Origin of the sequence: Microbacterium yannicii (assembly GCF_024055635.1) — a bacterium.
GTDB lineage: Bacteria > Actinomycetota > Actinomycetes > Actinomycetales > Microbacteriaceae > Microbacterium > Microbacterium yannicii.
On record NZ_JAMXMB010000040.1, the window covers coordinates 56,696 to 281,157 of the forward strand.

Annotated in this window: 220 protein-coding genes and 1 tRNA gene (2 of these 221 running past the window's edge); 137 read left to right on the top strand and 84 right to left on the bottom strand. The window is 70.6% G+C overall.

From position 1 onward, the window contains the following. The 11 genes from NCG93_RS17965 to NCG93_RS18015 all read right to left on the bottom strand — a co-directional run. Positions 1 to 805: the 5' portion of a DUF1684 domain-containing protein gene (locus NCG93_RS17965; RefSeq protein ID WP_194413103.1), read on the bottom strand. 68 nt of this gene lie to the left of the window's left edge; 805 of the gene's 873 nt are visible here — the first part of the coding sequence; the start codon lies at positions 803 to 805; the stop codon falls past the left edge of the window. Positions 806 to 840: 35 nt separating this feature from the next. Next, on the bottom strand, positions 841 to 1,869 hold the full coding sequence (locus NCG93_RS17970; RefSeq protein ID WP_194413104.1) for an LLM class flavin-dependent oxidoreductase: 1,029 nt from the start codon (positions 1,867 to 1,869) through the stop codon (positions 841 to 843). Further along, positions 1,866 to 3,269 (bottom strand): M20/M25/M40 family metallo-hydrolase, encoded by a 1,404-nt coding sequence (locus tag NCG93_RS17975; RefSeq protein WP_194413105.1) that lies wholly within the window; start codon positions 3,267 to 3,269, stop codon positions 1,866 to 1,868. The genes NCG93_RS17970 and NCG93_RS17975 overlap by 4 nt, the downstream gene beginning before the upstream one ends. Beyond that, positions 3,266 to 4,936 carry a dipeptide ABC transporter ATP-binding protein gene (locus NCG93_RS17980; RefSeq protein WP_194413106.1) on the bottom strand — a complete coding sequence of 557 codons (1,671 nt, stop codon included), beginning with the start codon at positions 4,934 to 4,936 and terminating at the stop codon, positions 3,266 to 3,268. The genes NCG93_RS17975 and NCG93_RS17980 overlap by 4 nt, the downstream gene beginning before the upstream one ends. Beyond that, a complete protein-coding gene (locus tag NCG93_RS17985; protein ID WP_194413107.1) occupies positions 4,933 to 5,910 on the bottom strand; it encodes an ABC transporter permease in 978 nt (325 codons plus the stop codon). The genes NCG93_RS17980 and NCG93_RS17985 overlap by 4 nt, the downstream gene beginning before the upstream one ends. Positions 5,911 to 5,921: 11 nt before the next feature. After that, positions 5,922 to 6,878, bottom strand: a complete 957-nt coding sequence (locus NCG93_RS17990) for an ABC transporter permease (RefSeq protein WP_194413108.1) — start codon at positions 6,876 to 6,878, stop codon at positions 5,922 to 5,924. A 37-nt stretch (positions 6,879 to 6,915) separates the two neighbouring features. Next, complete coding sequence (locus tag NCG93_RS17995) at positions 6,916 to 8,532, bottom strand: ABC transporter substrate-binding protein (protein WP_194413109.1); 1,617 nt, start codon at positions 8,530 to 8,532, stop codon at positions 6,916 to 6,918. A 395-nt stretch (positions 8,533 to 8,927) separates the two neighbouring features. Then, positions 8,928 to 10,814 (bottom strand): FAD/NAD(P)-binding protein, encoded by a 1,887-nt coding sequence (locus NCG93_RS18000; RefSeq protein WP_194413110.1) that lies wholly within the window; start codon positions 10,812 to 10,814, stop codon positions 8,928 to 8,930. After that, positions 10,811 to 12,199: an NtaA/DmoA family FMN-dependent monooxygenase gene (locus NCG93_RS18005; RefSeq protein ID WP_194413111.1), complete on the bottom strand. Its 1,389-nt coding sequence runs from the start codon at positions 12,197 to 12,199 to the stop codon at positions 10,811 to 10,813. The genes NCG93_RS18000 and NCG93_RS18005 overlap by 4 nt, the downstream gene beginning before the upstream one ends. Further along, entirely contained in the window at positions 12,196 to 13,425 is a 1,230-nt protein-coding gene (locus NCG93_RS18010) for an LLM class flavin-dependent oxidoreductase (RefSeq protein ID WP_194413112.1), read from the bottom strand. Before NCG93_RS18010 ends, NCG93_RS18005 begins: the two co-directional genes overlap by 4 nt. After that, positions 13,422 to 14,051 (bottom strand): flavin reductase family protein, encoded by a 630-nt coding sequence (locus NCG93_RS18015; RefSeq protein WP_194413113.1) that lies wholly within the window; start codon positions 14,049 to 14,051, stop codon positions 13,422 to 13,424. Before NCG93_RS18015 ends, NCG93_RS18010 begins: the two co-directional genes overlap by 4 nt. A gap of 131 nt (positions 14,052 to 14,182) precedes the next feature. Here NCG93_RS18015 and NCG93_RS18020 point away from each other — a divergent pair, with 131 nt between their 5' ends. Continuing rightward, positions 14,183 to 14,725 carry an NADPH-dependent FMN reductase gene (locus NCG93_RS18020; RefSeq protein WP_194413114.1) on the top strand — a complete coding sequence of 181 codons (543 nt, stop codon included), beginning with the start codon at positions 14,183 to 14,185 and terminating at the stop codon, positions 14,723 to 14,725. 66 nt (positions 14,726 to 14,791) lie between these two features. On the opposite strand, the gene NCG93_RS18025 is transcribed toward NCG93_RS18020, so the two are convergent. Next, positions 14,792 to 15,268 (bottom strand): winged helix-turn-helix transcriptional regulator, encoded by a 477-nt coding sequence (locus NCG93_RS18025; RefSeq protein ID WP_194413115.1) that lies wholly within the window; start codon positions 15,266 to 15,268, stop codon positions 14,792 to 14,794. Positions 15,269 to 15,367: 99 nt separating this feature from the next. On the opposite strand from NCG93_RS18025, the gene NCG93_RS18030 reads away from it, so the two are divergent. From NCG93_RS18030 to NCG93_RS18045, 4 genes are all read left to right on the top strand, one after another. After that, entirely contained in the window at positions 15,368 to 15,889 is a 522-nt protein-coding gene (locus NCG93_RS18030) for an SRPBCC family protein (protein ID WP_194413116.1), read from the top strand. A gap of 109 nt (positions 15,890 to 15,998) precedes the next feature. Then, entirely contained in the window at positions 15,999 to 16,205 is a 207-nt protein-coding gene (locus NCG93_RS18035; RefSeq protein WP_194413117.1) for a hypothetical protein, read from the top strand. Between the two features lie 129 nt (positions 16,206 to 16,334). After that, positions 16,335 to 16,514, top strand: coding sequence for a hypothetical protein (locus NCG93_RS18040; RefSeq protein WP_252787596.1), 180 nt, complete (start codon positions 16,335 to 16,337; stop codon positions 16,512 to 16,514). Positions 16,515 to 16,710: 196 nt separating this feature from the next. Further along, positions 16,711 to 18,051 (top strand): MFS transporter, encoded by a 1,341-nt coding sequence (locus NCG93_RS18045; RefSeq protein WP_241741591.1) that lies wholly within the window; start codon positions 16,711 to 16,713, stop codon positions 18,049 to 18,051. 73 nt (positions 18,052 to 18,124) lie between these two features. On the opposite strand, the gene NCG93_RS18050 is transcribed toward NCG93_RS18045, so the two are convergent. Both NCG93_RS18050 and NCG93_RS18055 read right to left on the bottom strand, forming a co-directional pair. Continuing rightward, positions 18,125 to 18,553 (bottom strand): hypothetical protein, encoded by a 429-nt coding sequence (locus NCG93_RS18050; protein WP_194413120.1) that lies wholly within the window; start codon positions 18,551 to 18,553, stop codon positions 18,125 to 18,127. A gap of 4 nt (positions 18,554 to 18,557) precedes the next feature. Further along, positions 18,558 to 19,370 (bottom strand): CDP-alcohol phosphatidyltransferase family protein, encoded by an 813-nt coding sequence (locus NCG93_RS18055; protein ID WP_194413121.1) that lies wholly within the window; start codon positions 19,368 to 19,370, stop codon positions 18,558 to 18,560. A gap of 20 nt (positions 19,371 to 19,390) precedes the next feature. On the opposite strand from NCG93_RS18055, the gene NCG93_RS18060 reads away from it, so the two are divergent. The 7 genes from NCG93_RS18060 to NCG93_RS18090 are packed head-to-tail and all read left to right on the top strand — an operon-like array spanning position 19,391 to position 26,155. After that, positions 19,391 to 20,455, top strand: a complete 1,065-nt coding sequence (locus NCG93_RS18060) for a zinc-dependent alcohol dehydrogenase (protein WP_194413122.1) — start codon at positions 19,391 to 19,393, stop codon at positions 20,453 to 20,455. Then, entirely contained in the window at positions 20,452 to 20,847 is a 396-nt protein-coding gene (locus NCG93_RS18065; RefSeq protein WP_194413123.1) for a 6-pyruvoyl trahydropterin synthase family protein, read from the top strand. Before NCG93_RS18060 ends, NCG93_RS18065 begins: the two co-directional genes overlap by 4 nt. After that, positions 20,844 to 21,857 (top strand): glycosyltransferase family 4 protein, encoded by a 1,014-nt coding sequence (locus NCG93_RS18070; RefSeq protein ID WP_206687311.1) that lies wholly within the window; start codon positions 20,844 to 20,846, stop codon positions 21,855 to 21,857. Before NCG93_RS18065 ends, NCG93_RS18070 begins: the two co-directional genes overlap by 4 nt. Beyond that, a complete protein-coding gene (locus tag NCG93_RS18075) occupies positions 21,854 to 22,744 on the top strand; it encodes a class I SAM-dependent methyltransferase (RefSeq protein ID WP_194413125.1) in 891 nt (296 codons plus the stop codon). Before NCG93_RS18070 ends, NCG93_RS18075 begins: the two co-directional genes overlap by 4 nt. Further along, complete coding sequence (locus NCG93_RS18080; protein ID WP_194413126.1) at positions 22,732 to 23,718, top strand: lysylphosphatidylglycerol synthase transmembrane domain-containing protein; 987 nt, start codon at positions 22,732 to 22,734, stop codon at positions 23,716 to 23,718. Before NCG93_RS18075 ends, NCG93_RS18080 begins: the two co-directional genes overlap by 13 nt. After that, on the top strand, positions 23,715 to 24,464 hold the full coding sequence (locus tag NCG93_RS18085) for a RibD family protein (protein WP_194413127.1): 750 nt from the start codon (positions 23,715 to 23,717) through the stop codon (positions 24,462 to 24,464). The genes NCG93_RS18080 and NCG93_RS18085 overlap by 4 nt, the downstream gene beginning before the upstream one ends. Beyond that, positions 24,461 to 26,155, top strand: coding sequence for an alkaline phosphatase family protein (locus NCG93_RS18090; protein WP_194413128.1), 1,695 nt, complete (start codon positions 24,461 to 24,463; stop codon positions 26,153 to 26,155). The genes NCG93_RS18085 and NCG93_RS18090 overlap by 4 nt, the downstream gene beginning before the upstream one ends. 23 nt (positions 26,156 to 26,178) lie before the next feature. Here the strand turns inward: NCG93_RS18090 and NCG93_RS18095 are convergent, their stop codons facing one another. Further along, positions 26,179 to 26,787, bottom strand: coding sequence for a rhomboid family intramembrane serine protease (locus tag NCG93_RS18095; RefSeq protein ID WP_252787597.1), 609 nt, complete (start codon positions 26,785 to 26,787; stop codon positions 26,179 to 26,181). 84 nt (positions 26,788 to 26,871) lie between these two features. Here NCG93_RS18095 and NCG93_RS18100 point away from each other — a divergent pair, with 84 nt between their 5' ends. After that, complete coding sequence (locus NCG93_RS18100; protein ID WP_194413129.1) at positions 26,872 to 27,366, top strand: GNAT family N-acetyltransferase; 495 nt, start codon at positions 26,872 to 26,874, stop codon at positions 27,364 to 27,366. A gap of 205 nt (positions 27,367 to 27,571) precedes the next feature. On the opposite strand, the gene NCG93_RS18105 is transcribed toward NCG93_RS18100, so the two are convergent. Continuing rightward, the gene (locus tag NCG93_RS18105) at positions 27,572 to 28,954 is read right to left on the bottom strand and encodes an alpha/beta fold hydrolase (RefSeq protein WP_252787598.1); all 1,383 of its coding nucleotides are present in this window, start codon (positions 28,952 to 28,954) and stop codon (positions 27,572 to 27,574) included. A 276-nt stretch (positions 28,955 to 29,230) separates the two neighbouring features. On the opposite strand from NCG93_RS18105, the gene NCG93_RS18110 reads away from it, so the two are divergent. The 6 genes from NCG93_RS18110 to NCG93_RS18135 all read left to right on the top strand — a co-directional run bounded on the left by NCG93_RS18110 (position 29,231) and on the right by NCG93_RS18135 (position 35,290). Further along, positions 29,231 to 31,294, top strand: coding sequence for a heavy metal translocating P-type ATPase (locus tag NCG93_RS18110; protein WP_241741735.1), 2,064 nt, complete (start codon positions 29,231 to 29,233; stop codon positions 31,292 to 31,294). Between the two features lie 93 nt (positions 31,295 to 31,387). Next, on the top strand, positions 31,388 to 32,287 hold the full coding sequence (locus tag NCG93_RS18115; protein ID WP_194413130.1) for a DUF2510 domain-containing protein: 900 nt from the start codon (positions 31,388 to 31,390) through the stop codon (positions 32,285 to 32,287). After that, positions 32,284 to 33,090, top strand: coding sequence for a sulfite exporter TauE/SafE family protein (locus tag NCG93_RS18120; RefSeq protein WP_194413131.1), 807 nt, complete (start codon positions 32,284 to 32,286; stop codon positions 33,088 to 33,090). Before NCG93_RS18115 ends, NCG93_RS18120 begins: the two co-directional genes overlap by 4 nt. Before the next feature lie 200 nt (positions 33,091 to 33,290). Then, complete coding sequence (locus tag NCG93_RS18125; protein ID WP_194413132.1) at positions 33,291 to 33,740, top strand: FAS1-like dehydratase domain-containing protein; 450 nt, start codon at positions 33,291 to 33,293, stop codon at positions 33,738 to 33,740. Between the two features lie 5 nt (positions 33,741 to 33,745). Further along, on the top strand, positions 33,746 to 34,150 hold the full coding sequence (locus tag NCG93_RS18130) for a MaoC/PaaZ C-terminal domain-containing protein (protein WP_194413775.1): 405 nt from the start codon (positions 33,746 to 33,748) through the stop codon (positions 34,148 to 34,150). A gap of 3 nt (positions 34,151 to 34,153) precedes the next feature. Continuing rightward, positions 34,154 to 35,290: a UDP-N-acetylmuramate dehydrogenase gene (locus tag NCG93_RS18135; RefSeq protein ID WP_194413133.1), complete on the top strand. Its 1,137-nt coding sequence runs from the start codon at positions 34,154 to 34,156 to the stop codon at positions 35,288 to 35,290. Here NCG93_RS18135 and NCG93_RS20245 read toward each other — a convergent pair. From NCG93_RS20245 to NCG93_RS18145, 3 genes are all read right to left on the bottom strand, one after another. Next, entirely contained in the window at positions 35,287 to 35,418 is a 132-nt protein-coding gene (locus NCG93_RS20245; RefSeq protein ID WP_284444968.1) for a hypothetical protein, read from the bottom strand. The genes NCG93_RS18135 and NCG93_RS20245 overlap by 4 nt on opposite strands. A 699-nt stretch (positions 35,419 to 36,117) precedes the next feature. Continuing rightward, positions 36,118 to 37,002, bottom strand: coding sequence for a putative endonuclease domain-containing protein (locus tag NCG93_RS18140; RefSeq protein ID WP_194413134.1), 885 nt, complete (start codon positions 37,000 to 37,002; stop codon positions 36,118 to 36,120). A gap of 489 nt (positions 37,003 to 37,491) precedes the next feature. Next, complete coding sequence (locus tag NCG93_RS18145) at positions 37,492 to 38,748, bottom strand: pyridoxal phosphate-dependent aminotransferase (RefSeq protein ID WP_194413135.1); 1,257 nt, start codon at positions 38,746 to 38,748, stop codon at positions 37,492 to 37,494. Between the two features lie 157 nt (positions 38,749 to 38,905). Between NCG93_RS18145 and NCG93_RS18150 the strand changes: the two genes are divergently transcribed. The 5 genes from NCG93_RS18150 to NCG93_RS18170 all read left to right on the top strand — a co-directional run bounded on the left by NCG93_RS18150 (position 38,906) and on the right by NCG93_RS18170 (position 43,284). After that, positions 38,906 to 39,250, top strand: a complete 345-nt coding sequence (locus NCG93_RS18150; protein ID WP_194413136.1) for a hypothetical protein — start codon at positions 38,906 to 38,908, stop codon at positions 39,248 to 39,250. Between the two features lie 155 nt (positions 39,251 to 39,405). Then, a complete protein-coding gene (locus tag NCG93_RS18155; RefSeq protein ID WP_194413137.1) occupies positions 39,406 to 40,377 on the top strand; it encodes an ABC transporter ATP-binding protein in 972 nt (323 codons plus the stop codon). After that, complete coding sequence (locus NCG93_RS18160; RefSeq protein ID WP_194413138.1) at positions 40,377 to 41,240, top strand: ABC transporter permease; 864 nt, start codon at positions 40,377 to 40,379, stop codon at positions 41,238 to 41,240. Before NCG93_RS18155 ends, NCG93_RS18160 begins: the two co-directional genes overlap by 1 nt. Before the next feature lie 212 nt (positions 41,241 to 41,452). Continuing rightward, a complete protein-coding gene (locus NCG93_RS18165; RefSeq protein WP_194413139.1) occupies positions 41,453 to 42,655 on the top strand; it encodes a sensor histidine kinase in 1,203 nt (400 codons plus the stop codon). Continuing rightward, complete coding sequence (locus NCG93_RS18170) at positions 42,652 to 43,284, top strand: response regulator (protein ID WP_194413140.1); 633 nt, start codon at positions 42,652 to 42,654, stop codon at positions 43,282 to 43,284. The genes NCG93_RS18165 and NCG93_RS18170 overlap by 4 nt, the downstream gene beginning before the upstream one ends. Positions 43,285 to 43,342: 58 nt before the next feature. On the opposite strand, the gene NCG93_RS18175 is transcribed toward NCG93_RS18170, so the two are convergent. Then, positions 43,343 to 44,938, bottom strand: a complete 1,596-nt coding sequence (locus NCG93_RS18175) for an isocitrate lyase (RefSeq protein WP_194413141.1) — start codon at positions 44,936 to 44,938, stop codon at positions 43,343 to 43,345. Between the two features lie 99 nt (positions 44,939 to 45,037). Next, positions 45,038 to 46,696 (bottom strand): malate synthase A, encoded by a 1,659-nt coding sequence (aceB, locus tag NCG93_RS18180; protein WP_194413776.1) that lies wholly within the window; start codon positions 46,694 to 46,696, stop codon positions 45,038 to 45,040. 230 nt (positions 46,697 to 46,926) lie between these two features. Between aceB and NCG93_RS18185 the strand changes: the two genes are divergently transcribed. Next, positions 46,927 to 48,405 carry a helix-turn-helix transcriptional regulator gene (locus NCG93_RS18185; RefSeq protein WP_206687313.1) on the top strand — a complete coding sequence of 493 codons (1,479 nt, stop codon included), beginning with the start codon at positions 46,927 to 46,929 and terminating at the stop codon, positions 48,403 to 48,405. A 190-nt stretch (positions 48,406 to 48,595) separates the two neighbouring features. Here NCG93_RS18185 and NCG93_RS18190 read toward each other — a convergent pair whose 3' ends face one another. Next, a complete protein-coding gene (locus NCG93_RS18190; protein ID WP_241741592.1) occupies positions 48,596 to 50,128 on the bottom strand; it encodes a PucR family transcriptional regulator in 1,533 nt (510 codons plus the stop codon). A gap of 93 nt (positions 50,129 to 50,221) precedes the next feature. Between NCG93_RS18190 and gabT the strand changes: the two genes are divergently transcribed. The 13 genes from gabT (at position 50,222) to NCG93_RS18255 (ending at position 63,075) form a co-directional block, all read left to right on the top strand. Continuing rightward, the gene (gene gabT / locus NCG93_RS18195) at positions 50,222 to 51,583 is read left to right on the top strand and encodes a 4-aminobutyrate--2-oxoglutarate transaminase (protein ID WP_194413143.1); all 1,362 of its coding nucleotides are present in this window, start codon (positions 50,222 to 50,224) and stop codon (positions 51,581 to 51,583) included. 123 nt (positions 51,584 to 51,706) lie between these two features. Continuing rightward, positions 51,707 to 53,086 carry a flavin monoamine oxidase family protein gene (locus NCG93_RS18200; RefSeq protein WP_194413144.1) on the top strand — a complete coding sequence of 460 codons (1,380 nt, stop codon included), beginning with the start codon at positions 51,707 to 51,709 and terminating at the stop codon, positions 53,084 to 53,086. Next, positions 53,083 to 54,003 carry a universal stress protein gene (locus NCG93_RS18205; protein ID WP_194413145.1) on the top strand — a complete coding sequence of 307 codons (921 nt, stop codon included), beginning with the start codon at positions 53,083 to 53,085 and terminating at the stop codon, positions 54,001 to 54,003. Before NCG93_RS18200 ends, NCG93_RS18205 begins: the two co-directional genes overlap by 4 nt. Then, positions 54,000 to 55,562: an APC family permease gene (locus NCG93_RS18210; protein ID WP_194413146.1), complete on the top strand. Its 1,563-nt coding sequence runs from the start codon at positions 54,000 to 54,002 to the stop codon at positions 55,560 to 55,562. Before NCG93_RS18205 ends, NCG93_RS18210 begins: the two co-directional genes overlap by 4 nt. 40 nt (positions 55,563 to 55,602) lie before the next feature. Continuing rightward, positions 55,603 to 56,964: an NAD-dependent succinate-semialdehyde dehydrogenase gene (locus NCG93_RS18215; protein WP_194413147.1), complete on the top strand. Its 1,362-nt coding sequence runs from the start codon at positions 55,603 to 55,605 to the stop codon at positions 56,962 to 56,964. Between the two features lie 149 nt (positions 56,965 to 57,113). Beyond that, positions 57,114 to 57,551 carry a pyridoxamine 5'-phosphate oxidase family protein gene (locus tag NCG93_RS18220; protein WP_194413148.1) on the top strand — a complete coding sequence of 146 codons (438 nt, stop codon included), beginning with the start codon at positions 57,114 to 57,116 and terminating at the stop codon, positions 57,549 to 57,551. Between the two features lie 53 nt (positions 57,552 to 57,604). After that, positions 57,605 to 58,756 (top strand): FAD-dependent monooxygenase, encoded by a 1,152-nt coding sequence (locus NCG93_RS18225; RefSeq protein WP_194413149.1) that lies wholly within the window; start codon positions 57,605 to 57,607, stop codon positions 58,754 to 58,756. A 158-nt stretch (positions 58,757 to 58,914) separates the two neighbouring features. Further along, positions 58,915 to 58,987, top strand: a tRNA-Trp gene (locus NCG93_RS18230). An 81-nt stretch (positions 58,988 to 59,068) separates the two neighbouring features. After that, positions 59,069 to 59,341: a preprotein translocase subunit SecE gene (secE, locus tag NCG93_RS18235; RefSeq protein ID WP_194413778.1), complete on the top strand. Its 273-nt coding sequence runs from the start codon at positions 59,069 to 59,071 to the stop codon at positions 59,339 to 59,341. 82 nt (positions 59,342 to 59,423) lie between these two features. Continuing rightward, positions 59,424 to 60,641, top strand: a complete 1,218-nt coding sequence (gene nusG, locus NCG93_RS18240; RefSeq protein ID WP_194413150.1) for a transcription termination/antitermination protein NusG — start codon at positions 59,424 to 59,426, stop codon at positions 60,639 to 60,641. 127 nt (positions 60,642 to 60,768) lie between these two features. Then, complete coding sequence (rplK, locus tag NCG93_RS18245) at positions 60,769 to 61,200, top strand: 50S ribosomal protein L11 (protein ID WP_045247325.1); 432 nt, start codon at positions 60,769 to 60,771, stop codon at positions 61,198 to 61,200. Between the two features lie 14 nt (positions 61,201 to 61,214). Then, entirely contained in the window at positions 61,215 to 61,907 is a 693-nt protein-coding gene (gene rplA / locus NCG93_RS18250; protein WP_194413151.1) for a 50S ribosomal protein L1, read from the top strand. A gap of 121 nt (positions 61,908 to 62,028) precedes the next feature. After that, positions 62,029 to 63,075 carry an NAD(P)H-dependent flavin oxidoreductase gene (locus NCG93_RS18255; RefSeq protein WP_194413152.1) on the top strand — a complete coding sequence of 349 codons (1,047 nt, stop codon included), beginning with the start codon at positions 62,029 to 62,031 and terminating at the stop codon, positions 63,073 to 63,075. 18 nt (positions 63,076 to 63,093) lie between these two features. Here the strand turns inward: NCG93_RS18255 and NCG93_RS18260 are convergent, their stop codons facing one another. After that, on the bottom strand, positions 63,094 to 63,369 hold the full coding sequence (locus NCG93_RS18260) for an acylphosphatase (RefSeq protein ID WP_194413153.1): 276 nt from the start codon (positions 63,367 to 63,369) through the stop codon (positions 63,094 to 63,096). Positions 63,370 to 63,414: 45 nt separating this feature from the next. Here NCG93_RS18260 and NCG93_RS18265 point away from each other — a divergent pair, with 45 nt between their 5' ends. Then, positions 63,415 to 63,792 carry an iron chaperone gene (locus tag NCG93_RS18265; RefSeq protein WP_194413154.1) on the top strand — a complete coding sequence of 126 codons (378 nt, stop codon included), beginning with the start codon at positions 63,415 to 63,417 and terminating at the stop codon, positions 63,790 to 63,792. A gap of 12 nt (positions 63,793 to 63,804) precedes the next feature. Here NCG93_RS18265 and lysE read toward each other — a convergent pair whose 3' ends face one another. Next, complete coding sequence (lysE, locus tag NCG93_RS18270) at positions 63,805 to 64,578, bottom strand: L-lysine exporter (protein WP_194413155.1); 774 nt, start codon at positions 64,576 to 64,578, stop codon at positions 63,805 to 63,807. Between the two features lie 71 nt (positions 64,579 to 64,649). On the opposite strand from lysE, the gene NCG93_RS18275 reads away from it, so the two are divergent. Next, positions 64,650 to 65,540, top strand: a complete 891-nt coding sequence (locus NCG93_RS18275; protein ID WP_194413156.1) for a LysR family transcriptional regulator ArgP — start codon at positions 64,650 to 64,652, stop codon at positions 65,538 to 65,540. 38 nt (positions 65,541 to 65,578) lie between these two features. Here the strand turns inward: NCG93_RS18275 and NCG93_RS18280 are convergent, their stop codons facing one another. Together NCG93_RS18280 and NCG93_RS18285 are read right to left on the bottom strand one after the other, a co-directional pair. Beyond that, positions 65,579 to 66,535 carry an NADP-dependent oxidoreductase gene (locus NCG93_RS18280; protein ID WP_194413779.1) on the bottom strand — a complete coding sequence of 319 codons (957 nt, stop codon included), beginning with the start codon at positions 66,533 to 66,535 and terminating at the stop codon, positions 65,579 to 65,581. A gap of 179 nt (positions 66,536 to 66,714) precedes the next feature. Next, positions 66,715 to 67,380: a GntR family transcriptional regulator gene (locus tag NCG93_RS18285; protein WP_194413157.1), complete on the bottom strand. Its 666-nt coding sequence runs from the start codon at positions 67,378 to 67,380 to the stop codon at positions 66,715 to 66,717. Between the two features lie 176 nt (positions 67,381 to 67,556). On the opposite strand from NCG93_RS18285, the gene NCG93_RS18290 reads away from it, so the two are divergent. The 3 genes from NCG93_RS18290 to NCG93_RS18300 all read left to right on the top strand — a co-directional run bounded on the left by NCG93_RS18290 (position 67,557) and on the right by NCG93_RS18300 (position 70,042). Continuing rightward, the gene (locus NCG93_RS18290; protein WP_194413158.1) at positions 67,557 to 68,648 is read left to right on the top strand and encodes a mandelate racemase/muconate lactonizing enzyme family protein; all 1,092 of its coding nucleotides are present in this window, start codon (positions 67,557 to 67,559) and stop codon (positions 68,646 to 68,648) included. A 140-nt stretch (positions 68,649 to 68,788) separates the two neighbouring features. Next, a complete protein-coding gene (locus NCG93_RS18295; RefSeq protein ID WP_194413159.1) occupies positions 68,789 to 69,664 on the top strand; it encodes an amidohydrolase family protein in 876 nt (291 codons plus the stop codon). Positions 69,665 to 69,721: 57 nt separating this feature from the next. Continuing rightward, complete coding sequence (locus tag NCG93_RS18300) at positions 69,722 to 70,042, top strand: L-rhamnose mutarotase (protein WP_241741593.1); 321 nt, start codon at positions 69,722 to 69,724, stop codon at positions 70,040 to 70,042. 13 nt (positions 70,043 to 70,055) lie between these two features. Here the strand turns inward: NCG93_RS18300 and NCG93_RS18305 are convergent, their stop codons facing one another. Further along, the gene (locus NCG93_RS18305) at positions 70,056 to 71,249 is read right to left on the bottom strand and encodes an ROK family transcriptional regulator (RefSeq protein ID WP_252787599.1); all 1,194 of its coding nucleotides are present in this window, start codon (positions 71,247 to 71,249) and stop codon (positions 70,056 to 70,058) included. Positions 71,250 to 71,363: 114 nt separating this feature from the next. On the opposite strand from NCG93_RS18305, the gene NCG93_RS18310 reads away from it, so the two are divergent. The 7 genes from NCG93_RS18310 (at position 71,364) to NCG93_RS18340 (ending at position 78,743) form a co-directional block, all read left to right on the top strand. Beyond that, positions 71,364 to 72,470, top strand: coding sequence for a Gfo/Idh/MocA family protein (locus NCG93_RS18310; protein ID WP_194413161.1), 1,107 nt, complete (start codon positions 71,364 to 71,366; stop codon positions 72,468 to 72,470). After that, a complete protein-coding gene (locus tag NCG93_RS18315; RefSeq protein WP_241741594.1) occupies positions 72,467 to 74,050 on the top strand; it encodes a sugar ABC transporter ATP-binding protein in 1,584 nt (527 codons plus the stop codon). Before NCG93_RS18310 ends, NCG93_RS18315 begins: the two co-directional genes overlap by 4 nt. After that, positions 74,047 to 75,147, top strand: coding sequence for an ABC transporter permease (locus NCG93_RS18320; RefSeq protein WP_194413162.1), 1,101 nt, complete (start codon positions 74,047 to 74,049; stop codon positions 75,145 to 75,147). The genes NCG93_RS18315 and NCG93_RS18320 overlap by 4 nt, the downstream gene beginning before the upstream one ends. After that, a complete protein-coding gene (locus NCG93_RS18325) occupies positions 75,144 to 76,223 on the top strand; it encodes an ABC transporter permease (RefSeq protein WP_194413163.1) in 1,080 nt (359 codons plus the stop codon). Before NCG93_RS18320 ends, NCG93_RS18325 begins: the two co-directional genes overlap by 4 nt. A 14-nt stretch (positions 76,224 to 76,237) precedes the next feature. Continuing rightward, positions 76,238 to 77,437, top strand: coding sequence for a substrate-binding domain-containing protein (locus tag NCG93_RS18330; RefSeq protein ID WP_372496005.1), 1,200 nt, complete (start codon positions 76,238 to 76,240; stop codon positions 77,435 to 77,437). A gap of 119 nt (positions 77,438 to 77,556) precedes the next feature. Continuing rightward, positions 77,557 to 78,414 carry a sugar phosphate isomerase/epimerase family protein gene (locus NCG93_RS18335; protein ID WP_194413165.1) on the top strand — a complete coding sequence of 286 codons (858 nt, stop codon included), beginning with the start codon at positions 77,557 to 77,559 and terminating at the stop codon, positions 78,412 to 78,414. A gap of 17 nt (positions 78,415 to 78,431) precedes the next feature. After that, positions 78,432 to 78,743, top strand: coding sequence for a Dabb family protein (locus tag NCG93_RS18340; protein WP_194413166.1), 312 nt, complete (start codon positions 78,432 to 78,434; stop codon positions 78,741 to 78,743). Positions 78,744 to 78,749: 6 nt separating this feature from the next. Here NCG93_RS18340 and NCG93_RS18345 read toward each other — a convergent pair whose 3' ends face one another. The 3 genes from NCG93_RS18345 to NCG93_RS18355 all read right to left on the bottom strand — a co-directional run bounded on the left by NCG93_RS18345 (position 78,750) and on the right by NCG93_RS18355 (position 81,957). Next, entirely contained in the window at positions 78,750 to 79,214 is a 465-nt protein-coding gene (locus NCG93_RS18345; protein ID WP_194413167.1) for a MarR family winged helix-turn-helix transcriptional regulator, read from the bottom strand. 11 nt (positions 79,215 to 79,225) lie between these two features. Next, on the bottom strand, positions 79,226 to 80,998 hold the full coding sequence (locus tag NCG93_RS18350; RefSeq protein WP_194413168.1) for an MDR family MFS transporter: 1,773 nt from the start codon (positions 80,996 to 80,998) through the stop codon (positions 79,226 to 79,228). A gap of 272 nt (positions 80,999 to 81,270) precedes the next feature. Then, positions 81,271 to 81,957, bottom strand: a complete 687-nt coding sequence (locus NCG93_RS18355; protein WP_194413169.1) for a TetR/AcrR family transcriptional regulator — start codon at positions 81,955 to 81,957, stop codon at positions 81,271 to 81,273. A gap of 162 nt (positions 81,958 to 82,119) precedes the next feature. Between NCG93_RS18355 and NCG93_RS18360 the strand changes: the two genes are divergently transcribed. From NCG93_RS18360 to NCG93_RS18385, 6 genes are all read left to right on the top strand, one after another. Continuing rightward, positions 82,120 to 83,946: an amidohydrolase gene (locus NCG93_RS18360; RefSeq protein WP_252787600.1), complete on the top strand. Its 1,827-nt coding sequence runs from the start codon at positions 82,120 to 82,122 to the stop codon at positions 83,944 to 83,946. Positions 83,947 to 84,016: 70 nt separating this feature from the next. Next, positions 84,017 to 85,681, top strand: coding sequence for an ABC transporter substrate-binding protein (locus tag NCG93_RS18365; RefSeq protein WP_194413170.1), 1,665 nt, complete (start codon positions 84,017 to 84,019; stop codon positions 85,679 to 85,681). Positions 85,682 to 85,747: 66 nt separating this feature from the next. Then, entirely contained in the window at positions 85,748 to 86,704 is a 957-nt protein-coding gene (locus NCG93_RS18370) for an ABC transporter permease (RefSeq protein WP_194413171.1), read from the top strand. Between the two features lie 5 nt (positions 86,705 to 86,709). Beyond that, positions 86,710 to 87,639, top strand: coding sequence for an ABC transporter permease (locus tag NCG93_RS18375; RefSeq protein WP_206687315.1), 930 nt, complete (start codon positions 86,710 to 86,712; stop codon positions 87,637 to 87,639). Continuing rightward, a complete protein-coding gene (locus tag NCG93_RS18380; RefSeq protein ID WP_194413173.1) occupies positions 87,636 to 89,597 on the top strand; it encodes a dipeptide ABC transporter ATP-binding protein in 1,962 nt (653 codons plus the stop codon). The genes NCG93_RS18375 and NCG93_RS18380 overlap by 4 nt, the downstream gene beginning before the upstream one ends. 48 nt (positions 89,598 to 89,645) lie before the next feature. Further along, on the top strand, positions 89,646 to 90,149 hold the full coding sequence (locus NCG93_RS18385) for a 2'-5' RNA ligase family protein (RefSeq protein WP_194413174.1): 504 nt from the start codon (positions 89,646 to 89,648) through the stop codon (positions 90,147 to 90,149). A 34-nt stretch (positions 90,150 to 90,183) separates the two neighbouring features. On the opposite strand, the gene NCG93_RS18390 is transcribed toward NCG93_RS18385, so the two are convergent. Then, a complete protein-coding gene (locus NCG93_RS18390; RefSeq protein ID WP_252787601.1) occupies positions 90,184 to 90,894 on the bottom strand; it encodes a YqaJ viral recombinase family protein in 711 nt (236 codons plus the stop codon). Between the two features lie 142 nt (positions 90,895 to 91,036). On the opposite strand from NCG93_RS18390, the gene NCG93_RS18395 reads away from it, so the two are divergent. After that, positions 91,037 to 91,672 carry a 4a-hydroxytetrahydrobiopterin dehydratase gene (locus NCG93_RS18395; RefSeq protein WP_194413175.1) on the top strand — a complete coding sequence of 212 codons (636 nt, stop codon included), beginning with the start codon at positions 91,037 to 91,039 and terminating at the stop codon, positions 91,670 to 91,672. Positions 91,673 to 91,698: 26 nt separating this feature from the next. Here NCG93_RS18395 and NCG93_RS18400 read toward each other — a convergent pair whose 3' ends face one another. Then, positions 91,699 to 92,097, bottom strand: a complete 399-nt coding sequence (locus NCG93_RS18400) for a GlcG/HbpS family heme-binding protein (protein WP_194413176.1) — start codon at positions 92,095 to 92,097, stop codon at positions 91,699 to 91,701. A gap of 55 nt (positions 92,098 to 92,152) precedes the next feature. Then, the gene (gene fdhA / locus NCG93_RS18405) at positions 92,153 to 93,373 is read right to left on the bottom strand and encodes a formaldehyde dehydrogenase, glutathione-independent (RefSeq protein WP_194413177.1); all 1,221 of its coding nucleotides are present in this window, start codon (positions 93,371 to 93,373) and stop codon (positions 92,153 to 92,155) included. Between the two features lie 406 nt (positions 93,374 to 93,779). On the opposite strand from fdhA, the gene rplJ reads away from it, so the two are divergent. From rplJ to NCG93_RS18440, 7 genes are all read left to right on the top strand, one after another. Then, the gene (gene rplJ, locus NCG93_RS18410) at positions 93,780 to 94,268 is read left to right on the top strand and encodes a 50S ribosomal protein L10 (RefSeq protein WP_194413178.1); all 489 of its coding nucleotides are present in this window, start codon (positions 93,780 to 93,782) and stop codon (positions 94,266 to 94,268) included. Positions 94,269 to 94,317: 49 nt separating this feature from the next. After that, positions 94,318 to 94,698 carry a 50S ribosomal protein L7/L12 gene (rplL, locus tag NCG93_RS18415; RefSeq protein ID WP_194413179.1) on the top strand — a complete coding sequence of 127 codons (381 nt, stop codon included), beginning with the start codon at positions 94,318 to 94,320 and terminating at the stop codon, positions 94,696 to 94,698. 293 nt (positions 94,699 to 94,991) lie between these two features. After that, positions 94,992 to 95,918, top strand: coding sequence for a carbohydrate ABC transporter permease (locus NCG93_RS18420; RefSeq protein WP_194413180.1), 927 nt, complete (start codon positions 94,992 to 94,994; stop codon positions 95,916 to 95,918). Next, the gene (locus NCG93_RS18425; protein ID WP_241741595.1) at positions 95,905 to 96,828 is read left to right on the top strand and encodes a carbohydrate ABC transporter permease; all 924 of its coding nucleotides are present in this window, start codon (positions 95,905 to 95,907) and stop codon (positions 96,826 to 96,828) included. The genes NCG93_RS18420 and NCG93_RS18425 overlap by 14 nt, the downstream gene beginning before the upstream one ends. Before the next feature lie 95 nt (positions 96,829 to 96,923). Beyond that, the gene (locus tag NCG93_RS18430) at positions 96,924 to 98,264 is read left to right on the top strand and encodes an ABC transporter substrate-binding protein (RefSeq protein WP_194413181.1); all 1,341 of its coding nucleotides are present in this window, start codon (positions 96,924 to 96,926) and stop codon (positions 98,262 to 98,264) included. Positions 98,265 to 98,462: 198 nt separating this feature from the next. Then, a complete protein-coding gene (locus NCG93_RS18435; RefSeq protein WP_194413182.1) occupies positions 98,463 to 100,319 on the top strand; it encodes a DUF6807 family protein in 1,857 nt (618 codons plus the stop codon). Continuing rightward, positions 100,316 to 101,440 (top strand): Gfo/Idh/MocA family protein, encoded by a 1,125-nt coding sequence (locus NCG93_RS18440; protein ID WP_252787602.1) that lies wholly within the window; start codon positions 100,316 to 100,318, stop codon positions 101,438 to 101,440. Before NCG93_RS18435 ends, NCG93_RS18440 begins: the two co-directional genes overlap by 4 nt. Before the next feature lie 59 nt (positions 101,441 to 101,499). Here the strand turns inward: NCG93_RS18440 and NCG93_RS18445 are convergent, their stop codons facing one another. Beyond that, on the bottom strand, positions 101,500 to 102,549 hold the full coding sequence (locus NCG93_RS18445; protein ID WP_194413183.1) for a LacI family DNA-binding transcriptional regulator: 1,050 nt from the start codon (positions 102,547 to 102,549) through the stop codon (positions 101,500 to 101,502). Positions 102,550 to 102,793: 244 nt separating this feature from the next. Here NCG93_RS18445 and NCG93_RS18450 point away from each other — a divergent pair, with 244 nt between their 5' ends. The 3 genes from NCG93_RS18450 (at position 102,794) to NCG93_RS18460 (ending at position 106,552) form a co-directional block, all read left to right on the top strand. After that, positions 102,794 to 104,137, top strand: a complete 1,344-nt coding sequence (locus tag NCG93_RS18450; RefSeq protein ID WP_194413184.1) for an ABC transporter substrate-binding protein — start codon at positions 102,794 to 102,796, stop codon at positions 104,135 to 104,137. Positions 104,138 to 104,231: 94 nt separating this feature from the next. Then, complete coding sequence (locus NCG93_RS18455) at positions 104,232 to 105,572, top strand: carbohydrate ABC transporter permease (RefSeq protein ID WP_194413185.1); 1,341 nt, start codon at positions 104,232 to 104,234, stop codon at positions 105,570 to 105,572. Continuing rightward, the gene (locus NCG93_RS18460) at positions 105,572 to 106,552 is read left to right on the top strand and encodes a carbohydrate ABC transporter permease (protein ID WP_194413186.1); all 981 of its coding nucleotides are present in this window, start codon (positions 105,572 to 105,574) and stop codon (positions 106,550 to 106,552) included. Before NCG93_RS18455 ends, NCG93_RS18460 begins: the two co-directional genes overlap by 1 nt. 121 nt (positions 106,553 to 106,673) lie before the next feature. Here NCG93_RS18460 and NCG93_RS18465 read toward each other — a convergent pair whose 3' ends face one another. Both NCG93_RS18465 and NCG93_RS18470 read right to left on the bottom strand, forming a co-directional pair. Beyond that, positions 106,674 to 107,348: a DUF305 domain-containing protein gene (locus NCG93_RS18465; RefSeq protein WP_194413187.1), complete on the bottom strand. Its 675-nt coding sequence runs from the start codon at positions 107,346 to 107,348 to the stop codon at positions 106,674 to 106,676. A gap of 7 nt (positions 107,349 to 107,355) precedes the next feature. Continuing rightward, positions 107,356 to 108,063: a thioredoxin-like domain-containing protein gene (locus NCG93_RS18470; protein WP_194413188.1), complete on the bottom strand. Its 708-nt coding sequence runs from the start codon at positions 108,061 to 108,063 to the stop codon at positions 107,356 to 107,358. A 344-nt stretch (positions 108,064 to 108,407) separates the two neighbouring features. On the opposite strand from NCG93_RS18470, the gene NCG93_RS18475 reads away from it, so the two are divergent. Next, positions 108,408 to 109,778 (top strand): multidrug effflux MFS transporter, encoded by a 1,371-nt coding sequence (locus NCG93_RS18475; RefSeq protein ID WP_194413189.1) that lies wholly within the window; start codon positions 108,408 to 108,410, stop codon positions 109,776 to 109,778. A 6-nt stretch (positions 109,779 to 109,784) separates the two neighbouring features. Here the strand turns inward: NCG93_RS18475 and NCG93_RS18480 are convergent, their stop codons facing one another. Beyond that, positions 109,785 to 110,285 (bottom strand): nitroreductase family deazaflavin-dependent oxidoreductase, encoded by a 501-nt coding sequence (locus NCG93_RS18480; protein ID WP_194413190.1) that lies wholly within the window; start codon positions 110,283 to 110,285, stop codon positions 109,785 to 109,787. Between the two features lie 132 nt (positions 110,286 to 110,417). On the opposite strand from NCG93_RS18480, the gene NCG93_RS18485 reads away from it, so the two are divergent. The 3 genes from NCG93_RS18485 to NCG93_RS18495 all read left to right on the top strand — a co-directional run bounded on the left by NCG93_RS18485 (position 110,418) and on the right by NCG93_RS18495 (position 113,905). Continuing rightward, on the top strand, positions 110,418 to 111,077 hold the full coding sequence (locus NCG93_RS18485) for a phosphatase PAP2 family protein (RefSeq protein WP_194413191.1): 660 nt from the start codon (positions 110,418 to 110,420) through the stop codon (positions 111,075 to 111,077). 9 nt (positions 111,078 to 111,086) lie between these two features. Further along, a complete protein-coding gene (locus tag NCG93_RS18490) occupies positions 111,087 to 113,138 on the top strand; it encodes a helicase HerA-like domain-containing protein (protein WP_194413192.1) in 2,052 nt (683 codons plus the stop codon). Between the two features lie 77 nt (positions 113,139 to 113,215). Beyond that, on the top strand, positions 113,216 to 113,905 hold the full coding sequence (locus NCG93_RS18495) for a DUF305 domain-containing protein (RefSeq protein WP_194413193.1): 690 nt from the start codon (positions 113,216 to 113,218) through the stop codon (positions 113,903 to 113,905). Between the two features lie 42 nt (positions 113,906 to 113,947). Here the strand turns inward: NCG93_RS18495 and NCG93_RS18500 are convergent, their stop codons facing one another. Together NCG93_RS18500 and NCG93_RS18505 are read right to left on the bottom strand one after the other, a co-directional pair. Continuing rightward, the gene (locus NCG93_RS18500; protein ID WP_194413194.1) at positions 113,948 to 114,694 is read right to left on the bottom strand and encodes an IclR family transcriptional regulator; all 747 of its coding nucleotides are present in this window, start codon (positions 114,692 to 114,694) and stop codon (positions 113,948 to 113,950) included. Next, positions 114,691 to 116,130 carry an APC family permease gene (locus tag NCG93_RS18505; protein WP_194413195.1) on the bottom strand — a complete coding sequence of 480 codons (1,440 nt, stop codon included), beginning with the start codon at positions 116,128 to 116,130 and terminating at the stop codon, positions 114,691 to 114,693. Before NCG93_RS18505 ends, NCG93_RS18500 begins: the two co-directional genes overlap by 4 nt. 252 nt (positions 116,131 to 116,382) lie before the next feature. On the opposite strand from NCG93_RS18505, the gene NCG93_RS18510 reads away from it, so the two are divergent. The 8 genes from NCG93_RS18510 to NCG93_RS18545 all read left to right on the top strand — a co-directional run bounded on the left by NCG93_RS18510 (position 116,383) and on the right by NCG93_RS18545 (position 124,672). Further along, positions 116,383 to 117,228, top strand: coding sequence for a hypothetical protein (locus tag NCG93_RS18510; RefSeq protein ID WP_194413196.1), 846 nt, complete (start codon positions 116,383 to 116,385; stop codon positions 117,226 to 117,228). Positions 117,229 to 117,245: 17 nt separating this feature from the next. Then, the gene (locus tag NCG93_RS18515) at positions 117,246 to 119,201 is read left to right on the top strand and encodes a copper amine oxidase (RefSeq protein ID WP_194413197.1); all 1,956 of its coding nucleotides are present in this window, start codon (positions 117,246 to 117,248) and stop codon (positions 119,199 to 119,201) included. A gap of 97 nt (positions 119,202 to 119,298) precedes the next feature. After that, complete coding sequence (locus NCG93_RS18520; protein ID WP_194413198.1) at positions 119,299 to 119,985, top strand: DUF305 domain-containing protein; 687 nt, start codon at positions 119,299 to 119,301, stop codon at positions 119,983 to 119,985. After that, positions 119,982 to 120,539, top strand: coding sequence for a signal peptidase I (lepB, locus tag NCG93_RS18525; RefSeq protein ID WP_194413199.1), 558 nt, complete (start codon positions 119,982 to 119,984; stop codon positions 120,537 to 120,539). The genes NCG93_RS18520 and lepB overlap by 4 nt, the downstream gene beginning before the upstream one ends. Before the next feature lie 116 nt (positions 120,540 to 120,655). Continuing rightward, entirely contained in the window at positions 120,656 to 123,274 is a 2,619-nt protein-coding gene (locus NCG93_RS18530; RefSeq protein ID WP_241741597.1) for an FdhF/YdeP family oxidoreductase, read from the top strand. A 29-nt stretch (positions 123,275 to 123,303) separates the two neighbouring features. After that, entirely contained in the window at positions 123,304 to 123,783 is a 480-nt protein-coding gene (locus NCG93_RS18535; protein WP_194413200.1) for a MogA/MoaB family molybdenum cofactor biosynthesis protein, read from the top strand. After that, positions 123,783 to 124,223, top strand: coding sequence for a molybdenum cofactor biosynthesis protein MoaE (locus NCG93_RS18540; RefSeq protein ID WP_194413201.1), 441 nt, complete (start codon positions 123,783 to 123,785; stop codon positions 124,221 to 124,223). Before NCG93_RS18535 ends, NCG93_RS18540 begins: the two co-directional genes overlap by 1 nt. Next, positions 124,223 to 124,672 (top strand): GNAT family N-acetyltransferase, encoded by a 450-nt coding sequence (locus tag NCG93_RS18545; protein ID WP_194413202.1) that lies wholly within the window; start codon positions 124,223 to 124,225, stop codon positions 124,670 to 124,672. Before NCG93_RS18540 ends, NCG93_RS18545 begins: the two co-directional genes overlap by 1 nt. Positions 124,673 to 124,685: 13 nt before the next feature. On the opposite strand, the gene NCG93_RS18550 is transcribed toward NCG93_RS18545, so the two are convergent. From NCG93_RS18550 to NCG93_RS18585, 8 genes are all read right to left on the bottom strand, one after another. Then, on the bottom strand, positions 124,686 to 124,919 hold the full coding sequence (locus tag NCG93_RS18550) for a MoaD/ThiS family protein (protein WP_194413203.1): 234 nt from the start codon (positions 124,917 to 124,919) through the stop codon (positions 124,686 to 124,688). Then, on the bottom strand, positions 124,919 to 125,194 hold the full coding sequence (locus NCG93_RS18555) for a DUF6457 domain-containing protein (protein ID WP_194413204.1): 276 nt from the start codon (positions 125,192 to 125,194) through the stop codon (positions 124,919 to 124,921). Before NCG93_RS18555 ends, NCG93_RS18550 begins: the two co-directional genes overlap by 1 nt. Further along, entirely contained in the window at positions 125,191 to 125,838 is a 648-nt protein-coding gene (gene mobA / locus NCG93_RS18560) for a molybdenum cofactor guanylyltransferase (RefSeq protein WP_194413205.1), read from the bottom strand. The genes NCG93_RS18555 and mobA overlap by 4 nt, the downstream gene beginning before the upstream one ends. Then, positions 125,838 to 126,332 carry a cyclic pyranopterin monophosphate synthase MoaC gene (gene moaC, locus NCG93_RS18565; protein WP_194413206.1) on the bottom strand — a complete coding sequence of 165 codons (495 nt, stop codon included), beginning with the start codon at positions 126,330 to 126,332 and terminating at the stop codon, positions 125,838 to 125,840. The genes mobA and moaC overlap by 1 nt, the downstream gene beginning before the upstream one ends. Then, on the bottom strand, positions 126,329 to 127,561 hold the full coding sequence (locus tag NCG93_RS18570; RefSeq protein ID WP_194413207.1) for a molybdopterin molybdotransferase MoeA: 1,233 nt from the start codon (positions 127,559 to 127,561) through the stop codon (positions 126,329 to 126,331). Before NCG93_RS18570 ends, moaC begins: the two co-directional genes overlap by 4 nt. Further along, positions 127,558 to 128,757 carry a ThiF family adenylyltransferase gene (locus NCG93_RS18575; RefSeq protein ID WP_194413208.1) on the bottom strand — a complete coding sequence of 400 codons (1,200 nt, stop codon included), beginning with the start codon at positions 128,755 to 128,757 and terminating at the stop codon, positions 127,558 to 127,560. The genes NCG93_RS18570 and NCG93_RS18575 overlap by 4 nt, the downstream gene beginning before the upstream one ends. An 88-nt stretch (positions 128,758 to 128,845) precedes the next feature. Continuing rightward, positions 128,846 to 130,045: an NAD(P)/FAD-dependent oxidoreductase gene (locus NCG93_RS18580; RefSeq protein WP_194413209.1), complete on the bottom strand. Its 1,200-nt coding sequence runs from the start codon at positions 130,043 to 130,045 to the stop codon at positions 128,846 to 128,848. Between the two features lie 184 nt (positions 130,046 to 130,229). After that, positions 130,230 to 130,505, bottom strand: a complete 276-nt coding sequence (locus tag NCG93_RS18585; protein ID WP_194413210.1) for a hypothetical protein — start codon at positions 130,503 to 130,505, stop codon at positions 130,230 to 130,232. A gap of 69 nt (positions 130,506 to 130,574) precedes the next feature. Here NCG93_RS18585 and arfB point away from each other — a divergent pair, with 69 nt between their 5' ends. Next, on the top strand, positions 130,575 to 131,012 hold the full coding sequence (gene arfB, locus NCG93_RS18590) for an alternative ribosome rescue aminoacyl-tRNA hydrolase ArfB (RefSeq protein ID WP_194413211.1): 438 nt from the start codon (positions 130,575 to 130,577) through the stop codon (positions 131,010 to 131,012). Positions 131,013 to 131,054: 42 nt separating this feature from the next. Here the strand turns inward: arfB and NCG93_RS18595 are convergent, their stop codons facing one another. After that, positions 131,055 to 131,342, bottom strand: coding sequence for a DUF1905 domain-containing protein (locus tag NCG93_RS18595; protein WP_194413212.1), 288 nt, complete (start codon positions 131,340 to 131,342; stop codon positions 131,055 to 131,057). A gap of 108 nt (positions 131,343 to 131,450) precedes the next feature. Beyond that, positions 131,451 to 131,780, bottom strand: coding sequence for a nuclear transport factor 2 family protein (locus NCG93_RS18600; RefSeq protein ID WP_194413213.1), 330 nt, complete (start codon positions 131,778 to 131,780; stop codon positions 131,451 to 131,453). Positions 131,781 to 131,909: 129 nt separating this feature from the next. Between NCG93_RS18600 and NCG93_RS18605 the strand changes: the two genes are divergently transcribed. The 6 genes from NCG93_RS18605 to NCG93_RS18630 all read left to right on the top strand — a co-directional run bounded on the left by NCG93_RS18605 (position 131,910) and on the right by NCG93_RS18630 (position 137,449). Then, on the top strand, positions 131,910 to 132,302 hold the full coding sequence (locus tag NCG93_RS18605; RefSeq protein WP_194413214.1) for a TOBE domain-containing protein: 393 nt from the start codon (positions 131,910 to 131,912) through the stop codon (positions 132,300 to 132,302). A 1-nt stretch (position 132,303) separates the two neighbouring features. Further along, entirely contained in the window at positions 132,304 to 133,110 is an 807-nt protein-coding gene (gene modA / locus NCG93_RS18610) for a molybdate ABC transporter substrate-binding protein (RefSeq protein WP_194413215.1), read from the top strand. Continuing rightward, positions 133,107 to 133,940: an ABC transporter permease gene (locus tag NCG93_RS18615; protein ID WP_194413216.1), complete on the top strand. Its 834-nt coding sequence runs from the start codon at positions 133,107 to 133,109 to the stop codon at positions 133,938 to 133,940. The genes modA and NCG93_RS18615 overlap by 4 nt, the downstream gene beginning before the upstream one ends. After that, positions 133,937 to 135,049, top strand: coding sequence for a sulfate/molybdate ABC transporter ATP-binding protein (locus tag NCG93_RS18620; RefSeq protein ID WP_194413217.1), 1,113 nt, complete (start codon positions 133,937 to 133,939; stop codon positions 135,047 to 135,049). Before NCG93_RS18615 ends, NCG93_RS18620 begins: the two co-directional genes overlap by 4 nt. Positions 135,050 to 135,222: 173 nt before the next feature. Then, positions 135,223 to 135,831, top strand: coding sequence for a GNAT family N-acetyltransferase (locus NCG93_RS18625; protein WP_194413218.1), 609 nt, complete (start codon positions 135,223 to 135,225; stop codon positions 135,829 to 135,831). 67 nt (positions 135,832 to 135,898) lie between these two features. Beyond that, on the top strand, positions 135,899 to 137,449 hold the full coding sequence (locus tag NCG93_RS18630; RefSeq protein WP_194413219.1) for an SDR family oxidoreductase: 1,551 nt from the start codon (positions 135,899 to 135,901) through the stop codon (positions 137,447 to 137,449). Between the two features lie 37 nt (positions 137,450 to 137,486). On the opposite strand, the gene NCG93_RS18635 is transcribed toward NCG93_RS18630, so the two are convergent. From NCG93_RS18635 to NCG93_RS18655, 5 genes are all read right to left on the bottom strand, one after another. Beyond that, positions 137,487 to 138,431: a capsular polysaccharide synthesis protein gene (locus NCG93_RS18635; RefSeq protein ID WP_194413220.1), complete on the bottom strand. Its 945-nt coding sequence runs from the start codon at positions 138,429 to 138,431 to the stop codon at positions 137,487 to 137,489. A gap of 55 nt (positions 138,432 to 138,486) precedes the next feature. Continuing rightward, complete coding sequence (gene cydC, locus NCG93_RS18640; RefSeq protein WP_194413787.1) at positions 138,487 to 140,118, bottom strand: thiol reductant ABC exporter subunit CydC; 1,632 nt, start codon at positions 140,116 to 140,118, stop codon at positions 138,487 to 138,489. Between the two features lie 116 nt (positions 140,119 to 140,234). Then, entirely contained in the window at positions 140,235 to 142,055 is a 1,821-nt protein-coding gene (gene cydD / locus NCG93_RS18645) for a thiol reductant ABC exporter subunit CydD (protein ID WP_194413221.1), read from the bottom strand. A 198-nt stretch (positions 142,056 to 142,253) separates the two neighbouring features. Next, the gene (cydB, locus tag NCG93_RS18650; RefSeq protein WP_194413222.1) at positions 142,254 to 143,285 is read right to left on the bottom strand and encodes a cytochrome d ubiquinol oxidase subunit II; all 1,032 of its coding nucleotides are present in this window, start codon (positions 143,283 to 143,285) and stop codon (positions 142,254 to 142,256) included. An 18-nt stretch (positions 143,286 to 143,303) separates the two neighbouring features. Next, positions 143,304 to 144,749, bottom strand: a complete 1,446-nt coding sequence (locus tag NCG93_RS18655) for a cytochrome ubiquinol oxidase subunit I (protein WP_194413223.1) — start codon at positions 144,747 to 144,749, stop codon at positions 143,304 to 143,306. A gap of 232 nt (positions 144,750 to 144,981) precedes the next feature. Between NCG93_RS18655 and moaA the strand changes: the two genes are divergently transcribed. Together moaA and fdhD are read left to right on the top strand one after the other, a co-directional pair. Continuing rightward, complete coding sequence (gene moaA / locus NCG93_RS18660) at positions 144,982 to 146,121, top strand: GTP 3',8-cyclase MoaA (RefSeq protein WP_252787603.1); 1,140 nt, start codon at positions 144,982 to 144,984, stop codon at positions 146,119 to 146,121. A 1-nt stretch (position 146,122) separates the two neighbouring features. After that, positions 146,123 to 147,046: a formate dehydrogenase accessory sulfurtransferase FdhD gene (fdhD, locus tag NCG93_RS18665; protein ID WP_194413224.1), complete on the top strand. Its 924-nt coding sequence runs from the start codon at positions 146,123 to 146,125 to the stop codon at positions 147,044 to 147,046. A 92-nt stretch (positions 147,047 to 147,138) separates the two neighbouring features. Here fdhD and NCG93_RS18670 read toward each other — a convergent pair whose 3' ends face one another. Beyond that, positions 147,139 to 147,513: a hypothetical protein gene (locus NCG93_RS18670; RefSeq protein WP_241741598.1), complete on the bottom strand. Its 375-nt coding sequence runs from the start codon at positions 147,511 to 147,513 to the stop codon at positions 147,139 to 147,141. Positions 147,514 to 147,622: 109 nt separating this feature from the next. After that, entirely contained in the window at positions 147,623 to 148,207 is a 585-nt protein-coding gene (locus NCG93_RS18675; RefSeq protein ID WP_252787604.1) for a Dps family protein, read from the bottom strand. Positions 148,208 to 148,425: 218 nt separating this feature from the next. Between NCG93_RS18675 and NCG93_RS18680 the strand changes: the two genes are divergently transcribed. After that, the gene (locus NCG93_RS18680; RefSeq protein WP_194413227.1) at positions 148,426 to 149,838 is read left to right on the top strand and encodes an amidase; all 1,413 of its coding nucleotides are present in this window, start codon (positions 148,426 to 148,428) and stop codon (positions 149,836 to 149,838) included. Between the two features lie 110 nt (positions 149,839 to 149,948). Further along, positions 149,949 to 150,896: an SDR family oxidoreductase gene (locus NCG93_RS18685; RefSeq protein ID WP_194413228.1), complete on the top strand. Its 948-nt coding sequence runs from the start codon at positions 149,949 to 149,951 to the stop codon at positions 150,894 to 150,896. A 102-nt stretch (positions 150,897 to 150,998) separates the two neighbouring features. Here NCG93_RS18685 and NCG93_RS18690 read toward each other — a convergent pair whose 3' ends face one another. Next, a complete protein-coding gene (locus tag NCG93_RS18690; protein WP_194413229.1) occupies positions 150,999 to 151,205 on the bottom strand; it encodes a hypothetical protein in 207 nt (68 codons plus the stop codon). Positions 151,206 to 151,353: 148 nt separating this feature from the next. Between NCG93_RS18690 and NCG93_RS18695 the strand changes: the two genes are divergently transcribed. After that, positions 151,354 to 152,097 (top strand): sulfurtransferase, encoded by a 744-nt coding sequence (locus NCG93_RS18695; RefSeq protein ID WP_194413230.1) that lies wholly within the window; start codon positions 151,354 to 151,356, stop codon positions 152,095 to 152,097. After that, the gene (locus tag NCG93_RS18700) at positions 152,094 to 152,495 is read left to right on the top strand and encodes a DUF3054 domain-containing protein (protein WP_194413231.1); all 402 of its coding nucleotides are present in this window, start codon (positions 152,094 to 152,096) and stop codon (positions 152,493 to 152,495) included. Before NCG93_RS18695 ends, NCG93_RS18700 begins: the two co-directional genes overlap by 4 nt. 199 nt (positions 152,496 to 152,694) lie before the next feature. Here NCG93_RS18700 and NCG93_RS18705 read toward each other — a convergent pair whose 3' ends face one another. The 6 genes from NCG93_RS18705 to NCG93_RS18730 form a co-directional block, all read right to left on the bottom strand. Continuing rightward, a complete protein-coding gene (locus NCG93_RS18705) occupies positions 152,695 to 152,994 on the bottom strand; it encodes a hypothetical protein (protein ID WP_194413232.1) in 300 nt (99 codons plus the stop codon). 20 nt (positions 152,995 to 153,014) lie between these two features. After that, positions 153,015 to 154,343 (bottom strand): hypothetical protein, encoded by a 1,329-nt coding sequence (locus tag NCG93_RS18710; protein ID WP_194413233.1) that lies wholly within the window; start codon positions 154,341 to 154,343, stop codon positions 153,015 to 153,017. A 146-nt stretch (positions 154,344 to 154,489) separates the two neighbouring features. Continuing rightward, positions 154,490 to 155,404 (bottom strand): ABC transporter substrate-binding protein, encoded by a 915-nt coding sequence (locus NCG93_RS18715; RefSeq protein ID WP_194413234.1) that lies wholly within the window; start codon positions 155,402 to 155,404, stop codon positions 154,490 to 154,492. Positions 155,405 to 155,435: 31 nt separating this feature from the next. After that, positions 155,436 to 156,161, bottom strand: coding sequence for an ABC transporter permease (locus tag NCG93_RS18720; protein ID WP_194413235.1), 726 nt, complete (start codon positions 156,159 to 156,161; stop codon positions 155,436 to 155,438). After that, positions 156,158 to 156,829, bottom strand: coding sequence for an ABC transporter permease (locus NCG93_RS18725; RefSeq protein WP_194413236.1), 672 nt, complete (start codon positions 156,827 to 156,829; stop codon positions 156,158 to 156,160). Before NCG93_RS18725 ends, NCG93_RS18720 begins: the two co-directional genes overlap by 4 nt. Next, the gene (locus NCG93_RS18730; RefSeq protein WP_194413237.1) at positions 156,826 to 157,650 is read right to left on the bottom strand and encodes an ABC transporter ATP-binding protein; all 825 of its coding nucleotides are present in this window, start codon (positions 157,648 to 157,650) and stop codon (positions 156,826 to 156,828) included. Before NCG93_RS18730 ends, NCG93_RS18725 begins: the two co-directional genes overlap by 4 nt. 151 nt (positions 157,651 to 157,801) lie before the next feature. Between NCG93_RS18730 and NCG93_RS18735 the strand changes: the two genes are divergently transcribed. Further along, positions 157,802 to 159,238 (top strand): dihydrolipoyl dehydrogenase family protein, encoded by a 1,437-nt coding sequence (locus tag NCG93_RS18735; RefSeq protein WP_194413238.1) that lies wholly within the window; start codon positions 157,802 to 157,804, stop codon positions 159,236 to 159,238. A gap of 42 nt (positions 159,239 to 159,280) precedes the next feature. On the opposite strand, the gene NCG93_RS18740 is transcribed toward NCG93_RS18735, so the two are convergent. Next, positions 159,281 to 159,889 carry a flavodoxin family protein gene (locus NCG93_RS18740; protein WP_194413239.1) on the bottom strand — a complete coding sequence of 203 codons (609 nt, stop codon included), beginning with the start codon at positions 159,887 to 159,889 and terminating at the stop codon, positions 159,281 to 159,283. 139 nt (positions 159,890 to 160,028) lie between these two features. Here NCG93_RS18740 and NCG93_RS18745 point away from each other — a divergent pair, with 139 nt between their 5' ends. The 6 genes from NCG93_RS18745 to NCG93_RS18770 all read left to right on the top strand — a co-directional run bounded on the left by NCG93_RS18745 (position 160,029) and on the right by NCG93_RS18770 (position 165,962). Then, complete coding sequence (locus NCG93_RS18745; RefSeq protein ID WP_194413240.1) at positions 160,029 to 160,523, top strand: DUF427 domain-containing protein; 495 nt, start codon at positions 160,029 to 160,031, stop codon at positions 160,521 to 160,523. Between the two features lie 135 nt (positions 160,524 to 160,658). Then, entirely contained in the window at positions 160,659 to 161,225 is a 567-nt protein-coding gene (locus NCG93_RS18750; RefSeq protein ID WP_194413241.1) for a PadR family transcriptional regulator, read from the top strand. A gap of 125 nt (positions 161,226 to 161,350) precedes the next feature. Further along, positions 161,351 to 163,051, top strand: coding sequence for an ABC1 kinase family protein (locus NCG93_RS18755; RefSeq protein WP_194413242.1), 1,701 nt, complete (start codon positions 161,351 to 161,353; stop codon positions 163,049 to 163,051). 106 nt (positions 163,052 to 163,157) lie between these two features. Further along, positions 163,158 to 164,063: an SDR family oxidoreductase gene (locus tag NCG93_RS18760; RefSeq protein ID WP_372496006.1), complete on the top strand. Its 906-nt coding sequence runs from the start codon at positions 163,158 to 163,160 to the stop codon at positions 164,061 to 164,063. A gap of 172 nt (positions 164,064 to 164,235) precedes the next feature. Further along, positions 164,236 to 165,327, top strand: coding sequence for a phosphogluconate dehydrogenase (NAD(+)-dependent, decarboxylating) (gene gnd, locus NCG93_RS18765; protein WP_194413243.1), 1,092 nt, complete (start codon positions 164,236 to 164,238; stop codon positions 165,325 to 165,327). After that, complete coding sequence (locus NCG93_RS18770) at positions 165,324 to 165,962, top strand: GyrI-like domain-containing protein (RefSeq protein ID WP_194413244.1); 639 nt, start codon at positions 165,324 to 165,326, stop codon at positions 165,960 to 165,962. Before gnd ends, NCG93_RS18770 begins: the two co-directional genes overlap by 4 nt. A 61-nt stretch (positions 165,963 to 166,023) precedes the next feature. Here the strand turns inward: NCG93_RS18770 and NCG93_RS18775 are convergent, their stop codons facing one another. From NCG93_RS18775 to msrB, 4 genes are all read right to left on the bottom strand, one after another. Continuing rightward, positions 166,024 to 166,227 (bottom strand): cold-shock protein, encoded by a 204-nt coding sequence (locus NCG93_RS18775; RefSeq protein ID WP_026059428.1) that lies wholly within the window; start codon positions 166,225 to 166,227, stop codon positions 166,024 to 166,026. Positions 166,228 to 166,776: 549 nt separating this feature from the next. Continuing rightward, the gene (locus NCG93_RS18780) at positions 166,777 to 167,745 is read right to left on the bottom strand and encodes a hypothetical protein (protein WP_194413245.1); all 969 of its coding nucleotides are present in this window, start codon (positions 167,743 to 167,745) and stop codon (positions 166,777 to 166,779) included. A 206-nt stretch (positions 167,746 to 167,951) separates the two neighbouring features. Next, positions 167,952 to 168,506 (bottom strand): peptide-methionine (S)-S-oxide reductase MsrA, encoded by a 555-nt coding sequence (gene msrA, locus NCG93_RS18785; RefSeq protein WP_194413246.1) that lies wholly within the window; start codon positions 168,504 to 168,506, stop codon positions 167,952 to 167,954. Then, positions 168,503 to 168,970, bottom strand: coding sequence for a peptide-methionine (R)-S-oxide reductase MsrB (msrB, locus tag NCG93_RS18790; RefSeq protein ID WP_194413247.1), 468 nt, complete (start codon positions 168,968 to 168,970; stop codon positions 168,503 to 168,505). The genes msrA and msrB overlap by 4 nt, the downstream gene beginning before the upstream one ends. Before the next feature lie 127 nt (positions 168,971 to 169,097). Here msrB and NCG93_RS18795 point away from each other — a divergent pair, with 127 nt between their 5' ends. Next, positions 169,098 to 169,610 carry a metallophosphoesterase family protein gene (locus tag NCG93_RS18795; RefSeq protein WP_194413248.1) on the top strand — a complete coding sequence of 171 codons (513 nt, stop codon included), beginning with the start codon at positions 169,098 to 169,100 and terminating at the stop codon, positions 169,608 to 169,610. On the opposite strand, the gene NCG93_RS18800 is transcribed toward NCG93_RS18795, so the two are convergent. The 3 genes from NCG93_RS18800 to NCG93_RS18810 all read right to left on the bottom strand — a co-directional run bounded on the left by NCG93_RS18800 (position 169,588) and on the right by NCG93_RS18810 (position 172,603). Beyond that, entirely contained in the window at positions 169,588 to 170,163 is a 576-nt protein-coding gene (locus tag NCG93_RS18800; protein ID WP_194413249.1) for a DUF2238 domain-containing protein, read from the bottom strand. The genes NCG93_RS18795 and NCG93_RS18800 overlap by 23 nt on opposite strands. Beyond that, a complete protein-coding gene (locus NCG93_RS18805) occupies positions 170,160 to 171,026 on the bottom strand; it encodes an endonuclease/exonuclease/phosphatase family protein (protein ID WP_241741599.1) in 867 nt (288 codons plus the stop codon). Before NCG93_RS18805 ends, NCG93_RS18800 begins: the two co-directional genes overlap by 4 nt. A 74-nt stretch (positions 171,027 to 171,100) precedes the next feature. Then, entirely contained in the window at positions 171,101 to 172,603 is a 1,503-nt protein-coding gene (locus tag NCG93_RS18810; RefSeq protein WP_252787605.1) for a SulP family inorganic anion transporter, read from the bottom strand. Between the two features lie 216 nt (positions 172,604 to 172,819). Between NCG93_RS18810 and NCG93_RS18815 the strand changes: the two genes are divergently transcribed. Then, positions 172,820 to 174,481: an alpha-amylase family protein gene (locus tag NCG93_RS18815; RefSeq protein ID WP_194413251.1), complete on the top strand. Its 1,662-nt coding sequence runs from the start codon at positions 172,820 to 172,822 to the stop codon at positions 174,479 to 174,481. On the opposite strand, the gene NCG93_RS18820 is transcribed toward NCG93_RS18815, so the two are convergent. Further along, the gene (locus NCG93_RS18820) at positions 174,433 to 175,278 is read right to left on the bottom strand and encodes a glycosyltransferase family A protein (RefSeq protein ID WP_194413252.1); all 846 of its coding nucleotides are present in this window, start codon (positions 175,276 to 175,278) and stop codon (positions 174,433 to 174,435) included. The two genes, NCG93_RS18815 and NCG93_RS18820, sit on opposite strands and share 49 nt — an antisense overlap. 344 nt (positions 175,279 to 175,622) lie before the next feature. On the opposite strand from NCG93_RS18820, the gene NCG93_RS18825 reads away from it, so the two are divergent. Further along, the gene (locus NCG93_RS18825) at positions 175,623 to 175,967 is read left to right on the top strand and encodes a DUF2200 domain-containing protein (RefSeq protein ID WP_194413253.1); all 345 of its coding nucleotides are present in this window, start codon (positions 175,623 to 175,625) and stop codon (positions 175,965 to 175,967) included. Between the two features lie 61 nt (positions 175,968 to 176,028). Further along, positions 176,029 to 176,580: an NYN domain-containing protein gene (locus tag NCG93_RS18830; RefSeq protein WP_194413254.1), complete on the top strand. Its 552-nt coding sequence runs from the start codon at positions 176,029 to 176,031 to the stop codon at positions 176,578 to 176,580. 48 nt (positions 176,581 to 176,628) lie between these two features. Here the strand turns inward: NCG93_RS18830 and NCG93_RS18835 are convergent, their stop codons facing one another. Continuing rightward, positions 176,629 to 177,615 carry an aggregation-promoting factor C-terminal-like domain-containing protein gene (locus NCG93_RS18835; protein WP_194413255.1) on the bottom strand — a complete coding sequence of 329 codons (987 nt, stop codon included), beginning with the start codon at positions 177,613 to 177,615 and terminating at the stop codon, positions 176,629 to 176,631. Between the two features lie 248 nt (positions 177,616 to 177,863). On the opposite strand from NCG93_RS18835, the gene NCG93_RS18840 reads away from it, so the two are divergent. The 3 genes from NCG93_RS18840 (at position 177,864) to NCG93_RS18850 (ending at position 181,178) form a co-directional block, all read left to right on the top strand. Next, positions 177,864 to 179,165 carry a M18 family aminopeptidase gene (locus NCG93_RS18840; protein WP_194413256.1) on the top strand — a complete coding sequence of 434 codons (1,302 nt, stop codon included), beginning with the start codon at positions 177,864 to 177,866 and terminating at the stop codon, positions 179,163 to 179,165. Between the two features lie 256 nt (positions 179,166 to 179,421). Continuing rightward, positions 179,422 to 180,567 carry a zinc-dependent alcohol dehydrogenase gene (locus NCG93_RS18845; protein WP_194413257.1) on the top strand — a complete coding sequence of 382 codons (1,146 nt, stop codon included), beginning with the start codon at positions 179,422 to 179,424 and terminating at the stop codon, positions 180,565 to 180,567. Between the two features lie 20 nt (positions 180,568 to 180,587). Next, positions 180,588 to 181,178, top strand: a complete 591-nt coding sequence (locus tag NCG93_RS18850; protein WP_194413258.1) for a hypothetical protein — start codon at positions 180,588 to 180,590, stop codon at positions 181,176 to 181,178. A gap of 19 nt (positions 181,179 to 181,197) precedes the next feature. Here NCG93_RS18850 and NCG93_RS18855 read toward each other — a convergent pair whose 3' ends face one another. Beyond that, positions 181,198 to 182,814: an FAD-dependent oxidoreductase gene (locus NCG93_RS18855; protein WP_194413259.1), complete on the bottom strand. Its 1,617-nt coding sequence runs from the start codon at positions 182,812 to 182,814 to the stop codon at positions 181,198 to 181,200. Between the two features lie 151 nt (positions 182,815 to 182,965). Here NCG93_RS18855 and NCG93_RS18860 point away from each other — a divergent pair, with 151 nt between their 5' ends. Then, a complete protein-coding gene (locus NCG93_RS18860) occupies positions 182,966 to 183,697 on the top strand; it encodes an NUDIX hydrolase (protein WP_194413260.1) in 732 nt (243 codons plus the stop codon). 9 nt (positions 183,698 to 183,706) lie between these two features. Here the strand turns inward: NCG93_RS18860 and NCG93_RS18865 are convergent, their stop codons facing one another. Then, the gene (locus tag NCG93_RS18865) at positions 183,707 to 184,282 is read right to left on the bottom strand and encodes a DUF2510 domain-containing protein (RefSeq protein WP_241741600.1); all 576 of its coding nucleotides are present in this window, start codon (positions 184,280 to 184,282) and stop codon (positions 183,707 to 183,709) included. A gap of 74 nt (positions 184,283 to 184,356) precedes the next feature. Between NCG93_RS18865 and NCG93_RS18870 the strand changes: the two genes are divergently transcribed. After that, positions 184,357 to 184,758 carry a PPOX class F420-dependent oxidoreductase gene (locus tag NCG93_RS18870; RefSeq protein WP_194413261.1) on the top strand — a complete coding sequence of 134 codons (402 nt, stop codon included), beginning with the start codon at positions 184,357 to 184,359 and terminating at the stop codon, positions 184,756 to 184,758. Between the two features lie 21 nt (positions 184,759 to 184,779). Here NCG93_RS18870 and NCG93_RS18875 read toward each other — a convergent pair whose 3' ends face one another. Next, positions 184,780 to 185,772 (bottom strand): LLM class F420-dependent oxidoreductase, encoded by a 993-nt coding sequence (locus NCG93_RS18875; RefSeq protein ID WP_194413262.1) that lies wholly within the window; start codon positions 185,770 to 185,772, stop codon positions 184,780 to 184,782. 278 nt (positions 185,773 to 186,050) lie between these two features. Here NCG93_RS18875 and NCG93_RS18880 point away from each other — a divergent pair, with 278 nt between their 5' ends. The 3 genes from NCG93_RS18880 to NCG93_RS18890 all read left to right on the top strand — a co-directional run bounded on the left by NCG93_RS18880 (position 186,051) and on the right by NCG93_RS18890 (position 188,809). Further along, a complete protein-coding gene (locus tag NCG93_RS18880; RefSeq protein WP_252787606.1) occupies positions 186,051 to 187,031 on the top strand; it encodes an alpha/beta hydrolase in 981 nt (326 codons plus the stop codon). A gap of 85 nt (positions 187,032 to 187,116) precedes the next feature. After that, a complete protein-coding gene (locus NCG93_RS18885) occupies positions 187,117 to 188,205 on the top strand; it encodes a DNA glycosylase AlkZ-like family protein (RefSeq protein WP_194413263.1) in 1,089 nt (362 codons plus the stop codon). A 67-nt stretch (positions 188,206 to 188,272) separates the two neighbouring features. Next, positions 188,273 to 188,809, top strand: coding sequence for a GNAT family N-acetyltransferase (locus NCG93_RS18890; RefSeq protein ID WP_194413264.1), 537 nt, complete (start codon positions 188,273 to 188,275; stop codon positions 188,807 to 188,809). A gap of 49 nt (positions 188,810 to 188,858) precedes the next feature. On the opposite strand, the gene NCG93_RS18895 is transcribed toward NCG93_RS18890, so the two are convergent. From NCG93_RS18895 to NCG93_RS18905, 3 genes are all read right to left on the bottom strand, one after another. Next, positions 188,859 to 189,194 (bottom strand): cupin domain-containing protein, encoded by a 336-nt coding sequence (locus NCG93_RS18895; protein ID WP_194413265.1) that lies wholly within the window; start codon positions 189,192 to 189,194, stop codon positions 188,859 to 188,861. A 78-nt stretch (positions 189,195 to 189,272) separates the two neighbouring features. Continuing rightward, positions 189,273 to 189,596 carry a DUF7882 family protein gene (locus NCG93_RS18900; protein WP_194413266.1) on the bottom strand — a complete coding sequence of 108 codons (324 nt, stop codon included), beginning with the start codon at positions 189,594 to 189,596 and terminating at the stop codon, positions 189,273 to 189,275. Between the two features lie 115 nt (positions 189,597 to 189,711). Further along, complete coding sequence (locus tag NCG93_RS18905; RefSeq protein WP_241741601.1) at positions 189,712 to 190,653, bottom strand: AraC family transcriptional regulator; 942 nt, start codon at positions 190,651 to 190,653, stop codon at positions 189,712 to 189,714. 180 nt (positions 190,654 to 190,833) lie between these two features. On the opposite strand from NCG93_RS18905, the gene NCG93_RS18910 reads away from it, so the two are divergent. Then, positions 190,834 to 192,633, top strand: a complete 1,800-nt coding sequence (locus NCG93_RS18910; RefSeq protein WP_194413267.1) for a Na+/H+ antiporter — start codon at positions 190,834 to 190,836, stop codon at positions 192,631 to 192,633. A gap of 53 nt (positions 192,634 to 192,686) precedes the next feature. Here NCG93_RS18910 and NCG93_RS18915 read toward each other — a convergent pair whose 3' ends face one another. The 3 genes from NCG93_RS18915 to NCG93_RS18925 form a co-directional block, all read right to left on the bottom strand. Then, positions 192,687 to 193,298 carry a TetR/AcrR family transcriptional regulator gene (locus NCG93_RS18915; protein ID WP_194413268.1) on the bottom strand — a complete coding sequence of 204 codons (612 nt, stop codon included), beginning with the start codon at positions 193,296 to 193,298 and terminating at the stop codon, positions 192,687 to 192,689. Positions 193,299 to 193,382: 84 nt separating this feature from the next. Continuing rightward, positions 193,383 to 193,739 carry an SPW repeat domain-containing protein gene (locus NCG93_RS18920; protein WP_194413269.1) on the bottom strand — a complete coding sequence of 119 codons (357 nt, stop codon included), beginning with the start codon at positions 193,737 to 193,739 and terminating at the stop codon, positions 193,383 to 193,385. A gap of 144 nt (positions 193,740 to 193,883) precedes the next feature. Then, positions 193,884 to 194,912 (bottom strand): LLM class flavin-dependent oxidoreductase, encoded by a 1,029-nt coding sequence (locus NCG93_RS18925; RefSeq protein WP_194413270.1) that lies wholly within the window; start codon positions 194,910 to 194,912, stop codon positions 193,884 to 193,886. Between the two features lie 151 nt (positions 194,913 to 195,063). On the opposite strand from NCG93_RS18925, the gene NCG93_RS18930 reads away from it, so the two are divergent. The 3 genes from NCG93_RS18930 to NCG93_RS18940 all read left to right on the top strand — a co-directional run bounded on the left by NCG93_RS18930 (position 195,064) and on the right by NCG93_RS18940 (position 197,509). Then, complete coding sequence (locus NCG93_RS18930) at positions 195,064 to 195,369, top strand: monooxygenase (protein ID WP_194413271.1); 306 nt, start codon at positions 195,064 to 195,066, stop codon at positions 195,367 to 195,369. Positions 195,370 to 195,487: 118 nt separating this feature from the next. Next, on the top strand, positions 195,488 to 195,979 hold the full coding sequence (locus tag NCG93_RS18935; protein ID WP_194413272.1) for a bifunctional nuclease family protein: 492 nt from the start codon (positions 195,488 to 195,490) through the stop codon (positions 195,977 to 195,979). Positions 195,980 to 196,114: 135 nt separating this feature from the next. Beyond that, complete coding sequence (locus tag NCG93_RS18940; protein ID WP_194413273.1) at positions 196,115 to 197,509, top strand: FAD-binding oxidoreductase; 1,395 nt, start codon at positions 196,115 to 196,117, stop codon at positions 197,507 to 197,509. Positions 197,510 to 197,569: 60 nt separating this feature from the next. Here NCG93_RS18940 and NCG93_RS18945 read toward each other — a convergent pair whose 3' ends face one another. Continuing rightward, positions 197,570 to 198,283 (bottom strand): MBL fold metallo-hydrolase, encoded by a 714-nt coding sequence (locus tag NCG93_RS18945; RefSeq protein ID WP_194413274.1) that lies wholly within the window; start codon positions 198,281 to 198,283, stop codon positions 197,570 to 197,572. Between the two features lie 91 nt (positions 198,284 to 198,374). Here NCG93_RS18945 and NCG93_RS18950 point away from each other — a divergent pair, with 91 nt between their 5' ends. The 7 genes from NCG93_RS18950 (at position 198,375) to NCG93_RS18980 (ending at position 204,520) form a co-directional block, all read left to right on the top strand. After that, positions 198,375 to 198,899, top strand: coding sequence for a TetR/AcrR family transcriptional regulator (locus NCG93_RS18950; RefSeq protein WP_194413275.1), 525 nt, complete (start codon positions 198,375 to 198,377; stop codon positions 198,897 to 198,899). A 142-nt stretch (positions 198,900 to 199,041) separates the two neighbouring features. Continuing rightward, positions 199,042 to 200,037 (top strand): glycosyltransferase family 4 protein, encoded by a 996-nt coding sequence (locus tag NCG93_RS18955; RefSeq protein WP_241741602.1) that lies wholly within the window; start codon positions 199,042 to 199,044, stop codon positions 200,035 to 200,037. 165 nt (positions 200,038 to 200,202) lie between these two features. After that, positions 200,203 to 201,336: a glycosyltransferase gene (locus NCG93_RS18960; RefSeq protein ID WP_206687317.1), complete on the top strand. Its 1,134-nt coding sequence runs from the start codon at positions 200,203 to 200,205 to the stop codon at positions 201,334 to 201,336. Next, on the top strand, positions 201,333 to 202,379 hold the full coding sequence (locus NCG93_RS18965; protein WP_194413277.1) for a glycosyltransferase: 1,047 nt from the start codon (positions 201,333 to 201,335) through the stop codon (positions 202,377 to 202,379). Before NCG93_RS18960 ends, NCG93_RS18965 begins: the two co-directional genes overlap by 4 nt. Then, entirely contained in the window at positions 202,376 to 203,833 is a 1,458-nt protein-coding gene (locus NCG93_RS20420) for a glycoside hydrolase family 130 protein (protein ID WP_252787607.1), read from the top strand. The genes NCG93_RS18965 and NCG93_RS20420 overlap by 4 nt, the downstream gene beginning before the upstream one ends. Positions 203,834 to 203,897: 64 nt before the next feature. After that, positions 203,898 to 204,068, top strand: coding sequence for a hypothetical protein (locus tag NCG93_RS18975; RefSeq protein WP_194413278.1), 171 nt, complete (start codon positions 203,898 to 203,900; stop codon positions 204,066 to 204,068). 47 nt (positions 204,069 to 204,115) lie between these two features. Beyond that, complete coding sequence (locus tag NCG93_RS18980; protein ID WP_194413279.1) at positions 204,116 to 204,520, top strand: arsenate reductase ArsC; 405 nt, start codon at positions 204,116 to 204,118, stop codon at positions 204,518 to 204,520. Positions 204,521 to 204,584: 64 nt separating this feature from the next. On the opposite strand, the gene NCG93_RS18985 is transcribed toward NCG93_RS18980, so the two are convergent. Beyond that, positions 204,585 to 205,112, bottom strand: a complete 528-nt coding sequence (locus tag NCG93_RS18985) for a DUF1269 domain-containing protein (RefSeq protein ID WP_194413280.1) — start codon at positions 205,110 to 205,112, stop codon at positions 204,585 to 204,587. 325 nt (positions 205,113 to 205,437) lie between these two features. Here NCG93_RS18985 and NCG93_RS18990 point away from each other — a divergent pair, with 325 nt between their 5' ends. The 15 genes from NCG93_RS18990 to NCG93_RS19060 all read left to right on the top strand — a co-directional run. After that, a complete protein-coding gene (locus NCG93_RS18990) occupies positions 205,438 to 206,769 on the top strand; it encodes a chloride channel protein (RefSeq protein ID WP_194413281.1) in 1,332 nt (443 codons plus the stop codon). 202 nt (positions 206,770 to 206,971) lie between these two features. Further along, entirely contained in the window at positions 206,972 to 207,250 is a 279-nt protein-coding gene (locus NCG93_RS18995) for a hypothetical protein (protein WP_194413282.1), read from the top strand. 112 nt (positions 207,251 to 207,362) lie between these two features. Continuing rightward, positions 207,363 to 208,742 (top strand): FAD-binding oxidoreductase, encoded by a 1,380-nt coding sequence (locus tag NCG93_RS19000; RefSeq protein WP_194413283.1) that lies wholly within the window; start codon positions 207,363 to 207,365, stop codon positions 208,740 to 208,742. Then, on the top strand, positions 208,739 to 210,079 hold the full coding sequence (locus NCG93_RS19005) for a class I SAM-dependent methyltransferase (protein ID WP_194413284.1): 1,341 nt from the start codon (positions 208,739 to 208,741) through the stop codon (positions 210,077 to 210,079). Before NCG93_RS19000 ends, NCG93_RS19005 begins: the two co-directional genes overlap by 4 nt. Positions 210,080 to 210,777: 698 nt before the next feature. Beyond that, positions 210,778 to 211,626, top strand: coding sequence for a metallophosphoesterase family protein (locus NCG93_RS19010; protein ID WP_194413285.1), 849 nt, complete (start codon positions 210,778 to 210,780; stop codon positions 211,624 to 211,626). A 24-nt stretch (positions 211,627 to 211,650) separates the two neighbouring features. After that, the gene (locus NCG93_RS19015; RefSeq protein WP_194413286.1) at positions 211,651 to 212,592 is read left to right on the top strand and encodes a MurR/RpiR family transcriptional regulator; all 942 of its coding nucleotides are present in this window, start codon (positions 211,651 to 211,653) and stop codon (positions 212,590 to 212,592) included. A gap of 101 nt (positions 212,593 to 212,693) precedes the next feature. Next, entirely contained in the window at positions 212,694 to 213,896 is a 1,203-nt protein-coding gene (locus NCG93_RS19020; RefSeq protein WP_194413287.1) for an ABC transporter ATP-binding protein, read from the top strand. Between the two features lie 39 nt (positions 213,897 to 213,935). Continuing rightward, positions 213,936 to 215,288 carry an ABC transporter substrate-binding protein gene (locus NCG93_RS19025; RefSeq protein ID WP_194413288.1) on the top strand — a complete coding sequence of 451 codons (1,353 nt, stop codon included), beginning with the start codon at positions 213,936 to 213,938 and terminating at the stop codon, positions 215,286 to 215,288. Further along, positions 215,285 to 216,049, top strand: a complete 765-nt coding sequence (locus NCG93_RS19030) for a tyrosine-protein phosphatase (protein WP_194413289.1) — start codon at positions 215,285 to 215,287, stop codon at positions 216,047 to 216,049. The genes NCG93_RS19025 and NCG93_RS19030 overlap by 4 nt, the downstream gene beginning before the upstream one ends. A 25-nt stretch (positions 216,050 to 216,074) precedes the next feature. Next, positions 216,075 to 216,980 (top strand): phosphodiesterase, encoded by a 906-nt coding sequence (locus tag NCG93_RS19035; protein ID WP_194413290.1) that lies wholly within the window; start codon positions 216,075 to 216,077, stop codon positions 216,978 to 216,980. Positions 216,981 to 216,992: 12 nt separating this feature from the next. Continuing rightward, entirely contained in the window at positions 216,993 to 217,943 is a 951-nt protein-coding gene (locus NCG93_RS19040) for a carbohydrate ABC transporter permease (RefSeq protein WP_194413291.1), read from the top strand. A gap of 12 nt (positions 217,944 to 217,955) precedes the next feature. Further along, positions 217,956 to 218,852: a carbohydrate ABC transporter permease gene (locus NCG93_RS19045; protein WP_194413292.1), complete on the top strand. Its 897-nt coding sequence runs from the start codon at positions 217,956 to 217,958 to the stop codon at positions 218,850 to 218,852. Between the two features lie 118 nt (positions 218,853 to 218,970). Further along, a complete protein-coding gene (locus tag NCG93_RS19050; protein WP_194413293.1) occupies positions 218,971 to 219,774 on the top strand; it encodes a hypothetical protein in 804 nt (267 codons plus the stop codon). Between the two features lie 10 nt (positions 219,775 to 219,784). After that, positions 219,785 to 223,732 (top strand): Pls/PosA family non-ribosomal peptide synthetase, encoded by a 3,948-nt coding sequence (locus tag NCG93_RS19055; protein WP_194413294.1) that lies wholly within the window; start codon positions 219,785 to 219,787, stop codon positions 223,730 to 223,732. After that, on the top strand, positions 223,729 to 224,462 hold the 5' portion of the coding sequence (locus NCG93_RS19060) for a M1 family metallopeptidase (RefSeq protein ID WP_194413295.1). Its footprint extends 571 nt past the window's final position; 734 of the gene's 1,305 nt are visible here — the first part of the coding sequence; the start codon lies at positions 223,729 to 223,731; its stop codon lies beyond the right edge, outside the window. Before NCG93_RS19055 ends, NCG93_RS19060 begins: the two co-directional genes overlap by 4 nt.

The window sequence follows — 224,462 nt, forward strand, 5'->3', positions numbered from 1 at the left end:
CCGCCTCGATGCCGATGGGCAGGCGGTTGCCCGCCGGAGGCAGCGGGCACGTCGCGAAGTCGGTGTAGGCGCACGGGAGGTTGACGGCGCGGTTGAAGTCGATCGTGGTCCAGCCGTCGGCATCCGGCGCGTCGACTCCCACCGAACGGTTCGCGGCGTACGTGGTGAGCCCGCTCGTCGCGTCGGTGAACAGCACGAGCAGGGCGCCCGGCGCCTTGCCGTCGAACGCGGTGAGCGTGAACTCCTCGCCGCGCCACGAGAACTCGAGCACGCCGGGGGCGTCGTACACGTGGGTGAGGCCGTCCACGGCAGCGCCCACCTCGGTCGGGCGGGGGGCGTCGAACGGACGGAAGCGTGCGGCCACGCGCCAGCGGGGATTCGGCACGTACGTCGGGGTTCCGTTGTACTCGGCGAGGAACGGGTGGTCGGCGCGCCGCGGCCGAAGGATCGTGTGCCCGCCGCGCTGCGCGATCTCCACGACGCCGACGACGTCGCCGTCGGTGAAGCCGGGCGTGATGCTGGTGCGCTCCGGGAGCTCGCCGAAGGCGTGGCGACCGGTGATCGTGACGCCTTCCAGCGTCAGGCTTTCGCCCTCCGCCAGCTCGACCACGACGCCCTCGGAGCCGAGCGTCCAGGTTCCCGGCGCGCCCGGCAGCGTGGTCGGCTCGGTGCCCAGCCAGTGCAGCCCCGTGATGGCGAAGAAGCCGAGGGGGTCGGCGCGGTACGTCTCGTGGGCCCGGTGCCAGGCCTCCCAGTCGCGGCCGAACTGGACGCGGTCGATGTCGGTGTTGAGGGTGGTGGTCATGGGGATCTCCTCGGTGCGGACGGGGTCGGGGTCTGTCAGGCGGCGTGGGCGACCGCGACGGCGGGCTGCCAGCCGACGAGCGGCAGGACGGCGGCACGGATGTCGGTCAGGATCTGGCCGTATTCGTCCTCGTCGAACCCGTAGGGGAAGGCGACGCGCAGCTCGGTGCGTCCGTCGAACGTCGGGTCGGAGGCGAGGCGCTCGGCGATCTGCTCGGCGGTGCCGTGCAGATCGCGCTGGAAGACGACCGTGCGCCCGCCGAGGGTCACCGGCTGCGCGGTGCGCTCGTCGCGCGCGGCGACGTAGGCGGCGTAGTGCTCGCGCTGCGCGGCGGTCGCCGAGTCGGTCGGCAGGATCACCCGCTCGACACCGATCGCCGGCGCGTCGCCGCGGAACGCGGAGTGGTAGGCGTCGACGTGGGCGCGCTGCGCCGCCTCGAACGTGTCGGCGGCGTCGCCGTCGCCGACGTTGCCGAGCAGCAGCTTCAGACCGTGTTCGGCCGCCCAGCGCACCGATCGGAGTGATCCGCCGCCCAGCCACACCCGGTCGCGGAGCCCGCTGACGTGAGGCTGCACGCGCGGGATCTGGGGTCCGTACGGCGTGGACAACTCCTCGTCCGACAGCGCGTGACCCTCGAGCGACAGCAGGAAGCGCTCGATGAGGGCGTACGGGTCGGCCGTGGCCGCATCGTCGGTGCGCCCCAGTGAAGCGAGCAGGTCGCCGTGCGGCGCCGACGTGCTCACTCCGACGTTCACCCGCCCGCGCGCGAGCGCGTCGACGGTGGCGAAGTCCTCGGCGAGCCGGAACGGCGTCTCGTAGCCCAGCGGCACGACGTCGGTCTCGAGGCGGATGGTGCGTGTGCGCTGGCTCGCGGCGGCGAGGAAGGTCAGTGCCGACGAGACGCCGCGTTCGAGATGACGTTGACGGATGCCGGCCACGTCGTAGCCGAGATCCTCGGCGAGCTCGAACAGGCGCAGCGTGGTCTCGAGGCCCGCGCCCGCGTCGTGCTCCGGGAAGGTGCCGGCGAGGATGATCCCCGCCGCGGGGATCGTGCCGACGCTCATACGGCGGCCTCCGCCCGGGCGCCGACTCTGGCGGCCGCGCCGGTGTCGGCGTGGAACGCGCGCACCGCGTGGTCGAGGGCGTTCACGGTGAGGGCGATGGAGTCGAGGTCGATGCGCTCGTCATTGCCATGGAACAGGCGGCGGAAGGTGCCGTAGTCCCAGCGCTCGCTGAGCACGCCGAACCCGTACGCCGGGATGCCGCGGCGCCGGTAGAAGCGGCCGTCGGTGCCGCCGACCCCGAGCATCGGCAGAAGCTCGGCGCTCGGGTACGCCCGGCGCACCGCGCTGCCGAGCGCGTCGAAGAGCGGCGTGTCGATCGGGGAGGCCGTCGACTCGCCGAACCAGTCGCCCTCGATCTCGATCTGCTCCATCAGGTCGCCGAGCGCCTCGCGGATCAGGCCCTCGACGTCTTCGCGCGTCACGCCGGGGAGGATGCGGATGTCGAGCTGCACGGTCGCGGCGCCCGGAATGACGTTCGCCTTCTCGCCCGCACGGACGATGGTCGGCGAGATGGTGGTGTGCGTCGACGCGTGCGCGAACCCGTCGAGCCCGCCGAGGTGCGGCAGGCCGTCGTAGAAGCGGTCAGGGTCGGTGAGGGCCGCCCGCGTGTCGGCGTCGAGGTCGAGGGCCTGCGCGTACGCGCGCCACTGCGGTGTGATGACGGTCGGTCCCCGGTGCCTCGCGAGCCGCGTCACGGCCTCCGCGGCGATCACCGCGGCATTGCGTGAGCCCCATGGCGCCGAGCCGTGCCCGGGTGCGCCGGTGACGCGCAGCAGGCGGCCGGCGCCGCCTTTCTCGCCGACCATGACGCCGATCGAGGGCCGGGAGCCGGCCGGCGCGCCGCCCGACTCGGTGAGCACGTAGTCCGCGTCGATGAGGTCGAGGCGGTTCTCGGTGAGCCAGCCGACGCCGAAGCGGCTGCCGTTCTCCTCGTCGGCGACGGCGGCGAAGATCAGATCGCCGCGGGGACGGAATCGGCCCGCCGACCCGGTGGCGATGGCACGGGTGACGACCGCGTACGCCGCGGTGAGGTTGAGCATGTCGATCGCGCCGCGACCCCACAGCACGCCGTCGACGATGTCGCCGGCGAACGGATCGCGCGACCACCCGGCAGGTTCCACAGGCACGACGTCGGTGTGGCCGACGAGGGCGAGCGACGGCGCGGTGGGGTCGGTGCCCTCGATCCGCACGATCAGCGACGCGCGCCCGGGGTGCGGCTCGACAGTGACGCCCTCCAGCCCGGACCCTGCGAAGAACCGCTGCAGCGTGCGCACCTGCAGGTACTCGTGCCCCGAGTCGGGCGTGCCGTCGTTGACCGCGGCATTGCGGATCAGCTCCTGCAGCAGCTCGGTTGTCTGCTGCGCGAGGGAGCCCCGGGCAGCGAGGCTCGGCGCACTCATGCGACCACCTCGCCCGCGAGCACCGACGCCGACAGCGTCGATCCGGGGATCGCCTCGATGAGGCGGCGCGTGTACTCCTCGCGCGGGGTGCCGAGCACGCGCGAGGTCGCGCCCTGTTCGACGATGCGCCCGTGCTGCATCACGGCCACGCGGTCGGAGATCTCGCGCACGACGGCGAGGTCGTGGCTGATGAAGAGGTACGAGACCCCGACATCGCGCTGCACCGCCGCGAGCAGGTCGAGGATCTGCGCCTGCACCGACACGTCGAGCGCCGACACGGCTTCGTCGAGCACCACCAGGTCGGGGTGCAGCGCGAGGGCGCGAGCGATCGCGACGCGCTGGCGCTGGCCGCCCGAGAGCTCGGCGGGCCGCCGTGTCGCCGTGCTCGCCGGCAGTGCGACCTGATCGATGAGCTCGCGCACGCGTCGCCCGCGCTCCGCCCTGTCGACGCCGTAGGCCCGGAGCGGCTCGTCGATGACGTCGGCGATCGTGAACCGCGGATCGAGCGACGCGAAGGGGCTCTGGTAGACGAGCTGGAACCGGCGCCGCAGCGTGCGCAGCTCTTCCCGGCTCGCGGCGACGATATCGGTGCCGTCGAATCGGATGCCGCCGGCCGTCGGCTTCTCGAGCCGCAGCGCGAGTCGCGCCGTCGTGCTCTTGCCCGAGCCCGACTCGCCGACGATCGCGAGCGTCTCGCCGCGGTCGATGCGGAACGACACGTCATCGACGGCGACGAGCTTCTCGCGCCCGGGGAGCGGGAACTCCTTGCGCAGGCCCGTCACCTCGAGGAGAGCCGGGCGCTCGGCATCCGCCGCGAGCCGCGACGCACGTTCGGCGGCGCGCCCGGGGCCCGGCTCCGACGGGCGCGAGGCCGCCGTCCCGCGCAGTCCCGGTGCCGCCGCGATGAGCGCGCGCGTGTAGGGATGCTGCGGATCCTCCAGCACCGCCCGCGCCGGGCCGGTCTCCACGATCTCGCCGTGCTGCATCACGATGATGCGATCGGCGCGATCGGCCGCGACGCCGAGGTCGTGCGTGATGAGCAGCACCGCGGTGCCGAGCGTCGACGCGAGCGTGTCGATGTGGTCGAGGATCTGCTTCTGCACCGTCACGTCGAGGGCGCTCGTCGGCTCGTCGGCGATCACGAGCTGCGGCTCCGCCGCCAGCGCCGTCGCGATGAGCGCGCGCTGCTTCATGCCGCCCGAGAACTGGTGCGGGAACTGGCGTGCGCGGGCCTCCGGCTCACCGATCCCGGCGAGGCGCAGCAGCTCGATCGCCTGCGCGTCGGCGGAGCGGCGGCTCGCGAGGCCGTGGACGACGAGCGGCTCGCCGACCTGGCGACCCACGCGCTTGACCGGATTGAGGCTCGTCGTCGGATCCTGTGGAATGAGCCCGATGCGGCGTCCGCGTACCTCGCGCCACGCCCGCGGCGACAGCGCGGTGAGGTCGGCACCGTCGAAGCGGATGGTGCCGGCATCGACGGAGGCGTTCCCGGCCAGCAGGTGGATCACCGCATGGGCGGTCGTGCTCTTGCCCGAGCCCGACTCGCCGACGATCGCGACGACCTCGCCGCGGTCGACGGTGAAGCTCACATCGCGGATCGCCGGGCGGGGCACGCCACCGAGTGCGTACGACACCGACAGGCCGGTCACCTCCAGCAGCGCGGTCATCGGACTCCTCCGTTGCGCTCGAGGGCCCGCGAGATGCGGTTCGCCGACAGCACGACCGCGACGATGACGAGTCCGGGCAGCGTGGTCAGCCACCACGCCACGGCGAGGTAGTCCCGGCCGCCCGCCACGAGCGAGCCCCACTCCGGCGTCGGCGGCGGGGCGCCGAAGCCGAGGAACGACAGCGACGAGATCGCGAGCACCATGACGCCGAACTCGAGCGCGGCGAGGGCGACGACGGGGCCTGAGGCGTTCGGCAGCACGTGCCGGCGCAGCACGGTGTACCAGCGCACGCCCGAGACGCGCGCGGCCTCGACGTAGACGGCGGTCGCGATCTGCAGCACCTCGGCACGCATGACGCGGGAGAAGGATGCCACGCTGGCGAGTCCGACGGCGACCGCGACGTTGAGCGTCCCGAAGCCGAGCGCCGTGATCAGGGCGAGCGAGAGCAGCAGGCTGGGGATCGCCAGCAGCACGTCCATGAAGCGCATGATCGCGTCGTCGACGAACCCGCGGAGGAATCCGGCCAGGAGGCCGAACAGCGAGCCGACGGCGAGTCCCACCACCACGGCGACCGTGGTCGCGGCGAGTGAGGTCGCCGCGCCGTAGACCACGCGGGCGTAGAGGTCGCGGCCGAGGTTGTCGGTGCCGAAGATGTGCTCGGTGCTCGGCGGGAGCAGGCGGTCCTGCGGCACGCCGACGATCGGATCCCATGCCGTGAACCACGAGGGCACCAGGGCCCACAGCGTCACGAGCGCCAGCACGAGGATCGATGCCACCAGCGTCGGCTGCTTCAGCACGGCGACGATGGGCTTCACCGCAGAGCGCCGGGTCGCGGCATCCTGTCGCTCTTGCTCCAGCGAAGCGGCCGCAGGGCCGCCCGCGGGATCGGCGTCCGGGTCGACGAACTCCTCGATGAAAGGGTCGTGCGGCTCGATGGTGCGCGCGGGGGCGGAGAGCACGTTCTCGACGGTCATGGCTGCTCCTGTCAGGCCGCGACGAACGCCGTGCGGGCGAGCGTGATGCGACGGTCGATGAGGGGGTAGACGAGGTCGACGACGAGGTTGGCGACGACGAAGACGAGGGCCGCGAAGACGACCACGGCCTGCACGACGGGCACGTCGCGGTTGTTGACGGCGGTCACGACGAGACGGCCGAGGCCCAGGCGCGAGAACACCGTCTCGGTGACGACGGCGCCCGAGAGCAGTCCGCCGATGAGCACGCCCACCATCGTGAGCGCGGGGATCGCGGCGTTGCGGAAGGCGTGACCCAGCTGCACGCGACGCTCGCTGGCGCCCTTGGCGCGCACGATCTCGACGTACGGCTGGGCGAGGGTCGACCGCAGGCTCCTCGACAGCAACTGCGCGATGAACGCCCCGGAGGGGATCGCGATCGTGATCGCCGGCAGTACGAGGCTCTCGAAGCCGTCGTTGCCCATCGACGGGAACAGCCGCAGCCGGAACGAGAAGGCCTGCAGCAGGAGGAGCCCGATCCAGAACACGGGGACTGACACGCCGAGCGGTGGCAGTGACGAGAGGATGTTGCGCAGCCACTGGGCCCGGGCGAGTGAGGCAGTCAGAGCCAGGGCGACGCCGAAGACGACCGACAGCACGAACGCGAACGCCGTGAGGGCCAGCGTCGGCGGCAAGGACTCGAGGAGCAGATCGGATGCCGGACGCCCGGTCTGCGTCGACACCCCGAAGTCGCCGGTGAGCGCCTTGCCGAGTGCCACGAGGTACTGCTCCCACAGCGGGCGGTCGAGCCCGAGCTCGCTGCGAAGCTTCGCCACGAGCTCGGGGTCGATGGCCTCGACGTCGCCGCCACCGGCGAACAGCGTGGCGGCGTCACCGGGCAGCAGATAGAGGATGAGGAACGAGATCGTGTAGGCGGCCCACAGCACCACCAGGCCCTGCCCGATCCTCCGGGCGATGTAACTGCCCCACATGGTCTCGCTCCTCATCCTCTCGACGCCCGCGCGGGCTCTACTCGGCGATCCAGGCGTCGTAGAAGTCCAGGCGGCTGGACGCCTCGAACGTCAGCCCCTGCACCTTCGAGGCGGCTGTGATGGTCGTCGACAGCTGGTAGATCGGGATGCTGTAGCCGCCGGTGATCAGCAGGCTCGCGGCTTCGTCCACGACCTTCTGGCGCTCGGCAGGGTCGGTGATCGCCGCCTGCTCGTCGAGCAGCTCGTCGATCTCGGCCGGCTCGGTGCGCTTGGTGTTGTTGTTGGGGCTGGTGACGGAGAACACCGTGCGCAGCACATCGGGATCGGCGCGCGTCAGGTTGCCGTACGAGAAGTCGTACGTGCCGTCGGCGTTCGCGGCCTGCACGTCGGCGATGCTCGCGAAGGTGAGCTGCAGGTCGACGCCGATCTGACGCAGCTGCTGCTGCACGAGCTCGAGCACCTCCTTCGGCGACTGCCAGTACGTCACGTGGAAGCTGAGCTTCTCGCCGTCCTTCTCGCGGATGCCGTCCTCGCCCTCGGTCCAGCCGGCCTCCTCCAGCAGGTCGGCGGCCCCCTCGGGGTCGTATTCGAGCACGTCGCCGAGGTCGGTGAAGTAGGGCGTCGACGACGCGAGCGGCGACACGGCGGGCAGGTCGTCCGGACCGAGCAGGGTCGACGTGATCTGCTCGCGGTCGATGCCCTTCTGGATCGCGAGGCGCACGCTCTCGTCGGCGAGCTTCTCGGTCGACTGGTTGGCGTACAGGTTGTAGACGACGCCGGGATTCGCGCGGTTCAGGCTCCAGAAGTCGTCGCCCTCGAAGAGCACGGCGTCGGCGGTCGCGATGCCGGCGGTGGCGTCGATCTGGCCGGACTGCAGGCTGCCGGTGCGGTTGCCCGACTCGGGGATCACCTTGAACGTGATGGTGTCGAGGTACGCCTCGCCGGTGTGCCCGGCGGTCGACGGGCCCCACTCGTAGCCGTCGCGGCGCTCGAGCACGGCGCCCTCGTTGGGCGTGTAGCTCTGCACCGAGAACGGACCCGAGCCCACGAAGTCGCCGAGGCACCGGTCGGCCTGGCTGACCGCGGCCGTCGCGGGCGACAGCAGCCCGAGCGAGAACGTCGAGGTCGCCTGCAGGAACTGCGCGCTGGGCTCGGAGAAGTTGATCGTCACGGTGTGCTCGTCGACCACGTCGATGCTCTCGAGACCGGCGAGGTACGACGAGCCGAGCGTCGCCTTCGCCCCGAGGGCGACGATCGCCTCGAAGTTCGTCTTGACGGATGCCGCGTCGATCGGCTCCCCGTCGGCGTAGGTGGGCCCGTCCTGGAGGGTGAACGTGAAGCTCGTCGCGTCGTCGTTCACCTCGTAGTCCTCGGCGAGCCACGGCAGGATGTCGCCGGTCTCGGGATCCTGGATCGTGAGCGAGGCGACGGTCTGCCGCGCGATGGCGATCGCGTCGTTGTTGCCCACCTGCTGCGGGTCGATGCACTGGCTGTCGACCGAGATAGCGAAAGTCAGGTTGCCGCCGGTCTCGGGCTCCGCGTCGGCGGATCCGGTCGGGGCGGGGTCGCCGGCGCCGGTCGCGCACGCGGTGAGCGCGAGTGCGACGACGCCGATCGCCGCGAGGGCGGCGGTACGGGGTCGGGTGAACGACATGGGGGTCTCCAGAAGCTGTGACGGGCGAGTCGCGGCGGGCTGCCGGGCTCGTGACTTCAGCGTCTCCGACAGGCCCGACGAGGCTCGATCGGCCCCGTCACACGACGGAAATCGCGGTCGCGCATGTTCACACACCGTCACGTGGCGTCATACGCCCAGTGCGGGCGGCGGGCCCCGGGGCATGCAGCGAGTGCGCGTGCCGGCGTGCGCGGCACCTTCGCGCGGGTGCTGCAGTTTCCCGCGAGCGCCGGACCTTCCTGCGAGCGCTCCAGTTGCTGCGAGCGCTGCAGTTTCCTGCGAGCGCTGCACAGCGCGACACAGCGCTCGCAGGAAACTGCCGCGGTCGCGGTCGCGGTCGGGGTCGTGGTCGGGGTCGCGGTTCCGGGCAGGGGTGGTTACGGGGTGACGGGGACGGAGACCCCGAGCCGGGCGGCGATTGCGCCCGCGACCCGGTCGGTCTGGCGCAGCGACAGCGAGTCCGCGGCGGGGCGGGTGAACGCGCCGGTCTCGGTCTGCGACGTGAAGGGCCCGATGGCGAACAGCGCGTCGTGCGCCGAGTCGTCGCCGCGCAGCACGCGCCCGTCGTCGTCCACGCGCACGCGTCCGAGGGCGCCGTCGTACTCGGCATCCGTCACCCGCAGTTCGCTGCCGTGCAGCGTGATGAGCTCCCGCAGCGCGCCGTTCGTACTGCGGGCCGCGTCGGCCGCGGGCAGCCACGCGTCGACGAGAACCCCGGCGACCGTCTCGCCCGGCACGCGGGGACCGGATGCCGTGAACCCGCCCGGTCCGGCAGCCACGGCGATGTCGGGGCCGAGGAAGCGCACCACTCCGGCGTCCGAGAGGGCGAGCAGCTCCTCGAGTCGCTGAGGCGGGGGACCGCTCGCCAGGTAGCTGAAGAACGTGTGGAACCGCACGGGCAGGCTGTGCGCACGCGACCGTGCGTTCCAGCGCTCCTTCGGGATCTCCGACAGCGCCATGAACGACAGGAGCGCGGCGATGAAGACGCCCTGGGCCGGGCTGTGCTCCTGGGTGGTGCGCAGCCGCAGATCGTCCGCGATGTGGGCTCTCACCTGACGCTGGACGTCTCCCGCATCCCGGAAGCGCGCGTCGGCGAGCGGGCGGTCGAACGCCGCGACGTCGAACCTGTCCAGCGGGTCGGGAACCACCGCGGCGATCGCCTCGAGGAGTGCCGGCGCGTCCCACGGGTGCGCCCGCAGCACGGGACGGAACTGCGCCCAGGTGCTCGAGACCCGATCGGGGTGACCCGTGAACAACTCCCGGTAGTGCCCGTGGAGCAGCTCCGCCGCGACGAGCGGCCAGGCGTCGCGCTCGAAGTCGATCGGCCGCCCCGATCTCAGCAGCGCGGCGATCGCGTCGGGCGTGAGCACCTCGCGCTGCGGCGGCTCGCCCTGCAGGGTCGAGGTCACCTTGGAACGGTAGGGCACGCCCCGGCGCGAGCCGAGGTGCAGCCGCGGCTCGCGGCCCGAGGGGAGGTAGCGCAGCGTGCCGTCGCCTGCTCGGTCGAACCGTCCGCCGCGTCCCTGGGTCAGCAGGACCACGAGGTCGACGGCCGCCAGGCCCATGCCGCGCACGATGACGTCGGATGACTCCGGGATCACCGAGAGGTCGGCGTCGGCGGTGAACGCCGGCGGCACGTAGACGAGCCCCGAACGAGCGGATGCCGCGGCCAGCGCCGCCGACCCGGGATCGAGTTCGCGTTCGGTGTGACCGAGGCAGTAGGCGACGGCATCCGTCACGATCTCGGTGCCGCTCGCCAGCACGACGAGGTGGCGTTCCCCGACGGCGGCCGGCCGTACGGCGGCCACGGTGTCCGCGTGCTGCCGGACGGTCACGCCGGCCGGAGCACCCGCCACGGTGGTGCGGAAGAACCAGTCGAGGTAGTGGCTGTGCAGGCGCCGGGTCGGAAACCCGTCCGGAGCCAGTGCCCGCGCCTCGGCCGCCGACAGCTCGTCGAGCTCGACGTCCGGCAGCCCACCGGCGCGCCACAACTCGACCCACTCGCTGAGCGATGGGCCGGGACGCACCGGGCCGTCGATGGTGCAGCTTTCGTCGGTGAACACGGTGACGTCGCGGGTCATCGAGTTGAGCTTGAGAAGCGGCGACTGCGCGCGCCGCCAGATGCGGCCGGCGCCGGGCGGGTGGGGATCGACCAGGTCGATGTCGAGCAGCGTGTGCTCGTCGGTGCGCGCCAGCAGGCGCTCGAGGAGCATGATCGCCCGCGGGCCGGCCCCGACGAGCAGCAGGCGCGCGCGGTCGGTCATCGCGCCGCGAGCGCCGGGCTCGTGAGGGGCACAGCCGCCCCCCGGGGCGCCGTCGGCGCGGGCAGGCCCAGCAGGTCTCGGAGCGTCGCGCCGTCCTCGTACGACCGGCGGTACGAGCCGCGCTCCTGCAGCAGCGGTACCACGCGTTCGGCGAACTCGTCGAGACCGTGCGGCGTCAGGTGGCCGACGACCGTGAAGCCGTCCGTGGCCCGCTCCTGCACGTACCGATCGATCTCGGCGGCGATCCGGGAGGGTGTGCCGACGAACGTGGGCGTGGCCGTGAGGCGGATGACCGTCTCGCGGATGCTGAGTCCCTCGGTCTCCGACAGCTCGCGAAGCTTGGCGATGCGAGCTCTCACCGCGGCGTGCCGGTTCGCCCAGCCCCGCGCGGTCTCCGAGCCGGTGTCGGGCTCGACGTCGGGGAGCGGCCCCTCGGGGTCGTAGCCCGAGAGGTCGCGTCCCCACACCTGCTCGACGTAGGTGAGGGCGACCTCGGGCCGTACCTGCTGCCGCGCGATGTGTCGTGCCCGATCCCGGGCGTCGTCGTCGGTGTCGCCGATCGCGAATGTCGCGGCGGGCAGGATCTTGAGCGAGTCCTCCTCGCGGCCGTACCCCGCGAGACGTCCCTTGACGTCGTCGTAGAACGCGCGGGCATCGTCGAATCCGGTGTGCAGCGAGAAGATCACCTCGGCATGCTCGGCGCCGAAGGTGCGGCCGTCCGCCGAGTCGCCGGCCTGCACGATCACCGGGCGTCCCTGCGGCGAACGCGGCACGTCGAACAGCGCGTCGACGTCGAACTGCGGGCCGCTGTGGCGCACCCGCGCGGGCACGCCGTCGTCGAGGAAGTCGCCGGTCGCGGCATCCGCTCGCACGCCGCCCTCCGGCCACGAGTCCCACAGCTCCTTCGCGAGCGCCGCGAACTCGCGCGCCCGCTCGTAGCGGTCGGCGTGGTCGAGGTACCCGCCGCGGCGGAAGTTCGCACCGTGGAAGGCGTCGGAGCTCGTCACGGCGTTCCAGCCGGCGCGGCCCTCCGACAGGTGGTCGAGGGTCGCGAGCTGCCGGGCCAGCTCGTAGGGCTCGTTGAATGTCGTGTTCAGCGTGCCGACCAACCCGACGTGCTCGGTGATCGCGGCGAGGGCCGCGAGGATCGACAGCGTGTTCGGGCGGCCCAGCACGTCGAGCTCGTGGATGCGCCCCTTGTGCTCGCGCAGCCGGAGCCCCTCGGCGAGGAAGACGTAGTCGAAGAGCCCGCGCTCGGCGGTGCGGGCGAAGTGCTCGAACGAGGCGAAGTCGATCTGGCTGCCGGCGGAGGGGTCGGTCCAGACCGTGGTGCTGTTGACCCCGGGGAAGTGCGCCGCGAGGTGAATCTGACGGGGACGGCTCACAGGACGACCTTCTCTCGCACGTAGCGGCTCTCGGGGCGCGACAGCTGGAGTCGCGACCGCAACGCGGTCTCGCTGCCGTCCGCGTTGTCGTCGGGGGCATCGCGCAGCACACCGGCCGCGCGTGCGAGCGGCACGACCTGGTCGGCGATCGCAGCGACGTCGGCGGGCTGGCGCGCAGGGCGGAGCCGGATGCCGTCGACGCCGGCTTCGGCCAGCGAGACGATCTCGTCGACCACGTCGGCCGCGGTGCCGACGACGATGCGCGCGTCCGAGGCGAGTTCGGCTCCCGCGAGGTCGTCGAGCCGCCGCGCGGCCCGGCGGGCGGCATCCGCCGTGTCATCCACGAGAACCAGCAGGTCGGCGAACACGCGCAGGCGTTCGCGGCCCTCGCTGCGCAGCACCGCCGCAGCGCCATCGAGCTCGGTGCGGATGGCGGCGACATCCTCCGCCCCGTGCGGCGTCGTGAAGACGAGGTCGGCGTGCTCCGCGGCCAGGCGGTATGGCACCGTCTGGTGCGCGAGCACCGTGATGAGCGGGCGGCCCTGCGGCGACCGCGGCACGATGGAGGCGCCGGTGATCGAGAAGAACTCGCCCTCGAAGTCGATGCTGTGGATGCGGTCGGCGTCGATGTAGCGGCCGGACGCGGCATCCCGGATCACGGCGTCGTCCTGCCACGAGTCCCACAGCCGCGCCAGCACGTCGGCGAACTCGCCGGCCTCGCGGAACGCCGCGGCGATCTCGGGGGAGTCCTCGACCCGGCCCGAGGCGGGGAAGGCGTCGACGCCCGACGCGCGGCGGCCGAAGTTCGCTCGCTCGGCAGCCGATGCCCCGGCCACGAGGCGCACGCCGGCGCGGCCGCGGCTCGCGAAGTCCAGGGTCTGGATGCCCGTGGCGACGTGGAACGGCTCGGGGTGCGCGGTGGTCACGGTCGGCACGAGGCCGATGCGGGCGGTGAGGGGAGCGAGGTAGGACGCGAGCAGCACGGCGTCGAGGCGACCGCGCACACGATCGCGACGGAGACCATCGACGGGCTCGAAGCGATCGGACAGCGACAGGGCATCCTCGATCGTGGCGAGGACGAGGCCGGCGCGGTCCGCCGTGCGCAGCAGATCGCGCCAGTATCCGGGCGAACTCAGCTCGCGCGGCCGGGCGGTCTGCTCGCGCCAGGCGGCAGGATGCCAGCCCGCACGCTCCAGGGCGAGGGCGATGTGCACCTGTTCTGTCACGGTCGTCCGCTCCTCACGGTCGATTCGGCGGCGTGCGGGCGGTGCGCCGAGGTCTCGCCGACACGGGAGTGCTCGCCGAGCCGGTGCCACGTGCGGTTGTGGAAGACCAGCGCGTCGCCTCCCGCCGGCGAGTCGGCGTCGCGGGCGATGTGCGCCTGCACGGCATGGGCGGCGATAATCGTCGAGCCCCCGGCATCCATCCGGCTGACGACGGCGCCGCGCACCCAGGCCCGCACGCCGCGGAACACGGGCTCGCCGGTCGGCAGCGGAGCCCACGACTGGGCGTCGGCGAAGCGGTCGACACCACTGGTGGCGCCGAGTCTGGCGAGGTCGATGTCGTCGGCGTCGAGGAGGTGGACCACGACGGAGTCGGCCGCGAGGATCGTGGGCGTCGCCGACGAGATCGCCGATACCGAGAACACGAGAAGCGGTGGATCGGCGCTCACCGACGACACCGAGGAGGCCGTCAGGGCCACCGGCCCGCCCGGCCCGGTCGCCGTGATCACCGCGACCCCGCTGGGGTGACCGCGGAAGAGCGATCGGAACTCGGCGGGCGAGATCGCGCTGCCGATCGATCGTCTCGAGGGATGCAGATCGGCTGCCGAGGCTCTGGGGGAAGCGGTCATGGCACGACGGTAGACGCGGTGTCCGGAGCGGCAGCAGGCCGCCGTGCAACACGAGGAAACGCGCGTTCACATGACGGCGCACACGGTGACCCGCGGCGCGCGGACACGCCCCGTGCGGTTGCATGGTCGACATGTCGCACATCGTCGTCCTCGTGGGCAACCCGCAGCTCTCGTCCCGCACGCGTCTCGTCGCGGAGGAGGTCGCGCGGCAGATCGCGGGCCGCTCCGGTGCCGAGGTCGACGAGACCATCGAATTGGCGAGCGTCGCCGACACGCTGTTCCGCTTTCCCGACGACACCGTCGACGCGCTGTCGGCGCGCGTCGCGGACGCCGACGTCCTCATCGTGGCGAGCCCCACCTACAAGGCCACCTACACGGGGCTGCTCAAGGCATTCCTCGACCGCTCCCCGACCGGCGGCCTGCGGGGCGTGACGGCGATCCCCCTCCTCACGATCGGGGCGCCCACTCACGCCCTCGCGGTGGAGCACGGGCTGCGGCCCCTCCTCGTCGAGCTCGGCGCCTCGACGCCGACGCGGGGGATCGCGTTCCCCGCCGCCGACGTCGACCGGCGGTCGGAGATCGTCGCCGCATGGCTCGACGCCGAGTGGCAGGCTCTTGCGGGCGCGCTCAGTACAGCGCGGGGCTCGGAGGCCGTCGCTTCCGCGGCGCGATGAGCCGCGGCATCCGCGCCGTGAGCTCTCAGGGAGGAGCACGGCGCATCGCTGTCGCGACGTGAGGGATCAGTCCCTCGCGCGGTCACCGCCGCGTCGTGCGGCGAGGTATTCCGGCGGCATCCCGGGACCGATACGGATGCCGACCTCATCGGCCCTCACCGCGCCGCAGCTGTCGCACAGGGCCGCCGCATGCACGTCTGAGTCGCACACCGAGTGCCGGTACAGGATCGGCGGGTCGATGGGCGACGCCCATTCGTCGCCCCACTCGGTGAGGGCGATGAGTGCGACGGCCAGTGCGTGGCCTTTCGGCGTGAGGACGTACTCGGCGGTGCCTTGGCGATCCATGATGCCGCTCGCGACGAACGCCTCCAGGCGGGAGGTGAGCACGTTCGTCGCGATTCCGAGGTTGTGCTGGAAATCGCCGAACCGCGTGACGCGCGCGAAGAGGGCGTCGCGGATGATGAGCAGGCTCCAGCGCTCGCCGACGAGTTCGAGCGAGCGTGCGATAGAGCACACCTGAGAGTCGTACGTCTTGCCCAGCATGGCTCGAATCTACCACTTGCGTGATGCAAGTATGGTCGCTAGGGTCGCTTGCATCACGCAAGTTCGACCGTTCCTGGTCGCGAGCAGAGGAGCACGGATATGACAGCGGACTTCACGACCACCATCACGGTCGGCGCCTCGGTGCAGGAGGCGTTCGACGCGATCAACGACGTCTCGAGCTGGTGGGGCCGCATCACCGGCTCCACGACCGCCGTCGGCGACGAATTCGTCTACGTCGTTCCCGGGTTGCACTACAGCGGCTTCCGCGTGACCGAGCTCGAACCCGGCCGACGCGTCGAGTGGCTGGTGACGGGCAGCTACCTCGATTTCGTCGCCGACAAGCAGGAGTGGAACGGCAGCACCGTCCGCTTCGACATCGCGGAGGTGGACGGGCGCACTCAGGTCACCTTCACGCACGACGGCCTGACCGCCGACGAGGAGTGCTACGACATCTGCACCAATGCCTGGGGCATGTTCGTCAACGGGAGCCTCAAGGCGCTCATCGACACCGGGGCGGGTGCGCCGTATGTCTTCGGCGGCGACGAGGCGCTGACGACCGAGGACCACGATGCGCTGCATCGCCAAGTGGCCGCCGCGGGCGCTGGCGGCACGGCGGTCTGACGGCCACCCGTACGCTTCTTCGGATGTATCCGCGACGGGAGTCGCCGGCACCCGCGCGTGCAGTGCGCTCGTGTCGGCGGCTCCCGTTACGGTGAGATCCGGAGGGGACATGAAGACGAAGCGATTCGCCCGTACCTCGTCGCGACTGCCGCGACGAGGGCACGTGCTGGTGACCATCACGGTGGTCGACGAGAACGGGTTCACCTCCCAGTACGAGACGGTGCAGACGCCCGTCGGCGCCCTCCGCGAGGGCGTCGCCGCGATCCACCTCGCTGCTGTCGCGGCCGACGCCGAGGTCGACGCCGAATCCGCCTGACTCGGCGACGTCTGCGGTTGTGCGATGCATTCGCGCACCCTAGAATCGAACATATATTCGACGAAGGAGTGCAAAATGCGTATGGCTGCCCGAGAGGATGTTCAAGTCTGGTGCGAGCATGAACGACCGGTGCGCCTGGTCGTCGAAGGAGAACGCTGGCGCATCATCGACACGCCGACGCGATCGGATGGAGGTCTGCTGTTCCAGAGCTGGCGGTTCACGGCGCGCAGTGACGTGGATCACCGCACGCGCGTGATGGATGTCGAAGTGGTGGACGGGCACTGGATGCTCGTCGCGTCCTGGGAGTAAGTCCGGCAGGGACGAACAGGCGTCTGCCGCAGGAAATGAGAAGTTCCTCAGAACTTCTCATCCCACAGTGGCCTCGCGCCCTTGAAACCTGAATCGTGCGTCAGGTATCGTCCCGCAGAGCGGCATCCCCACGCCGCTTCCGCGCTCTACAAGGAGGTACCAGCGCATGGCATCCAGCCAAGAAACCCCCGCGCCGATGAAGCAATCGAGCCTGCGGCGGGTCGTCACAGCATCGATGGCCGGCACCGTCGTCGAGTGGTACGAGTTCTTCCTCTATGCCACCGCGGCGACGCTCGTCTTCAACAAGATCATGTTCCCGCCGTCGGACGACCCCTATGCGCCGATCATCGCCGCGTTCGTGACGTATGCCGTCGGGTTCATCGCCCGCCCGCTCGGCGGAATCGTCTTCGGCCACTTCGGCGACAAGTACGGGCGCAAGAAGCTCCTGCAGCTCGCGATCATCCTCGTGGGCGTGGCGACGTTCCTGATGGGATGCCTGCCCACGTTCGACATGATCGGCTACTGGGCTCCGGCGCTCCTTGTCGCGCTCCGCTTCGCGCAGGGCTTCGCGGTCGGCGGCGAATGGGGCGGTGCGATCCTCCTCGTCGCCGAGCACTCGCCCGACAGGACGCGAGGCTTCTGGGCGTCGTGGCCGCAGGCCGCGGTCCCGATCGGCAACCTCGTGGCGACGGTCGTGCTCCTCGTCCTCAGCCGCACGCTGACCGAGGCGCAGTTCCTCTCGTGGGGATGGCGCATCGGCTTCTGGCTCTCCGTCGTCATCGTCGCGATCGGCTACTACGTCCGCACCCGCGTGACCGACGCGCCGATCTTCCTCGAGGTGCAGCGAGAGGTCGAGCAGTCGAAGGCGGTGCGCTTCGGCGTGCTCGAGGTGATCAGGCGCTACCCGCGCGGCGTGGTGACCGCGATGGGCCTGCGCTTCGCCGAGAACATCATGTACTACCTCGTCGTGACGTTCTCGATCACCTACCTGGCGGTGGCACTCGAGGTCGACACCTCCGAGATCCTCGGGCTGCTCGTGATCGCGCACATCGTCCACATGATCGTCATCCCGCTCATCGGCGGCCTGACCGATCGGGTCGGGCGCAAGCCGGTGTACATCATCGGCACGATCGGCGCGGCGGCGTGGGGCTTCGTGGCCTTCCCCATGTTCGACACCCGCAACCCGGTGATCATCGTCGCCGCGATCAGCCTCGGCCTGTTCATCCACGCCTTCATGTACGCACCGCAGCCCGCGATCATGTCGGAGATGTTCCCGACGCGCATGAGGTACTCGGGGGTCTCGCTCGGCTACCAGGTGACGTCGATCGTCGCCGGCTCGCTCGCGCCGATCATCGCGACCGCGCTGCTCGCGAGCACGGGATCGTACGTGCCGGTCGCCGTCTACCTGGCGATCGCGGCGGCGATCACGCTCGTCGCGGCCGTGTCGCTGCGCGAGACGAAGGGCTCGTCGCTGCACGAACTGGACCGCCTCGACGAGGAGAAGCTGGCCGCCGAGAAGGTCGCCGCCGACGCCTGACCGCTTCTGCACGGACGAACGCCCCGCCACGTCGTGGCGGGGCGTTCCCTGTCGGCTGATCCAGCCGCAGAGGTCAGACGCCCTGGCGTCTCGTCTGCGGCATCGCCGGCGGCCTCCGGAGCACCAGCACCGTCGTGATCGCCAGGATCACGATGCCGATGGACTCCACGATGACGGCTTCGGGGACGAGCATGAGGTCCCAGGACGAGGTGATGCCGAACAGCCCCACGGTCAGCGCCAGGATCAGGGCGAGCAGCGTGGCGATGAGGAACAGCAGGCTCAGCACGGTCGCCAGCTGCAGCAGACGGCCGTGGAGCGCCAGCATGCCGATCGCGAGGACCAGCGCCGCGATGGCATTGAGGACGAACATCACCCCCAGGATGCCGCCGGTGCCGTTGAAGACGAGGAACAGGTGGATGGCGCCTGCTGCGAGGAGCGCGATCGCGCTCAGGATGCGCATCGTCCAGACCACGCGTCCGGCGGTTCGGGTGGTATCGGTCATGCTGCTACCTGCTCTCCGGTGGAGGTGAGGTCGTCGTCGAAGCCTTCTCCAGGGAAACGAGCGCGCGAGCGCTGCGGTTCAATCGGACGAGCCACGCGACGTCGCGACCGAACGACTCGAGCATCAGCAGCAGCGCCGCGAGGGCGACCGCCACGTTCGCGGGCGCGGGCAGCACCTGGGCCGCGACGACCGTGAGCGCGACGCCGCAGACGGCGGTGACGACCTTGCGCCAGTACCGCGACGGCAGCGTGTGGCGCATCCACGGAAGCAGCGCGCCGGCGACCACGAACGCGTACCTCATGAACCCGATGGCGAGCACCCACCAGCCGACGTAGCGCGCGTCGTAGACGCACAGCACCAGCAGCAGGAATGCATCGACCTCCATGTCGAACCGCGCGCCGAGGTCGCTCTCGCTCGCCGTCCGGCGAGCGACGTAGCCGTCCACGCCGTCGAGCGCGAGAGCGCAGGCGACGAGCGTGACGAACAGGACCGTGGCCCCCACGGCGCCTGCACTCGCCGGCGCGTCGAGCGGAGCCTCCGGCCGCACGGGCCCCGCCGCGTCCTCGAGCGCCGCGACCGTCAGCGCGGTGACGAGGCCGACGAGCATGGAGCGGGTTGCGGTGACCGTGTTCGCGGGTCCGAACCGCTGAGCGCCCCGACGACGGAGTCCGACGGTCAGGAGGACGGTCGACACCACGAGGTAGGCGAGTCCGAGCGTCACCGCGGTCGGCGACAGCGGGACCACGAGGCCGATGGCGACCAATCCGCCCGCGCCCGCCGCCACCCACCACCAAGGAATCCACTGAACCTTTTCCATGTGCGCTCCGTGTACTCCCTATGGCGGTCACGGGGGACACGACGCAGGTACCCGCCGCGGTTCATCGCGATCCTGCGGAGGCCGCGCACGCATGGTGGACGATCGGGCCGGGGGAGGGAGAGTTCCGGTCGGAGTCGCTCCCCGTCCCCACTGGCAGCGAGGCGTCGGTGCGGACGCTCTGGACGGGCATCAGCCGGGGGACGGAGGTGCTCGTCGCCCGTGGCGAGGTGCCGGCCTCCGAGCGGGATCGCATGCGGGCGCCGTTCCAGGGCGGGGACTTCCCGTTCCCGGTGAAGTACGGCTACCTCAACGTGGGGCGGGTGGAGGAAGGCCCTGCCGATCTCACCGGCCGCCCGGTGTTCGCCCTGGTGCCGCACCAGTCGCGCTACGTCGTCCCGGTCGAGGCCCTCGTCCCGGTGCCGGAAGGCGTTCCGCCCCGTCGTGCCGTGCTGGCGGGTGCGGTCGAGACCGCGGTCAACGTCCTCTGGGATGTCGCTCCGCTCGTCGGCGACCGCGTGGTCGTGGTCGGGGCCGGCATGATCGGCTGTGCGATCGCACGCGTGGCGCGCGGCATCCCGGGCATCGGAGTGACTCTCATCGACGTCGACCCGGCGAAGGAGCGGCTCGCCCGCGAGCTCGGCGCGGACTTCATGCTCGCCCCGACACAGCCACAGCCCGAGCCGGAGATACAGACACAGCCGCAGCCCGAGGCCGATGTCGTGATCGAGGCGAGCGGCAGCGGAGCGGGGCTCGAGCTCGCCCTGCGGCTGGCATCCACGGATGGCGAGGTGATCGTCGCCAGCTGGTACGGCAGCCGGCCCGTGCCGATCACGCTGGGCGCCGACTTCCACTCGCGGCGGCTCACGATCCGCTCCAGCCAGGTCGGCGCGGTGTCGTCCCGCCGGCGGTCCACCCGCACGACACGGGATCGCCTGGGCGTCGCACTCCGGCTGCTCGAGGATCCCGCGTTCGATCTGCTGCTGGGCGGCACCTCGTCGTGGCGACAGCTGCCCGAGGTCACCGCCGCGCTCGCGGCGGGCACGGCCGGCGAACTCTGCCACACCATCGATTGGAGCACCGCATGACGTTCAGCGTCACCGTCCGCGACCACCTGATGATCGCCCACAGCCTGCGCGGCGACGTCTTCGGGCCCGCGCAGCAGCTGCACGGCGCGACCTTCCTCGTCGACGCCACGTTCCGCGCCGACGAGCTGGACGCCGACGGGGTCGTGGTCGACATCGGTCGCGCGGGTGACGTGGTGCGCGAGATCGTCGGCGCGCTGACCTACCGGAACCTCGACGACGAGCCGGACCTGCAGGGCGTCAACACCACGACGGAGCGGCTGTGTCAGGTCGTGGGCGACCGGCTGGCCGCGCGCGTGCGGGACGGCGCTGTCGGCGCGGCGCGACTGACCGGGATCACGGTCACCCTCCACGAGTCGCACGTGGCGTGGGCCTCGTACGAGGTGTCGTTGTGACGAGCGGCCCCTCGGTCCGCTTCCTGGTCCCGGAAGGGGTCGATGATCCGCGCCGCGTGAGCGGCGGAAACGTCTACGACCGGCACATCCGCGACGGACTGCCTGCCCGCGGCTGGGCCGTGGAGACGCTCGAGGTGGCGGACGCGGGGGACGCGGCATCCGCTCTGCGCCGTGCACCCGATGATGCGCTGGCGCTGGTGGACGGACTCGTGGCGGGGTGGGCGCCGGACGCGCTCGAAGAGGAGGCGTCGAGGCTCCGCGTCGTGCTGCTGGCGCACATGGTGGTCGCGGCATTCCCCGATACGACGGATGCCGCGGCCGACGCCGAGCGGCGCGCACTGGCGGCCGCGCGGACGGTGGTGACGACGAGTCGCTGGACCGCCGGCGAGCTGTCGCGGCGAGGGCTGACCGACCCGGCGCGCATCCGGGTCGCCGTACCCGGTGTGAATGAGGCCGACCCGGGCTCGCCGCACTCCGACAACGACCTCTTGTGCGTGGGAGTGCTCGCACCGCATAAGGGGCAGGACACGCTGCTGGACGCGCTCGCGCGGCTTCCGACGCAGGACTGGACCTGCACGATCGCGGGATCCTCGGAACCGTCCCCGGAGTTCGCGGCGACCATCGCCCGGCGTGCGGCGGCCTTCGACGGGCGGGTGCGGCTCACCGGTGTGCTCGACCACGACGGGCTCGCCGAGGCGTATGGCCGCAGCGCGCTGCTCGTGGCGCCGTCCCGCGTCGAGAGCTGGGGCATCGCGATCGCCGACGCGAGGGCACGGGGACTGCCGGTGATCGGTGCTGCGGCCGGCGGCATACCCGACGCGCTCGCCGGCGGTGGCGGCCTCCTCGTGCCGCCCGACGACCCCGCGGCGCTCGCCGACGCGCTGGAGTCGTGGATGTCGGACCCGCAGCTGCGGGCGCGACTCCGGCGTGAAGCGCTGGCGTCGCGCGAGACCCTGCCGACGTGGTCCGACACCGTCGCGGACGTCTCCCGCGCCCTGGAGGCGGCATGACTTCGATCTCGACGGCGACAGCCGACTGGCTCGCGCTGCGGGCGCCGGCCGACGATGCCGCGCGCTCGCCGGAACTCGCGCACGAACTCGGCCGCATGCTGGCCGCAGTGCCGGGACCGGTGCTGCTGCACGACCTCGGAGCGGGAACCGGATCGATGACCCGCTGGCTCGCGCCGCGGCTTCCGGGTCCGCAGCAGTGGGTGCTGCGCGACGGCGACGCCGACATCGTCGAGCATCTCGACCTCAGTGCGGTCACCGATGCCGGGCGCCGGTCCATCGACACGCAGGTCGTCGTCGAAGACCTCGCCGCGCTGCCGAGCGACGCCTTTCACGGCGCGGCGGCGGTGACGGCATCCGCTCTCCTCGATGTGATCACGAGGGCCGAGGCCGCGCACGTGGTCGCGGCCTGCGTCGCGGCCGGAACCCCCGCGCTCTTCAGCCTGACCGTGACGGGTGGGGTGCGGGTACGCGCGGCGCGGCGGCATCCGACAGGGCTGCGCTCGTCGGGGCTGCATTCGGCAGCGCTGCATCCTTCCGGGCCGGACGAGACGATCGAGCGGGCCATCGCCGCCGCCTTCAACGACCACCAGCGGCGCGACGCCGAGGGGCGACGGATGCTGGGGCCCGATGCGGTCGCTGTGACAGCGGCGCTGTTCGCCGACGCCGGGTGGCACGTGCGCCGGGCGCCGACTCCGTGGCGCCTGAGGCGCAGCGACCGTGCGCTCGTCGCCGCCTGGCTGGACGGGTGGGTCGACGCCGCCGTCGAGCAGCGGCCCGAGCTCACCGAGGACGCCGAGGCCTATCGCCGTCGCCGTCGGGCGCAGGCCGACGCGGCCGGGCTGCGGGTGACGGTGTCGCATGAGGACCTGCTGGCGTGGCCTGGCTGACGAGTCCGTCCCCGCGCGCGCGGTCCGGTGTCCGGATCGTGGCGGCGCTGGCGGTCGTGGTCGGCACGGCCGCCGTCGTCGGTGCCGCGCCGTTCGTCGCGGGACTGGCGTCGCTCTCGGCCTGGACGATCCTCGCCGCCGTCGCGCTCACGGCGGTGGCGACGGCCGCAGCGGCCTGGCGGTGGCGGACGGTGTCGGCGGGGTTCGGGCTGCCCCTCACCTGGGGCGAGGCGTTCACCGCGTACTACCGGTCGCAGTTCCTCAACACGGTGCTTCCGGGCGGCGTCGTGGGGGATGTGCAGCGTGCCTATGTCCACGGCCGACGGCACGACCGTCTCGATCTCGCCGCCCGCGCGGTCGCGGCGGAGCGTATCGCCGGACAGCTCGTGCAGATCGCTCTGACACTGGCGATCCTGCTGCCCCTCGGCCTGTCGTCCCCCCTGGCGCCCCTCGGGTGGATCAGCGGAGCAATGGCGCTCGTCGTCGTTGCGGCGATCGCGGCACTGGCGTTCACCCGCAGGGGTCGCTCCCTCCTCGTTCGTGAATATCGGATGCTGCGGCCCGTGCTCTCCCGGCCGCTGACGCTCCTCGCCGTCATCGCGACGTCCGTCCTCGTCGTGGCGGCGCACGCGGCCACGTTCGTGGTCGCCGGTCTCGCCGTGGGGGTGGACGTGGGCGCCGGCGAGCTCGGCTTCGTGGCGTTGATCGTGCTCGCCGCGGCGGCGATCCCCGTCAACGTCGGAGGATGGGGACCGCGGGAAGCCGTCGCGGCGGCCGCGTTCGCACTCGCCGGACTGGGCGCCCCCGCCGGAGTATCCGTCTCGACCGCGTTCGGCGTGCTGACTGTCATCGCCGTCGCGCCCGGGGCGATCGGGCTGCTTGTCAACCGCTTCCGTTCGACTCGGGGGAGGGGCATCATCGGGGGTGGGAGACCCGTATGCGAGGCACTGAGCGAGCGGAGCGAGTCGAAGTGAGCGAGCGACCGTACGTCACGCTCAGCTGCGCGATGTCGATCGACGGCTATCTCGACAGCGCCGAGCCCCATCGGCTGGCGATGTCGAATGCGGCAGACCTCGACCGCGTCGACGATGTGCGCGCCCTCCATGACGCGATCATGGTGGGCGCCTCGACGGTGCGCCGAGACAACCCTCGACTGCTGGTGCGGGATGCCGCGCGCCGGGCGCGGCGGCTGGCTGCGGGTCTTCGGGAATCGCCGGCCAAGGTGACGGTGACGTCGAGCGGCGAGCTCGAGCCCGACGCCGCCTTCTTCACCACAGGTGAGGGCCCGAGGATCGTGTACTGCCCGCAGGATCGGCAGGCGCAGCTGCAGGAGCGGCTGGGCGACCGTGCCATCGTGGTCGGTCTCGGTGACGACTGCGTCGCGATGGCGGAGCTGCTGGACGATCTCGGCGCGCAACAGGGTGTGCGGAGCCTGATGGTGGAGGGCGGCGGCACGGTGCTGACGCAGTTCCTCGGTGCGGACCTCGCCGACGAGCTGCATCTCGTCGTCGCGCCGTTCTTCGTGGGCGAGGCTCGCGCGCCGCGCGTCGTCGGGCCCGGGGCCTTTCCCTGGACGGCCTCCCGCCGCGCGCGGCTGGCCGACACCCGCAGGATCGGCGATGTGGTGCTGCTGCGGTATGCCCTCTCCGACCGGTTCGGCATGCTCGAGCCGGGGAGCGCCGCAGCCGGGCGGGAGCCGGTCTCCGTCGAGCTCCCGTGAGCCTCCCGCCCCCGGGTAGGGCCACCCGGGCATGGCGCACCCGCCTCGCGATCGCGGCATCCGTCGCCCTGCTCGTCGTGCTGCCGCTTGTGCCCGGCGTCGTGACGTCCGGATCGCTGCTCGCGTTCGCCCGCCTTCCCGTCGAGTCGATCATCGTCCTCCTCGTGCTGGCGCTGCTGCCGTCGGGGTCCCCGCTTCTGAACTCCGCGGCGCCGACGCGGGGTCCTCGGGGCGTGTGGGCGTGGGTGCGCATCGTGCTCGCCACAGCCTTCGGGCTGTTCGTGTGCCTGGCCATCGTGCTCGCGGGCATCGATGCGGGATACGAGGCTGCTCTGGGCGTCCATTTCGTCCCCCTCGACTGGCCGCAGCTGGGAGACGCCTACGGGGTCGTCGCGGCCTCGATCGGTGCTGCGCCGGCCGCCACGGTCGCTGTCGCGATCGTCGTCGTCGTGACTGCGGTGTCGGCCGGCCTCGCGTGGGCCGCGCTGCGCGTGGACGCGTCGCTCCGTCGGCACGCGGGGCGTGGGCGTGCGGCGCTCGCCGCGGCGACCGCGGCCTGGATCGCGATCGCGGCGGTGGCACCCCCGCTGGGCCTCGCCGATCCGCCGGCGGCCGCGGCATCCACCGGCGCCCTCGGCTCGGCCGTGTCGCGCACCGTCAGTGCGCTGCACACCCGAGACCTCGTCGCCCGCGCGATCGCAGAGGATCCGTTCGCCGACGCGGACGAGGGGCGGCTCCTCACCGCGCTGCGCGGCAAGCATGTGGTCTTCGCCTTCATCGAGAGCTATGGCCGGGTCGCGCTGGAGGACGAGGACATCTCGGTGGGTGTCGACGATGTGCTGCGCCGCGGTCAGGCGGCGCTGGCTGCGCGGGGCTACTCCGCCCGCAGCGCGTGGCTCACCTCGCCCACGTACGGTGGCGCCAGCTGGCTCGCGCACGCGACGCTGCAGACGGGGATGTGGATCGACTCGCAGACGGTCTACAGCGAGGTTGTCCGCAGCGGCCGGCTGACGCTGAGCGCGGCGTTCGCGGCCGCCGGCTGGCGAACCGTCAGCGACGTGCCCTCCAACACCCAGGACTGGTCGGTCGGGAGGGACTTCTATCGCTTCGACACGATGCTGGACGCGACGAACGTCGGCTACCGCGGCCCGTCCTTCGGCTACGCGCGCATCCCCGATCAGTACACGTGGAAGCACTTCGCCGATGGGGAGCTCGCCGACTCGCCGCGACCGGTGATGGCGGAGATCGATCTGGTCTCGTCCCATACCCCGTGGGCGCCGCTTCCCGAGCTCGTACCGTGGTCGGGGATCGGCGACGGATCCGTCTATGACGGGCAGCCGGAGCGCAGCCGGCCCGCCAGCGCCGTCTGGGAGGATCCCGAGACGGTCCAGCGCTTCTACGGGCTCTCGATCGAGTACGCGCTCGGCTCGCTGTTCTCATTCCTCGAGAACGTCGACGACCCGGATCTCGTGGTGGTCGCGCTCGGCGACCACCAGCCCGCCGCGATCGTCAGCGGCGAGGATGCCGCGCGCGACGTCCCGATCACCATCATCGCCGAGGACCCCGCCGTCTTCGCAGCGATCGCCGGGTGGGAGTGGGAGCCGGGGCTGCGGCCGGGCGTCGCATCGCCGACCTGGCGGATGGATGCGTTCCGCGACCGGTTCTTCACGGCGTTCGGCGAGGACCGCTGAGCCCGGCGGGTTGCCGGGCACACTCACGCCGCGGCACGGCGTCTCGGCCTGGTCGCGATCGCGGCGAGCCCGCCGCCCACCGCGCCGAACAGGTGCGCCTGCCATGACACGCCCGCAGGCGCACCGAAGACGCCCATCAGCATGCTGCCGCCGTACACGAAGGCCACGGCCGTCGCGATGAGTGCGTACAGGATGCCGTGGCCGAGCGACGGGGCGACGAAGGCGCGGAACAGCAGGTAGCCGAAGTAGCCGAACACGAGCCCGGATGCGCCCACCGTAACGACGCCGGGGGCGTTGAAGATCCACGTGCCGAGCCCGCCGACGACCGCGATGAGAGCCGTCACCGCCCAGAACCGGCCGATTCCGTCCAGCGCGACCAGGACGCCGAGCACGAGGAACGGGAGGCTGTTCGCGAGCAGATGCGGCCATCCCGCGTGCAGGCCGGGGCCGAACAGCACGCCGTCGAGTCCGTCGAGGGCCCACGACCGCAGGCCGAACTCGCGGTTGGCGTCGCCGGGCAGCAGGTCGTCGAGCACACGGACGACCCACATGACGGCGAGCAGCAGCAGTGGCTGTGCGATCCGGGCGAGGAGGCCGCCCCCGCGTCGGGGCGAGGAGGATGCGGTCGTCACATGCCTATCGTCGCACCCGCGGGGCGCCAGGCCGGGCGGTGCCAAACGCTCAGGCTGATGCGGGGCTGCTGGCAGGATGACGGGATGACGTTCATCGTTCGTGTTCCGGAGCTGAGTGAGGCGGCGGAGATCGCCGACCTGCACGTGATGACGTGGCGCGAGACGTATACGCACCTCCTGCCCGACGGGTTCTTCGACGAGGAGTACGTGCAAGGTCGCCACCGGCTGTGGCGTCGGCTCCTGGAGAATCCGAGGGAGGAGTGGCGCATCCGCGTCGCCGAGCGGAACGGGCGGATCATCGGCCTGGCGACGTCCGGCCCCAGCACGGCGGCCGAGGGACAGGAGGCGGCGCGCGAACGCCAGTTGTACATGCTCTACGTGCTCGCGACCGAGTACGGCGGGGGAGCCGGGCAGGCGCTGTTCGACGAGGTCGTCGGGGACGAGCCCGCGCAGCTGTGGGTGGCGAAAGAGAACCCGCGGGCGATCGCGTTCTACCGCCGCAACGGATTCACGTTCGACGGCGTCGAGGAGGCCTATCCGGGCGTTCCCGCTCTCATCGACGCCCGCATGGTGCGGTAACGGCTGCTGACTGCTGACTGCTGACTGCTGACTGCTGGCCGCGACCGATGGCCGCGACCGGTGGCCGCGACCGGTGGCCGCGACTGGTGGCCGCGACCGGTGGCCGCGACTGGTGGCCGCGACCGGTGGCCGCGACCGGTGGCCCCGACCGGTGGCCCCGCCCGCCGGAGCCGCGACCGCTGACGCCGCGAGCGGTCGGGATTCGTCAGCCGGCGAAGTCGGAGTCGTCCGTCCACGCGGCGATGTCGACACCGTGGTTGTCGGGAGAGGTGAGCGTCCACCACTCGGGAGCGTGGGAGTCGTCGGCCAGGCGGCCGCCGGCGGCGAGCGCCGCGGCGACGCGGGCATCGACCTGATCGCGAGGCACCGAGATATCGATGTGCGTGCGGCCCCGGCCGGACTTCGCCGGCTCGAGGGGGTGGAACCACACGTGTGGGCCGCGTCGGAGGGGATCGATCGCATCTTCGGCGCCGAGCGGGTCGTACCCGAGCGCGGCGCTCCAGAACGGCCGCACGTGGGCATCGGGACCCTGGGCGACGGCGATGCCGACGACCGTGAGTACGGACGGGTCGGGCTCGAGGCCGAGCTCGCGGGCAGCGCGCGAGACCGATGCAGCGAGCTCGGCATCCGTCCTGGTCAACGCGCCGTCGCGGCGACTGAATGTCTTGACGAACACCCCTTCGGGGCGCAGGTCGATGTCGGGGGAGTGGTCGAGTGTGTCGGCGATGGTGACGATCTCGGCTACCAGACGGGCGCCCTGCGCGAACGAGTCCGCGCGGAAGAACGCGTGCGCACCCCAGTACAGGACGCGCCAATCGTCCACGCCCTCCGACTCGTGGAAGGCCCGCGCGCTGATCGTCTCGAGCTCGGGTTCGATGGTGCCGTCCCCGAGCGGCGGCTGCGCGAGGATGATGCGTGCGAGCTGCTGCGGGCGCGTCAGCTGTGGCCAATGCCCCGTCGGCAGGTCGATGAAGGTGACGTCCTCGAGGGTCGTGAACTCCTGGACGGACGCCGCGCCCTCAGCGATCCACGAGCGAAGGTCGGCGACGGTGTACTCGGTGGCGACGGCCGTGACGGGAATCGCTCGCCGACGATCGTCGTGGAGATGCTGGATGCCGGTGACCACCCCGGCCGGGGAGGGGATCGCGTAGGCCCGCAACGCTGCCATGCCGCCCTCGCCGAGGTCGCGCAGGTCTGCCTCGTCGAACTCACTCCACTCGGGAAGCGGCAGATCGGCGCCCACGGGTTCGTAGCCGGAGAGCAGCGGTGCACCGTCGGGCGTCGGGAATCCGCCGATGAGGATGAGCCGGGCGACGCGGTCGGGGCGTGCATCGGCCGCCGCATAGACGATGCCCGCGCCGGCGGAATGCCCGACCAGCACCACCTGGTCACCCGGCGCCGCATCGATCGCCGCCACGACGGCCGCGACGTGGTCGTCGAGCGTGATCGCCGAGCGATCGGCGTCGGCTGATTCCATTCCGGGAAGCGTGAGCGCGACGGGGCGGTGACCGGCCCGCTCGAGGGCCGGCGCGACCTCGTACCACGCCCATCCGCCCATCCACAGGCCGGCGACCAGGATGATGTCCACTTCGACTCCTCTGCGTGACGACGGTGTCGTGCGTGACGACAGTGCAGCCAGTGTGACGTGAGCCTCAGACATTCGCGACGGAGGGAATACGTCATCGCCGCCCACGATTGACTCTGATACCCCTAGGGGGTATGACCATCTCGTACCGATGAGGAGAACGCCGTGACCGAATCGAATCGCGACCGCGACCGGGGCGGAGTCGCGCACGACGAACAGCCGGCCGTCGAGCGTGACCATGCCGAACACGACGACAGCGCCATGCGCGACCACGCCGCGATGGCTCACGACGACCACGACCACGCCGCGATGGGTCACGCCGACCACGGCGCCCACGCCGGCCACGCGGGTCACGGCGCGGACCACGTCGCGCAGTTCCGCCGGCTCTTCTGGATCAACCTCGCGCTGGCCATCCCGGTGGTCGCGTTCTCGGGCATGTTCGCGATGGTCCTCGGCTACGCGCTGCCCGACGCACCGTTCGTGCGGTGGATCTCGCCGCTGCTCGGCACGGTGATGTACTTCTGGGGCGGGTGGCCGTTCCTCACGGGTGCGGTGTCGGAGCTGCGAGCCCGCACGCCCGGGATGATGCTCCTCATCGGGCTCGCCATCACCGTCGCCTTCTTCGCGTCATGGGGTGCGAGCCTCGGCCTGCTCCACCACGAGCTGGAGTTCTGGTGGGAGCTCGCCCTCCTCATCGTCATCATGCTGCTCGGTCACTGGATGGAGATGCGCTCGCTCGCTCAGACGACGTCGGCGCTCGACTCGCTCGCGGCGCTCCTTCCCGACGAGGCGGAGCGCGTCGAGGGCGACCGCATCGTGACGGTGGCCCCTGCCGAGCTGCGCGTCGGCGACGTGGTCGTGGTCCGTCCGGGCGGCAGCGTGCCGGCCGACGGGCGCATCGTCGACGGCCTCGCCGACATGGACGAGTCCATGGTCTCGGGCGAGTCCCGGACCGTATCGCGCACAACGGGCGACCCGGTCACGGCCGGCACCGTCGCCACCGACTCGGGACTCCGGGTCGAGGTCACGGCGACCGGCGACGACACCACGCTCGCCGGCATCCAGCGGCTCGTCGCAGCAGCGCAGAACTCGACATCGCGGGCGCAGCGCCTCGCCGACCGTGCGGCCGGTTGGCTGTTCTGGTTCGCCCTCGGCGCCGCCGTGCTGACAGCGGTCGTATGGACCGCTTTCGGGATGCCGGATGAAGCGGTCGTGCGCACCATCACCGTGCTCGTCATCGCGTGCCCCCACGCGCTGGGGCTCGCCATCCCGCTCGTTGTGTCGATCGCGACCGAGCGCGCGGCGCGCGGCGGGGTGCTGATCAAGGACCGGCTCGCACTCGAGAGCATGCGCACCATCGGCGCAGTGCTCTTCGACAAGACCGGCACGCTCACGAAGGGTGAGCCCACGGTCACGGATGTCGCGCTCGCCGCAGTCGCACCGCTGGACGCCGATGCCGTCCTGGCGCTGGCAGCGTCCGCCGAGGCCGACAGCGAGCACCCGCTCGCCAAGGCGATCGTCCGGGCCGCCGAGGCGCGAGGGCTCACCCTCGCGGCAGCCACGGGCTTCGCGTCGTCGCCCGCTGTCGGCGTGACGGCGACGGTCGACGGACACGTCGTCCGCGTCGGAGGTCCGCGCCTGCTCGAAGAGGTCGGCGGCGCAGACGTGCCCGCGTCGGCCGAGTGGCGCGCGCAGGGGGCGATCGTGCTCCACATCGTGCGGGACGGCGAGGTCGTCGGCGGGCTCGCGCTGGCCGACGAGATCCGGCCCGAGTCGCGCGAGGCGGTCGACGCGCTCCACAAGCTCGGTGTCGAGGTCGTCATGATCACCGGGGACGCGGAGCCTGTGGCCCGCGCTGTCGCCCAGGAGCTCGGCATCCGTCGAGTGTTCGCGGGCGTCCGCCCTGAAGACAAGGAGCGCAAGGTCGCCGAGCTCCAGGCCGAAGGGCTGAAGGTCGCGATGGTGGGCGACGGCGTCAACGATGCGCCCGCGCTGGCGCGAGCCGACGTCGGCATCGCGATCGGCGCCGGCACCGACGTCGCGATCGCCTCCGCGGGGGTCATCCTCGCATCGAGCGACCCGCGCTCGGTGCTGTCGGTCATCGAGCTGTCGCGTGCGAGCTACCGCAAGATGACGCAGAACCTGTGGTGGGCGGCGGGGTACAACCTCATCTCGGTGCCGCTCGCCGCGGGCGTGCTCGCGCCGATCGGATTCGTCCTGCCGATGTCCGTCGGTGCGATCCTGATGTCGCTGTCGACGGTGGTGGTGGCGCTGAACGCCCAGCTGCTGCGGCGGCTCGACCTCCGTCCCGGGCGCAGTGCGCGGAGCGTGTGGGACCGGTGACCCCCCGCGGTCACGTCCGGCAGCGGCCAGCCCGCCGCGGGACGGGGACCTCGCGCCGCGGCGGAGGGTCGGCCGCGACGATAGGGTTTGATGATGACGACGACTCCTCCCGGCTGGTACGACGACGGTCACGGCGCACTGCGCTGGTGGGACGGAGCGCAATGGACGGAACACGTCGCGCAGCCCGATCCCGAATCGTCGCCGGCCCCGACCGAGGCTGAGATCGTCGCCGAGCAGCTGGGGTTCGAGCAGCCGGCAGCGGCCCCCGCGGTCGCGCCGGCCACCCCGTCGGCCGCGGAGCCCGCCGGTTCCGCGTCCCTCGACGCCGTCTCGCCTCCGGTCGCGGGGCCGCCCGAGGTTCCCGGACAGCCGGCGTCCGCCGCCGCGCAGCAGTATGCCGCCGCTCAGCAGTATCCCGCCGCTCAGCAGTACCCGCCCGCGGCGCCGGGTGCCTACCCGGGTGCGCCCGTCGGCGGCGGATTCGTCGCGGCGACCGAGCCGCGCAAGTCGAAGCTGTGGATCCTGTGGGTCGTGCTGGGCGTGGTGCTCCTGGGCATCGTGATCGCCGCCGCGGTGGTCATCCCGCTTCTCTTCCTCTCCGCCACCACGGCGAACGGCGGTGCGCAGTCCGACGACGAGCGCGCGGCGGTCGCCGCGGTCGAGGTCTACGACGATGCCTGGCAGGAGGGCGACTGCGACGCGTTCACCTCAGCGACCTCGGAGCTGTTCCGCACCGACAACGGCTTCACCGACTGCGCCACCTTCGAAGCCGAATCGGACGCCTTCGACCAGAACTTCGATGACTACGAGCTGACCGTCACCGATGTCGAGACCCAGGGCGACGAGATCGCGGTGACCACGAGCGAGACGTTCACGGCGCTCGTCGACGCCGACGGCCAGCCTTCCGACCCGGCGCCGGGTTCGACGGTGTACCACTACACGCTCGTGCAGGTCGACGGCGCGTGGGTGATCGACGCGCTGACGTACGAATGAGCGCGCCCGAGACAGCGCGCCCGCCGCACGACGCCCGGTTCTACCTCGCCTGCATCGGGATCGGGCTCCTGGCCGGTTTGCTGTCGGGCCTGTTCGGGGTGGGCGGCGGCACGGTCATCGTGCCGTTCCTGGTGCTGCTGCTGCGCTTCGACCAGCGACTCGCGGCGGGGACGTCCTTGGCGGCGATCGTGCCGACGGCGGCCGTCGGCGTGATCTCGTACGCCGTGCACGGCTCCGTGGCCTGGATCCCGGCGCTGCTCCTCGCTGCGGGCGCCGTCGTCGGCGCGCAGCTCGGGACGTGGCTGCTTCCGCGTCTGTCGCTCACCGTCCTGCGATGGGCGTTCGTCGGATTCCTCGTCGCCGTGATCGTGAGCCTGTTCGTGGTCATCCCCTCGCGCGACTCCGAACTCTCCCTCACCCTGCTGAGCGGCGCCGCCCTGGTCGTGCTGGGCGTGGTCACCGGCATCCTGTCGGGACTCATCGGCGTGGGAGGCGGGATCATCGTGGTCCCGGCGCTGATGGTGCTGTTCGGCACCAGCGATCTCGTCGCGAAGGGCACGTCGCTGCTCATGATGATCCCGACCGCGGTGTCGGGCACCATCGGCAACGTCCGCCGGCGCAACGTCGACCTCGTCGCCGCGGCGATCGTCGGCGTGGCGGCGTGCACGACGACTGCTCTGGGCGCGTGGGCGGCGGTCCTGCTCGACCCGTTCGTGGCCAACGTTCTCTTCGCCGCGTACCTCCTGGTCATCGCGGTGCAGATGGCGCTGCGCGCCTGGCGGGGTCGCCCCCGCCCGACGTGATCCGGTCGGCGGGAGTCTGAACCTTCCGCGGCGAACCGGGCGATTCGGGCCCAAGCCGGGGCTTTCCCCGGCGAGACCGGGGAATCGCGCCGAAACCAGGGGCGACGCCCCGAGTCTCGACGGAGACCCCCTGGTTCGGCGAGTGGGTGCTCGTCCGCCGCCCTGCCGGCCCGGCGGAAGCCGCTCGGTAGGATGGCCTGGTGCCAGTGAACCCCGAGCTCGTCGGCCGCGACTTCGCGCCGACGGCCCCCTACCTCGTGGGTCGCGAGAAGGTGCGCGAGTTCGCGCGTGCCGTCTTCGCCGATGACCCACAGCACAGCGACCCCGCCGCCGCGCAGGCGCTCGGCTATGCCGACGTCGTCGCGCCGCCGACCTTCGCGATCGTCGTCACGGATGCGACGCTGCAGCAGCTGCTCGGCGAGCCCGACTCGGGCATCGTGCTGCAGAACGTGCTGCACGCCGAGCAGAAGTTCCGCTATTCGCGGCCGATCGTCGCCGGCGACGAGCTCACCGCGCGACTCTCGGTCACCGGCATCCGTGCCATGGGGGCGGCAGCGATGGTGACGAGCGAGTCCGAGATCACGGATGCCGCGGGCGAGCATGTCGTCACCGCGACGTCCATCCTGCTCGTGGGGGAGGGCGACCAGTGAGCGCGCTGACGAACCTCACCGTCGGGGATGTCGTGGCGGAGCGCACGGTGCATCTCACCCGCGAGTCGCTCGTGCGCTATGCCGGGGCATCCGGGGACTTCAACCCGATCCACTACCGCGACGACATCGCGGCCGCGGTGGGCCTTCCCGGCGTCCTCGCCCACGGCATGCTGACCATGGGCCTCGCCGTCGGCACGATCGAGTCGTGGCTCGGTGACACCGGACGCATCCTCGAGTACGGCGTGCGGTTCACCAAGCCCGTCGTCGTCGATCCCGAGACCGGCGCCGACGTGACCGTCGTCGCGAAGGTGGGCGCCGTCGATGACGAATCGGCCCGCATCGACCTCACCGTCTCGTTCAACGACGCAACTGTGCTGGTCAAGGCGCAGGTTCGCGTCCGGACCGTCTGACGCATGCCCGACGTCACTCCCCTTCCACTGTCGCGCCTGACGACGCTGCGCACCGGCGGTGAGCCCGCGCGCATGATCGACGCGCCGACGACCGACGAGCTGGTCGCAGCGCTGCGCGACGTCTGGGCTTCCGTCGACGACTGGCTCGTGCTGGGTGGCGGCTCGAACCTGTTCGTCGGCGACGAGCCCTTCGACGGCACCGTCGTACGCGTGCTCACCCAGGGCATCGAACGGATGCCGTCGCCCTTGGCCGGACGCGTGCGGCTGCGGGTGCAGGCGGGCCACGACTGGGACGCCCTCGTCGCCTACGCGGTGGCCGAGGGCCTCGGCGGCGTCGAGGCGATGTCGGGGATCCCCGGCACCGTCGGCGCCGCTCCGGTGCAGAACATCGGCGCGTACGGTCAGGAGATCGTGCAGACGCTCAGCGAGGTGGAGCTCCTCGACGAGTCGACCGGCGAAGTCTCGACGGTGCCCGCCGCAGAGCTCGGGCTGGGCTTCCGGACCTCCGTGCTCAAGCATCACTACGGCTCGGCGCCGTCTCGACGCGCGGTGATCCTGTCGGTGACGCTCGACCTCCCTGAGATCGGTCCGGGCGCCCGCCGCATCGCCGGCGAGCAGCTGCGCACCGCGCTGCGGCTCGGTCCCGACGACGAGGTGACGCTCGCGTGGGTGCGCGAGCGCATCCTCGAGACGCGCCGCAGCAAGGGCATGGTGCTCGATCCCGACGACCCCGACACCTACAGCGCAGGCTCGTTCTTCCAGAACGCGGTGGTCTCGGCATCCTTCGCACGCACGCTCCCCGACGCCTGTCCTCGCTGGCCGGTGCACCCCGACCTCGACCCGGTGCTCGTCATCCCGCTGGCGAACTTCGACGGCTACGTGCCCCCGGCGCCGACCGTCGAATCCGACGTCAAGGTGAGCGCCGGCTGGCTGATCGAGCATGCCGGCGTCCGCAAGGGCTTCAAGCTGCCGCGCTCGCGCGCCGGCCTGTCGACCAAGCACGCGCTGGCCTTGACCAATCGCGGCAGCGCCACGGCCGCCGAGCTCGCCGAGCTCGCCCGCTTCATCCAGGGCCGCGTGCAGTCGGAGTTCGGCCTCGTGCTCCAGCCCGAGCCGGTGCTGATCAACGTCGAGCTCTAGCCGCAGCCCCCTTCGCCGTCCCCGCGGTGGCTCTCGTCGTCGTCCGCGAGCAGCAGCGTTCGGTGCGCGGGCGCCAGGTTCGCCAGCGCCGCCGCCAGTTCCATCATCAGGTCGATTCGCCGTCCCATGGGGTGTCCTTCCGTTGATCGTCCTCATCAAGGACGACGAACGAAGCGGTCACAGGTCGACGTAGGCCCGGTGCGCATTTTGGCGACTCGCCAGCAACTGCACCTGCGGGACGACGTTCTTGGCGAGTCGCCGGAAGCCGGCGGAGTGCGAGAACAGCTGGCGCGTCGCGTCGACACCGCGTTCTTGGCGAGTCGCCAGGAGTGGCGGTCTGCCTGCGTCGCTTTTGGCGAGTCGCCGGAAACTGTTGCTTCCTCCGTCGCTTTTGGCGAGTCGCCAGAACTGTTGCTTCCCTCCGCCGCTTTTGGCGAGTCGCCGAAAACTGTCGGGTGCCACGTGCCTTTTGGCGAGTCGCCGGACACTGTTGCTTTCCTCCGTCGCTTTGGCGAGTCGCCGGACACTGTTGCTTCCCTCCGCCGTTTCTGGCGAGTCGCCAGAAACTGTGGCCTCCCTCCGCCGCTCTTGGCGAGTCGCCGGAAACTGTCGGGTGCCCCGTGCCGTTTTGGCGAGACGCGAGGCCGTTGGCATATACGTGCCGTTCTGCGACTCACACACTGCCGGCCGCGACACGCCGTTCTTGGCGAGTCGCCAGAGTTGTCGCTCTGTGCGGGCCCATTGGCGAGTCGCCAGGAGCCCGGACTCGGGCGGCGGCACGGCGGGCGCGCGCGACCACGCTGGAAGACCGTTCGTCCCCGCGGGGCTCACGCCATGAGAAGGCGGCGGATCCGATCTGCGAGCGCACCCAGGTCGTCGAAGTCTCGCCGTGTGACGACGGTGACCCGGTATCCGAAGGATTCCAACTCCGCGCGCCGGACCTCGTCACGGCTCCACTGATCAGGGTCGCGGTGGTGGTCCCCGTAATACTCGACCACCAGTTTGCGATCCCGATACATGATGTCGACGCGAGCGACGAAACGTGAACCGTCATAGATCTGGACGTTGCACTCCGGGCGGGGCAGTCCTGCTTGATCGAGCGCGCACCGCAGCTCGGACTCCCGCGGCGATTCCGAGTGCTCCGTACAGAGCTCAAGGGCCCGCCGACGGTTCTGAGCGCCGGGTGCGCGCGGCGAAGCGGCGTGCTCAGCCGCCAGTTCTTCTCGCGTGCAACGTCGTCGGCGGCGAGAGATCAGAAAGTCGGTGACTGCGACCAAGGCGGGCAGGTCGAGCTCGGCGGACAGGTCCAGCCAAGTCCGGGCATTGCTGGTCACACGGATCTCTCGACGCGTCTTGAGGTCGGTCGCCCCGATCTGCAGTGACCTCCCGCGGACACCACGTCCACGGATGCGGTTGCTCGGATACGGCACCGCGATTGTCGGTCGACCGAATGCGTCACGGTGAACGGCGGCAGGCAAGGGGAAGCCCAGCACGACCGCTGCCGTCGGGCCACAGGCGAAGGCATGCGAGGGGAGGGCCCGCATGAGGAGTCGGAGGCGCACCCAGCCGTCCACCTCGCGCACGGCGCGCGTGCCGTGAAACGGCGCCAGCAGCCTGCGGCTGCGAAGCTGCGGTTCGGTGATTCCCGCTTCTCGGCCTTCGCGAACAGTGAACGCGGGCACGAGATGCGGTGGCAGCCACGGCGACTTCATGTGTCGATGGTCGGCGTTCGCGCGCTGAGTGGCGGCCCGTGGGCGTGATCTGTGGAGGAATAGCGCGAGCGCACCGTTTGTGGAGGAGACCTTCCCTCGCGCGATGCATTGTCTCGGTCTCTGGCGACTCGCCAAGTTCCGCTGTCGGCGGCGGTCGTTTCTGGCGAATCGCCCGCTCGCTTCTCAACTCCGGAGTGCGGGCTTTGTGGCGACTCGCCAAAACGTTCGGGGGCGGAGCGCACAATGTGGCGACTCGCCAAAACCCGGGGGAGGGGAAAGGGGAGGGAGCAGCGGACGTCGGTCCCTGAGGCGGGCGGCGGATCCCGACCCCCACGAAGAACGACGCACGAACGAAGAACGACGCACGACGAAGAACGACGCACGAGGAAGAACGACGCACGAACGAAGAACGAAGGACGCAGAACGGAGAACGCGGATGCCTCGAACCGAGGCATCCGCGTTCCGTGACGTCGCGCGCGACGGGTGGGACTACGAGGCGAAGAGGCGCTGCAGGCGCTGGACGCCCTCGAGGAGGGCGTCGTCGCCGAGTGCGTACGAGAGGCGCAGGTACCCGGACGGACCGAAGGCCTCGCCGGGCACGACGGCGACCTCGGCCTCTTCGAGGATGAGGTCGGCGAGCTCGAGCGACGTGGTCGGCGTCTTGCCCGCCCACTCCCGGCCGAGCAGGCCTCGCACGTCGGGGTAGGCGTAGAACGCACCCAGCGGCGTGGGCACCTCGACGCCGTCGATCTTCGACAGCTCGGCCACGATCGTGCGGCGGCGGCGGTCGAAGGCCTGACGCATCTGCTCGACCTCGTCCTGCGGGCCGGTGAGGGCTGCGAGCGCCGCGCGCTGCGCGATGTTGTTGACGTTCGAGCACAGGTGCGACTGGAGGTTGCCGGCGATCTTGATCGCCTCCTTCGGCCCGACCATCCAGCCGAGGCGCCAGCCGGTCATCGCGTAGGTCTTCGCGACGCCGTTGACGAGGATCGTCTGGGCCGCGGCATCCGGAACCGCCTCCACGATCGAGACGGCCTTCACCGGCGCGTCCGAGCCGTCGGCCTGCCCTGAGCCTGTCGAAGGGTAGACGAGGTTCTGGTAGATCTCGTCGGTGATGATCCAGACGCCGTGCTCGACGGCCCATTCGCCGATCGCCCGCGTCTCTTCGAGGGTGTACACCGAGCCGGTGGGGTTCGACGGCGACACGAACACGAGCGCCACCGTGCGCTCGGTGCGCGCGGCCTCGAGCTGCGCGACGGTCACCTTGTAGTGCTGGTCGGCTCCGGCGAACACCTCGACGGGGATGCCGTCGGCCAGGGCGATCGCCTCCGGGTAGGTCGTCCAGTACGGCGCCGGCAGGAGCACCTCGTCGCCGGGGTTCACCACGGTCTGGAACGCCTGGTACACCGCCTGCTTGCCGCCGTTGGTGACGATGATCTGCGACGGGTCGACCTCGAGGCCGGAGTCGCGCAGCGTCTTCGCGGCGATCGCCTCACGGAGCGCGGGCAGGCCCGCAGCCGGCGTGTAGCGGAAGTTCGCCGGGTTGTGCAGCGCCTCGGCGGCGGCATCGACGATGAACTGCGGGGTCGCGAAGTCCGGCTCGCCGGCGGCATACGAGATGACCGGCCGGCCGGCGGCCTGCAGCGCCTTGGCCTTGGCATCGACCTTGAGGGTCGCCGACTCGGCGATGGCGCTCAGCTTGCGGGAGAGCGTGGGCGTACGGGTGGGCGGTGCGGGTTCTGTCACGCTTCGAGCGTAGTCGGCGCGCGCGTCGCGGTCAGGGGCCAATCGGGCTCGGCCGGACCGTGACTGTGCGCGATGTCCGGGGCGCGCGACGAAACGTCTGACGGAGCATCCGACCGCAGGCTTCCTGGCGCCGCGACCGCGCGGTACCCTGTGCCTCGTGGAAGCCTGGATGCTGGCAGCCGTCGTGCTCGCGATCGTGCTCGTCATCGCGGGCGGGATCGCCTGGTGGCTCGCGCGCGGCTGCAAGCTGACCATGGTCGGCGCCACCGGCGCGATCGTGGGCGGCGTGCTGTCGCTGATCGCCCTGGTCGTGCTGCTCGACCCCGAGGCGGGCCTCCGCGCCGCCGCGATCATCACGACGGGCTCGGGCGTCTGGCTGCTCGCGTGGGCGCTGGCGGGCGGCATCCATGGCCAGCGGCTGCTCCGCGCGGAAGAGCGAGCGGATGCCGCGGCCGGCGTCGCGCCGGCGGTCCTTCCGCTGACGGCCACCGCCGAGCGCTGACCCGCGGCGGCACGACCCGACCAGGTCTCCGACCCGGCACACCTCCGGCGTCCCGCACGGTGCGAACCTCGGACCGCGGCATCCACCGAATGGGGGATGCCGGTCCCGCAGATGGCCGCTGGTCCAACCCTGTGTGCTCGACCAGGCTGAGGAGCATGCAGATCCAGGCGGGTGAGGATGCGGTCGCGGTACGGGTGCGCGACCTGCGGAAGACGTACGGCGACCGTGCCGTCGTCGACGGGGTGTCGTTCGACATCGCGCGGGGCGAGACGTTCGCCCTGCTCGGTCCGAACGGCGCGGGCAAGTCCACGACGGTCGAGATCCTGGAGGGCTACCGGCGCCGCACCAGCGGCGAGGTGGCGGTGCTCGGTGTCGACCCCGGCCTCGGCGGGCTCGATCTGAAAGCCCGGCTCGGCATCGTCCTCCAGTCGACCGCCCAGTCGGGGCCGGCGACGGTGCGCGAGCAGCTGCGGCAGTTCGCGGGCTTCTATCCGAACCCGCGCGACGTCGACGAGGTCATCGCAGCGGTCGGCCTGCAGGCGCAGGCCAAGACGCGCATCTCGAAGCTGTCGGGCGGGCAGCAGCGGCGCGTCGACGTCGCCCTGGGGATCATCGGGCGTCCCGACCTGCTGTTCCTCGACGAGCCGACGACGGGGTTCGATCCGCACGCGCGCCGCGAGTTCTGGGAGCTCATCCGCGGGCTGCAGCGCGAGGGCACGACGATCCTGCTCACCACCCACTACCTCGACGAGGCCGCGCAGCTCGCCGACCGGGTCGCGGTGATCGCGGCGGGTCGCATGCGGGCGATCGGCCCGGTCGCCGGATTCGGAGGCGAAGAGGCACGCACACCGGTCGTGAAATGGGTGGAGGGCGGGATGCCGCGGCAGGAGCGCACCACGGATCCGTTCGCGTTCGCCACAGCGCTCGCCGCACGTCTCGGCGGCGCGCCGACCGAGCTCGAGATCATCCGTCCGAGCCTCGAGGACATCTACCTGGCGCTCGTCGCCGAGGCCGAGGCCGGGCTTACGCGGCCAGAGGCTCCGCGCGACGCGCCGGCGGCGCGTGGCGGGGTCATCGGGGCCGTCGACGACCCGACGGACACCGCCGCGACGAGGGGAGCAGCGTGATGAGCACAGTGACGCGAAACGTGGCATCGACTCAGACGAGCCGGACGCGGCGCCGCGGGCTTCTCGCCGTCGGTGTCTGGCAAGCCCGTTTCGAGCTGGTCCAGTACTTCCGCTCGGGCGACACCCTCTTCTTCACCTTCCTCTTCCCGATCTTCATGCTGGGGCTGTTCAGCGTGGCATTCGGGTCGGACGGCGACGTGCAGCTCGCACCGAACGTGCCGGCCATCCCGATGGCGCAGCTGTACCTGCCCGGCATGATCGCCGCCGGGCTGCTGCTGTCAGGCTTCCAGAACCTCGCGATGGACATCGCGATCGAGCGCTCCGACGGCATGCTCAAGCGCCTCGGCGGCACGCCGCTGTCGCCGGTGAGCTACTTCATCGGCAAGATCGGCCAGGTTCTCGTGACGGGGGTGCTGCAGTCGGCACTGCTCCTGCTGTTCGCCTCGGTGGTGCTCGGGGTGGAGCTCCCCACTTCGCTCGAGAGCTGGGCGACGTTCGCCTGGGTGTTCGTGCTCGGCATCACCACATCGGCGCTCCTCGGCGTGGCGCTGTCGGCGGTGCCGCGCACGGGCAAGAGCGCGACCGCCGTGGTCGTGCCGATCGCACTCGCCCTGCAGTTCATCTCGGGCGTGTATCTCACGTTCTCGCAGCTGCCGGAGTGGCTCCAGAACGTGGCCGGGTTGTTCCCGCTCAAGTGGATGGCCCAGGGGATGCGCGCCGTCTTCCTGCCCGACCAGTACGCAGCCCTCGAGCAGAACGGCGAGTGGGATCTGAGCGGGGTCGCGATCGCCCTGCTCGTGTGGCTCGTCGTCGGGCTCGTGCTGTCCCGCGTCACGTTCCGGTGGATCCGCCGCGATGCGTGAGCGGGTTCGGGGCTCGCACCGTGCCCCGGCACAGCCGTTGCCCGTGGGATCGGAGGTGGGGCTCCCGCAGCCTCAGGGGTCGGGAGCGGTGCCGCCCCGTCCGGCCGACGCGTGGCCGGCGGGCGCGCCGCCGCGTAGCCTGACGAGGGCCGGCTCCCCGCGGTGAGCCGAATCGGGGCGACACCCGCACCAGGAAACGAGGGCAGCGGAGCATGCTGAGCGAGCGCCGGTGGGACGCGATCGTGTGCATCGTCGCGGCGGTGATCGCCCTCGCGCTGGTCTTCCTGTTCGCGCCGTCGAGCGCTTCGCGCACGGTGGTCGGCCTCGCGGCGATCGGGCTCTTCGTGGCGGGGTATGCCGCGATCGGCCGCGCCGCCGTCGAACCGCCTCGAGCCGCATGGCGGTATCCCGCGTTCCTCTCCGTGGCCGCCGTCGCGGTGGGCATCGGCGTCGGAGCCGCGCCGTTCATGGCCATGCTCCAGACGCTCGCGTACCCGCTCGTGTGGGTCATCGGCGACTCCCGGCAGCGGGGGATCGGCGGATCGGTGGTCATCGCCGGCAGCGTGTTCGTCGGCGTCATCATCGGGTATGGCGCAGACATCGATTCGGTGCTCGCCGGGGCGACCACTGCCGTCTTCTCACTGGCCTTCGCAATCGCGATCGGGCTGTGGATCGCCCGCATCGCCGAGTACGGCGAGGAGCGCGAGCGCCTGCTGACCGAGCTGACGGCCGCGCAGGGGCAGGTGGAGGCGCTGAGCCGCGAGCGAGGCGCCTCGGCGGAGCGTGAGCGCCTGGCCCGCGACATCCATGACACGCTCGCGCAGACGCTCGCCGGCCTGGTGATCTTCGCCGAGCGGGCGGGTCGGCAGTCACGTGACGGACAGGCGGATGCCGCGGCCTCGACCATCGCGACCGTCGAGCAGGTGGCGCGCGACGCGCTGGCCGAGGCGCGGGCGCTCGTCGCCCGGACGGGGGCCGTGCCCCGCGAGCCCGCGTTCGCCGCCGCGGTGGAGCGCCTGGTGGAGCGGTTCCGCGCGCAGGGCCGCGCGGCGATCGAACTCGACACGGACGGCGTCGCCGCGAACCTCGATCGTGAGACGCAGGTGGTCCTCCTCCGCTGCCTGCAGGAGGCGCTGTCCAACGCCGCCAAGCACGCCGACGCCGACCTGGTGCGCGTCCGCGTCCGCGTCGAGCCGGACGGTCTCGCCGCGCTCGAGGTCACCGATGACGGCCGCGGCTTCGCGCCGGCCGCGCCCGGCGCGGGGTTCGGCCTCGACGGCATGCGGGAGCGCGTGGCGCTCGCCGGCGGTGCGTTCGAGGTGGCCTCGACGACCGGCGGCGGGACGGCGCTGCGCGTGCGCCTGCCGCCGGCACAGCCCGGCCGGCCCGATGATGTCCGTGGAGGCCCCGCATGATCCGCCTGCTCATCGCCGACGACCACCCCGTGGTGCGCGCCGGGCTGTCGGGCCTGCTCTCGGACGAGCCCGGCTTCGAGGTGGTGGCGGAGGCGTCCGACGGCGACGAAGCGGTGCGCTTCGCCGTCGCGACGCGGCCCGACGTGGTGCTGATGGACCTGCGGATGCCGCGCGTCGACGGTGTCGCCGCCACGGCGCGGATCGCCGCGGGCGAGGCGGGCGATCCGCCGCCGCGCGTGCTGATCCTCACCACCTACGAGTCCGACGACCAGATCCTTGCGGCCATCGAGGCGGGCGCCTCGGGGTATCTCCTCAAGGCGGCTCCGCAGGCGGAGATCGTCGCCGGCATCCGCTCGGTCGCGGCCGGGCAGTCGGCGCTCTCCCCGCAGGTGGCCGTGCGCCTGGTCGAGCGGATGCGCCGGCCGACGCCCGAGACCGTCCTCACCCCACGCGAACTCGATGTGCTGCGGCTCGTGGCGAGAGGCCACAGCAACAAGCAGATCGCCGTGGCGCTCGGCATCGGCGAATCGACCGTCAAGACGCACCTGCTCAAGATCTTCGAGAGGCTCGGCGTCACCGACCGCACGAGAGCCGCGACGCTGGCGATGGAGCGGGGCCTGCTCACCTAGCCGATGGACGACGGATGCCTCGGACCGGCCGGTCCGAGGCATCCGTCGTCTGAGAGCGTCAGTTGAACTGGTTCATCGTGTTGTGCTGTCCGCCGGCCTTCAGGGCCGCCTCGCCGGCGAAGTACTCCTTGTGGTTGTCGCCGAGGTCGCTGCCGGCCATGTTCTGGTGCTTGACCGTGGCGATGCCCTCGCGGATCTCGCGACGCTGCACGCCCTTCACATAGGCGAGCATGCCCTCGTCGCCGAAGTAGCCCTTGGCGAGGTCATCGGTCGACAGTGCCGCCGTGTGGTAGGTCGGCAGAGTGATGAGGTGGTGGAAGATCCCGGCACGGGCGGACCCTTCGCGCTGGAAGGTGCGGATCTTCTCGTCGGCCAGCCGCGCCAGCTCGGTGTCGTCGTACTGGACGTTCATCAGGTCGCCTCGGTCGTAAGCCGAGACGTCCTCGCCCTGCTCCGCGAGCAGGTCGTACGCCTGCTGGCGGAAGCTGAGCGTCCAGTTGAACGACGGGCTGTTGTTGTAGACGAGCTTCGCGTTCGGGATCTCCCTGCGGATCGCGTCGACCATGCCCGCGATCTGCTCGACGTGCGGCTTCTCGGTCTCGATCCACAGCAGGTCGGCACCGTTGCGCAGCGACGTGATGCAGTCCAGCACGACGCGCTCCTCTCCGGTTCCGGAGCGGAACTGGTACAGGTTGCTGGCCAGGCGCTTCGGGCGCAGCAGCCTGCCGTCGCGCTTGATGACGACGTCGCCGTTGCCGAGGTCGGCCCCAGAGATCTCTTCGACGTCGAGGAAGGAGTTGTACTGATCGCCGAGGTCGCCCGGTTCGTGCGTCACGGCGAGCTTCTGCGTGAGGCCGGCACCGAGCGAGTCGGTGCGCGCGACGATGATGCCGTTCTCGATGCCGAGCTCGAGGAACGCGTAGCGCACCGCGTTGAGCTTCGCGATGAAGTCCTCGTGCGGGACGGTGACCTTGCCGTCCTGGTGGCCGCACTGCTTCTCGTCCGACACCTGGTTCTCGATCTGGATGGCGCACGCACCCGCCTCGATCATCTTCTTGGCGAGGAGATATGTGGCCTCGGGATTGCCGAAACCGGCGTCGATGTCGGCGATGATCGGCACGACGTGGGTCTCGTAGTTGTCGATCTGCGACTGGATGAACTCGGCGGCGGTGTCGTCGCCCGCCGCGCGTGCCCCGTCGAGCTGGGTGAAGAGCAGGTCGAGCTCGCGCGCGTCGGCCTGGCGAAGGAAGGTGTAGAGCTCCTCGATGAGGGCCGGCACCGACGTCTTCTCGTGCATCGACTGGTCGGGAAGGGGACCGAACTCCGAGCGGAGCGCGGCGACCATCCAGCCCGACAGGTAGAGGTAGCGCTTGTTGGTGCTCTTCAGGTGCTTCTTGATCGAGATGAGCTTCTGCTGTCCGATGAAGCCGTGCCACACGCCGAGCGACTGCGTGTACACCGACGAGTCGGCGTCGTACTCGGCCATGTCGCGGCGCATGATGTCTGCCGTGTACTGGGCGATCTCGAGACCGGTCCGGAAGCGGTTCTGCGCGCGCATGCGGGCGGCGGACTCGGGGTCGATGGCGTCCCAACTGGAGCCGTGCTGCTCCTTGAGCGCCCGGATGGCTTCGATGTCGTCGGTATAGGCGGTCATGGTGTGTCCTTTGCGGTAGGTGGGTTCGTGTCCCGAGAAGCGGTCCTCGCGTCCCGATCTCCACCGGTCAAGCGGTGGAGATCGGGACACGAAGACGCGTCAGTCGGTCTCGATCAGGAAGCGGGAGTAGGCCGGCAGCGTCAGGAAGGCCGGGAAATCCTGGCCCAGGGCGACGTCGCGGAAGATCTCCGCCGCATCGTCGAAGCGGTCACCGCTGCTCCCTGAGCCTGTCGAAGGGCGCTGGACCTCGCCCAGCACCTGTGTGATCAGGCTCTCGACGTACTCGCGGGTGATCGCGGTGCCGTCGTCGGTGGTGCGGTCCTGGTGGATCCACTGCCACACCTGCGAGCGCGAGATCTCGGCGGTCGCGGCATCCTCCATGAGGTTGTCGATCGCCACGGCGCCGAGGCCCCGCAGCCACGCCTCGAGGTACCGGATGGCCACCGAAACGTTCGCGTGCACGCCGGCCGCCGTGACCGGACGGCCGATGTGCACGTCGATCAGGTCGGACGCGCTCACGCGCACCTCGGGACGCTGACGGTCGAGCTGGTTCGGGCAATCGCCCAGCACCGCGTCGAACTCGGCCCGCGCGACCGGGATCAGGTCGGGGTGGGCCACCCACGTGCCGTCGAAGCCGTCGCCGGCCTCGCGCTTCTTGTCGGCCGCGACCTTCTCGAAAGCCGTCGCCGTCACCTCGGGGTCACGGCGATTCGGGATGAACGCGCTCATGCCGCCGATCGCGAAGGCGCCGCGCTTGTGGCACGTCTGCACGAGCAGCTCCGTGTAGGACCGCATGAACGGCACGGTCATCGTGACCTCGCTCCGGTCGGGCAGCACGAACCGTGCGCCGCGTCCGCGGTAGTTCTTGATGATCGAGAAGATGTAGTCCCAGCGGCCGGCGTTGAGGCCCGCGCAGTGGTCGCGCAGCTCGAAGAGGATCTCCTCCATCTCGAACGCCGCCGGCAGCGTCTCGATGAGCACTGTCGCGCGGATCGTGCCGTGCGGGATGCCGACATACTGCTCGCTGAAGGTGAAGACGTCGTCCCACAGCTTCGCCTCGTCGCTCGACTCGAGCTTGGCGATGTAGAAGTACGGTCCACGGCCGTTCGCGATCAGCTGCTCGGCGTTGTGGAAGAAGTACAGCCCGAAGTCAACGAGCGAGCCCGACGCAGCCATCGTGCGGCCGCTGCGGTCGGTGAAGCGGATGTGCTGCTCCGGCAGGTGCCATCCGCGGGGACGCATCACGATGGTGGGCGTCTCAGTGGCCGTGACCTCGTAGCGCTTGCCTTCGGCGCTGGTGAACGAGAGCTCGCCGCGGATCGCGTCGCGCAGGCTGAGCTGGCCCTCGATCACGTTCTTCCACGTGGGACTGGTCGCGTCCTCCTGGTCGGCGAGCCACACCTTCGCGCCCGAGTTCAGCGCGTTGATGGTCATCTTCGGGTCGGTCGGACCGGTGATCTCGACGCGGCGGTCCTCGAGGCCCGGACCGGCCCCCGCGACCCGCCACTCGGCGTCCTCGCGGATGTGCCGGGTGTCGTCGCGGAACTGCGGGTCGTGCCCGTTGCCGATCTCGAAGCGGCGGCGCATGCGGTCGGCGAGCCGGTCGTGCCGACGGGCGCCGAAGCGGTGGTGCAGCTCCGTGAGGAACGCGATGGCCTCGGGAGTCAGGATCTCGTCGTACCGGGCCGGCATGCGGCCGGCGATCTCGATCGAGGGCTCCTGGGTCGTGGTGGGGATGGGGCCGGTGCGCGTACGCATCGGGGTGGCGGTTGCAGGTGTCATGTCCCTGTCTTCCTGTGAACGAATGTGCTGGGAGTGGGAGGATGCCGCACCCGGCATGTGGGCCGGGTCGAGGCATCCCATGATCCGCGTTCTGGATCAACCGTCGGTCTGTCGTGGAACCACTCTGCGGTGAAGTTCAGCCCTCCCACCCGCGATGTGGGCTGTGAACTTTTCCGCTATTTCTGCTTTCGTGACAGAATCGCCGCATGACGACGACGTTGACCGCCGATCGGCCCGGTGAACTCCCCGACGATGATGAGGTGGACCCCCTCACCATCGGCCGCCGCATCCGGCAGCTGCGCACCGACCGTGGCATGACGCTCGAAGAGCTCGCGGCGGCGGTCGAGCGCGCGCCCAGTCAGCTCTCGATGATCGAGAACGGTCGCCGCGAGCCGAAGCTCACGCTCCTGCAGGCCATCGCGCGGGCGCTCGGCTCATCGATCGAGGCGATCCTCGAGTCCGAGCCGCTGGACGAGCGGGCCACGCTCGAGATCTCGCTCGAGCGGGCCATGCGAGGTCAGACGTTCCAGGCGCTCGGCATCCCGCCATTTCGCATCGGGAAGACGGTGCCCACCGAGGCCCTCAAGGCGATGCTGGCGCTGCAGGGCGAGATCGAGCGGCTGCGCGACGAGCGCGCCGCGACGCCCGAAGAGGCGCGGCGGGCGAACGTCGCACTGCGCAAGCTCATGCGCACGCAGAACAACTACTTCGCCGAGCTGGAGCAGCAGGCGCGGGGGATCCTCGACGCCGTCGACCACCCGGGCGGCCCGCTCACGCAGCGGACGGCATCCGATATCGCCGCCCATCTCGGGTTCACGCTGCACTACGTGCCCGACCTGCCGCAGACGACCCGGTCGGTCGCCGACATCAAGAACGGGCGCCTGTACCTCTCGAGCCGCCTCACGACCAAGGGCGACCCGCGCACCGCCGTGCTGCAGGCCCTCTCGAGCCGGATCCTCGGGCATCGCGAGCCGACCTCGTACGCCGACTTCCTGCGCCAGCGCGTCGAGACCAACTACCTCACCGGCGCCCTCCTCATCCCCGAGGCGCACGCGGTGCCGTTCCTGCAGGAGGCCAAGAAAGACCGGTCGATCTCGATCGAGGACCTCCGCGACGCGTACTCGGTCTCGTACGAGACGGCGGCGCACCGCTTCACGAACCTCGCGACCGTGCACCTCGGCCTGCCCGTGCATTTCCTCAAGGTGCACGAGTCGGGCGTGATCACGAAGGTCTACGAGAACGACGACGTCAACTTCCCGACCGACCGCCTCGGCGCGATCGAGGGGCAGATGTGCTGCCGCAAGTGGACCTCGCGCGTCGTCTTCGACGTGGACGACCACTTCAACCCGTACTACCAGTACACCGACACGGGCAACGGCACCTACTGGTGCACCGCCCGCGTGGAGCTCTCGAGCGAAGGGGCGCACTCGGTGAGCGTGGGGGTGCGGTTCGACGACACGAAGTGGTTCCTCGGCCGCGACACCCCCAACCGGGGCGTCTCGACCCACTCGATGGAGGTGTGCTGCCGCCGTGCGCCCGCCGACCTCGAGTCTTCGTGGCGCGAGCACTCCTGGCCGAACGTGCGGACGCCGCGCACCCTGCTCGCCACGCTGCCCACGGGTGCCTTCCCGGGGGTCGACACCACCGACGTGTACGAGTTCCTCGAGGCGCACGCCCCGCGCTGACCGGCCGCTGGTAAGAGCAACGGATGCCGCGGGACGAAGCGCTCAACCCCCCGAGCCGGGCACTGGGGCCAGCTGTCCCGGTCACGGTCGCTGAGCGAGCGCCAGCGAGACGAAGCGCACCCCGCCGTGCTCGGTTTGAGCCGCCCGGCCCTGATCCGGTCGCTGAGCGAGCGCCAGCGAGACGAAGCGCTCAGCCCACCGGTCCGTCGAGGGCGCGCAGCGCCGCCCACAGCTCGGCGCGGGTCGCGAACGACGCCAAGTCGCGGCCGAGCACGCGCTCGATGAGCGCCAGTCGCGTGCGCACGGTGTGCCGGTGCACGCCGAGGGACTGGGCGGTCGCCTCGTGCGAGCAGTCGGCGTCGAGCCACACCTGCAGCGTGTCGAGGAGGTGCGTGCCCTGCGCGGAGTCGTGGTCGTACAGCGGCGCCAGCTCGGCCCGCGCGAGCGCCCGCGCGTCCTCGGTGAGCGCCGACAACACGCCGGCGCGCGCGACCTGGGCGAACGCGGTGATCGCACCCGTACCGCGGTCCCGGGCGACACGCGCCTGCCCGACCGCGGCGGCGAACGCGTCATAGCCGGCGGGATCCGATAGGCCGACGCGGACGTCGAAGCGGTCGACGAGGTCGTGGATGGCCGACGGATCGTCTGCGGGCACGACGAGCACGAGCCCGTCGTCGCCGCGCCCGAAGAACAGCGCACCGCGCCGCTCGTCGGCCCAGAGCTCCAGCAGCTCGGCGATGCCGTCGACGCGTGCGGCCGCGGCATCCGTCACCGCCACCACCACCGGCGCGGCCGGCAGTGGTCCCCACAGCTCGCGGGAGGTGCGGCGAGCCAGCCCCGGGTCTCCGCTCAGCAGCGACTGCACGAGGCCCGCCCGCAGCGCCGAGCGCGCGCGGCCGAGTCCCTGCTGCTGCTCGAGCGCCAGGCCGGCCATGGCGATCACCGCGGTGACGACGACGCGCCCCTCCTGGTCGAGATCGCCGGCGGCGATCGCGATCACGCCGCGCAGATGGCCGCCTCGTCCGAGCGTCTGGAGCGTGAAGGGCGTGTCGCCGAGGTGCAGCGACGATCCGGCACGGGCGCCGCGGTGGAGCACCCCGGTCACCTCGCGCTGCAGCGCGGCGGCCGTCTCGGCGTCGAGGGCGCCCGCGGGGTGCTCGCGTGCCAGCTCGCCGGCGGCGTCGAACATGCCCACCCAGGTGTCGAGCTGCTTGGCGAGCTCCGCCACGGTCGCGCCGAGCCCGTCGGGGCGGAGCGCCGCCAGGGCGATCGCGCGCTGCGCGGCGAGCGCCCAGCTGCGGCGGGCGTAGGCGTCGGCGGCGATCGCCTCGGCGTTCGCCCGCGCCACCGCGATGAACGGCGTGCGATACGGCACCTCGAACAGCGGCATCCGCTCGTCCCGGCACGCGTCGACCAGGGCCGGAGGGATGCCGTCGCGCACGACTTCCGTGCCGAAGCCGAGGCCGACGACACCCCGTGCCGCGAGACGGCGGACGTAGGCGCGGTACACCTCGGACGCACCGTCGCCCTGGGGGAACTGGGTGCCGGTGGTGAGCAGCACGAGCCCCTCGGAGAGGAACGGGGTGGGGTCGGCGAGATCCGAGCTGTGCACCCAGCGGATGGCCCTGTCCAAAGCCTGCGGGCCGGGGTCGTCGCCGGCCAGCGACAGCCGCAGGTCGCGGCGGGCGAGCAGCGCGCGGAGGGTGGGGGCGTCGGCATCCATGACGATCCGAGTGTACGGCCGGTACAGCGAGGCGGACAGAATGTACAACGAGGAGGGTGCGGGCGCTCGGCGGAGCGACATACGCTCCCCAGCATGAGCAGCGCAGCCGACATCGTCACAGAAACGCCCCTCGGCGGTCCGACCCTCCCGCAGGAGCGCCGCCTGGTCACCAGCATCCCCGGTCCCCGCTCGCAGGAGCTCCTCGACCGCAAGGCCGATGCCGTGGCGGCAGGAGTGGGTCACACCGCACCCGTCCACGCCGTGGCCGCGGGCGGCGGAGTCATCGTCGATGCCGACGGCAACTCGCTCATCGACCTCGGCTCGGGGATCGCGGTCACCACGATCGGCAACGCCCACCCGAAGGTGGTCGCGGCGGTGCAGGCGCAGGTCGCCCAGTTCACCCACACGTGCTTCATGATCGCGCCGTACGACTCCTACGTGTCGGTCGCCGAGGCGCTCAACCGCATCACGCCCGGTGATCACGCGAAGAAGAGCGCCCTGTTCAACTCGGGCGCCGAGGCGGTGGAGAACGCGGTCAAGATCGCCCGCAAGTACACCGGCAAGCAGGCCGTCGTCGCGTTCGACCACGGCTACCACGGCCGCACGAACCTCACGATGGCGCTGACCGCGAAGGCGATGCCGTACAAGAGCGGCTTCGGGCCCTTCGCGTCGGAGATCTATCGCGCGCCGCTGTCGTACCCGTACCGCGACGGGCTCACCGGTGCCGAAGCTGCCAAGAAGGCCATCTCGCTCATCGAGAAGCAGGTCGGCGCCGACAACCTCGCCGCCGTGATCATCGAGCCGATCCAGGGCGAGGGCGGCTTCATCGTCCCCGCCGACGGCTACCTTCCGGCGCTCGTCGACTGGTGCCGCGCGAACGACGTGGTGTTCATCGCCGACGAGATCCAGACCGGCTTCGCCCGCACGGGTGAGATGTTCGCGAGCGAGGTCTTCGGCATCGTCCCCGACCTCATCACCACCGCCAAGGGCATCGCGGGGGGTCTTCCGCTCGCGGCCGTCACCGGACGGGCGGAGATGATGGATGCCTCGCACGCGGGCGGCCTCGGCGGCACCTACGGCGGCAACCCCGTGGCCTGCGCCGCGGCGCTCGCCGCCATCGACGTGTTCGAGAACGACGGGATGCTCGAGCGCGCGCGTGAGATCGAGACCATCCTCAAGGGCCGCCTGCAGCAGCTGCAGGCCGCCGACCCCCGCGTCGGCGACGTGCGCGGCCACGGCGCGATGATCGCGGCCGAGTTCGTGGATCCCGCGACGGGAGAGCCGGATGCCGCGCTCACCGCCGCGGTCGCGAAGGCGTCCATCGCACAGGGCGTCATCGTGCTCACCTGCGGCACCTACGGGAACGTGATCCGTTTCCTGCCGCCGCTGTCGATCACCGACGATCTGCTCCACGAGGGCCTGGACGTCGTCGCCGCAGCGCTCGCGGCATCCTGATCCCTCCGATCCGCCTGAACCTCTGATCCTCGGATCGATCCCGCGGTGGCCCGACCGGCCGCCGCGGGGTACCGAACAACACGCGAGGTGCGCGAGCATGCGCGCCCTGACGAAGGAGTCCCCATGACCGAGCTGACCCGAGACGTCGTCATCGTCGGCGCCGGCGCCGCCGGCACCACCGCCGCCAACGAACTGAAGAAGGCCGGTCTGTCGGTCGTCGTGCTCGAGGCACGCGACCGCGTCGGCGGACGTCTGTGGACCGATGTCATCGACGGCGCCATGCTCGAGATCGGCGGCCAGTGGGTGTCGCCCGATCAGGACGCCCTCAAGGAGACGCTCGCCGAACTGGGGCTCGAGACCTACAGCCGCTACCGCGAGGGCGAGTCGGTGTACGTCGGCGCCGACGGCGCGTCGACCCGCTTCACGGGGGAGATGTTCCCCGTGGCGCCTGAGACCGAGCGTGTGATCGCCGAGATCACCGAGCGGCTGGACGCCATGGTCGCCGAGATCGACCCCGACCGGCCGTGGGCCCACGAGAAGGCCGCGGAATGGGACGCGATCACGTGGGATGCGTGGCTGCGCGCGCAGACCGACGACGATGAAGCCGTCCGCAACCTCGCATTCGCGACCGGCTCGGCCATGCTCACCAAGCCCACGCACGCGTTCTCGCTCCTGCAGTCGCTGCTGATGGCGGCCTCCGCGGGGTCGTACTCGAACCTCGTGGACGCCGACTTCATCCTCGACAAGCGCGTGGTGGGCGGCCTGCAGCAGGTTCCGCTGCTGCTGGCCGAGCGCCTCGGCGACGACGTGCTGCTCGGGCACCCGGTCCGCACGATCGCGTGGTCCCCTGCGACCGGCTCGGGGACGGGTGGGGTGACCGTCGAGGCCGACGGCGACCTGCGCGTGCACGCGCGGTACGTGATCCTCGCGCACGCGCCGGTGCTGTACAACCGCATCTCGTTCGTGCCCGCGCTGCCGCGCCTCCAGCACCAGATGCACCAGCACATCTCCATGGGCTTCGTGATCAAGGTGCACGCCGTCTACGACCGTCCGTTCTGGCGCGAGCACGGCCTCTCGGGCACGGCGTTCAGCCCGTACGAGCTCGTGCACGAGGCCTACGACAACACCAACCACGGAGACGACCGAGGAACCCTCGTCGGCTTCGTGTCGGACCGCAATGCGGACGACGTCTTCCGCCTCACTCCGGAGGAGCGCAGGGAGCGCATCCTCGCGTCGCTGTCGCACTACTACGGCGCCGAGGCCGAGAACCCGGTGGTGTACTACGAGAGCGACTGGGGCTCGGAGGAGTGGACCCGCGGCGCGTACGCCGCCAGCTTCGACATGGGCGGCCTGCACCGGTATGGCGCCGATGTGCGGGCGGCCGTCGGTCCCATCCACTTCGCCTGCAGCGACGTGGCCGGCGCCGGCTACCAGCACGTCGACGGCGCGATCCGCATGGGACGCCTGGCCGCTGCGAACATCATCGAAGCTGCCCGACGATGACCGCGCACGTGGTCGTCGGCTACACGGCGACGGATGCCGGCGCCGACGCCGTCGCGCTGGGGGTGCGTCTGGCTGCCGCGACCGGGGCCGCGCTCGATCTCGTGCTCGTGCTGCCGGGGGAGGACCGCAGCGTCATCACGCCGCCGGACGCGAGCTACGACCGCTACCTCGAAGCGCAGGCGGAGACGTGGCTCGCTGAGGCGGCCACGTCGATTCCGGATGCCGTGGCTCACGCCTCGCACGTGCGCTTCGGCGACTCCTTCGCCGAAGGGCTGATCGCCGCCGCGCACGAGCTCGAGGCTTCGCTCATCGTCGTGGGCGCGGCGAACGGCGGGCTGCGTGGCCGCCACCGCCTGGGGACGGTCGCCACCGAGCTGCTCCACTCCGCCGACGTCGCCGTCGCCCTGGCCCCGGAGGGCACACGGCAGACCCAGGTCACCGGCGTCAGTCGCGTCACGGCCGCGATCGGCACGCGGCCCGGCGCGAGCGCGCTCCTCGACGCGAGCGTCGCGATCGCCACCGCTGCCGGTGCACCTCTGCGGCTGCTGTCGCTCGTCTCGGTGGACCTGCCGGTCGGCGTCGACACCGGCGTGATCCGCATCGCGGGGGCCGCGCACGCCGATGACGTCCTCGGCAAGGCGCTCGACGCCCTTCCCGCGGATCTCGACGCCGATGTGGTCGTCGCGCGCGGCGACAGCATCGAAGACGCCGTCGCCCACCTGGCCTGGGAGCCGGGCGAGCTCGCCGTCGTCGGCTCCAGCAGGCTCGCGCAGCCCCGGCGCCTGTTCCTCGGCTCGACGGCGGCGAAGATGCTGCACGAGCTTCCCGTCCCGATGGTCGTCGTGCCGCGCACGTACGACAAGGAGAGCGCCCGCGCACTGTCGCGCGCCGTCGCCGAAGAAGGAGAACGCGCATGAGCGCTTCCCAGCAGACCGGCGCCGCGGCGCCGCTCGATGCCGGCGTCGACGCCGGCGGGTTGTCGAAGAAGGGGCTCAGCGCCGGCGCCGTCGGCGTGCTCGGCGCCGTCGTCATCGGCATCTCGACCATCGCCCCGGCCTACACGCTCACCGCGTCGCTCGGTCCCACGGTCGCCGTCGTCGGCACCCAGGTGCCCGCGATCATCCTCGTCGGCTTCATCCCGATGCTGCTGACGGCGTTCGGCTACCGCGAGCTCAACCGCGCGATGCCCGACTCGGGCACCTCGTTCACGTGGGGCGTCCGGGCGTTCGGTCCCTGGATCGGCTGGATGACCGGGTGGGGCCTCATCGCCGCCACCGTCATCGTCTTGTCGAACCTCGCCGGCATCGCCGTGGAGTTCCTGTTCCTGTTGATCTCGCAGCTGACCGGCAACCCCGACATCGCAGACCTCGCGTTCAATCCGTTCATCAATGTCGCCGTGTGCCTGCTGTTCATGCTGGGTGCCACCCTCATCTCCTACCGCGACATGCAGACCACGCAGAAGTTCCAGTACATCCTGGTGACCTTCCAGCTCGTCGTGCTGGTGCTGTTCGCGGTCGTCGCGATCGTCAAGGCGGTCTCGGGCGATGCCCCCGATCCGACCGCCTTCTCGTGGTCGTGGTTCAATCCGTTCGAGGTGCCGACCTTCAGCGCCTTCGCCGCGGGACTGTCGCTCTCGATCTTCATCTTCTGGGGCTGGGACGTCGTCCTCACCATGAACGAGGAGACGAAGAACCCGGCGAAGACCCCGGGCCGCGCCGCGATGCTCACCGTCGTGATCGTCGTCTCGCTGTACCTCCTGCTCTCGATCGGCCTGATGATGTTCGCGGGCGTCGGCACCGGCTCGCTGGGGCTGGCGAACGAGGAGATCTCGGCCAACGTGTTCTTCGCCCTGTCCGACCCGATCCTCGGGCCGCTCGCGTTCCTCGTGTCGCTCGCGGTGCTGTCGAGCTCGGCGGCCTCGCTGCAGTCGACCGCCGTCGGCCCTGCCCGGACGCTGCTGGCGATGGGGCACTACGGGGCGCTCCCCGGAAAGTTCGCGCGCGTCAGCCCCCGCTTCTTCACCCCGGGCTACGCCACCGTCGTGTCGGCGATCGTCGCGTCGGTGTTCTACGCCGTCATGCGCGTGGTGAGCGAGAACGTGCTCACCGACACGATCCTGTCGCTCGGCATGATGATCTGCTTCTACTACGGCCTCACCGCGTTCGCGTGCGTCTGGTACTTCCGCAGGCAGTGGTTCGATTCGGTGCGGAGCTTCTTCTTCACCTTCCTGTTCCCGCTGGTCGGCGGCGCCATCCTCGCTGTCCTGTTCGTGACGACCCTCATCGACTCGATGGACCCCGCCTACGGCAGCGGATCGAGCGTCTTCGGCCTCGGCCTGGTCTTCGTGCTGGGGGTCACCGTGATCCTGGTGGGCGTCGTGATCATGATCTGGCAGGCGATCAAGCGTCCGGCGTTCTTCCGCGGTGAGACACTCGGTATCGACGCACTCGAAAGCCTTCGACGCGTCCGTCGCTGACGGGCAGACTGTCCCCCATCCATCCGATCGGAGAGCAAGCATGACCGACTACGCCGTCGTGAACCCGGCCACGGGCGAGACCCTGGCCACGTATCCGACCATCACCGACGAGGCCCTCGAGACCGCGATCGCGGGAGCGGATGCCGCCTACCGCACCTGGCGCGATCAGCCGGTCGCCGAGCGCGCAGCGGGCATCCGCAAGGTCGCCGACCTGCACCGCGAGCGGCGCGACGACCTCGCCGCGATCATCGTGCGCGAGATGGGCAAGCCGCTGGAGGCCGCGCTCGGCGAGGTCGACTTCGCCGCCGACATCACGGAGTACTACGCGGACCACGCGGAGAAGATCACCGGCGACCAGCCCATCGACATCGACGGCGAGGGCACCGCCGTCATCCGGCGCACGCCCCTCGGCGTGCTGCTGGGGATCATGCCGTGGAACTTCCCGTACTACCAGGTGGCCCGCTTCGCGGCACCGAACATCGTGGTGGGCAACACGATCCTGCTCAAGCACGCGCCGCAGTGCCCGGAGTCGGCCGCCGCGATCGCGGCGATCTACGCCGACGCGGGACTCGAGGGCGTTTACACGAACATCTACGCGACGAACGACCAGGCCGCCGCCGTCATCGCCGACCGCCGGGTGCAGGGCGTCTCGGTGACCGGCTCCGAGCGCGCCGGCGCGGCGGTCGCCGAGATCGCCGGCCGCAACCTCAAGAAGGTCGCGCTCGAACTGGGCGGGTCGGACCCCTTCATCCTGCTCTCGACCGACGATCTCGACAGCGCTGTGGAGGCGGCGGTCGCCGCTCGTCTCGACAACACGGGTCAGTCGTGCAACGCGGCCAAGCGGTTCATCGTCGTCGACGGCCTGTACGACGCGTTCCTCGAGAAGTTCACCGCGGCGATGTCGGGTGCGAAGGTCGGCGACCCGTTCGCCGATGACACCGTGCTCGGCCCGCTGTCGTCCGTCACGGCCGCGGAGCGCCTGGCCGAGCAGGTCGACAGGGCGGTGTCGCAGGGAGCGACCCTCGTGACCGGCGGCACGCGCGACGGCGCGTTCTACCCCGGCACGGTCCTCGCCGATGTCACGAGCGACATGGACGCGTACCGTGAGGAGTTCTTCGGACCCGTGGGCGTCGTCTACAAGGTCGCCGACGAAGACGCCGCCGTGGCGCTCGCCAACGACACCAGCTACGGCCTGGGTTCGTACGTCTTCACCACCGACGAGGAGCAGGCCAAGCGGGTCGCCGACAGGATCGACGCCGGGATGGTCTACGTCAACGTCGTGCTCGCCGACGAGCCGGGTCTGCCGTTCGGCGGCGTGAAGCGCTCCGGCACCTCGCGCGAGATGGGCCTGCTCGCCGCCGACGAGTTCGTCAACAAGAAGCTCATCCGCGTCGGCGCCTGACCTGCTGACGTCGAGACCGGGGAATCCCGTCGAGACCGAGGGCATCGCCCCCGGTCTCGACGGCATTCCCCGGTCTCGCAATTCGAGAACGTGTCACGCGCACACGTTCCGGGGTGTCGCCGAGGGAGCGCGCGCGCGAGGATGAGGGCATGGCAGAGACATCGGACCCCGTCGTCGTCCTCTCGGATGAGCAGTGCTGGGAGCGCCTGCGCGGTCAGGAGCTGGGCCGCCTCGTGACGCATGTCGGCGAGGTGCTCGACATCTTCCCCGTGAACTACGTCGTCGACGGCGAGAGCGTGCTGTTCCGCACCGCGCAGGGCAGCAAGCTGTTCGAGCTGACCGTCAACGACGAGGTGCTCTTCGAGGTCGACGACCACACCGACACCGACGCATGGAGCGTGATCCTCCGCGGGCGGGCCCACCCGCTCGACAGCTCCGCGGAGGTGGAGCGGGCGGACGGTCTCGGCCTCCGGCCCTGGATCCCGACCCTCAAGTACACCTACGTGCGCGTCGAGCCGACGTCCCTGTCGGGCCGCGCTTTCGAGCGATCGGGCGAGCCGGACCGCTACGGCGTCCAGCAGTACTGAGTGGATCACCTCCTGATGGCCGCGACGCGCGGACACCCGTGACGGCGCGGCGCATGCGCTCCCATCGGATCCTCGTCGTCGGCGCAGGGATCGCCGGCGCGGCTGCCGGTGCGCTCCTGGGCCGCAGCGGCCACGACGTCACCGTGGTGGAGCGCAGCGCCGGCGTGCGCTCCAGCGGCAGCCCCGTCGACGTCCGTGGCCCGGCGCTGGACGTGGTGCGCGGTCTGGGCCTGGAGGCGGCGGTGCGCGAGCACGACACGGGCGCGGACACCCTGGCGCTCATCGACCGTGACGGCCGCGTGTTCACCACCATCCGGATACGCTCCGACCCGCTCGACATCGAGATCGCGCGCGTCGATCTCGCCGCCGTGCTCACGACGGCCGCGCAGGATGTCGCGGACGTGCGCTTCGACGACACTTTCGAGATGCTGTCTCCCCACGCCGGCGGCGTCGACGTGCGCTTCGCCTCAGGCGGCGAGGAGCGGTTCGACCTCGTCGTCGGAGCCGACGGGCAGAACTCGGCGACGCGGCGCGCGCTGTGGGAGCCGGCCGCCACCGCGTCCACGCTGTCTGGCGGCGCGAAGAGCGGAGCCGGGGGTCGCGGCGGCCCCGCCGCGGCCCGGCAGCGATCACCGCGGCTCGCCATCGCGACGGTCCCGCTGCCGTTGACGATCGACGACCCACGCGTGGTGACGATGTACAACGAGCCGGGGCGTTCGCTCACCGTTCATCCCGCCGGCGGCCGCCCGGGTGTGGCGTTCATCTTCCGGACGGAGGGGGCGCCGCGCGACCGGGCCGCGCAGGTCGGACTGCTGCGCGAGCGCTACGCATCGACGGGCTGGCGCGCGCACGAATTCCTCGAGGCCCTCGACGATGCTGAGGATCTCTACTTCGACAGCGTGCGTCGTGTGGACGCCCAGCCGTGGTGGCGCGGACGCGTGGTGCTGCTGGGCGATGCCGCGTCGAGCCTGACGATCCTCGGCGAGGGTTCGAGCATGGCCCTTCTCGGCGCTCGCGCGCTGGACGGCGCCCTGCGGGACGGCTCCGATCTGTCCGCCGCGCTGACCGCGTACGAGGCGCAGCACGCGCCTGTCGTGCGCCGCGCGCAGGGCGGGGCGGCGCTGGGCGCGGAGTTCCTCGTGCCAGGCAGCCGGGCGGCCCTCGGCATCCGGAATCTGCTCGCGCGCGCGATGCGCGGCATATGATGCGGACCCCCCCTCGGTTCGCGGCGTCCGCGGGCATGCCGTACACTGGAACGTGCAGTTGAAGTCTGCATTCTTTCGCCGTGCCCGTTGCCGGACGCGGATCCTCGAGCCGTGGTGAGAGGGGAAGAGTGCGTGCTTCACGAGACCTCCGGGTCTCTAGGGCGGTAGCTCAATTGGCAGAGCAGCGGTCTCCAAAACCGCAGGTTGCAGGTTCGATTCCTGTCCGCCCTGCGCGTCAGCGCATACATCCTGCGTTGATAAGAAAGTGCGGTCGACCCGTGTCGGCTCACGGAAGGTAATCAGGTGGCATCGATGGTTCAGGACGAGCCGAAGGGCGACGTCGTCCCCGCTGAGGGAACGGCTGCACCCCGCGAGAAGAAGCTCAACGTCTTCGCTCGCATCGCCCTGTTCGTCCGTCAGGTCTTCGCCGAGCTCCGCAAGGTCGTCACCCCGACGCGCCAGGAGCTGCTGAAGTACACGCTCGTGGTGCTCGGCTTCGTCGTCGTGATGATGGCGCTCGTCTACGGCCTGGACGTGCTGTTCGTGTGGATCACGACGTACGTCTTCGGAGTGCCCGGCGCCTGATCCCCGAGTGCCCCGGCCTGGCCGGGACCATGACACGGGCGGACCGCAGGTCCGGCAGCGTACGGAACGGAAGAGAACTCACGTGACTGAAAAATATGTCGACGACGCCGATTGGGCGACCGCCGCAGAGCAGTCCTCGGAGGACGACGAAGCCCAGGAGGGCAACGTCCTCGCCGAGGAGGAGCGTTCGGTCGAGGCGGCCGAGCACGTCGCGATCCACATCGTGGACGACGGTGACGACGACGACGCCGATCTGGACGACATCGACATCGACGACCCGGAGGCGGACGCGATCGTGAACGACGCTCTCAATCTTGACGAGACGGCAGAGACCGAGGCGGCAGCCGAGGTGATCAACGACTCCCTCGCAGAGGAGGTCGCCGAGCGCGAGGCCGAGGCCGCCGACGAGGTGACCCCCTACGACGGTCCCGACGTGAACGGCGACGAGGACGAGCCCGAGCTCGACGAAGACTTCGTCGCGGAGGTGGATGCCGCAGCCGGCGTCGTCGACGAGGTCGAGGCATCCGTCTCCCCGGCCGACGCCGCAGAGGCTCCGGTGTTCGAGGACGACGCTGACGACGAGGACTCGGACGACGAGTTCGCGGACGATGAGGACTCGGACGACGAGAGCGCCGACAGCGCCTCGGACGACGCGGAGAACGACGACGACGAGGACGAGGACCCGTACGAGGCCTTCCGCGCCGAGCTTCGCACCCTGCCGGGCAAGTGGTACGTCATCCACTCGTACGCGGGCTTCGAGCGCAAGGTGAAGGCCAACATCGAGCAGCGCAAGTCGACGCTCGAGGTCGAGGACGACATCTACCAGATCGAGGTCCCGATGGAGGACGTCGTCGAGATCAAGAACGGTCAGCGCAAGATGGTCACGCGCGTCCGGATCCCCGGCTACGTGCTCGTGCGCATGGATCTGAACGAAGACACGTGGTCGGTCGTGCGCCACACGCCCGGTGTCACCGGCTTCGTCGGCAACGCCCACAACCCGACGCCGCTGCGCTTCGAGGAGGCCTTCAACATGCTGAAGAGCCTCGTCGAGGTCAAGGAGGTCGCGGGTGCGAAGGGTGGAGCGGCCAAGAAGGGCGCCGCCGCCGCGGCCCGCGTCATCCCCGCCGAGGTCGACTTCGAGGTGGGCGAGACCATCACGATCAAGGAGGGTTCGTTCGCGGGCCTTCCCGGCACGATCAGCGAGATCAAGCCCGAGAGCGGCAAGCTCACGGTCCTCGTCTCGCTCTTCGAGCGCGAGACCCCGGTCGAGCTCAGCTTCGACCAGGTCACCAAGCTCTGACCTGCTGGTAGACTTCTCAGGTTTGCGTGCGCGCTGAGCGCACGCGATGGACACCGCGATCCGGAACGGCCGGATTCGCGGGAGAACAGGGTGCTCCGGCATCCGCTGTTCGATGAAAGGAAGAAGAATGGCACCGAAGAAGAAGGTGACCGGCCTGATCAAGCTTCAGATCAACGCCGGTGCCGCCAACCCGGCGCCGCCGATCGGGCCCGCGCTCGGTCAGCATGGCGTCAACATCATGGAGTTCTGCAAGGCGTACAACGCCGCGACCGAGTCGCAGCGCGGCAACGTCATCCCCGTCGAGATCACCGTCTACGAGGACCGCAGCTTCACGTTCATCCTGAAGACCCCGCCGGCCGCTGAGCTCATCAAGAAGGCTGCGGGCGTCCAGAAGGGCTCCAAGACCCCTCACACGGTCAAGGTCGCGAAGCTCACCAAGGAGCAGGTCCGCCAGATCGCCGAGACCAAGCAGCCTGACCTGAACGCGAACGACATCGAGGCCGCCTCGAAGATCATCGCCGGCACCGCCCGTTCCATGGGCATCACGGTCGAGGACTGAGGGGAAGAGGAAACATGGCTACCAAGTCCAAGGCCTTCCGGGCCGCAGCCGCCAAGATCGAGGCGGACAAGTTCTACACCCCCACCGAAGCCGTCGCGCTCGCGAAGCAGACCGGCTCGGCCAAGTTCGACTCGACCGTCGAGGTCGCGCTGAAGCTCGCGGTCGACCCGCGCAAGGCCGACCAGATGGTGCGCGGCACCGTCATCCTCCCGCACGGCACCGGCAAGACCGCTCGTGTCATCGTCTTCGCGACGGGTCCGGCCGCTGAGGCCGCGATCGCCGCGGGCGCGGACGAGGTCGGCGGCGCCGAGCTCATCGAGCGTGTGGCCGGTGGCTGGACCGCGTTCGACGCGGCAGTCTCGACGCCCGAGCTCATGGGCCAGGTCGGTCGACTGGGGAAGGTGCTCGGCCCGCGCGGCCTCATGCCGAACCCCAAGACCGGCACCGTGACCCCCAATCCGGCCAAGGCCGTCGAGGAGATCAAGGGCGGCAAGATCGAGTTCCGCGTCGACAAGCACGCCAACGTGCACTTCGTCGTCGGCAAGGCGTCCTTCTCGGAGGAGCAGCTCGACGAGAACCTCAAGGTCGCCCTCGAGGAGATCGTCCGCCTGAAGCCGTCGAGCTCGAAGGGCCGTTACATCCAGAAGGGCGCCGTGTCGACCACGTTCGGCCCCGGCATCCCGCTGGACGTCAACGCCATCGTCTGACACTTCGACAGGCTCAGCGACCGACACGTCGCAACGCAAGGGGCTCCACCTTCGGGTGGGGCCCCTTCGTCGTCCCGAAACCGTCCGCCGCGGCACCGGCGGGCGGGGTAGCGTCGGAGACATGGTCGCGACACTTCAGGATCTGCTCGGCATCGACGCCCCGATCGTGCTCGGCCCCTTCGGCGGCTTGTCGTCGGTGGAGCTGACGGCGGCGGTCAGCGACGCGGGAGGCCTCGGCTCGTACGGGCTCTACGGCTACTCGGCCGATCGCATCAGCGACACGCTCGCCGCGCTGCACTCCGCGACGTCCCGCCCCTTCGCCGTGAACCTCTGGCTGCCGACGGGTGACGAGGTCACACCGGGCGAGGTCGATCTCGCGCCGGCGATCGCGGCGACGGCACCCCTCTTCGACGAGCTGGGCCTCGCGCACCCCTCGCCGCCGATCGAGTTCCTTCCGGACCTCGACTCCCAGGTGACGGCGGTGCTGGATGCCGCGCCCGCGGCGCTGAGCGTCGTCTTCGGCGTTCCCTCCGAGCGGCTCGTCGCGGCGGCGCACAGCCGCGGCATCCGCGTCATCGGAACCGCGACGACCGTGGCCGAGGCCGTTGCGCTCGACGCGTCGGGTGTGGATGCGATCGTGGCCACCGGCGCCGAGGCGGGCGGGCACCGCGTGTCGTTCCTGCGCCCTGCCGAGCAGTCGCTCGTCGGCACCTTCGCGCTGGTGCCGCAGGTCGTCGATGCCGTGGGCGTGCCTGTGGTCGCAGCGGGCGGCATCGCCGACCGGCGCGGGGTCGCCGCGGCGTTCGCGCTCGGTGCCGCGGGCGTCCAGGTCGGCTCGGCCTTCCTCCGCACCCGCCAGTCGGCGGCCACCGATGCGCACCGCCGCGCGATCGCCGGCGCCGCCGACACCTCCACCGTCCTCACACGGGCGATGAGCGGACGGCTGGCGCGCGGCATCCCGAACCGTGCCATGCGCACGATCGAGACGTCGGGTGTCATCGCCCCGTTCCCCGCGCAGAACTGGCTCACGGGCCTGTTCCGTGCCGAGGCCGGACGACGCGGCGACGGCGACCTCGTCTCGCTGTGGGCGGGTCAGGCGGCGGGCCTCGCCACGCGCGACGAGGCGGCCGACGTGTTCGCCGAGCTGGCGGCCGGCGTCCCCGCCTGACCGCCCCCGGCGACGGCGTCACTGCGTCGGCAGCACCTCGAAGCCGCGTTCGCCGGTGGTGGCGGCATCCGTCACCGTCGCGCTCTCGACGTGCGACCCCGGGGGACCTTCGGCCATCCACGCGAGCACCTCGTCGACCTCCGCGGGCGTGCCTTCGACCTCCGCCTCGACCGACCCGTCGCGGCGGTTGCGCACCCAGCCGGACGCACCCGCCTCGCGCGCGATCATGCGCAGCGTGTACCGATAGCCCACGCCCTGCACCTCGCCGCGGACAGTCACGTGCACGCGTCTCATTCCGCCATCTTGCCGCGAGGTGGCCGGGTGGGCCAGGATGCCGCCATGGGAACCGTCGACGACTACCTCGAGAGCCTCGACTCCGACGACCGGGCGGTGGTGTCGCACGTGTTCGACGTCGTCCGCGAGCTGCACCCCGACGTCACGCAGGGGAAGAGCTACGGCATGCCCGCGCTGCTGTACCGCGACAAGGCCCTCATCGCCGTGATGCGGACGAAGAAGCACATCGGCGTGTACCCGTTCAGCGGGCGCGTTCCCGAGGTCGTCGCGGACTCGCTGACCGGCGCCGACCGTGAGCCGCTGGACTTCGACAAGGGCACGATCCGGTTCCAGCCCGACAAGCCGCTGTCCGACGACACCATCCGGGCCATCGTGTCGGCGCGGGTCGCCGAGATCGAGGATCCCTCGCTGCGCAAGCGCTGAACTCCGGGCGACTCAGCCCGCAGCCGGCAGTACGAGCGAGATGCCGAGCGCGATCATCACGACGGCGATGACCGCGTCGAGGAGACGCCACGCGCGCGGCGTCGAGAGCCAGCGGCCGAGCAGTCGTGCTCCGAACGCGAGACCGAAGAACCAGACGACGCTCCCGGCCATGGCGCCGGCGGCGAAGAGCCAGCGGGCGTCTCCGTGCGTGTTCGCGACCGTCCCGAGGAGGAACACGGTGTCGAGGTACACATGAGGGTTGAGCCACGTGAGCGCCAGGCACGTGAGCACGACGGAGACCAGTCGCGTGCGGGGGGCCGCAGGCGAGATTGTGCGGATGTCGCTGCGCACCTGCTCCGCCGAGACATCGGGCTCGAGGAGGAACTCGCTCGTGCCGGTGCGGGCCGGCTCGACGGACGCGGCGCGGCGCCGGGAGGTGACATCGGGCGGGGTCGTCGCTTCTTCAGGCTCTTCGGTGGCGTCCGCCCCCAGAGCCGCGCCCGTCGGCTTCCACGCGCGTCGTGCGGCCAGTACACCATAGGCGACCAGGAACAGTGCACCGGCCCAGCGGACCACGTCGATCAGCCAGGGCACGGCCTCCAGCACGAAGCCGACCCCCGACACGCCCAGGGCGATGAGGACGGCATCCGAGACGGCGCAGATCGCCGCCACCGCGAGCAGGTGTTCCCGGCGGAGACCCTGCCGCAGCACGAACAGGTTCTGCGCGCCGATCGCGATGATGAGCGACAGACCGAGGCCGAGACCGGCGAGGACGGGAGAGAGCATCCTTCGACGGTACGAGCGGCGGCAGCAGTAGTCCAGCTCACGGTTCTTCAGTACCATTAGCGGGACTGAAGATGCGGATTCCGTTCGAGCTGGCTGAGACACTCGCCGTCGTCGTCGACGAAGGCACCCTCGACGCGGCCGCCCGCCGACTGCACGTCACACCGTCGGCCGTCAGCCAGCGGATCAAGGCGCTCGAGGAGCAGCTGGGGCGGCTGGTGCTCGTGCGCTCCAAGCCGGTGCGGGCGACGGAAGCCGGGGCGTCGGTGATCCGCCTGGCGCGACAGCTGGCGCTGCTCGAGCACGACGCCCTCGCCGAGCTCGGCGCGGACGACGGCGAGACGGCGCTCACCAGCGTGCCGCTCGCGGTCAACGCCGATTCGCTGGCCACGTGGTTCCTCGCGCCGATCGCGGACCTGGCGCGGCGGCATCCCGTCGTCTTCGATCTGCACCGCGACGACCAGGACTTCACCGCGGGACTGCTCGAATCGGGCACGGTGATGGGGGCAGTCACCTCGAGGCAGGCGCCGGTCGCAGGATGCCGCTCCTCGGCGCTCGGCGCGATGCGCTACGAGGCGGTCGCCACTGCGGGCTATGTCGCGCGATGGCTGACGGGGGAGCGCACCGAGGATCTCTCGAATGCGCCGCTCGTCGACTTCGACCGCCGCGACGACCTGCAGAACGCCTGGCTCGCGCGGCAGGGGGTCGATCCGGCACGCCCGCCGCGGCACTACGTGCCCGCGTCGAACGACTTCGCGGCGGCCGTGCGACTCGGCCTGGGGTGGGCGATGCTGCCGCGGTTCCAGTCGCACGATGCGCTGGAGCGCGGCGAGCTGGTGCTGCTGGGCGGCCCGCCGGTCGACGTCGCCCTGCACTGGCAGCAGTGGAACCTGCGCTCGCCGCTGCTCGACGCGATCGCCGACGCGGTGGTGACCGAGGGCCGTCGCGTGCTCGCCCCGGTCTGAACCGCTTCGAGGGGGTGATGGGGGAGGGCGAGTGGGGGTCAGCCGTCGCTCACGCGCAGCACGACCTTGCCGCGGGTGTGGCCGGTCTCGAGGGCGCGATGCGCCTCCGGTGCCTCGCCGAGCTCGAAGACCTGGTCGATGTAGACCTGCACCGAGCCGGAATCCAGCAGCCGGGCGATGGTCGCGAGCGCACCGCCGTCGGGGATGACCTTGTACGACGTGACGCGCACGCCCGCCTCCTCCGCCGCCTCGGCGTAGCCCGGCCACGAACCGGTCGGCACGAGCACGTACAGACCTCCGGCGCGCAGCACGCCCAGCGATCGGGTGGCCGTCTCGGCCTGCACGTTGCCGACCAGGTCGATGACCACATCGACCTCGCCGACGACCTCTTCGAACCTCGTCGTGGTGTAGTCGATGACCACGGCGGCGCCGAGCTCCCGCAGCCACGCCGCGTTGCGCGCTGATGCGGTGACGGTGACGTGGGCGCCGAAGTACGCGGCGAACTGCACCGCGAAATGACCCACACCGCCGCTGCCGGCGTGGATCAGCATGCGCTGCCCCTCGTGCGCGTGAGCGGTCTCGACGACCAGCCCCCATGCGGTGAGCGCGGCCAGCGGCACACCTGCTGCTTCGACGTGCGAGAGCGCCGCCGGCTTGCGCGCGACCGAGAGGGAGGGCGCCACCACGTACTCCGCGTACGTGCCGCCGGTGCGAGGGAACGACGCCATGCCGAACACCTCGGTGCCCGGCGGAAAGGCGTGCGCCTCGTAGGGGCTCTTCACCACGATGCCGCTGAAGTCGTATCCGAGGGTGGCCGGGTACGCGTCGATGGCGCCCGCCACTCCGGCGCCGGCGCGGGTCTTCGCGTCGATCGGATTGACCCCCGCGGCGACCACCCGCACCAGCAGCTCGCTGAGCACGGGGGAGGGGACGGGAACGGATGCCGCGCGCAGCGCGTCCGGCGCGCCGGCGGCGTCCACGACCATGGCGCGCATGGCGGCGGGCGGTTCTGCCACGGGGGCAAGCGGTGCTTCGGGTGTCGATCGCAGCGGTCGGATCATCGTGCCGCACTCCTTCCGCGGGGGTGCCGGCGTCGGCACCAGAACTGAACCCGGTGCAGACAGTCAACCGTGCGTTCGTCTCACCCGTGTTACGCGGGTGCTACCGGTGGGGGTCAGTCGAAGACCCGGAGGAGCCGCTCCATCGATCGCTCGACGTGAGTGCGCATCGCCGACTCGGCGCCTGCCGGATCGGACGCCGCGATCGCCTCCGCGATGGCCGCATGCTCTGCGACGGTGTCTGCGACGTACGAGCCGGTGTAGGCGAGCCGGAACGTGTGGAGGTGGCAGTGCGTGCGCGCATACGCGAGGCGCACCGTGTCGTTGTGCGCGGCGCGGAACACCTTGTCGTGCAAGCGCACGTCGTGCTGCGACAGCGTCGCATACGCGTCGGACTGTCCGACGGCGACCTGGGCGAGATCGATCTCGGCGAGGAGGTCCTGTGCTTCGGCGGGGCGTCGCCGTTGCGCAGCACGCGCGGCGGTGCCCGGCTCCAGCAGGAGCCGCAGCTCGAAGAGATCGACCAGCTCCTCGCGTGCGAGCAGGTCGGTCGTGCGGTATCCCTTCAGAGGGTGCTTCTCGACGAGCCCGTCGGATTCCAGACGCGCGAGCGCCTCTCGGATGGGCGTCGGCGAGACGTCGAATCGCCGCGCCAGCTCTCCGGCATTGACCCGGGCATCCGGCGGGATGGTCCCGTCCATGATGGCCTGCTGGAGGACCGCGTAGATCTCGTCGCCGAGCATGACGCGGGCGCTCGAACCCAGCGAGGGCAGTTGATCCATTGCCGACACGAGCACCTCCGGCTTGACAGCTGGCTTCTTGATGGCCACTATAGCGTTCGAAATATCAAATACGATTTTTCACATTCACTTCCTGCTATGGAGGCGTCAACGATGAGAAGCACACAGCGCGCACGCGCGGGAGCGGCCCCGCGGGCCAGGCGCACGTGAGCAGCGTCATGGGCCACACGATCACCGCCGCGCGGGCGCGCCTCGTCGACGTCGCCGTCGAGACGGAGCGGACCGATGCCGTTCAGGCCTTCGTCAAGCAGGAGACGATCTTCGTCGATGTGACCACCAGCGACGGCCTGCAGGGGCTGGGCTACTCCTACACGATCGGGACGGGAGGTCGCGCGGTGCTCTCCATGCTGCGCGACCACCTTCTCCCGCTCCTGATCGGGGAGGAGGCGGACCGGATCGAGGCGGTGTGGCACCGCCTCTTCTCCGCCACCCGCGCGACGACGACCGGCGCCATCACCTCGCTCGCTCTCGCCGCGGTCGACACCGCGCTCTGGGACGTCGCCTGCCGGCGTGCCTCACTCCCGCTGTGGCGGCTCGCCGGAGGCTTCCGCCGGGAAGTGCCGCTGTACGACACCGAGGGCGGCTGGCTGCATCTGCCGGCGGAGGACCTCGTCGAAGGTGCGCTCGCGTCGCAGCGAGCGGGCCTCGGCGGCGTCAAGATCAAGGTCGGCAAGCCGACGGGTCACGAAGACCGTGAGCGGCTGCAGGCGGTGAGGGATGCCGTGGGCCCTGGCTTCGACATCATGGTCGATGCGAACCAGTCGATGACCTCCGCCGAGGCCATCCGGCGCGCCAGGCTGTGGGGGGAACTCGACCTCGGCTGGATCGAAGAGCCTCTCCCCGCCGACGACATCGAGGGCCATGTGCGCCTCTCCCGATCGACGAGCACACCCATCGCGGTGGGAGAGTCGATGTATTCCATCGCGCAGTTCCGCGAGTATCTCGACCGCGGCGCCGCCGGCATCGTGCAGGTCGACGTCGCGCGGGTCGGCGGGATCACCCCCTGGCTGAAGGTCGCCCACCTTGCGGAGGCGTTCAATGTCAGCGTCTGCCCCCACTTCCTGATGGAACTGCACGTCAGTCTCGTCGCCGCCGTGCCCAACGGGCGCTACGTCGAGCACATCCCGCAGCTGCGCGCCCTCACGCGCAGCGAGATGACCGTCGACGCGGGCCGTGCGCTCGCACCCGAGGCCGTGGGACTGGGCATCGACTGGGATCACGACGCCATCGACGACAGGACCGTCGCATGATTGCGACATCATGAGCAAGGTCATCATGGACCACATCCACGGATCGGAGGCCCCGGCATGACTCTCGACACCCGCCGGCGTCGTAACGTGCGCAGCAGCGGCCGGACCCGGCCACGCGACGCCCCGGAAGGGGCGCAGCGGTGACGGGCATCATCGACGCGCACACCCACATCTGGGATCGCCGCACCGGGGACTACACCTGGCTGACTGCGGAGTACGGGCCCATCCACCGCGACTTCGCCCTCGAGGACTTCGCGCATGAGCGTGAGCAGCTGGGGGTCGATGCCGTCGTGCTGGTGCAGGCGGCCGACACCGCCGGCGATACGGACCGCATGCTCGCCGCCGCCGAGCGGCACCGCGAGGTGGCCGGCGTGGTGGCCTGGCTGCCTCTGGCCGATCCCGGGCTGCCTCGGGTGCTCGAGCAGAGACTGGCCACTCGTCGCGTCGTCGGCGTGCGCGCACTCGTCCACGAGATGGCCGACCGCGAGTGGCTGCTCCGGTCCGACGTGGCCGCAGGGCTCGACGCGGTGGCAGCGGCGGAGCTGCCATTCGATCTCGTGACCTCCGGCCCCGAGGCGCTGTCGCTGGTGCCCCGGCTCGTCGAGCGGCATCCGACCCTGCGCATCGTCATCGATCACCTCGGCAAGCCGCCGGTGGGCGGGGATGCCGAGTTCTTCGCGCGCTGGCGGGCGCTGCTCCGGGACGCCGCGGCCTCGCCCCGCGTCGCGGCGAAGCTGTCGGGCCTGGCGTCGGCCGTCGGGCCGCCGGACGCGTGGACCGTCGCCGGCCTCCGGCCCGTCGTCGACGAGGCGGTCGAGGCGTTCGGGGCGGAGCGGCTGATGTACGGCGGCGATTGGCCGGTGAGCACGCTCGCGGGCGGCTGCACCCGCGTCTTCGAGGGTCTGCACGAGGCGCTCGACGTGTCCGCCGACGAGCTCGCCCACATCCACCGCGGTACAGCGACGCGGTGGTACCGACTCGGCGAGAGGGCGAAGGATGAGACGCGGACTCCCTGAGCGCCAGGGGTTGAAAGGCTCGGACGGCGGGGCAGTGGCCGACGGGTGGATACGCTGATGCGCGTGGCGCAGGTGATCGGGCTCGATCCCGATCGGATCGACGAATACGAGCGCGTGCATGCCGACGTGTGGCCGGAGGCGCTCGCGCAGATCGCACGCAGCGGCATCCGGAACTACTCGATCCACCGGTACGGCACGCTGCTGTTCGCCACGTTCGACTACGTCGGCGACGATCTCGCGGCCGATATGGCGGCGATGGCGGCCGACGAGGCGACGCAGCGGTGGTGGGCGCTGTGCGAGCCGTTGCAGCGGCCCGTCCCCGAGCGCACGGAGGGCGAGTGGTGGCACACGATTCCCGAGGTGTTCCACGTCGACTGACCGCGCACGAGGGTCACGAGCGGACGGAGCGGGCCTCCACCGCCGAGGGTGAGAGCACCTGCTGGGTGACCATGATCGCCGCGCCCAGCACTCCCGCGGTGTCGTCGGCCTGGGACTGGACGATGCCGAGATGCTGTGTCGCCAGGGGAATGGAACGACGATAGACGACCTCTCGGGCGCCGGCGAGGAGGTGCTCGCCGGCGCGCGCCACACTGCCGCCGATCACGATCACCGACGGGTTGAGCATGTTGACGACGGTGGCGAGCACCTCGCCCACCTCCCGGCCCGCCTGGCGCGTCGCGGTGATCGCCGCCGGGTGACCGGCGCGTACGAGCGCGACCACGTCCGAGCTTCCGGCCGCCTCGATGCCCTGCGCGCGCAGATCGGCCGCGATGGCGGTGCCGCTCGCGATGGCCTCCAGGTCGCGCTGATCCCCGGGGGGACGAGGCGAGTCGTGGCTGAAGGGCACCTGCACGTGTCCCATGTCGCCCGCCGACCCCTGGGCGCCGCGCTGCAGGGCACCGCCGGAGATGATGCCGGCGCCGATGCCGGTGGACACCTTGACGAAGATGAGGTCGGCGACTCCCGGCCAGCTGAGGGCCTGTTCTCCCAGCGCGAGGATGTTGACGTCGTTGTCGACGAGGACGGGCACGTCGAAGCTGCGCTGCACGTAGTGGGGGACGTCGAACCTGTCCCACCCGGGCATGATGGGCGGGTTGGTCGGGCGGCCGGTGGAGTGCTCGACGGGGCCGGGTACGCCGATCCCCACGCCGACCACGTGCGAGGCAGGAATGCCGCGATGCTCGAGCAGGGCTGCGGCCTCCGCGATGACCGAGTCGAGCACGTGCTCGGGGCCGCCGGCGATGTCGAGCGGGTGGGTGTTGGCGGTGAGGATGTTCGCGGCGAGGTCTGCGAGGGCGACGGTGGCGTGCGTGGCGCCGAGATCGACTGCGATCACGATGCCGGCCAGAGGGTTGAAGGCGACGCGGGCGGGTGGTCGTCCGCCGGTCGAGGCCGCTTCACCGGCGGGGCGCACGAGGCCGGCGGCGAGCAGGGCGTCGACGCGGCCCGAGACGGTCGAGCGCGCCAAGCCGGTGAGCGTCGCGAGCTCCGCCTTGGTGCGGGCGCGGCCGTCGCGGAGGATCTGGAAGATCTCGCCCGCGCCGTTGCCGCCGGCGGCTCCGCTGCCGCGCACTGCATCGACCATGGCGACAGTAAAGCACAGGCTTCTGACCGCGCCGCCGCCGACTTGAAGATCACAACCAGATCACTTTTGACGCCTTACTGACAAAAGTCCGAGCCGCCGTGCCATGATCACCGCATGACTACGGAAGTCATCGACATCGGTGTCGACGCCGTGCACACGGGGCTCGTGGGCGGCGGTTTCATGGCGCGGGTCCACGCCGCAGCCGCCCGCAGCGCGGGGGCCCGTCTCACGGCGGTGGCATCGTCGAGCCGCGACCGTGCAGAGACGGCTGCGAGAGAACTCGGCGTCGCACGCGCCGAAGACGATGCGGCCAGGCTCTTCGCGGCATCCGATGTCGATGTGGTGCACATCTGCACCCCCAACGCGACCCACGCGCCTCTCGCCGCGGCGGCGCTCGCCGCCGGCAAGCATGTCGTCTGCGAGAAGCCGCTCGCCACCTCCGTCGCCGATGCCCGGGCGCTCGTGCAGGCGGCCGATGACGCCGGTGTGGTGGCGGCGGTGCCGTTCGTGTACCGCTACCACCCGATGGTCCGCGAGGCGCGTGCGCGCGTCGCCTCGGGCCGCGTCGGCACGCTCCTCACGCTCGAGGGCACCTACCTGCAGGACTGGATGCTGCGGCAAGACGATGACGACTGGCGGGCGGATGCCGCGACCGGTGGTGCATCGCGCGCCTTCGCCGACATCGGCTCACACCTGTGCGACCTGGTCGAGTTCGTCACGGGAGAGCGCATCGTGCGCCTCGCGGCGCGCACGCGCCGGGTCTTCGACGAGCGTCGGGGCCGGACGGTGACCAACGAGGACGTCGCCGCCGTCCTGATCGAGACCGAGTCCGGCGCCCTCGGCACCCTCCTCGTGTCGCAGATGGCGCCAGGCCGCAAGAACGCCCTCGTCATCGAGCTGCACGGCAGTCGCCGCAGCATCCGGTTCGATCAAGAGCGCCCCGAGGAGCTGTGGGTCGGCGCGCGGAAGGGCTCACGGCTCACGTTGCGCGACCCCGCCACGGCGTCCCCCGATGCGGCACGACTGCAGTCGCTTCCGGCCGGGCACCCGATGGGGTACCAGGACGCGTTCGACGGCTTCGTCGCCGACGTCTATCGCGCGATCGCCGGCGAGCCGGCCGATGGCCTGCCCACCTTCGCCGACGGGGTGCGTGCCGCCGTCGTCACCGACGCCGTGCTCGAGTCCGCGGAGCGCCGATCCTGGATCGAGGTCCCCGCATGAGTGACACGATGCTGTCAGACGCCCCGGTGCCGTCGGGTGGCTCCGACGTGGTCCTGCGCGCACAAGGCATCTCGAAGTCGTTCTTCGGCGTGCGCGTCCTCACCGACATCGACATCGACGTCCGCCGCGGCGAGGTGCACGGCCTGGTCGGCGAGAACGGCGCGGGCAAGTCGACGCTCATGAAGATCCTCGCCGGCGTGCACCACGCCGACGCCGGCTCGGTCGAGTTCGAGGGACGCCAGGTCGCCTTCAGCCATCCGCGCCAGGCGATGGATGCGGGTCTCGTGACCGTCTTCCAGGAGTTCAATCTCCTTCCCGAGCGCACGGTGGCGCAGAACGTCTTCCTCGGCCGCGAGCCGCGCCGGGGCGGCTTCGTCGACGACAAGGGCATGCAGCGTCACACCCGGACGCTCCTGGAAGGACTCGGCGTCACGTTCATCGACCCGGGTGCGCGTGTGGGATCGCTCACCGTGGCCGAACAGCAGATCGTCGAGATCGTCAAGGCGCTCTCGTTCGACGCGCGCGTCATCTCGATGGATGAGCCGACCGCCGCACTGAGCGACCACGAGGTCGAGCTCCTCTACGCGATCATCCGCAAGCTGACCGCCCGTGGCGTCGCGGTCGTCTACGTCTCGCACCGGCTGAAGGAGATCTTCGACCTCTGCGACCGCATCACGATCCTGAAGGACGGCGCCCTGGTGTCCACGGACGCCACCGCCGACCTGACGGACGCCGAGCTCGTGCGCCGCATGGTCGGCCGGCCCCTGCAGTCCTACTTCCCCGGCCCGGTCGAGGGCACCGCGGTGGGAGACGCCCGACTGGAGCTGACGGGCTGCGGCAACGAGTTCGTGGACGGCGTCTCGCTGACACTGCGGGCGGGCGAGATCGTCGGACTCGCCGGCCTGCAGGGTTCCGGTCGTACCGAGCTCGTCGAGGGCATCTTCGGCGTCCACGGCTTCACCCGGGGGGCGATGACCCTCGACGGCCGTTCCGTACGGTTCACGAGCCCGCGGGCCGCCGTCCGCGCCGGTCTCGCGCTCGTCACCGAAGACCGCAAGGCCCAGGGGCTCGCCCTCGGCCAGTCCGTGCTCGACAACTCGCTGCTCGTGGTGCGCAGCGTCTTCGCCGGGCGCACCCGCGCATCGCGCAAGCGCGTGCCCGGCATCCTGAGCTCCCTCGAGGTGTCATCGCGCGGCGTCGATCAGGAGGCGCGCTTCCTGTCGGGCGGCAACCAGCAGAAGGTCGTGCTCGCGAAATGGCTCGTGACCGACCCGCAGGTCGTCCTCTTCGACGAGCCGACCCGCGGCATCGATGTCGGCGCCAAGGTCGCGGTGTACCAGCTCATGCGGCAGCTGGCCGCGGAGGGCAAGGCGGTGCTGATGGTCTCGAGCGAGCTGCCCGAGGTGATCGGCATGAGCGATCGCATCCTCGTGATGCGCGACGGTGAGCTCGCCGCCGAGCTTCCCGCGCGCTCCGCGGAGCATGAGGTGCTCGCCGCCGCCACAGGTTCCATCGACGCGGGGGCGGCTGCGGACGAGATCGCCGATCCCCGCCTCGGGGACGGAGGGGACAGGCCGTGAAGCGCATCAGAGTCGACTCGACGGTCATCGTGCTCGGCATCCTCATCCTCGTCATCGCCGTCGGAGCGATCCTCGTCGCGACCGTCGGCCGCAGCTTCTTCAGCCCCGGCAACATCCGCGACATCCTCACCGGCATGAGCGTGCTGGGGCTGGTCGCCATCGGGCAGACGCTCGTGATCCTGGGCGCCTCCCTCGACCTGTCCGTCACCTACGTCATCAGCCTCGCCAGCCTCATCGCCGCCACCACCATGAACGGGAACCCGGCCAACATCCCCTGGGCGGTGACACTGACCCTCATCGTCTGCGCGGCCATCGGCCTGGCGAACGGGCTCATCGTCACGGTGCTGAAGGTGAACGGATTCATCGCGACCCTCGGCGTCGGCCTGATCCTCCAAGGCGTCCTCAATACCGGCTTCCAGGGCAGCGCCGGATCGGTGCCGTGGGCATTCCAGCTGATCGGGGCGACCGGCGTCGGACCGCTTCCCGTGTCGTGGATCATCATGATCGCGCTCGCCGCGGTCGTGTGGTTCCTCCTCGGACGCACGCGCACGGGCGCCCACCTGTTCGCCGTGGGCGGCGACCCCGAGGTCGCACGTCTCTCGGGCGTGCGCACGAAGCCGCCGCTGATCGTGGCGCACGTCCTGTGCTCTGTCTTCGCGGGTCTGGCGGGACTGCTGCTGGCGAGCCGGCTGGGGGTGGGCAGTCCCACTGTCGGCCAGCAGGGCGGCTATGCGCTGCTGTCGATCGCGGCCGTCGTGCTGGGCGGAACCCTGCTCATGGGCGGTCGCGGATCGGTCTGGGGCACCATCGGCGGTGTCGCGATCTTCGCCGTCGTCGACAACGTCATGAGCGTCATGCAGGTGAATCCCTTCCTCAAGGATGTCGTCCGCGGCGTCGTGATCGTCGCGGCCGTCGCCGTGTACAGCCGTCGGGCGATCGTCCGGCGCCGCACACGTTTCGGGCCGGGCGGCACGAGGACCGGCGGCGATGCGCCTGCCGAGGCGGCCGCACCGGCGATGGTGGCGGCGACCCAGGCGCTCGAAGCGGAGGCCGATGCGGCCGATGGCGGCGCATCGATGCAGGGAGGCACACGATGAAGTTCCTCACAGCGCTCGTGAGCCCCCGTGGCGCCGTCTTCCTGCTGCTGGTGATCCTGCTCGTCGCCGTCATGGTGCTGAACCCGAACTTCGCGGAGCCCGGCCAGCTCATGCGCTACATCCAGCGGGTTGCCCCGGTCGCCATCGTCGCGATCGGCCAGTACTTCGTCATCATCGCGGGCGAGTTCGACCTGTCGCAGGGCTCGCTGATCACCGCGCAGGTGATCGTCGCCGGCAACCTCGTCGCCCAGGACGACGCCCGCACCGTCCCGGTGCTCTGCCTCATGGTGGTGCTCGGCCTCGTCGTCGGACTCGTGAACGGCCTGCTGACGACGCTCCTGAAGGTGCCGTCGTTCATCGTGACGCTCGGCATGATGCTCGCCCTCCTGGGCCTCGTGCTGTGGTGGACCGGCGGGGCAGCCACCGGCAACCCGGCCGACAGCTTCCGTCAGATCGGCCGCGGCGGCATCCGCGATATTCCGGTGCTCGACTTCCTGCCGTGGTCGGTGCTGGTCCTGGCGGCGTGGCTCGCGCTCGGCATCTGGGTCACCAAGCGCCCGCTGGGCAAGCTCCTCATCGCGATCGGCGACAACGCCCGGGCGACGCGCTACTCGGGCGCCCGCGACTGGTGGGTGACGACGCGCGCCTTCATGATCTCGTCGCTGTCGGCAACGGTCTCGGCGGTGCTCCTGGTCGGCTACGCCGGCGTGCACCCGTCGGTCGGACGGGGCTACGAGTTCGTCGCGATCACGGCCGTCGTGCTCGGCGGCGTCGTGCTCGGAGGCGGGCGGGGCTGGATCGTCGCGGCCGTCGCGGGAGCCTTCGTGCTCGAGGCGCTCTTCCTGCTGCTGAACATCGCCGGCGTCCCGTCGTCGCTGCGCGACGCGGTCCAGGGCGTCATCATCATCGCCGCCGTCGCGTACTCGGGACTGGTCTTCCGATCCCGCAGACGCGGTGGCGCACCACAGACCCCTCCCTCTCCGGGGAAGGAACCCGACGCGCCCGACGGCGCCGAGGAGTCGTCCGCAACACAGGCCCTCGCAGGCGAGGGCGCCGCACCGAACAACAGGAGTTAGCAATGCGACGATCAATGAAGATCGCCACCACAGCGGTGGCGCTCGTCGGCCTCTTCGCCCTCGCAGGGTGCACGACCGACCCCAACGTGGCGCCACCGGACTCGTCGGCGGAGCCCAGCGATGAAGGCGGCGCCAACGAGTGGTTCGACCAGGCGCTGTTCGACACGCAGATGGCCCAGCGCGAGGTCGTGCCCGAAGGTCCTGAGGACGAGCCGTACCTGCAGTACATCGACGCCGAGATGATCGACACGTCGGAGTACGCGAGCACCGGTCCGAAGAAGGCGTGCTTCGCGAACGCCTCGATCTCGAACCCGTGGCGTCAGACCGGCTGGATCACCATGAACCAGCAGCTGGAGGTGCTGCAGGAGCAGGGGGTGATCAGCGAGATGGAGACGCGCGACGCGCAGGACTCCGACGACACGCAGATCGCCGACATCGACTACTTCATCTCGGAGGGCGGCTGCGACGTCTTCCTCATCTCGCCGAACAGCACGGCCGCGATGACGCCGGCGGTCGAGCGTGCGTGCGACACCGGCAAGCCCGTGATCGTGTTCGACCGCGGCGTGGAGACCGACTGCCCCGTCACCTTCATCCACCCCATCGGCGGCTTCGCCTGGGGCATCGACACCGCGCAGTTCCTCATCGACAACCTCGAGGAGGGCGACAAGGTGGTGGGACTTCGCATCCTTCCCGGCGTCGACGTGCTCGAGCAGCGCTGGGCGGCCGCCGAGTACATGTTCGAGGAGGCGGGCATTGAGGCGGTGGACTACTTCACCGGCGCCGACCCGGCCGAGATCAAGAGCATCATCAGCGACGAGCTCGCGAAGGGCGACGTCGCGGGCATCTGGATGGATGCCGGTGACGGCGCCGTCGCGGCGATCGAGGCGTTCGAGGATGCCGGGGTCGACTACCCCGTCATGACGGGTGAGGACGAGATGAGCTTCCTGCGGAAGTGGAAGGAGACCGGCCTGACCGGCCTCGCTCCGGTCTACTCCAACTTCCAGTGGCGCACCCCGCTGCTGGCGGCGCAGAAGATCTTCGCCGGCGAGGAGATCCCCAAGGAGTGGGTGCTGCCGCAGGTGCCGATCGAGGCTGGGGAGCTCGATGAGTGGCTGGAGGCGAACGACGGCATGCCCGACGGTCACTACGCCAAGTTCGGCGGCGAGAACCTGCCGGGCTACCCCGAGGTCTGGCAGAAGCGCCAGATCCCGTAACCACGAGATCGTGTCCCACTCTCTCGGTCGCATGTCCCGATGACAACGGTTGCCGGGCGTGTCAGCCAGAGAGAGTGGGACACGATCACCATGCTCTGATCCGGGATGCAGGGAGAGTCATGCAGCGCACGATCGGCGTCAACACCTGGGTGTGGACCTCGCCGCTGACCGACGAATCGCTCGCCGAGCTGGCGCCCAAGATCGCCGGCATGGGCTTCGGCGCGATCGAGCTCCCGCTCGAGAACGCGGGGGACTGGGATGCCGGGCGCGCCGGTGAGCTCCTCGCCTCACTGAGGCTGCAGCCCGTGGTGATCGGAGCGATGGGACCGGGACGCTCGCTGGTCGACCGCGCGGGCAACGTGCCGGCGACCCAGGCCTATCTGCGCACCTGCATGGCCGCCGCGCGCCGGGTCGGGGCATCCGTCGTCGCCGGCCCTTTCTATGCGCCCACCGGAGTGACCTGGCGCATGACCGCCGACGAGCGCATCGAGGTGGTCGCGCAACTGCGGCGCAACCTCGCGCCTCTCGTGGCCGAGGCCGCCGCGGAGGGCCTCGTGCTCGCCGTCGAGCCGTTGAACCGCTACGAGACGAGCGTGATCAACACGGTCGAGCAGGGGCTCGACGCGCTCGCGCCGCTGCTCGGCTCCGGGCTCGGACTGGCGCTCGACACCTACCACCTCAACATCGAGGAGAAGCGGCCGGAGGTGGCCATCCGCTCCGCCGGCGAGCATATCGCTCACGTGCAGGTCTGCGGCAGCGACCGCGGTGCGGTCGGAGACGACCACACCGATTGGCCCGCCACCCTGGCCGCGCTGGACGATGCCGGATACGGGGGCATCCTCGGACTGGAGAGCTTCACCGGTGAGAACGCCACGATCGCGGTGGCTGCCTCGGTCTGGCGACCGCTCGCGTCGAGTCAGGACGATCTGGCCGAACGCACGCTCAGATACCTCACGGCGCTGCAGGCGCAGCGCTGACCCGGCAGACTCGAACCATGCCGTTTTCACCCACGCGCGTTCAGCACACCGTCGTCTTCCGCCTGGTCCACGTACCCGGCTCCCCGGAAGAGCGGGCGTTCCTCGCGGACGGCCGGGCCGCGCTCACGTCGATCCCGGGCGTCGAGGACTTCCGGGTGAACCGCCAGGTGAGTCCGAAGAGCGGTCTCAGCCACCAGTTCTCGATGGTCTTCGCGGACGAGGCCGCCTACCGCACCTACAACGACCACCCGACCCACGTGGCCTTCGTCGCGGAGCGCTGGGTGCCGGAGGTCGCCGAATTCCAGGAGTACGACTTCGTCGAGGCGTGAGCCTGGTCAGGCGGAGGGGCGCTCGCCGAGGGTGAGCGCGTGCAGCAGGCGCGTCAGGTTCAGGATGTCGTCGACCGGCCACTCTTCGAGGGCGTCGACGAGCAGGCTCTCCTGAGGTGCCCGCGCCTCCGCGAGGCGCTCCAGCCCGAACGGCGTCGGGGAGAGCAGGCTCGACCGGCCGTCGTCGGGGTCGGGGGTTCGCTCGATCAGGCCGAGCTGCTCGAGCTCGCGCACCGTCCGGCTGATCTGGCCCTTGTCGGCCGTGAGCGTCTCGGCGAGCGCCGAGAGGGTGATGCCCTCGCGACGCACGATGGTGGTGAACACCTTGTAGGCGCCGGGCAGCATGCCGGGGCTCACGCGGTGGGCGTTCTCGGTGATGATCCGCCGGAAGCGGTTGATCAGCTCCCCGAACTCCGCCTCGAGGGCGCGCACCGCTTCGGTGCGCGCCGCTCGAGTGTCAGGGGAGGTCATCGTGTTCGACATTATCGCCGGGTGGCGTTCGAATCGTCGGTCGCGTCCGCCGACTCGGTCGTGGCGTCGCCCGCACCGGAGGCGGAGGCCGCGGCATCCGTCGTCTTCACCGTCGCCGTGGCGGTCAGCGCGTCCATGCCCTCGGCGACCGAGACGGTCGCGAGGTCGGCCTCGCTGGCCTGCACGCGCTCGCTCGTCGTCATGTGGGTGAGCGGCTTGTTCGGCAGGAAGATGATCGCGATGAGGCTGATCACGGCCAGCGGCACGGCGATGAGGAACGAATGGGCGATGGCCTGGGCGTAGATGTCCTCGACGATGACGCGGATCGCCTCGGGGAGCGCCGTCACCTGCGGGATGGTGCCCGACTGGAGCTGCTCGCCGATGGCCGCGCCCTTCTCGCCGAGCGTCATGAGTGCGGCGAGGATGTCGTCCTTGCGGTCGGTGAACAGGTTGGTCGCCGATGTGGCGAGCGCCGCACCCATGACCGACACGCCGATGGTGCCGCCGAGGCTGCGGAAGAACGTCACACCCGAGCTCGCAACGCCGATCTCACTCGGCTTCGCCGTGTTCTGCACGATGAGCACCAGGTTCTGCATCGTCATGCCGACGCCCGCGCCGAGCAGGAACATGTACAGCGATACCAGCACGAAGTTCGTGTCGTAGTGGATCGTCGACAGCAGGTACGAGCCCGCGATCAGCAGCACGCCACCCAGGATGAGGAACGGCTTCCAGGTGCCGGTGCGGGTCACCAGGCCGCCGATCACGATCGACGCCAGCAGCAGGCCGGCGATCATCGGGATCGTCATGAGGCCGGCCTCGGTCGGGGTCGCGCCGCGCGCCAGCTGCATGTACTGGCTGAGGAAGACCGACGTGCCGAACATCGCGATGCCGATGGAGATCGACGCGATGACCGCGAGCGTGAACGTGCGGTTGCGGAACATGGTGAGGGGGACCAGCGGCTCCTTCGAGCGCAGCTCGACGATCACGAACAGCACGGCTGCCAGCAGTGCGCCGCCTACCATGAGGATCGTCTCGGTGCTCCACCAGTCGTAGTCCTTGCCCGCGTTGGTCACCCAGATGAGGAGCAGCGAGACGGCGGTGGACAGCAGCACGATGCCGAAGTAGTCGATCCGCGCCTTGACCTTCGGACGCACCGGCAGGTGCAGCGTGCGCTGCATGATGATGAGCGCGGCGACCGCGAATGGCAGGGCGATGAAGAAGTTCCAGCGCCAGTCGATCGTGTCGGTGATGAACCCGCCGAGGAGCGGGCCGCCGACGGTCGCGACGGCCATCACGGCGCCGAACAGGCCCATGTAGCGGCCACGCTCGCGCGGGCTGATGATGTCGGCCATGATGACCTGGCTGAGGGCGGCGAGACCCCCGGCGCCGATGCCCTGCACGGCGCGGAACGCGATGAGCGTTCCCGTGTCCTGCGAGAAGCCGGCAGCCGCAGTTGCCAGCACGAAGATCACGATGGCGATCTGGATCAGGAGCTTGCGGTTGAACAGGTCGGCGAGCTTGCCCCAGACCGGGGTGGAGATCGCGGTGGTCAGCAGCGTGGCCGTGACGACCCACGTGAATGCCGCCTGGTCGCCGCCCAGATCGTGGACGATGACGGGCAGCGACGTCGAGACGACGGTCGACGCGAGCATCGACACGAACATGCCGAGCAGCAGGCCGGTGAGCGCCTGCAGCACCTTGCGGTGACGGCGCTTCGCGTCGTCGACGGTGCTGCCGGCGGCGGAAGTGGCGACCGACCCGGTCGCGGGGGTGGACGTAGCCATAGGAGTCCTTCTCGCTGGTGTTGATTCGAGGGATGTGCGGCGACGATGGCGCAAAGATGGTTGACCAGGGTCAACAGTTGATATGGGTCAACTATACACCGATGGTTGATGTGCGTCAACTATCAGAGCGCATGAAGGTTCGGCGGACGTCCGGCCGCGGCATCCGTTCACATCTTGTGCTCTCGCCGAGCCCACATGTCAGCCGCGCACAGGGCGTGCGTACCCGGTGAGAGCGCGGGATATCGCCGGCGGGGCAGTGCGGGGGCAGGGATTCAGGCGGGATGCGCGGCGCGCTCGGCGGAGCGGATGACCCACTCGACGCCGAGGGAGAAGAGCTCCCGGTCCTCGAGCTCCTGCAGCTGCGGCGAGATCTGCGCGATGTGCGGGTGCTTGATGGGATCGACCAGCAGCGGGCCTTCGAACCAGGGGCTGGGCTCCGAGGGTGAGGTGCTGCCCCGCACGGTCCGCGCTCGCGCGACGCCGGCGGCGGACGACAGGATGTGCGTGGCCAGCAGGGCGTAGTGCTGGACGAGGTCCTCGCCCGTCAGGCCCGCGCGCGAGAAGGCGTCGAGCATGAACTCGATCGCGTCGAGCTCGCCCGGTCCGTGCGTGGTGAGCACGATGGCCTCCTGCCCGACGGCGGGGTAACGGGAGAGCTCGCTGAGCGTGGCGGACGCGAGCTGACGCAGTCGCTCCTGCCACTCCTCGGGCGGCGCGGTGACGGCGGCGAGGCTGCGCACGGTGAGCTCGTCGAGCAGGGCGCCCATGAGGTCGTCCTTGCTGCGGAAGTGGCGGTAGATCGCGGTGGGGTCGGCGCCGAGTTTGGCGCCCAGTTCGCGAATCGAGACGGATGCTGATCCCGTCGTCTCGGCGAGCTCCAATCCGGCCGCGATGATCGTCGCGCGGTCCAGGCGCCTGCCGCCGGCCTTCTCGGAGCTCGCTCCGCTGCGTGCCGCCATGTCCCCGCTTCCGTCGCCGTCCATCGTGTCACGGAGTCGCAGTACGACGCCGTGACGCCCGAGCATATCGTTCGGGGTGCGGACTATGTCAACAGTGTTGACAGCGGTGATGACGTGCGCCTATCGTCAAGCAACCCCGCTCGATGATGAAGGAGAGGTCCCGTGGCCGCTGCCGTTCCTGACGACGCACAGACGCCGTTCGCAGACACCGTGTTCACCGGAGGCGCGCTGTTCAGCTCCGACCTCGTGACCGCCGGCAGTCCTGCGGCGCCGACAGGCCTCTCCGTCGCCGTGCGCGGCGGGCGCATCACCGCGGTGTGCGCCGAGGAAGCGGCATCCGCCCTCATCGGCCCCGAGACCGAGGTCGTCGACCTCGCAGGCGCGCTGCTGGCCCCGGGCTTTCAGGACGCGCACATCCACCCGATGTCGGGCGGCGTCGAGCTGCTGCAGTGCAACCTCACCGGCTCCGAGGACGCCGCCGATGCGCTCGCGACCATCGCGCGCCACGCCGCGGAGAATCCCGACGCGGAGTGGATCGTCGGCGGCGGCTGGTCGATGGATCACTTCCCCGGCGGCGCGCCGCTGCGAGGCGCCCTCGACGCCATCGTGCCCGACCGCCCGGTGCTGCTCGCCAGCCGCGACCACCATTCCTCCTGGGCGAACACGGCGGCCATCCGCCTCGCGGGAGTGGATGCCGCGACCGTGGACCCTGCCGACGGGCGCATCGAGCGGGAGACGGACGGCTTCCCAGCCGGGACCTTCCACGAGGGGGCGACTGACCTCTTCGCGAGCGTTCGGCCCACCGTCTCGGAGGACCTCGCGTACGCCGGTCTGCTGCGTGCCCAGCACGACCTGCTCGCGCAGGGCATCACGGGATGGCAGGACGCGCTCGTCGGCGACTTCCCCGGGATCGCCGGCGGACTCGCGTCCTACCGGCGGGCGCTCGCCGACGGCACCCTCAAGGCACATGTCGTGGGAGCGCAGTGGTGGGAGCGGGCCGACGGCATCGAGCAGCTCGACGACATGATCCGTCTGCGTGACGAGATCGCCGACCTCGGTCGTGAGGACCGGTTCTCGCTCACATCCATCAAGTTCATGGTCGACGGCGTCGCCGAGAACCACACCGCGGCGATGCTCGAGCCGTACCGCGACGCACACGGGCACGACACCGACAATCGCGGGCTGTCGTTCATCCCCGCCGAGAAGCTCGCCGAGTACGCGGTCGCGGCCGACGCGGCCGGTTTCCAGCTGCACTTCCACGCCCTCGGCGATCGAGCCGTGCGCGAGACGCTCGACGCGCTCGAGGCAGCGGCGGCGGCCAACGGCGACACCGACGGGCGCCACCACCTCGCCCATATCCAGATCATCGACGAGGCTGATGTGACGCGCTTCGCAAGAGTCGGGGCGGTGGCGAACATGCAGCCGCTGTGGGCGTGCCACGAAGACCAGATGGACGAGCTGACCCTGCCGTTCCTCGCCGAGTCCGCAGCATCCCGTCAGTACCCCTTCGGCGATCTGCAGCGCGCCGGTGTGCGCCTCGCCGGCGGCAGTGACTGGCCCGTCTCGAGCGCCGATCCGCTGGCCGGCGTGCACATCGCCGTCAACCGGGTCGCCCCGCTGTCGGATGCCGCGCCGCTCGGCGGCGCGCACCAGCGACTGGATCTCGCGACCGCGCTCGCCGCGTACACATCCGGCACGGCCTACGTGAACCACCGCGACCACGACACCGGCTACCTGCGCGCCGGCTACCTCGCGAACCTGGTGGTCGTCGAGCCCAACCCCTTCACCGTCCCCGCCGAGGAGCTGTACGCGTGTCAGGTCGCCTCGACCTGGATCGACGGCGAGCGGGTCTACGCCCGCGATGACTCGGCGAACGTCGGCACCGGCCCGTCGTCGGCCGCAGGCCCGGTGCCGGCCGCCGCGCCCGCCGGGGCCGGCGCCGCCGAGCCCGCCGCCGCCGAGCCCGCCGCCGCCGCGAGCCACGGCTGACGCTTTCGCTCGCCCACTCCCACCCAGCCCCTTCTCCACCCGACACCGCTGTCTGAACCCGAGGAGCACCATGACCCCCACCCGGCGAATCGCCCGTCGACCATCCGTCCGTCGACGCGTCGCTCTCGCAGCAGCCGGCCTCGTCGGCGTGCTCGTCCTGTCGGCGTGCAGCCCGGGTGACGCCGAGCCCGATGCGACCGCCGCGCCGGAGTGGGAGCTCACCGCCCAGACGGCAGTGCCGTCCGGCGACATCGACTCCTTCACGTGGGTGAGCTATTCCGAGCCGTACTCGCTCGACTACGCCTACGCGTTCGACTACGCCGACAACCAGGTGCTCGCGAACGTGTGCGAGTCGCTGCTGCGCCTCAACCCCGACTACACCCTGTCGCCGGGCCTCGCAGAGTCGTTCGAGCACCCGACGCCGGATACCTGGGTGTACACGATCCGCGAGGACGTCACCTTCCACGACGGGACGCCGCTCACCGCCGCCGACGTCGTGACTTCGATGAGCCGCCACCTCGACCCGGAGGTCGGCTCGTCGTGGTTCTCGGTGTACCAGAACGTCGCCGCGATCGCGCAGACCGGCGAGCGCCAGGTCACTGTCACGATGACCCGGCCGGACTCCCAGTTCAATCTCGCCATGGGCGGCTCGGCTGGAGTCGTCGAGTCGGCGGCGACTCTGGCCGACACGGGTGCGGACTACGGCAACTCCACCGGCCTCGTCAACTGCACGGGGCCGTTCGCACTGACGGACTGGAAGCCGGGCGAGTCGGTGACGCTGACGCGGTACGACGACTACTGGGACGACGCGCTGCGCGCCCGGGCGGGGGAGGTCGAGATCCTCTTCATGACCGACCCCAACGCCCGCGTCAACGCTCTGAAGTCCGGCGAGGTGGACGGCGGGTGGATGATCCCGCCGGATGCGATCGCGCAGCTCCAGGGCTCCGGCAAGGGCGACGTGTACTTCGGCCTCAACACGGCGGTCGGCAGCCTGATCGTGAGCGATCTCGAAGGTCCGCTCGGTGACCAGCGCGTGCGGCAGGCACTGCTGATGGCGATGGACCGAGAGGGCATCCTGGATGCCGCGGCCCAGGGGTACGGCGAGGTCACGAACGCGCTCACCACCGAGTCGGTGTGGGTAGGTGCGAGCGAAGCGGGGCTGGACGAGGCGTTCGACGGGCTCGAGGAGTATCCGTACGACCTCGAGGCGGCGAAGAAGCTCATCGACGACGCGGGCGTCGCGGGCGAGGAGATCGTCATCGCGACGGCACCGCTCGGCAACGACTTCGCCGTGATCTCGCAGGGCGCGGCGGCCGCCGCGCAGGCGATCGGCCTGAAGGCGACGATCCAGACCGTCAGCCCGAGCGCGTACACGGCGCTGTTCTCCGATCCGACCGCGCGGGAGGGCGTCGACCTCTTCTACACCTCCTGGTACCTCTCGAGTCCCGACCCCCTCGAGATGTACGGCGTGCTGCGCACCGGCGAGTTCAGCAACTACGGCGGCTGGAGCGACTCCGACTTCGACGCCCTGGTCGACGAGGCCGTGGCGATCGACGATCCCGCCCAGCGCAGTGAGGTGACGGCGCAGGCGCAGCGCATCGCGAACGAGCAGCTGCCCTGGCTGCCCCTGTTCGAGGGGCCGATGACGGTGTTCCTCGGCGACCGTGTGACCGGTGTGGCACCGTCGGTGGCGTTCCTCTACTACCCGTGGGCGGCGACCATTGGCTCGCGGTGACCTGCGCGTGGGCTCAGGGGCGAGGACGGGGTCCCGTCCGGCCGCCTGCGCAGAGGAGGTCGTGCGGTGACGGCCATCCGCCGGATCGCGGGCAAGCTCGGCGGTCTGCTGCTCACGCTGTTCCTGGCATCCGTCCTGGTCTTCTTCTCGCGGTTCCTGGTGCCTGGCGACCCCGTTGCGTTCCTCCTGCGAGGTCGCAAGCCGAGTCCGGAGGCGGTGGCGCAGATCACCGCGCAGTACGGGCTCGACCTGCCGCCGTGGCAGCAGTACCTGACGTGGGTGTCGGGTCTGCTGCACGGCGATCTGGGCCGCTCCCTGCAGTACCGGCAGGACGTCACGGTCGTGCTCGGTGAGCGTCTGCCGGTCACTCTCGGGCTCGTCGTGATGGCGGGGACCATGATCGCGGTCATCGGCCTGACGGCGGGCGCGTTCGCCGCGCTCTCGCGCGGGCGCATCGCCGACCGCTCGATCCTCATCGGACTCACCGTGCTCGGTGCGGTGCCGTCCTTCGTCGGATCTATCGTGCTCATCGCGGTCTTCGCGGTGCAGCTCGGCTGGTTCCCGTCGTTCGGGTCGGGCGACGGCTTCTGGGACACGGTGTACCACCTGGTGCTGCCGTCCATCGCGCTCGCGATCGTGTTCGTCGTGCTCGTGGGCAAGGTGACGCGCTCGTCGATGATCGACCAGCTCGACCGCGAGCACGTCGAGGTGGCGATCAGTCGCGGCATCCGTCGCGGCACGGTGGTCCGTCGCCATGTCTTCCGCAACGCCGTCGGACCGATCCTGACGGTGAGCGGGATGCTGGTGGCCGGGCTGCTCGTGTCGAGCTCCATCGTCGAGGCGGCGTTCGGCCTCGCCGGCATCGGCTCACTGCTGGTGCAGTCGGTCGACCGGCTCGACTTCCCGGTCGTGCAGGCGATCGTCCTCCTCGTCGTCACCGCGTTCGTGCTCGTCAACGCCGTGATCGACGTCCTCGAACCCTGGATCGACCCCCGATCCGCTGCCGGAGCCGGTGCCCGATGACCTCCATGACCCCTTCGCCGGCCGAAGCGCCGAGCGAGCCGAGCCTGCCGTCGGTGCCGAGTGCGTCCGCACGTACGAGCCCTGCCACACTCGCCATCGGCGTGCTGCGGGCGCCTCGGCGGCGGCGCGCCGGAATCACGCTCGTGATCGCCGTCGCGGTCGTCGCGGCGATGACCCTGGCCGCGATCTTCGCGCCGTTCCTCGCGCCCTACAACCCGGACGCCGTCGACTTCGCCGCGGTCAACGCCGGTCCGAGCGCCGCGCACTGGCTCGGCACCGACAGCCTGGGACGTGACACCTTCAGCCGCCTCATCTACGGAGCGCGCACAGCGCTGCTCGGGCCGCTCCTGGTGGTCGTCGCGTCGACGGTGCTCGGCATCCTTCTGGGGCTGGTCGCGGGGTGGCGCGGCGGCTGGATCGATGCCGCACTCGGTCGCGTGTTCGACGTGCTCTTCGCCTTCCCGTCGCTCCTCATCGCGATCATGGCCGTGGCGCTGTTCGGCAAGGGCCTGGTGGCGCCGGTCATCGCCATGAGCATCGCGTACGCCCCCTTCGTCGCACGCCTGATGCGTTCGCTGGTTGCGGCCGAGCGCAGCCGCCCGTACGTCGCGGCCTACCGCGTGCAGGGTTTCTCCGGCCCGTGGATCGCGCTGCGGCGCGTGCTGCCCAACCTCACCCCGATCGTCGGCGCGCAGTCGACGCTCAACTTCGGCTACGTTCTGGCGGAGCTCGCGGCGCTGTCGTTCCTCGGTCTCGGCGTGCAACCGCCCACCGCGGACTGGGGCGCGATGATCAACGAGGCGCAGGCCGGCCTCATCGGGGGACACTTCCTGCCGGCGATCGTGCCGGCGATCGCCGTGGTCGTGGTCGTCGTGGCGGTCAACGTCATCGGGGAAGAGGTCTCCGACCGCATCGGAGGGGGGATCCCGGCATGAACGCACGCGATTCGGTCGTCGCGGATCCGGCAGCCGCCGGTGCCCCCGAGGGGCCCGCGGTGCTCGGCGACGCCCTGCTCGGCATCCGTGATCTGACGCTCGATCTCGCCGACGGCACGCGCCTGCTCCACGGGATCTCGCTCTCGGTCGCCGCCGGTGAGACAGTCGGGCTCGTCGGCGAGTCGGGCTCGGGCAAGTCGCTCACTGCCCGCACCGTGCTGGGGCTCCTTCCCGCGGGCGCCGTCACCGCCGGCCAGGTCGTGCTCGGCGGGGCCGACGTGCTGACCGCCACCTCATCCGAGCTGCGCGGGCTGCGTCGTCACGGCGCGGCCATGATCTTCCAGGACCCGCGTGCCGGCATCAACCCGATGCGCACGATCGGCGACCACCTGATCGAGGCGCTGCGACTGGCGGAGGGGTGGTCGACGGATGCCGCGACAGCACGCGCCCTCGAACTGCTCGCGGCCGTGCGCCTGCCGCGGCCCGAAGAGCACCTGCGGCAGTATCCGCACGAGTTCTCGGGGGGCATGCTGCAGCGCGTCATGATCGCGGGCGCGCTCACCACGTCGCCACGACTGCTGGTGTGCGACGAGCCGACCACCGCTCTCGACGTCACGACGCAGGCCGAGATCATCGGCGTGCTCAGCGAACAGCGCGCACGCCGCGCCATGGGGATGCTGTTCATCACGCACGACCTCAACCTCGCCGCCTCGCTCTGCGACCGCGTCTACGTGATGAGCGGCGGGCACATCGTCGAGCAGGGGCCCGCGCGCGACGTGCTGCGCCGGCCGCAGGCGGAGTACACCCGGCGTCTCGTCGCCGCGACGCCGACGCTCTTCACGAGCCCTCCGACGCCGACCGGGCACTGCGTCGGGGACTCTGCCCGACAGGCCGACCTGCGGCATCCGCTCACCGGCGTGTCGGTGAAGGACCCCGGACCTGCGCAGGGCGATGGTGCGGACGCCGGCGGTGACGGATCCGCCCGGACCGAACTTGCGGAACCTGTGCCGATGCTCGAGGCGAGCGGGATCTCGAAGAGCTATCACCGCCGCGGCAAGGATCCGGTGCACGCGGTGATCGACGCCTCGATCGCCGTGCCGCGTGGCGGCGCGCTCGGCGTGGTGGGGGAGTCGGGCTCGGGCAAGTCGACGCTGGCGCGCCTGATCGTGGGCCTCGAAAGCGCCGACGGCGGCGACATCCGCATCGATGGACGTGCGCGGATGGTTCCCCGTGGCCGGCGGGAGCGACTGGCGCACGCGCGCAGCGTGCAGATGGTGTTCCAGGATCCGTACCTCTCGCTGGATCCGCGGATCACGGCCGGTCGGGCGATCGAGGACGCCCTGCGCCTGCACAGCAGCGCTCGCGGCCAGGAGCGACTCGGTGCGGCCGAGTTGCGCTCGCGAGTGCGGGATCTTCTCGGGCAGGTGGGGCTGGGGGAGAAGCACGCCGCCGCGAGGCCCCGGACGCTCTCGGGCGGGCAACGCCAGCGGGTCGCGATCGCGCGCGCCCTCGCGATCGAACCGGACGTGCTCGTGATGGACGAGGCGACCAGCGCGCTCGACGTCTCGGTGCAGGCGCAGGTGCTCGACCTCGTCGACCGCATCAGACGGGAGCGCGGTCTGACGGTGCTGTTCATCAGCCACGACCTGGCGGTCGTCCGGCGGGTGTGCGACGAGACCGTGGTGATGCGCCGCGGGCAGATCGTCGAACGCGGGCGCACTGACGAGCTGCTCGCCGACCCGCAGCACGAGTACACCCGGCTGCTCATCGACTCCGTGCCGAAGCCCGGCTGGGATCACGCGCAGGCTGCCGCTGAGGTCGAGGGGGCCGGCATCGAGGCCCAAGGCCGGGACGGTGTCGCCGACGACGATGGCGAGGCGGTTTCGGTGGAAGCGGTCTCGGCGGAGGCAGCTTCGGTGGAAGCGGCGAGGATCGAGGCATCGGGACAGGCACGCTGAGCGTCGCGTCTCGTCGCGCCGCGCGGTCGGTGCGAGCAGGATGGAGGCGTGTTCAGTGTCGAGCTGATTCCGGATGCCGAACTCGACCGCGCGGTGCGGGAGGACTGGGATCGCCTGCTCGCGGCCGATCTGCCGAGCTCGGGCCGCAATCCCGCGCCGAGCAACCGCCCGCACCTGACACTCGCGGTGCGGGACCGGCTCGATCCGTCGGCGTTCGGCAGCGTCGCCGACCTGTTGCCCGTCACCCTCGAGCTCGCGGGAGTCCTGCTCCTCGGCCACCGGGACCGGTACGTGCTGGCGCGGCATGTCGTCGTGAGCTCGCAGCTGCTGGCGGTCCACCGCGCCGTCGCAGAGATCGCCGGCCGACCCGAGCCGCGATTCTCGAACACCGGGACCGACCGATGGACGCCGCACATCACGCTGGCGCGTGGGCTCACGGCCGCCAGACTCGCCACGGCGATGCGGTTGATCGCGGCGCCGAACCTGGTGGGGCGGGCGACCGGAGCGCGGGTGTGGGATGCCGATGCCCGGCGTGTGACCCTGCTCCGATGAGCCGGGGCACCCGCCGCGCCGCGGCAGTCTCAGCTCAGTCTGCGAGGGCCAGCGCGCGGAACGGCTGGCGGGGCGCAGTCGGCGGCTGCGGCATCCGCTCTCCCTGCTGCTGACGCGAGCGCGTGGTGCGGAGGTAGAGCTCGTCGATGAGGGCGGTGGCGAGGCGGACGAGCTTCGCGATCTCGGCCTCGTCCCGATCGACCCAGGCGCAGCGGGGCTCGTCGTCGACGGGCACGAAGCCGTCGTGCTGCTCCCAGGCCACGAGCGTGCGTTCGGCGCCCAGCACGTGCTGCTGCCACCAGACCTGCCGGAGGTAGGAGCGCGGGATGCTGCGCCAGGCCTTGTTCGTCGTCTTGATCTCGGCGAGCCTGATGCGTCCGGACGCATCGACCCCGATGCCGTCCGGTGTCGCAAGGTGCCGCTTCTCGACGACGGCGTGGAACAGCGCCGACGAGGGCTGGATGCCGTGGGTCGCGGCCACCCACGCGGCGATCTCGGGCTCTCTCGCGCGCCCGTGTGCGGTGTAGGCGTTGCCCGAGAAGCCCGAGCCGAGCAGCTTGGCGTCCGCCGCGCGGCCGATGGCCCGGTCGGAGGTGAGGCTCGCGACGTCGGTCGCGGTGATGCCGCGCGACCGTGCGCGCACCCAGGCCACGCGGTCGCGCGAGTCCGCGACGATGCGGGCGGCGACCTCCGGCGCGTGCGCCGCCAGCGCCGAGGGGCGTGCGGCGGCGTGCTCGGGGTTCACCCTTCGAGGCTACGCCGCCGACCCGACATCCACCGCCTGCGACGCACCCGCCGCGAAGGTCTGTCTCACAGGGGTCGCGGTCGCAGGATGCGCGGGACGACAAAGGGTTGCGCTCGGGCGTGGCGGTGGCATCCTCGGGAACATGAGCACCATCACGTCAAAGGAGTTCCGCGCGTTCCCGGGCGTCGAGGACTGGCGTCCTCGCGTGACGGGGGCCTTCGCCCTGTTCCGCACCGGCAGCTTCGCGGCGGGCGCACAGCTGTTCGCGGCGATCGCCGACCTCGCGGACGCGGCGGACCACCACCCCGATGTCGACGTGCGTTACGCCACCGTGCGCGTGCGGCTCTTCACCCATTCGGCGGGCGGACTGACGGCGAAGGATGCCGGACTCGCCGCTCAGATCTCGCAGGCCGCCCGCGAGCTCGACATCCGTGCGGAGACCGAACGGATGCAGGACCTCATGCTCGCCGTGGCGACTCCGGATCCCGGCGCCGCGCTGGCGTTCTGGAAGGCCGCGACGGGCTTCCGCGAAGTGCGCGACGGCGTGCTGTTCGACGCCGACGGGCGCGGGCCTCTCATCTGGTTCCAGCCGGTGGACAAGCCGCTGCGCGGCAGGTCGCACCTCGATGTCAACGCTCCCCGCGACGTGATCGAGAAGCGCCTCGAGGCCGCGCTCGCCGCAGGCGGAGTGATCGTCGACGACTCCCATGCGCCCGAGTGGTGGACCCTGGCGGACGCGGACGGCCACAAGGTCGACCTCTGCCCCTGGCGCGAGTAGCCGCCCCGTCGACGTCGGCGAACGGCTCAGAAGGCGGCGGCGCCGGCCTCCGCGACCGTCTGGTCCTGGTCGCCCGAGCCGCCGCTGACCCCCACGGCACCCACGACGGCGCCGTCGCGGGACAGGGGCACACCGCCGGCGAAGATGGCGACTTTGCCGCCGTTGGTGGCATGGATGCCGTAGAACTGCTGCGTCGGCTGCGAGTTCTCGCCGAGCGTCTTGGTCTCGATGTCGAACGCCCTCGAGGTCCAGGCCTTGTTGATCGAGATGTTGACGCTGCCGATCCATGCGCCGTCCTGGCGGACGTGGGCGACGAGGTTTCCTCCTGCGTCGACGACGGCGATGTTCATGGGCTGGCCGATCTCGTCGGCCCGCTTCTCCGCGGCGGCGATGATGCGACGGGCATCCTCGAGGGTGACGGACATGGTGGTGTTCCTTTCGTCGACGAGCGGATGCCTCGACCGAGGGATCCGCTCCTTGTCAGGTGGTCGGGATGTAGCCGTTGGGATTCAGCACGTACTTCTTCGCCGCACCCTGGTCGAAGTCGGCATACCCCTGCGGGGCGTCCTCGAGTCCGATGGCGGTGGCGCCGACGGCATCGGCGATCGCCACCTTGTCGTGAAGGATCGCCATCATCAGCCGGCGGTTGTAGCGCATCACGGGGCACTGGCCCGTGGTGAACGAGAGCGACTTGGCCCAGCCGAGTCCGAGCCGCAGCGACAGCGACCCGACCTTCGCGGCCTCGTCGATGCCGCCCGGGTCTCCGGTGACGTAGAGCCCGGGGATGCCGAGCGCACCGCCGGCGGCGGTGAGGTCCATGAGGGAGTTGAGGACGGTCGCCGGCGCTTCATGCGATGCATCCGCCCCGTGTCCGCGTGCCTCGAACCCCACCGCGTCTACGCCGCTGTCCACCTCGGGCACACCGAGGATCTGCTCGATCTGATCCTTCGGGTCGCCCTTCGACACGTCGACGGTCTCGCAGCCGAACGTTCGTGCTCGCGCGAGGCGGTCGGCGTTCAGGTCGCCCACGATGACGACCGCCGCTCCGAGCAGCTGCGCCCCCACCGCGGCGGCGAGGCCGACAGGCCCGGCCCCTGCGATGTACACGGTCGACCCGGGGCCCACTCCGGCGGTGTAGGCGCCGTGGAATCCGGTGGGGAAGATGTCGGAGAGCATCGTGAGGTCGAGGATCTTCTCGAGAGCCTGGTCGCGGTCGGGGAAGACCAGCAGGTTCCAGTCGGCGTACGGCACGAGCACGTACTCGGCCTGGCCGCCCACCCAGCCGCCCATGTCGACGTAGCCGTAAGCGCTCCCCGGTCGGTCGGGGTTGACGTTGAGACAGATGCCGGTCTTGCCCTCCTTGCAGTTGCGGCAGCGGCCGCACGCGATGTTGAACGGGACCGAGACGATGTCCCCGACCTTCACGAACTCGACGTCCGGGCCGACCTCGACCACCTCGCCGGTGATCTCGTGGCCGAGCACCAGGCCGGCGGGCGCCGTCGTGCGACCGCGCACCATGTGCTGGTCGGAACCGCAGATGTTCGTGCTCACGGTCTTGAGGATCGCGCCGTGCGGCACCTTCCTGCCGACATTCGCCGGGTTGACGCCGGGACCGTCCTTCAGCTCGAACGTGGGGTATTCCGTGTCGATGACCTCGACCTCGCCGGGGCTCTTGTAGGCGACCGCCCTGTTGCCGGACATCCTCGTCCTCTCCGTCGCACCGCGGATGGCCCTGCGACTCGGTCGTGCTGGTTCTGATGCGAGCCTGTACCTCCGCGGCGCCGTGCGCAACGGGCCCCCCAGCCGCCGACGCGGCGTGAGCGGCGGCGCGATGACCTGACGGCGTCGATTTGGCGGGAGGGCGTGTGTCGCGTACCCTTGTGGGAGCCAAAGACCGCCGGTCATCGTCGTGCACGTGAGTGCAGGGGATCGAAGCACTGCATCGCAGGGGCCCGCGCAGGTGTCACGATAGATTCTCCCGGATTCGGGAATCCAGCTCCGTGCGCTTGCGCCGGAGCTTTTCTGTTGCCGTGACGAGATCGGATGAGCGGATGTCGAGGCCGACGCCCCGCCATCGCGGAGCGTCTCATCCACACAAGGAGTGACCATGGCGCAGAAGGATGCATCGGTCGCCGAGCTCACGAAGAACTTCGAGAACTCGAACGCCGTACTGCTGACCGAGTACCGCGGTCTGACGGTCGCCCAGCTCAAGCAGCTGCGCAACAGCATCCGTCAGGACGCGGAATACGCCGTGGTGAAGAACACGCTGACCAAGATCGCCGCGAACAACGCGGGGATCACGTCGCTGGACGAGGACCTCAAGGGCCCCTCGGCTATCGCATTCGTGCACGGCGACTTCGTCGCCACTGCGAAGGCTCTGCGTGACTTCGCCAAGGCCAACCCGCTTCTGGTGATCAAGGGCGGCGTGTTCGAGGGCAACTCGATCGACGCCGACGAGGTCAACAAGTACGCCTCGCTCGAGAGCCGTGAGGTTCTGCTGGCGAAGGCCGCGGGCATGATGAAGGCGACGATGGGCAAGGCTGCCGCGACCATCGACGCGCTTCGCGAAAAGCTGGAGACCGCCGAGGCCGCGTAAGCGACCGGCGATTTCCTCCCCACCACCCCATCTATTTAGGAGATACATCATGGCGAAGCTCACCACTGAGGAGCTGCTCCAGCAGTTCGCCGACCTGACGCTCGTCGAGCTCAGCGATTTCGTGAAGGCGTTCGAGGAGAAGTTCGACGTCACCGCTGCTGCTCCCGTCGCCGTTGCCGGCGCCGGCGGCGGCGCCGCTGCAGAAGAGGTCGAGGAGAAGGACTCCTTCGACGTCATCCTCGAGGCTGCCGGCGACAAGAAGATCCAGGTCATCAAGACGGTCCGCGAGCTCACCTCGCTCGGCCTCGGTGAGGCCAAGGCCGTCGTCGACGGTGCTCCCAAGGCCGTCCTCGAGGGCGCGACCAAGGAGGCCGCTGAGAAGGCTCAGGCCGCTCTGCAGGAGGCTGGCGCGACGGTTACCCTCAAGTAACCCGCTCTGCGAATCACGAGGGCCCCGGATGCTGTGCATCCGGGGCCTTCGTCATGCCCACCGGCGGATTCCGCGTCGCCTGGTACCCCGTCTGCGAAATCCCTTTCTCACGGTTTGATCTCGAATCACCCCTGTTTTTCTCGCGGACTTGCATTCCAGCATCCGTTCTGACAAGAATGAGAAAGCGCATTCCAGAAAGCGCATTCTCACTCGATGACGAGACCGGAGGACACGGTGACGACGACGCACCGCCCCAGAACACGGCCGCCCGGTCGTGCCCGTGGAGCACGCGCATGAGCGCGATCAGCGAGCTCGGCAAGCTCAAGGCGGCGAAGTCCGGCGGCAAGAAGCAGAACAAGGCCGCGTACCTCTTCCTCGCGCCGTGGTTCGTCGGGCTCGTGCTCATCACGATCGGCCCGATGATCGCCTCGTTCGGCCTGTCGTTCACCCGCTACAACCTGTTGAGCCCTCCGAAGTGGATCGGCCTCCAGAACTTCGAGCGGATGCTGACCGACGAGCGGCTCGCCGCCTCGCTCCAGGTGACCTTCACCTACGTGTTCGTGTCGCTGCCGCTGCAGCTGGCGGTCGCGCTGTTCCTCGCGATCATCCTGGATCGGGGACTCCGCGGGCTGGCGTTCTACCGCTCGGCGTTCTACCTGCCCTCGCTGCTCGGCGCCAGCGTCGCCATCGCGATCCTGTGGCGCCAGATCTTCGGGGTCGACGGCCTCGTCAACCAGGTGCTCGCGGTCTTCGGCATCCAGGGGCAGGGATGGATCTCCAATCCCGACACGGCCCTCGGCACGCTCATGATCCTCAACGTCTGGACGTTCGGTTCGCCGATGGTGATCTTCCTGGCGGGGCTGCGCCAGATCCCGACCATGTACTACGAAGCGGCCGACGTCGACGGTGCGAGCCGCCGCCAGCAGCTGTTCCGCATCACGGTGCCGCTGCTGACTCCGATCATCTTCTTCAACGCCGTGCTGCAGCTCATCGGCACGTTCCAGTCGTTCACGCAGGCGTACATCGTCTCGGGCGGCACGGGCGGGCCGGTCGACTCGACGCTCTTCTACACGCTGTACCTGTACCAGCAGGGCTTCACCAACTACAACATGGGCTACGCGTCGGCCATGGCGTGGCTGCTGCTGGTCATCATCGGCATTCTGACCGTCCTGATGTTCTGGACCTCGAGATTCTGGGTTTTCTACGATGACCAAGATTGACGACGCCGCCATGACGGCCCCGCTCGCGACCGAGACGATCGTCACCGGCCGCGCACCGCGCGCCCGCCGGCGCAGCCCGTTCCGCAAGCCGGTCACGAGCATCGTGAGGCACACGCTCCTCATCGCCCTCGCGCTGGCCATGCTCTATCCGGTGATCTGGATGGTCGTGAGCTCGCTGCGGCCGAACGACGAGATCTTCCGCGACCCGAGCATCATCCCGGACAGCTTCCAGATCTCGAACTACACCGACGGCTGGAACGCACTGGCGTACCCGTTCAACGTGTACATGTGGAACTCGGCGCTGATCGTGATCGGCTGCATCATCGGCAACCTGGTGTCGTGCTCGATGGCCGCCTACGCGTTCGCCCGCCTGGACTTCACAGCCAAGAGGTTCTGGTTCGCCGTGATGCTGCTGAGCATCATGCTCCCGATCCACGTCATCATCGTGCCGCAGTACGTGCTGTTCTCCCAGCTCGGATGGGTCAACACGTTCCTGCCGCTGATCGTGCCGAAGCTCCTCGCCACCGACGCGTTCTTCATCTTCCTGATGGTGCAGTTCATCCGCGGCATCCCGAAGGAGCTCGATGAGGCAGCGCGGATCGACGGCGCCGGCCACCCGCGGATCTTCCTGCAGATCATCCTGCCGCTGATGGTCCCGGCCTTGGCGACGACGGCGATCTTCACGTTCATCTGGACGTGGAACGACTTCTTCTCGCAGCTGATCTTCCTCACCAAGCCCGAGCTGTACACGGTCCCGTTGGCGCTGCGCTCCTTCGAAGACGCGCAGAGCACCACCAACTACGCCCAGATGTTCGCGATGAGCGTCGTCTCGCTCATCCCGATCTTCCTGATCTTCCTGTTCGGCCAGAAGTTCCTCATCAAGGGGATCGCGACGACCGGGATCAAGTGACGTCCGCGTCACACACACCTTCGCGGGCCGCCAGGCCCACCCTCATCACACGCACCAACACCCACTCACCGACTTCGGTCGAAAGGATGCAAGACATGCGACGCACCACAACCGCACCGCGCTGGTTGCTGCTGACCTCCGTCGGCGCAGCGACGATGCTGACGCTGACGGCGTGCGCGGGACCGACGGAGGCCCCCGCCGCGACCGGCCCGACCCTGTCAGACGAGCCCGTGACCCTCAGCTTCACCTGGTGGGGCAACGACGTCCGTCACGGGATCACCGAAGAGCTGATCGCAGCCTTCGAGGCCGAGCACGAGAACATCACCATCGAGCCGCAGTACACCGACTGGGCAGGCTACTGGGACAAGCTGGCGACGACCGTCGCCGCCGGCGATGCCCCCGACATCATCCAGATGGACGAGAAGCAGCTGTCGACGTACGCCGCCAACGGCGTGCTGCTCGACCTCGGCACCCTCGGCGACCAACTGCCGACCGGTGACTTCCCCGAGGCCGTGCTCGGCACCGGCGCCCTGGACGGCACGCAGTACGGCATCCCGGTCGGCATCAACTCCTACACCTACATGGCGAACGTCGACGTGCTCGAGAGCCTCGGCATCGAGCTGCCCGACGACGAGACGTGGTCGTGGGACGACCTCAACGAGATCGCCGAGGAGGTCACCGCAGCCAGCGGCGGCGCCGTGGTCGGCTCGCAGTCGTGGGGCTTCGAGGACGGCGGGCTCAACAACTGGCTCCGCCAGCACGGCGAGTCCCTCTACGCCGAGGACGGATCGCCCGAGGTGACGGCGTCCGCGAAGACGCTGGCCGCCTGGTGGCAGAACCTCCTGGACGTCACCGAGGCGGGCGGCACGCCCGACCCGTCCGCGACGATCGAGCGGGAGTCCGCGGGCCTCGCCGAATCGTTCACCGCGACCAACCAGTCGGCTTTCGGGCCGTGGTGGTCGAACCAGGTCGCCGCGCTGCGTGAGGCGAGCGGCCAGAACCTCGAGCCGCTGATGGTGCCGACGCCCGACGAGGGCGAGAGCGCGGCGGCGTACTACAAGCCGTCCATGTTCTGGTCGGCGTCCGCGAAGACCGAGTGCCCCGCCGAGGTGGCGCTGTTCCTCGACTTCCTCTCGAACAGCGAGGAGGCGGCGGACCTGCTGCTCGCGGAACGCGGTGTGCCGGCGAATGAGAAGATCCGCGAGTACATCACGCCCAAGCTGGACGAGGTGAACCAGGAGGTCGTGGACTTCCTCGACGAGATCGCGCCCCGTGTCGGCGACGCCCCGCCGGCGACCCCGCCGGGCGGCGGCGCCATCGAGACGATCATCGACCAGCACACCCAGCGGGTGCTGTTCGGCGAGCTGTCGCCCGCGGACGCCGCAGAGAGCTTCATCGCGGAACTGCAGCAGGCGCTGGACGACGCCGCCATCTAGCCGACGAGCGGGCCGCGTCCACCCGAGGCGCGGCCCGTCGTCCCCAGACCGCACGGGGCCGGACCGAAGTGATGAGGGGTCCGGTCCCGGGCGGGCCTGCAGAGAATCCCGCGGCGACCGTCGCCGGGACGAAGTCGCACGCGCGAATGCGCCCCACCGGGCCCGTCGACGCCCAAGATTGAGAGAGGAGGGGATCCGTTGAGCGAGGTCACAGCGCGCCCGATCACGATGGCGCAGGTCGCGCAGCACGCGGGAGTGTCGCAGGCGTCGGTGTCGCGCGTCCTCAATGGCGTCGCCACCGTCGATCCGGCGATCGTCGCCAAGGTCAACCGCGCGGTCGCCGCGCTGAACTACTCGCCGAGCGAGGCGGCGCGCAGTCTCGTGCGGGGGAGCAGCCACACCATCGCGCTGCTCGTGCCGGATCTCGAGAATCCGCTGTTCCAGGGCGTGCTCAAGGGGCTCACGGTCGCAGCGGCCCGCGACGGGTACCGGGTGCTCGTCGCCGACAGCGCCGAGGCCGTCGGTGTGGAGGCCGACATCGCCGGCGAAGCGCGGAGCAAGTGCGACGCCCTCGTGCTCGTCTCGCCACGGATGCCGGATGCCGAGCTGCGGGAGCTGATCCAGCGCACGACCCCCGTCGTGGTGGTGAACCGCCGCGTCGACGACACCGCCGCGGCGCAGCTCTCGGTGGACTACGTCACGGCGGTCAAAGAGCTCGGCGTGCATCTGCGAGGCTTCGGTCACCGGCGCATCGCGTACGTCGCCGGACCGGCGCTCAGCTATGCGAACGAGCAGCGCGCCCAGGGGCTCGGCGAGCTCGCCCGCGAATACCCCGACCTCGAGTTCCTCACCATCCCGGCGGGCTCCAGCATGGAGGCGGGCTACGACGCCGCCGATGCCGTGCTCGAGACCGGCGCGACGGCCGCCATCGCCTTCAACGATCTCGTCGCGCTCGGTCTGATGTCGCGTCTGCGCGAAGTGGGCGTCGAGGTTCCCCAACAGCTGTCCATCGTCGGGATCGACGACATCCCGCAGTCACGTTTCGCCGCCCCTCCGCTGACGACCATGTCGGTTCCGCGGATCGAGATCGGGCGGCAGGCTTGGAATCGCATGCGTCAAGCGCTGGACGGCGAGAACGCCGACCACCCCCTGTTCTATCGGCCGGTCCTCGTGGCGCGGCAGAGCTCCGGTCCCGCATCCCATGCGAGCGGCTGGGTGGGTCCTGCCCGTCCGGTCCTGCGGCTGGGGTCGACGGTCGTCGCACAGTACGAGGAGGGGACGAACGTCGACTCCGTGCTGTCGCCTCGCCCGTACCTCGACGCCGTGATCTCGCGCACCGGCACGCCGCTCAGCGTGACCGAGCCCACCGACCACCCGCATCATCTGGGCGTGAGTCTCGCGATCGCCGACGTCAACGGCACGTCGTACTGGGGCGGGCGCACCTACGTGCGAGGCGAGGGCTCGATCATGGTGCCCAACCACGGCCGCCAACGGCGGGACCGGCTGCGCATCGACGGCCATTCACTCGACGAGCGGCTCAGCTGGGTCGACGAGCACGGGACCACTCAGCTGGTCGAGGTGCGCGAGCTGCGCTCCGCCGAACTCGCCGGCGGCTGGGCGCTGCGGTGGCGCAGCCATCTCAAGGCCACGCTGGATGCCATCACCTTCGGCTCGCCCGCGACCAACGGCCGCGAGGGTGCCGGCTACGGCGGCATCTTCTGGCGGTTCGCGCCGGAGATCGCCCGGGTGTTCAGTCCAGCGGGCGACACCGAACGCGAGGTGCACGGAGCGGCGACCGACTGGCTCGCGTTCACGTTCCCCGATCGGGGCACCACGGTCGTGCTCACGCAGGGCGAGGAGCGCCTGCCGTGGTTCGTCCGCTTCGCGGAGTATCTCGGCGCCGGTCCCTCGGTGGCCTGGAACGAGCCGCGGACCATCCCCGAAGGCGGCGAGCTGAACCTCGAGCTGACGGCCTATGTGCTCGACGCCGAACTGGTCGATGCCGCTGCGGTCGAAGCGGCACTTCCCGCGCTGCGGGCCGAGGCAGGGCTGTGACCGCACCGCTGCGCACGAGCGCACCCCTCCGCGTGGGCGTCGCCGGTGTCCACGGGCACGGGCGCAGCCACGTGGACGCTGTGCTGGCCCGCACGGACTTCGAACTCGTCGCCGTCGCCGACCCCCGGGGCGGCGGCGACGTGCCATCTTCGACCCGGGTGTTCACCGATGCCGCGGCGATGATCGCCGACGCCGAACTCGACGTGGTCGTGCTGAGCACGCCCATTCCGACGCACACCGAGCTCGCGCGCCTCGCGGTGTCGCGCGGCGCCCACGTGCTGCTCGAGAAGCCGCCGGTGCCATCGGTCGCCGATCATCACGCGCTGCTCAGTGCCGCGGATGCCGCCTCCCGGGCGGTGCAGGTCGGCTTCCAGTCGCTCGGCAGCGCGGGCGTACCGGCGACGGCCGACGCCCTGGCATCGGGCGTCATCGGGGAACTCGTGCATGTCGGCGCGGTGGGGCAGTGGTCGCGGTCAGAGGAGTACTGGCGGCGTGCACCGTGGGCTGGCCACCGGGCGGTGGACGGGCGCCTGATCGCCGACGGCGTCGTGACGAACCCGTTGGCGCACGCGGTGGCGACGGCGTTCGCCATCGCGGGCGCCGCGGCTGCCGAAGACGTGGTGGCGATCGACGCCGACCTGCGACGGGCGAACGACATCGACACCGACGACACGTCGTCTTTGGTCGTCGGCCTTCGCGACGGCACACGCGTCGCGGCCGGCCTCGCGGCCACGGCAGAACGGCGCCATGAGCCGTACGTGCTGGTGCGGGGCACCCGGGGTTTCCTCGTCTACCTGTACACGCTCGACACGCTGCACGTGCACCGCGACGGTGCGGCGCTGCCGAGGACCTATGCCTTCGAGCGCACGGCTCTCCTCGACGACCTCGCCGCGCACATCCGCGAGGGCAGCGACCTGGTCGCGCCGCTCCGGCGCACCGGAGCCTTCACGCGGGTGCTCGAGGCGGTCGTCACCGGGCCGCCGGCGACGCCGATCGATTCCGCACTCGTCAGGGTCGAGGCATCCGGCGGTCAGACGTTCCGAACGGTGACCGGTGTGGAGGATGCCGTGGAGCGCGTCGCCTGGGAGGGCCGCACGTTCCGCGATCTCGGCCTGCTCTGACCTCGCACCGCGCCGCGGGACTCGCGTGAGGGGCGGATCTCCGCACCCCGGGTTGCGGCTCAGCGGGTGTCGCGCGCCCCGACGCCGACGATCGCCGACGCATCGTCGTCGAGCGCAGCGGTGGAGTTGCGCACCACGAGCGGCGACGACTCGTAGAGCCGGCGGGTCGGAGCGGCGGGGTCGTCGAGCTGCCACATCAGCAGCTGCACGGCGGCGCGACCCTGCTGGTGCGGGCGCTGCTGCAGGGTGGTGAGCGAGAACATCTCGGCGTAGGCGTGGTCGTCGATGCCGATGACGCTGAGGCGCTCCGGAACGCGGAGGCCGAGCCGTCTGGCCGCGATGATGGCGCCGACCGCCACCTCGTCGCACACCCCGACGATCGCCGTCGGGCGGGTGCGGCGGTCGCCGAGAAGCTCCACCGCCACGCGGTACCCATCCGGCATCGTCGCCTCGGACTGGACATGGCGGACGGATGCCTCCAGCCCCGCATCCCGCATCGCACTCCTATAGCCGTCCTGGCGGCGGCCGTCGCCGAAGCTGGTCCGGTGCCCATCGGGATCGCCGCCGAGGAACGCGATATCGCGGTGCCCCAGCCCGATCAGGTGGTCGGTGGCGATCCTCGCCGCCGCCTGGTCGTCGATCGAGACCGCGTTGGTTCCGACGTCGTAGCCGCCCACCGCGACGACGGGCCTGCCGAAGGCGACCAGCCGCTCGAGCTCGCGCGCGCTGGGCTCGATGCCCACAGCGATGAGTCCGTCGAACCGCTTTCGCGCGAGGATGTGCTCGAACATCTCGCGCCGGGCGGGGGAGTCCGGTGGCGCGCCGTAGAGGGCCAGGTCGTACCGGCGCTCACGCAGCGCATCCTGGATCCCCTCGAGCACCTGGGCGAAGAACCAGCGGTCGAGCGAGGGCATGACGACGCCGACGGTCTGGGTGCGGCCGGTCACCAGGCTGACCGCGCTCGTCGTGGGGACGTAGCCGAGGGCGGCCGCGGCATCCCTCACCCGAGCGCGCGTGGCCGTCGAGACATAGCCGGATCCGGTGAGCGCACGGGAGGCGGTCGACTTCGAGACGCCTGCCGCACGAGCGACGTCGGCGATGCCCGCCATCGGGTCCTCCTCGCCTCCGGCGACGCCGCCGTCGCGCGGAATGTGGAACCGGTTCCGGGCCTCATTGTGCCGTGATCGCCTCCAGCCCGCCACCCCGGGGTCCGAGGTTTACCGAGTTGTGACCGACGGTCATTGTGTCGTCATGCAGCATCCAATACCGTGAACATGGAATCGGTTCCCGATCCCATACGTGCGGGGTGCGCAGGCCTTGCGGCTCCGCGACTCGAAGAGGAGGCAGACGAACATGACTGCACTGCGATCACGTCGTCGACACGGCTATATCGCTCTCGGGCTCGCCACCGTCGCGGCACTGACCCTTGCGGGCTGCGCCGAGGGCGGAGATGAGGGCGACGGGGGCGACGGCTCGCTCGAGGGCGAGACCGTCGAGATCTCCGGCGGCATCACCGGCACCGAGGCGGACTCGCTTCAGAAGTCGTTCGACCAGTTCACCGCCGACACCGGCGTCGAGGTCGTCTACACCGGCGACAAGGGCTTCGAGGGCAACATCGTGACGAAGGTCGCCGGTGGCTCGGCACCCGACATCGCGATCGTGCCCCAGCCCGGCCTGCTGGCGTCGCTGGTCGGCACCGGCGAGGTGCAGGAGGGCACCAAGGAGGTCTCCGACAACGTCGACGAGTACTGGGCCGCGGCCTGGAAGGATTACGGCTCGGTCGACGGCACCTTCTACGCCGCGCCGATGCTCGCGAACCTCAAGGGCTACATCTACTACTCTCCCGCGAGCTTCAAGGAGTGGGGCGTCGAGGTGCCCACGACGTGGGACGAGCTGCTCGAGCTCACCAAGACGATCCAGGAGAAGACAGGTCAGCCGCCGTGGTGCGCTGGATTCTCGTCCGAGGCAGCGTCGGGATGGCCGGGCACGGACTGGGTCGAGGACCTCGTGCTGCGCCAGGCCGGCGCCGACGTGTACGACAGCTGGGCAGCCGGTGACACTCCGTTCACCGACCCCGACATCGAGGCCGCGTTCGACGAGGTGGCGAAGGTCCTGCTCGACCCGAAGTACGTCAACGCCGGATTCGGAGACGTGAAGAGCATCAACTCGACCGCCTTCGGCGACCCCATCGCTTCGGCGGTGGCCAACGGCACGTGCGCACTGACGCACCAGGGCTCCTTCCTCACGGCGAACTTCCTCGCCGTGCAGACGGCCGAGGGCGCGACGCCCGACGTCGCCGAGGATGGCGACGTCTACGCGTTCCTGATGCCGGGCTTCGAGGGCGAGCCGTTCTCGGTCGAAGGCGGTGGCGAGTTCGTCACGGTCTTCTCCGATGATGCAGCGACCCAGGCCGTGGCCGAGTACATGTCGACCCCGGAGTTCGCCGACGCGCGCGTCTCCCTCGGCGGCGCCCTCTCGGCCAACACGGGCGCCGACCCGTCGCTGGCGTCGAGCAAGTTTCTCACCGACGCCATGACGGTCGTGCAGGACCCCGAGACGGTCTTCCGCTTCGACGCCTCCGACCTGATGCCGGCAACGGTCGGTTCGGGTTCGTTCTGGCGCGGCATGGTCGACTGGGTCGACGGCAAGCCGACGCCGCAGGTCCTGGAAGACATCCAGGCAGGCTACGAGGACTGACGCACCGCACCTCGGTGCCGGGCCCCTCGCTCTGCGGGCGGGCCCGGCACCGGGGTGACGTCATCCGTCGGTGGCGACGGGGGAAAGGCAGAACATGTCTCAGACCACATCCACGACGGCGCAGGCGGAAGCAGCGCCGCCGTCCGAGCGCGGCGGCAGGAAGCCGCCCTCGCGGACGACCACACGGCTCGTCGTCACGATCGGCTTCATCCTGATCGCGGCGCTGCTGATCTTCCTCTTCCTCAGCCCGCCGGCTCCCGATGCGCGGCCGACCTCGCTGGGATTCTCGTTCAATTCGTTCTTCCAATGGATCGGCAACCTGGGGCCGATCGTGCAGATCCCGATCGTCCTGCTGATCTTCGCGGTCGTGGTCGGGATCCTTCTCGTACTCATCGAGTACGCGCCCCGCCAGGGCAGGGGCTACTTCTGGCTGCGGCTGATCTCGTGCTTCGCGATCCCGCTCCTGGCGTTCATGATGCTGCGGCCGTACCAGAACGCGGTCATCTACGTGATCCCGATCGCTCTCATCGCGGGCGGTCTGCTCTTCTACGCCGACTACCGTGCGCGCGAAGGCGCGGGGTATCTGTACCAGCTGACGCTGTTCCTCGCCCCCGCGGCGATCCTGATCCTGATGGGCCTCATCTACCCCTCGATCGCGACGATCATCCAGTCGTTCTTCGACAAGACCGGCGACAACTTCGTCGGCATGGACAACTATGTGTGGGCGTTCACGAACCCGCAGGGGTTCTGGTCGATCATCAACACGCTGATCTGGGCGATCTTCGCGCCGGTCTTCTCGACGGTCGTCGGGCTGGCCTACGCCGCCTTCATGGAGCGGGCACGCGGCGACCGCATCCTCAAGATCCTTGTCTTCATCCCCTTCGCGATCGCGCCGGTGAGCATCAGCCTCATCTGGAAGTTCGTGTACGACTACCGGCAGGGCGAGCAGATCGGCATCCTGAACGCGCTCGTCGTGGCGTTCGGCGGAGAACCGGTCAGGTGGCTCGACGTCTGGCCGCTCGTCAACACGTTCTGCCTGCTCTTCGCGTTCGTGTGGGCCCAGACCGGCTTCGCGATGGTGGTGCTCTCCGCCGCGATCAAGGCGGTGCCGGCCGAGCAGATGGAGGCCGCGCAGCTCGACGGCACCAACGCGTGGCAGCGGTTCACCAACGTCACCGTGCCGGGCATCCGCACGGCGATCGTCATCGTGCTCACCACGGTCACCATCGCCGCCCTCAAGCTGTACGACATCGTGGCGGTGATGACCGGAGGCCGGTCCAACTCGACGGTGCTGGGCTTCGAGATGGTGAACCAGCAGCAGCGGTTCCAGAGCTACGGGCACGCGGCGGCGCTGGCGGTGCTGATCTTCATCTTCGTCACGCCGCTGATCATCTACAACGTCAGGCAGCTGCGCAGGCAGAGGGAGGTGCGGTGATGACCGCCGTCGACGAGAAGAAGCCGAGCCCGCAGTTCGACAGAGCCAGCGCACGCAAGGTCGCGCGCGAGACGCGTCGCAGCGAGGCGCAGGCCCAGAAGCGGATGACGTCGCCCATCGCCACGGTGGTCGCCATCGCGATCGCGTTCCTGTGGACCATCCCCACGCTCGGACTGCTGATCACGTCGTTCCGTCCGGGCGCGGATTCGGCGTCGTCGGGGTGGTGGACCGTCTTCACGAACCCAGATTTCGTCCTCGGCAACTACCAGGCGGCCCTCACCTCCGGCGGCACGGCGCTCACGCTCGGCGAGTCGTTCCTCAACTCGCTCGCGATCACGATCCCGGTGACCGTCTTCGTGCTCGCGATCGCAGCGCTCGCCGCGTACGCCTTCGCGTGGATGGACTTCAAGGGCCGGGGCGTCATCTTCGTCGCCGTCTTCGCGCTGCAGATCGTCCCCATCCAGATGGCACTGGTGCCGCTGCTGAGCCTGTTCTCGCGCGGGCTCGAGTTCGGCGACGTCACGGTGTTCCCGGGGCTGGAGATGCGCGACGTCGATCACAGCTTCGCGACGATGTGGATCGCGCACGTGATGTTCGCGATGCCGCTCGCGATCTTCCTGCTGTACAACTTCATCGCCGAGATCCCGTCCGACGTGATCGAGGCGGCACGCGTGGACGGCGCGGGGCACGGGCAGATCTTCTTCCGGATCATCCTGCCGCTCGCCACGCCGGCGCTCGCGTCGTTCGCGATCCTCGAGTTCGTCTGGGTCTGGAACGACCTGCTGGTCGCGACGATCTTCGCGCCCTCGTCGTCGCTGCCGATGACGCAGACCCTGAACTCGCTCTCCGGGTCGTGGGGCGATCAGTGGTTCCTGGTGTCGGCGGGCGCGTTCCTCGTGCTCATCGTGCCGGTGATCGTGTTCCTCTCGCTGCAGCGGTTCTTCGTGCGCGGCCTGCTGGCCGGCGCGACGAAGGGCTGACCCGGCAGACGAAGCAGACGGATGCCGCGACCTGGCGATCGACGCCGGGTCGCGGCATCCGTCTGCGGGCGTGCTCTCCGACCGTGCCGCAATCAGCCGGTGCCCGCGAGGTGAGCCGACCTCAGCCCGAGCAGCCGAGGCGGTTCTGGATCGACCGCATCGCGTCGATCTCGGAGGTCTGGCCGTTCTTGATGGCCTGCGCGACCTCGAGTGCGCGGGGGTCGGTGCCGAGGTCGAGGAGCGCCTGGGCCATCGGGATCGCTCCCTCGTGGTGGCGGATCATGAGCGACAGGAACAGACAGTCCGCCTCCTGGCCGGTGGCCGACTCCAGTGCGGCCATCTCGTCCGCGGATGCCATGCCCATGGCTTCGCGGGCCTCGTCCTCGGTCATCGGCTCGCCCGACGCGCCTCCGTGATCGTGTTCGCCGGTGGCGGGATCCATCCACTGCATCATCGGTCCGCCCGACTGCGGGAGCCCCCACTGTACGAGCCAGTCGAACATCTCGCCGCGCTGGCCGGCCTGGCCGGTGGCGATGTCGTACGACAGCATGCGCAGTTCGTCGTCGTCGGTCTTGCGGTAGATCTGCATCGCCATCTCGATCGCCTGCGCGTGGTGCACCTGCATGTCGCGGGAGAACCCGGCCTCAGGCGAAGCGGTGCCGGGGGTGGTGGCGACGGTCTGCGAGCCGAACGTCGAGAACCGCCCGACCGCGAAGCCCAGCGCGGCGATCAGGACGAGAGCGACGCCGATGACCAGCCAACGCCGGGTGCCCGCCGTCGGCGCCTCGTCCGACACGTGCGAGCTACTTCTTGCCCGGCGCGTCGAGTCCGCCGGTGCAGAGCGCGTTGGGCTCCGGAGCGTTGGTCGAGTGCCAGTACGCCGTGATGAACTCCTTGATGCGCGCGTCGTCGGCGGAGTCGACCTTCAGCTGCGCGTTCCAGGCGCTCACCGCGATCGGGGTGTCCATGTCCTCGTACGGCGAGAGCACCGAGTAGGTCGAGGGAAGCAGCGCTTCGAGCTTCGCCACGTCGCCGTCCGACACCTGAGCGGGGTCATACGTGACCCACACCGCACCGTGCTCGAGGTCGTGCACGGCGTTCTCGTTGGGCACCGGCTCGGTGTACACGCCGCAGTTCAGCCAGACGGCGTTGTGGTCGCCGCCGGCCGGCGGCGTCTGCGGGTAGTCGACGCTGCCCTCGACGTGGTTCGCCGTGTTCTCGAACGTCTCGACGCCCTCGATGCCGCTGCCGTCGCCGGCGCCGCGATCGTAGGTCGGTGCCGGGGCGGGAGCGAAGACGATGGATGCGACGATCGCCGCGATGACGAGGATCGCGGCGACGGAGCCGACGATCCACCACACGAGCTTGCTGCGTCGCCGCTTGGCGAGCTGCCTCTGGTACTCGGCCAGTTTCTCCTGGCGCTTCTGCTCGCGCTGCTGCTTGACGGTGAGGTCGATCTTCGCCTGCGTGGCCGGGTTGCCGCTCGCGCGCTTGTCGGTGGTCGGGGTCATGCTCGTGATCTCTGCCAATCGATAACAGGGGTCTGGGCGCCCGCGACGTGCCGCAGAAGCGGGTGACGGGTTGTTTTCATCCTATGCGAGCGCATGTGTCGTGGCCCTGAGAAGGCGCCGACAGCGCGGCGACCCTGCCGATGGATGCGGTCGAGGGGAAGCATCCGATATCATGGGCTCGAATCGATTCGACCTTTCACGGTCGTCCGCCTGTGTCCTGGTGCCGATCGGCAGCGCCGGACCCTTTTACCTCGGTCTTGGCTCCGCCCGCATGACGCGAAGTCCATGCCAAGCCGCCCTCGCACGCCGACCGTCGAAACCCCGCCACGAAACGAAACCCACTGTTGCTCGACACCGCATCGCTCCCCGTCCAGAAACCCCAGCCCCGCGCCGACCAGCAGCCTGCTGACCCGAAGCCGCACCCGCACCCGACGACCACGGGTGCCATCCGAACGCTCGGGAGCAACCCGGCCACCGCGCCGATCGTGCTGCACCCGGGCGACTCGATCCCGCATCGCCGACGCGTCCTCTACATCGTGCTGCTCGGAGCGCTGACAGCGCTCGGCCCCTTCACGATCGACCTCTACCTACCGGCGTTCCCGGTGCTCGAGGCCGACTTCGACACCACGGCCGCGATGATCCAGCTCACCCTCACCGGGACGATGATCGGGTTCGCGCTCGGTCAGCTCATCGTCGGCCCGCTGAGCGACAAGGTCGGTCGGCGGGTGCCGCTGCTCTCGGTGACCGCGCTCCACGTCGTCGCCAGCGTGGCCGCCGCCCTCGCCCCCACCCTCGAGCTGCTGTCGGTCGCGCGGGTGTTCCAGGGCGCAGGCGCGGCGGCGGGCGGCGTCGTGGCCGCAGCGATCGTGCGGGACCTGTTCGGCGGTCGCCGACTCGTGGTGATGCTGTCGCGCCTCGCGCTCGTCTCGGGCGTCGCCCCGGTGCTCGCGCCCCTCGTGGGCTCGGCGCTGCTGGCCGTCATGCCGTGGCGCGGCGTCTTCGTGGTGCTCGCGGTGTACGGCGCCGTCATGCTCGTCTCGGCGCTCGTGTTCCTCCCCGAGACCCTGCCGCCCGCGCGCCGCCGCGAGCGAGGCTCCACCACGGTGTGGCAGCGCTACCGGAGCGTCTTCAGCGACCGGGTCTTCATCGGCGTGCTGATCATCGGCGGGATGACGTTCTCTGGGCTGTTCTCGTACCTGTCGAGCTCGTCGTTCCTCTTTCAGCTCGACTACGGCCTGAGCGCCCAGGAGTACGGCCTGATGTTCGCCGTCAACTCGCTCGGCGTCGTGCTCGGCGTGCAGGCCGCATCGCGCCTGGCTGCCCGGTTCGGCCCGCAGTGGGTGATGGCCTGGTCGACGGCTGTGCTCGTGGTGGCGGCATCCGCCATCATCGTCACCGACCAGCTCGGGCTCGGGCTGTGGGGCACCATCGTGCCGCTCTTCGTCTTCATGACGGGCTGTGGCTTCACGTTCCCGTGCGTGCAGGTGCTGGCGCTCGACCGCCACGGCAAGGCGGCGGGCACGGCGCAGTCGATCGTCGGCGCCACCAACTTCGGCGTCGCGGGCATCATCTCGCCGCTGGTGGGATGGATCGCGAAGGATGCCGGCATCACCGCCACCACGATGGCCTCGGTGATGGTCGGGTGCGCGGTGGTGGGCCTGCTGTCGCTGTGGCTCATCGTGCGGCCGCGCACCGTGGAGCGTCTCGCGCCCTGATCGGAGTCAGTCCGCGTGCGCGACGGGTTGCAGGCGGAACAGGCGCACGGTGCGCCCGGACTCGCGCTCGTAGTTGCGGTAGCCGGGCCACTGCGCCTCGATGCGTGCCCAGACGGCGTCGCGTTCGGCAGCGGGCACGGGACTCGCGTGCACCAGCATGCGGCGTCCGCGCACCGTGATCTCGGCATCCGGGTGGGCCAGCAGGTTGTTCGTCCATGCCGGATGGCGGGCACCGGCGAAGTTCGTACCCGCGACGATCGCGCGACCCTGGCCGTCGGGCGTGTACATCAGCGCGGCGTCGCGGGGCTCGCCCGACTTCGCGCCGATCGTGTGAAGCACGAGCGACGGCACGAGCAGTGCGCTCACCTGCACGCGCCCGTGCGAGATCCACCCGACGAAGCGCTCGACCGGCGGCAGCAGCAGCGGACCCAGGACACGGCGGAACACCCGGGTGCGCGTGAGCGGCGCGACGAGGGTGCGGACGATGTCGACGGCCCGTGATGGCATGGCGCCCATCCTGCCCGACGACACCGACGCTGTCACGGGAGGACGACGCGCCCCCGCCGAAGAGATTGTCAAGGGTGCACGGAAAAAGCCCGGATGAGGTCGATGTCGCGAGGTGACAGGCACAATGGGGCGATGACCACGACAGAGCGGCGGGTCGCCGTCCCCGTCATCGCCTACCTGCTCGCCGGGTCGTCACTGGTGGTGCTGTCGTGTCTGCTGGGGTGGTGGATCTTCTCGCGCGGCGATGAGCCGTTCGCCGTCGACACCGCGTGGAACGCGCTCATGGGCGAGTGGTGGCGTCCCGTCATCACCGGGTTCGCTCATTTCATGGACTTCGTCGGCGGCGGCTGGTTCGGCGTCCTCCTGGTGCCGATCGCCGGGGCGGTCGCGCTCATCGTGCTGCGGCGGCCGTGGGCCGCTGCCTACTTCCTGGCCGCTGAGGCGGTGTCGGCCGCAGGGGTGCAGGTGCTCAAGCACCTCTTCGGGCGGGTGCGGCCGGAAGACATCCTCGTGCTGTCGGACTACGGCTCGTACCCGTCGGGGCATGTGGCGAACGCCGCCACCATCGCGGTGGCGGCCACCGTGATCTTCCCCCGGCTGTGGGTGGCCATCGTGGGCGCCGCCTGGGTGCTGCTCATGGCGTTCAGTCGCACCTACCTGCACGCGCATTGGCTGAGCGACACGTTGGGCGGCGCCCTGATAGGTGCGGGGGCGGCGCTGCTGGTGGCGGCCGCGTTCGCGCTGCCGATGGCACGGGAGGGGTCGGCTGTCGCGGCGAGGGCCGCTGGCTAGGCTGAGCGCATGACCGCGCCCGATTCCGCAGCGCCTGATTCCGCAGCGCCTGATTCCACAGCGCCTGATTCCACAGCGACCGATCCGGCCGTCCTGGCCGCGGAGGCCGAGCTCGCCCGGTTGCGTGCGGAGGCGGATGCGGCCGAGGCGCAGCTCAAGGCCGCACAGGCCCGGGCCGCGCTCGCCGCCGCCGAGGCCGCCGCCGCCAAGGCCAGGGCGACCGGCGCCGCGTCTCCGGCTGCCGCCGAGCCCGTGGTCGCTGTTCCGGCCTCGTCGGACGGCGCAGCATCAGCTGCCGCCCCGACGGCCGGGCAGACCTCGGGTGCGACGGCCCCAGAGCCCGCGCGAGCGCCCAGCTCGGCCTCGCAGACGCAGGAGCCCTCCTCCTCACCGACCGCCCCGCCGCCGCAGACCGGTCCTCTGACGCAACAGGACGTCGACAAGATCGCGTCCGGCTACACGTTCGAGGAGACCACTCTCGACCTCGGCGCCCTGCTCAACGGCGACCCGGTGTCGTCGGCGCAGATCCGCATCCCGCTCGGCATGATGAATCGCCACGGCCTCGTCGCCGGGGCCACTGGGACGGGCAAGACCCGCACGCTGCAGGGACTCGCCGAGCAGCTCGCGGCGAAGGGTGTGCCGGTGTTCGCCGCCGACATCAAGGGCGACCTGTCGGGTGTCGCGACGCCGGGGGAGCCGAGCGAGAAGCTGCTCGCGCGGACGCAGGCGATCGGGCAGGACTGGAAGCCCGAGGCATCCGCCACCGAGTACTTCGCGCTGGGCGGCATCGGCAAGGGCGTTCCGGTGCGGGCGACGGTGTCGGGCTTCGGCCCGCTGCTGCTGAGCAAGGTGCTGGGGCTGAACGACACGCAGGAGTCGAGCCTCGGCCTCGTCTTCCACTACGCGGACGCCAACGGCCTCGCGCTCGTCGACCTGTCGGATCTGCGGGCCGTGCTCAGCCATCTCACCAGCGACGAGGGCAAGGCCGAGCTCAAGGAGCTCGGCGGGCTCTCGGCGGCGACGGCGGGCGTGATCCTGCGCGAGCTGATCACGTTCGCGGATGCCGGAGCCGACGTGTTCTTCGGCGAGCCGGAGTTCGACGTGGCCGACTTCATCCGCACGGCACCGGACGGGCGCGGCATCATCAGCCTGCTGGAGGTGCCGGGGGTGATCGACAAGCCGGCGCTGTTCTCGACGTTCCTGATGTACCTGCTCGCCGAGCTGTTCGAGATCCTCCCCGAGGTCGGCGACGCCGACAAGCCGAAGCTCGTCTTCTTCTTCGACGAGGCGCACCTGCTGTTCAAGGACGCCTCGAAGGACTTCCTGTCGGCGATCGTGCAGACCGTGCGGCTCATCCGGTCGAAGGGCGTCGGGGTGTTCTTCGTGACGCAGACGCCGAAGGACGTGCCCTCGGACGTGCTGGCGCAGCTGGGCTCGCGCGTGCAGCACGCGCTGCGCGCGTTCACCCCCGATGACGCGAAGGCGCTGCGCGCGACCGTCGGCACCTACCCAAGATCCGGCTACGACCTCGAGCGGGTGCTGCAGGAGCTCGGCACCGGCGAGGCCATCGTCACCGTCATGAGCGAGAAGGGCGCCCCCACCCCGGTCGCGTGGACACGGCTGCGCGCGCCGCAGGGACTCATGTCGCCGACGCCCGACCCTGCGATCGAGGCTGCGGTGAAGGCATCCACCCTCCTGGCGAAGTACGGGACGGCCATCGACCGCGAGTCGGCGCGCGAGGTCCTCGCCGCGAAGATGAAGGCCGCCGACGATGCCGCCGCCGCCGAGGACGCGGCCCTTGCGAAGGCGAAGGCCGACGCCGAGTACGCGAAACAGAAGGCCGCGATCGACAAGCAGCAGACCGCCGCCGACAAGGCGAGCGCTGCGGCCGAGAAGAAGGCGCAGCAGGAGTACGAGAGGCTGCTCAAGAAGACGGCCGGCACGACGCGCACCTCGCGATCGAGCCAGAAGTCGCCGCTCGACCAGATCCTGAACTCCAAGTCGACGCAGACTATCCTCGGGGGAGTGATCCGCGGGATCTTCGGCACCGGTAGGCGCTGACGCATCCCGATCCGCCGGCCCACGTCCCCGAGTCCTCACGGCGCAAAGCGCTGTGACGCGACGGCACGAGGCGCGGCGTGAGCGGGATCGCTCCGATCCGGAAGGCCCCCGTGCGCCGCAGAGCTGTCGCCATCGTCGCGTTGACGCTCGCCATGGCGACCGCTGCGGCGGGGGTCGCGCTCGCGGTCGCCGCAACGACGGCCGGCGCCGGCGCGCGCCCCGCGGCGTCGCCCGGCACGAACGCGACGGCCTCGGCATCCCCGTCGCCCTCGATCCCGGTGACAGCCGACGACTACTGCTACGTCGAGGCGATGATCTACTACCGCGTCAAGGAGCAGGAGCTCGCACAGACGCTGCTGCGCAAGGAGGGGCTCGATGCCGAGGCGAGCGGCTTCGCCACCGGCATCGCGGCCCGAGACGAGGACGACCTCGCCGAGCTGCGCGAGTGGTACGTCTCGTGGGTGGACGCCCGCCCGCTCGAGCCGCCCGCCGACGGCCCGTGCGGCGGTCACGGGGCCGACCACGCCCAGATGCCGGGCATGCCGTCGTGGAGCACGCTGCAGGGCTTCGTCGACGCCCGGCATCCCGACGCCGAACGCCGGTTCGCGGAGATCCTCCGCGACCAGAACGCGGGCATGGTGGCGCTCGTGAACCTGATCCTCGACGGCGAGCCGCATCCGGCGGTCGTGGAGTCGGCGCAGCAGGTGCTCGAGCAGGCCGCCTCCGACGCGGCCATCATCGACGGCATCCTCGCGCGGGAGCTGTGATCGCGGGCGGTGACGGATGCCGCGGCATCCGTCGTTCCCGGGTCACCAGTCGCTGAGCGCGCCGATCGGAGCGAGCGCGCGCGCCGCGTCGCGCAGCGCGCCGACGTGGCGTGCCGCGATCGAGACGCGTGAGAGGGAGGTCGACAGGGTCACCGCTCCGACGGGACGGGCGGCGTCGTCGTGGATGGGGACGGCGAGGCACCCGCGGTCGGACCTGAGCAGCGCGACCTGCTCGGTGTAGCCGCGCACCGCGTACGCCTCGTGGATGGCGCGGACGTCGCCGGGCGCCGCGTCGGTCCGCCAGCTCGGCGCCTGCGGCAGGCGCCGGTCGGGATGCGCGACCAGCCAGAGGTGGCCGATCGCCGATCGAGTGGGGTCGGCGAGCAGCACGTCGGGGTCCGACAGCGGCTGGGCCGCGTCCTCGTCGAGCACCAGGAGCCCGGAGCGGTGGAAGGCGAACAGGTGCACCGCTTCGCCCGTCTCGGTGCGGAGGCGCTCCACGACCGCGGCGTGGGCCGGTCGCGTGCGGGCGCCGACGATCGCGGCGAGCTCGAGCACCCGCGTGCCGAGGAGGAAACCCGAGAAGTCCGCTCGCCGTACGAGGTACTCGTCACGGACCAGCGAGTTGACCACGCGGTAGACGGTCGCCCGCGGGGCGCCGACGGCGCGGGCGATCTCGGCCGCCGACGCGCCACGGTCGTCGCGCGCGACCTGCTCCAGGATCTCCAGCGCGAGGCCGAGGCCCTTCTCCGGGAGCCGGGTGTCGCCCGCGAGACCCCCGCCGCTCACGTCCGCGCCGGCCCTTCGATGCAGTCCGAGTCGACGGGCCAGTCGTGCACGCCGATCCGGGCCGCCACCCGCGGGTGGCGCGCCAGCCGCAGCGAGCCGGCGCCGACGACGACGGCGAGGATCCCGCTCGCCCACAGCAGGCCGCCCGGGTTGTCACGCACCGTCGCGACGAGATAGAACCCCAGCACGCAGACGAGCCCCGCGAGGGGTAAGGCGCTGATGGCCACCGCACGGACTGTGAGCTCGCCGATCCGGGCGAGGAAGACCGGCGCCGCCGCGCACACCAGCGCGTAGGCCAGCACGAACCCGATGATCGAGGCGGGCGAGGTGACGATCCGCATGTCCTGCCGGCTGCCGCCGATCGCGAGGATCACGACGGGCACCGCCGTCACCACCGCGGCGAGCAGCATGCCGGCGACGGCGGGCACGCCCCGGCCAGAGACGCGGCCGAAGACCACCGGCAGCAGACCCTCGCGGCTCATCGCGAAGCCGAGCCGCGTCGCCGCATTCGTCATCGCCAGCGCGCACGCGAGGAAGGAGATCGCCACGATGACGTCGATGAGGCCCGACAGGCCCGTCACGGCGGCGAGGGATGCCGCGCCCGGCCGCTCCGCCACGATGGACAGCTGTGCGGCCGTCCCGACGAGCATGACCAGGCCCGTCGCCCCCACGCTGACCATCAGGGCGCGGGGCACCGCCGCGAAGGGACGGCGCGTCTCCGGACCGAGCGCCGCGCCGCTCTCGAACCCGACGAATCCGATCAGGGCGAACGCGACGCCCGTGATGACGGCCTCGATCGAGAAGTCCGAGGGGCGGGGCACGAGCAGCCCCAGATCCCACCGTGTGAGGCTGAGGGCGACGAGCGAGAGCACCAGCACCGTCGCCACAGCGATCGACTCGAGCACGAGCAGCATGCGCGTCGACATCCGCAGCCCGCGGGCGACGACCAGGGCGATGATGCCGCCGAACCCGGTGATGAGGACGACGACGAGCCACGGGGGAGCGGTTCCGCCGCTCAGGATGTTCGCGAGTCGCTGCGAGCCCGACGCCAGCGTGTTCATGGCGACGGCCAGATATCCGATGCCCAGGGCGGCGCCGGTGACGAGGCCGACGTGGGACCCGAGGCCGCGGGCCGCGAAGGTGTACAGGGAGCCCGTGCTCGCGATCCGGCGCGCGAACATGCCGATCACCAGCCCGACGCCCACCACGAGAGTGATCGTGATCGCGATGTCGAGCAACGCGAAGGATCCGCTGCGCGCGTAGGCGGCGGCGGGGTGGATGAGCAGGACGCCGGCGGGCGCGGTGGCCGCCACGGACTGCGCGACGACGTCGATCGTGCGGGCGTGACGACGGCGCAGGCCCGCGAAGGGCGAGCTGGACCCGAGGTCGTGCCTCGGCCGCGCCTGCTCGATCGCGTCCGCGAGTGCAGTGCTCACGCGTCCTCCTCCGTAGCCGGCGCTCGCCGCGGTGCGGCTGGGCGCGACGCTACCCGGCCCGCGTTGCCGGAAACGGCGGGCCGTGTTTCGGCCGCGTGACACGACGTGGGATCCGCGGACCGGAATCGGCCGAGGTCGTCTCAGGAGGATTTCGCCCGACGTTCGCGGCCTCGTACGACGGCGAAACGGCGCGGGCGAAGAATCGGCCCCGATGCGGGTGCGAGCCGTGTCATCGCCGTCGAAAGGAATCCTGTGACCGAACAACAGCTCTCTCCCGAGGGGGACTCGCCGCCCCCCTCGCGGCAGCGGCCGACACGCCGCGGCCGACTGCTCACCCCGCGCGCTCTCGGCATCGGCTCCGCGGTCGCCGCGGCGGCTGCCGCGGTCGCGCTCGTCTTCGCCACCCAGACCGCCGTGCAGGCGACCTCATCGCCCGCGACCACGGCATCCACCCCCATCGCCGCCGACAGCACGGACGAGGACGCGCCCGAGAAGGCCGAGGAAGTCGCCAAGCCGGCGACGATCGCGGCCGCCTACGACGCGCTGTCCGGCGCCGAAGTCGAGTACGTCCGCTTCGTGGGTGCGCAGGACGCGGCGTTCGCGGCCGGCGTCGACGTGTTCGGCGAGCCCGGACTGCAGTTCCTCTCGACCGATGTGGCCGACCCGCAGGCGTACGCCGACGGACAGCGGCGCCTCCTCTCGCTGTACTACGACTACGCCACCAACGAGACGGTCAGCATGATCGTCAACGCGACGACCGGAGCCGTCGAGGCCGTGGACCGCGCGTCGGGCACGCAGCCCGCACCGACAGATGCCGAGACCTCGCTCGCGTGGGAGCTGCTGCTCGACTCCGATGCGGCCCAGCCGGTCGTCGACGAGTTCGCTGCGCTGACCGGCGGCTCTGTCCTGACCCCGGCATCTGCCGAGGTCCTCCTCACCGCCCACTCGTTCGTCACGGATGCCGGATCCTTCGGTGCCGAGTCGTGCGGCGTCGACCGGTGCGTGCAGCTGCTCGCCCAGGTCGACGGCGGCGCGTTCCTCACCACCAGCACCTACGTCGTCAACCTGTCGACGCGGGCCGTCCTGTCCATCTCATGACCCTGGAGACCCTCCCGATGAAACGAAACCCCCTCCGCCGGCTGCTCGGCGCGGGCACCGCGATGGCGCTGCTGGCCGGCGGCCTCGTGCTGTCCGCACCGGCCGCGGCCTCCGCCCAGACCGTCACCGAGGCATCCTGCTCCGGCGACTCCCTCGTCTCGAAGACCCTCGAATCCGGATCCAGCTGGCAGATGTGCTGGCGCCTCGACACGTATCGCGGTCTCGTCCTCGACAAGATCGCATATCAGCCGCGCGACGACGCGGCGCCGATCCTCGTACTCGACTCCATCGCGCTCGCCCAGCTCAACGTGCCGTACGACACCGGCGCCACGGAGTACAACGACGTGACCACCTACCAGGTCGGCGGGCGTCGCCTGCAGGCCATCGCGGCGGTCGACTGCCCGGTCGGCGAGGTGCACAGTGCCTGGGTGGACGCGACCCGCGGTGAGATCCCGGCCGTCTGCATCGGCGAGGAGGACTCGGGTCTCGCCTACCGCTCGAACATCACCAACGATGCGCTGTACGCCGCGCAGGGCACCGACCTCGTGCTGCACAGCGTGTCGCGCATCGGCTGGTACGAGTATCAGACCGAGTACCGCTTCCACGACGACGGCGAGATCTCGGTGCGCCTCGGCGCGACCGGTGACCTGTCGCCCAACGACTACGTCGACGTCGTCAACCAGGGGTGGCCGATCGCCCCGGGTCAGGAGGACTTCGCGGTCAACCACTACCACTCGGCGTTCTGGCGCGTGGACTTCGGCCTCGACTCCGGCGCCACCCAGCAGGTCGAGAAGTTCGCGACCACGCCGACCGGTGAGTACGGCACCACGGGCGACACCGGTCACACCGCGATCCTCGAGACGCAGCTCACGCAGGTCACGAACGAGACCAAGACCATGGGCTCGAACCGCGAGGCGTACCGGGTCGTGAACCCCGAGAGCATCAACGCCGACGGGCACGCCCGCTCGTACGAGATCACCGTGCCCCGCGACCAGGCGTACAACCTCAACCCCGAGACGGACTACGACATCGCGTTCACGTCGGCCAAGTCGGACGAGATCCACGCCAGCCACAACCTCATCCCGTCGAAGGCGGGGCAGATGGTCAGCGACTACATCGCCGACGGTGAGGCGCTCGTAGACCCGGTGGCATGGGTGAACGTGGGCTTCCACCACATCAACCGCGACGAGGACCAGAGCCCGATGCCGATCCACTGGCAGGGCTTCACCCTCTATCCGCGTGATTTCGCGGCGCAGAACCCGAACATCCCCGAGGGCCGCAAGTGGGTCAACGGCGACATGCGCGGGGTGCCGAACCCGAACATCACGCCGACGCCCACCGCGTCGCCGACGCCCACGCCGACGACGGAGCCCACGACGGAGCCCACGCCGACGCCCACCGAATCCGGCAACGGGAACGGCAACGGGAACGGCAACGGCAACGGCAATGGGAACGGCAACGGGAACGGCAACGGCAACGGCAATGGGAACGGCAACGGCAACGGCAACGGCAACGGCAACGGCAACGGGGGCTCCACGGCGCCCGCGGCCGCACCTGTGACGTTCGGCAGCGCCGAGGTCGCCCCCGGCGCCGCACAGACGGCGACGGCCAGCGGCTTCACCCCCGGTGAGACCGTGAGCGCCGTGCTGCACTCCGACCCCGTCGACGTCGGCACGTTCGTGGCGGACAGCGAGGGCGTCGTGACGGCCCAGTTCGTCGTCCCGTCGGGTACCCCTGCCGGCGAGCACACCCTGGTGCTGACCGGGCAGACCTCGTCGGCCGTCGCGCAGGGATCGTTCACGGTGGCGTCCGCATCGCCGGCTGCCATCTTCGGCGCACTCGCCACGACCGGCACCGACGCGAACAACTGGGCGCTGTCGGGCATCCTGCTCCTGGTGGCAGGAGCCGGACTCGCGGCCACGTCGTGGCACCTGCGTCGCCAGCAGGCGCACAAGGGACAGGCCGCGGCCTGATCCCACCCGCGGGCGGCGCGTTCATCGCGTCGCCCCGCGGGACCCTTTCGCCGCGGAAGCCTCCGCCCGCGGCATCCGGAGCTGAAAGGTCCTCCTCATGCGCAGTCGTATCGCCGCCTTCGGCGTCGTGCTGGCCATGTCGACCGCGACGGTGGCAGCGGCCGCCGTCGGGCTCAGCCTGACGACGGGCGCCGAGTCGGCTCCACAGGCAGCCGCCGCGGGTGCGAGGACGGATGCCGCCACCGCCGCCTACCCGACCATCGAGGATCATTGCTACATCGAGGGCATGATCCCGCACCACGAACAGGCGCTCGAGCTCAGCAGCCTGGTGCTCGGCGCGACCGGCGTCCGGGATCGCACGCGGGCGCTCGCCGAATTCATCGTGGCCGACCAGACCGCGGAGATCGAGACGATGCGGGCCTGGCAGGACGCCTGGCGCCGCGCGATCCCCGCCGGCGGTCCGAGTGGCGGCCACGAGGGTCACGGTGGTGCACAGCCCGCAGCCGGAACCGTGCCGACGGGATGCGGCGATCACCCGCACACGCAGATGAAGGGCATGGCGAGCGCCGAGCAGCTCGCCGCGCTCGATGCCGCCGAGGCCGGCGCCGCGGACCGGATGTTCCTCGACCTGATGATCGCTCACCACGAGGGCGCGCTCGAGATGGCGGAGAGCGCGGTCCGTGAGGGGACGAATGCGTATGTGCGGTCGTCCGGCAAGCACGTGCTCGTCGAGCAGCAGCGCGAGATCGCGGCCATGACAACGCTCCTCGCCGAGGCGCCGTGACGGTCGTCGCCGGCTCGGCGGTGGTCGGCCGACCGCTCGGCGTCCGGCGACGGGCGCTCGTCGGGCTCGCCGCCCTCCTGATCTCCACCGGCGCCGCGCTCGCCTTCGCCGCGGCCTTCGGCGTCGCGACCGTGCGCAACGACTCCATGAACCCGACCCTCCACAGCGGCGACACGGTGCTGTTCGACCGATGGAGCATGCCCGCACGCGGGGACGTCGTGCTCCTCGTCGACCGCGAAGGATGGTCGGGCACACCGGACGCGCTCCTCGTGAAGCGCGTCGTCGGCGTCGCGGGCGACGTCGTGGTGTGCTGCGAGGCGGGAACCGGCCGGCTGCTCCTCAACGGCACTCCGGTCGAGGAGGTATACGCCGGTGCGGTCCGGCCGGGCGGCGACATCCCGTTCCGCGTCACCGTGCCCGACGGTGCTGTCTGGGTGATGGGCGACAACCGGGCCGCGTCTTCCGACTCCCGCGCATCGGTCTCGGCGCCCGGGCATGGCGCCGTCGCGCGCGACGACCTGCGTGGCACGGCTCGTGCGTGGTGGGGCGGCTAGCGCGCACGACGCGCACGGACGGGATGCCGGGGGCCGCGGCATCCGTCCACCCGCAGCAGTACCGCTCATGCGTTGTGGGGCGCCCTCGATGCCTCCGCGAGGCATAGCCTGGTGACATGGCGACGAAGCCCCCGAAAGCCGACATCGACGAGACGCGTGTGCGCGCGACCGCCCCCAAGAAGGTGGCCGTGGGCGTGCCCGCGGTGCTGCACGCGCTGCAGATCGCGAACGACCAGATGGGCGTGTCGCGGTCGGTGCAGACGCTGCTGCGCGTCAATCAGAAGGACGGCTTCGACTGCCCCGGGTGTGCGTGGCCCGAGGAGGACAAGCGGCACATCGCCGAGTTCTGCGAGAACGGCGCCAAGGCCGTCGCCGAAGAGGCGACGCTGCGCCGAGTGGGTCCCGACTTCTTCGCCGCGCACCCGCTGGACGAGCTGCGCGGCCACGACGACTGGTGGCTCGGTCAGCAGGGGCGGCTCACCCACCCGATGGTGCTGGAGGAGGGTGCGACGCATTACCGGCCCATCTCGTGGGACGACGCGCTGGCCCTGGTCGCGGATGAGCTGCGGTCGCTGGACGACCCCGCTGAGGCGGTGTTCTACACGTCGGGTCGCACGTCCAATGAGGCGGCGTTCCTGTACCAGCTGCTGGTGCGCGGACTGGGCACCAACAACCTGCCCGACTGCTCCAACATGTGCCACGAGTCGTCCGGCTCGGCGCTGACCGAGACGATCGGCATCGGCAAGGGCACCGTCTCGATCGACGACATCCACGAGGCCGACCTGCTCATCGTCGCCGGGCAGAACCCCGGCACGAACCATCCCCGCATGCTCTCCGCGCTCGAGAAGGCGAAGCAGCGCGGCGCGACGATCATCGCGGTGAACCCGCTGCCCGAGGCGGGGCTCATGCGGTTCGAGAACCCCCAGACGGTGCGGGGCGTGGCGTTCGGCGGCACCAAGCTCGCCGACCAGTTCCTGCAGATCCGGCTCGGCGGCGATCAGGCGCTGTTCCAGGCGATCGGCAAGCACCTGCTCGAGATCGACCCTTCGACAGGCTCCGGGACCGGTGCCGCGGTTCTCGACCACGAGTTCATCGCGGCGCACACCAGCGGCTTCGATGCGTACCGGCAGGCCATGGCGGATGCCTCGTGGCGCGACCTCGTCGCGGCCACGGGCCTTCCCGAGAAGTCGTTGCGGCGGGTCGCCGAGACGGTGCGCACATCCAAGGCCACGATCGTCTGCTGGGCGATGGGACTCACCCAGCACAAGCACTCCGTGCCGACGTTGCGCGAGGTGGTGAACATGCTGCTGCTCCAGGGCAACATCGGCCGCCCCGGCGCCGGCGTGTGTCCGGTCCGCGGGCACTCCAACGTGCAGGGCGATCGCACCGTGGGCATCTACGAGAAGCCGTCGGCGGCGTTCCTCGACGCCCTCGACACGGAGTTCGGCTTCGCCGCTCCGCGCGAGCACGGCTTCGACACGGTGGGCGCCATCCGCGCGATGCGCGACGGCCGCGTGCGGTTCTTCATGAGCATGGGCGGCAACTTCGTCTCGGCGACCCCCGATACCGCGGTCGTCGAGGCCGGCATGTCGCGCGTCGGGCTGACGGTGCACGTCTCCACGAAGCTCAACCGCTCGCACGTCGTCACGGGGCGCCGGGCACTGATCCTCCCGACGCTGGGCCGCACCGACCGCGACCGCCGCGGCGGCCGCGAGCAGCGCGTCACCGTTGAGGACTCGATGGGAGCGGTCCACGCCTCGCGGGGCCGCCTGGCCCCGCCGTCCGAGGAACTGCTCAGCGAGGTCGCCATCGTCGCCCGGCTGAGTGCGCTCGTGTTCGGAGCCGGCGCCGCGGATTCCGGCCGGGCCGCGGGTGCCGGCGGGGCCAGCACGTCGTCACGGGCGGAGGAGATGGCACGAGCGGAGGATGGTTTCGCGGCATCCGCTCCTCCTCTCCTCACATCCCCTCCGCTCGTCACGCGGGACGCCGAGGCTCCTGCCGACACCTCTCCTCCGCTCGTGGCAGGGGATGCGGCGGTGCACGCTGCCGACGCGGCGCGCCACGACCGCGGATACCCCGAGCGGTCACCGCGCGAGGAGGCTCGCTCCGACGGTCCCGATCCGGCCGGGTTGCGGCATCCGTCCAACGTCCCGCACGCGGACTGGGCGGCGCTCGAGGCGGACTACGCCCGGATCCGCGCCCACATCGCGCGGGTGATCCCGGGATTCGACGACTACGAGGAGCGCATCGACAAGGGGCGCACGCTGCACCTGCCCAACGGACCCCGCGATGCGCGCCGCTTCGCGACGGCCGACGGCCGGGCGCAGTTCACCGTCAACCCGCTCGAGTATCCGAGGATCCCGCGCGGGCGCCTGCTGCTGCAGACGCTCCGCTCGCACGACCAGTACAACACCACGATCTACGGCAAGGACGACCGGTACCGCGGCATCCACGGCGGACGCCGGGTCGTGCTCGTGAACGCGAAGGACATCGAGCACCTGGGCTTCGCCGAGAACGACATCGTCGACCTGGTGTCGGAGTGGCGGTCGCCCGACGGCACGCTCGAGGAGCGCCGCGCCGAGGAGTTCCGGATCGTCGCCTACCGCACGCCCCGTGGCAACGCGGCCGCGTACTACCCGGAGACGAACGTGCTCGTGCCGCTGGACTCCGTGGCCGATGTCTCGGGCACACCCACCTCCAAGTCCGTGATCGTGCGACTCGAGCGTCGCGCATGAGGGGCCCGGCGCGTGCCTAGGCTGGAGGCATGACCCGTGCCGCCGTCATCACCGTCTCCGACCGCTCGGCCGAGGGCAGCCGTCCCGATGCGAGCGGTCCTGTCGCGGTCGCCGCGTTGCGCGAGGCGGGGTTCGACTGCGCGAACGCCGTCGTCATCGCGGACGGGGCTGACAGCGTCGAGCGTGCGCTGACCGCGGAGGTCGTGGCGGGCGTCAAGCTCATCGTGACGACCGGCGGCACCGGTGTCTCGCCCCGCGACCAGACGCCCGAGGGCACGGCCCGCGTTGTCACGCGACAGGTGCCGGGTATCGCCGAGGAGTTGCGGCGACGCGGTGCCGCTGCGAAGCCCGCCGGCATGCTGACACGCGGCGTGGCCGGCGTCGTCGATCCGAACGGCGCGCTGGTGGTGAACCTGCCGGGGTCCCCGGGCGGCGTGGCCGACGGGATGCCGGTGGTGTTGTCGGTCGCGAGGCATGTGCTCGACCAGCTCGGCGGAGGGGACCACTGATGGCCGTGTCGACCGACGCCGTGCGGGTGGCCGCCATCAGCGCTGAACCGCTCGATCTCGACGCGCACCTCCGCGCGGTGGATGACCCGCGGATGGGCGCTGTGACGACATTCGTCGGTCGCGTGCGCGATCACGATCCGGATGCCGCCACCGCCGTCGTCGCCCTCGAATACTCCGCACACCCCGATGCCGCAGCGGCGCTCGCCGCTCTGGCTGCGGCCGCGATCGGCTCCTCCGGGGCGCTGGTTGCCGTGTCGCACCGGGTCGGCACACTGCGCGTCGGCGACGCCGCCGTCGTGATCGCGGTCGCGTCCGCACACCGCGCGGAGGCGTTCGAGGTGTGCCGCACGCTCATCGAGACCATCAAGACCGGGCTGCCGGTGTGGAAGCGCCAGGTCGAGTCCGACGGCACCGCCACCTGGCTCGGGCTCGGCGGCTGATGCCGCAACTGGTCCGCGCCACCGCCTCCGACCTCCCGGAGCTGGTGGCGTTCCTGCGGCTGGCGGACCTCACTCTCGCGGGCCTCGACGCGCCAGGGGTGCGGCTGTGGATCGTGCGTGACGACACCGGACGGATCGTCGGCAGCACCGGCTTCGAACGGAGCGGGGAGCACGCGCTCATCCGCAGCGTCGCCGTGCATCCCGATGCCCGCCGCTCCCGGCACGGCACCGCGCTCGCACGGGCGGCGCTGGACGAAGCCGCCGCCGAGGGTGTCGCCCGTGCGTGGCTGTTCAGCCGCCGGTCCGGACCGTTCTGGCAGAGCCTGGGTTTCGAGCCGGCGGATCGGACGGCGCTCGCCGCCGCCCTTCATGACACCGAGCAGGTCCGCCTGTTCGTGCAGACGGGGCAGCTCGAGCGCGAGACCGCCTGGTCGCGTCGTCTGCCCTGAGCGGCGGTATGGGTCAGCCGCCCGCGAAGGGGGGCAGCACGTCGACGAGGTCGTCCGCGCCGAGCGGCGTGTCGTCCTCGACCCGCGAGCCTCCGACGAGCACCGCGCACCGCGGCAGGATCCCGCTCAGCCCGGGAAACTCCTCCGACACGGCGCGGCGCAGTTCGCCCAGCGTCGCCTCCGCGCGGCGCTCGGTGTCGAGCCCCGTCGCCTCCTGGGCCGCGGCGAAGTAGCGGACGACGGCCATCAGACCTCGTGCTCCCAGTCGGCGGCGAGAGCGGTGATCGCAGCCACGGCGGACTCGATGTCGGCCGGAGAGCCGCCGTTGCGACCTGCGACCAGCCCGGCCACGAATGCGCTGAACGGTGCCGCCGGGCGTGCCACGCCGACAGCGACGTCGCGTGCGAGGTCGAGGATCAGCGACACCGGCACGTCTTCGGGCGCGAGATCGAACCGTTCGCGCAGCGCGGCGGCCCAGGCGTCGAGGGCCTCGGGGGGAAGGGTGCGGGACCGCTCGCTCATGGCGACTCCTCCAGGCTGGGGTGCGCGTGGTCGGCCCGCGCGCGGGCCTCGTTCAGATCCTCCCACGTGTCGACATCGCGGGTCAGGTCGTCGGGTGCGGCGACGACCGCGATCGCCAACTCCGCGACGAGCGTGCGCACGGGTTGGTCACGTCCTCGGTCGGGGAGAGCGGATGCCGCCTGCCGCAGCGCCCGCGTGCGGTACACGCCCGTCAGCCACTGGGGTCGGCTCGAGGCGTCGCCGAGGCACAGCCCCTCGGTGTCGGCGGGCAGCAGGGGGAGATCGCCCACCAGCCGCCGGACTGCGGCATCGACGCCGGGGAGGTCGCAGGCCAGCACGAGCGTCCACTCCGGGTCGTCGTCCGCCGGCCAGGATGCGAGCGCCGCGACCACGGCAGCGACGGGGCCGCCGAAGGGCGGCTCCTCGCGCACCCATTCGACGGCGAGGCTCTCATCGAGCACCGGTGCCACCACGGTGAGTGGCCGGGCTCCGGCATCCGTCGCCGCGGTCACGGCCGCTGCGAGCAGTGTGCGCCCGCCGACCTCGAACAGTGGTTTGACGGCGCCGTCCACGCGCGTGCCGCGGCCGCCGGCGAGCAGGATCGCGCCCAGGACGGCGGGGACGTCGGGTCGCCGGCCGGGCATCAGCTCTCGGCCGGGCGGTGCCAGTCGCCGCTCTTGCCGCCGGTCTTCGTGACGATGCGCACGTTCTCGATCGAGGTCCCCTTGTCGAGGCCCTTCACCATGTCGACGACGGCGAGCCCGGCCACCGACACCGCCGTGAGGGCCTCCATCTCGACGCCGGTGCGGTCGGCGGTGCGCACCGTCGCCTCGATCTCGATGCCGTCGTCCTCGATCGCCAGGTCGACGGCGGCGCCGTGCACGCCGATGACGTGGGCGAGCGGCAGCAATTCGGGGGTGCGCTTGGCCGCCTGGATGCCGGCGATGCGCGCGACGGCGAGCACATCGCCCTTCGGCACCGACCCGTCGCGCAGCGCGGCGACGACGTGGGGCGCGCAGCGCACGAAGGCGCGGGCCGTCGCCGAACGCACCGTCGGCTGCTTGAGCGTGACGTCGACCATGCGGGCATTGCCGGCATCGTCGAGGTGCGTGAAGGTCGGCGGTTCGGGCGTGCTCATGAGATCAGCATGACATCGACGACATCGCCTGCCGCCACCGCGTCGACCTCGGCGGGCACGACGGCATACGCCTCGGCCCGGCCGAGTCCGCCGGCGAGGTGGGATCCGCCGCTCGTCGCGGGGATGGCGCGCCAGGTGGCCGGATCGGAGCGGTCGATCGTGACGGGCAGGTACTGGCGCCGGCCCGGCGGTGTGCGCCAGCCGGCTCCGGCCTGCAGTGCGACGACGGGACGGTCGAGCGCCCGGCGACCCTGAAGGCGCAGCAGTGCCGGACGCACGAAAACTTCGAACGAGACCGCCGCGCTGACCGGGTTGCCCGGCAGCCCGAACAGCAGCGTGCCGGCGCCGAGGCGGCCGAACCCTTGCGGTTTGCCGGGCTGCATCGCGACCTTCGAGAAGGCCATGGTCTCGGCGAGCGTGGTCTTGACCACCTCGTACGCTCCCGCGCTGACGCCGCCCGAGAAGATGACGACATCCGCGGCGCCCGGCGACCCGGGGGCCGTCACCTCGGCGAGCAGGGCGTCGAGCGCCCCGCCCTCGTCGGGAACGCTGGCGCGGCGCACGACCTCGGCGCCTGCCTCGGTGGCGAGGGCGGCGAGCAGGATGCTGTTGGATTCGGGGATCTGACCGCGACGTAGCGGTGATCCGGGCTCGACGAGCTCGCTGCCCGTGGAGATCACGGCGACGCGCGGTCGGCGTGCCACCACGACGTCGGCGACGCCGGCCGCGGCCGCGGCCGCGGCCTGCAGGGGGCCGAGCAGCTCGCCGGCAGGCAGCACCTCGTCGCCGGCGCGCGCGTCCTCACCGGCCCGACGGATGTGGGCGCCCACGGCGTGCGGAGCCCGCTGCACCGAGATCGCGCCGAGGGAGTCGGCGAGCCCGCCCGCCGTGTCTTCGAACGGAACTATCGCGTCGGCAGCCGTCGGGACCGCCGACCCGGTCATGATGCGTGCAGCCTCGCCGGGCCCGAGGGTCGGGTCGGCGTCGGTGCCGGCGGGCAGGTCGGCGACGACGCGGAGCGTCGCCGGGGCGACCGCCACGTCCTCGAAGCGGACGGCGAACCCGTCCATCGCCGAGTTGTCGAACACCGGGATGTCGACCGCTGCCCGCACCGGTTCGCGCAGCGTGCGGCCGTGGGCGGCGGCGAGCGGGACGCGCTCGCTCTCCAGCGGCTCGGCCGCCGCGAGCACGTCGGCGAGGTGCTCCTCGACGGTGCGCAACCCGCTCACGCGCGCACCGCCGCGCGGTCCGCGTCGGCGGCGTCGCGGTTCCACGCGTCCATGCCGCCGGCGAGGACCGAGGCATCGACCCCCGCGGCACGCAGAGCCGCCGCCGCGCGCTGCGCCCGCATGCCGACCTGGCACACCACGACGACGCGCGAAGCCTCCACTCGCCGAGGCTCGGCGAGCACGTCGCCGAGCGGCAGCAGCACCGCGCCGGGGATGACGCCGCGCGCCGTCTCGAACGGCTCGCGCACGTCCAGCAGCACGGCCCCAGCGCGCTGGGCGGCGAGCGCCTCGCCCGGAGTGAGCTGCGGGACGCGCTCCGGGCGGGTGTTCTCCGCAGCCCTTGGGGAACCCACGCTGACTCCGGGGGTACCGCTGGCGACCGCCGGCGCCGGGGCAGGCGCGCCCGCGGAGGCGTCGGGGGAACGGACTGCCGCCGGGCGGAGCGGCACCTCGTCCGTCCGGCCGCGGAGGGCGTCGATCACCAGCACGCGTCCGAGCAGCGGCTCGCCGACGCCCGTGATGAGCTTGATGGCCTCGGTGGCCAGGAGCGCACCGACCTGCAGGCAGAGGGCGCCGAGCACACCGACCTGTGCGCACGAGGGCGCCTCGCGACCGGCATCCGGCGGGTAGAGATCGGCGAGGCGGACGGGCACCGTGCCGGCGGGCGGGGCCGACCAGAAGACCGTCGCCTGCGCGTGGAACTCCTGCACGACGCCCCACACGAGCGGAACGCCGAGGTCCTCGCACGCGGCGGCCACGGCCTCACGGGTCTCGAACGTGTCGGTGCCGTCGATGACGACGTGCGCGCCCGACAGCAGCTCGCGGGCGTTGACGGGCGTGAGCACGGCCTGCACCGGCCGTACCACCGTGGTGGGGGAGAGGTCGGCGGCGATGCGGACGGCGGACCCGACCTTGGCGGCACCGACATCGCCGACACGGTGCATCACCTGCCGCTGCAGATTGGATGCCTCGACCAGGTCGTCGTCGATCACCGTGAGGGTGCCGACCCCGGCGGCCGCCAGCGCCAGCACGGCGGGGGAGCCGAGGCCGCCCGCACCGACGACCGCGACGTGGGCGGCGGCGAGGCGGCGCTGTGCGAGATCGCCGAAGCCGGCGAGGACGCGGTGTCGCGCGGTCCGCGTGCGCTCCGGATCGCTCAGCTCGGCGAGGGGTTCGACGAGTGGGGGAAAGGCCATATCGACAGGCTACGCCGCGCGCATCGGGGGTCGGGCGCCGCCCGCCCGATCACGCCTGACGCAGCGACGGCGGTCGGGGCCGGCAGGGTCAGACGCGTCCGGTCAGGATGAGATTCCAGTAGACCCAGGGCAGGACGTGCCGGTCGAAGATCCACGACAGCCGGCTCTCCCGGTACATCCGCCGGAAGAACGGGATGGTCGGCTTCTGCGCGCCGGTGTCGTCGAACTCGGCCCACACGACCGTGGATCGCGAGACCGTGAACGGGCACACCGCGTAGCCGTCGTAGCGTGCTCTGGGCGCCTTGCCGCGGAGCACCCGCGAGAGGTTCTTGGCCAGCACCCAGGTCTGCTTGCGCAGCGCGCCGCCGCACTTCGAGTTGGTGGTCGCGGCGGCGTCGCCGAGAGCCCAGACGTGGGGGAACCGCGGATGGCGCAACGTCCGCGGATCGACCTCCACGAAGCCGCCCGACGAGCTCGGCGCCGGGAGCACCGACGCCTTGAGCCAGTCCGGCGCGGACTGCGGCGGTTCGACGTTGAGCACGTCGTAGTGCAGGTGCTCGGGCCCCTCAGGGCCGCCGATCACCACCTCCTGGGCGGCGGAGTCCACGCGCAGGAGCACCGAACGGGTACGCAGTTCGATGCCGTACTCCTCGATCTTGCGCTCGAGCTCGCGATCGAACGGCGGCAGGAACGCGGTCTCGGTCGGCACCACCATCACGACCCGGATCCTGTCCAGCACCCCCGTGGCACGCCAGTAGTCGCAGGCCTGATACATCGGCTTCTGTGCGGCACCAGCGCAGGAGGCAGGCCCGTCGGGCTGGGTGAAGACGACGGTGCCCTCCTTGAGGTCGCGCAGAAGCAGTGACGCCTTCTGCGCCAGCTCGAATTCGTAGTGGGATGCCGCGGCCGGCGTCTGCATCGCCTCGGCCAGCCCCGGTATGCGCTCCCAGTCGAGCTGGATGCCGGGGCACACGATGAGCTGGTCGAAGGTCACCCTGTCACCGCTCTCGAGCACGACCGCGTTGACCTCCGGCTGAACCGCGGTGACGGCATCCCGAATCCACTCCACGCCCTTCGGCATCACCTCTCGCTGCGGGCGAACGGTGATCCCGGCGCGCGCCGTGCCGCCGGCGACGTGCGAGAACAACGGCTTGTACAGGTGCTGCTCACGCGGCTCGATGATCGCGATGTCGTCGACGCCGGAGCGCCGCAGTCGCGCGGCGACCGATATGCCGCCGTTGCCTCCGCCGATGACCACCACCCGGTGGTGCGCCTGCTGCTCGGACATGTTCCCTCCCCTCGGATGGCGACGCCCGTCGACCACGATCGACGAATGTCGCGTCTGAGATCTCCCTCAGGCGAGGTTAGGCAGGCGCGGGGAAGATGCGAGGGGGCTTGCGCAGGGGGCTGCGGTCGCACGAAGATGCCGGCGCGGAGCCCTCCCACCAACCCGAACCGGCCCCGACGCCCGCTCAGTCGGAGGATCGCCGGGCGAGACGCCGGCCGGCGACGAAAGCGAGCGTGATGAGGCCGAGGCTCAACGCCGCGAACCCGATGATCGTGGTGCGGGAGACGAAGACGACGTCGCCGGGCGCGAACGCGACGTCTGCGAGCGGCTGGTACGCGAACCATCCGAGGGACCCGAACGGCTGCGAGGTCATTCCGATGACGATCGCGACGACTCCCACGAGGAGGAGAACCCCTGCGACCACCCACGCCACGATGTCCTTGCCGCTCCGCTGCACCATGTCCCGACCCTATCGATCGGCTTCCGACACCGGTGGTCACCGCGTCGCACGCAAGAGGATGATGGACCCATGCCCGCTGCCCACCGTCCCGGCCTCCGGGTGGGCTCGGGGCTCACCATCCCCGAGTCGGAATTGACCTGGCGGTTCTCGCGATCGTCCGGCCCCGGCGGGCAGGGGGTGAACACCGCCGACTCCCGTGCCGAGCTGGTGTGGGATGTGTCGCGCTCGGCCGTGCTCTCGCCCCACCAGCGCGAGAGGCTGCTCGCCCGGCTGAGCGGCCGCCTCGTCGACGGGGTGCTCACGATCGCGGCATCCGAGCATCGCGCGCAACTGCGCAACCGGGAAGCTGCGCGTGCGCGCCTCGTCAGCCTCGTCGCCGACGCGCTCCGCCCGCCGTCGCCATCGCGACGATCGACGAAGCCGACGCGCGGCGCCCAGGAGCGGCGCCTGAGTGCGAAGAAGCAGCGCACCGACGTCAAGCGGCTGCGCCGCCCACCCGCTGACTGACAGGTCCGACGGCCCGGGTCCGGCGCGAGGATCCTCGGCGGCCTACGAGCGGCGTCGCGTGAGGTGGACGTCCACCGGGTCGCCGTCGGTCTTGCCGATCGCCTTTCGGACCTCGGCGTTGATCGGGAGCTTGTGCGTCCCATCGCCCAGCGCCATGAAGGCGCCTTCGAAGGGGTGCCCGTCGACCGTGCCGGCCACCTTGACGAGTCCGCGCGTGCCGAAGATCTCTGCGGAGTCCGGCAGCTTCACGCAGGTCCACGTGTCGCCCGGCTGAGCCTTTCCCAGGATGGCGGTGAAGCTGATGTCCAGCGGTCCGGTGTTGTCCGACATGATGTCTCCTCATCTGGCCGTCCCAGCTGTGACGAGTATGGCCTCGGCGACGGCCCTTCATCGGGATGACGATCGATCGTCGTCCCGATCGACAGCCGCTGCCCTGTCTCAATCGGGAACGATGACCACGCTCTGGATCAGGCCGTCGCGCAGGGTGAAGCGGAACGGGCTGGTGCCGTTGAACCCGTTGCCACTCACCGCGAGGTGCACGAGGTACGTCTCGGACGCCGCCTCCTCGGCGATGTCGACGAGCTCGAAACGCGACTGCTTGCCGATGTTGTCGGTGCGATCCCACTCTCGGATTCCGGAATGCCCATGCGCCACGCGACCCCAGTCGTCGAGCGATCCGTCCTCGCTGAATGCGGCGACGAAGGCATCGGAGTCGCCGGCATTCGTGGCGTCGATGAATGCCGAGATTGGAGCGGGGAGGAGTGCCATTCTCCGATCCTGCACCCCATTCGCGCGGAGGGAAATGCCGGTCGGCTCAACGGCTCGACAACCCCGCGCACCCGCGCGTGCGGCGAAAAGAGCACCGATTAACCGCATGTGCGGTGATAACGTGACGCTGTGGTGAGCTACAAGATCTCCGAGGCGGCGCGGCTGCTCGCGGTGAGCGACGACACCGTGCGCCGGTGGATCGAGGCGGGTACGCTGCCGACGACCGGGGCATCGCCCGTCGAGATCCCGGGTGATGCGCTCGCCGCCCGCGCGGTCGAGCTGGCCGCGGCTCCCGGGGACCCGGCCGATCTGCTCTCGAGCGCGCGCAATCGCTTCGTCGGGCTCGTCACGCGGGTGCAGCTCGACGGCGTCATGGCCCAGGTGGACATCCAGTCGGGCCCGCATCGGGTTGTCTCGCTCATGTCGTCCGAGGCGGTGCGCGAGCTGGGTCTCGAACCCGGATCGCTCGCTGTCGCCGTCGTCAAGGCGACGACGGTGATCGTCGAGACGCCGAAGGCCTGACGTGCGCCACGGTGCCACCATTCGCGCCGCAGCGGTCATCGCCGCTCTCGTGCTCGCGCTCGCCGGCTGCGCCACGGGCGTCGACCGGGATCCGGGCGCGACGTCTTCGGAGACGACCACGTCCGAGCCCGAGCTGTCCGGCGAGCTCACCGTGTACGCCGCGGCGTCGCTGCAGGGGGCATTCGACGAGCTGGCGACGGAGTTCGAGCAGCGGCATCCGTCCCTCCGTGTGCAGCCCGTCACCTACGACGGCTCGTCCACGCTGGCGACGCAGATCATCGAGGGCGCGCCGGCCGATGTCTTCGCGGCGGCCGACGAGCGGAACATGGCGAAGGTCGTCGACGCGGGCCTCGCGAGCGATCCCACGCTGTTCGCGACGAACACCCTGACGCTCGTGGTTCCCGCGGGGAATCCGGGCGGCATCGAAGGCCTCGATGACCTCGCCGACCCCGACCGGACTGTCGTGCTGTGCGCCGCCGAGGTGCCGTGCGGGGCCGCATCGGCGACGCTCCTCTCGAACGCCGGTGTGGAGGCGAGCGTCGACAGCTACGAGCAGAACGTCACCGCCGTCCTCACGAAGGTCGCTGCGGGTGAGGCCGATGCCGGGCTGGTGTACGTGACGGATGCCGCGAGCACGCGTGCCGTCGAGGCGATCGCGGTGCCGGGGGCTGAGGACGTCGTCAACCGGTACCCGATCGCCGCTGTGAGCGACAGCGAGAACCCGGAAGCGGCCGACGCCTTCGTCGCGTTCGTGCTCAGCGACGACGGTCGACGCGTGCTCGAGACCTTCGGGTTCGGGGCGCCGTGACCGTCGCCGCGGCACGCGACACGCGCACGCACGAGGAACGCGCCGGTTTCGTCCCCCGCGTCGTCGCGGTGCCGGCCGTGATCGGCCTCGCGCTGCTCGTCCTGCCGCTGGGCGCGCTCGTGCTGCGCGTGCAGTGGTCGACGCTCTGGGGCGACGTCACCTCACCGCAAGCGCTGTCGGCACTCGGGCTCTCGCTCGCGACCGGCGCGGTCGCCACCCTCGTGTGCGTCATCCTCGGGGTGCCGCTCGCGCTCCTCATCGCCCGCAGCAGCGTGCGGACGGCGGCCGTGCTGCGCGCCCTGGTGACGGTGCCGCTCGTGCTGCCCCCCATGGTCGGCGGCGTCGCGATGCTGTTCCTTTTCGGCCGCACCAGCTGGCTGGGCGGCGTGCTCGGCGAGTGGGGCATCCGCATCCCGTTCACCACCACCGCCGTCGTCCTCGCGCAGACCTTCGTCGCGCTGCCGTTCCTCGTGCTCGCCCTCGAAGGAGCACTGCGCTCCACCGGTACCGGCTTCGAGCAGGCGGCGGCGGGTCTCGGCGCGGGGCGCTGGACGATCCTCGCCCGCGTGACCCTCCCGCTCGCGGCGCCCGGCCTCGTCGCGGGCATCGTGCTGTGCTTCGCCCGCGCCATCGGCGAGTTCGGCGCCACGGCGCTCTTCGCCGGGAACGCCCCCGGCGTGACGCAGACCATGCCCCTCGCGATCTACACGGCGTTCAACGGCGCAGGCGTCTCGCAGGGCACGGCGGTGGCGCTCTCGCTGCTGCTGCTCGTCACCGCCGTCGGCGTGCTGCTGCTCGTGCGCGCCTGGCGCGCGGAGGCCCCGCGATGAGCGGTGCGGGAGGACCGGATGCTGCCGCCGGCGTCGCGGACACCTCTCCCGCACCGGGACTCGAGGCCCGCGTCCGGGCGGATCGCGGCGAGTTCTCGCTGGACATGACCCTCAGCGTGCCGGCCGGCGAGACCGTGGCGCTCATGGGTCCGAGCGGCGCCGGAAAGTCGACGCTGCTCGGCGTGCTGGCGGGGCTGACCGGGTTCGACGAAGGGGAGGTGCGACTGCGGGGCCGCGTCCTCGACCGGCGCACGTCCGACGGCTCCGCCACTCGCCGCACGCCGCCGGCGCACCGGGGGGTCGTTCTGCTCGGCCAGGACCCGCGGCTCTTCCCGCACCTCTCCGCGCACGACAACGTGGCGTTCGGCCTGCGCGTGCACGGCGCCACGAAGACGGCGGCGGCGGCCGGAGCCGCGGACTGGCTTCGGCGGGTGGGGCTGGCGGGTCTCGGCGCACGCCGGCCCGCGCAGCTGTCGGGCGGGCAGCAGCAGCGCGTCGCGCTCGCCCGGGCGCTCGCGACGACGCCCGCCGCGCTCCTGCTCGACGAGCCGCTCACGTCGCTCGACACCGAGACCGCCGGCGACGTGCGCGCCCTGCTGCACCAGCAGCTCGCGGCGACACGCACGACGGCCGTCGTCGCGACCCACGATGCGGTCGACGCCGTCGCGCTCGCGAGTCGCCTCGTCGTGCTCGAAGGCGGCCGCGTCACGCAGACCGGCCCGGTGCGCGAGGTGCTCGCCTCTCCCGCGACCCGGTTCGCCGCGGCGGTCGCGGGGCTGAACCGCGTCGTCGGGACTTTCGAACCCGCAGACTCGACCTGGCGTGCGGGAGACCTCGTGCTGCCGCACGGGGGCGCGCGGCAGCATCCGTCTCTCGTTGCGGTATTCCGGCCGAGCGCCGTGCGAGTGATCGACGGGTCGCCGCGCGCCGCGGGGGAGTGGACAGCACGCATCGTGCGTCTCGAGCAGACGCCGGCCGGGGTGCGGATCCGCACCGCGGATCCCGACGTGGCGGTGGACGTCGCCGCCGACCGCGCCGCGGGACTCACGCCCGGCGACACGATCACGCTGCGGGTGGATCCGGCCGACGTGCGACTCGTCGGGCCGTGAGCTTCCCGGAAGCCTGCTCGTTCGCTCGACGGGCGGAGGGATCCGGTCGTTGAGCGAGGGAGCGCCAGCGACCGAGACGAAACGCCTCGAGCCGACGGACCCCGCCGGGTGCCGGGCATTTCGCAGACGACTCGGGCCAGGACAGCCCCGTCGGAAGCCCATAGACTCGCCCGGTGACGCGCATCCGCCCCTTCCGCCCCGGTGACGAAGCCGCTCTCGTCGACATCTGCCTGAAGACGGCGGATGCCGGAGCCGACGCGACCGGCATCCTCGACGACGACGATCTGTGGGCCGAGATCTTCGTCCTGCCGTACGCGGCGCGTCACCCCGAGTTCGCCTTCGTGGTCGAGACGGACGACGGCCGCGTCGTCGGCTACATCGTGGGCGCGCCCGACTCCGCGGCGTTCGAGGAGTGGTTCGCGAGCGACTGGTGGCCGCGGCACGCCGAGCGCTGGCCGCGACCGCAGGGCGAGGATCCGTCCGCCGACTCCCGGCAGGACGGCATCCTCCGCTACGCGTACGCCCGCGCGGGCGGCGAGCAGCCGTTCGGCGACGAGTACCCGGCGCACCTGCACATCGACCTGCTGGCCGAGACCCAGGGCCAGGGCCTGGGCCGCCGGCTCATCGAGACGCTCGAAGCCGCCCTGCGCGAGGCGGGTGCGCCCGGCCTCCACCTAGTGGCGTCGGCCGACAACACCGGGGCCATCGCCTTCTACCCCCGCGTGGGGTTCGAGCCGATCGCGTCGCCCGAGGGCACGCAGGTCTTCGCGAAGCGCCTCTGACCTACGCGACTGCCGGCTCGGCGTCAACCCGTCCGGGTGCGACACCCGCCGGCGTAGTCTGCCCCCCGTGGACGATGTCTCGGCGCCGACCGGCCGTGAGCCGGCACTGCTGGCGCTGCCGCGCCCTGACGGCACGGCGCCGCGCGCGCTGGTGCTCGGCGCGACGGGGTATATCGGCGGGCGGCTGGTGCCACGACTGCTGAATGCCGGCTACGAGGTGCGCGTCCTCGCGCGCGATCCCGCACGGGCGGCGGCGTTCCCGTGGGGCGGCCGCGTCGAGATCGTCCGTGGCGATGCCGCCGACGAGGCGACGGTCGGTGAAGCCATGCGCGACGTCGATGTGGTCTTCTACCTCGTGCACTCGATGTCGGGCGGCAAGCGGTTCGCCGACACCGACCGGCGTGCCGCCGAGACGGTCGCGCAGGCGGCGGCCGCGGCATCCGTGGGTCGCATCGTGTATCTCGGCGGCCTGCACCCGACCGGGGTGACGCTCTCGCCCCACCTGCAGTCACGCGTCGAGGTGGGACGGACGTTCCTCGAGAGCGGCGTCCCGACGATCGTGCTGCAGGCGGGCGTCGTGATCGGGTCCGGGTCGGCCTCGTTCGAGATGGTGCGCCACCTCACCGAGGTGCTGCCGTACATGCCGGCGCCGAAGTGGGTGCGCAACCGCATCCAGCCCATCGCCGTGCGCGATGTGCTGCACTACCTGCTCGGCGCCGCGCGGCTGCCCGCCGATGTGAACCGCGCCGTCGACATCGGAGGCCCCGACGTGCTGCGGTACGGGCAGATGATGAACGGCTACGCCGTCGAGGCCGGGCTGCGCCAGCGCGCGATCGCAGCCCTCCCGGTGCTGACGCCGCGACTGGCCTCGCACTGGGTCAACCTGGTGACGCCGATTCCCCGGTCGATCGCGCGGCCGCTGGTCGAGTCGCTCCAGAACGAATGCGTCGTGAAGGACCACGGCATCGACGGGCTCATCCCGCCCCCGGAAGGCGGTCTCACGCCCTACCGCACCGCCGTGCGCCTGGCGCTCGGCAAGCTCGAGACCGACGCGATCGAGACCAGCTGGCAGGATGCCGGCGTGCTCGACGCCCCGAGCGACCCGTTGCCGAACGACCCCGACTGGGCGGGCCGCGTGGTGTTCAGCGACGTCCGCACCGCACACTCCCCGGCGTCGCCGGAGGCGCTGTGGCGCGTCATCGTCGGCATCGGCGGCGAGAACGGCTGGTACTCGTCGCCGTTGCTGTGGGCCGTGCGCGGCTGGATGGATCGTCTCGTCGGGGGCATCGGCCTCGCCCGCGGGCGGCGCAGCCGTGGCCGGCTCGCCGTCGGGGATGCGCTCGACTTCTGGCGGGTCGAGGCGCTGGAACCGGGACGGATGCTGCGCCTCCGCGCCGAGATGAAGGTTCCGGGTCTCGCGTGGCTCGAGCTGCGCGCGTCGCCGGATGAGGCGCGCGGGGGCTCCCGCTACGACCAGCGCGCGGTGTTCTTCCCACGCGGGCTGGCGGGGCGGCTGTACTGGCTCTCCGTCCTGCCGTTCCACGGGTTCATCTTCGCGGGCATGGCGCGGCGCATCACGGCCACCGCCGCGGCGGGCGGCGTCGCCGGCGAGCCCTGAGGTGGTGCGGTCGGCGTGAGGCCCTCGCCCGGGCGCGTCAGGCCGTGAGGATCGGGCGCTGCGACACCAGGCGGTCGAGCACGGAGCCCGGCGGCACGGCGTCGTACTTGTAGCTGAGCTTCTGCACGATCGAAGCCCCCGCCACGAAGCGCAGCGCCTCGGGGTCCCACGGCTGCATCATGCCGAGCTGCAGCAGGTGGCTGGCGGCGCTCGACAGCGGGGGCGCGGCATCCCACTGTCCGTGGAACTCCGGCACGAGATCGAAGAGAACCTCGAAGATGCGGTGGTAGAGGAAGTAGTCCGGGATGCCGCCGTCAGCCTCCCACCAGGCCTCGAGCGCGAGCCGCTGCAGGCGGATGAGCGGGGTCGCCGGCACGGCGGCGATGAACCAGTTGCCGATCTGGCGGCGGGTCCAGCGGGGGTAGAGGGCCCCGGCCGTCAGAAGCGGGGCGACGGCGGGCGGGAGCGGTGCCGGCGCCCAGCAGGTGGCGTCGACCCAGATGCCGCCGAGGCGGTCGAGCACGCTGACCCGCACGAAGTCCGAGAAGTGCGCGGGGTGATCCTTCTCGAGGGCGTCGGCGACGGCATCCGGGATCTCCACGAGCTCGCGCGCCGAGGCGCCGTCGAGCACGGTCAGCGGTGTCGTCGAGTCGGCGTGGAGGCGCGTCATCTCACCCACGCACGCCTGCACGAGCGGGGGCGCGGTGTCGAGCGGCGAGTTCCAGAACGTGTAGAGCCTCAGCGCCGCTGGATCGACGCGTCCGCCGTCGCGGCGCGCGAGGATCTGACCGTCCGTGCGGGTGCCGGTCTGCTCCGGCAGGCCGGCGGCGATCCGCAGCTCGGGAAGGCGCGGCCGGAGGAACTCGGAGAACGTGCGGTACGCGGCGATCGCGGCCACCGGGTCGACCGTGTCGCGGAACCGGTCGGCACGTCGCAGCTGCGCCTCGAGACCCTCGAACGGGTTCGGGATGCCGTCGCTCACGGTCCGAGCCTAGGCTGTCGTGGGCTCGACGACCCGGATCGAGTGCCCGACCGGTTCAGCCGGTGACGCGGCCGTCCTCGAGGCGCACCACGCGGTCGACGAGCCCGTCGGGCACGGCGACGTGCGAGATCAGCACCACCGCCTTGTCGTCACGCACCGCGCTGAGCAGGTCGATGAGCAGGCGATCGGATGCCTCGGGGTCGACGCCGGCGGTCGGCTCGTCGAGCACCAGCACCGGGAACCCGCGCAGCAGTGCCCGGGCCAGCGCGATCCGCTGCGCCTGACCGCCGGAGACGAGGGCGCCCCGTTCGCCGACTCGGGCGCCGAGTCCGCCGCGCTCGTGCAGCCAGGCGTCGAGGCCGACGCGAGTGAGCGCCGCCTCGAGTTCGGCGTCCGTCGCCGAGTCGCGCGCGAACAGCAGGTTCTGCCGGATGTCCTCATCGAAGAGCATCGGATGCTGCTCGCACAGCCCGACGGTCAGCCGCACGTCGTCGGGCGAGAGGTGGTGCACGGATCGACTGCCGATGTCGTAGCCGCCGTCGGTCTCGAGGAACCGCACCAGCGCGTGCGCGAGCGTGCTCTTGCCCGCACCGCTCGCCCCCATGACGAGCACCCGCTCGCCGGGCCGGATCGCCAGGTCGATGTCGTGCAGCGACGGGTTCTCGGCACCGGGCCAGCGCACGTCCGCCGCGCGCAGCCGGATGCCGTCGCCGAGCGGGGGAGCCTCACCGGTGGATGCGAGGGCCTCGGGTGCGAGCTCCGCCGGCGGCGTCTCCGGCAGGGCGCCTGCGACGCGCTCGGCCGAGGCCCGTACCTGCCGCCACGCGGAGGCGGCCATGGGCACGGCCGCGAAGACCTCGAAGACGGCCATCGGCACGAGCACGACGACGGCGAGCGATGGGCCGGGAAGGGCCCCGGATGCCGCAGCCGGCGCCGCGGTCAGCACCGCCGCGATCGAAGCCGCTCCGGCCAGGAGCGAGACGAGGGCGGCCGTTCCCGCCTGGGCGCCGGAGCGACGGACCACCGCCCGGCGGAGGTCGGCGTCGGCGCGGGCGATGCGCTCCCGGCTCTGCGCCTCGGCGCCGAACGCGGCGAGCACGTCCAGGCTGCCGATGTGATCGAGCACGGCGTCCGCGAGGCAGGCCCGCAAGGGCGCGATGTCGCGCTCGGCGCGGGCTCCCGACATCCATCCCCACAGGGTCGCCACGGCCGCCGCGACGATGAGGCACGCGAGCAGGGTCAGCGCGGCCGGCCACCACACGAACGCCACGAGCACGACGGCACCGAGCGCCACGAGCGCCGAAGACACGAGCGGCTGCACCACCCGCAGCGGGAGGTTCTGCAGCTCGTCGACGTCGTCGACGAGCGCCCCGAGTACCGAGCCGCGGCGGGTGCGCGTCAGCCCGTCGGGGGCCAGCGGCACCAGCCGGCGCACGAGGTCGGCGCGCGTGGAGGCGAGCTGCCGCAGCGCGGAGTCGTGGCCGGTGAGGCGTTCGAGGTAGCGGAACGCGGCGCGGGAGATCGCGAAGAACCGCACGCCGACCACGGCTGCCGACAGGTACAGCACCGGCGGCTGCTCGCTCGCGCGCACGATCAGCCACGCGCTCACCGCGAGCAGCGCGACGGCGGACGCCTCGGAGGCGAAGCCGGCGGCCAGCGCCCACCAGAGCCGCCGCGCGGGCGGCATCGCCCCGCGCAGCACCGCCCCCGGCGTGCCCGCCCCGCCGCGGAAGCGCGAGAGGGGAGATCTCCGCACCACCGCGCGTGTGGCGACATTCCCTTTCGCGCTTCCCGGCGGCGAGGTCATGCGAGGACCTCGATCGGCCCCTGAGGCTGTCGAAGGGCGAGGCGGACGACGGCATCAGCGATCCGGCGGGCGCTGGTGCGGTGCGAGACGAGGAGCACGGTCGCTCCGGCATCCGCGAGCGACCGGACGCTGCTCCAGAGCCGCGCCTCCGTCTCGGGATCGAGCGCCGAGCTCGGCTCGTCGAGCGCGATCACCGGCGCGGCCCCGCGCAGGTGCCGGTACAGCGCGCGGGCGACGGCCACGCGCTGGGCCTGCCCACCCGAGAGGCCGGCGCCCTGGACGCCGAGTTCGAGGGTGGGGTCGAGAGCCCCGGCGCCGGCGAGGTCGAGTGCCCGCCGCACGATCGCGCGGTCCGGCGCGGGGTCGCCGAGTGCGACGTTGTCGGCGATCGTGCCGGCGAGCAGACCCGGACGCTGACCGGCCCACGCGAGCCATTCGGTCGGCGCGAGGTGGCGCACATCCACGCCGTTCCAGGTCGCCGTGCCCTCGAACGTCGCGGCGCCGCGCAGGGCCGCGAACACGCTGGACTTGCCCGCCCCGCTCGGGCCCTCGATGAGGGTGACGGTGCGCGGACCGGCTGTCAGGTCGACGGGCGGCAGCCATTGCTCGCCACGTCGCACGCGGACGGCTGCGAGCTCGAGACGTGGCCGGGTCGAGGTCGGGGGAGTGGCAAGAGGTTGCTCGGAGGGCCGGAGTGTTTCGTCTCGCTCGTTCCTCGCTCGCTCACCGACCGGAGCGTGGGCCGCGGCCACCGGCGCTGCGGTCTCGAGGACCGGAGCCGGGACCCCGCCTGCCCGCGGCTGACTCGGGGATGCCGTGCGTCCGCGTGCGGCATCCAGCACGTCGAAGACGTCCTCGGTCGCGGCGATGCCCTCGGCCGCCGCATGGAACTGCACGCCGACCTGTCGCAGCGGCAGATACGCCTCGGGCGCCAGCAGCAGCACGAACAGGCCGACGGCCAGGGTGAGCGACCCGTCGATGAGCCGGAAACCGATCGAGACGGCGACGATCGCGACCGAGATCGACGCGAGGAACTCCAGCGCGAAGCCCGACAGGAACGACACGCGCAGCACACGCATCGTCTCGCGCCGGTAGTCGTCGGTGACCTTCTCGATGGATGCCGCGGCCCGGTGCTGACGGCCGAACACCTTGAGCGTCGACAGCCCCTGCACCGTGTCGGCGAAGCGCGACGCGAGGCGCTGCAGCGTCTGCCACTGCCGCTGCTGCACCGTGCGCGTCGCGAGGCCGATGAGCACCATGAAGATCGGGATGAGCGGGAGCGTGAGCAGCACCGTGAGGCCCGAGATCCAGTCCTGCCACCACATCACCGCGATGATCAGCGGCGTCGCGACGACGGTCTGCACCAGCTGCGGCAGGTAGCGGCCGAAGTACGCCTCGAGAGCATCGAGCCCTCGTCCGGCGGTGATCGCCAGGGCGGCGGAGTTGCGCGCTCCGAGCCATTCCGGCCCGAGAACGCCGATCCCCTCGATGAGCGCCGTGCGCAGCTGCATCTGCACCCGGGCGGCGGCGTGTGCGGCGACCGCTTCGCGAGCCCACAGCAGCACGGCGCGCAGCGCGACCACGGCAGCCAGCGCGCCGAGGGTCCGCACGAGCTCGGCCGACGGCATCCCCTCGATCGCGCCGGTGACGGCACGGGTCAGCAGCCACGCGAAGGCGACGATCACTGCCGTCTGGGCGAGCGCGATGGCACCGATCACGAGGAAGAACCACCGGGACGCGCGGGCGTATCTCAGCAGTCGCGGGTCGACGGGCTTGCCCGACGTCGTGGCCGGCCCCCCGCCGTTGTTCTCGTCCATCGCTCCTTCGACCCTACCCATCGCTCCGCCGCATCTCCTCTCCTCCTCCCGCCCTCCCGCCCTCCGCTCCTCCGTGACTTGCCGTATATGTACGCGACACGCTGGCGTGTCGCGTACATATACGGCAAGTCAACCGAGGGGATGTGGGGCGGGAGACGTAAGGGGGACGGATGCCGGGGGCCGCGGCATCCGCTTGGCTCAGTGCGCGACCGCCGCCGCCTTCTCGATGTGCGAGCGGGTGACGCGCTTGCGGAAGATCCAGTACGTCCAGCCCTGGTACGCGAGCACGAGGGGCAGGAAGATGAGCGCCGCCCACGACATGATCGTGAGGGTGTAGTCGGTGCTGGAGGCGTTCTCGATCGTGAGCGAGCCGGCAGGGTCGCCGGTCGAGGGCATCACGTACGGGAAGAGTGCGAACCAGATGGCGAGCACCGCCGACACGATGGTGCCGGCACCGAACCCGAACGCCCAGCCCTCCCGACCCCGCGCGTTGGAGATCCACGACGCGATGAGCAGCACGGCAGCGACGGCCGACAGCACCGCAGTCGCCACGGCGAACTCGCGGCCCTCGCCGAACGCCATGCCCACCGTCCACACCAGGAAGATCGCGGCGACGACGATGGTGAGCAGCCCTGCGCGGCCCGCGAGCCGGCGCGCGTCGGCGGCGACCTGGCCATCCGTCTTCAGCGCGACGAAGTACACGCCGTGCGTGAAGAACAGCAGCAGCGTCGTGAGACCGCCGAGCAGCCCGTAGGGGTTGAGAAGGGTGAGGAACGACCCGACGAACTCGTGGTCGGCGTCGAGCGGCACGCCCTGCACGATGTTGGCGACCGCGACGCCCCACAGCAGCGCCGGCACGGCCGAGCCGACGACGATCATCGTGTCGAAGCCCTTCTTCCACCCCAGCGAGTCGCGCTGGTGCCGGTACTCGAACGAGACGCCGCGCAGGATGAGCGCGAGCAGGATCAGCAGCAGTGCCAGGTAGAACCCGCTGAACAGCGTCGCGTACCACTCCGGGAACGCGGCGAACAGGCAGGCGCCCGCGACGATGACCCAGGTCTCGTTGAGGTCCCACACCGGGCCGATGGTGTTGATGACCTGGCGTCGGCTGACATCGTTCTTGCCGAGGAACGGCAGCGACATGCCGACGCCGAAGTCGAACCCGTCGAGGACGAAGTAGCCCACGAAGAGAAAGCCGACGATCCAGAACCAGAGGTAGGCGAGATCCATGACGTGCTCCTGAAGCTCCTAGTAGACCGTCGTCGGGGTGTCTTCGACCGCGAGGGCTCGCGCATCGGGATCGTCGGGCCCGGGCAGCGGGTCAGGCCCCTTCTTGGCCGTCTTCACGATGAGTCCGAACTCGACGACCGCCAGTGCCGCATAGATCCCGGTGAAGGCGAGCAGCGAGACGAGCACCGTCCAGCCCGGCACCGAGGGCGAGACCCCGTCCTCGGTCAGCATGAGACTGAACACGATCCAGGGCTGGCGGCCCATCTCGGTGAAGATCCAGCCGACGAGGATCGCGAACAGGGATGCCGGCCACGCCCAGACCGCGAGCCGCCAGGCCCACGACGGCACGTCGCGCTTGGCGTTCTTGCGCGTGAGCCAGAGGCCCACCACCGCCACGAGCGCCGCGACGCCGCCCAGGCCGATCATCCAGCGGAACGCCCAGTAGGTGACCCAGAGGACCGGGGCGAAGTTGCCGTCCACCTGCTCGGCGAACTGCGGGAACATCTCGGTCGTGTACTGCGCGTTCAGGTCGTTGATGCCCTCGACGCAGCCATCGAGCGAATGCGTCGAGAGCAGCGAGAGCAGATAGGGCACGCGGATCGAGAAGAGCTCGCTCGTGCCGTCGGGGGTGCCGAGCGTGAAGATCGAGAACGAGGCGTCCGCCCCGCACACCGTGTTGAAGGTCGCCTCGGCGGCGGCCATCTTCATCGGCTGCGTCGCCACCATGACGAGGCTCAGCTGGTCGCCCGAGAGCGCGACCCCCGCGAACGCGGCGATCAGGCCCCACAGTCCGAACTTGAGCGACGACCGCATCATGTCGACGTTCTGCTTGCGAAGCAGGTGCCAGGCCGAGATCGAGACGATGACGCCCGCGGTCATCATGAAGGCCGCGAACAGGGTGTGCGGCAGGGCCGCCAGCGCGACGGGGTTCGTCAGAACGGCGAAGAAGTCGGTCATCTCGGCGCGGGAGCCGTCTTCGGCCATCTTGAAGCCGACGGGGTTCTGCATGAACGCGTTCGCCGCGAGGATGAAGTAGGCCGAGAACCACGCGCCGATCGTGGCGATCCAGATGCTCGCCAGGTGCAGCGCCTTGGGCAGCTTGTCCCAGCCGAAGATCCACAGGCCGATGAACGTGGCCTCGAAAAAGAAGGCCATGAGCCCCTCGAAGGCGAGCGGCGCTCCGAAGACGTCGCCGACGAACCGCGAATAGGACGACCAGTTCATGCCGAACTGGAACTCCTGCACGATGCCCGTGACGACGCCCATCGCGAAATTGATGAGGAAGATCTTGCCGAAGAAGCGGGTGAGGTGAAGCCACTTCACGTTGCCGGTGCGGAACCACGCCGTCTGGAAGATCGCGACCGTCAGCGCCATGCCGAGCGTGAGCGGCACGAAGAGGAAGTGGTACAGCGTCGTGAGGCCGAACTGCCAGCGCGCCAGCAGCAGGGGGTCCAGCAGATCCATGTTGTGCTTCCGATCGTCGGACTGACTGTATGGTCTGACCACACAGTAGCATGTGGTCAGACCACAGTGGCAGATGACCTTCATGATCGTCTCGCGGTCTCACGTTCCTCGCAATCTGCGTGTGCCGCGACTGCGGCGGCCGTGAATAATCCGCCGCACCGGAGCCGTGTGCGGCACCGCGCGACTACCCTCGAATCATGGCGATCCGGGCAGAGCGATCGGAACCGGGCGCGTGAGTGCGATCCCGGTCACGATCGGGCGACGGATGCCGCTGCCGGCGGCATCCGAGAAGCCCGATGCCTCGGCGCAGGGCGCCGCGGCGACCGCCGGCCGTATGACGGTCGGCGATGCCCTGGTCGACACGCACGGGCGCGTGCACCGGGATCTGCGAATCTCGCTCACAGACCGCTGCTCGCTGCGGTGCACGTACTGCATGCCCGAGCAGGGCAACGAGTGGCTCGCGAAGACGAGCATCCTGACGCTGGACGAGATCGAGAGCATCGCGCGGGTCGCCGCGGCTGACGGGATCACCACCTTCCGGCTCACCGGAGGCGAGCCGCTGCTGCGCACGGACATCGTCGACGTGGTGCGACGGCTCGCGGCGATCACGGGGCCGACCGGGGCTCCGGTCGAGATCGCGATGACGACGAACGGCATCCGCCTGCCCGAACTGCTGCCCGCCCTGATCGAGGCGGGCCTCGACCGCCTGAACATCTCGATCGACACGCTGCGTCGCGATCGCTTCCACGAGCTGACCCGCCGTGACCGTCTCGACGATGTGCTCGAGGGGATCGCGGCGGCTGCGGCATCCGCTCTGCGTCCGTTGAAACTCAATGCGGTGGCGATGCGCGATGTGAACGACGACGAGCTGGTGGAGCTGGTCGAGTTCGCGATCGCCCATGACGCCCAGATGCGGTTCATCGAGCAGATGCCGTTGGATGCCGGTCACACCTGGGACCGCTCGCGCATGGTCACGCAGGACGAGATCCTCGCCGCGCTCGCCCAGCGGTGGACCCTCACGCCGGTGCCCGGCCGCGGCGGCGCGCCCGCCGCGCGGTGGACGCTCGATGGCGGTCCTCATTCGGTGGGGGTCATCGCCTCCGTCACCGCCCCGTTCTGCGGGGACTGCGACCGGCTGCGGCTGACCGCCGACGGCCAGCTGCGCAACTGCCTCTTCTCGACCACCGAGTACGACGTGCTGCCCATCCTCCGACAAGCTCAGGAACCGGTCGCTGAGCCTGTCGAAGCGTCGATCGATGCCGGCATCGATGGGATGCTGCGCTCCTGCGTGCACGGCAAGCTTCCCGGCCACGCGATCAACGATCCGGCGTTCCTGCAGCCTGCGCGCGGGATGAACGCGATCGGCGGCTGAGATGGGCCGCCTGACGACGCGCGCCCCGGTCACCCGGATCTCGTTCAACGACGGCGAGGCCGCAGTCCGCCGCCGCGCCGATACCCTCGTCGTCGAGGAGCCGCTCGAGATCCGCATCGTCGGCGAGCCGCTGACGGTCACCATGCGCACGCCGGGGCACGATCTCGAGCTCGCCGCCGGCTTCCTGGTGTCGGAGGGCGTGATCGCCGCCGCCGGAGACCTCCGCTCCGCGATCCACTGTGGCGGCCCCGGCACGGGCCCTGCCGCGGCGACCCCGCTGCTGACCATCGGCCCCGCGGCGCTCGGCACGCCCGCGTCGACCGAGAACACCTACAACGTGCTCGACATCGCGCTCGCTCCCGGCCTGGAGCCGCTGGTCACCGACATCGCCCGGAACTTCTACACGACGAGCTCGTGCGGCGTCTGCGGCACGGCGTCGATCGAGGCCATCGAGAAGCAGTCCCGCTACGACGTGGCGACGGATGCCGCGACTCTCGACGCCGCGATGATCACGGGCCTTCCCGACACGCTACGAGCCGGGCAGGCCGTGTTCGAGAAGACCGGAGGCCTGCACGCCGCGGCGCTGTTCGACGCAGCCTCGGGGGAGCTTCTGGTGCTCCGTGAGGACGTCGGCCGCCACAACGCGGTCGACAAGGTCGTGGGCTGGGCGCTGCTCGAAGACCGGCTCCCGCTGACCGGGACGGTGCTGCAGGTGTCGGGTCGGGCGAGCTTCGAGCTGGTGCAGAAGGCCGTGATGGCCGGCATCCCGATCCTGTCCGCCGTCTCGGCGCCCTCGTCGCTCGCGGTGGAGCTCGCCACCGCCTCTGGCCTCACACTCATCGGCTTCGTGCGCGGATCGTCGATGAACGTCTACTCGCGACCCGACCGGGTCCTCGTGCCGGCCTCGGCGGCGTCGAAGGTCTGATCCGGCTCAGCCGCGGCGGGACGCGCGCCGCATCCGGTGCTGCGCGGGTCGGCGAGTTCCGTGCCGGACCCCGAGGACGCCTCCGCGTCGGGTCAGAAGAGCTGCCCGAAGATGAGGATCGCGATGAAGAAGACGGCAAGGATGCCGACGATGATCCCCAGCGTCCTGCCCGAGAGCTTGGCGACGCCCCAGCCGATCAGGACGGGCACCGCGAAGAGGAAGATCGCGACGATCCACCAGAACGTCGAGTAGCCGGCGTTGCTTGCCTCTTCGAGGCGGCCGCCGAAGAGCTCCTGCGTCGCGGGGTGCGTGGCGAAGCGCACGGCGATCGAGATGGGGACCGCCACGAACACGAACACGACGAGACCGATGAGCCAGCCCCAGAGGACGGGGCTGCCGTTACCCGAGAGGACCCCGCCGTGCAGTTCGGGTTCCGGCTGGTGCTGCTGCTGCTTGCCTGATGCCATGCGCATGACTCTAGTGGCGCGCGTCGCGCCCGCATCACGCATGTCGCGTGACATGGCGCTGCCCGCCGGTCCTTGGGGGAGGAGGCGGGCAGCGTCGGGGCGCCTGGGATCATCGCCTGGGGGTGCGATTCTCCGCGCTCACCATCCACGAGAGCTGCTCGACACGCTCAAGAATGGCGTGGAGGATGTCTGCGCTCGTGGGGTCTTCTTCGTCGACGGCGTCATGCACGTCGCGGCACGTCGCGGCCACGTCGTCCAGTCGCTCCGTCATGAGATCGACGACCTCGTTCGTCGCGATCTCACCCTGCGGGAACTCCGGCAGGGTGGTGTTCTCCGCGACCACATCGCTGCGCCCGTCGGGCAGGGCGTGCAGCGACCGCATGCGCTCGGCCACGGTGTCGGCGAAGTCCCTCGCCGCTTCGATGATCTCGTCGAGCTGAAGGTGGGTGTCGCGGAAGTTGCGGCCCACGACGTTCCAGTGGGCCTGCTTGCCCTGCAGCGAGAGCTCGATGAGGTCGACGAGCACCTTCTGGAGGTTGTCGCTCAGCGTCTCCGACGCCGTGAAGCCGCGCTCGGCGTTCTGCTCAGGCGTGAGCGAGGCGCCGACTCCGCCGCGTGCCGTGCGGCGCTTGCCCTTGGCGGCGCTGCTCGTGCTCGTCTGAGAGGTGCTCTTCTTCGCGGTCGTCGTCGCCACTGTCGCTCCATTCATCTGATGCCACTCATCTGGTGCCACGCCGCGGCAGGTCCATCGGGGCCAGCCGCGGGGCGCCATCGTGAGGTTTGGGGGCCCGCTCCCTCTGCGGGATGCTTCGACGGTAGCCAGGAGTGTGCCCACGCGCGTGGGGGTTGCCGTCCGTGCAACCTCGTGCTAGCCGGGACGGAAGGGCCCGACGCGTGGTGAGATGGATCGCCATGACTCCGCCGATTCCCGTGCCTGCGTCCGCGGCGTCGATCGCCGCCGCCGTCCGTGCCGGCGACGTCTCCGCACTCGAGGTCGTCGAGGCGCACCTGGACCGCATCGCCCGCCGCAACCCGGATGTGAACGCGCTCACCGTCGTCTTCGCCGACCGGGCGCGCGCAGCCGCGGCCGAGATCGACGCGACAGTCGCCGCCGGGAGCGATCCCGGCCCGCTGGCGGGTGTGCCGTTCTCGGTGAAGGAGAACATCGACCTCACGTGGTCGGCGACCACCAACGGCTGGGGCGGGAACGCCGGTGCCGTGCCGGCGCAGGACGCCACGATCGTGCGACGGATGCGGCGGGCAGGGGCCGTGCCGGTGGGTCGGGGCAACATGCCCGACTTCGGCATGCGGTGGGATACCGACAACGACCTGTTCGGCCGCACGCTCAACCCGTGGCACTCCGACCGCAGCGCCGGAGGATCCAGCGGCGGCGACGCGGTCGCGGTGGCGACCGGCATGAGCAGCCTCGGGCTCGGCAATGACTTCGGCGGCTCGCTGCGCCTTCCCGCCTACGCCGCGGGGGTCGTCGGACTCCGACCGTCCCAGGGGCGGGTGCCGCGCGCGGCCGTCCGCGGTCAGTCTGTCGCCCTCACGCTCCAGCAGTTCTCGGTGAACGGACCCTTGGCGCGCACCGTCGACGATGCCGCCCTCGCGCTGGGCGTGATGGAGGGCTGGGATGCCGATGACCCGGTGTCCGCGTCGGCGCCGGCGCCGGTGCCGAGCGGCGCGGGAGCGCCGCGGCGGGTGGGCGTGGTGAGAGACGCCCCGGGCGCCGGTGCCGATCCCGACGTTGCTGCCGGAATCGCGCGGGCCGCGGCATCCCTCGTCCGCGACGGCTGGGATGTCGTCCCCGTGGACGCGCCGCGACTCGAGGAGGCGGCCGTGCTGTGGCGCCGCCTGTCGTGCACCGACATGCTCATCTCCCTCGACCCCGCCGCGCTGGGCCAGCCCCTCGGGCGCTCGGCCACCGCTTTCCTGCGCGACAGCACCGCGGCCGCGCGCCCCTACGAGACGGCACGCGAGTATGCCGAGGCGTGGGCGCAGCGTGCTGCGATCGCCGCCGACTGGCGCCGGCTGCAGGTGGAGGTTCCGCTGCTTCTGGGCCCGGTGTCCGCGTCGCGCCTGCGCGGACCGGACTACGACCTCGGCGGAAGCGAGCCCGCCGATCGAGCATGGCGGGACCTCTGGCTCACCGTCGCGGCGAACTTCCTCGGGCTGCCCGCACTCGCGCTGCCGACGGGGCTCGGCGAGGACGGCATGCCGACCGGGGTGCAGCTCATCGGCCCGCTCTGGGGCGAGGACATCCTGCTCGACGCGGGCCGCGCGGTCGAGGCCGGCGTTCCGCGGCTGCCGGCACTCTTCTAGCGCGAGGCCGCCCACCGCGTCACGATGGGGCGGGGCAGGTCGGCGTGGCGTGCGTATCAGCGCCACCCACTCCTCCTCCTCCTCCCAGACGGAAGACGATCGGAGAGCCCATGTCTCGCACACGCGCGTCGCAGGTGGCACTGCCGGATCTGCGCGGGCGGACGGCACTCGTGACCGGCGCGAGCGACGGCGTGGGCGTCGAGATCGCGCGCGGACTCGCCGGTGCCGGCGCGGATCTGGTGCTTCCCGTGCGCAATCGCGATAAGGGAGCGCGGGTGATCGACATGATCCGCGCCGGCGCGCCCGACGTCCGGGTGAGTCTTCGCGATCTCGACCTTGCGCGCCTGGCGTCGGTCGATGCGCTCGCCGCAGCCCTGAGCGCCGAGCGGGCACCGCTGGACATCGTCGTTCTCAATGCGGGGATCGTGCTTCTCGGCGACGCCGAACGCCACGTGAGCCCCGACGGTTTCGAGCTGCACTTCCAGACGAACTTCCTCGGGCACTTCGCACTGACCACGGCGCTGCTGCCCCTGCTGCAGGAGCACGGCACACGTGTCGTCGTGCAGCTGAGCCTCGCGGCAGCCGTCGCCCGGCCGGACTGGAACGACCTGCAGAGCGAGCGCCGCTACTCGCCGCTGCGGGCCTACGGTGCGTCGAAGGCGGCGCTGGGGCTGTTCGCCTACGAGCTCGCCCGTCGATCGGCCGCCGCGGGATGGGGTATCTCGGTGCAGCTCAGTCATCCCGGCGTGGTGCCCGACACGGGGATCGCACCGGCGATGCGTGCACGTCAGCGCAGCGATGCCGGGCGGCGACTCGCGCTGCGCCTGGGCAACACCCCTACACAGGCGGCGCAGCCGGCCCTGCGCGCCGCAGTGACGGACGCGGAACCCCGCACAGCGCCGCCAGGCTTCTTCGGACCGTCGGGCGTGATGCACTTCGGTGGCGCAGCGGAGGCCGTGCGACCGTACCGACGCCTCGCCGACCCCGCGGCCGGTGCGCGGATGTGGGCGATCGCCGAGAAGATGCTGCGGGACCGCGCGGACGCCGTGCGGGCGTGAGTGCCGCCTCGCCGCGACGCCGGAAGGGTCGGAGCGCCGCCTCGCCGCGCCGCCGGCGCGGGTCGGCGCGCCAGCACGCCGTGGTGGACTGCGGACGCCGGCCTACGGGATCGGCGACTCCGGTGCTTCCGGCGTCTGCGGGAACGGCGGCTCCTCGGGATGCGGCGCGAGCGGCTCTTCGGGCCACGGAGCCGGAGGCTCGCTCGGCTGCGGCGCGGGGGAGTCCGGGCCGGGCGCGCTGGGCCCGGCGGGAGCCTCACCCGGCGGGGTCTGATCGGGCAGGGGCTCCGGGATCGTGGGGTCGGTCATAGCTCCTCCAATGAGGGTCGTGGCGTGGTCCGCCTCTCCACCCCCACACTCCTGCGGCCGGGCTCGCGCTGCGAGCCCCTTGACGTCGAACCGGCTCGGAAGTAACCGCGCGTGCGGAGGACCTCTGCGGCGTCCGTAGGGTGGAGGGGTGGCATCCGTTCTCAACATCTCGGCGTATCTGTTCACGCACATCGCCGACGCTCCCGCGCTGCGGCCGAGGCTGAGCGATCAGGCGGTCGCCGCGGGGCTGAAGGGCACCATCCTCCTGGCCGAAGAGGGGATCAATCTGTTCCTGGCGGGGGATGCCGTCTCCCTGCGCGGCTTCGTCGCCGAACTTCGGGCCGACTCGCGCTTCGCCGCGCTGACGACGAAGGAGAGCTGGTCCGCTGCGCAGCCGTTCGGCAGGATGCTGGTCAAGGTGAAGCGCGAGATCATCCGCATGGATCACCCCACGATCCGTCCCGAGGCGGATCGCGCGCCCGCGGTCGCACCCGAGACGCTGCGGCGCTGGCTCGAGCGGGGACGAGACGACGAGGGACGCGAGGTCGTGCTGCTCGACACGCGCAACGCGTTCGAGGTCGACTACGGCTCGTTCGACGGCGCCCTGGACTGGCGCCTCGAGCGGTTCACCCAGTTCCCGGATGCCGTGGCCGCCGCTGCAGCGGACCTCGACGGCAAGACCGTGGTGAGCTACTGCACCGGCGGCATCCGCTGCGAGAAGGCGGCGATCTACCTGCGCGGGGCCGGCGTGCAGGCGTACCAGCTGGACGGCGGCATCCTCGGATACTTCGAGCAGGTCGGCGGTGACCACTGGAGCGGGGACTGCTTCGTGTTCGACGAGCGCGAAGCGCTCACGCCGGCGCTGACCCCCCGCCGCGAGGTGCTCGTATGACCTCCGGGTCGAGAGCCGCCGCAGGCGCGCGCCCGAGCGGACGAACGGTGGCACTCGCGCTCGCGATCGACGTGGTGCTCGTGGTCGCGTTCGCCGCTGTCGGACGTGCCAGCCATGACTCCGACGTGTGGGGCGGCCTCTGGCAGACGGCGTGGCCCTTCCTCGCGGGCCTCGCGGCCGGCTGGCTCGTCACGCTCGCGTGGCGGGCACCCGCCGCACCCGTGCGAACCGGTCTCGGCGTGTGGGCGATCACCGTGGGCGGAGGGATGCTGCTGCGCGCGGCGACCGGTCAGGGCACGGCACTCCCGTTCATCATCGTCGCCTCCGTGACGCTGCTCGTCGGCCTGGTCGGGTGGCGCGTGATCGCTGCCGTCGTGCGCCGCGCGCGTCAGCGCTGAGGGCGGACGTCACCGGGGGAGGAGATGTGACGAGGGGAGGAGGTTTCAACCCTCAACGGTCCTCCGCTCCTCCCATCTCCTCCGCTCACGACGCCAGCGGGAGGACGCAAGCGGGGTGATGCCGCAATGCGGGTCCCGTGCCCGGGGAGTGAACGGATGCTGGGCGCCCCGCTCCGACGGGAGCGCGGGGCCCCGGCGGTCACGTGGTCTTGCGGAGGCCCGTCTCGATCACGATCCGGTTGCCGTCGATCACGCCGGGGCCGTCGCCGGGGGTCGGTGCGGGAGCGGGAGTGATCTGTTCCGCCTCCCACACGGCGCGAGCGTTCTCGGCCGTCGGGTGGAAGAACTCGTCGATGCCGAGCAGTCCTCCCGACGAGTGCGAGGGCGCTTCGCCCCGGCTCCGCCGGCGACGTGTGTCGATCGCGAACCACAGGAAGTACACCGGCAGGGCGACCGCGGCCGTGAGGAACCCCCACACCGTGACGCCGCCCATGTCCATGACGACAGCGTACGTCGCCGTCAGCGATGGGCGAAGGCCTCCAGGGCGGCGTCGGGCGGGAGCTCGTCGAACCAGGCATCGAACGACACCGGCGTGCCGTCGCCGGGAACCGCGTCGACGTAGGTGGTCGTCGCCGCGGCGATGGTGCCGTCGGCCGCGCGGGCGAGCACCGCGACGGCGACATACTCCTGGTCGTCGGCGAAGTGCGCGCTGACCGTTCCGGACACCTCGGCGGGCCCCCCGGAACCGACCGGCCCGGTCACCTGCTCGACGGCGAAGGACCCGGTTTCGTCGGCGGGCGACAGCGTCGCCTCCGACGCGGCGGGCAGGTCGACGTCGACGCTGGCGATCTGCGCGTCGCCCATGTCGAAGAAGTAGCCGACCACGGCGGTGCGGCCGGACAGCAGCATGGCGTAGCCGGGAGCTGACCCGAGCGTCGACCCGTCTTCGGCATAGGCGATGACCTCGACATACGAGTCGAAGACGTAGTCCGGGTTGGGGTTGTCGATCACCACGGCGTACCACCAGACGTCGTCGTAGTCCTTACCGAAGGCGGTCTCGGCGACCGTCGGCTGCACGGGAGCCGCGAATTGCGCTCCGGAATCGGGCTGCCCGTCGGTTCCGGGGGCGGTGATGCCGGGAACGACGTACTCCTCGTAGTCGTCCTCGTACGGTCCCGCCCCGACGTCGGAGGAACCGGCGAATGATCCCACGATCGCCGCCACCGCGAGCACGACGGCCAGGACGCCGCCGACGATCGAGATCCCGAGCGCCGCGAACCCGAAGCCCTTCCCACCCTGTCTCCTGCTGATCAGTGCGATCAACGAGAGGACGAATGCGACGGACAGCAGCAGGGGCGACAGCGCACCGCTTGTCCATGAGCCGGCGGCCGCAGCGACGATCGCAGTGAGGACTCCGGCGCCCGCCACGACGAGCGCGATGATCGCGAGCGCCTTCGGTCGGGTGTCGATGCCTCCCGGCCCGGCGCCGCCGGGCAAGGCGCCGCCGGGCACGGCACCGACGGGCGGGACGCCGCCGGGCGGCGTGGCGAAGGAGGGCGATCCCGGGTAGGCCGGGGGCGCGGCCACGGGGTGGCGAGCGTACGGCGGCAGGGCGTACGCGGTGGGGGTGACGTACGCGTGGCCGGGCGGCGGGGTGGCTGGGCGCGAGGATGCCGCGCCGGCGGTCGGCGCAGTCGCCGAGGCGGGGATGGCGTAGGTGGGGATGGCGTAGGCAGGGAGCGCGTACTGGGGGGCGTCGGGTGCGACCGCGGTATACGGCCGCGCCGGCGGCGGTGCATCGGCCGTGCGCTCGTCACCTGCGGGTTGCGGCGGGAGGGGGTCGGACATGAGGCTCCTGTTCTCCTGCGTCTGCCCCAACCTAGCGAAAAGACCGGGTGGTTCCGCGTTCGCACGCACCGGCGGAAAGAAGACGGCGCCTCCCGTCGTGCCGCAGAGGCAGAGCGGGAGGCGCCGTCCGTCGGTCGGCGCGACGGTCAGTTCAGGCCGTTGTCGGCGAGCCAGTCCGCAGCGATGTCCTCGGGGGAGCGCTCGTCCTCCGTCGATTCGACGTTGAGCGCCACGAGACCCTCGGGCGTCAAGGCGGCGCTCACCGCGTTGATGACGTCGGCGATCTCATCGGCGATGTCGGCGTTCACGACCGGCACGACGTTCGACGCGAGGAAGAGCCCCTTCGGGTCTTCCAGCGTCACCAGGTCCTCCGTCTTGATGCGCGGGTCGGCGCTGTACACGTTGGCGATCTGGATGTTCCCGGCGACCAGCTCGTCGACGGTGGTGTCGGCGGTGGCCTGGAACGACACGGTGACGCCGTAGACCTCCTCGAGCCCGCTCGGGCCGTAGGGACGCTCTTCGAGTTCGGGCGCGCCTCCCAGCACCAGACCGTCGATGCCGGCGAGATCGGCGATGGAGGTGAGCCCGTTCTCCTCGGCGAAGGCGGCGGTGACGTTGTACGAGTCCTGGTCGGTCGCCGACGACTGGTCGAGGACCGTCAGCCCGTCGGGCAGCGCCTCCTGGAGCGCCGCGTAGACATCGTCCGACGTGGTCGCGGTGGTGTCGGGCTCGAAGTACTGCAGCAGGTTGCCGGTGTACTCGGGGAACAGGTCGATCTCGCCGTCCTCGAGAGCCGGCATGTAGGCATCCCGCTGGCCGATGTTGAAGTTGCGCTCAACCGTGAAGCCGCCGGCTTCGAGCGCCTGCGCGTAGATCTCGGCGATGATCTCGTTGGAGTAGTAGGCCTGCGAGCCGATGACGATCGTCGACGAGTCGCCGGTGTCGCCGCCATCGGTGCTGTCGCCGCTGAGCGGGTCGCTGGAAGCGCAGCCGGCGAGAGCGAGCGCCGCGATCGCGGTCCCCGCGAGCGCCGCGGTCAGGCGCATGCGTGCTGTGGACATTTCGTTACCTCCGGTGTGGTGGGTGGGGATATCAGCGGGAGAACTGCGGCGCGCGGGCGAGAGCGGGTGCGCTCGCCGCCGGACGGATGCGGGGGCCCTCCGTCCGCGGGACGGCGAAGCGGGCGAGGAGGGCGAAGAGCCCGTCGAGCACGAGAGCGAGTGCGACCACGACGATGGAGGCTCCGAGGATCTCGGGGAAGTCGCGCAGCGCGATGCCTTGCACGATGTAGTAGCCGAGCCCGCCCACACCGATGTAGGCGCCGATGGTCACCGTGGCGACCACCTGCAGCGTGGCGGACCGAAGTCCGCCGATGAGGAGCGAGAGTCCGAGTGGCATCTCGATCCGGAACAGGATCTGCCACTGGGTCATTCCCATCGCGCGGCCGGCGTCGATCACCGTCCGCTCGATCGCCTCGATGCCGGCGTACGCACCGGCGAGCACCGAGGGGATGGCGAGGACGACGAACGTGGCCACCGCCGCCTCTGTCTTGAACGCCACGCCGAGCAGCAGACTCAACAGCACGACGAGGCCGAGAGCGGGAAGGGCTCGAGCCGCCCCTGAGAGGAACACGGCGAGTTCGCGACCTCTGCCGGTGTGTCCGATCAGCCAGCCGATCGGGATCGCGATGACCGCGGCGATGGCCACGGAGCCGAAGGTGAACGCGAGGTGCTGGGCGATCGCCGTCGGCAAGGGCAGCGCGCCCGTCAGCCGGGCAGGCGAGAAGATCCAGGCGAATGCTTCGGCGAGGACGTTCATGCCGCCACCGCCCGGAGCCGGGCCGCGCGCGGCAGAGTGGCACGCCGCGTCCACGGCATGAGCGCGCGCCCGGCCAGCATGAGCAGCCCGTCGATCACCACGGCGATCACCACGACGGCCACGACGCCCGCGAAGACTTCGGCGACGATGCGACGCTGCGAACCGTTCGTGAAGAGGTAGCCGAGGTTCTCGACGCCGATGAGGGCGCCGACGGTCGCGAGGGAGATCGTGGACATCGCCGTCACCCGCAGTCCCGCGAGCACGACGGGGCCCGCGAGGGGGAAGTCCACGGTCCAGAACCTTCGCCAGGCACCGAAGCCGACGGCGACCGCGGCGGACCGCGTCACCGGGTCGACGGACGCGAGCCCGTCGGTCACCGAGCGCGTCATGATAGCTACCGCGTAGATCGTCAATGCGATGACGAGGTTCAGCTCCGACAGGTACGGCACGCCGAACAGCGACAGCAGAGCGAACAGGGCGAAGGAAGGGATCGTGTACAGCAGACCGATCACCGTCAGCACCGTCCCGCGGAGCTTCGTGTAGCGGAACGCCAGCCACCCGAGCGGGATCGACAGCACGAACCCCGCGGCGATCGCCACCGCACTCTGACGCAGGTGGTCGACCGTGAGCGCGCCGATCAGGTCCAGATTGTCGAGAACCCAGTTCACGGCTCATCCTCCACGAGGACTCCCTGCGTGCGCCCGGCCGTGTCGACGAGCACCGTGCCGTGCGCCGTCTGCTTGGCGCGCAGCGCCCGCGCGCCGCGCTCCACCCCGATGAAGTCGGCGACGAAGTCGCTCGCCGGGTTCTCGATGATCTCGCTCGGGGTGCCGATCTGGGCGACGCGCGCACCCTTCTCGAGGATCACCACCTGGTCGCCGAGCAGGAAGGCCTCGTCGATGTCGTGGGTGACGAAGACGATCGTCTTGTCGAGCTCGCCCTGCAGCCGCAGCGTCTCGGTCTGCAGCTCTCGGCGCACGATGGGGTCGACGGCACCGAACGGCTCGTCCATCAGCAGGATGTTCGGGTCGACTGCCAGCGCCCGCGCGACCCCCACGCGCTGCTGCTGACCGCCCGAGAGCTGGCTCGGGTAGCGCTTCGCCAGCCCGCGCTCGAGCCCGACGACGTCCATCAGCTCGAGCGCGTCGGCGCGGGCCTTGGCGCGAGAGACGCCGCTCAGCACCGGGACTGTCGCGATGTTGTCGACGACCGAGAAGTGGGGGAGGAGTCCCGCGTTCTGCAGGACGTAGCCGATGCCCCGGCGCAGAGCCACCGGGTCGCGGCCCGAGATCGGCTCGTCATCGATCGTGATGACGCCGCTCGTGGGCTCGACCAGTCGATTGATCATGCGCAGCAGTGTGGTCTTGCCGCTCCCTGATGAGCCGACGAGCACGGTGGTCTTGTGCGCGGGAATGAGCACGCTGAAGTCGTCGACGGCGACGGTGCCATCGGGATAACGCTTCGAGACCCCGCGGAATTCGATCGCCATGCTGCCCTTTCGGCCGGGGTTCCCACATAACCACACGCCGCCGACATGATGACGGAGGCGACGGATGCCGCGAACTCCGCTATGCTCGTCGCCCGCCGCGCGCGGGGCCACCGTGTCGCCTGTGTCGCGGGACGAGGCTACGTTGGGGCGCATGACTTCTCGGGAGTACGACCTCATCGTCATCGGAGCCGGCCCCGTCGGCGAGAACGTCGCCGACCGGGCGACGCAGGGCGGCCTGTCGGTCGTCGTGGTGGAGAGCGAGCTCGTGGGCGGCGAATGCTCGTACTGGGCCTGCATCCCCTCGAAGGCGATGCTGCGGGCGGGTGCGGCTCTGAGCGCAGCCCGCCGCGTGAGGGGGGCCGCCGCGGCGGTGACGGGCACCGTCGATGTCGCCGCCACCCTGGTGCGCCGCGACGAGCTCGTGCACCACTGGGACGACACCTCTCAGGTCGACTGGCTGCACGGCGCGGGCATCGATCTGGTGCGCGGGCACGGGCGGCTCACCGGTGAGCGGGAGGTCACCGTCACCGACGCCGACGGCGGGGAGACCGTCTTGACCGCCCGTCATGCGGTCGCCATCTCGACGGGATCGGCGGCGCTGCTCCCCGACATCCCGGGTCTGCGGGAGGCGCAGCCGTGGACCAGTCGGGAAGCCACCGGGGTCCGCGACGTTCCCTCGTCGCTGGCGGTGCTCGGCGGAGGCGTCGTCGGCAGCGAGATGGCGACGCTCTTCACCTCCTTCGGCACGACGGTCACCGTGGTCGCGCGGTCGGGCTTGCTGCGCGGCGTCGAGCGGTTCGCCGGAGAGGCGGTCGCGAAGGCGCTGGCCGACGCGGGGGCTGAGGTGCGCACCGGTGTCGAGGTGGAGAAAGTCTCACGCGACAGTGACACCGACGGCGGCGGGAACGGCGAGGTCGTGCTGTCGCTGTCGGACGGCTCGGAGGTGCGAGCGGCGGAGGTGCTCGTCGCCACAGGTCGCGTGCCGCGCACCTCCGACATCGGCCTCGAGGTCGTGGGACTCCAGCCGGGTTCCTGGCTCGACGTCGACGACACGCTGCGCGTCCGCGGGGTGGACTGGCTCTACGCGGTCGGCGACGTCAATCACCGCGCACTGCTCACCCACCAGGGCAAGTACCAGGGGCGCGCGGCGGGAGATGTCATCGCTGCACGTGCACGTGCGCGGGACATCGACGACGCACCCTGGGGTGCGCACGTCGCGACCGCCGACCATGCCGCCGTGCCGCAGGTGGTCTTCACGGATCCGGAGGTGGCCGCGATCGGCCACACCGAGGAGTCGGCACGGGCGGCAGGCCTCGACATCCGTGTCATCGACTACGACCTCTCGTGGCTCGCCGGCTCCAGCGAGCTGGCCGACGACTACCGGGGGCGCGCGCGGGCGATCGTCGACGAGAAGCGGCGCGTGCTCGTGGGCGCGACGTTCGTCGGGCAGGACGTGGGCGAGATGCTCCACGCGGCGACGATCGCCATCGTCGGCGAGGTGCCGATCGAGCGCCTCTGGCACGCGGTGCCGTCGTACCCGACGATCAGCGAGGTGTGGCTCCGCTGGCTGGAGGAGTACGGGCGCTGAGCGCAGCGCGCCGTACGTCGTCAGGGTGCCGTCACTGCCGCATCACTGCGGCGGCGCCGGGTACGGGCGCTCCTTGAGGAGCTTCGCGAGATGCGCGGCGTTGCGGGCGAGGGTCGCCGTGGTCGACGCGACCTTCTCGGGCGTCTGAGGCAGGTCCTTGTAGTCGGTCGTCTGCATCGCCTCGCCGTTCCAGTACACCCCGCCCTGCGAGGGGATCGTGAAACCGACGTCGCCGAGAGCCTGGTAGAGGTCAGCGGTGATCGCGTGCGCGCCGTCCTCGTTGCCCACCACGACGGTCACAGCGACCTTGCCCGCGAGGATCGCACGGCCCTCGTCGTCGGTCTCCGACAGCTCGGCGTCGAGGCGCTCGAGCACCCGCTGCGCGACGCTCGACAGGTGCCCCATCCACGTCGGTGTGGCGAAGACGAGGATGTCGCTGGCGAGCACCTTCTCGCGGATCCGAGGCCACTGGTCGCCGTTGCCCATGTCCGCCTGCACGCCCGGCCGCACGTCGAAGTCGACGACGCGGACCTGTTCGCCGGTGACGTCGTGCTCGGCCAGCGCGTCGAGAACCTGCTGTGCGAGCAGTTCGCCGCTGGAGGCATCGGGGGAGGGCTTGAGGGTGCAGTTCAGTGCGAGTGCGCGGAGCATGTCGATTCCTTTCGCGTCGCTCGGCACGCTACGGAACCCGCGAGGTTCCCCGCGAGCCCTTGACAGGGTCGCTCGCAGGTGGGTGGCCGTCGCGAGAGGTACCCTTGCCGCCCAACCCTTGCTCCTCAGGAGGTGGCGTATGCGGCCCGAGCCATCACCGGTCGGTCCCGGTCAAGAATCCGTCTGGGACTATCCGCGTCCGCCCCGGGTCGAGAGGGTCGCGCGGCGCGTGCTGATCCGGCTCGGCGACGAGGCGATCGTCGACACCGACGACGTCGTGCGCGTCCTCGAGACGAGCCACCCGCCGGTCTACTACCTGCCGATCTCCGCGTTCGCCGACGGCGCGCTGACGTCGGGCGAGGGATCGTCGTACTGCGAGTTCAAGGGGAGCGCCCGATACTTCGACGTCAGCGGCGGGGGACAGCTGCGTCCGCGGGCCGCGTGGACCTACCCCCGTCCCGCCGCGGGGTTCGAGTCACTCGACGGTCGGGTGGCGGTCTACGCGCGCGACATGGACCTGTGCACGGTCGACAGCGTCGAGGTGATGCCCCAGCCGGGGCGGTTCTACGGCGGATGGATCACGCCCGAGATCGTGGGGCCGTTCAAGGGCGAACGCGGCTCGCTGGGGTGGTGACGGCTCGGGCGGCGCCTCGTGCGATCGCGGCATCCGCCACCGATCTGACAGCGAACGCCCAGCCTGCTCCCTTGCTCAGCGATATATCGCTAGGTATCGTCGGCATATCGGCACACACTCGTTCAGGAGGTCGTCATGAGCGGTTCGTTCCCCGGATTCGGTTCACGTCCAGGAGGTCAGGGCGCGGGCGCGGGTCTGCCCGGCAGTCTGTGGGATGCCATGGACCAGTTGAAGGATGCCTTCGAGCGCGGGTTCTCCCCGCGCGTCGGCCGCGGCGACGTGCGGGCCGCGGTCCTCGCGATCCTCGCCGAGAAGCCCATGCACGGGTACCAGATCATCCAGGAGATCGAGGCGCGCAGCGACGGCGCGTGGAAGCCCAGCCCGGGATCGGTCTATCCGACGCTCCAGCTCCTCGCGGACGAGGGCCTGGTGGCGGCGGAGGAGTCGAACGGCAAGAAGACCTACTCGCTCACCGAGGCCGGCCGCACCGAGGCCGCGGCCGCCGACGGCCAGTCCGCTCCCTGGGAGGCCTTCGGATCCCGCGACACGGGGCGCACCAGCGCCCTGCCGAAGGCGGGTGCGAAGCTCGCGCAGGCCGCCGCTCAGGTCGGCCGTGGCGGCACGCCCGAACAGGTGGCGCAGGCCGTCGAGGTGCTCGACGAGGCGCGGCGTAAGCTCTACTCGATCCTCGCCCAGGACTGACGGGCCGGCCGGGCGCCGGCGCACGACGTCTACCGGCGCGCACGGTGTCGGCGGGGTCGGCGATCCCGGGCGACCGGGAGCGCAGGCATCCCTGATCACCCGATCCGCACCGCCGAGGAGCTTCGATGGCCGACGTCGCGAACCCGCGCGCCCGCTATCGCCGGATCCTGCGGTTCGCCGGGCGCTACATGGTCCAGGCGTGGTGGTTCGAGCTGGTCCTGCCGCGGTTCGGGCTGGGCGCGCTCGCCGCCCGCGGACGCACGCGCCGACTGCGCACCATCGCGCGACGTTTCCACGTCCTCGCGGTCCAGTACGGCGGGCTCATGATCAAGGTCGGCCAGTTCCTGTCGTCCCGGCTCGACGTGCTGCCGCCCGAGATCACGAAGGAGCTGGAGGGCCTGCAGGACGAGGTGCCTCCTGTCGCGTTCCCGGCCATCCGCGAGCTCGCCGAGACGGAGCTGGGCGTGCCGCTGAGCCGTGCGTTCGAGTGGGTGGATGAGACACCCGTCGCCGCGGCATCCCTCGGTCAGGCGCATCGTGCCCGGCTGACGCCCACCGACGCTCTCGAGACAGGGTTCGCCGACGTCGTCATCAAGGTGCAGCGGCCGGGCATCGAGGCGATCGTGGACGTCGACCTCGCGGCGCTCCGGCGGGTGGCCGGCTGGCTCAGCCGCGTGAAGATCGTGCGCGACCACGTGGATCTGCCGCAGCTCGTCGAGGAGTTCGCGCACACCAGTCGCGAGGAGATCGACTACCTCCACGAGGCGCAGAACGCCGAACGGTTCGCGGTAGACGTCGCCGGCGACGCCCGCGTCGCCGCCCCCGAGATCGCATGGGAGCGCACCACGCGCCGCGTCCTGACACTCCAGGACGTCACCGCGATCAAGATCAACGACATCGAGGGGCTGCGGGCCGCAGGAATCGATCCCGCTGCGGTGGCGGTGGAGTTCGCCGACGTCATGTTCGACCAGCTGTTCCTGCGGGGCTTCTTCCACGCCGACCCGCATCCGGGCAACATCTTCGTCACCCCGGTCGCGCGTCCCGTCGGCGACACCCGTCATCCGTGGACGCTCACGTTCATCGACTTCGGGATGATGGGCGAGGTGCCCGACACGCTGCGGCACAGTCTGCAGCAGCTGGTGATCGCGGTCGCGTCACGCAACACCGGGCAGATGATCGACAGCATCCGTGCGGTGGGCGTGCTGCTGCCCTCCGCAGACACCATCGAGCTCGAGCGGGCCATGACCGCGCTGTTCGCCCGGTTCGGGGGAATGGGCTTCGCCGAGCTGCAGAAGGTCGACCCGCGCGAGTTCCGGGACTTCGCCAAGGAGTTCGGCGATGTCGTCCGGTCGCTGCCGTTCCAGCTGCCGGAGAACTTCCTGCTGATCATCCGTGCGGTCTCGCTGACGAGCGGGATGTGCAGTTCGCTCGACCCGTCCTTCAACGTGTGGGATGCCGTCGAGCCGTATGCCGATCGCCTGCTGCGAGACGAGCGCGGCAACGTGGGAAGAGCCGTCGTGCGGGAGGCGACGTCGATGGCCGGTGTGGTCGCACGCCTGCCGCGACGGCTCGACGACATGGTCACGCGCATCGAGGACGGGCGGCTCGTCGCCGACGTGCCGAAGCTCGACAGGTGGCTGAAGCGGCTCGAGCGGATGGGCCGCCGCGTCGTCTCGGCCGTGCTGTTCGCCGGACTGCTGATCAGCGGTTCGGTGCTGCGTGCGGAGGACCTCACGATCGGCACCGTCCTGATGATCGCCTCCCTGCTGCCACTGCTGCATGCGCTGTTCGCGGGCTTCTCCGGGGGTCGCGGCCCGCGCGACTGAGTCCGGTCGACATGCGGCCTGGTCGGATGCCCGACCCCGCCTAACGAATCTTCCGTGTACGCGCAACCCCGCGACGTGCGCCGCGCGCTCTGCCTAGCGTGACGGCATGGCTACCGACAAGCGCGACCAGTACACGTTCACCAATCCCGCTGAGATGTATGCCGGCTTCGATCCGAAGAAGCAGCATCAGCCGGAGCCCGGCCTCGATGCCGAGCTCGAACCCGCAGCCGATCTGGGCGAGGAGACCTATCGCGGGTCCGGCCGCCTCGCCGGTCGCAAGGCGCTCATCACCGGCGCCGACTCCGGCATCGGCGCGGCGACCGCCATCGCGTTCGCCCGGGAGGGCGCAGACGTGGCGATGTCGTATCTGCCCGAGGAGGAGAAGGACGCGCAGCGCATCGCCGGTCTCATCCAGGATGCCGGCGTCACGGCGCTGACGCTGCCCGGCGATCTGCGCGATCCGGAGTACTGCCGCGAGCTCGTCGAGCGCGCCGTCGACGGGCTCGGGGGTCTCGACATCGTCGTGAACAACGGCGGGAAGCAGATCTTCAACGAAGATCTGACGACTCTCGACGACGAGCAGTTCGACGACACTTTCAAGACGAACGTGTACGCGATGTTCTGGATCACCAAGGCCGCGCTCCCGCACCTGACGCCCGGCTCCACCATCATCAACACCACCTCGATTCAGGCCTACCAGCCCTCCGAGATCCTCGTCGATTACGCCGCGACGAAGGCGACCATCAACGCTTTCACCAAGGCGCTGGCGCAGCAGCTCGCTCCGAAGGGGATCCGCGTGAACGCCGTCGCGCCCGGACCCATCTGGACCCCGCTGCAGGTCACGGACGGACAGCCCCCGGAGAAGATCGAGAGCTTCGGCGAGCAGACGCCACTGGGCCGCGCGGGCCAGCCGGCCGAGCTCGCTCCGGCCTACGTGTTCCTCGCGTCCGCGGAGTCCAGCTACGTCGCCGGTGAGACGCTCGCCGTGACCGGCGGTTCGCCGACGCCCTGACCGGCTCCACCGGCGCCGCACGCGAGCGGCGCCACACGCGAGAGGCGCGGCTGTCGCGGCATCCGTTCCTCGCGGAGCCGGCAGCATGCGGCGGCCGGTCCGGCGCCGCTCCTGCCTAGACTGCCGGGAGGGCGGTCGAGCGCCGACCCGACAGACGAGCGGAGGAGCGGAGATGCAGCTGGGAATGGTGGGCCTCGGCCGGATGGGCGGCAACATCGTCCGGCGGCTGATGCGGGACGACCACGAGTGCGTCGTCTACGACGTGAGCACGGATGCCGTCGCCGGCCTCGTGACGGAGGGCGCCGTCGGCGCCGGCGACCTGGGCGAACTCGTCTCGCAGCTCGAGGCGCCGCGAGCGATCTGGCTGATGATCCCCGCGGGACTGACCGGCAGAGTCGTCGACGAGGTGGCCGCACTGCTCGAGCCGGGCGACATCATCATCGACGGCGGCAACTCCAACTATCGCGACGACGTCCGTCGCGCGGCGGCGTTGAAGGACAGCGGCATCCACTACGTCGACGTGGGAACGAGCGGCGGCGTCTTCGGCCTCGAGCGCGGCTACTGCCTGATGGTGGGCGGGCCTGACGAGGCGTTCCAGCGGATCGAGCCGATCCTGCGGACGATCGCTCCCGGCAGCGGTGAGGTCGGACGCACGCCCGGGCGCGCCGGCGACTTCGCGCCCGAAGAGCTCGGCTACCTGCACTGCGGGCCCTCCGGTGCGGGACACTTCGTGAAGATGGTCCACAACGGTATCGAGTACGGGGTCATGGCGGCGCTCGCGGAGGGCCTGAACATCCTCGAGCACGCGGATGCCGGGATCCAGGAGGCGGAGCACTCGGCCGAGGTCGCCCCGCTCGAGGAGCCGGAGTTCTATCAGTTCACGATCGACACCCCGAAGGTCGCCGAGCTGTGGCGGCGCGGATCCGTGATCTCGTCGTGGCTGCTCGACCTGACCGCTGCCGCGCTCCAGGGCAACCCGACGCTCGAAGGGCTGGCGGGCCGTGTGTCGGACTCGGGCGAGGGGCGCTGGACCGTCAAGGCCGCCGTCGACACGGGGGTTCCGGCGCCGGTGCTCGCAGCATCCCTCTTCGAACGCTTCGCATCGCGCGGCGAGGACCAGTTCGCCAACCAGGTGCTCTCGGCCATGCGACTGCAGTTCGGCGGCCACCAGGAGCTGCCCGCGGGCGACGTGCTCGAGGCGGGCGGACGCAAGTCGGAGTCGTCGAGCGGTGGGCAGGCGACGTCGGCCGACGGCGCGTCGTGAGCAAGGTCGATCTCAAGAAGTCGATCCCCGCGTACAAGGCTCCGCGGGGGTCGTTCGAGATCGTCGACGTGCCGGCGATGCGGTACCTCACGGTCGACGGTCACGGAGATCCGAACACGGCGGAGGCGTACGCGGAGGCGGTTGCCGCGGTGTTCTCCGTCGCCTACACGCTGAAGTTCCTGAGCAAGACGGAGCTGGATCGGGACTACGTCGTGATGCCGCTCGAAGGACTGTGGTGGTCCGATGACATGGCGACCTTCACGACTCAACGGGACAAGTCGCGCTGGAGCTGGACGATGATGAGCCTCGTCCCGGAATGGATCGGCACCGCCCATTTCGAGCGAGCGCGGGACGCGGCGGCCGCGAAGAGCGGTTCAGTGGCCATCGATCGGCTGCGGATGACGGAGCTGGCGGAGGGCACGTGCGTGCAGACGCTCCACGTGGGCTCGTACGACGACGAGGCGCCGGTGCTCGACGAGATGCACAGCCGGTTCATCCCGGGGGCGGGCCTGCGCATGCGCGGGCTGCATCACGAGATCTATCTCACCGATCCGCGGCGCTCGGCTCCCGAGCGGCAGCGGACGATCCTGCGTCAGCCGGTCGAGCAGGCTCAGCCTGCCGATCCGGCCGGGTGAGGGCAGGAAGACTGTCGGCGGTCAGCCGGGGCCGAAGTGATCGGCCCCGGCTGACGACAGATCAAAGCGGCCGGATGTTGGCGGCCTGCATGCCCTTCGGGCCACGCTCGGCGTCGAATTCGACCTTCTGGTCCTCGCGGAGCTCCTTGAAGCCCTCGCCGGTGATCGCGCTGAAGTGCGCGAAGAGGTCGGCCGAACCGTCGTCGGGGGCGATGAAGCCGTAGCCCTTCTCGGAGTTGAACCATTTCACGGTGCCAGTGGCCATCGTGTCTTTCCTTCTTTTTCGTGGGCCGTGTGAACGGCCGCGGGTGCCACTCGCGCGAGCGCGCAGTGGACGTGTGAGCCGCGCGTGAGGCGCGGGGGAGACGGTGTGCGAGGCGAACGACGCGGCGACCGCCGCGGATGCCTGCGGGTGCGTGGAGTGCACGCCGAGGGGGGATCCGAGGGCGCTCTGCGCCTCGAAGCCGTGGGAGCCGACAGCGACGAATCCCGCGTACTCGCCGGCGGCGGTCGCGACGAAGACGTCGGCGTCGGCCTGGTGCCAGTCGAGCAGGAGTTGTGCCGGTGCTGCGGTGGAAGTGACGGAGGTCAAAAGTTCTTTCAGAAGGTGCGCGTCCGCGAGGCGGAAGAGGCACGGAAATCGATGGGAGTGAAACCGCACTCGGCGGTGGACGTCGGAAGCTCTGCATTCCTCGTTGATGGCAGAGGATGTCGACAAAACAGCCCGATCGGGCGTTCCAGGGTAGCACGGCCGTCTGTGCGGCGGCGACGCGTGGGTGACCGAGCTGTGGAGTGGAGCGTGATGGGGTGCGGCCTAGGTCTCGTGGCCGTCCGCAGATCCGCCCGCCGGAGACGTCGCCGCACCCGAGGCCTTTCCGGTGGCCGGAGGCGTCTCGGCGCCGTCGCGGGGACTGCGCGAGATGAGATTGGTCGCCCAGCGCTCGTTGAACCCCGCCAGGAAGCCCACCGAGCCCCAGAAGAACCAGCTCTCGACGCGGCCGTCGGGGATGACGAACACCGTGGCCGCAAGGATCCCGCTCTTGAGCAGGAACACGACGGCGGCGGCGAAGAACCACCCGAGGAAGATGCGGTAGCGCGCGGCCCCACCGGCCGCGACTTCGATCGGCAGATCGTTCAGCTTGTGCATGCGCAGCAGGACGCTGACGCACGCTCCGGCGGCGCCTGCGCCGACGGCGACCAGGACGTCGCGCAAGGCGTCGGCCTGTTCCGGCGGGATGGGACCTCCCCGCCAGAGCGTGATCACTGCCGCACCGCCGCCGGCGATCACTCCCAGGGCGACGAAGGTCAGGATCACTCCGCTGAGCAGGCCGCGCGCATATCTGCGCCGGGCGATCTCGCCTTCGCGGCGCTTCAGGAAGTCTTCCGCGTAGACGAGCCGGGCATCGAGCGCCGCGATGTCGGACGCCGACGATCCGGGGCGGGCGAAACCATGGGCGGCGATCCGCACCGCCTCGTGGACCAGTTCGTCGAGTGTCGCGATGTCGTCGCCGCGCAGCACGAACCGACCGCGCAGAATCACTTCGTCGAGCCGCCCGAACTGGCGCGGCGCCGATGCGGCGACCTTCCGCGCTGCGGCACGGAAGTCGGCGTCGTCGCTGCGCAGCAGGCCGGTCGCCGGTTCCTTGACGCCGGCGCGCTCGCGTTCGGCGGCGCGCGACCTCGCGGTGTTGGGAATGCGGGCCACCTGGATGGTCAGCCACGTCGCCCACGACGTGTCGCCGATCCATCGAGTGCCCGAGGGGGCTTGCGCTGCGTCAGCCACCACGACTCCTCTGCTCGCGCCGCGCACGCGCGTGGCGATGCTGAGAAGAGAGGACGCAGTGAGCCTCAGATACACCGCCTGCGTCGGCAAGCTGCGGCGGTCGTGAGCGGGGAGAGGGGCAGACAGAGGGATGCCGCGACCCGTCGGGTCGCGGCATCCGTTCTCGTCTCGCGGTGAGCTGCTCGCTCAACCTCGAGACGTCACCATCACGCCGTGGCGTCGGCGCGCTTGGGAAGCACCCAGCCGGCACGCGGGAAATGGCACGTGTAGCCGTTGGGGATGCGCAGCAGGTAGTCCTGGTGCTCGGGCTCGGCCTCCCAGAACGGGCCGGAGGGCTCGATGGTGGTCACGGCCTTACCCGGCCAGAGTCCCGACGCGTCGACGTCGGCGATGGTCTCGCGCGCGACCTCCTCCTGCTCGGGGGAGAGCGGGAAGATCGCCGAACGGTAGCTCGAGCCGATGTCGTTGCCCTGGCGGTTCAGGGTCGACGGGTCGTGGATCTGGAAGAAGAACGCCAGGATGTCGCGGTACGTCGTCTTGGTGGGGTCGAAGACGATCTCGACGGCCTCCGCGTGCCCCGGGTGCTTGCGATAGGTCGCGTGCGCGTTCTCGCCGCCGGTGTAGCCGACGCGGGTGCCGAGCACGCCGGGCTGGCGCCGGATGAGGTCCTCCATGCCCCAGAAACAGCCGCCGGCGAGTACTGCCGTCTCGGTGCCGGGGGTGCGGGTGATCTCGCCGGTGTCGAAGGGACCGCTGGTCATGATGCGTGCTCCTGGTTCTGGGTGGTGAAGAGGTGTCGGTAGGCGCCGTAGCCCTCGTCCTCGAGCGAGGAGGCGGGCACGAAGCGCAGTGAGGCCGAGTTCATGCAGTATCTCAGGCCGCCCGCCTGACGGGGGCCGTCGGGGAAGACATGGCCGAGGTGGCTGCCCGCGCCCGACGAGCGCACCTCGGTGCGCGGTAGGATCAACTTCCAGTCCTTCTTGGTCTCGACGGCGTCGGGCTCGATGGGCTTGGTGAAGCTGGGCCACCCGGTTCCGCTGTCGTACTTGTCGGTCGATGAGAACAGCGGCTGGCCCGAGACGACGTCGACGTAGATGCCGGGCTCGTGGTTGTTCCAGTACTCGTTGCGGAAGGGCGGCTCGGTGCCGTCCTCCTGCGTGACGCTGTACTGGGTCGGGGTGAGGCGGCTGAGCGCCTCGGGGGTCTTGCGGTAGTCGTTGCTCACGATTCCTCCTGGGTCGACGTCGCTGGCTGCGGCGTCATAGGAGGAGAACGGATGCCGCGCCGCTTTTGGTCCCGCGAACCTGGGAGCGGGCCGTGAGTTCCGAGGGCCGGCGGGGCAGAATCGGGTCATGGCGACACGGCTGCTGCTGATCTCCGACACCCACATCCCGGGGCGCGCACGCCGGCTCCCCGATGCGGTGCTGCGCGCGGCCGATGCGGCCGATCTCGTGATCCACGCGGGCGACTGGGTCGCGGCATCCGTCCTCGACGAGCTGGTGCAGCACGCCGACGTGCTCGGCGTGTGGGGCAACAACGACGGCGCTGACCTGCGTGCCCGCCTGCCGGAGGTGGCGCGGCGCACGATCGAAGGCATGCGGTTCGCCGTGGTGCACGAGACGGGGCCGTCGCAGCGGCGCGAGGCGCGCATGGAGGCCGCCTTCCCCGATACCGAGGTGCTGGTGTTCGGCCACAGCCACATCCCGTGGGACACGGAGACGCCCGGGGGCCTGCGGCTGCTGAACCCGGGATCGCCGACGGATCGCCGCCGTCAGCCCGTGCATACGATGATGACCGCCGAGGTCGACGCCGGCGAGCTGCGTGACGTGCGGCTCGTCGAGGTCACTCCCGCTCGAGCAGCCTGACGCGGGCGACGACGAGCCCGGCGACCAACCCGCCCAGCCCGCCCGCGGCCATGTCGCCGATCGTGTCCTGGTAGCTCACGAAGATGCTGGGGTCGACGAAGGTCCTGCCGATCCACTCCGCCATCTCCCACACCGCACTCAGGGCGAGGCCCAGGCTCGTGACGAGGACGATCGGGGTCGCCCGCCGGGTGCCGGCGGCGAGAGGAAGGGGTACGACCGCGAGCCTCGCCAGCAGGAGGTAGGCCATCGCAGCAAGGGCGCCGGTGCACGCGAAGTGCACGACGAGGTCCCAGGACGGCACCGTCTCGTAGAGGTGCAGCACATTGCTCCACGCTGCGACGAGCACGGTGAGGCAGAAGACGACGTCGTACGCCGGGCGCGCCCCGACGAACCGGGGGACCACCAGCGCGAGCAGTGACAGCGCCAGGATGCCCGCATCCGACGGCGCCCACCAGATGAATGCCGCGACGACGCTGAGCGGACCGAGCAGTCGCACGGCGTCGGCCGTCCACTCCGCGACGCCGTGCGGCGGCCGGAGGAACCGCGCCTTCACGCGGCGGCCCGGCCGGCAGCGACGGTCACGACCGCCTGGACCGGCAGGTGGTCGGACGGCCACACCCCGCCGTGACGGAAGTCGTTGATCCCCGCGCTCGCCACCCGCACGTCCGGCGTGACGACGATCCAGTCGATGCGGGGCCGTGAAGGCTGCGGCGCCCGGTAGCCGGCGAACGTGCCGACGGATGCCGTCAGCCGGCGCGCCGCGGCGGTCCAGGCATCCTGCAGCCCGCCGTCATCGAGGAGCGCCCGCAGAGTCCGTGATCCCTCACCCGCGTTCAGATCGCCGGTGAGGATGCTCGGGCCGTGGCCGACCATCGCCCGGAGCGCATCGACCGAGCGCACGCGCGAGCGCGGCGAGAACGGGTCCAAGTGGGTGTTGACCACGGTGAATGCCGTCCCGGTGCGGCGGTCGCGGAAGCGGGCCGTCACCACGATGCGGGGGATGAGGTTGCCCCACGAGCGGGAGCCGGCTTCGCGCGGATGATCCGACAGCGCGGCCTGATCCCAGTCCACGAGTTCGAGCCGCTCGGCGTCGAAGAAGATCGGACAGCCCTCACCGCTGCCGCGCCGACCGTGCCCGCGCCCCACGAACCGGTAGGCAGCGCCGAGCGCGGCGCGCACGGCGTCGGCTTGGTCCGGCATCGCCTCCTGTAGGCCGACCACGGTCGGCTGCTCCTGCCGCAGCAGCGCTCGGACAGCGGGAGCACGGTGCCGCCAGGGATCCGCCCGCCTCCAGGTCACGCCGTTCAAGCGGCGCCGGATGTTGAGCGTCATGATGTGCAGCGCAGGCGGCTCCACCGGGCCGACGAGCGGAACGCTCGACCGCTCTCCGAGCATCTCGTCCGGTCGCCGCAGCATCCCTCACGGTACCCAGAGGATGGTGTGCCGCGGCAAGGGCTTGCGCTGAGGCGGTGTCTGCGTGAAGCGGGCGCTCAGGCCGAGCCCAGCCCACCGCTCAGCCGCCCGTGGAACGACGCCGACGCATCGGTCATGCCCTCGAGCACCACGGTGGTGCCGCGCTGCTCGTATTTCGTGACGATCGCGTCCAGCGCGGCGACCGTCGAGGCATCCCACACGTGCGTGCGGGACAGGTCGATGACGACGTGGGCAGGATCAGCGGCGTACTCGAACTGCGTGGTCAGGTCGTTGCTCGAGGCGAAGAACAGCTGGCCGTCCACCCGGTACCGGGCGGTGTCGCCCTCGACGGTGCGGCTCACGGTGGTGAAGTGGGCGACCCTGCGCGCGAACAGCACCATCGCGGTGAGCACGCCGAGCACCACGCCGATGGCGAGGTTGTGGGTCCAGACGGTTGCCACGACGGTGACGAGCATCACGACGGTCTCACTGAGCGGCATCCGTCTCAATGTGGACGGCCGGACGCTGTGCCAGTCGAAGGTCGAGACCGACACCAGGATCATCACGGCCACGAGCGCCGCCATCGGGATCAGCCCCACGATGTCGCCGAGCGCGACGACCAGGATCAGCACCCAGACGCCCGCCAGGAACGTCGAGATGCGGGTGCGGCCGCCCGAGGTCTTGACGTTGATCATCGTCTGGCCGATCATCGCGCAGCCGCCCGTGCCGCCGAAGAAGGCGGAGGCGATGTTGGCCACGCCGAGCCCCCACGCCTCGCGGGTCTTGCGCGAGCGGGTGTCGGTGATGTCGTCGACGAGCTTGGCTGTCATCAGCGATTCGAGCAGGCCGACCAGCGCTGCGGCGAACGCGTAGGGCGCGACGATCTGCAGCGTCTCCCACGTCAGCGGCACGTTCGGGATGAGGAGCTCCGGAAGGCTGCGGGGCAGCTCTCCCTGGTCGGCGACGTTCGGCACCGCCGAGAGCCCGAACACGACGACCGCGGCGGTCAGCAGCACGATCGCGATGAGCGGCGCGGGGATCGCGCGCGTGATGCGCGGCCAGACGAACAGGATGCCGAGTCCCACCGCCACCAGCACATACACCGCCCACGGCACATCGATCAGCTGCGGTACCTGGGACAGGAAGATCAGGATGGCCAGGGCGTTCACGAATCCGACCATGACGCTGCGCGGGATGAACCGCATGAGCCGTGCGACTCCCAGCACGGCGAAGAGCACTTGGATCACGCCGGCGAGAACGATCGTGACGATCAGGTAGTCCCCGCCGTATTCACGCGCGACCGGGGCGATGACGAGCGCGACCGCGCCCGCAGCGGCGGTGATCATCGCGGGGCGGCCGCCGGTGAACGCGATGACGACCGAGAGCACGAACGACGAGAAGAGCCCGACGCGGGGATCCACGCCGGCGACGACCGAGAACGCGATCGCCTCGGGGATGAGGGCGAGCGCCACGACCAGTCCGGCGAGCACCTCGCGCGTCAGCAGCCGCGGGCGCCGCAGCGCCTGCAGCGCCGTCGGCTCGATGCGGTAGCGATCAGCGGATTCCGCGACGGTGGACACGGGTGACGACTCTAGCCGCTGCCGGACGTGACTCCACGGCCGCCCGCCCTGCCCTGCAGCTCGTACCCCACAGCTCGTACCCAACAGTGGGGCGGATCTCAAGGGCCTGCCGGGGAGGCGAGGCGCCCGGCAGACTCGCGACATGGATTCCCTTCGCCTTCCTGCCCACCCGGATGCCGCGGCATGCGGCATCCTTCCCCACCCGAAGGGGGAGCGATGAAGATCACCGATACCAGCGACCTGTGGTGGAAGAGCGCGATCATCTACTGCCTGGACGTCGAGACCTACCTCGACTCGGATGGCGACGGGGTCGGCGACATGCAGGGCCTCGCACAGCGGATCGACTACCTCGCGCAGCTCGGCGTGACGTGCCTGTGGCTCATGCCGTTCTACCCGACGCCCGATCGCGATGACGGATACGACATCACGGACTTCTATGGGGTCGATCCGCGGCTCGGCAACCACGGAGAGTTCGTGGAGATGATCCGCACCGCCCACGACCGCGGGATGCGGGTGATCGTGGATCTGGTCGTCAACCACACGTCCGACCGGCATCCGTGGTTCCAGAAGGCGAGACGGAGCGTCAACTCGCCGTACCGGGACTACTACATCTGGCGCGACGAGGCCCCGCCGAAGGGCCAGAAGAACCCGGTCTTCCCGGGTGAGGCCGACGGCGTGTGGTCCAAGGACGAGGCCTCCGGCCAGTGGTACCAGCACAGCTTCTACGAGCATCAGCCCGACCTGAACATCGCCAATCCCGCGGTGCGCGACGAGCTCGCCCGCGTGATCGGCTACTGGCTGCAGCTCGGCGTGTCGGGGTTCCGTGTCGACGCGGTGCCCTTCCTCCTCGAGATGCCTCCGGGGGCCCACATCGCGGATCCGCACGAACTGCTGCGCGACTTCCGCCGCTTCCTGCAGCGCCGCTCGAGCGAGGCCATCATGCTCGGCGAGGTGAATCTGCCGTACGAGCAGCAGGTCGCGTACTTCGGCGGCGGTGACGTGAGCGAGCTCTCGATGCAGTTCGACTTCGTGGGGATGCAGGCGTTCTACCTGTCGCTCGCACGCCAGGATCCCGCTCCGCTCGTCGCCGCGCTCACCTCTCGACCGGCACTTCCCGACGACGTGCAGTGGGCGAACTTCCTGCGCAACCACGACGAGCTGACCCTCGACAAGCTGACCGATGCCGAGCGCGAGGAGGTCTTCGAGGCGTTCGCGCCCGATGAGCGGCAGCGCGTGTTCGGCCGCGGCATCACGCGCCGGCTGCCCCCGATGCTCGGGGATCCGCGGCGCATCCGCATGGCCTACAGCCTCTTGTTCACGCTCCCCGGCACGCCGGTGCTGTTCTACGGCGAAGAGATCGGGATGGGGGAGAACATCGAGATCCCCGGGCGCAGCGCCGTGCGGACCCCCATGCAGTGGACCGCGGAGAAGAACGGCGGGTTCTCGCAGGCGACGCCGTCCCGGCTGATCGCACAGCCGCCGGGGGACGGCTACGCACCGCAGCACGTCAACGCGGCCGATCAGATCGAAGACCGCGGATCGCTGCTGCACTTCTTCCGTGATCTCATCTCCCGGTACCGCATCTCGCCGGAGCTCGGGTGGGGCACGTTGGAGGTCCTCGAACAGCCCGTGGACCACCTCCTGGTGCATTCGCTCCGGGCGGATGTCGGCCGCATGGTCGCGATCCACAACTTCGCCGATGTGCCGGCCACCACGAGCTTCTCGCTGAAGGACGAGCCCGACGGCACCCGCCTCGTCGACCTGCTGGGCGCGGAGCGCATCCCTCTCGACGAGCGGGGACGGGTGGAGCTCGAGGTGCCCGCCTACGGCTACCGCTGGCTGCGGGTGTCGCGTCCCGATGACGGTCGCGTGTCGTAGCCACGGCTCCTCTCGGCGAGGGGCGTCGCGCTCACGAGGCCCCGCATCGGGCGCGCCGCCAGCACCCGACGCAGCGCACGGCGCGTCCAGCGGACCGGCGGGAAGTCGCGAGGAAGGTGCACGAGCACCGTGCGAAGACCGCGAGCGGCGCGACGGCCGAACGCCTGGCCGGGCGCGAACGGTCGCATCGACATCCCCATCCGCGCGGCCGGCAGCCAGCGGATGCTGCCGCGTTCGCCGAGGTGGAACGAGAGGTCCATATCATCGTGCAGTTCGGCATCGCGATGAACGGACGAGCGGATGCCGAGCCAGGCCTCGCGCCGCAGGCCCAGGTTGGACCCGAACAGCGGGAGGTGCCCGAGCGTCGCGATCATGACGACGGCGTACGCGCCCAGATAGAGCGTCGCAAGCGGCGCACGCCACGCCGGCGGGCCGTCGATGAACCGGGCACCTCCGGTGAACGCCGCGACGTCGGGGCGGGCGGCGAACGCCTCCGCCATGGCGCGGGACCACGACGGCTCGGGCACGCAGTCCGCGTCGAGCCGCAGGATGATGTCCCCTTCCGCAGCGTCGTACCCGGCGGCGCTCGCCGCCGGGATGCCCGGGGTCTCACAGCGGACCAGGCGGGCGCCGAACGCGCGCGCGACGCGGGCCGAGGCATCCGTCGATCCGTTGTCGACGACGACGATCTCGTCCGCGGCCCGCGTCTGCTGGGCGAGGGCGTGCAGGCAGCGCGCGAGTTCGGTGTCGTCGTCCTTCACGGGGATCACCACCGAGATCCGCAGGGTGTCGGGCATGCTCAGATTCCACCGGTGCCGGCGCCGGGGGAGAAGGGTCTTGACTCCCGCGGCGCCGATCAGCTGTGATGTGCGCCTGGCCGACGGAGCGCGACCTGCACGGTTAACAGGTCGGTACCCGCCGTGTCAATGGCCACCCTCCGATCCATCCTCATGCCTAGGCTGGCAGAGCAATACAAAGCAGTGCCGTGCGAAGCGGTCGAGTATCGGCGTTCGGGTCGCCGTGCTGACTCCCGTGAACGTGCTGATGGTCCCGGTGGGAGGGCTACCCACCGGGACCATCGCTGCGTCCAGAGGTCGTCGCCGGCCGTGCCGCGGCATCCGCACCGCATTATCCTGGCGAGGTGCACCGGATCTTCACGACGAGCTTCGCCTCGGTCTATCCGCTCTACGTGACCAAGGTCGAGCGGAAGGGCCGCACGCAGCAGGAGCTCGATGAGGTCATCGAGTGGCTCACCGGCTTCGACGACGCCCAGCTGCAGCAGCACATCGACGAGCACACGACGTTCGAGGACTTCTTCGCCGACGCCGACCTGAATCCGAACGCCTCGCTGATCACCGGCGTGGTGTGCGGCATGCGCGTCGAGCAGATCGAGGATCCGCTGATGCAGAAGGTCCGCTACCTCGACAAGCTCGTCGACGAGCTGGCTCGCGGCAAGGCGATGACGAAGATCCTCCGCAGCGCCTGATCGCGCCGGTTGCCCCGCCCCGCCCTGCTACGTTCGGATCGGGTCGACCGAGGAGAGCAGCATGGAGCGCAGCAGCTGGGTGCTGGTGGATGGCGAGAACATCGACGCCACCCTCGGCGGATCGATTCTGGGCAGGAGGCCGCTTCCCGAGGAGCGACCTCGCTGGGACCGCCTGCTGACGTTCATCTCCGAGCGGTGGGGGCGTCCGGCCAAGGGCCTGTTCTTCCTGAACGCGAGCACGCACCTGCCCATGCCGTTCGTCCAGGCGCTGCTCGCACTGGGATATCAGCCGGTTCCGCTCTCAGGGCCGGCGGACGAGAAGATCGTCGACATCGCCATCCAGCGCACGCTCCAGGCGCTCGCCGAGCGCGACGACGATGTCGCACTCGTCAGTCACGACCGCGACTTCGCCGAGGATCTCGCGCGGCTCGCCACCGATGGGCGCCGGGTGGGGGTCGTCGCGTTCCACGAGTTCCGCAGCACGGAGTTCACCGGCATCCCCGGCGTCGAGTTCTTCGACATCGAGTACGACGCCGCGGCGTTCGACGCCCCGCTGCCGCGGGTGCGCGTCATCCCGATCGAGCAGTTCGATCCGACCGACTTCCTGCGCTGACCCGCTGACGATTCGACAGCAGGCCGACCCGGTCGGCCGCCGGCCGGCTCAGTACCAGCCGGTCGACTGCGAGTGGCCCCACGCGCCGCACGGGGTGCCGTAGCGACCCGCGATGTAGCCCAGGCCCCACGCGATCTGCGTGGCGGGGTTGGTCTGCCAGTCGGCGCCGGCGCTGCTCATCTTGCTGCCGGGGAGCGCCTGCGGGATGCCGTAGGCACCGCTCGAGCGGTTGGAGGCCTGGTAGTTCCAGCCCGATTCCTTCTGCCACAGCGGCACGAGGCACGCGAACTGGTCGTCGCCCCAGCCGTAGCCGCCGAGCATGGCGCGCGCGGTGGCCTGCGCGTCCGCGGGGCTGGTGCCGCCCACAGCGCCGCCGGTGGCGTACACCGGGCGGGGAGCCGACGAACCCGAAGACGACGACGACGATGACTTCTTCGCGGCGGCGGCTTCTTCCGCGGCCTTCGCGGCGGCGGCGGCCTCGGCCTCCTTGCGGGCCTTCTCCTCCGCCTCCTGCTGCGCCTTGAGCGCGACGGCGGCGTCGAGGCGGCCACGCAGGCCCTGCGTCTGCTCGCTGACCGACGCGGTGAGGGTCGTCACGGTGTCCGCGAAGTCCGTCGTGTACATCGCCGGCAGCGCCTGCGCGCGCTGGAGCTGCACGACGGCGGCCTCGAGGGCCGACGTGTCGACGGTGGTGTCGGGCGTGCCCACGTCGAGGCCGGACGCGGCGATGTCGGAGGCCACGGTGGCCGCGGCGGTGACGGCGGTACTCGCGTCGGTCACGGCCTGTTCGGCCGGGGAGGCCGCCGGCACTTCTTCGGCGGCGGTGGAAGACGACGTGACGTACGACGCCAGCGCGAAATCGGTGAGGGAAGCGGATGCCTCGGCCTGCGACGCGGGAGCCGCCGCGGTGAATCCGGCGGTGGCCAGCACGCCGATCGCGAGTGTCGCGGCCAGCAGCACCGGGCGGCGGCGGAGGCGACGTTCGGCGCGGCGGAGAGTGCGGCGGGCGGGCAGGAGAGACGTGTGGTTGCGCATGAAAGACCGGGTTCCGTATCAGCGAAATGCGCCATCGGGCGGCGCTTCGTACCCGTTCGGGCGGGCACAAGTCCCCGAGTCTCCCCGGCGTTTCTGGACGGTTCCGGTGCGTTACCTGAACGTTACATGTGAGCGGATTGTTCGAAAAGGCCAGATCAAGAGCCTGCATCGTGCGCGGAAGTCCGCCCTGCGCCGAGCTCCTGACTACGATCGGAAGACCCCTGCACCGCTTTCGAGGAGGCTCGCCCGTGCCCTCAACCACCGCTTCGGTCACCCCCGGCGCTCTGGCCCACGCCGACGACCTCGCCGCCTTCGTGGCGTCGTCGCCGTCGAGCTTCCACGCCGCGGCGGAGGTCGCCGGTCGGCTCGAGCGCGCCGGATTCACCCGCCTCGACGAAGCGGCCGGCTGGCCCGCGCCGGCGGGCGGAAAGTTCGTCGTGGTGCGCGACGGCGCCGCGATCGCGTGGGTCGTGCCGGCGACCGCGGACGCCACGACGGGCGTGCGGATCTTCGGTGCGCACAGCGACTCCCCGGGGTTCAAGCTCAAGCCGAAGCCGACGACGGGAAGGCTCGGCTGGCTGCAGGCGGGTGTCGAGATCTACGGCGGCCCGCTGCTCAACTCGTGGCTCGACCGTGAACTCCGTCTCGCGGGCCGCCTCGTGCTCGACGACGGCACCAGCGTGCTGGCGTCGACCGGCGCGCTCCTGCGTCTGCCGCAGCTCGCCATCCACCTCGACCGAGAGGCGAACGACCATCTCGCGCTCGACAAGCAGTCGCAGACGCAGCCGGTGTGGGGGCTCGGGTCGGCCGAGTCCGCCGATATCCTCGGCGAGCTGGCGGCACGCGCCGGAGTGGATGCCGCGCGCATCCGCGGCTACGACATCGTCACCGCGGACTCGGCGCCCGGCGCAACGTTCGGCCGCGACGACGTGTTCTTCGCTTCCGGGCGCCTGGACGACCTCGCCTCGGTGCATGCGGGCGTCGTGGCGCTGGAGCGTGCGGCCGAAGGCCACGAGGCCGACCACATCGCGATGCTCGCGGTCTTCGACCACGAGGAGGTCGGTTCGGGCACGCGCTCCGGCGCCGCGGGGCCCTTCCTCGCCGACGTCCTCGAGCGGCTCTGGCTGACTCTCGGCGCCGACCGCGAGCAGCAGCTGCGCGCGCTGGCGGCCTCGTGGTGCGTCTCCAGCGACGTCGGTCATTCCGTGCACCCCAATTACGCCGAGAAGCACGACCCCGTCGTGCAGCCGGTGCTGGGGTCGGGCCCCATCCTCAAGATCAACGCGAACCAGCGCTACGCCACGGATGCCGCCGGCGCGGCGGCGTGGAACGGGTGGTGCGCGGCAGCGGGCGTGACGAGCCAGGAGTTCGTCTCGAACAACGCCGTCCCCTGCGGCTCGACGATCGGCCCCATCACGGCGACGCGTCTGGGCATCCGGACCGTGGATGTCGGCATCCCGATCCTCTCGATGCACTCCGCCCGGGAACTCGCCGGCGTCAGCGACCTCTGGGACCTCACCCGCGTCGCCGAGACCTACTTCCGCGGCTGAGCCTCCCCGCCGCGAGTCCCCCATCGCCACGTTTCGCCGGCCCGGGCAGGACGTTGACTTGCCGTATATGTACGCGACACGCCCGGCGTGTCGTACATATACGGCAAGTCAACCGGGTGACGAGGGGCGACGGGGTCGGCCCTGGCGTGGCGGCCAGGGCTGGGCGCCGGCTGACACGTCTGAGCGCTGAGCGCAACCCCCTCCGCTGATCGCCGACCACGCGGGGAGGGTGTCGTGAGACACCCAGGAGGAGCGCATGAAGGCGATGACGTACCGCGGACCGTACAAGCTCCGCGTCGAGAGCAAGCCCGAGCCGAGGATCGAGCACCCCAACGACGCCATCGTGCGCGTCGAGCTGGCAGCCATCTGCGGATCGGATCTGCATCTGTACCACGGCATGATGCCCGACACCCGCATCGGCCACACGTTCGGCCACGAGTTCATCGGCACCGTCGTGCAGGTGGGCGGGTCGGTCGAGCGGCTGCAGGTCGGCGATCGGGTGATGGTGCCGTTCAACATCTACTGCGGCTCGTGCTTCTTCTGCGCGCGGGGTCTGTTCTCGAACTGCCACAACGTGAACCCCAATGCCACGGCGATCGGCGGCATCTACGGCTACTCCCATTCGACCGGCGGCTACGACGGCGGTCAGGCCGAGATGGTGCGCGTGCCGTTCGCGGATGTCGGACCCTCGGTGATCCCGGACGACATCGCCGACGAGGACGCGCTGCTGCTGACCGACGCGTTCTCGACCGGCTACTTCGGCGCCCAGCTGGCCGACATCGCCGAGGGCGACACGGCCGTGGTGTTCGGCGCCGGTCCCGTGGGACTCGCCGCGGCGCGCTCCTGCTGGCTGATGGGCGCGGGACGCGTGATCGTCGTCGACCATCTGGGCTACCGACTCCAGAAGGCACGCGACTTCGCCTACGCCGAGACGGTGGCGTTCGGACAGGTCGGGGACATCGTGCGCGAGCTGAAGCGGATGACGGACGGGCTGGGAGCGGATGTCGCCATCGACGCCGTCGGCGCGGAGGCCGACGGTCACGTGATCCAGCACGTGACGTCGGCCAAGCTCAAGATGCAGGGCGGTTCGCCGGTGGCTCTGAACTGGGCCATCGACTCCGTCCGCAAGGGCGGCACGGTATCGGTCATGGGGGCGTATGGGCCGATGTTCAGCGCGGTGCGGTTCGGCGACGCGATGAACAAGGGCCTGACCCTGCGGATGAACCAGGCGCCGGTGAAGCGCCAGTGGCCCCGCCTGTTCGAGCACATCCGGGCCGGCTACGTGCGGCCGAGCGAGCTCATCACGCATCGCATCCCGCTCGACCACATCGCCGAGGGGTACCACCTCTTCTCGACGAAGCTCGACGACATCATCAAGCCGGTCGTCGTCCCGGCGTCCTGACACTCGAATCGGAGGAAGACATGCCGTACACCGCCAAGAAGCCCGGTTCCACGCCGACCCCCGACGAGCTGCGCGCCCGCATCCCCGGCTGGGGAGCCGACGCCGACCCCGCCGATCGTCCGGCGGTGCCCCGTGAGCAGCCCGGGATCCAGACAGGCGCGCACTGGGACATGCCCGAAGACCAGGGCGGCCGCGGCGGCCGCGAGAAGTCCGTCGAGCACACGCGGCTGACCCCGGTGTTCGGCACGGCGCAGCCGTTGCACGGGCTGGCCGGCCGCGTCCGCCGCTACGCGTACGAGAGGTACAGCGAGGGCCAGACCGCGCACTGGCTCCTCCTGATCCTCGGCGACCGCATCGACTCGGCGACCGCACACCTGACGTCGCTGTTCACACGACGGCCCGACGACCCGATCACGCAGAGCGGCATCCTCGGCGAGCGAGGGCACCGGCCGATCTCGTCGCGCTTCGGCCGGGGCCGTGCCGACCTGAAGCACGCATGGCTCGATCCCCTCCTCGTGCTCGGCCCCTGGCTGATCGCGGGCACGATGATCGTCATGCTGGGTCGCGCGATCGTGCGTCCGGGCGGCGGCCGGCGCAGCGCTCAGGGATGACGGCCGCCGGCGCCCGCGCCTAGCGGCCCAGCGCGAGGTACTGGTGAGTGAAGGCGATGGCCATGCCGCCCTCGCCGACGCCGGCGACCACCCGCTTCACGGAGCCGGACCGCACGTCGCCGACCGCGAAGACACCGGGAGCTGTCGTCTCGAGGGCGAACGGCCGGCGCGTCCCGGCCCATCTGCCCGACTCGAGGGCATCCGCGCCCGTGAGCACGAAGCCGCGCCCGTCGAGGGCGATCTCCGGCGGCAGCCAGGCGGTCTCGGCATCCGCTCCGATCATCACGAAGAGCACGTCGACGTCGCGGCGCCGAACGTCGCCGGTGCGTCGATCGGCGATGTCGGCGGCCCGCAGACTGTCGGCCCCGTGGAGCCCGACCACTTCGCTGCGGGTCTCCACCCGGATCGCCGGGATGGCCGAGATCTGATCGATCAGATACTTCGACATTCCGGCCTCGAGCGACTCGCCTCGCACGAGCAGCGTGACCGACCGCGCGTGGCGGCTGAAGAACAGCGCGGCCTGGCCGGCGGAGTTGCCGGCGCCGATGATGCAGACGTCGGCGCCCTGCGCGACGGCGGAGTCGCTGCGGGCGGCGCCGTAGTAGACGCCGCTGCCGAGGAACCTGCCGACGTCGTCGAGGGGGAGCGTGCGCCACACGACTCCGGTGGCGAGGATCACCACGTCGGCGCGGACGACATCGCCGCCGTCGAGCGTCAGCTGGTGCGTCGCCGGATCCAGTGCCTCGACGGTGCGCGTGACCACCAGCTCCGCGCCCAGGCGCTTGGCCTGCTTGAACGCCCGGCTCGCCAGATCATCGCCGGAGATGCCGAACGGGAACCCGGTGTAGTTCTCGATCCGCGTCGATGTGCCGGCCTGCCCGCCGGGCGCGAACGTCTCGACGACGAGCGTGCGGAGTCCTTCCGCCGCGGCGTTCACAGCGGCCGTGAGACCCGCCGGCCCGGCGCCGAGGATGACGACGTCGTAGTCGCGCGCAGCCGGCGCCACGTCGAGCCCCACGGCGTGGGCGACCTCCCGCATCGTCGGGTTCTCGAGCCGTCGGCCGTCCGCGAGCTCGAGGACGGTGTCGGCGGCATCAGGGTCTGCATCCGCCGTCACGCTCTCGAACTCGACGTGGTTGCGGGTCAGGAAGCCGCTCACGCGATGCGCTCGAGCGCTTCGCCCGTGGTGGATCAGTCGCACCCCCGGCTCGCGCTGCTCCGCGGCCATCGTCTGCAGCGAGTCGAGGTAGCGGCGTGCGAGGGTGGCCACCCGGTCCGGCACCGACGGGGCGAGCGCGGCGAGCGTGTAGTACACCGCGGGCTCCAGCTTCAGCACGCGCGTCGGGCCGGCGGCGCGGCCGCTGGCCGGGAACGGCGTGCTGAGCGTCATCGGCACCTCGCCGAAGAACCTGCCGGGCTGACGCGTGCCGATGACGCGCTCGTCGCCGTTCACGAGCTTGGTGATCTCGGCGAGTCCCTCGACCACGACGAAGAGTGACCGCTCGTCGCCCTCGTGCGCGAAGTACTCGCCGGGGACGAGCCGGATGTCCTCGACGGCGCCGGCGAGGTAGACGAGGCCCTCCTCGGGCACCCCTTCGAACACGCGCATCGCGCGCAGACCGTCGACGGTGATCATGCGGCTCCCCAGCGGCAGGCGGGGGCGGCGTGCGCACCCGGCGACGCAACGCGCCACGGGGCCGAAGCTACCGGGGTCGCCGAGCGCCGGTCAACCGGCGCGGCTCGCCTCGTCCGCCCGCGACGTCGGAGGATCGGCGTAGCCTGAACGGATGCCGCAGCCCACGACACCGCACGACGGCGAGGTGCTGCCCGGCACGACGCTCGGCGCACGCGCGCAGCTTGCGGCACTGGCAGCCGACCCCGGCGTCGTGCCGTTGCTCGAGCTCCCCGAGCGTGCGAACTCGCGCCCGGCCGCGGTGCTCATGCTGTTCGGCGTGCTGGACGGTCTCCCGAGCGACCACGACGCGCAGGCCAGAGCCGTGTCGCGCGATCTGGACGTGCTGCTGCTCGCTCGCGCGACGACGCTGCGCGCCCACCCCGGTCAGGTCGCCTTCCCCGGCGGACGCCTCGACCCGGGCGACGATGGACCGGTCGGCGCCGCGCTGCGTGAAGCGCGGGAAGAGACCGGGCTCGACACCGCCGGCGTCGAGGTGCTCGGCGTGCTCGGCGACATCTCCCTCGCGTTCTCGCAGCACCTGGTGACACCGGTGCTCGGGTGGTGGCGGCATCCGTCACCCGTCCGCGTGGTCGACGAGGCCGAGTCCGCCGCGGTGTTCCGCGCTCCCGTGGCCGACCTGCTGAACCCCGCCAACCGGGGCGTCACGGTGGTCCGCCGTGACGGACAGGAATGGCGGGGTCCGGGATTCCTCGTGCGGCATATGACGGGGGAGCACCTCGTCTGGGGGTTCACCGGGATGGTGCTCGACGGCCTGTTCGACCGCTTGGGATGGACCGAGCCATGGGACGACACCCGTGAACTGCCCCTCGCGCTGCCGGATTGACCGCGGGACTCAGCGGTACCGGTAGTGCTCGGCGCTCGTGTTGACCCAGCTGACGAATCGGCGTGCCTCGGGGTCGTGGGCGGCGGGATAGGGGGTGACCCAGACCTGCGCTCCGGCGACCACCAGGTGCGGCGCCATCCGGTTGATCGCCCGGTTGATGGTGCGGGGCGTGACGGGACCGCCGGGGCCGAACATGCGCCGCTCGACAGCCGCTGTCGTGAAAGCCGGACGCCGCAGCAATGCATCGCCTGAGTCGACGGATGCCTCGACCTCGGCGACCGGCTGACTCAGGTCGCCGAAGTGGATCCATCGCCCGTCGATGACGATGCCCGCGAAGTCCTGCTCCTGGCCGCTGTAGCGGACGTCGGCGGTCCACCGGCGTCCGTCCCACCAGCGTGTGCGTCCGCGCTGGTCGTCGTACCAGCCGGCCAGCGCGGGACCGGCGGCAGGGGGTCCGGCATCCGTCCGCAGTTCGATGTCGGGCGCGCGCAGGTCGATGTACTGCTCGGTCCAGTGGGTGCCGTCCCACCAGCGCTGTTTGCCCGAGCCGTCGTCGTACCACCCGGCTGCCGGTTGCGTGGCCATGCACCGAGGGTAGTTCGTGACACTCGAGGTCGGCGAGCGGCCTCCGGGGTCGGAGACCACGGCAGACTGGACCAATGCCTTCCGTCGACGACATCCTCCCCGCTGACCGCCGCCACCTCCTCGAGCTCCCGGTGTATGCCCACCTGGGAACGATCCGGCCTGACGACACCGTGCAGGTGAACCCGATGTGGTTCGAGTTCGACGGCGAGCACGTGCGGTTCACGCACACCAACTACCGGCAGAAGTACCGCAACCTGCAGCACAACCCCTCGATGTCGCTGTCGATCATCGACCCCGACCACCCCTTCCACTATCTCGAGGTCGCCGGTCGACTGGTCGAGGTGGTGCCCGATCCCGAGGGCGCGTTCTACGTGCGACTGCAGAACCGCTACGGCAACCCGAGCAGCACGCCGCCGCGCGACAAGGCCGACCGCGTGATCCTGGTCATGTCGGTCGAGCGCGCGACGAAGCAATAGCCGCGGGCCGCGCCGGCGCGGTCAGCTGAGGGCGCGCAGCCGCTCGAGCAGCGGGCCGGCGGCTTCGGCGAGGAAGCGCTCCTGCTGCTCGTCGCCGATCTGCACGAGTGCGACGTCGGTGAAGCCGCCGTCGAGGTAGGGACGCACGCTCTCCGCGAGCTCGTCGAGATCCGGTCCGCACGGGATCGACGACGCGATGTCGTCCGGGCGCACGAAGCTGCTCGCGGCTTCGAAGCCCGCGGGGGTCGGCAGCTCGGCATTCACGGGCCACCCGCCGCCGAACCAACGGAACTGCTCGTGGGCGCGCTGGACGGCGGTGTCCTTGTCGGGATCCCAGGAGATCGGGATCTGGCCGATCTTGCGGGATCCGCCATCCGTGCCGGGCCCCGCGTCGGTGCGCCGCGCGTCGTCCCAGAGCTGCACCAGCTCGGATTTCGGCTCGACGGCGATCATGTGGTCGGCCATCGGAGCGAACGAGCCGATCGACTCCTCGCCCGACACGGCGACGCCGATCTCCACCCGGGTGTCGGGCACGTCCCAGATGCGCGCGGAGTCCACGCGGAAGTGCTCGCCCTGGTAGGTCAGCAGCTCACCCGAGTGCAGCTCGCGGATGATCTCGATGGCCTCGATCAACCGATCCTGGCGGACGTCGACGTTCGGCCAGCCCTGTCCGACGACGTGCTCGTTCAGGTTCTCGCCCGAACCCAGCCCGAGGATGAACCGGCCTTCGCTGAGGATCTGCAGCGTCGCGGCCTTCTGGGCGACGACAGCGGGGTGGTAGCGCATCGTGGGGCAGGTGACATACGTCATCAGCTCGACGCGCGAGGTCGCATGGGCGACGGCGCCCAGCACCGTCCAGGCGTACGGCGAGTGCCCCTGGCTCACGAGCCACGGCGAGTAGTGGTCGCTCGAGACCTCGAAGTCGAAGCCGACGTCCTCCGCCGCCTCCGCGTAGCGCACCAGCTCTCGCGGGCCGCTCTGCTCGCCCATCAGCGTGTATCCGAATCGCACCATCGTCGCTCCTCCGCATCTGCGCGCCGGCCACCCCGGATGGCGGCCGCCTTCGGCACGATACGAACGAACGGACGGCGTCGCGCGGGGATTGCAAGCCCGCGATGCGGGTGCTAGCGGGTCATCGTCCGCCCGTCGCACACTGCCTCCCTCGCCCGCCCTCCACGTCAGCGAAGGGCGGGGGAGAGCGCAGGAGGAGGGGAAGCCGCGACGCCGCGTCAGCGCAGCGTCAGCTGGTGCGAGTGCGTGCCTCGACGGCCGGATCCGGATAGCATTGTCCGGTGTCGACGAAGACCCCGCCCGAACCTTTCCACCCCGATCTCGCCGCCGCGAAGTGGATCCCGCTCTTCAGCGCCGGACCCCGCACGCTCTGGATGTTCCGCGCCACCCCTCGTGGCATCGGCCCGGATTCCGAGGTCGACGTCGCGACGGTGCGGGTAGACACTCCGGCGGGGGAGCGGCCCTACCGTGTGTTCCGGCCGCGGCGGAGGTCGGCGGCGGCACCGGTTCCGGCACTGTTCTGGATCCACGGCGGAGGACTGATCCTCGGCACGCCGCAGCAGGACGACGGCACGAACCTCGCGCTCGCACGCGACCTCGGCATCGTCGTCTTCGGGGCGTCGTACCGCCTCGCCCCGGAGCATCCGGCGCCCGCCGCACTCGACGACCTGGTCGCCGGGTTCCGCGAGGTCGTCGCACGTGCCGCCGAATTCGGCGTCGATCCCGACCGCATCGCGATCGGGGGTGCCAGCGCCGGTGGCGGGCTGGCCGCCGCGCTCGCGCAGCGCCTCCACGACGAGGGCGGACCGCAGCCCGTCTTCCAGCTCCTGGTCTATCCCATGCTCGACGACCGCACGGTGCTGCGCGACGACGTCGACCCGCGGCATGCGCGCATGTGGTCGCCGTCGAGCAACCGGTTCGCGTGGTCGGCCTATCTCGGCGCGGACGCCGATGGATCAGACGACGCCTCGGGCACCGGCATCCGCTCGGCCGTGGTTCCCGCGCGGCGTGAAGACCTGAGCGGACTGCCGCCGGCGTGGATCGGCGTCGGCACTCTCGACCTCTTCCACGACGAAGGAGTCGGATACGCGGGTCGCCTGACGGCGGCCGGAGTGCCGTGCGAGCTCACTGAGGTGCCCGGCGCGTTCCACGGTTTCGACGCGGTGTTCCGCAAGGCCGGCGTGACGCGCGCGTTCCACGAGGAGTGGGCCCGCGTGCTGCGCTCCGCTCTCGGACTCGAGACCGGCCCGGCCGCGGGCTGACGGGCACGCGTCGCCCGTTGCGCCCGCCGCCACCCTCGCCGAGCGGCCCCTCCGCATCTGAAACGGCGTCGGCTACGGTCGGGGGATGACCCCGCATCACCTCACACGTGATCAGGCGCGCCGCCTCGTGGTGCGGGCGCAGCTGCTCGACGCCGACCGGCCGGGCGACGTCGTCGAGGTCGCCGAGCAGCTCGCGTACATCAAGATCGATCCCACGGCGACGATCGCACCCTGCGAGCACACGGTGCTGTGGTCGCGGATCGGGTGGTCGTACGAGTCGGGCCAGTTGCGCAAGGCGGTCGAGGGCGACCGTCTGCTCTTCGAATTCGACGGCGCCTTCCGGCCGATGAGCCTCCTGCCGCTGATGCTGCCGGGCATGCGGCGCTGGCCGCAGCGCGAGAGCAGCAAGCAGTGGCTGTCGGCGAACGCCGGTTTCCGCGCCGATGTGCTGGCGCGGCTGCGCGCGGAGGGTCCGCTCCTCGCGAGCGACATCCCCGACACGGCGCAGGTCAGTCGCGCGCCCGACGGATGGTCGGGATCGAACCAGGTTCCTCACATGCTCGACTTCCTGTTGCGTCAGGGCGAAGTGGCCGTCACCGGCCGCGAGGGCCGCCATCGCCGCTGGGATCTCGCCGAGCGCGTCTACCCGCAGGACCTGCCGGAGTACGACGACGAGGAGGCCGCCGCACTGCTGGCCGCGCGGCGCCTGCAATCGGCCGGCATCGCCAAGCCGCACTGGTACTGGACCGGCGTCGCGAAAGACAGCGGAGAGCCTGCCGTGGTCGAGGGCAGCTCCGTGAAGTACCGCGTCGATCCCGAGGCGCTCGCCGCGCTCGATGACGAGGACTCCGGCGGTCGCGTGGCCTTCCTCAACCCGTACGACAGCCTGCTGTACGACCGCAGACGCCTCGCAGAGCTGTTCGAGTTCACCTATGTGCTCGAGCAGTTCAAGCCGAAGGCCGAGCGCCGCTACGGCTACTTCGCGCACCCGATCCTGATGGGCGATCGCTTCGTCGGCATGCTCGACGCCGAAGTCGACCGCGAACACGAGGCACTGAAAGTGACCGCCGTTCACGAGTTCCTGCCGTTCGAGCCCGAGGAGTCCGAGATGGTGCGCGCCGAGATCGCCGACCTCGCCGAATGGCTCGGCGTCTCGGTGACCGGACTGCCCTGAGCGAGCGGATGCCGCGGCCCGCGGGTCGACGTGTCCCACCGGCATGGCTGCACAAGGCGTAGGGAGCATGGCGCGTCTCGGTACGCTCGACGACGTGACTCCTCGTACTCTCGCCGGTGGCGCGATCCTTCGTGAGGCCGCCCGCGGCGACGAGCCCGGCATCCTCGCGTGCATCCAGGGACTGGCGGTGTACGAACGTGAGCCCGATGCCGTCGAGAACACCGTCGACGCGCTCGAGGCTGCCCTGTTCGGCGACGACCCCCGCGTGTTCGCCCATGTCGTCGAGCGCGGAGGCGTGATCGTCGGCGTCGCGATCTGGTTCGTCACGTACTCCACCTGGACCGGGCGGCACGGCATCTGGCTCGAGGACCTCTTCGTCGACCCGGGCCAGCGCGCCTTCGGCTACGGCAAGGCGCTGCTCGCGTCGCTGGCGAGGGTGTGCGTCGACCGGGGCTATTCGCGCTTCGAATGGACGGTGCTCGACTGGAACGACCCCGCGATCGGGTTCTACCGCTCGATCGGCGCCGAGCCGATGGGCGAATGGACGACGCAGCGCCTCACCGGCGAAGCTCTTGCCGCGCTCGCGGCCACGCTCGACGACTGACCGGCACGCGGCGACGCTCGCGCTGACCGGCGCGACGGGCGTCCGGCGGTCAGGGCACGCGGTTCGACACGGTCAGCAGCACGACCGAGTCTTCGAGCGCCGCGAGACTGTGACGCTGCGGCGGCACGGTGAGGTGGTCTCCCGCCATCCCTTCCCAGGATTCGTCCGCCGCGATCAGGCGGACGCGGCCGTGGAGCACCTGCAGCGTCGCCTCGTGCGGGCTGTCGTGCTCCGACAGCTCGTGGCCTGCGAGCAGTGCGATGACGGTCTCGCGCAGGGCGTTCTCGTGACCGCCACGGATGGTGCGCGCGGCGCGGCCGCTGGATGCCGCCCGCGCCTTCGCCATGAGGTCGTCGATCACATCGGCCAGGTCCCTGCTGTCCATAGCATCGCCTCCATCGCCTCGGCTGGCCGGAGTCTACCGGTGCCAATCCCACGGCTGACAGGGGTGCTGCGGTGCCGCTCAGCCCAGCAATTCGGATCCGCCGTCGTCGGTCGGCTCGGCCACGATCCGCAGGCCTCCCGGCGAGTTGGCCGTGTGCATCAGCGCCTCGAGCCAGGTCCGGTTGATCTTCGCCGGTCGGCCGCCGTAGTACGTGAACACCAGGTTCGCTGCCGCGTGCATCCAGACTGTGGTCCGTCCGCCGCCCGTGCTGACGTCCCCGTGCCACGTGAAGTAGAACGGCTCGTTGCGGCGCAACTTGGTGCCGATGGTGACCTGCAGGTGGGAGAGCACGCGATCGTCGAACTCCGCGCGGATGCCGCTCTCGTAGATGAACTTGCCCACGTGCCTCCCTCGGCGAGCCGCCTGCCCGCACGAAGAGACTCTGCGACAGCGCGCGCGGACCCGTCGCATCGCAGACCTTCTCGCGAAAGCACGGCCCGCGAAACGAAACGCCGGGTCACTCCCCGCGCAGCGTCTGCCGCGGCGATCTTCCGTACGCCTCGCGGTAGTGCTTGGCGAAACGCGATGCGCTCGCGAAGCCCCAGCGTCGTGCGACCTCGGACACGCTCACGGGCATTGCCTGCTGCAACTCGGCGTGCGCCCCGGCCAGCCGTTCCCGCCGGAGATACTCCGTCGGGGTCTGGTCCAGAGCGCGACGGAAGGCGTACTGAAGTCCCCGTGACGAGATGCCGGACGCCACGGCGACGTCGTCGACGGTGATGGGCTCGTGGGCGTGCTGCTCCATGTAGGCGATCGCGCGGCGGACGCTCCGCGGGGCCGCGCGCCGCTGGGACGAGCGTTCGAGGGCGGCGCCGAAGGCGGGGGAGAAGGCCGCCAGGGTGGCGTGGAGGGCGTGGCGCCGAAGCTCGACCTCGATCAGGGGAGTGGCCGCTCCCGGCACGAAGGACGATCCGGCGACATGCTGGAACACGCGTTCCCAGTGCGCCGCGAGATCCCGGTCGACCGGCGCAGGTCGTGTCGTGGCGGCGCGCAGTGCGAAGCGGTCGTCGCCGGCGAGGCGTCGCGCCTCCTCCTCGGCCAGGGCGCGGTCGAATACGAACGCGCGCACATCGGCCCGGGTATGCCAGCGCGCACTCGTGGGATCGTCCAGGGAGAGCCACGGCAGCCCCGCGTTCAGGTCGCCACGCGGGGTGCCCACCCATCCGCCGCGCGAGGCGACACGACACGCCATGAGCTGACCGTCCGGCTCGATCGCCGACTGCACCGAGGCATTCAGACGGTACTTGACGACGGAGAAGCCCGGCATCGCCGCGGACGTCCAGGAGAACGCGAACGTGCGGGGGTCGACGCGCTGCAGGGCCGCGGACGGCACGAAACGGCGCCACGTCGACTCGACATCGCCGACCTCTCGCGACGCGAGCGTCAACAGTTCGCCCAACCCTGCCCTCCCGGCATCCCGCGACACGTGCCTCAGTGCCCGGGATGGACAATATAACTCCGACGCGGGAGGCGGTCCGAATGCTCGCGCATGCTCGCGACCGCCGTCGCCTCGTCAGGCAGAAGGGAATCCCGTCGCCCCCGGTGCGGTTGGATGGTCAATGCACCGAAGGGAGCCCGCATGAATGGACTCGAGGTCACCGTCCTGCTCGGAATCACCGTGCTCACCGGTGCGATCCTCGCCCCGAAGCTCCGAGTGGCCGTGCCGCTGCTGCTCGTCGTCGCGGGGCTCGCGCTCGGGTTCATCCCCGAGGTGCGCGAGATCGCGCTGCCGCCGGAGACCGTGCTGCTGCTGTTCCTGCCGGTGCTCCTCTTCTGGGAGAGCATGACGACGTCGCTGCGTTCGATCATCCGCGACTTCCGCGGCATCGTCCTCATGAGCACACTGCTCGTCGTGGCCAGCGCGTTCGCCGTCGCCGGCGTCGCCTACGCACTCGGCCTGCCGTGGAATGCCGCGCTCATCCTCGGTGCGGCGGTGGCACCGACCGACGCGACCGCCGTCGCCGCGCTCGGACGCATGCTGCCGCGCCGCAACTTCATGAACCTCAAGGCCGAGAGCCTCACCAACGACGGCACCGCGCTCGTGCTGTACGGGGTCGCCGTCGGCGTTGCCGTGGGCGGCCAGTACACCCCCCTCGATGTGACGGGGTTGGTGCTGCTGTCGTATGCGGGCGGCGCTGCTGCCGGTGTCGCCGTCGCGGGCATCGCATTCCTCGTGATGCGGCGCATCCGCAACACGCTGAACCTCAACATCGCACTCCTCCTGGTGCCGTTCACCGCGTTCCTGCTCGCGGAGCTGATCCACGCGTCGGGCGTGCTGGCGGTGGTCGTGGCGGGACTGATCGTGGCCTACATCACGCCGAGGATCAGCACGGCGGCGTCCCGTCGTCAGGCCGCCTGGACCTGGCCGCTCGGGTCCTTCCTTCTCAACGGCTCGCTCTTCGTGCTCATCGGCTTCGAGGTGCAGGCCGTGGCCCACGAGATTCCAGGCCGCGAGATCGGGTGGCTGGTGGTCATGACACTGGCATCGTGGCTGGTGCTGCTCGTGGCGAGGTTCGTGTTCCAGACGACCTCGGTCATGATCATCCGCCTCCTGGATCGCCGGCCGTCGCAGCGACTGCGACGCACCACCTACCGGGCGCGCATCGTGAGCGCCGTGGCCGGATTCCGGGGAGCGGTGTCGCTCGCGATCGCGCTCTCGGTGCCGCTGACGACCACCTCAGGCGACCCGATGCCCGGGCGCGACGAGATCATCTTCGTCACGGCGGGGATCATCCTGCTGACTCTGCTCGTGCAAGGCCCGATCCTGCCGGCCGTGGTGCGCTGGGCGCGGCTTCCCGACGACAGGGCGATGCAGGAGGAGCTCGAGCTTGCGGAGCGCGCGATCACCGGCGCGGCCCTCACGGCGATGAAGGAGCTCGCGCACGATCACGGCGTCAGTGAGGAGACCCGCGACCGCCTGACCCGCGACTACTACGACTACCTCGAGCGCGAGAACGAGCGCGTGCTGGCGCGGGAGCAGGCGGAGTTCGACCGCAAGATCGCCCACCTCGACACGATGATCGAGGGCGAGGCGATCGAGGCCGGGGCGATCGGGGCCGGGGCGGTCGACGGCACGGCGGCCACACCGACCGCAGGCCCGACCGGCGGTTCGCTGGGAGCCACGGACGGCATGGGAGCGGCGGGTGCGGAGGATGCTGCCACCGCGACGACCGTCCTCGAGGCGCCCGCGCGGCTGCCCTCACCGCGCGAGCGTGACGAGGAGTACTCGCGGCTGCGGATAGCCCTGCTGGACCGCAAGCGCGAGGTACTGTACCGGCTGCGCCGAGAGGGCGCGGTCGACGACACCGTGGTGACCCGGATCCAGACCCGACTCGACGTGGAGGAGCTGCGCATCACCGGCGTCGAAGTGCTGGACTGAGTCGGCGACCGGCGGGTCGGCGCCCGCTCGTCGGCCCGGGCGAACGCGACGTCTTATACCCCGGGTGCGTGCAGGCCGGCCGAGATGAGGTCGGCGAGCGCCGGCAGGTCGGCGGCATCGGTCGGACCGGCCCAACCCTCATCCGCGGCCGGCGCGGGCCCCTCATCCCCGGAGGGAGACGCGAGCGACGGGGTCGTGATGATCGCCACCCATGCTTCCGCGGCGACCCGCACACGACGCGCGGCGATCGGATGGAGGATGCTCGCCCCGAGCACCCGCTCGACGATCGCCTGCAGCTGGCTGCGGTAGTCACGCAGTCTCGCGCGGACCTCCGGGTGCGTCCGGTGCTCACGCCACACGATGACGCCCCGCACCGCTGACTCGCGCTGCAGTTCGCGCAGCCTGCCCGTGACGTTGAGCAGCGACTGGGCGGGATCTCCTTCCGCGATCAGCGCGGAGGTGTCGACGGGATCGAGGTCGAGCCGTTCGCCCATCAGCGCACGCAGCAGGTCCGTCTTGCTCGGGAAGTAATAGAAGAGCAGCCCCTTCGGCACCCCGGCCCTCTCGGCGATCGCACCGGTCGGAGTGGCGTCGAAGCCGCGTTCGGCGAAGAGGCTCTCCGCGGCGTCGAGGATGAGGCCGCGGCTCTGTCGGTCTCTCGTCATACCAGGTCCCTGCACGAGCGGCGGGGGCGTCGGCTGTGTCCGGCGCCCCCGTCTGGGCCGTGCACATGTGTGCGCAGGGGCACGTCAGTGCGGGAGCGAACGGTCGTGCATGTGCATGGCCGGGCGGACGGCGAGTGCGGCGACGATGACCGCGACTGCTCCGCCGATCCAGCAGATCCAGGCGGCCGTCGAACCCATGTCGGCGTATCCACCCAGCCACGGAGCGACGAACAGCACCGCACCGAGCGCGAGTTGCACGTACTCCATCGCGACCATTCCCGGCATCGCGAGGTTCATGACGCCGGCGACGATCAGCAGGATGCCGACGATCAGCATCCACGGCATGGAGGCGCCCATCGGCGGTATGAGCAGTGCCGCCACCGCGGCGACGAGGCCCACGACCACGGCGACCCAGTCCTCCCAACGAGTCCACTTGTTCATCGGAATCTCCTCCTTCGGAGACGGTGATGGCTCCCGATCGGGGGTCGATACCAAAGTATTCCTGACTGACCGACCGGTCAAGATCCCGCAGACGCCGCCAGAGCGTCCTCCGGCTCGCCGGGAGCGGGGGAGGAGGATGGATCCTCAGACGCGGGCGGGCTGCCAGCCGAGCGCGGGGGCGACGTGCTTCGCGAACGACTCGATCATGCGCAGGTTGAACTCCACGCCGAGCTGGCTCGGGATGGTGAGCATGAGGGTGTCGGCGGAGGTGATCGCCGCGTCCTGCTGCAGCTGCTCCACGAGCTCGTCGGGCTCACCGGCGTAGGTCTTGCCGAAGGTGGAGCGGATGCCGTCGATGACGCCGATCTGGTCGCCGTCCTGTCGCCCGCCGAAGTACATGCGTTCCTCGGCGGTGGTGATCGGGAAGATCGACCGACTCACCGAGACCCGCGGTTCGCCCCCATGGCCGGCTTCTCGCCACGCGCCGCGGAAGGCGTCGATCTGCTCCGCCTGAAGGATGTCGAACGGCCGTCCGTCCGCGGAGGTGAGCAGCGTCGACGACATGAGGTTCACGCCCCGGCGGCCGGCCCACTCGGCGGAGTCGCGGTTGCCGGCGCCCCACCACACGCGGGATCGCAGCCCGGGGGAGTGCGGCTCGATGCGCTGCAGCCCGGTGCCCCCGCCGAAGGGCGACGACGGGTCGCGCTCGGCAAGGCCTTCGCCCTCGATCGCGCGCAGGAACAGTTCGAAGTGGTCGCGGGCGATATCGGCGCCCCGGGGGTCGTCCGATCCGGTGTACCCGAACGCCTCGTAGCCCCGGACGACGCTCTCGGGTGACCCCCGGCTCACGCCGAGCGCGAGTCGGCCGTCGGAGATCAGGTCGAGCGCAGCAGCCTCTTCGGCCAAGTACAGCGGATTCTCGTAGCGCATGTCGATCACGGCGGTGCCGACCTCGATGCTCCGGGTGCGCGCCGCGATCGCGGCGAGCAACGGCATCGGCGACGCCTGCTGGCGGGCGAAATGGTGCACCCGGAAATAGGCGCCGTTCACGCCGAGGTCGTCCATTCCCTGGGCGAGGTCGATCGCCTGGTGCAGGGAGTCGGCCGCGGTGAGCTGCCGCCCGCCGCCGAGCGGGCCGTAGTGTCCGAACGAGAGGGTTCCGAAGCGCTGCATGTCGACTGCAACGGTACGCCCGCGGCATCCATTCCGGTGAATGCAGTGCAGGTCCGTCCTGCCGACCGCGTCACGAGCCGTCACGAGGGAAGCGTTGTCGGCGCTTCGTGGTTGCCTGGAACTCAGAGACAGGACGACGGAAGGACGAAGCATGGCACATCTTCTCGTGTTCGAGTTCCCCTCGCCGGGGCCGTTCGGCGCTGAGGCGGTCACCGCGTTCAGCGACCTCGCCCGCGACATCGCAGGGGAGAAGGGCCTCGTGTTCAAGGTGTGGACAGAGGATGCCGAGACCGGAATCGCGGGCGGCGCCTACCTCTTCGAGACCAAGGAGGACGCCGATCGCTACCTCGCGTTCCACAGCGAACGGCTGCGCAGTGTCGGCGTGACCGACATCGACGCCCGCAGCTACGGCGTCAACGACGGACTGTCGGCGATCACCGGCATTCCGTCGCGCTGAGCGGCTGAGGCCGGCAGCGGTCGCACGCGCGTGACCCACTGTCCGTCTGCGGCCGGCCGTGTCTACGATGGCCGGACAGAAGATCGCAGTGGGATGCCCCGGTGAGAGGAGGCGCGTCATGGTTCAGGTCCGCGTAGCCGGCGTCGCCCTCGACGCGTCAGGACAGCACGTGCTGCTGCTGAAGCCGGTGGATCAGATCCCCGGCGACGGCATGGTGCTGCCGATCTGGATCGGGCAGCTCGAGGCCACCTCGATCCTCGTGGCGGTGGAGAACGCCGATGTGCCCCGCCCGCTCGCGCACGACCTGATGGGTCTGATGCTCGCGGCGCTGGATGCCTCGGCGACACGGGTGGAGGTCACCCGCATCGAAGACGGCACCTTCTACGCCGAGATCACGATCTCGACCGCGCTCGGCGATCGCATCGTCGATGCGCGGCCGTCGGACGCCATCGCGCTCGCGTCGCGCGTGGGGGCGCCGATGTGGGTGGCGGACCACGTCCTGGCGGAGGCGGGCGTGCCCGATGTGCTGACCGAGACCGACGCGTCCGAGCGTCTGGACGAGTTCAAGCGCTTTCTCGACGAGGTGGAGCCCGAAGACTTCGAGAGCTGAAAGTCCGCCGCGGCGACATGTATCTGGAGCGTCGCGGCCTGCTCTTTCGTGGGGTGGCCCGCGCCCGAAGTGCGGGCCATGCCGACGGCAGTCCGGTGGGCGTGCCGTCGTGACCGCTTCCTCGAAAGGCAATGCATGTCCCTCAACGATCTCGCCATCGACGTTCCCCAGGCCGCGGCGGGCGCGGCCGCAGCAGAACTGCGCGCGGCGCTCGGCACCCGCGTGCTGCTGCGCGGTGACCGGGGCTTCGACGCCGCCCGGACGCCGTGGAACGTCGCGGTGTCGCAGCATCCGTTCGCCGTGGCCCTTCCCGAATCGGCCGACGACGTCGTCGACGTCGTGCGCGCCGCGACGCTCTCCGGGCTCCGAGTCGCGCCGCAGTCGACCGGCCACGCCGCCGGCGCCTTGGCCGACACCGACCTGACACACACCGTGCTCGTCTCGCTCAAGGCCCTCCGCGGCGTGGCCGTCGACCCCGAGGCGCGCACTGCCCGGGTGCTCGGCGGCTCGCTCTGGAACGATGTGCTCGAGGCGGCCGGGCCGCACGGCCTCACGGCGCTGCACGGCAGCGCCGGCGACGTGTCGGTCGTCGGCTACACGCTCAGCGGCGGGCTCTCGTTCTACGCGCGTGCGCACGGGCTCGCCGTCAACGCGGTGCGGGCGATCGAGGTCGTGACCGCCGAGGGCACGCTCGTGCGTGCCAGCGAGACCGAGCACCCCGACCTCTTCTGGGCGCTGCGGGGCGGCTCCGGCGCCTTCGGCGTCGTCGTCGCGATCGAGATCGACCTGCTGCCGATCGCCGAGGTCTACGCCGGCATGCTGCTCTGGGACGCCTCGCGGGCTGCCGACGTCGCCCACGCGTGGGCGCAGTGGACGGGTACCGCGCCCGAGACGGCGACCACGACGCTGCGGATCATGAACTTCCCGCCGCTGCCGCAGCTTCCGCCCTTCCTCTCCGGCCGCTCAGTGGTCGTGATCGACGGTGCGATCGATGAGACGGATGCCGCGGCATCCGCTCTGCTCGCCCCACTTCGTGCGCTGGAGCCCGAGATCGACACGTTCGCCCGCATCCCCGCGCCCGCTCTCGTCGGCGTCCACATGGACCCGCCCGAGCCCACCCCCTCCGTCACCTGGCATGCGACGCTCGGCGCCCTCCCGTCGGAGGCCGTGGACGCGTTCGTCGATGCCGGGCAGATTCCGGGGGTCTTCGTGCAGGAGGTGCGGCACGTCGGCGGCGCGGCGAACCACAGGCCCGTCGGAGGCGGCGCGATCGCGTCACTCGACGGCCAGTACCTGGTGCACACCATCGGCATGGTGCCGGTGCCCGAGGCGCTTCCCGCCGCCACGGCTGCCGTGCGCGCCGGTGTGGCGGCGCTCGAGCCGTGGCGGATCGACGCCCTGGCGCTGACCTTCATTGACGCGCCGGGCGCCGACCGCGCGGCGGCCTTCGGATCGGCGTGGACGCGTCTGCGGCAGCTCAAGCTCGCCTACGACCCGGCGAACCTCTTCGCGGCGGCACGCCCGGTCTGACACGGAGTGGCCGGCACGGAGCGGACGGGTTCAGCCCGCTCCACTCCGTGTCGGCGTGACTCAGGCTGCTCCGCTCCGCACCGCGGCTGCGACGTCAGCGGGTGCGCCCTGCCAGGGCGCACCGTGTCCGGGAAGCACCCAGGAGGCGGACAGGCCGGCGAGGCGGTCGAGCGATGTGGATGCCTCGTCCGGGTCGTCGGTGAACGGGGCCGGCTGCATGCCCTGGTGGCCGGTGAGCACGTGACGCGTCGTGAGCGCGTCGCCGACGAACACGGCCTCGACGAGGGGCACGTGCACCGCGATGCTGCCGGGGGAGTGTCCGGGCATCCCGACGATGACCGGCGAGCCGGGCAGGTCCAGGACGTCGCCGTCGTGCACCTCGACGACCTCCGACACGTACGTCGTGGGCATCGCCCGCTTGCGCAGCGCGTAGGCGAAGAAGCCGAGAGTCGGTCCCAGCTTCATCGGGCCGCTCGCGACCTTGGGCTTCTCCCCGGTGCGTGCGCGCTCGGCATCCGCCTCGTGCACGTAGACGGGCACGCCGTGGTCGCGGCGCAGGCGCTCGGCGAAGCCGATGTGGTCGCTGTCGCCATGGGTGAGGACGACGCCCTTGACGTCGGCGGGCGTGAGGCCGAGGCCGTCGAGCTCACGCACGAGGTCCTTCCAGTGACCGGGAAGACCCGCGTCGATGACGGTGACGCCATCGTCCGTGACGACGAGATATGCGGCGACGATGTCGTTGCCGATGCGGTGCAGGTGCGGTGCGAGCTTCATGACGCATCCTTCAGGGTGAGTGTCCGGGGTTGGCATGGCTACGATACGTAGCTATGATGGCTCATGTCAATAGCCATCGAGAGGATGCCGCATGCCGACGCCGGAACGCACGTCATACGCCGAGATCGTCGCGGCCGCGTCCGACCTTCTCGAGGAGTCCGGGCTCGCCGGGCTCACCATGCAGCGGGTCGCCGACCGGGTGGGAGTGCGCGCGCCGTCGCTCTACAAGCGCGTCCGCGACCGTGATGCGCTCGTCGAGGCGGTCGCCACTGCCACGGTGGAGGAGCTGACACGCAGGCTCGAGGCATCCGATCGCTCCCTGGAGAGGCTGGCGCGCGCCTACCGGGATCTCGCGCACGAACGCCCCGAGGGCTTCCGGCTGATGTTCGCCGCTGCCGCGCCGCAGCAGCTGCTCGATCATGCCGGTCTCACCATCGTCGAGAGTGCCGCCGCCGTCGTCGGTGACGCGCACGCGCTGGACGCGGCGCGGCTCGTCACCGCGTGGGCGACCGGCTTCATCCACATGGAGCTCGGCGGCGCGTTCCGGCTCGGCGGCGACGTCGACGCCGCCTTCGAGTACGGGCTCGCCGCGCTGCGGAGGGGACTCGGCGCCTGAGGGACTGCCGGGTCCCGCGTGATGTACTGCACGACGGTGTCTCCAGCGATTCAGCTGGCAGGCGTAGCCTCGGCGTGATCGAGCCAGGAGGTGGCATGATTCCCGCATACGCCGTCACCCAGCGACGAGCATGAAGGTCGGCATGCTCGGACCGATCGCGTGGCGCACGCCGCCGCGCCACTACGGGCCGTGGGAGCGCGTCACCAGCCTGCTGACCGAGGGGCTGGTGCGCCGGGGCGTGGAGGTCACGCTGTTCGCGACGGCCGACTCCGAGACATCGGCGACGCTCGCGTCCGTGGCAGCGCACGGCTACGCCGAGGATGCACAGATGGATGGGCGGGTGTGGGAGGCACTGCACGTCGCACGTGCGATGGAGCGGTCCGCCGAGTTCGACATCGTGCACAACCAGCTCGACTGGCTGCCGCTCGCGTTCGATGCCCAGTGGGCTGCGCCGATGGTGACGACGATCCACGGTTTCTCGGGTGAGGCGATCCTGCCGGCCTACGAACGGTCGACATCCGCCTTCGTCTCGATCTCGGACGCCGACCGCTCGCCCGCCCTGGACTACGTGGCGACGGTCCATCACGGCATCGACATGGCCGAACTCGACAGCGCCGCGTCGGCCGGGGACGACCTCGTCGTCTTCGGGCGCATTCACCCCGACAAGGGCATCGCCGACGCGATCGAGATCGCCGCCCGCGCAGGACGTCGGCTCGTCATCTGCGGGATCGTGCAGGACGCCGCCTACTTCGCGGAGCGGATCGAGCCCCACATCGACGGCGACAGAGTCGTGTACCGCGGATCGGTGGGCCCCGCCGAGCGGGCCGACGTGTTGACATCGGCTGCCCTGCTGCTGCACCCCATTCACTTCGACGAGCCGTTCGGGCTGTCGGTCGTGGAGGCCATGGCGTGCGGCACCCCCGTCGTGGCGTACCGGCGCGGATCGATGCCCGAGCTCATCGACGAAGGCGTCACGGGTTTCGTCGTCGACGATGTCGCTGCGGCCGTCGACCGCGTCGCGGCCGCGGTGGCGCTCGACCGACGCGCCGTCCGCGCCCGGGCCCGCGAGCGGTTCGACGTCGAGCGCATGGTGGATGGCTACCTCGAGGTCTACGACCTGGTCCTCGCCTCCCTGTGAAGTCGCACATGGGGGAGGTGTAGGGTGCGTAGCAAAGCGCGGCCATGCTCACCGGTCGTGTAAACCGAACCGCGGCGACGCCGGCGTAGTTCCACGAGGGATGCCGTCGGCAGACGTCTCGAGTCCTCGGGGTCGATCGACACCGGGCCGACAGAGATGGTCATCATGACCCGTTTCGGTTTTCTCTCCACCTATCCGCCCACCCGCTGCGGTCTCGCAACGTTCACGGCTGCGCTGGCCGGTGCGCTCGCTGACGGAGAGCCGCACGCACCCACGATCATCCGGGTACTCGACGTGAAGGAGAGCCCTCGAGGTGCCGCAGGGATCGGCCGGATCCCGAGCACGGTCGATCTGGTCGGAGGCAACCGGGTGACCATGCGTGCGGCCGTCCGCGCGCTCGAGGAGTGCGACGTCGCGGTCGTTCAACACGAGTACGGCATCTATGCGGGCCCGGACGGCGACGAGATCATCCCGTTGCTCCGCTCACTGAACACCCCGGCGATCGTCGTGCTGCATACGGTGCTCACCGCGCCGACCGCTCACCAGCGGGTCGTCCTCGACACGGTGTGCAAGCTGGCCGCGATCGTCGTCGTGATGACCGACAACGCCAGGGAGATCCTGATGCGCACCTACAGCGTCCAGCGATCCAAGGTCCGCGTCATCCCTCACGGCGTTTCGGTGCCACGTGAAGCTCACGTGTCGAATGACGGCGGGCCGAAGCGCGTCCTCACGTGGGGGCTCCTCTCGCCCGGCAAGGGAATCGAGTGGGGCATCCGCGCCCTGGCGCAGTTGCAGGATGCCGGCGCCTCGGTGGAGTACGTCATCGCCGGCCAGACCCATCCCAAGGTGCTCGCCCGTGAGGGCGAGCGCTATCGCGAAACTCTGCAGCGCCTGATCGACGACCTCGACCTGACCGGCGTCGTCACATTGGACGACCGCTACCTCGATGACGCGCAGCTCGCAGAGAAGGTGGCGCGGGCCGACGTCGTCCTGCTGCCCTACGACTCCCGTGATCAAGCGACGTCGGGCGTGCTGATCGAGGCTGTCGCCGCGGGAGTGCCTGTCGTGGCGACAGGCTTCCCGCACGCCGTCGAGCTGCTGGGAAAGGGAGCGGGGATCATCGCGCGGCATCAGGACCCGCAGTCGATGGCAGCGGCCATCCGGACGATCCTCGGCGAGGCAGCGACGGCGCAGCAGATGCACGACGCTGCGCTGCAGCACACACAGGACGCGTCGTGGCCCGCGGTCGCCGAGCAGTACCGCGCACTGGCCGACCGCATGGTGGCGATCGCGGCATGACCGGTCATCACGGCGACCGGGACGCGTCCGGCTCACCGAGCTTCCGTCACCTCCTGGCCATGTCGGACGGTCACGGCGTCTTCGAGCACGCGCTGCTGGATGAGCCCCGCCGGGATCACGGCTACTGCGTCGACGATGTCGCTCGTGCTCTCGTCGTGCTGTTGCGTGAGCCCGAGCGCACTCCGGAACTCGATCGGCTCGCCGGCACCTGTCTGCGATTCCTCGAGGCCGCTGTCGACGTCGACGGTCAAGTGCACAACCGCATGGCTGCCGGCGGCACATGGACGGATGACGCCGGACTCGGCGATTGGTGGGGTCGTGCAGTACGCGCCCTCGGCGCGGCATCCGTCGCCCTTCCGACGGCATCCGATCGCTCACACGCTCGGACCGCGTTCCACCGGGCCGCTTCTTCGAGATCACCGCACGGGCGTGCGATGGCGTTCGCGACGCTGGGAGCGGTCGACGTGCTCAGCGCCGATCGCGACGATCTCTCCGCTCGCGCCTTGCTGCTCGACGGGGTCGCTTCCATCGGGGCCCCGTCCGACGCTCGCTGGCCCTGGCCGGAGTCGCGCCTGCGCTACGCCAATGCAGCGCTTCCCGAAGCCCTCCTCGCCGCGGGCGCAGTCATGGACGACCCGTGGCTCGTGGCTCGTGGACTCGCGATGCTGCGATTCCTGCTCGAAGTCGAGACGCGGGACGGCCACCTGTCAGTGACGGGTGTCGGAGGCCGCGGCCCCGCGCAGAGGTCAGTGCAGTTCGATCAGCAGCCCATCGAGGTGGCTGCTATCGCGGACGCGTGCGCCCGTGCCTTCGACATCAGCGCGGACCCTTCGTGGCGCGACGGCGTCGCGACGGCGTGGGCGTGGTTCACGGGCGACAACGACGCCCTCACGCCCATGATCGATCGCGAGTCGGGAGCCGGTTTCGACGGACTGGAAGCAGGCGGGCGCAACGAGAATCGAGGCGCGGAGTCCACTCTCGCAGCACTCGGCACGTACCAGCAGGCGGCCCGCCTCGGAGTGCTGGAACGAGTGGCGCCGTGACGATCCGCGAGCATCCTGCGGGCCTCGATCACGATCCGGGCCGTGTCGTGGCCAGATTCTTCCTCCCCGGTGAGGGACTCCGCTCGTCGCACTCGCGTGTCGCACAGATCATCGCTCGGGTGCTCGCTGTGCCGGCTGCCCTGACCGAGCGGATGGCGGCCGAGGTCGTGCGGGAACTCTCAGCCAGACACGCGGGTGTCGCGGAGCTGCTGGCGGCGAATGCCCGAGCCGTCGCCAGCCGCATCGTGGCCCCCGCCGCTCTCACGGATGCTCAGGGAGCGGTGCTGGGGGCTGCCTTCACGGCGGAGTATGCCGTCGAAGGGGCGGCCCTCTGCAACCCGAGCGCCGTCGAGCATCCCTCGCAGGACGGGCTCGCGCCGAACGAACTGCGGGTCGCCATCGCCCTGCGCTGCATCGGAGAAGGGCACGTCTCGTCGATCGGGTTCGCCGAAGCAGTGATCGACGCCGATGGCGGCTGGACGTTCGAGAAACGGTCGACGCCCCTGACGCTTCCTCTCGTGCGGGGCGCCGAGTGGTCGCGACTGCACTTCGGCCGCGCGCTCGAACATGAGGGCCACCTCACCGACCTGGCCAGCGCGGTGCTCAGCAATCTTCCCGAACGGTTCAGCGTGGCCGAGCTGGAGTACGCCCTCCTCGCGCTCCCGGATCAGCTCTCGACCCGTCCCGACAGCCGCTGGCCGACGCAGGCGATGCGCGACATGGCGGCATCCGCGTACCGGGCCGAATTCCCGCCCGCCACGCCGCTGAGTGGACGGATGCTTCTGCCCGTCGATGCCGAGGAGAACCACGGTATGGAAGACGCGAGGTTCGTTCGCTTCACCGGTGCCGACGGCGTCACCGGCTATCGCGCGACCTACACCGCGTACGACGGACGCGACATCGCGCCGCGCCTGATCACATCGCCGGATCTCCGTGAGTTCACGATTCACCGCCTGACCGGCAGTGGCGCACACAACAAGGGGATGGCGCTGTTCCCCCGGCTCGTCGGTGGTCTCCACCTCGCCCTCAGCCGCACCGACGGTGAGAACATCTCGCTCGCGACGTCGGTCGACGGCGTCATCTGGGACGATGCGGGCATCGTCCATCGACCGACCGAGCTCTGGGAGCTCGTTCAGCTCGGAAACTGCGGCGCGCCGATCGAGACCGAGAGCGGATGGCTGGTCCTCACACACGGCGTAGGGCCTTTGCGCACGTATTCGCTCGGGGCGATCCTGCTCGATCTCGATGACCCGTCTCGCGTGGTGGCACGGTCGCGCGAGCCGCTTCTGCAGCCGGCGAGCATGCTGCGAGACGGGTACGTGCCCCGGGTGGTGTATTCCTGCGGCGCGATCGCACATCGGGGGACGCTGTGGATTCCCGTGGGCGTCGGCGATGACCGCATCCGCGTCTTCTCGATCGGGATCGATGAAGTGATCGCGTCGCTCCGTTCGTGAGCGCGTCGACGATCTCGGGCAATCTTCCGCCCGCACACCGGGGAGGCGGGAGTAGCCTGAGATCATGCTGACGGCGATCGTGATCCTCCTGGTGGTGTGGGCGATCCTGGCTGTCGTGGGGTTCGCTCTCGAGGGACTGCTCTGGCTTGGGATCATCGGCGTCATCCTCTTTATCGGTACCCTGATCTTCGGTTTCGTGCGGCGGGCGGCCGGCCGCCGCAACAGCCGCCCTTGACCGAGCGTCGAAGGACCAGCGTCCCTGCGAGGGAAGGCGAGACTGTCGTGAGCGAGAAGCCGACTGTCCTGTTCGTCTGCGTGCACAACGCGGGTCGCTCCCAGATGGCGGCGGGCTACCTCCGCGCTCTCGCCGGCGACGATGTCGAGGTGCTGTCCGCGGGATCCGCGCCGAAGGACGCGATCAACCCGGTCGCCATCGCAGCGATGGCGGAGGAGGGGATCGACATCGCCGGCAACACCCCCAAGGTGCTCACCGTCGACGCCGTCAGGGAGTCCGATGTCGTGATCACGATGGGCTGCGGTGACGCCTGCCCGATCTTCCCCGGCAAACGCTACGAGGACTGGAAACTGGATGACCCGGCGGGACAGGGGATCGAGGCTGTACGTCCGATCCGCGACGCGATCCGCGCCCGCGTTGTCACGCTGTTGTCGGAGCTGGTTCCCGTCTGAGCCTGCGAGAAGATGTTCCACGACAGAGGCCCGGCGCTGTTCCGCCGGGCCACTGCCATGTCAGCTACGAGTTGATCTGCTCGACGACGTCGTCGGCCGACTCCTCGATCGCCTTGCGCAGCTTGTCGTAGTCGTCGGAGTCGATCGCCTTGCTGATGCGCTTGTCTGCCCGCGTCAGGGCCTTCTCGACGTTGTCGGCCCACTTGTCGTCGACGACCGCGACGACGGCGGAAGTGCCGGGCGCGAGGTACTCGTCGACGTCGACGCCGAACTGCTTCTCTTCGCGGTTCTTCTTGATCTTTCCGAGGATCGCGCCGATGCCGGCGCCGACGGCGGTGGCCGCCAACAGTGGCGGCGCGAACAGGCCGACCACCACTCCAGCGCCGGCACCCCACGCTGCACCGTGGCCGACCGACTTGTCGCCGTGCTCCTTCACCTGCACCTTGCCATCCTTGTCGCGGACGAGCACCACGGCGCCGACGATCTCATAACCGCCGGTGTCCTGGCCGCTTCGGAGCGCTTCGTAGTCGTCCGAGGCTGACGCCGTGTCGTCGTACGAGCCGACTACGAGTGCGAGGTTCTGCGTACCCATCGATCTCTCCTCTTGTTGATCTCCGAAGCGGCCGGCCGGTCGTCTCGGGAGTCTGGGTCATCGGGGGTGCTGTGATCCTATTGCCCGGTCGACGCACGTGCGAGGGTCCAACGGGTGAATCTCTCCGCATCGTCGTGTCGTGGACAGCGTCGAACGCGTACTGGCATTCTGGTGCGCACGCGACCTGATTCCTCGCACCGGTCGCCCGAGCGGGCGGAGTCCCCATGACCGAGATCGCGACGAGCCCGCGGATGTCCATCTCGCGGATTCCACGGCAGCCGACCGCGCCTGCCGTATCGCCCGACATGCATGAGGTACGGGCATCGTGAGTGCGCATCGGCCGCCGGCGGACCGGGGCGACGCCGGAGCCCCTGCCGAGCAGCCGGAGCCGTCGACGGCCGACGATGTTCCCGTCGCCGAGACCGGAGACTTCTGGCTCCTGCTCGGCGCTGCTGCGCTGCTCGGCGTCTTCGGCGGCCTGTTCGGCCTGTTCTTCATGTGGCTGCTCCACCTCGGTCAGAGCTGGTACGCCTACTCGAGCCCCGGCTGGATGGGGGGCCACTGGTGGTGGGTCGCGCTGACGGCTGCTGCCGGGCTCGTCATCGGGCTGCTCCGCTGGGCCACCCGCCTGCCGTTCAAGACACCGGGATTGATCGCCGACCTGCAGGACCAGTATGTGAACCCGCGCCTCGTGCCCGGCATCCTGCTCGTCTCGACCGCATCGCTCATCGGCGGGGCGAGTCTCGGCCCCGAGAAGGCGCTGGGCTCGGTGGGCGGCGGCCTCGGCCAGTGGATGGCAGCCAGACGTCGACTCGACGACGACGGGCGCGGCGCCACGACGCTCAGCGGAATGGCCGGCGCCTATGGGGGGCTCTTCTCGAGCCCGGTCATCGTCGTGATGATGATCGTCGAGATCGCGCGCCCCGGGGGAGCGAAGCTCACCAGGGTGCTCGTCACCTCGATCATCTCGGCCAGCATCAGCTTCGGCGTCTACTTCGCGATCGCGGGCACGGTCTTCCTCGACCTCTACGAAGTTCCGTCGTTCTCCTACGAGAACTGGTACCTCTTGGCAGGCGTGGGCATCGGCCTTCTCGCCGCGATCGTGAGCGCTCTGCTCGGCCTGATCGTCACTGTCTCGGGCAAGCTGTTCGACAGGCTGCGGTTGCCCGACATCGTCAAGTCGATCATCGGCGGCGTGCTGTTCGGCGTCATCGGCGTGGTCCTGCCCCTGACGATGATGACGGGCACCGATCAACTCGGCGTCGTGCTGAAGGAGGGATCGACGCTCGGTCTCGGACTGGTCGCCGTGCTGGTCATCGCGAAGATGATCACGATGGGAGTCAGCCTCGGCAGCGGCTTCATCGGTGGCCCGATCTTCCCGTCTCTCTTCATCGGCGGCACCGCCGGCGTCGCGCTGCACCTCGCGGTGCCAGGTCTTCCGCTCGGCCTCACCTTCACGTGCATGCTGGCGGCGGTCGTCGGGGGGTTCGTCTCGGCGCCGTTCGCGATGGTGCTCTTCGCCGCATTCACCACGCAGATCGGCGCCCTGAACACCACCCCCGTTCTGCTTGCGGTCATCACCTCGTTCGTCACGGTTCAGGCGGTCCAGTTCCTTCTCGCAAGGCGCGCGCGCGCTGCGGATGCCCCGACTCATTGACGAGCAGGTGCGACGCCGGACGCGCCACAGCAGGTAGCGCTGCAGCCTCCGACAAGCGGCGCGTGACCAGTGTCCCCGGGTTCCCGGCGACCCGGTGAGCACTGCCCCGCGGTCGCTCGTCAACCCCCTCCTTGTCTCCGCTTCGCGTAGACGATTGTGGCGGCATTCCCTCGCGACATCCTTAGGACGAGGAGGTGCGCTCATGTACACCACCGCATGGACGGGACGGTCTTCCGCCGCGACGACGGAACGGCGTCGACCCGAGCTGGTCTGGGTCGGCGACGGGGGATGGGTCGCCTGTGACCCGGCGGTTGACGCCCACGATCCCGGGCGCGTGCTCGCCTATCTCGAATGCAAGGACGGCGTCGTCTACGTCATGTGCGTGACGGTCCGTCCCGAAGTGATCGAGTTTCCCACCCTCCGGACGGCACTCGATGCCCTCGACGCGATACTGGTGGGCGGCGTTCGCCAGAGCGGTTGACGCCCGCACATCGAGGTCGCGTCGATCTGACGGGGGTCGGGTGCGTGAAACGACCAGACCGGCAGCGAGCGGGATCCTTCACCCGGACCCCGCCGCGGACTAGCGTGGGGTCGTGTCCGCACCCGCGACCGACGCCCGCACCGCGCACGCCGCCGGCGTGCGACGGCTGCTCGAGAGCTACTGGGCGCTGCCGCCGGACGCGCAGGTCCGGCTCGCCAAGCGCACCTCCAACCTGTTCCGTTCGCGTTCGGTGACTGCCGCTCCCGGCCTGGACACGTCGGGGTTGACGGGAGTCATCCGCGTCGATCCTGAGGGTCGCACGGCGGACGTCGCGGGCATGTGCACCTACGAGGATCTCGTCGCCGCGACACTGCCGCACGGGCTGGCACCCCTCGTCGTACCGCAACTGAAGACGATCACACTCGGCGGCGCGGTCACGGGCCTGGGCATCGAGTCGACGTCATTCCGAAGCGGGCTGCCGCATGAATCAGTGCTCGAGATGGACATCCTCACCGGCGCAGGGGAGGTCATCACGGCATCCCCGAGCGAGCACGCCGACCTGTACCGGGCGTTTCCCAATTCCTACGGCACTCTCGGCTACGCGGTGCGTCTGCGCATCGAACTCGAGACGGTTCAGGCGTTCGTGACCCTCCGGCAGCTGCGCTTTCACACGATCGCCGATCTGATGGCGGCGATGGACCGCATCGTCGCAACGCGTCGGCTGGACGACGTTCCGGTGGACTATCTCGACGGTGTGGTGTTCAGCGCCGACGAGAGCTACCTGTGCGTCGGGACCCAGAGCTCCGCGCCCGGCCCGGTCAGCGACTACACGGGGCGACACATCTACTACCGGTCCATCCAGCACGACGACGCCGAGAAAGTCGACCGGCTCACCATCCACGACTACCTCTGGCGGTGGGACACCGACTGGTTCTGGTGCTCGGCGGCGTTCGGGGCGCAGTATCCCTTCGTCCGCCGCGTGTGGCCCCGGCGCTACCTCAGCAGCGCCACGTACAGCAGGCTCATGCGGCTGGAACGCCGATTCGACATCGGCGATCGCCTCGAGAAGCTGCACGGCCGCCCCGCGCGCGAGCGCGTGATCCAGGACGTCGAAGTGCCGATCGCCCGGTGCGCCGAATTCGTCGACTGGTTCCTCGGGAACGTGCCGATCACCCCCATCTGGCTCTGTCCGCTGCGATTGCGCGACCATGACGCGTGGCCGCTCTACCCGCTGCATCCAGCCGAGACCTACGTCAACGTCGGCTTCTGGTCGACCGTTCCGGTCGGGGCGACGGAAGGCGAGACGAATCGGCTGATCGAGCGGAAGGTGCGCGACCTCGACGGGCATAAATCGCTGTACTCCGACGCGTTCTATTCGCGGGAGGACTTCGACTCGCTCTACGGCGGGGCGGACTATCGAGCGGCGAGAAGGCGGTACGACCCCGACGGGCGACTGCTCGACCTCTATCAGAAGGTTGTGCAACGACGATGACCACATCCAAGGAACAGGCGGATGCCTCGGCCGATGGCGACGCGGCCGGCACGGCCGACGCGGAGTCCCGAAAACTCACGCTCGCCGAGGTGCTTGAGATATTCACGGCGGGCCGGTTGCCGCTGCGCTTCACCGCGTATGACGGCAGCACCGCCGGTCCTCCCGACGCGGCCTTCACCCTTGACCTGAAGACACCCCGCGGCACGACGTATCTTGTCACCGGGTTCGGTGATCTCGGGCTCGCGCGCGCCTACATCGCCGGCGATCTCGACATCCGAGGTGTACACCCCGGCGACCCATACGAGCTGCTCAAGACGCTCGAGACCCTCGAGTTCCCGCGAGCATCGCCGCGGCTCATGGCCCGGATCGTCCGCTCGATCGGCGTCGAGCATCTGCGCCCGGTCTCGCCGCCGCCTCAGGAGGTGCCCCCGCGCTGGAGGCGCATCGCCGGTGGCCTGCGGCACAGCAAGTCGCGCGATGCCGAGGCGATCCACCACCACTACGACGTCTCGAACATCTTCTACGAGTGGGTGCTGGGCCCGTCGATGACCTACACGTGCGCGTGCTACCCGCACCTCGACGCTTCGCTCGAGGAGGCACAGGAGAACAAGTACCGGCTCGTGTTCGAGAAGCTGCGGCTGAAGCCGGGCGACCGGCTGCTCGACGTCGGCTGCGGCTGGGGCGGTATGGTGCGCTACGCCGCTCGTCGGGGCGTCCACGCCCTCGGAGTGACGCTGTCGCAGGAGCAGGCCGGGTGGGCGCAGCGCGCCATCGCCGACGAAGGGCTGGAGCACGCTGAGGTGCGGTACGGCGACTATCGCGACATCGCCGAGACCGGTTTCGACGCGGTGTCGTCGATCGGGCTGCTCGAGCACATCGGCGTGCGCAACTACCCGGCGTACTTCCGCTTCCTGTGCTCGCGGATACGCCCGGGAGGCCTGCTGCTCAACCACTGCATCACCCGCAGTGACAACAAGACCGAGCCCGCGGCGCGGGGGTTCATCGACCGCTACGTCTTCCCGGACGGCGAGCTGACCGGTTCCGGTCGTATCGTCACCGAGGCACAGGATGCCGGGCTCGAAGTGCTGCACGAGGAGAACCTGCGCCCCCACTACGCACTGACGCTCCGTGACTGGTGCGCGAACCTCGTCGAGCACTGGGACGAAGCGGTCACCGAGATCGGACTACCCGCTGCGAAGGTGTGGGGCCTCTACATGGCCGGATCACGGCTCGCCTTCGAATCGGGCGGGATCGAGCTGCACCACGTTCTGGCCGTCAACTCCCGGGGGAACAGCGACGATGCCGACCTCCCGCTGCGGCCGTGGTGGACGCCATAGCGGCGCGCGGCCGGAGCCGCTGCGTTTTCATCACCCTCCGAACGTCCGGTGCTCCACGATCACGGCCCGGAGCCCGACGGCCGCGCCCGTGAGCGCGGGGCGCCGTGGCCGGGTCGTGCACGGGTGCACCTGCGTGCCTTGAGGATCACCATCCGGGCGACGAGCGGAAGTCCTTCCCGCAGCCGGCATACCGCCCGTGGCCAGTCGGCCAGCGGGCGGATGCCGGTGGCTCGCCGCACGACCGCCGGTCCGCGCTCGAGTTGAGCGTCGCAGTCCTTCTGCATCGGCTGCTAGGCGGCCGGCACCTCCTGCAGCGCTCGCACCTCGATTCGTCCCTGCAACGCTGTTGCAGCCCTGATCGTCCACTCCACCGCTGCGGCCTCGTCAGCCACCTCGATCTCCGATTCGTGCGTGCAGGCTAGCGCTCGTCAGCGATGCCGCGGTCGGGCTTGTTTGGAGTCCAGCAGTTGAGGCTCCGCAACCCGGCCCCCCACGGTAGAGGTACCGACCTCGGGAATGAGGGAGATCGAGATCCAACGCACCGCACGGTAGTGCGGAGGGAAGCGGATTTCCGCGCGCAAGGAGATCGTGAACCAGCTATTCACCGATCGTTTGCATGGACGTCTCACGCTTTCCTTATCGTGGCGGCGTCGCGGATCGGCCGTTGCGCGACATCCTGCCGATGCATTGGAGCAGTCGTGAAGATCGTTCAGCTGTCAGACACGCACATCAGTCACCTCGGTGGGTCTCCCACCGACAACGCTGTGCGCATCGTCGAGTTCATCAATTCACTGGAGCCCGACTTTGTCGTCCACAGCGGAGACGTGACAATCCTCGACCCCGACGAGGACCGAGATCGTGTCGCGGCGCGTGAAGTACTCGCCGGGATCGCGGCACCGCTGCGCGTGCTTCCCGGCAATCACGATGTGGGTGAGCCCGGCGAGAAGCCGTTCGGAGATCGCCCGGTCACGAGTGAGCGCGTCGCCGCGTTCCGTGCGCACTTCGGGGAGGATCGATTTCTCGAGGAAGTCGGCGACTGGGTCGTCATCGGAGTCAACAGCGAGCTCTTCGACTCAGGGCTGCCCGAAGAAGATGAGCAGTGGGACTGGATCGATGCTCTCCCCACGCTCGCCGGGGCCCGGCCCGCCCTTTTCTTTACGCACAAGCCGGTGTGGGCGCTCACCCCAGAGCTGCAGGATCCACGCCTGTCGGTCGGACCGGCGTCGCTGCCCCGGCTCGAGGCAGCGCTGGCGGCACTCGACGTCCGTGGCTACGGCAGCGGGCACCTGCACCACTTTGCCCTTACGCACCGCGGCGGTGTCCCCGTCGTCTCGGCGCCCTCGACCGCGTTCGTGCATCGCAGCGCTGCGAGCGCCGACGTCGTCGGTCCGGGGCTCATCCAGCTCGGCGTGGTCGAGTACGTGATCGACGAGAGAGGGGCGCTTCCGTTCTTCCGCGCGCCGCACGACCTCGTCGAGTTGGAATTCCTGCAGGTCGAGCAGGCTCGCCTCGCCCTGGATGCGATGGGTGTCGTCCTCCCCGCGTGATCGCGGCGTGATAGACCCGACAGCATGCAATCGCACGTTGCCGAACCGCCGCTCGGCGGAACCATCGACCACATCCTCTCCGTGCTGCCTTCGCTGATCCCGAGCGCCCAGCGGGTCGCCCGCATCTGCGCGGAGCGGCCTCAGGAAGTCGTCGACATGTCGGGCGCGGACCTCGCTGAGGCCGCCGGCACGTCGCCTGCGACGGTCAGCCGCACGAGTCAGGCGCTGGGCTTCCGCGGCTTCCAGCACATGCGGATGCTGCTTATTCGCGATCTCGGTGCGGCCGCGCAGGACGAGGAAGCGCGCCCCCAGGGCACCGAGGGCTGGCTGCTTACGCTCGCGGACGGTGCGGCCGGCCTCCTCCGCAGCTCGCTGGCCTCGGTCGATCCCGGGGCCTTCGACGCGGCTGCGGACGCCGTCGCGCGTGCGCCACGTGTGCTCGTGGTCGGCACCGGCGGATCGCATCCGGCAGCGCAGGCCGTGGCCGTGAACTTCATCATGAATGGGCGTTCGTGCGAGGCGCCCAGCGACGGAGTCGTGCAGCAGCTGACCGCGAGCGTGCTCGGGCCAGGCGACGTATGCCTCGTGGTGAGCTCGAGTGGCGCGAACTCGGTCACCCTCGCGTCGGCCGCGGCGGCAGCGGATGCGGGCGCCACCGTGATCGGTGTGACGGGCTTCGCTCGCGCACCGATCGCCGAGCATGCAGATCTGCTGCTCGTCGGCGGCGCCCGGTTCCAGGCCTGGGACCGGGGCACACTCGGCAGCGGCCTCGTCCAGCTTCTCCTGCTCACGGCGCTTCAGATCGCAGTTGCGGAGCGGATGACGGATGCCGCGGAGAAGGCGAGGGCGGCCGTACGCGAAGAGGTGCTCGGCATCGTCGCCGAGGACATGCCCGCGGAGTCGGCGGAACCCGGGGGTGAGCCGGACGCCGCCATCGATGTTCGCGACGGCACCGCCGAACGTTGACGCCGGGTTTGCCTGCAATTCACTTTCGCATCTTTGAATCGCTAAGCAAGCGAATTTCGCGGGAGGGACCCGCGCGGTAAGTCGCTTGCAGAAAGCGACTCATGGGCACGATCCAGCTTTCAGGCATCGGGCGCAGCTTCAAGAGCACCGCTGCCGTCCGCGACATCGACCTGACGATCGCGGACGGCGAGTTCGTCGTCCTGCTCGGACCGTCCGGTTGCGGCAAGACCACACTGCTGCGGATGATCGCCGGCCTGCTCGAACCGACGACGGGCCGCATCCTGCTCGACGGCGCCGACATCACCGAGCTGCCGTCGAAGAAGCGCGACCTCGCGATGGTCTTCCAGAGCTATGCGCTCTACCCGCACCTGAGTGTGCGGAAGAACCTGGCCTTTCCGCTGAAGGTCCAGCGGCTGGGCAAAGAGGAGATCCAGCGCCGGGTGCAGGACGTCGCCGATTCCCTCGAGATCGGTCACCTGCTCGACCGCAAGCCGAAAGAGCTGTCCGGCGGCCAGCGCCAGCGCGTCGCCGTCGGGCGCGCGCTGGTGCGCAACCCCAAGGCGTTCCTCATGGACGAGCCGCTGTCGAACCTCGATGCCAAGTTGCGCACGCAGACGCGCCACGAGCTGACCGCGCTGCACCGGAGCCTGAACGCCACCTTCGTCTACGTCACCCACGATCAGGTCGAGGCGATGACGATGGCGACCAAGATCGTCGTGCTGAATGCCGGCGCCATCGAGCAGTACGGCACACCGGAAGAGGTCTACGACCGCCCCGAGTCCGTGTTCGTTGCCGGCTTCCTCGGCAGCCCCGCGATGAACCTCCTCGACGCGCAGGTCATCGGCCGCGAAGGAATCGTGTCGCTGTCGGGCAAGGGACTGGCCGGCGACCTCTGGCCCGGCGACACCGGCGACCTCGACGTCGTCGTCGGCGTCCGCCCCGAGCACCTCGAGATCGCCGCTCTGTCGGACAAGCGCGATGGGATCCTTCTCGACGGCACCGTCGAGATCGTCGAGAACCTCGGCGGGGAGCAGATCCTCACCTTCGCCACCGGCCCCTCCCGCATCCATATGCGGACATCCCGCGACGTTCACCTGTCGGTCGGCGAACAGCTCACTCTGCGCGCTGCCGCGGAGCACGTGCACCTCTTCGAGCGCGCCTCCGGTCGACGACTCGAATGGGTCGTCGACACCGCCGCCGAGGGCGACGACGGCTCCGTCGCGCGCGGGGGCGCCGAGCTCCCGGCCGAACACCCGTCTGCGGCATCCGTCGCCCGCCAGTCTGCACCGCTTGTCACCGCCTGACCCATACATCCAGCCCACCCGAAATAGGAGAACCACGACATGAACACCCGCACCCGCCGCGTCGGGCTCGCGTCGCTCGCCGCGCTCAGCATCGCCGCCCTCAGCGGCTGCGCCGGAGCCGCTGCGACCGGCGCCGCCCCGGCTGCCGGCCTCGCCCAGCTCGACGACGACCAGAAGGTCGAGATCACGTTCGAGTCCTACAACCTCAGCAACGCCGGCATCTGGTCCGACACGATCAACAGCCTGCTCGACGAGTTCATGACGGAGCACCCGAACATCACGGTCGTCGGCCAGCCCAGCGACTCGGCGAGCGGCACCGCCGCGAGCGTGCAGAAGCAGGTGCTCGCCGGCGACCCACCCGACGTCGCACAGTTGACGTTCAACGAGCTCGACTTCGCGGCCACCACGCTCGGGGCTCAGAACCTCACGGCCCTCGTGGGCGAGGACGGCCTCGACGAGGAGTTCGGGGGAGAGTATCCGTATCACGAACGCGCCCGCACGCTTGCGGACTGGGACGGCCAGACGTACGGCTTGCCCTACGTCTTCTCGACGCCCATCCTGTGGATCGACGAGGCGAAGTTCGAAGCGGCCGGCCTCGATCCGGCGACGGTCGACCTTTCGACATGGGATGCCGTGGCCTCGGCGGCCGAGCAGATCACGGCCTCGACCGGCGCGCCGTCGATGAGCGTCACGTGTGTGGTGACCGGCGGCAGCTGGTGCATGCAGGGTCTGTTCCGGTCCAACGACGCCCAGGTGCTGAGCGACGACCGCTCCACGATCGAGTTCGGCTCCGATTCGGCGATCGACACGGTGCAGGTGTTCCGTGACATGTACGACGACGGCATCCTCACCAACGAGGACTCCACGTCGCAGTATGAGGCGTTCGCGCAGGGCAAGACAGCTATCCACGTCAACACGTCGGCGCTGCAGGGCGCCTTCATGCAGGGCTCGCAGGCCGGCGGCTGGACGCTCGACGCCCGCCCGCTGCCCGCATTCGACGACCAGCCGGTCGTGCCGACCAATTCCGGTTCGTTCCTCGCGATGTTCGCGAGCGACCCAGCCAAGCAGGCGGCCGCCTGGGAGTTGATGCAGTGGATGACCAGCCCGCGGGCCTACGAGCTCATCTCGACCGAGATCGGCTATCTCCCGCTGCGGACGACCCTGACCGAGGAGGGTGGCCCGCTATACGACTGGGTGGAGAAGAACCCGCTGGTCAAGCCGAACCTCGCTCAGCTCGACGACCTCGAACCGTGGGTCTCGTATCCCGGTGACAGCTACGCACAGGTCGATCAGGTGCTGGCGACCGCCATCGAGGAGTCGATCTTCTACGGTGCCGACGCGAAGGACGCGATGACGGATGCCGCTGACCGCGCCCAGGAGCTGATCAAATGACCACCGCCGACGAGACCCTCGCCGAAGCGCCGGTGCGATTGCACACCGTGCCGGGCGTTTACAACCTGCGCGACACCGGCGGCTACCACGCCGCCGCCGGCACGACCCGCTGGGGCAAGCTCTTCCGCTCGGACGCACTGCACCGGATTGACGCTGCTGGGCGGGCCCGGCTCACCGAGCTCGGCATCGCGCACATCGTCGACCTGCGCGGCACCGACGAGCGGCGCACGGCGCCGAGCCTGCTCGACGGGCTCGACGCACGGGTGCATCATCTGCCGGTCTTCGACGACGCGGCTCCGGCGGTGCAGGCGGGTGTCCCGATCGGGCTCGCGCCGATATACGACCACATGGTCGACGAGCGCGGCGCACACCTCGTCGCCGCCATCCGGGTGATCGCAGACGCCGCCGACGACGAGGCGGTGCTCGTCCACTGCACGGCGGGCAAGGACCGCACGGGACTCGTGGTCGCGTTCGCCCTGCGCGCCGTCGGCGTCGATCGCGACGAGGTCGTGGCCGATTACGCGCAGACGTCGGACAACCTGCGCGGGGAGTGGGCCGACGCCATGCTGCGCACCTTCCAGGACCGAGGTCACCACCTCACCCCCGAGATCGTCGAACTCGTTACCGCGAGCCCAGCCCCGATCATGACCGCACTGCTGGATCGCATCGAGCGCGAGCACGGTTCAGTCGCTGCCTACCTGCGGGCGCAGGGACTCACCGCCGCCGAACTCGAGCGTCTCACCGGCGCACTCATCGACTGACACACCATCCCGAACGGAGAATCCCATGACCGAAATCCGGCCGCAGCACCCCACGCCCGAGCACTTCATCCTCCACGTGTCCGACACCCACTTCGTCGGCGACGGCGACCTGCTGCACGAGCGCATCGATTCCGACAAGAACCTCGCGGAGCTGTTCGACGGCTTCGCGAAGTCCAACGCGCGCCCCGAGGCGATCGTCTTCACCGGCGACCTCGCCGACAAAGGTCGCGCCGACGCGTACGAGCGGCTCCGCGCGCTCGTGGAGCCCGCGGCGGAGAAGCTCGGCGCCGAGGTGATCTGGGTGATGGGCAACCACGACGAGCGGGTGGCGTTCCGGCGCGGGCTGCTGGACGAGGATGGCGAGCAGTCCGAGCCCGTCGACCGGGTGTTCGACATCAACGGGCTGCGCATCATCGCGCTGGACTCGACGGTGCCGGGCCAGCACTACGGCGAGATCTCAGACGAGCAGCTGGAGTGGCTGCGTCGCGAGCTCGAGGTGCCCGCACCCGACGGCACGCTCATCGCCCTCCACCACCCGCCCGTCCCGAGCCCGCTGGGACTCCTGGCGCTCGTCGAGCTGAAGGATCAGGACAAGTTCGCCGAGGTCATCGCAGGAACCGACGTCCGCGGCATCCTCGGCGGTCACCTCCACTACTCGACCCACAGCACCTTCGCCGGCGTGCCGGTGTCGGTCGCGTCCGCCACCTGCTACACGCAGGACCTCAACGTCGTGTACCCCGGCGCCCGAGGGCAGGACGGCGCTCAGTCGTACAACCTCGTGCACGTATATGGCGACCGGGTGCTGCACTCGGTGGTGCCGATCGGGCAGTTCCCGACCGTCTACGAGATGACGCCCGAGATGCTGGAGTCGTACATGAAGCTCAGCGCGGAACAGCAGCTCGCGGTCGTCAACGCGTCTGTGCAGGAGTAGGGCACTTCCGCCATGTTCGTCACCGTCGCTGCTCCCTCGGGAGCCGTCGCCGGCACCGCGGATCCGACGCCTCACCGGCGTCGGATCCGCCCCGCGCGGCTCGTCCCCTACCTTTACGTCCTGCCCGGGATCGCGTTCCTGCTGCTGTGGACCTACAGCCCGCTGGTCCAGACCTTCGGGCTGTCGTTCTACGACTGGAACCTCCTGCCGACCAGCCCGAAGACCTTCGTCGGCCTGGATAACTACGTGGAGGTCGCGCAGCTGCCCGAGCTGCACACGGCGATCGTCAACACCGTGATCTACGTCGCAGCGTTCCTGGTCTTCTCGCTGGTGCTGCCGATCGCCATAGCGATGCTCGCGCGGCAGGTGCGCGGCCGCATGCGCACCTTCTACCAGGCGCTGATCTTCGTGCCCTTCCTCGTCACACCGGTTGCGACGAGCGCCGTGTGGCGCTGGCTGTTCGCGGAACAGGGTGCTATCGCCACGATCCTCGCCGGCGCCGGCATCGACATGCCGAACGTCTTCCGCGACGCAGATCTCGCCATCTGGGCGGTCGTCGTGATCGTCGGTTGGCAGATGCTCGGCTTCGGCGTCCTCGTCGTCGCGGCGGGCTTCGCGGGCATCAGCCCCGAGTACGGTCAGGCCGCCTCGCTCGACGGCGCCGGAACGGGCACCATCACGCGCCGCATCACGCTGCCACTGCTGTCGCCGACCATTGTCTTCCTCGCCCTCATGACGATCCTGCTGGCGGCGCAGTGGACCTATCCGATCATCGACCTGCTCACCCAGGGCGGGCCGACCAACTCGACGACCAACATCTACTACCTGCTCTACCAGTTCGGCTTCCAGAACTTCGACACCGGCATCTCGTCGGCGGCGGGGGTCATCTTCTTCCTCGGCTTCGGCGTCATCGCGCTCGTCTTCCTCGAGCTGCAGGACCGTCTGAGCTTCTACGACAACTGAGAGAACCACGACATGGCATTCGTCGCCGTCGCCGCACCGGTCGCCGTCACCGGTCGCGCCAACACCCTGCAATCCAAGGTCGAAGACCTCGCGGTCGGCTCGCGCAGCCACGCCGGGGTCATCGTGGGCCACGTGATCCTCGTCGCCCTCGCACTGTTCAGCGTGTTCCCCGTCTACTGGATGTTCGCCACCGCGCTGCGCGCGCCGGGCGACGCGCTCGACCAGACGCTCCTGCCATGGCCCCTGAGCTTCGAGAACTTCGCATACGTGTGGAACACCGTCCCGATCGGCAGCATGCTGGTCAACACCTTCGTGATGTCGCTCATCCTCGCGGCGGTGCAGCTGTTCATCGCGATCCTCGCTGCCTACGGCTTCGCAGTCTGGGACTTCGTCGGCAGCAAGTTCCTCATGTTCCTGTTCATCGGCTCATGGCTGGTGCCGTTCCAGGTGACGATGATCCCGAACTACCTCCTCGTCTCTCAGATGGGACTGCTCGGAACCGTCGGCGGCGTCATCGTGCCGCAGCTCGCCGGCGCCTTCGCCGTGCTGCTCATGGTCCAGCACATGCGCGCCTTCCCGCGCGAACTGCTCGAGGCCGCCCAGCTCGACGGCCGCTCGAGCTGGTCCACGCTGTGGACCGTCGTCGTGCCGAACATGAAGCCGGCGCTCGCGGCGCTCGGCATCATGGGGTTCATCTCGGCGTGGAACGAGTACCTGTGGCCGGCGCTCATCATGCGACAGGGCGACGCCCTCATCCAGGTCGGCGTGCGGAGCTTCCTCTCCGCCGAGGGCAACAACTGGGGTGCAACGATGGCCGCCGCCGGACTCGCGTGCGTACCCGTGCTCCTGATCTACGTCTTCCTGCAGCGCTACGTCGTCGACGCGTTCGTGCGCTCCGGCCTGAAGTAGCCCCATCAGGCAGCGGACGCCTCGGCCGCGGGACAAGTGCGCATCGCCCGCAGCATTCACGTGTCCTCGTGAGAGGGCGCCACGGCGTCCGTTAACCCGCCCACGCTAAGGTGCGCCCATGGCTAAGACGACGAAGGCACAGCGCCAGGCGCTGGACGCGATGGAGGATGCCGCCATCGCGGCGAAGCAGGCGAAGAAGGCGGCCAAGGAGTTGCCGGGCAAGACAGCCAAGAAGCTGCGCGAGCTCTCCGAGGACGCCAGAGACGCCGCTGATGTCTCGAGGAAGGCGCTTCGAAAGTCGCCCGGCAAGGTTGCCAAGCGCGCCACGCGAGCGGCGGACAAGCTCGTCAAGGCGACGGCCCAAGCCGTTGCCAAGGCCGAGAAGAAGGCACGTCTGCGGGCGGAAGCCGAGCGCGCCGCGGTCGAAGCCGAGCGGGTGACCGCCGAGGCCGAGGAGCGCGCCGCGCAAGCGAAGGCAGCCAAGAAGGAAGCCGCGAAGGCGGCGAAGGCGGCCGAGCGCGCGGACCGCGAAGCAGCGGCGGCGCAGCTGGCGCTCGAGAACGAGCTGGCTGGTCCCGCCCAGACGGACGCCGCGGAGTCGAGCCCGGCATCCGGCGCGACAGCGCCCCCGGCGACCGAGTCGGCACCGCCCGTCGACGCCACGGCGACCAAGGCGCCCGCGCGCAAGACGCCCGTACGACCTGCGTCCGGCCGGAAGACCGCCACCGCGTCATCGACCGCCCCGACCGCCCCCGCCTCACCGCGGGCGAAGTCGTCGCGCGCCGCTTCGCCCGCCGGCGAAGGGGGCGCATCCGAGCTCTCATCGCTCACGGTCGCCACGCTGAGGGACCGCGCGAGGGCGGCCGGCAAGACGGGATACTCGCGCCTCAGCAAAGCGCAGCTCGTCGCGCTCCTGTCCTGAGGTGCCGCCGGTGGGGGAGCGGCCAGAGCAGCTCGAACTCGACAGGTCCGGGGTAGCGACCCCGAGCCGGACCCTTCTCGACATCCTGCGCGAGACGACGGCTCGGCATCCCGAAGCATCCGCCCTCGACGACGGGTCCGGGTCGCTCAGCTACCAAGATCTGATGGCCCGTGTCGGGCGCACCGCCGCGCAACTCCACGACGCAGGCGTTCGTCGTGGTGACCGGGTGGGTGTTCGCGTCCCGTCCGGCTCGAAGGAGCTGTATATCGCCATCCTCGCCGTGCTCGCCGCGGGTGCTGCGTACGTTCCGGTGGACGTGGACGATCCCGACGAGCGCGCGCGCCTCGTCTTCGGCGAGGCCGGGGTCCGCGGAGTCATCACTGACGACGGCTACACCTCCGCTGAGGCGCAGGCCGACGACGCTGCCGAGGTGTCGGCATCCGCTCCACTGTTCTCGGGTGATGCACCACATCCCAGCACTCATGCGGTCGTCACCGTTCCACCGCCGGAGGTGACGGACGACGCGTGGATCATCTTCACGTCCGGTTCCACTGGTGTGCCGAAGGGAGTGGCCGTCACCCACCGCTCGGCGGCCGCGTTCGTCGACGCCGAGGCACGCCTGTTCCTGCAGAACGCGCCGCTCGGCCCGCGCGACCGGGTTCTTGCCGGACTCTCGGTCGCATTCGACGCGTCCTGCGAAGAGATGTGGCTGGCATGGCGGCACGGCGCGTGCCTCGTACCCGCACCTCGCGCACTCGTCCGCTCCGGTGAGGATCTCGCCCCGTGGCTCATCCGGCAGGGCATCACGGTGGTCTCGACCGTTCCGACCCTGGCCGCGATGTGGCCCGAGGACTCCATCGAGAACGTGAGGCTGCTGATCTTCGGCGGTGAGGCCTGCCCTCCGGAACTCGCCGCCCGCCTCGCCGCCGACGGTCGGGAGGTGTGGAACACGTATGGTCCCACCGAGGCGACCGTCGTCGCCTGCGCGGCGCCGCTCGACGCCGGCCCCGTGCGCATCGGGCTTCCGCTCGACGGCTGGGCGCTCGCCGTGGTGGACGCCGATGGTGCGCGTGTCGCCGAGGGCGACATCGGCGAGCTCATCATCGGCGGTGTCGGGTTGGCGCGTTACCTCGATCCTTCGAAGGATGCCGAGAAGTACGCGCCGATGCCGACCCTCGGCTGGGAACGTGCCTACCGCTCCGGCGACCTCGTGCGCTACGAGCCCGAGGGCCTCGTCTTCGTGGGCCGCGCCGACGATCAGGTGAAGGTCGGCGGGCGCCGCATCGAACTGGGCGAGGTCGAAGCCGCGCTGCAGGACCTCCCCGGGATCACAGCGGCAGCGGCGGCGGTGCGATCGACCGATGCCGGCGTTCCCGTGCTCGTCGGCTATCTCGTCGCGAACGAAGGCGAGAACTTCGACCGGGCGCACGCCCGGGCGTTGCTGGCCGAGCGCCTGCCGGCGGCTATCGTGCCGCTGCTGGCCGTCGTCGACGAGCTTCCGGTGCGGACATCCGGCAAGGTCGATCGGGCGGCGCTGCCGTGGCCGTTGCCCGGCGTCGAGGCGCCGCTGGCGGGACTGTCTCCCGCCGAGGCCTGGCTCGCGGAGCAATGGCAGAGCGTGCTCGGCATGCCGGTGCCGAGTAGGTCGGCCGACTTCTTCGACCTCGGGGGAGGGTCACTGGCGGCAGCGCAGCTGGTCTCCCGGATACGCGTGCGCGTGCCCGAATTCTCCGTCGCCGACATCTACGACGTGCCGCGACTGAGTTCCATGGCCAGGGCCCTCGGGCCGCTGGACGACGACGGACCGGCGACGTTCCACCGACCCGTGCCCACACCCCGCGCCACACAGTGGGTGCAGACGCTCGTCGGCGTGCCGCTGTTCATCATCACCGGCATCCGCTGGCTGCTCTACCTGCTCACGGCCAGTGCGCTGCTTCAGCTCGCGCCCGGCTTCGAAGCACTGCCCAGCACTCCCTGGTGGGTGCTCCTGATCGGGTTGGCCGTGTTCGCGACGCCCTTCGGGCGCATGGCCATCGCCGTGGTCGCGGCTCGACTGCTCTTGGCGGGACTGCGCCCGGGCGACTATCCCCGTGGCGGCAGCGTGCACCTGCGGCTCTGGCTGGCCGAGCAGATCGCCGACCAGATCGACGCCGTCGGCCTCGCCGGCGCACCGTGGGTCACCTACTACGCGCGGGCGCTGGGCGCGAAGATCGGGCGCGGTGTCGACATGCACACGCTGCCTCCCATCACGGGGATGCTGGAACTGGGCGACGGCGCCGCCGTCGAACCCGAGGTGGATCTCACCGGCACCTGGATCGACGGCGACGTCCTTCGCGTCGGGGAAGTGCGCATCGGCGCCGACGCGACGATCGGTGCCCGTAGCACACTGGCTCCGGGCACCAGGGTCGGGCAGCGCGCCGACATCGCGCCAGGCTCGGCCGTGTTCGGCCGTGTGCGGGCAGACCAGTCATGGGCCGGATCTCCGGCCGAGCGCGTCGGCGGCGTCGAGTCCGGCTGGCCCGCCGAACGGGCTCCGGCGCCGACACGCTGGCTCTGGGCATACGCGGTCTCCTCCGTCGCGCTGGCCCTGCTCCCGATCGCGTCGTTCGCCGTCGGCGCGCTGGTGATCGCGCTAGGGATCCGGGATGCCGAGACCCTCGCCGCCGCATTCCTCGGCGCCCTGGCGTGGCTTGTGCCCGCCGTCCTCGTGGTGGGTATCGTCTTCGCGGCATCCGTCGTGGTCGCGGTGCGCCTGCTGTCGATCGGGCTGCACGAGGGCACCCACCCCGTGCGCAGCCGGATCGGATGGCAGGCCTGGAGCATCGAACGACTGCTCGACTCGTCGCGCACGGTCCTCTTCCCGCTGTACTCGAGCCTCTTCACCCCGGTGTGGCTGCGCCTTCTCGGTGCGCGTGTCGGACGCGAGGTCGAGGCATCCACTGTCCTGCTCATCCCGTCGATGACGCGCATCGATGACGGCGCGTTCCTCGCCGATGACACCATGGTGGGTTCGTACGAGCTGCGCGGGGGCTGGATGCGGCTCGGACCGGTCCGGATCGGCAAACGCGCCTTCCTCGGAAACTCCGGGATGGCGGCGCCCGGCCACCGCGTGCCCCGTGACGGGCTCGTCGCCGTCCTGTCGTCCGCGCCGCTGAAGGCGAAGCCCGGGTCGTCCTGGCTTGGGTCGCCGGCCGTACGGCTGCGCCGGCTGTCGGCCGAGGGCGACGAGAGTCGCACGTACCGGCCGACGCTCGGTCTCCGGATCGCGCGCACGCTGTGGGAACTCGGCCGGTTCGTGCCTGTCGTCGTCACGTGTGCGATCGGTCTCTGCGTCCTCTTCGGCCTGGCGGCTCTGTGGGAGACCGTGGGACCCGTCTGGACCCTCCTCGTCTCCGGCATCGTGATGCTCGCAGCCGGTGCGGTGGCCGCAGGGCTGTCGACTGCGGCGAAATGGCTCATCGTCGGCGCGATCCGCGCAGGCGAGCAGCCGCTGTGGTCGAGCTTCGTCTGGCGCACCGAGGTCTCGGACACATTCACGGAGATGGTCGCGGCGCCCTGGTTCGCGCGCGCCGCTTCGGGAACGCCGGCTCTGGCGGTCTGGCTGCGGTCACTCGGCTCTCGGATCGGACGTGGCGTGTGGTGTGAGAGCTACTGGCTTCCCGAGCCCGACCTCGTCACGCTGGGTGACGGCGCGGCGGTCAATCGCGGCTGCGTTGTGCAGACCCACCTGTTCCATGATCGAATCATGAGCATGGACACGGTCGAACTGGAGGCTGGTGCGACGCTCGGCCCGCACAGTGTCATCCTGCCGGGGGCGACGCTCGGTGCGCATGCGACGGTCGGCCCCGCGTCGCTCGTGATGCGCGGCGAGACCGTGCCCGTCGGCTCGCGCTGGAGCGGCAATCCGATCGGGCCGTGGCGTGCGGTGAAGGTGCGCGCGTACCAGTCGACATCGTGAGCATCCACGATCCGTACGCACCGCAGAGCGGCGATCCGACCTTCGACGTCGAGTCCTACGAGCTCGACCTCTCGTACCGCGTGCGCACCAACCGCCTCGAGGGGCGGGCTGTCGTCAATGCGGTCGCGGCTGTTGCGACGTCGTCGATCGCGTTGGATCTGATCGGGCTGCGCGCGTCGCGGGTGCGCGTGGATGGCGACCGCCGGACGGCCTACGCCCAGGGACCGCGCAAGCTCCGGGTCGTGCTTCCGCGGCGGATGGAGCCGGGGGAGCGGTTCTCCATCGAGGTGACGTACGCGGGTGCGCCCGCGCCACGGCGCACACGCTGGGGCACCATCGGCTTCGAAGAACTCGAGGACGGCGCCCTCGTGGCTTCCCAGCCCATCGGCGCACCTACGTGGTTCCCCTGCAACGACCGTCCTGACGATCGCGCCCTCTATTCGATCACGGTCGCCACGGATGCCGGCTACACCGCGGTCGCCACCGGGGCTCTCATCGGCTCGGCGCGACGCGGGCAGTTCGAAGCCCGCACGTTCCGTTCCGCGGTGCCGACCGCCACGTACCTCACGGCATTGCACATCGGACGCTACGTCTCCACCACGCTGGCGGACTCCGAAGGCTCGGACGGCTTCCCCATCACGGTCGTCCACCCGCCCGCACTGCGAAACGAGGTTGCGACGGCGTTCGCGCCGGTCACGCGGATGCTGCAGCTGTTCGAGTCCGCCTTCGG

Bases quoted from the DNA above. Each gene is read 5' to 3' on its own strand.
- NCG93_RS17970 (WP_194413104.1), bottom strand. From the start codon at position 1,869: ATGAGCGTCGGCACGATCCCCGCGGCGGGGATCATCCTCGCCGGCACC.
- NCG93_RS17975 (WP_194413105.1), bottom strand. From the start codon at position 3,269: ATGAGTGCGCCGAGCCTCGCTGCCCGGGGCTCCCTCGCGCAGCAGACA.
- NCG93_RS17980 (WP_194413106.1), bottom strand. From the start codon at position 4,936: ATGACCGCGCTGCTGGAGGTGACCGGCCTGTCGGTGTCGTACGCACTC.
- NCG93_RS17985 (WP_194413107.1), bottom strand. From the start codon at position 5,910: ATGACCGTCGAGAACGTGCTCTCCGCCCCCGCGCGCACCATCGAGCCG.
- NCG93_RS17990 (WP_194413108.1), bottom strand. From the start codon at position 6,878: ATGTGGGGCAGTTACATCGCCCGGAGGATCGGGCAGGGCCTGGTGGTG.
- NCG93_RS17995 (WP_194413109.1), bottom strand. From the start codon at position 8,532: ATGTCGTTCACCCGACCCCGTACCGCCGCCCTCGCGGCGATCGGCGTC.
- NCG93_RS18000 (WP_194413110.1), bottom strand. From the start codon at position 10,814: ATGACCGACCGCGCGCGCCTGCTGCTCGTCGGGGCCGGCCCGCGGGCG.
- NCG93_RS18015 (WP_194413113.1), bottom strand. From the start codon at position 14,051: ATGACCGCTTCCCCCAGAGCCTCGGCAGCCGATCTGCATCCCTCGAGA.
- NCG93_RS18020 (WP_194413114.1), top strand. From the start codon at position 14,183: ATGTCGCACATCGTCGTCCTCGTGGGCAACCCGCAGCTCTCGTCCCGC.
- NCG93_RS18025 (WP_194413115.1), bottom strand. From the start codon at position 15,268: ATGCTGGGCAAGACGTACGACTCTCAGGTGTGCTCTATCGCACGCTCG.
- NCG93_RS18030 (WP_194413116.1), top strand. From the start codon at position 15,368: ATGACAGCGGACTTCACGACCACCATCACGGTCGGCGCCTCGGTGCAG.
- NCG93_RS18035 (WP_194413117.1), top strand. From the start codon at position 15,999: ATGAAGACGAAGCGATTCGCCCGTACCTCGTCGCGACTGCCGCGACGA.
- NCG93_RS18045 (WP_241741591.1), top strand. From the start codon at position 16,711: ATGAAGCAATCGAGCCTGCGGCGGGTCGTCACAGCATCGATGGCCGGC.
- NCG93_RS18050 (WP_194413120.1), bottom strand. From the start codon at position 18,553: ATGACCGATACCACCCGAACCGCCGGACGCGTGGTCTGGACGATGCGC.
- NCG93_RS18055 (WP_194413121.1), bottom strand. From the start codon at position 19,370: ATGGAAAAGGTTCAGTGGATTCCTTGGTGGTGGGTGGCGGCGGGCGCG.
- NCG93_RS18060 (WP_194413122.1), top strand. From the start codon at position 19,391: ATGGCGGTCACGGGGGACACGACGCAGGTACCCGCCGCGGTTCATCGC.
- NCG93_RS18065 (WP_194413123.1), top strand. From the start codon at position 20,452: ATGACGTTCAGCGTCACCGTCCGCGACCACCTGATGATCGCCCACAGC.
- NCG93_RS18075 (WP_194413125.1), top strand. From the start codon at position 21,854: ATGACTTCGATCTCGACGGCGACAGCCGACTGGCTCGCGCTGCGGGCG.
- NCG93_RS18100 (WP_194413129.1), top strand. From the start codon at position 26,872: ATGACGTTCATCGTTCGTGTTCCGGAGCTGAGTGAGGCGGCGGAGATC.
- NCG93_RS18110 (WP_241741735.1), top strand. From the start codon at position 29,231: ATGGCTCACGACGACCACGACCACGCCGCGATGGGTCACGCCGACCAC.
- NCG93_RS18115 (WP_194413130.1), top strand. From the start codon at position 31,388: ATGACGACGACTCCTCCCGGCTGGTACGACGACGGTCACGGCGCACTG.
- NCG93_RS18120 (WP_194413131.1), top strand. From the start codon at position 32,284: ATGAGCGCGCCCGAGACAGCGCGCCCGCCGCACGACGCCCGGTTCTAC.
- NCG93_RS18135 (WP_194413133.1), top strand. From the start codon at position 34,154: ATGCCCGACGTCACTCCCCTTCCACTGTCGCGCCTGACGACGCTGCGC.
- NCG93_RS20245 (WP_284444968.1), bottom strand. From the start codon at position 35,418: ATGGGACGGCGAATCGACCTGATGATGGAACTGGCGGCGGCGCTGGCG.
- NCG93_RS18140 (WP_194413134.1), bottom strand. From the start codon at position 37,002: ATGAAGTCGCCGTGGCTGCCACCGCATCTCGTGCCCGCGTTCACTGTT.
- NCG93_RS18155 (WP_194413137.1), top strand. From the start codon at position 39,406: ATGCAGATCCAGGCGGGTGAGGATGCGGTCGCGGTACGGGTGCGCGAC.
- NCG93_RS18160 (WP_194413138.1), top strand. From the start codon at position 40,377: ATGAGCACAGTGACGCGAAACGTGGCATCGACTCAGACGAGCCGGACG.
- NCG93_RS18165 (WP_194413139.1), top strand. From the start codon at position 41,453: ATGCTGAGCGAGCGCCGGTGGGACGCGATCGTGTGCATCGTCGCGGCG.
- NCG93_RS18170 (WP_194413140.1), top strand. From the start codon at position 42,652: ATGATCCGCCTGCTCATCGCCGACGACCACCCCGTGGTGCGCGCCGGG.
- NCG93_RS18175 (WP_194413141.1), bottom strand. From the start codon at position 44,938: ATGACCGCCTATACCGACGACATCGAAGCCATCCGGGCGCTCAAGGAG.
- aceB (WP_194413776.1), bottom strand. From the start codon at position 46,696: ATGCGTACGCGCACCGGCCCCATCCCCACCACGACCCAGGAGCCCTCG.
- NCG93_RS18185 (WP_206687313.1), top strand. From the start codon at position 46,927: ATGACGACGACGTTGACCGCCGATCGGCCCGGTGAACTCCCCGACGAT.
- NCG93_RS18190 (WP_241741592.1), bottom strand. From the start codon at position 50,128: ATGGATGCCGACGCCCCCACCCTCCGCGCGCTGCTCGCCCGCCGCGAC.
- gabT (WP_194413143.1), top strand. From the start codon at position 50,222: ATGAGCAGCGCAGCCGACATCGTCACAGAAACGCCCCTCGGCGGTCCG.
- NCG93_RS18200 (WP_194413144.1), top strand. From the start codon at position 51,707: ATGACCGAGCTGACCCGAGACGTCGTCATCGTCGGCGCCGGCGCCGCC.
- NCG93_RS18205 (WP_194413145.1), top strand. From the start codon at position 53,083: ATGACCGCGCACGTGGTCGTCGGCTACACGGCGACGGATGCCGGCGCC.
- NCG93_RS18210 (WP_194413146.1), top strand. From the start codon at position 54,000: ATGAGCGCTTCCCAGCAGACCGGCGCCGCGGCGCCGCTCGATGCCGGC.
- NCG93_RS18215 (WP_194413147.1), top strand. From the start codon at position 55,603: ATGACCGACTACGCCGTCGTGAACCCGGCCACGGGCGAGACCCTGGCC.
- NCG93_RS18220 (WP_194413148.1), top strand. From the start codon at position 57,114: ATGGCAGAGACATCGGACCCCGTCGTCGTCCTCTCGGATGAGCAGTGC.
- NCG93_RS18225 (WP_194413149.1), top strand. From the start codon at position 57,605: ATGCGCTCCCATCGGATCCTCGTCGTCGGCGCAGGGATCGCCGGCGCG.
- secE (WP_194413778.1), top strand. From the start codon at position 59,069: ATGGTTCAGGACGAGCCGAAGGGCGACGTCGTCCCCGCTGAGGGAACG.
- rplK (WP_045247325.1), top strand. From the start codon at position 60,769: ATGGCACCGAAGAAGAAGGTGACCGGCCTGATCAAGCTTCAGATCAAC.
- rplA (WP_194413151.1), top strand. From the start codon at position 61,215: ATGGCTACCAAGTCCAAGGCCTTCCGGGCCGCAGCCGCCAAGATCGAG.
- NCG93_RS18255 (WP_194413152.1), top strand. From the start codon at position 62,029: ATGGTCGCGACACTTCAGGATCTGCTCGGCATCGACGCCCCGATCGTG.
- NCG93_RS18260 (WP_194413153.1), bottom strand. From the start codon at position 63,369: ATGAGACGCGTGCACGTGACTGTCCGCGGCGAGGTGCAGGGCGTGGGC.
- NCG93_RS18265 (WP_194413154.1), top strand. From the start codon at position 63,415: ATGGGAACCGTCGACGACTACCTCGAGAGCCTCGACTCCGACGACCGG.
- lysE (WP_194413155.1), bottom strand. From the start codon at position 64,578: ATGCTCTCTCCCGTCCTCGCCGGTCTCGGCCTCGGTCTGTCGCTCATC.
- NCG93_RS18275 (WP_194413156.1), top strand. From the start codon at position 64,650: ATGCGGATTCCGTTCGAGCTGGCTGAGACACTCGCCGTCGTCGTCGAC.
- NCG93_RS18280 (WP_194413779.1), bottom strand. From the start codon at position 66,535: ATGCGCGCCATGGTCGTGGACGCCGCCGGCGCGCCGGACGCGCTGCGC.
- NCG93_RS18285 (WP_194413157.1), bottom strand. From the start codon at position 67,380: ATGGATCAACTGCCCTCGCTGGGTTCGAGCGCCCGCGTCATGCTCGGC.
- NCG93_RS18290 (WP_194413158.1), top strand. From the start codon at position 67,557: ATGGGCCACACGATCACCGCCGCGCGGGCGCGCCTCGTCGACGTCGCC.
- NCG93_RS18300 (WP_241741593.1), top strand. From the start codon at position 69,722: ATGCGCGTGGCGCAGGTGATCGGGCTCGATCCCGATCGGATCGACGAA.
- NCG93_RS18305 (WP_252787599.1), bottom strand. From the start codon at position 71,249: ATGGTCGATGCAGTGCGCGGCAGCGGAGCCGCCGGCGGCAACGGCGCG.
- NCG93_RS18310 (WP_194413161.1), top strand. From the start codon at position 71,364: ATGACTACGGAAGTCATCGACATCGGTGTCGACGCCGTGCACACGGGG.
- NCG93_RS18315 (WP_241741594.1), top strand. From the start codon at position 72,467: ATGAGTGACACGATGCTGTCAGACGCCCCGGTGCCGTCGGGTGGCTCC.
- NCG93_RS18325 (WP_194413163.1), top strand. From the start codon at position 75,144: ATGAAGTTCCTCACAGCGCTCGTGAGCCCCCGTGGCGCCGTCTTCCTG.
- NCG93_RS18330 (WP_372496005.1), top strand. From the start codon at position 76,238: ATGAAGATCGCCACCACAGCGGTGGCGCTCGTCGGCCTCTTCGCCCTC.
- NCG93_RS18335 (WP_194413165.1), top strand. From the start codon at position 77,557: ATGCAGCGCACGATCGGCGTCAACACCTGGGTGTGGACCTCGCCGCTG.
- NCG93_RS18340 (WP_194413166.1), top strand. From the start codon at position 78,432: ATGCCGTTTTCACCCACGCGCGTTCAGCACACCGTCGTCTTCCGCCTG.
- NCG93_RS18345 (WP_194413167.1), bottom strand. From the start codon at position 79,214: ATGACCTCCCCTGACACTCGAGCGGCGCGCACCGAAGCGGTGCGCGCC.
- NCG93_RS18350 (WP_194413168.1), bottom strand. From the start codon at position 80,998: ATGGCTACGTCCACCCCCGCGACCGGGTCGGTCGCCACTTCCGCCGCC.
- NCG93_RS18355 (WP_194413169.1), bottom strand. From the start codon at position 81,957: ATGGCGGCACGCAGCGGAGCGAGCTCCGAGAAGGCCGGCGGCAGGCGC.
- NCG93_RS18365 (WP_194413170.1), top strand. From the start codon at position 84,017: ATGACCCCCACCCGGCGAATCGCCCGTCGACCATCCGTCCGTCGACGC.
- NCG93_RS18375 (WP_206687315.1), top strand. From the start codon at position 86,710: ATGACCCCTTCGCCGGCCGAAGCGCCGAGCGAGCCGAGCCTGCCGTCG.
- NCG93_RS18380 (WP_194413173.1), top strand. From the start codon at position 87,636: ATGAACGCACGCGATTCGGTCGTCGCGGATCCGGCAGCCGCCGGTGCC.
- NCG93_RS18395 (WP_194413175.1), top strand. From the start codon at position 91,037: ATGAGCACCATCACGTCAAAGGAGTTCCGCGCGTTCCCGGGCGTCGAG.
- NCG93_RS18400 (WP_194413176.1), bottom strand. From the start codon at position 92,097: ATGTCCGTCACCCTCGAGGATGCCCGTCGCATCATCGCCGCCGCGGAG.
- fdhA (WP_194413177.1), bottom strand. From the start codon at position 93,373: ATGTCCGGCAACAGGGCGGTCGCCTACAAGAGCCCCGGCGAGGTCGAG.
- rplJ (WP_194413178.1), top strand. From the start codon at position 93,780: ATGGCGCAGAAGGATGCATCGGTCGCCGAGCTCACGAAGAACTTCGAG.
- rplL (WP_194413179.1), top strand. From the start codon at position 94,318: ATGGCGAAGCTCACCACTGAGGAGCTGCTCCAGCAGTTCGCCGACCTG.
- NCG93_RS18420 (WP_194413180.1), top strand. From the start codon at position 94,992: ATGAGCGCGATCAGCGAGCTCGGCAAGCTCAAGGCGGCGAAGTCCGGC.
- NCG93_RS18425 (WP_241741595.1), top strand. From the start codon at position 95,905: ATGACCAAGATTGACGACGCCGCCATGACGGCCCCGCTCGCGACCGAG.
- NCG93_RS18430 (WP_194413181.1), top strand. From the start codon at position 96,924: ATGCGACGCACCACAACCGCACCGCGCTGGTTGCTGCTGACCTCCGTC.
- NCG93_RS18445 (WP_194413183.1), bottom strand. From the start codon at position 102,549: ATGGCGGGCATCGCCGACGTCGCTCGTGCGGCAGGCGTCTCGAAGTCG.
- NCG93_RS18450 (WP_194413184.1), top strand. From the start codon at position 102,794: ATGACTGCACTGCGATCACGTCGTCGACACGGCTATATCGCTCTCGGG.
- NCG93_RS18455 (WP_194413185.1), top strand. From the start codon at position 104,232: ATGTCTCAGACCACATCCACGACGGCGCAGGCGGAAGCAGCGCCGCCG.
- NCG93_RS18460 (WP_194413186.1), top strand. From the start codon at position 105,572: ATGACCGCCGTCGACGAGAAGAAGCCGAGCCCGCAGTTCGACAGAGCC.
- NCG93_RS18470 (WP_194413188.1), bottom strand. From the start codon at position 108,063: ATGACCCCGACCACCGACAAGCGCGCGAGCGGCAACCCGGCCACGCAG.
- NCG93_RS18480 (WP_194413190.1), bottom strand. From the start codon at position 110,285: ATGCCATCACGGGCCGTCGACATCGTCCGCACCCTCGTCGCGCCGCTC.
- NCG93_RS18485 (WP_194413191.1), top strand. From the start codon at position 110,418: ATGACCACGACAGAGCGGCGGGTCGCCGTCCCCGTCATCGCCTACCTG.
- NCG93_RS18490 (WP_194413192.1), top strand. From the start codon at position 111,087: ATGACCGCGCCCGATTCCGCAGCGCCTGATTCCGCAGCGCCTGATTCC.
- NCG93_RS18515 (WP_194413197.1), top strand. From the start codon at position 117,246: ATGAAACGAAACCCCCTCCGCCGGCTGCTCGGCGCGGGCACCGCGATG.
- NCG93_RS18520 (WP_194413198.1), top strand. From the start codon at position 119,299: ATGCGCAGTCGTATCGCCGCCTTCGGCGTCGTGCTGGCCATGTCGACC.
- NCG93_RS18530 (WP_241741597.1), top strand. From the start codon at position 120,656: ATGGCGACGAAGCCCCCGAAAGCCGACATCGACGAGACGCGTGTGCGC.
- NCG93_RS18535 (WP_194413200.1), top strand. From the start codon at position 123,304: ATGACCCGTGCCGCCGTCATCACCGTCTCCGACCGCTCGGCCGAGGGC.
- NCG93_RS18540 (WP_194413201.1), top strand. From the start codon at position 123,783: ATGGCCGTGTCGACCGACGCCGTGCGGGTGGCCGCCATCAGCGCTGAA.
- NCG93_RS18545 (WP_194413202.1), top strand. From the start codon at position 124,223: ATGCCGCAACTGGTCCGCGCCACCGCCTCCGACCTCCCGGAGCTGGTG.
- NCG93_RS18550 (WP_194413203.1), bottom strand. From the start codon at position 124,919: ATGGCCGTCGTCCGCTACTTCGCCGCGGCCCAGGAGGCGACGGGGCTC.
- NCG93_RS18555 (WP_194413204.1), bottom strand. From the start codon at position 125,194: ATGAGCGAGCGGTCCCGCACCCTTCCCCCCGAGGCCCTCGACGCCTGG.
- mobA (WP_194413205.1), bottom strand. From the start codon at position 125,838: ATGCCCGGCCGGCGACCCGACGTCCCCGCCGTCCTGGGCGCGATCCTG.
- moaC (WP_194413206.1), bottom strand. From the start codon at position 126,332: ATGAGCACGCCCGAACCGCCGACCTTCACGCACCTCGACGATGCCGGC.
- NCG93_RS18575 (WP_194413208.1), bottom strand. From the start codon at position 128,757: ATGGCCTTTCCCCCACTCGTCGAACCCCTCGCCGAGCTGAGCGATCCG.
- NCG93_RS18580 (WP_194413209.1), bottom strand. From the start codon at position 130,045: ATGTCCGAGCAGCAGGCGCACCACCGGGTGGTGGTCATCGGCGGAGGC.
- NCG93_RS18585 (WP_194413210.1), bottom strand. From the start codon at position 130,505: ATGGTGCAGCGGAGCGGCAAGGACATCGTGGCGTGGGTGGTCGCAGGG.
- arfB (WP_194413211.1), top strand. From the start codon at position 130,575: ATGCCCGCTGCCCACCGTCCCGGCCTCCGGGTGGGCTCGGGGCTCACC.
- NCG93_RS18595 (WP_194413212.1), bottom strand. From the start codon at position 131,342: ATGTCGGACAACACCGGACCGCTGGACATCAGCTTCACCGCCATCCTG.
- NCG93_RS18600 (WP_194413213.1), bottom strand. From the start codon at position 131,780: ATGGCACTCCTCCCCGCTCCAATCTCGGCATTCATCGACGCCACGAAT.
- NCG93_RS18620 (WP_194413217.1), top strand. From the start codon at position 133,937: ATGAGCGGTGCGGGAGGACCGGATGCTGCCGCCGGCGTCGCGGACACC.
- cydC (WP_194413787.1), bottom strand. From the start codon at position 140,118: ATGCCGCCCGCGCGGCGGCTCTGGTGGGCGCTGGCCGCCGGCTTCGCC.
- cydD (WP_194413221.1), bottom strand. From the start codon at position 142,055: ATGGACGAGAACAACGGCGGGGGGCCGGCCACGACGTCGGGCAAGCCC.
- cydB (WP_194413222.1), bottom strand. From the start codon at position 143,285: ATGGATCTCGCCTACCTCTGGTTCTGGATCGTCGGCTTTCTCTTCGTG.
- NCG93_RS18655 (WP_194413223.1), bottom strand. From the start codon at position 144,749: ATGGATCTGCTGGACCCCCTGCTGCTGGCGCGCTGGCAGTTCGGCCTC.
- fdhD (WP_194413224.1), top strand. From the start codon at position 146,123: ATGGGCCGCCTGACGACGCGCGCCCCGGTCACCCGGATCTCGTTCAAC.
- NCG93_RS18670 (WP_241741598.1), bottom strand. From the start codon at position 147,513: ATGGCATCAGGCAAGCAGCAGCAGCACCAGCCGGAACCCGAACTGCAC.
- NCG93_RS18680 (WP_194413227.1), top strand. From the start codon at position 148,426: ATGACTCCGCCGATTCCCGTGCCTGCGTCCGCGGCGTCGATCGCCGCC.
- NCG93_RS18685 (WP_194413228.1), top strand. From the start codon at position 149,949: ATGTCTCGCACACGCGCGTCGCAGGTGGCACTGCCGGATCTGCGCGGG.
- NCG93_RS18690 (WP_194413229.1), bottom strand. From the start codon at position 151,205: ATGACCGACCCCACGATCCCGGAGCCCCTGCCCGATCAGACCCCGCCG.
- NCG93_RS18700 (WP_194413231.1), top strand. From the start codon at position 152,094: ATGACCTCCGGGTCGAGAGCCGCCGCAGGCGCGCGCCCGAGCGGACGA.
- NCG93_RS18705 (WP_194413232.1), bottom strand. From the start codon at position 152,994: ATGGACATGGGCGGCGTCACGGTGTGGGGGTTCCTCACGGCCGCGGTC.
- NCG93_RS18710 (WP_194413233.1), bottom strand. From the start codon at position 154,343: ATGTCCGACCCCCTCCCGCCGCAACCCGCAGGTGACGAGCGCACGGCC.
- NCG93_RS18715 (WP_194413234.1), bottom strand. From the start codon at position 155,404: ATGTCCACAGCACGCATGCGCCTGACCGCGGCGCTCGCGGGGACCGCG.
- NCG93_RS18720 (WP_194413235.1), bottom strand. From the start codon at position 156,161: ATGAACGTCCTCGCCGAAGCATTCGCCTGGATCTTCTCGCCTGCCCGG.
- NCG93_RS18730 (WP_194413237.1), bottom strand. From the start codon at position 157,650: ATGGCGATCGAATTCCGCGGGGTCTCGAAGCGTTATCCCGATGGCACC.
- NCG93_RS18735 (WP_194413238.1), top strand. From the start codon at position 157,802: ATGACTTCTCGGGAGTACGACCTCATCGTCATCGGAGCCGGCCCCGTC.
- NCG93_RS18740 (WP_194413239.1), bottom strand. From the start codon at position 159,889: ATGCTCCGCGCACTCGCACTGAACTGCACCCTCAAGCCCTCCCCCGAT.
- NCG93_RS18745 (WP_194413240.1), top strand. From the start codon at position 160,029: ATGCGGCCCGAGCCATCACCGGTCGGTCCCGGTCAAGAATCCGTCTGG.
- NCG93_RS18750 (WP_194413241.1), top strand. From the start codon at position 160,659: ATGAGCGGTTCGTTCCCCGGATTCGGTTCACGTCCAGGAGGTCAGGGC.
- NCG93_RS18755 (WP_194413242.1), top strand. From the start codon at position 161,351: ATGGCCGACGTCGCGAACCCGCGCGCCCGCTATCGCCGGATCCTGCGG.
- NCG93_RS18760 (WP_372496006.1), top strand. From the start codon at position 163,158: ATGGCTACCGACAAGCGCGACCAGTACACGTTCACCAATCCCGCTGAG.
- gnd (WP_194413243.1), top strand. From the start codon at position 164,236: ATGCAGCTGGGAATGGTGGGCCTCGGCCGGATGGGCGGCAACATCGTC.
- NCG93_RS18775 (WP_026059428.1), bottom strand. From the start codon at position 166,227: ATGGCCACTGGCACCGTGAAATGGTTCAACTCCGAGAAGGGCTACGGC.
- msrA (WP_194413246.1), bottom strand. From the start codon at position 168,506: ATGACCAGCGGTCCCTTCGACACCGGCGAGATCACCCGCACCCCCGGC.
- NCG93_RS18795 (WP_194413248.1), top strand. From the start codon at position 169,098: ATGGCGACACGGCTGCTGCTGATCTCCGACACCCACATCCCGGGGCGC.
- NCG93_RS18805 (WP_241741599.1), bottom strand. From the start codon at position 171,026: ATGCTGCGGCGACCGGACGAGATGCTCGGAGAGCGGTCGAGCGTTCCG.
- NCG93_RS18815 (WP_194413251.1), top strand. From the start codon at position 172,820: ATGAAGATCACCGATACCAGCGACCTGTGGTGGAAGAGCGCGATCATC.
- NCG93_RS18820 (WP_194413252.1), bottom strand. From the start codon at position 175,278: ATGCCCGACACCCTGCGGATCTCGGTGGTGATCCCCGTGAAGGACGAC.
- NCG93_RS18830 (WP_194413254.1), top strand. From the start codon at position 176,029: ATGGAGCGCAGCAGCTGGGTGCTGGTGGATGGCGAGAACATCGACGCC.
- NCG93_RS18835 (WP_194413255.1), bottom strand. From the start codon at position 177,615: ATGCGCAACCACACGTCTCTCCTGCCCGCCCGCCGCACTCTCCGCCGC.
- NCG93_RS18845 (WP_194413257.1), top strand. From the start codon at position 179,422: ATGAAGGCGATGACGTACCGCGGACCGTACAAGCTCCGCGTCGAGAGC.
- NCG93_RS18850 (WP_194413258.1), top strand. From the start codon at position 180,588: ATGCCGTACACCGCCAAGAAGCCCGGTTCCACGCCGACCCCCGACGAG.
- NCG93_RS18855 (WP_194413259.1), bottom strand. From the start codon at position 182,814: ATGATCACCGTCGACGGTCTGCGCGCGATGCGCGTGTTCGAAGGGGTG.
- NCG93_RS18860 (WP_194413260.1), top strand. From the start codon at position 182,966: ATGCCGCAGCCCACGACACCGCACGACGGCGAGGTGCTGCCCGGCACG.
- NCG93_RS18865 (WP_241741600.1), bottom strand. From the start codon at position 184,282: ATGGCCACGCAACCGGCAGCCGGGTGGTACGACGACGGCTCGGGCAAA.
- NCG93_RS18870 (WP_194413261.1), top strand. From the start codon at position 184,357: ATGCCTTCCGTCGACGACATCCTCCCCGCTGACCGCCGCCACCTCCTC.
- NCG93_RS18875 (WP_194413262.1), bottom strand. From the start codon at position 185,772: ATGGTGCGATTCGGATACACGCTGATGGGCGAGCAGAGCGGCCCGCGA.
- NCG93_RS18885 (WP_194413263.1), top strand. From the start codon at position 187,117: ATGACCCCGCATCACCTCACACGTGATCAGGCGCGCCGCCTCGTGGTG.
- NCG93_RS18890 (WP_194413264.1), top strand. From the start codon at position 188,273: ATGGCGCGTCTCGGTACGCTCGACGACGTGACTCCTCGTACTCTCGCC.
- NCG93_RS18895 (WP_194413265.1), bottom strand. From the start codon at position 189,194: ATGGACAGCAGGGACCTGGCCGATGTGATCGACGACCTCATGGCGAAG.
- NCG93_RS18910 (WP_194413267.1), top strand. From the start codon at position 190,834: ATGAATGGACTCGAGGTCACCGTCCTGCTCGGAATCACCGTGCTCACC.
- NCG93_RS18915 (WP_194413268.1), bottom strand. From the start codon at position 193,298: ATGACGAGAGACCGACAGAGCCGCGGCCTCATCCTCGACGCCGCGGAG.
- NCG93_RS18920 (WP_194413269.1), bottom strand. From the start codon at position 193,739: ATGAACAAGTGGACTCGTTGGGAGGACTGGGTCGCCGTGGTCGTGGGC.
- NCG93_RS18925 (WP_194413270.1), bottom strand. From the start codon at position 194,912: ATGCAGCGCTTCGGAACCCTCTCGTTCGGACACTACGGCCCGCTCGGC.
- NCG93_RS18930 (WP_194413271.1), top strand. From the start codon at position 195,064: ATGGCACATCTTCTCGTGTTCGAGTTCCCCTCGCCGGGGCCGTTCGGC.
- NCG93_RS18935 (WP_194413272.1), top strand. From the start codon at position 195,488: ATGGTTCAGGTCCGCGTAGCCGGCGTCGCCCTCGACGCGTCAGGACAG.
- NCG93_RS18940 (WP_194413273.1), top strand. From the start codon at position 196,115: ATGTCCCTCAACGATCTCGCCATCGACGTTCCCCAGGCCGCGGCGGGC.
- NCG93_RS18945 (WP_194413274.1), bottom strand. From the start codon at position 198,283: ATGAAGCTCGCACCGCACCTGCACCGCATCGGCAACGACATCGTCGCC.
- NCG93_RS18950 (WP_194413275.1), top strand. From the start codon at position 198,375: ATGCCGACGCCGGAACGCACGTCATACGCCGAGATCGTCGCGGCCGCG.
- NCG93_RS18955 (WP_241741602.1), top strand. From the start codon at position 199,042: ATGCTCGGACCGATCGCGTGGCGCACGCCGCCGCGCCACTACGGGCCG.
- NCG93_RS18960 (WP_206687317.1), top strand. From the start codon at position 200,203: ATGACCCGTTTCGGTTTTCTCTCCACCTATCCGCCCACCCGCTGCGGT.
- NCG93_RS18965 (WP_194413277.1), top strand. From the start codon at position 201,333: ATGACCGGTCATCACGGCGACCGGGACGCGTCCGGCTCACCGAGCTTC.
- NCG93_RS18975 (WP_194413278.1), top strand. From the start codon at position 203,898: ATGCTGACGGCGATCGTGATCCTCCTGGTGGTGTGGGCGATCCTGGCT.
- NCG93_RS18985 (WP_194413280.1), bottom strand. From the start codon at position 205,112: ATGGGTACGCAGAACCTCGCACTCGTAGTCGGCTCGTACGACGACACG.
- NCG93_RS18995 (WP_194413282.1), top strand. From the start codon at position 206,972: ATGTACACCACCGCATGGACGGGACGGTCTTCCGCCGCGACGACGGAA.
- NCG93_RS19005 (WP_194413284.1), top strand. From the start codon at position 208,739: ATGACCACATCCAAGGAACAGGCGGATGCCTCGGCCGATGGCGACGCG.
- NCG93_RS19015 (WP_194413286.1), top strand. From the start codon at position 211,651: ATGCAATCGCACGTTGCCGAACCGCCGCTCGGCGGAACCATCGACCAC.
- NCG93_RS19020 (WP_194413287.1), top strand. From the start codon at position 212,694: ATGGGCACGATCCAGCTTTCAGGCATCGGGCGCAGCTTCAAGAGCACC.
- NCG93_RS19025 (WP_194413288.1), top strand. From the start codon at position 213,936: ATGAACACCCGCACCCGCCGCGTCGGGCTCGCGTCGCTCGCCGCGCTC.
- NCG93_RS19030 (WP_194413289.1), top strand. From the start codon at position 215,285: ATGACCACCGCCGACGAGACCCTCGCCGAAGCGCCGGTGCGATTGCAC.
- NCG93_RS19035 (WP_194413290.1), top strand. From the start codon at position 216,075: ATGACCGAAATCCGGCCGCAGCACCCCACGCCCGAGCACTTCATCCTC.
- NCG93_RS19040 (WP_194413291.1), top strand. From the start codon at position 216,993: ATGTTCGTCACCGTCGCTGCTCCCTCGGGAGCCGTCGCCGGCACCGCG.
- NCG93_RS19045 (WP_194413292.1), top strand. From the start codon at position 217,956: ATGGCATTCGTCGCCGTCGCCGCACCGGTCGCCGTCACCGGTCGCGCC.
- NCG93_RS19050 (WP_194413293.1), top strand. From the start codon at position 218,971: ATGGCTAAGACGACGAAGGCACAGCGCCAGGCGCTGGACGCGATGGAG.